The sequence below is a fragment of the Christensenella timonensis genome, assembly GCF_900087015.1.
Lineage (GTDB): Bacteria > Bacillota > Clostridia > Christensenellales > Christensenellaceae > Christensenella > Christensenella timonensis.
This window is the reverse complement of sequence record NZ_FLKP01000002.1, coordinates 630,406-858,065: the sequence shown is the minus strand read 5'-3', so window position 1 is coordinate 858,065 and position 227,660 is coordinate 630,406. Positions and strand designations below refer to the sequence as shown.

Annotated in this window: 228 protein-coding genes, 2 tRNA genes, 1 other RNA gene, 2 pseudogenes, 1 riboswitch and 1 other annotated feature (2 of these 235 only partly in view); of the genes and pseudogenes, 53 read left to right on the top strand and 180 right to left on the bottom strand. The window is 51.4% G+C overall.

Annotation, left to right across the window (positions count from 1 at the left end; all coding sequences use genetic code 11):
• Positions 1-549, bottom strand: partial view of a glucose-1-phosphate cytidylyltransferase gene (gene rfbF / locus BN6471_RS05665; protein ID WP_066646347.1) — the 5' portion only. Its footprint begins 231 nt before the window's first position; 549 of the gene's 780 nt are visible here — the first part of the coding sequence; the start codon lies at positions 547-549; the stop codon falls past the left edge of the window.
• A 228-nt stretch (positions 550-777) separates the two neighbouring features.
• Here rfbF and BN6471_RS05660 point away from each other — a divergent pair, with 228 nt between their 5' ends.
• Both BN6471_RS05660 and BN6471_RS05655 read left to right on the top strand, forming a co-directional pair.
• Entirely contained in the window at positions 778-3,516 is a 2,739-nt protein-coding gene (locus BN6471_RS05660) for a S8 family serine peptidase (protein ID WP_066646342.1), read from the top strand.
• Positions 3,517-3,744: 228 nt separating this feature from the next.
• On the top strand, positions 3,745-5,412 hold the full coding sequence (locus BN6471_RS05655) for a glycosyltransferase family 39 protein (protein ID WP_066646340.1): 1,668 nt from the start codon (positions 3,745-3,747) through the stop codon (positions 5,410-5,412).
• Positions 5,413-6,191: 779 nt separating this feature from the next.
• Here BN6471_RS05655 and BN6471_RS05650 read toward each other — a convergent pair.
• On the bottom strand, positions 6,192-6,713 hold the full coding sequence (locus BN6471_RS05650) for a DUF4411 family protein (RefSeq protein WP_066646339.1): 522 nt from the start codon (positions 6,711-6,713) through the stop codon (positions 6,192-6,194).
• Positions 6,706-7,881 (bottom strand): ImmA/IrrE family metallo-endopeptidase, encoded by a 1,176-nt coding sequence (locus BN6471_RS05645; RefSeq protein ID WP_066646338.1) that lies wholly within the window; start codon positions 7,879-7,881, stop codon positions 6,706-6,708. The genes BN6471_RS05650 and BN6471_RS05645 overlap by 8 nt, the downstream gene beginning before the upstream one ends.
• Positions 7,882-8,028: 147 nt before the next feature.
• Between BN6471_RS05645 and BN6471_RS12530 the strand changes: the two genes are divergently transcribed.
• Positions 8,029-9,164, top strand: a protein-coding gene (locus tag BN6471_RS12530) for an IS3 family transposase (protein WP_147553978.1) whose coding sequence is annotated in 2 segments (ribosomal slippage) — positions 8,029-8,281 and positions 8,281-9,164 — 1,137 coding nt in all. Because the reading frame shifts where the segments join, the coding sequence is not laid out codon by codon here.
• A 158-nt stretch (positions 9,165-9,322) separates the two neighbouring features.
• Here BN6471_RS12530 and BN6471_RS05625 read toward each other — a convergent pair.
• From BN6471_RS05625 to BN6471_RS05615, 3 genes are all read right to left on the bottom strand, one after another.
• A complete protein-coding gene (locus BN6471_RS05625) occupies positions 9,323-9,922 on the bottom strand; it encodes a recombinase family protein (RefSeq protein ID WP_059108968.1) in 600 nt (199 codons plus the stop codon).
• Positions 9,923-10,241: 319 nt separating this feature from the next.
• Positions 10,242-10,520, bottom strand: coding sequence for a hypothetical protein (locus BN6471_RS05620; protein ID WP_059108966.1), 279 nt, complete (start codon positions 10,518-10,520; stop codon positions 10,242-10,244).
• An 18-nt stretch (positions 10,521-10,538) separates the two neighbouring features.
• On the bottom strand, positions 10,539-11,780 hold the full coding sequence (locus tag BN6471_RS05615) for a hypothetical protein (protein ID WP_059108965.1): 1,242 nt from the start codon (positions 11,778-11,780) through the stop codon (positions 10,539-10,541).
• Between the two features lie 117 nt (positions 11,781-11,897).
• Between BN6471_RS05615 and BN6471_RS05610 the strand changes: the two genes are divergently transcribed.
• Positions 11,898-12,092, top strand: a complete 195-nt coding sequence (locus BN6471_RS05610) for a ribbon-helix-helix domain-containing protein (protein WP_059108964.1) — start codon at positions 11,898-11,900, stop codon at positions 12,090-12,092.
• A gap of 303 nt (positions 12,093-12,395) precedes the next feature.
• Here BN6471_RS05610 and BN6471_RS05605 read toward each other — a convergent pair whose 3' ends face one another.
• From BN6471_RS05605 to BN6471_RS05585, 5 genes are all read right to left on the bottom strand, one after another.
• Complete coding sequence (locus tag BN6471_RS05605; protein ID WP_059108963.1) at positions 12,396-13,418, bottom strand: hypothetical protein; 1,023 nt, start codon at positions 13,416-13,418, stop codon at positions 12,396-12,398.
• Between the two features lie 118 nt (positions 13,419-13,536).
• Positions 13,537-14,439 carry a tyrosine-type recombinase/integrase gene (locus tag BN6471_RS05600; RefSeq protein WP_059108962.1) on the bottom strand — a complete coding sequence of 301 codons (903 nt, stop codon included), beginning with the start codon at positions 14,437-14,439 and terminating at the stop codon, positions 13,537-13,539.
• Between the two features lie 342 nt (positions 14,440-14,781).
• Positions 14,782-15,786: a type I glyceraldehyde-3-phosphate dehydrogenase gene (gap, locus tag BN6471_RS05595; RefSeq protein ID WP_066646336.1), complete on the bottom strand. Its 1,005-nt coding sequence runs from the start codon at positions 15,784-15,786 to the stop codon at positions 14,782-14,784.
• A gap of 113 nt (positions 15,787-15,899) precedes the next feature.
• Complete coding sequence (locus BN6471_RS05590) at positions 15,900-16,241, bottom strand: EamA family transporter (RefSeq protein WP_066649818.1); 342 nt, start codon at positions 16,239-16,241, stop codon at positions 15,900-15,902.
• Positions 16,228-16,593, bottom strand: a complete 366-nt coding sequence (locus tag BN6471_RS05585; protein ID WP_066646334.1) for an EamA family transporter — start codon at positions 16,591-16,593, stop codon at positions 16,228-16,230. The genes BN6471_RS05590 and BN6471_RS05585 overlap by 14 nt, the downstream gene beginning before the upstream one ends.
• Before the next feature lie 164 nt (positions 16,594-16,757).
• Between BN6471_RS05585 and fba the strand changes: the two genes are divergently transcribed.
• From fba to BN6471_RS05570, 3 genes are all read left to right on the top strand, one after another.
• Positions 16,758-17,687: a class II fructose-1,6-bisphosphate aldolase gene (fba, locus tag BN6471_RS05580; protein ID WP_066646332.1), complete on the top strand. Its 930-nt coding sequence runs from the start codon at positions 16,758-16,760 to the stop codon at positions 17,685-17,687.
• A gap of 109 nt (positions 17,688-17,796) precedes the next feature.
• Entirely contained in the window at positions 17,797-18,180 is a 384-nt protein-coding gene (locus tag BN6471_RS12525; protein WP_074025757.1) for a transposase, read from the top strand.
• Entirely contained in the window at positions 18,102-19,016 is a 915-nt protein-coding gene (locus BN6471_RS05570; protein ID WP_330384488.1) for an IS3 family transposase, read from the top strand. The genes BN6471_RS12525 and BN6471_RS05570 overlap by 79 nt, the downstream gene beginning before the upstream one ends.
• A gap of 70 nt (positions 19,017-19,086) precedes the next feature.
• Here the strand turns inward: BN6471_RS05570 and galE are convergent, their stop codons facing one another.
• The 3 genes from galE to BN6471_RS05555 form a co-directional block, all read right to left on the bottom strand.
• The gene (gene galE / locus BN6471_RS05565) at positions 19,087-20,097 is read right to left on the bottom strand and encodes a UDP-glucose 4-epimerase GalE (protein WP_066649809.1); all 1,011 of its coding nucleotides are present in this window, start codon (positions 20,095-20,097) and stop codon (positions 19,087-19,089) included.
• Positions 20,098-20,146: 49 nt separating this feature from the next.
• On the bottom strand, positions 20,147-21,262 hold the full coding sequence (locus tag BN6471_RS05560; protein ID WP_066646329.1) for an aminopeptidase: 1,116 nt from the start codon (positions 21,260-21,262) through the stop codon (positions 20,147-20,149).
• A 73-nt stretch (positions 21,263-21,335) separates the two neighbouring features.
• On the bottom strand, positions 21,336-22,730 hold the full coding sequence (locus BN6471_RS05555; RefSeq protein WP_066646327.1) for an MATE family efflux transporter: 1,395 nt from the start codon (positions 22,728-22,730) through the stop codon (positions 21,336-21,338).
• Between the two features lie 123 nt (positions 22,731-22,853).
• On the opposite strand from BN6471_RS05555, the gene BN6471_RS05550 reads away from it, so the two are divergent.
• Positions 22,854-23,474: a cytidylate kinase-like family protein gene (locus BN6471_RS05550; protein WP_066646325.1), complete on the top strand. Its 621-nt coding sequence runs from the start codon at positions 22,854-22,856 to the stop codon at positions 23,472-23,474.
• Between the two features lie 53 nt (positions 23,475-23,527).
• Here BN6471_RS05550 and BN6471_RS05545 read toward each other — a convergent pair whose 3' ends face one another.
• The 20 genes from BN6471_RS05545 to BN6471_RS05450 form a co-directional block, all read right to left on the bottom strand.
• Positions 23,528-24,583, bottom strand: a complete 1,056-nt coding sequence (locus tag BN6471_RS05545; protein WP_066646323.1) for an ABC transporter substrate-binding protein — start codon at positions 24,581-24,583, stop codon at positions 23,528-23,530.
• Positions 24,584-24,601: 18 nt separating this feature from the next.
• Positions 24,602-25,408, bottom strand: coding sequence for an ABC transporter permease (locus BN6471_RS05540; protein ID WP_066646321.1), 807 nt, complete (start codon positions 25,406-25,408; stop codon positions 24,602-24,604).
• A 14-nt stretch (positions 25,409-25,422) separates the two neighbouring features.
• Complete coding sequence (locus BN6471_RS05535) at positions 25,423-26,286, bottom strand: ABC transporter permease (RefSeq protein ID WP_066646319.1); 864 nt, start codon at positions 26,284-26,286, stop codon at positions 25,423-25,425.
• Positions 26,283-27,371, bottom strand: coding sequence for an ABC transporter ATP-binding protein (locus BN6471_RS05530; protein WP_066646316.1), 1,089 nt, complete (start codon positions 27,369-27,371; stop codon positions 26,283-26,285). Before BN6471_RS05530 ends, BN6471_RS05535 begins: the two co-directional genes overlap by 4 nt.
• 20 nt (positions 27,372-27,391) lie before the next feature.
• Positions 27,392-27,925, bottom strand: coding sequence for a cupin domain-containing protein (locus tag BN6471_RS05525; protein WP_066646314.1), 534 nt, complete (start codon positions 27,923-27,925; stop codon positions 27,392-27,394).
• Positions 27,926-28,289: 364 nt separating this feature from the next.
• On the bottom strand, positions 28,290-29,165 hold the full coding sequence (locus BN6471_RS05520) for a M15 family metallopeptidase (protein ID WP_204213230.1): 876 nt from the start codon (positions 29,163-29,165) through the stop codon (positions 28,290-28,292).
• Between the two features lie 108 nt (positions 29,166-29,273).
• Positions 29,274-30,197, bottom strand: coding sequence for a hypothetical protein (locus BN6471_RS05515; RefSeq protein ID WP_066646310.1), 924 nt, complete (start codon positions 30,195-30,197; stop codon positions 29,274-29,276).
• Complete coding sequence (locus BN6471_RS05510; RefSeq protein WP_066646308.1) at positions 30,194-31,603, bottom strand: sensor histidine kinase; 1,410 nt, start codon at positions 31,601-31,603, stop codon at positions 30,194-30,196. The genes BN6471_RS05515 and BN6471_RS05510 overlap by 4 nt, the downstream gene beginning before the upstream one ends.
• A 1-nt stretch (position 31,604) precedes the next feature.
• Positions 31,605-32,258, bottom strand: a complete 654-nt coding sequence (locus BN6471_RS05505; protein ID WP_066646307.1) for a response regulator transcription factor — start codon at positions 32,256-32,258, stop codon at positions 31,605-31,607.
• 144 nt (positions 32,259-32,402) lie between these two features.
• Positions 32,403-32,645, bottom strand: coding sequence for a hypothetical protein (locus BN6471_RS05500; RefSeq protein ID WP_066646306.1), 243 nt, complete (start codon positions 32,643-32,645; stop codon positions 32,403-32,405).
• A gap of 6 nt (positions 32,646-32,651) precedes the next feature.
• Positions 32,652-33,152 carry a hypothetical protein gene (locus BN6471_RS05495; RefSeq protein ID WP_066646304.1) on the bottom strand — a complete coding sequence of 167 codons (501 nt, stop codon included), beginning with the start codon at positions 33,150-33,152 and terminating at the stop codon, positions 32,652-32,654.
• 15 nt (positions 33,153-33,167) lie between these two features.
• Complete coding sequence (locus BN6471_RS05490; protein WP_066646300.1) at positions 33,168-33,476, bottom strand: hypothetical protein; 309 nt, start codon at positions 33,474-33,476, stop codon at positions 33,168-33,170.
• A 159-nt stretch (positions 33,477-33,635) separates the two neighbouring features.
• On the bottom strand, positions 33,636-34,010 hold the full coding sequence (gene rplL, locus BN6471_RS05485) for a 50S ribosomal protein L7/L12 (protein WP_066646298.1): 375 nt from the start codon (positions 34,008-34,010) through the stop codon (positions 33,636-33,638).
• Between the two features lie 46 nt (positions 34,011-34,056).
• Positions 34,057-34,584: a 50S ribosomal protein L10 gene (rplJ, locus tag BN6471_RS05480; protein WP_066646295.1), complete on the bottom strand. Its 528-nt coding sequence runs from the start codon at positions 34,582-34,584 to the stop codon at positions 34,057-34,059.
• A 26-nt stretch (positions 34,585-34,610) separates the two neighbouring features.
• Positions 34,611-34,749, bottom strand: a sequence feature (ribosomal protein L10 leader region).
• Between the two features lie 49 nt (positions 34,750-34,798).
• On the bottom strand, positions 34,799-35,377 hold the full coding sequence (gene yfbR / locus BN6471_RS05475) for a 5'-deoxynucleotidase (protein WP_066646290.1): 579 nt from the start codon (positions 35,375-35,377) through the stop codon (positions 34,799-34,801).
• Positions 35,378-35,442: 65 nt separating this feature from the next.
• Complete coding sequence (locus BN6471_RS05470; protein WP_066646287.1) at positions 35,443-36,147, bottom strand: energy-coupling factor transporter transmembrane component T family protein; 705 nt, start codon at positions 36,145-36,147, stop codon at positions 35,443-35,445.
• Positions 36,144-37,598, bottom strand: a complete 1,455-nt coding sequence (locus tag BN6471_RS05465) for an ABC transporter ATP-binding protein (RefSeq protein WP_242861843.1) — start codon at positions 37,596-37,598, stop codon at positions 36,144-36,146. Before BN6471_RS05465 ends, BN6471_RS05470 begins: the two co-directional genes overlap by 4 nt.
• The gene (locus BN6471_RS05460; protein WP_066646282.1) at positions 37,591-38,490 is read right to left on the bottom strand and encodes an ABC transporter substrate-binding protein; all 900 of its coding nucleotides are present in this window, start codon (positions 38,488-38,490) and stop codon (positions 37,591-37,593) included. Before BN6471_RS05460 ends, BN6471_RS05465 begins: the two co-directional genes overlap by 8 nt.
• 12 nt (positions 38,491-38,502) lie before the next feature.
• A complete protein-coding gene (locus tag BN6471_RS05455; protein WP_242861842.1) occupies positions 38,503-39,234 on the bottom strand; it encodes an ECF transporter S component in 732 nt (243 codons plus the stop codon).
• Positions 39,226-39,334: riboswitch (TPP riboswitch) on the bottom strand. It overlaps the preceding gene by 9 nt.
• Positions 39,335-39,376: 42 nt before the next feature.
• Positions 39,377-40,189 (bottom strand): sugar phosphate isomerase/epimerase family protein, encoded by an 813-nt coding sequence (locus BN6471_RS05450; protein ID WP_066646280.1) that lies wholly within the window; start codon positions 40,187-40,189, stop codon positions 39,377-39,379.
• 131 nt (positions 40,190-40,320) lie between these two features.
• On the opposite strand from BN6471_RS05450, the gene leuB reads away from it, so the two are divergent.
• On the top strand, positions 40,321-41,382 hold the full coding sequence (gene leuB / locus BN6471_RS05445; protein WP_066646278.1) for a 3-isopropylmalate dehydrogenase: 1,062 nt from the start codon (positions 40,321-40,323) through the stop codon (positions 41,380-41,382).
• Positions 41,383-41,438: 56 nt separating this feature from the next.
• Here the strand turns inward: leuB and BN6471_RS05440 are convergent, their stop codons facing one another.
• On the bottom strand, positions 41,439-43,136 hold the full coding sequence (locus BN6471_RS05440) for a D-alanyl-D-alanine carboxypeptidase family protein (protein WP_066646276.1): 1,698 nt from the start codon (positions 43,134-43,136) through the stop codon (positions 41,439-41,441).
• A 199-nt stretch (positions 43,137-43,335) separates the two neighbouring features.
• Between BN6471_RS05440 and BN6471_RS12870 the strand changes: the two genes are divergently transcribed.
• Both BN6471_RS12870 and BN6471_RS05435 read left to right on the top strand, forming a co-directional pair.
• Positions 43,336-43,479 (top strand): hypothetical protein, encoded by a 144-nt coding sequence (locus tag BN6471_RS12870; RefSeq protein WP_156511790.1) that lies wholly within the window; start codon positions 43,336-43,338, stop codon positions 43,477-43,479.
• 80 nt (positions 43,480-43,559) lie between these two features.
• Entirely contained in the window at positions 43,560-45,080 is a 1,521-nt protein-coding gene (locus BN6471_RS05435) for an acyl CoA:acetate/3-ketoacid CoA transferase (RefSeq protein ID WP_066646274.1), read from the top strand.
• Between the two features lie 12 nt (positions 45,081-45,092).
• Here the strand turns inward: BN6471_RS05435 and BN6471_RS05430 are convergent, their stop codons facing one another.
• A complete protein-coding gene (locus BN6471_RS05430; protein WP_082903356.1) occupies positions 45,093-46,496 on the bottom strand; it encodes an MATE family efflux transporter in 1,404 nt (467 codons plus the stop codon).
• A 150-nt stretch (positions 46,497-46,646) separates the two neighbouring features.
• On the opposite strand from BN6471_RS05430, the gene BN6471_RS05425 reads away from it, so the two are divergent.
• Positions 46,647-47,090, top strand: coding sequence for a MarR family winged helix-turn-helix transcriptional regulator (locus tag BN6471_RS05425; RefSeq protein WP_082903355.1), 444 nt, complete (start codon positions 46,647-46,649; stop codon positions 47,088-47,090).
• A 36-nt stretch (positions 47,091-47,126) separates the two neighbouring features.
• On the opposite strand, the gene rsfS is transcribed toward BN6471_RS05425, so the two are convergent.
• From rsfS to nth, 6 genes are read right to left on the bottom strand one after another with little or no spacing between them, the layout of a single operon-like run.
• Positions 47,127-47,489 carry a ribosome silencing factor gene (gene rsfS / locus BN6471_RS05420; protein WP_066646272.1) on the bottom strand — a complete coding sequence of 121 codons (363 nt, stop codon included), beginning with the start codon at positions 47,487-47,489 and terminating at the stop codon, positions 47,127-47,129.
• Positions 47,490-47,491: 2 nt separating this feature from the next.
• Positions 47,492-48,058 carry a bis(5'-nucleosyl)-tetraphosphatase (symmetrical) YqeK gene (yqeK, locus tag BN6471_RS05415; RefSeq protein ID WP_066646271.1) on the bottom strand — a complete coding sequence of 189 codons (567 nt, stop codon included), beginning with the start codon at positions 48,056-48,058 and terminating at the stop codon, positions 47,492-47,494.
• A complete protein-coding gene (gene nadD, locus BN6471_RS05410; RefSeq protein WP_066646270.1) occupies positions 48,042-48,695 on the bottom strand; it encodes a nicotinate-nucleotide adenylyltransferase in 654 nt (217 codons plus the stop codon). Before nadD ends, yqeK begins: the two co-directional genes overlap by 17 nt.
• Before the next feature lie 3 nt (positions 48,696-48,698).
• Entirely contained in the window at positions 48,699-48,986 is a 288-nt protein-coding gene (yhbY, locus tag BN6471_RS05405) for a ribosome assembly RNA-binding protein YhbY (protein ID WP_066646268.1), read from the bottom strand.
• A gap of 8 nt (positions 48,987-48,994) precedes the next feature.
• Positions 48,995-50,263 (bottom strand): GTPase ObgE, encoded by a 1,269-nt coding sequence (gene obgE, locus BN6471_RS05400; protein WP_066646267.1) that lies wholly within the window; start codon positions 50,261-50,263, stop codon positions 48,995-48,997.
• Positions 50,260-50,883, bottom strand: a complete 624-nt coding sequence (nth, locus tag BN6471_RS05395) for an endonuclease III (RefSeq protein ID WP_066646266.1) — start codon at positions 50,881-50,883, stop codon at positions 50,260-50,262. The genes obgE and nth overlap by 4 nt, the downstream gene beginning before the upstream one ends.
• A 189-nt stretch (positions 50,884-51,072) precedes the next feature.
• Here nth and BN6471_RS05390 point away from each other — a divergent pair, with 189 nt between their 5' ends.
• Positions 51,073-52,329 carry a helix-turn-helix domain-containing protein gene (locus BN6471_RS05390; RefSeq protein ID WP_066646261.1) on the top strand — a complete coding sequence of 419 codons (1,257 nt, stop codon included), beginning with the start codon at positions 51,073-51,075 and terminating at the stop codon, positions 52,327-52,329.
• Between the two features lie 58 nt (positions 52,330-52,387).
• Here BN6471_RS05390 and BN6471_RS05385 read toward each other — a convergent pair whose 3' ends face one another.
• The 24 genes from BN6471_RS05385 to BN6471_RS05270 all read right to left on the bottom strand — a co-directional run bounded on the left by BN6471_RS05385 (position 52,388) and on the right by BN6471_RS05270 (position 72,884).
• Positions 52,388-52,639, bottom strand: a complete 252-nt coding sequence (locus BN6471_RS05385) for a TM1266 family iron-only hydrogenase system putative regulator (RefSeq protein ID WP_066646259.1) — start codon at positions 52,637-52,639, stop codon at positions 52,388-52,390.
• Positions 52,640-52,650: 11 nt separating this feature from the next.
• Positions 52,651-53,874: a S41 family peptidase gene (locus tag BN6471_RS05380; RefSeq protein WP_066646257.1), complete on the bottom strand. Its 1,224-nt coding sequence runs from the start codon at positions 53,872-53,874 to the stop codon at positions 52,651-52,653.
• A 171-nt stretch (positions 53,875-54,045) separates the two neighbouring features.
• Positions 54,046-54,621 carry a uracil-DNA glycosylase gene (locus BN6471_RS05375; protein WP_162270179.1) on the bottom strand — a complete coding sequence of 192 codons (576 nt, stop codon included), beginning with the start codon at positions 54,619-54,621 and terminating at the stop codon, positions 54,046-54,048.
• The gene (locus BN6471_RS05370; protein ID WP_066646255.1) at positions 54,611-55,180 is read right to left on the bottom strand and encodes a uracil-DNA glycosylase; all 570 of its coding nucleotides are present in this window, start codon (positions 55,178-55,180) and stop codon (positions 54,611-54,613) included. Before BN6471_RS05370 ends, BN6471_RS05375 begins: the two co-directional genes overlap by 11 nt.
• Before the next feature lie 11 nt (positions 55,181-55,191).
• The gene (gene recR / locus BN6471_RS05365; protein WP_066646253.1) at positions 55,192-55,782 is read right to left on the bottom strand and encodes a recombination mediator RecR; all 591 of its coding nucleotides are present in this window, start codon (positions 55,780-55,782) and stop codon (positions 55,192-55,194) included.
• A gap of 5 nt (positions 55,783-55,787) precedes the next feature.
• Positions 55,788-56,123 carry a YbaB/EbfC family nucleoid-associated protein gene (locus tag BN6471_RS05360; protein WP_066646251.1) on the bottom strand — a complete coding sequence of 112 codons (336 nt, stop codon included), beginning with the start codon at positions 56,121-56,123 and terminating at the stop codon, positions 55,788-55,790.
• Positions 56,124-56,145: 22 nt separating this feature from the next.
• Positions 56,146-57,765, bottom strand: coding sequence for a DNA polymerase III subunit gamma/tau (gene dnaX / locus BN6471_RS05355; protein ID WP_066646249.1), 1,620 nt, complete (start codon positions 57,763-57,765; stop codon positions 56,146-56,148).
• Positions 57,766-57,831: 66 nt separating this feature from the next.
• On the bottom strand, positions 57,832-58,554 hold the full coding sequence (locus BN6471_RS05350; protein WP_066646248.1) for a phosphatase: 723 nt from the start codon (positions 58,552-58,554) through the stop codon (positions 57,832-57,834).
• Between the two features lie 40 nt (positions 58,555-58,594).
• Positions 58,595-59,530, bottom strand: coding sequence for a DNA-3-methyladenine glycosylase family protein (locus tag BN6471_RS05345; protein WP_147553987.1), 936 nt, complete (start codon positions 59,528-59,530; stop codon positions 58,595-58,597).
• A 71-nt stretch (positions 59,531-59,601) separates the two neighbouring features.
• On the bottom strand, positions 59,602-61,170 hold the full coding sequence (locus tag BN6471_RS05340) for an acyl CoA:acetate/3-ketoacid CoA transferase (protein WP_066646247.1): 1,569 nt from the start codon (positions 61,168-61,170) through the stop codon (positions 59,602-59,604).
• A 15-nt stretch (positions 61,171-61,185) separates the two neighbouring features.
• The gene (locus tag BN6471_RS05335; protein ID WP_066646242.1) at positions 61,186-61,962 is read right to left on the bottom strand and encodes an enoyl-CoA hydratase-related protein; all 777 of its coding nucleotides are present in this window, start codon (positions 61,960-61,962) and stop codon (positions 61,186-61,188) included.
• A complete protein-coding gene (locus tag BN6471_RS05330; RefSeq protein WP_066646240.1) occupies positions 61,959-62,993 on the bottom strand; it encodes an electron transfer flavoprotein subunit alpha/FixB family protein in 1,035 nt (344 codons plus the stop codon). Before BN6471_RS05330 ends, BN6471_RS05335 begins: the two co-directional genes overlap by 4 nt.
• Positions 62,990-63,811, bottom strand: coding sequence for an electron transfer flavoprotein subunit beta/FixA family protein (locus BN6471_RS05325; protein WP_066646238.1), 822 nt, complete (start codon positions 63,809-63,811; stop codon positions 62,990-62,992). Before BN6471_RS05325 ends, BN6471_RS05330 begins: the two co-directional genes overlap by 4 nt.
• Positions 63,812-63,815: 4 nt before the next feature.
• Complete coding sequence (locus tag BN6471_RS05320) at positions 63,816-64,949, bottom strand: acyl-CoA dehydrogenase family protein (protein WP_066646236.1); 1,134 nt, start codon at positions 64,947-64,949, stop codon at positions 63,816-63,818.
• A 309-nt stretch (positions 64,950-65,258) separates the two neighbouring features.
• A complete protein-coding gene (rpsR, locus tag BN6471_RS05315) occupies positions 65,259-65,507 on the bottom strand; it encodes a 30S ribosomal protein S18 (RefSeq protein WP_066646235.1) in 249 nt (82 codons plus the stop codon).
• A 25-nt stretch (positions 65,508-65,532) separates the two neighbouring features.
• Complete coding sequence (locus tag BN6471_RS05310) at positions 65,533-65,979, bottom strand: single-stranded DNA-binding protein (RefSeq protein ID WP_066649797.1); 447 nt, start codon at positions 65,977-65,979, stop codon at positions 65,533-65,535.
• 62 nt (positions 65,980-66,041) lie between these two features.
• Entirely contained in the window at positions 66,042-66,332 is a 291-nt protein-coding gene (gene rpsF / locus BN6471_RS05305) for a 30S ribosomal protein S6 (RefSeq protein ID WP_066646234.1), read from the bottom strand.
• A 115-nt stretch (positions 66,333-66,447) separates the two neighbouring features.
• Positions 66,448-67,413, bottom strand: a complete 966-nt coding sequence (locus BN6471_RS05300; RefSeq protein WP_066646232.1) for a hypothetical protein — start codon at positions 67,411-67,413, stop codon at positions 66,448-66,450.
• Between the two features lie 11 nt (positions 67,414-67,424).
• Positions 67,425-68,003 carry a hypothetical protein gene (locus BN6471_RS05295; protein WP_066646231.1) on the bottom strand — a complete coding sequence of 193 codons (579 nt, stop codon included), beginning with the start codon at positions 68,001-68,003 and terminating at the stop codon, positions 67,425-67,427.
• 9 nt (positions 68,004-68,012) lie between these two features.
• Positions 68,013-69,470, bottom strand: a complete 1,458-nt coding sequence (gene gltX / locus BN6471_RS05290; protein ID WP_066646230.1) for a glutamate--tRNA ligase — start codon at positions 69,468-69,470, stop codon at positions 68,013-68,015.
• Between the two features lie 2 nt (positions 69,471-69,472).
• Entirely contained in the window at positions 69,473-71,125 is a 1,653-nt protein-coding gene (locus BN6471_RS05285) for a glutamine--tRNA ligase/YqeY domain fusion protein (RefSeq protein ID WP_066649794.1), read from the bottom strand.
• Between the two features lie 48 nt (positions 71,126-71,173).
• Complete coding sequence (gene rlmH, locus BN6471_RS05280) at positions 71,174-71,641, bottom strand: 23S rRNA (pseudouridine(1915)-N(3))-methyltransferase RlmH (RefSeq protein WP_278287590.1); 468 nt, start codon at positions 71,639-71,641, stop codon at positions 71,174-71,176.
• Between the two features lie 21 nt (positions 71,642-71,662).
• Positions 71,663-72,073 carry a hypothetical protein gene (locus BN6471_RS05275; RefSeq protein ID WP_066646228.1) on the bottom strand — a complete coding sequence of 137 codons (411 nt, stop codon included), beginning with the start codon at positions 72,071-72,073 and terminating at the stop codon, positions 71,663-71,665.
• A 16-nt stretch (positions 72,074-72,089) separates the two neighbouring features.
• Positions 72,090-72,884 carry an MBL fold metallo-hydrolase gene (locus BN6471_RS05270; RefSeq protein WP_066646227.1) on the bottom strand — a complete coding sequence of 265 codons (795 nt, stop codon included), beginning with the start codon at positions 72,882-72,884 and terminating at the stop codon, positions 72,090-72,092.
• 134 nt (positions 72,885-73,018) lie between these two features.
• Here BN6471_RS05270 and BN6471_RS05265 point away from each other — a divergent pair, with 134 nt between their 5' ends.
• From BN6471_RS05265 to BN6471_RS05245, 5 genes are all read left to right on the top strand, one after another.
• Positions 73,019-73,486, top strand: a complete 468-nt coding sequence (locus BN6471_RS05265) for a VOC family protein (RefSeq protein ID WP_066646226.1) — start codon at positions 73,019-73,021, stop codon at positions 73,484-73,486.
• 95 nt (positions 73,487-73,581) lie between these two features.
• Positions 73,582-74,136: a TetR/AcrR family transcriptional regulator gene (locus BN6471_RS05260; protein WP_066646225.1), complete on the top strand. Its 555-nt coding sequence runs from the start codon at positions 73,582-73,584 to the stop codon at positions 74,134-74,136.
• Between the two features lie 142 nt (positions 74,137-74,278).
• Complete coding sequence (locus BN6471_RS05255; RefSeq protein WP_066646222.1) at positions 74,279-76,693, top strand: YhgE/Pip domain-containing protein; 2,415 nt, start codon at positions 74,279-74,281, stop codon at positions 76,691-76,693.
• A 133-nt stretch (positions 76,694-76,826) separates the two neighbouring features.
• Positions 76,827-77,879 (top strand): inorganic phosphate transporter, encoded by a 1,053-nt coding sequence (locus tag BN6471_RS05250; protein WP_066646220.1) that lies wholly within the window; start codon positions 76,827-76,829, stop codon positions 77,877-77,879.
• A gap of 24 nt (positions 77,880-77,903) precedes the next feature.
• On the top strand, positions 77,904-78,527 hold the full coding sequence (locus BN6471_RS05245; RefSeq protein WP_066646219.1) for a DUF47 domain-containing protein: 624 nt from the start codon (positions 77,904-77,906) through the stop codon (positions 78,525-78,527).
• Between the two features lie 51 nt (positions 78,528-78,578).
• On the opposite strand, the gene BN6471_RS12865 is transcribed toward BN6471_RS05245, so the two are convergent.
• From BN6471_RS12865 to BN6471_RS05185, 12 genes are all read right to left on the bottom strand, one after another.
• Positions 78,579-80,456 carry a carboxypeptidase-like regulatory domain-containing protein gene (locus BN6471_RS12865; protein ID WP_066646218.1) on the bottom strand — a complete coding sequence of 626 codons (1,878 nt, stop codon included), beginning with the start codon at positions 80,454-80,456 and terminating at the stop codon, positions 78,579-78,581.
• Positions 80,457-80,571: 115 nt separating this feature from the next.
• Positions 80,572-81,387, bottom strand: a complete 816-nt coding sequence (locus tag BN6471_RS05235) for an acetyl-CoA carboxylase carboxyltransferase subunit alpha (protein WP_066646217.1) — start codon at positions 81,385-81,387, stop codon at positions 80,572-80,574.
• Entirely contained in the window at positions 81,384-82,301 is a 918-nt protein-coding gene (gene accD / locus BN6471_RS05230; protein ID WP_082903350.1) for an acetyl-CoA carboxylase, carboxyltransferase subunit beta, read from the bottom strand. Before accD ends, BN6471_RS05235 begins: the two co-directional genes overlap by 4 nt.
• A gap of 3 nt (positions 82,302-82,304) precedes the next feature.
• Positions 82,305-83,654, bottom strand: coding sequence for an acetyl-CoA carboxylase biotin carboxylase subunit (gene accC, locus BN6471_RS05225; protein ID WP_066646214.1), 1,350 nt, complete (start codon positions 83,652-83,654; stop codon positions 82,305-82,307).
• Between the two features lie 64 nt (positions 83,655-83,718).
• Positions 83,719-84,150 (bottom strand): 3-hydroxyacyl-ACP dehydratase FabZ, encoded by a 432-nt coding sequence (gene fabZ / locus BN6471_RS05220; RefSeq protein ID WP_066646211.1) that lies wholly within the window; start codon positions 84,148-84,150, stop codon positions 83,719-83,721.
• An 11-nt stretch (positions 84,151-84,161) separates the two neighbouring features.
• Positions 84,162-84,644: an acetyl-CoA carboxylase biotin carboxyl carrier protein gene (locus BN6471_RS05215; protein ID WP_066646208.1), complete on the bottom strand. Its 483-nt coding sequence runs from the start codon at positions 84,642-84,644 to the stop codon at positions 84,162-84,164.
• A gap of 14 nt (positions 84,645-84,658) precedes the next feature.
• Complete coding sequence (gene fabF, locus BN6471_RS05210; protein WP_066646202.1) at positions 84,659-85,903, bottom strand: beta-ketoacyl-ACP synthase II; 1,245 nt, start codon at positions 85,901-85,903, stop codon at positions 84,659-84,661.
• Positions 85,904-86,031: 128 nt separating this feature from the next.
• Positions 86,032-86,766, bottom strand: a complete 735-nt coding sequence (gene fabG / locus BN6471_RS05205; protein WP_066646201.1) for a 3-oxoacyl-[acyl-carrier-protein] reductase — start codon at positions 86,764-86,766, stop codon at positions 86,032-86,034.
• A 15-nt stretch (positions 86,767-86,781) separates the two neighbouring features.
• The gene (locus BN6471_RS05200) at positions 86,782-87,717 is read right to left on the bottom strand and encodes an ACP S-malonyltransferase (RefSeq protein ID WP_066649788.1); all 936 of its coding nucleotides are present in this window, start codon (positions 87,715-87,717) and stop codon (positions 86,782-86,784) included.
• Positions 87,718-87,819: 102 nt separating this feature from the next.
• A complete protein-coding gene (locus tag BN6471_RS05195; RefSeq protein WP_066646200.1) occupies positions 87,820-88,038 on the bottom strand; it encodes an acyl carrier protein in 219 nt (72 codons plus the stop codon).
• A 52-nt stretch (positions 88,039-88,090) separates the two neighbouring features.
• Positions 88,091-89,041, bottom strand: a complete 951-nt coding sequence (locus tag BN6471_RS05190) for a 3-oxoacyl-ACP synthase III family protein (RefSeq protein WP_066646199.1) — start codon at positions 89,039-89,041, stop codon at positions 88,091-88,093.
• A 143-nt stretch (positions 89,042-89,184) separates the two neighbouring features.
• Complete coding sequence (locus BN6471_RS05185; protein WP_066646196.1) at positions 89,185-91,119, bottom strand: aconitate hydratase; 1,935 nt, start codon at positions 91,117-91,119, stop codon at positions 89,185-89,187.
• Between the two features lie 212 nt (positions 91,120-91,331).
• Here BN6471_RS05185 and BN6471_RS05180 point away from each other — a divergent pair, with 212 nt between their 5' ends.
• Genes BN6471_RS05180 through BN6471_RS05170 form a run of 3 tightly spaced genes read left to right on the top strand, consistent with a single transcriptional unit; the run spans position 91,332 to position 93,745 of the window.
• On the top strand, positions 91,332-91,565 hold the full coding sequence (locus tag BN6471_RS05180; RefSeq protein ID WP_066646195.1) for a hypothetical protein: 234 nt from the start codon (positions 91,332-91,334) through the stop codon (positions 91,563-91,565).
• A 24-nt stretch (positions 91,566-91,589) separates the two neighbouring features.
• A complete protein-coding gene (locus tag BN6471_RS05175) occupies positions 91,590-92,714 on the top strand; it encodes a glycosyltransferase (protein ID WP_066646194.1) in 1,125 nt (374 codons plus the stop codon).
• Complete coding sequence (locus tag BN6471_RS05170) at positions 92,711-93,745, top strand: 2-hydroxyacid dehydrogenase (RefSeq protein WP_066646191.1); 1,035 nt, start codon at positions 92,711-92,713, stop codon at positions 93,743-93,745. Before BN6471_RS05175 ends, BN6471_RS05170 begins: the two co-directional genes overlap by 4 nt.
• A gap of 74 nt (positions 93,746-93,819) precedes the next feature.
• On the opposite strand, the gene BN6471_RS05165 is transcribed toward BN6471_RS05170, so the two are convergent.
• The 8 genes from BN6471_RS05165 to BN6471_RS05130 all read right to left on the bottom strand — a co-directional run bounded on the left by BN6471_RS05165 (position 93,820) and on the right by BN6471_RS05130 (position 101,814).
• On the bottom strand, positions 93,820-95,505 hold the full coding sequence (locus BN6471_RS05165; protein WP_066646189.1) for a COG1361 family protein: 1,686 nt from the start codon (positions 95,503-95,505) through the stop codon (positions 93,820-93,822).
• A gap of 32 nt (positions 95,506-95,537) precedes the next feature.
• On the bottom strand, positions 95,538-96,602 hold the full coding sequence (locus BN6471_RS05160) for a branched-chain amino acid aminotransferase (protein WP_066646187.1): 1,065 nt from the start codon (positions 96,600-96,602) through the stop codon (positions 95,538-95,540).
• 27 nt (positions 96,603-96,629) lie between these two features.
• Positions 96,630-97,274 (bottom strand): YigZ family protein, encoded by a 645-nt coding sequence (locus tag BN6471_RS05155; protein ID WP_066646186.1) that lies wholly within the window; start codon positions 97,272-97,274, stop codon positions 96,630-96,632.
• A 1-nt stretch (position 97,275) separates the two neighbouring features.
• Positions 97,276-98,499, bottom strand: a complete 1,224-nt coding sequence (gene tyrS / locus BN6471_RS05150) for a tyrosine--tRNA ligase (protein WP_066646185.1) — start codon at positions 98,497-98,499, stop codon at positions 97,276-97,278.
• Positions 98,500-98,569: 70 nt separating this feature from the next.
• Positions 98,570-99,739, bottom strand: coding sequence for an aminotransferase-like domain-containing protein (locus tag BN6471_RS05145; protein WP_066646184.1), 1,170 nt, complete (start codon positions 99,737-99,739; stop codon positions 98,570-98,572).
• A gap of 237 nt (positions 99,740-99,976) precedes the next feature.
• Positions 99,977-100,405 (bottom strand): desulfoferrodoxin family protein, encoded by a 429-nt coding sequence (locus tag BN6471_RS05140; protein WP_162270178.1) that lies wholly within the window; start codon positions 100,403-100,405, stop codon positions 99,977-99,979.
• 72 nt (positions 100,406-100,477) lie between these two features.
• On the bottom strand, positions 100,478-101,431 hold the full coding sequence (locus BN6471_RS05135) for an alpha/beta hydrolase (protein WP_066646177.1): 954 nt from the start codon (positions 101,429-101,431) through the stop codon (positions 100,478-100,480).
• A 170-nt stretch (positions 101,432-101,601) separates the two neighbouring features.
• A complete protein-coding gene (locus BN6471_RS05130) occupies positions 101,602-101,814 on the bottom strand; it encodes a helix-turn-helix domain-containing protein (RefSeq protein ID WP_066646175.1) in 213 nt (70 codons plus the stop codon).
• Between the two features lie 96 nt (positions 101,815-101,910).
• Between BN6471_RS05130 and BN6471_RS05125 the strand changes: the two genes are divergently transcribed.
• From BN6471_RS05125 to BN6471_RS05115, 3 genes are all read left to right on the top strand, one after another.
• Complete coding sequence (locus BN6471_RS05125) at positions 101,911-102,423, top strand: SLOG family protein (RefSeq protein ID WP_066646174.1); 513 nt, start codon at positions 101,911-101,913, stop codon at positions 102,421-102,423.
• A gap of 110 nt (positions 102,424-102,533) precedes the next feature.
• Positions 102,534-103,226, top strand: coding sequence for an iron-sulfur cluster assembly scaffold protein (locus BN6471_RS05120; protein ID WP_066646172.1), 693 nt, complete (start codon positions 102,534-102,536; stop codon positions 103,224-103,226).
• A gap of 14 nt (positions 103,227-103,240) precedes the next feature.
• Positions 103,241-104,239 carry a GGGtGRT protein gene (locus BN6471_RS05115; protein WP_066646170.1) on the top strand — a complete coding sequence of 333 codons (999 nt, stop codon included), beginning with the start codon at positions 103,241-103,243 and terminating at the stop codon, positions 104,237-104,239.
• Positions 104,240-104,341: 102 nt separating this feature from the next.
• Here BN6471_RS05115 and BN6471_RS05110 read toward each other — a convergent pair whose 3' ends face one another.
• The 9 genes from BN6471_RS05110 to BN6471_RS05070 all read right to left on the bottom strand — a co-directional run bounded on the left by BN6471_RS05110 (position 104,342) and on the right by BN6471_RS05070 (position 112,918).
• On the bottom strand, positions 104,342-104,770 hold the full coding sequence (locus tag BN6471_RS05110) for an RrF2 family transcriptional regulator (RefSeq protein WP_066646169.1): 429 nt from the start codon (positions 104,768-104,770) through the stop codon (positions 104,342-104,344).
• Between the two features lie 309 nt (positions 104,771-105,079).
• On the bottom strand, positions 105,080-105,667 hold the full coding sequence (locus BN6471_RS05105) for a TetR/AcrR family transcriptional regulator (protein ID WP_066646167.1): 588 nt from the start codon (positions 105,665-105,667) through the stop codon (positions 105,080-105,082).
• Positions 105,664-106,248: a TetR/AcrR family transcriptional regulator gene (locus BN6471_RS05100; RefSeq protein ID WP_074025756.1), complete on the bottom strand. Its 585-nt coding sequence runs from the start codon at positions 106,246-106,248 to the stop codon at positions 105,664-105,666. Before BN6471_RS05100 ends, BN6471_RS05105 begins: the two co-directional genes overlap by 4 nt.
• Before the next feature lie 112 nt (positions 106,249-106,360).
• Entirely contained in the window at positions 106,361-108,637 is a 2,277-nt protein-coding gene (locus tag BN6471_RS05095) for a bifunctional diguanylate cyclase/phosphodiesterase (RefSeq protein ID WP_066646163.1), read from the bottom strand.
• Positions 108,638-108,860: 223 nt separating this feature from the next.
• Positions 108,861-109,547: a DUF6320 domain-containing protein gene (locus BN6471_RS05090; protein ID WP_066646161.1), complete on the bottom strand. Its 687-nt coding sequence runs from the start codon at positions 109,545-109,547 to the stop codon at positions 108,861-108,863.
• Positions 109,534-110,817, bottom strand: a complete 1,284-nt coding sequence (locus BN6471_RS05085) for a hypothetical protein (protein ID WP_066646158.1) — start codon at positions 110,815-110,817, stop codon at positions 109,534-109,536. Before BN6471_RS05085 ends, BN6471_RS05090 begins: the two co-directional genes overlap by 14 nt.
• Positions 110,818-110,897: 80 nt before the next feature.
• Positions 110,898-111,899, bottom strand: a complete 1,002-nt coding sequence (locus BN6471_RS05080) for a DUF4097 family beta strand repeat-containing protein (protein ID WP_066646152.1) — start codon at positions 111,897-111,899, stop codon at positions 110,898-110,900.
• Positions 111,900-111,915: 16 nt separating this feature from the next.
• A complete protein-coding gene (locus BN6471_RS05075; protein ID WP_066646150.1) occupies positions 111,916-112,557 on the bottom strand; it encodes a permease prefix domain 1-containing protein in 642 nt (213 codons plus the stop codon).
• Between the two features lie 40 nt (positions 112,558-112,597).
• Positions 112,598-112,918: a PadR family transcriptional regulator gene (locus BN6471_RS05070; RefSeq protein WP_066646149.1), complete on the bottom strand. Its 321-nt coding sequence runs from the start codon at positions 112,916-112,918 to the stop codon at positions 112,598-112,600.
• A gap of 200 nt (positions 112,919-113,118) precedes the next feature.
• Here BN6471_RS05070 and BN6471_RS05065 point away from each other — a divergent pair, with 200 nt between their 5' ends.
• The 3 genes from BN6471_RS05065 to BN6471_RS05055 all read left to right on the top strand — a co-directional run bounded on the left by BN6471_RS05065 (position 113,119) and on the right by BN6471_RS05055 (position 115,759).
• Positions 113,119-114,375 (top strand): MFS transporter, encoded by a 1,257-nt coding sequence (locus tag BN6471_RS05065; protein WP_066646147.1) that lies wholly within the window; start codon positions 113,119-113,121, stop codon positions 114,373-114,375.
• Positions 114,376-114,429: 54 nt separating this feature from the next.
• A complete protein-coding gene (locus BN6471_RS05060) occupies positions 114,430-114,942 on the top strand; it encodes an FUSC family protein (protein WP_066646145.1) in 513 nt (170 codons plus the stop codon).
• Between the two features lie 82 nt (positions 114,943-115,024).
• Complete coding sequence (locus BN6471_RS05055) at positions 115,025-115,759, top strand: class I SAM-dependent methyltransferase (RefSeq protein ID WP_066646143.1); 735 nt, start codon at positions 115,025-115,027, stop codon at positions 115,757-115,759.
• Between the two features lie 47 nt (positions 115,760-115,806).
• On the opposite strand, the gene ffs is transcribed toward BN6471_RS05055, so the two are convergent.
• Positions 115,807-116,073, bottom strand: an RNA gene (gene ffs, locus BN6471_RS05050) — signal recognition particle sRNA large type.
• 21 nt (positions 116,074-116,094) lie between these two features.
• Positions 116,095-117,372 carry an adenylosuccinate synthase gene (locus BN6471_RS05045; RefSeq protein ID WP_066646141.1) on the bottom strand — a complete coding sequence of 426 codons (1,278 nt, stop codon included), beginning with the start codon at positions 117,370-117,372 and terminating at the stop codon, positions 116,095-116,097.
• A 309-nt stretch (positions 117,373-117,681) separates the two neighbouring features.
• On the opposite strand from BN6471_RS05045, the gene BN6471_RS05040 reads away from it, so the two are divergent.
• Complete coding sequence (locus tag BN6471_RS05040) at positions 117,682-118,098, top strand: hypothetical protein (protein WP_066646139.1); 417 nt, start codon at positions 117,682-117,684, stop codon at positions 118,096-118,098.
• 54 nt (positions 118,099-118,152) lie between these two features.
• Here BN6471_RS05040 and BN6471_RS05035 read toward each other — a convergent pair whose 3' ends face one another.
• From BN6471_RS05035 to rpmE, 11 genes are all read right to left on the bottom strand, one after another.
• Positions 118,153-118,833 carry a DUF6320 domain-containing protein gene (locus BN6471_RS05035; protein WP_066646137.1) on the bottom strand — a complete coding sequence of 227 codons (681 nt, stop codon included), beginning with the start codon at positions 118,831-118,833 and terminating at the stop codon, positions 118,153-118,155.
• Positions 118,818-120,110 carry a hypothetical protein gene (locus BN6471_RS05030; RefSeq protein WP_066646135.1) on the bottom strand — a complete coding sequence of 431 codons (1,293 nt, stop codon included), beginning with the start codon at positions 120,108-120,110 and terminating at the stop codon, positions 118,818-118,820. The genes BN6471_RS05035 and BN6471_RS05030 overlap by 16 nt, the downstream gene beginning before the upstream one ends.
• Before the next feature lie 172 nt (positions 120,111-120,282).
• Complete coding sequence (upp, locus tag BN6471_RS05025; RefSeq protein ID WP_066646125.1) at positions 120,283-120,912, bottom strand: uracil phosphoribosyltransferase; 630 nt, start codon at positions 120,910-120,912, stop codon at positions 120,283-120,285.
• 34 nt (positions 120,913-120,946) lie between these two features.
• Entirely contained in the window at positions 120,947-121,399 is a 453-nt protein-coding gene (rpiB, locus tag BN6471_RS05020; RefSeq protein WP_066646124.1) for a ribose 5-phosphate isomerase B, read from the bottom strand.
• 140 nt (positions 121,400-121,539) lie between these two features.
• Positions 121,540-122,022: an arsenate reductase/protein-tyrosine-phosphatase family protein gene (locus BN6471_RS05015; RefSeq protein WP_066646123.1), complete on the bottom strand. Its 483-nt coding sequence runs from the start codon at positions 122,020-122,022 to the stop codon at positions 121,540-121,542.
• A 4-nt stretch (positions 122,023-122,026) separates the two neighbouring features.
• Entirely contained in the window at positions 122,027-123,091 is a 1,065-nt protein-coding gene (locus tag BN6471_RS05010; protein WP_147553986.1) for an L-threonylcarbamoyladenylate synthase, read from the bottom strand.
• Positions 123,088-123,849, bottom strand: coding sequence for a ZIP family metal transporter (locus BN6471_RS05005; protein WP_066646122.1), 762 nt, complete (start codon positions 123,847-123,849; stop codon positions 123,088-123,090). Before BN6471_RS05005 ends, BN6471_RS05010 begins: the two co-directional genes overlap by 4 nt.
• Before the next feature lie 7 nt (positions 123,850-123,856).
• Entirely contained in the window at positions 123,857-124,918 is a 1,062-nt protein-coding gene (gene prfA, locus BN6471_RS05000; RefSeq protein WP_066646121.1) for a peptide chain release factor 1, read from the bottom strand.
• Between the two features lie 3 nt (positions 124,919-124,921).
• Positions 124,922-125,773, bottom strand: a complete 852-nt coding sequence (prmC, locus tag BN6471_RS04995; protein WP_066646119.1) for a peptide chain release factor N(5)-glutamine methyltransferase — start codon at positions 125,771-125,773, stop codon at positions 124,922-124,924.
• Positions 125,766-126,815, bottom strand: a complete 1,050-nt coding sequence (locus BN6471_RS04990) for a DUF1385 domain-containing protein (protein ID WP_066646118.1) — start codon at positions 126,813-126,815, stop codon at positions 125,766-125,768. The genes prmC and BN6471_RS04990 overlap by 8 nt, the downstream gene beginning before the upstream one ends.
• 94 nt (positions 126,816-126,909) lie before the next feature.
• Positions 126,910-127,110 carry a 50S ribosomal protein L31 gene (gene rpmE / locus BN6471_RS04985; protein ID WP_066646117.1) on the bottom strand — a complete coding sequence of 67 codons (201 nt, stop codon included), beginning with the start codon at positions 127,108-127,110 and terminating at the stop codon, positions 126,910-126,912.
• Positions 127,111-127,266: 156 nt separating this feature from the next.
• On the opposite strand from rpmE, the gene BN6471_RS04980 reads away from it, so the two are divergent.
• The 5 genes from BN6471_RS04980 to BN6471_RS04960 all read left to right on the top strand — a co-directional run bounded on the left by BN6471_RS04980 (position 127,267) and on the right by BN6471_RS04960 (position 132,868).
• Positions 127,267-128,094, top strand: a complete 828-nt coding sequence (locus BN6471_RS04980; RefSeq protein ID WP_066646116.1) for a metallophosphoesterase — start codon at positions 127,267-127,269, stop codon at positions 128,092-128,094.
• Between the two features lie 14 nt (positions 128,095-128,108).
• Positions 128,109-128,864 carry a metallophosphoesterase gene (locus BN6471_RS04975; protein WP_066646115.1) on the top strand — a complete coding sequence of 252 codons (756 nt, stop codon included), beginning with the start codon at positions 128,109-128,111 and terminating at the stop codon, positions 128,862-128,864.
• Between the two features lie 14 nt (positions 128,865-128,878).
• Positions 128,879-129,844, top strand: coding sequence for a carbohydrate kinase family protein (locus BN6471_RS04970; protein WP_066646113.1), 966 nt, complete (start codon positions 128,879-128,881; stop codon positions 129,842-129,844).
• A gap of 103 nt (positions 129,845-129,947) precedes the next feature.
• Positions 129,948-131,384, top strand: coding sequence for an MFS transporter (locus tag BN6471_RS04965; RefSeq protein ID WP_066646112.1), 1,437 nt, complete (start codon positions 129,948-129,950; stop codon positions 131,382-131,384).
• A 200-nt stretch (positions 131,385-131,584) separates the two neighbouring features.
• Positions 131,585-132,868, top strand: a complete 1,284-nt coding sequence (locus tag BN6471_RS04960; protein WP_242861840.1) for a S1C family serine protease — start codon at positions 131,585-131,587, stop codon at positions 132,866-132,868.
• A 565-nt stretch (positions 132,869-133,433) separates the two neighbouring features.
• Here BN6471_RS04960 and BN6471_RS04955 read toward each other — a convergent pair.
• The 5 genes from BN6471_RS04955 to BN6471_RS04935 are packed head-to-tail and all read right to left on the bottom strand — an operon-like array spanning position 133,434 to position 137,369.
• Positions 133,434-134,030 carry a nitroreductase family protein gene (locus BN6471_RS04955; protein WP_066646111.1) on the bottom strand — a complete coding sequence of 199 codons (597 nt, stop codon included), beginning with the start codon at positions 134,028-134,030 and terminating at the stop codon, positions 133,434-133,436.
• Positions 133,999-134,313, bottom strand: a complete 315-nt coding sequence (locus BN6471_RS04950) for a DUF3795 domain-containing protein (protein ID WP_066646110.1) — start codon at positions 134,311-134,313, stop codon at positions 133,999-134,001. Before BN6471_RS04950 ends, BN6471_RS04955 begins: the two co-directional genes overlap by 32 nt.
• Before the next feature lie 27 nt (positions 134,314-134,340).
• Positions 134,341-135,063, bottom strand: a complete 723-nt coding sequence (locus BN6471_RS04945) for an MBL fold metallo-hydrolase (protein WP_066646109.1) — start codon at positions 135,061-135,063, stop codon at positions 134,341-134,343.
• A 54-nt stretch (positions 135,064-135,117) separates the two neighbouring features.
• Positions 135,118-136,581 (bottom strand): apolipoprotein N-acyltransferase, encoded by a 1,464-nt coding sequence (lnt, locus tag BN6471_RS04940; RefSeq protein WP_066646107.1) that lies wholly within the window; start codon positions 136,579-136,581, stop codon positions 135,118-135,120.
• Between the two features lie 5 nt (positions 136,582-136,586).
• Positions 136,587-137,369: an HAD-IIA family hydrolase gene (locus BN6471_RS04935; RefSeq protein WP_066646105.1), complete on the bottom strand. Its 783-nt coding sequence runs from the start codon at positions 137,367-137,369 to the stop codon at positions 136,587-136,589.
• A 186-nt stretch (positions 137,370-137,555) separates the two neighbouring features.
• Between BN6471_RS04935 and BN6471_RS04930 the strand changes: the two genes are divergently transcribed.
• The 3 genes from BN6471_RS04930 to BN6471_RS04920 all read left to right on the top strand — a co-directional run bounded on the left by BN6471_RS04930 (position 137,556) and on the right by BN6471_RS04920 (position 140,573).
• On the top strand, positions 137,556-137,867 hold the full coding sequence (locus BN6471_RS04930; protein WP_066646103.1) for a phasin family protein: 312 nt from the start codon (positions 137,556-137,558) through the stop codon (positions 137,865-137,867).
• A gap of 96 nt (positions 137,868-137,963) precedes the next feature.
• Positions 137,964-139,580 carry an ABC1 kinase family protein gene (locus BN6471_RS04925; protein WP_082903344.1) on the top strand — a complete coding sequence of 539 codons (1,617 nt, stop codon included), beginning with the start codon at positions 137,964-137,966 and terminating at the stop codon, positions 139,578-139,580.
• Positions 139,581-139,592: 12 nt separating this feature from the next.
• Positions 139,593-140,573: a sugar phosphate isomerase/epimerase family protein gene (locus BN6471_RS04920; protein ID WP_066646101.1), complete on the top strand. Its 981-nt coding sequence runs from the start codon at positions 139,593-139,595 to the stop codon at positions 140,571-140,573.
• Between the two features lie 56 nt (positions 140,574-140,629).
• On the opposite strand, the gene BN6471_RS04915 is transcribed toward BN6471_RS04920, so the two are convergent.
• The 25 genes from BN6471_RS04915 to BN6471_RS04795 form a co-directional block, all read right to left on the bottom strand.
• The gene (locus tag BN6471_RS04915) at positions 140,630-141,469 is read right to left on the bottom strand and encodes an L-ribulose-5-phosphate 3-epimerase (protein ID WP_066646100.1); all 840 of its coding nucleotides are present in this window, start codon (positions 141,467-141,469) and stop codon (positions 140,630-140,632) included.
• Between the two features lie 9 nt (positions 141,470-141,478).
• Positions 141,479-142,672 (bottom strand): dihydrolipoamide acetyltransferase family protein, encoded by a 1,194-nt coding sequence (locus BN6471_RS04910; protein WP_066646098.1) that lies wholly within the window; start codon positions 142,670-142,672, stop codon positions 141,479-141,481.
• 13 nt (positions 142,673-142,685) lie between these two features.
• On the bottom strand, positions 142,686-143,660 hold the full coding sequence (locus tag BN6471_RS04905; RefSeq protein WP_066646096.1) for an alpha-ketoacid dehydrogenase subunit beta: 975 nt from the start codon (positions 143,658-143,660) through the stop codon (positions 142,686-142,688).
• 13 nt (positions 143,661-143,673) lie between these two features.
• A complete protein-coding gene (locus tag BN6471_RS04900; protein ID WP_066646095.1) occupies positions 143,674-144,636 on the bottom strand; it encodes a thiamine pyrophosphate-dependent dehydrogenase E1 component subunit alpha in 963 nt (320 codons plus the stop codon).
• A gap of 107 nt (positions 144,637-144,743) precedes the next feature.
• The gene (locus BN6471_RS04895; protein ID WP_066646094.1) at positions 144,744-145,724 is read right to left on the bottom strand and encodes a sugar-binding transcriptional regulator; all 981 of its coding nucleotides are present in this window, start codon (positions 145,722-145,724) and stop codon (positions 144,744-144,746) included.
• 48 nt (positions 145,725-145,772) lie between these two features.
• Complete coding sequence (locus tag BN6471_RS04890; protein ID WP_066646093.1) at positions 145,773-146,720, bottom strand: aldo/keto reductase; 948 nt, start codon at positions 146,718-146,720, stop codon at positions 145,773-145,775.
• Positions 146,721-146,771: 51 nt separating this feature from the next.
• On the bottom strand, positions 146,772-147,437 hold the full coding sequence (locus BN6471_RS04885; RefSeq protein WP_082903343.1) for a class II aldolase/adducin family protein: 666 nt from the start codon (positions 147,435-147,437) through the stop codon (positions 146,772-146,774).
• A gap of 34 nt (positions 147,438-147,471) precedes the next feature.
• Positions 147,472-147,768, bottom strand: a complete 297-nt coding sequence (locus tag BN6471_RS04880; protein ID WP_066646084.1) for a TIGR04076 family protein — start codon at positions 147,766-147,768, stop codon at positions 147,472-147,474.
• 20 nt (positions 147,769-147,788) lie between these two features.
• Positions 147,789-149,174: a dihydrolipoyl dehydrogenase gene (lpdA, locus tag BN6471_RS04875; RefSeq protein WP_066646082.1), complete on the bottom strand. Its 1,386-nt coding sequence runs from the start codon at positions 149,172-149,174 to the stop codon at positions 147,789-147,791.
• Positions 149,175-149,184: 10 nt separating this feature from the next.
• A complete protein-coding gene (locus BN6471_RS04870; protein WP_066646078.1) occupies positions 149,185-150,207 on the bottom strand; it encodes an ABC transporter permease in 1,023 nt (340 codons plus the stop codon).
• Positions 150,204-151,697 carry a sugar ABC transporter ATP-binding protein gene (locus tag BN6471_RS04865; protein WP_066646076.1) on the bottom strand — a complete coding sequence of 498 codons (1,494 nt, stop codon included), beginning with the start codon at positions 151,695-151,697 and terminating at the stop codon, positions 150,204-150,206. Before BN6471_RS04865 ends, BN6471_RS04870 begins: the two co-directional genes overlap by 4 nt.
• Positions 151,698-151,810: 113 nt before the next feature.
• The gene (locus BN6471_RS04860; protein WP_066646075.1) at positions 151,811-152,860 is read right to left on the bottom strand and encodes a sugar ABC transporter substrate-binding protein; all 1,050 of its coding nucleotides are present in this window, start codon (positions 152,858-152,860) and stop codon (positions 151,811-151,813) included.
• Between the two features lie 12 nt (positions 152,861-152,872).
• Positions 152,873-154,420: a xylulokinase gene (locus BN6471_RS04855; protein WP_066646074.1), complete on the bottom strand. Its 1,548-nt coding sequence runs from the start codon at positions 154,418-154,420 to the stop codon at positions 152,873-152,875.
• 438 nt (positions 154,421-154,858) lie between these two features.
• Positions 154,859-156,034: a multiple monosaccharide ABC transporter permease gene (gene mmsB / locus BN6471_RS04850; protein ID WP_066646073.1), complete on the bottom strand. Its 1,176-nt coding sequence runs from the start codon at positions 156,032-156,034 to the stop codon at positions 154,859-154,861.
• A gap of 34 nt (positions 156,035-156,068) precedes the next feature.
• Positions 156,069-157,589 carry a multiple monosaccharide ABC transporter ATP-binding protein gene (gene mmsA, locus BN6471_RS04845; protein WP_066646072.1) on the bottom strand — a complete coding sequence of 507 codons (1,521 nt, stop codon included), beginning with the start codon at positions 157,587-157,589 and terminating at the stop codon, positions 156,069-156,071.
• Between the two features lie 102 nt (positions 157,590-157,691).
• On the bottom strand, positions 157,692-158,861 hold the full coding sequence (locus tag BN6471_RS04840) for a substrate-binding domain-containing protein (RefSeq protein WP_066646070.1): 1,170 nt from the start codon (positions 158,859-158,861) through the stop codon (positions 157,692-157,694).
• Between the two features lie 55 nt (positions 158,862-158,916).
• Entirely contained in the window at positions 158,917-159,753 is an 837-nt protein-coding gene (locus BN6471_RS04835; RefSeq protein ID WP_066646068.1) for a sugar phosphate isomerase/epimerase family protein, read from the bottom strand.
• A gap of 58 nt (positions 159,754-159,811) precedes the next feature.
• A complete protein-coding gene (gene iolM / locus BN6471_RS04830) occupies positions 159,812-160,987 on the bottom strand; it encodes a scyllo-inosose 3-dehydrogenase (protein ID WP_066646066.1) in 1,176 nt (391 codons plus the stop codon).
• Positions 160,988-161,021: 34 nt separating this feature from the next.
• Positions 161,022-161,480: a VOC family protein gene (locus BN6471_RS04825; protein WP_066646064.1), complete on the bottom strand. Its 459-nt coding sequence runs from the start codon at positions 161,478-161,480 to the stop codon at positions 161,022-161,024.
• A gap of 23 nt (positions 161,481-161,503) precedes the next feature.
• Positions 161,504-162,280, bottom strand: a complete 777-nt coding sequence (locus BN6471_RS04820; protein WP_066646062.1) for an SDR family NAD(P)-dependent oxidoreductase — start codon at positions 162,278-162,280, stop codon at positions 161,504-161,506.
• Between the two features lie 149 nt (positions 162,281-162,429).
• A complete protein-coding gene (locus tag BN6471_RS04815; protein WP_066646060.1) occupies positions 162,430-163,485 on the bottom strand; it encodes a sugar ABC transporter substrate-binding protein in 1,056 nt (351 codons plus the stop codon).
• A gap of 94 nt (positions 163,486-163,579) precedes the next feature.
• The gene (locus BN6471_RS04810; protein WP_066646058.1) at positions 163,580-164,554 is read right to left on the bottom strand and encodes an ABC transporter permease; all 975 of its coding nucleotides are present in this window, start codon (positions 164,552-164,554) and stop codon (positions 163,580-163,582) included.
• 1 nt (position 164,555) lies between these two features.
• Positions 164,556-166,058 carry a sugar ABC transporter ATP-binding protein gene (locus tag BN6471_RS04805; RefSeq protein WP_066646056.1) on the bottom strand — a complete coding sequence of 501 codons (1,503 nt, stop codon included), beginning with the start codon at positions 166,056-166,058 and terminating at the stop codon, positions 164,556-164,558.
• 250 nt (positions 166,059-166,308) lie between these two features.
• Positions 166,309-167,364 carry a zinc-dependent alcohol dehydrogenase gene (locus BN6471_RS04800; protein ID WP_066649777.1) on the bottom strand — a complete coding sequence of 352 codons (1,056 nt, stop codon included), beginning with the start codon at positions 167,362-167,364 and terminating at the stop codon, positions 166,309-166,311.
• Positions 167,365-168,005: 641 nt separating this feature from the next.
• Positions 168,006-169,031 (bottom strand): LacI family DNA-binding transcriptional regulator, encoded by a 1,026-nt coding sequence (locus BN6471_RS04795; protein WP_066646054.1) that lies wholly within the window; start codon positions 169,029-169,031, stop codon positions 168,006-168,008.
• A gap of 286 nt (positions 169,032-169,317) precedes the next feature.
• Here BN6471_RS04795 and BN6471_RS04790 point away from each other — a divergent pair, with 286 nt between their 5' ends.
• The 6 genes from BN6471_RS04790 to BN6471_RS04765 all read left to right on the top strand — a co-directional run bounded on the left by BN6471_RS04790 (position 169,318) and on the right by BN6471_RS04765 (position 175,181).
• Positions 169,318-170,511, top strand: coding sequence for an acetyl-CoA C-acetyltransferase (locus BN6471_RS04790; protein WP_066646051.1), 1,194 nt, complete (start codon positions 169,318-169,320; stop codon positions 170,509-170,511).
• On the top strand, positions 170,508-171,287 hold the full coding sequence (locus BN6471_RS04785) for an enoyl-CoA hydratase/isomerase family protein (protein WP_066646045.1): 780 nt from the start codon (positions 170,508-170,510) through the stop codon (positions 171,285-171,287). Before BN6471_RS04790 ends, BN6471_RS04785 begins: the two co-directional genes overlap by 4 nt.
• Before the next feature lie 11 nt (positions 171,288-171,298).
• Complete coding sequence (locus tag BN6471_RS04780) at positions 171,299-172,141, top strand: 3-hydroxyacyl-CoA dehydrogenase family protein (RefSeq protein WP_066646043.1); 843 nt, start codon at positions 171,299-171,301, stop codon at positions 172,139-172,141.
• A gap of 57 nt (positions 172,142-172,198) precedes the next feature.
• The gene (gene iolN / locus BN6471_RS04775) at positions 172,199-173,305 is read left to right on the top strand and encodes a 3-dehydro-scyllo-inosose hydrolase (protein WP_082903341.1); all 1,107 of its coding nucleotides are present in this window, start codon (positions 172,199-172,201) and stop codon (positions 173,303-173,305) included.
• Between the two features lie 99 nt (positions 173,306-173,404).
• On the top strand, positions 173,405-174,232 hold the full coding sequence (locus BN6471_RS04770) for a transketolase (protein ID WP_066646039.1): 828 nt from the start codon (positions 173,405-173,407) through the stop codon (positions 174,230-174,232).
• A 4-nt stretch (positions 174,233-174,236) separates the two neighbouring features.
• Positions 174,237-175,181, top strand: coding sequence for a transketolase family protein (locus tag BN6471_RS04765; RefSeq protein ID WP_066646037.1), 945 nt, complete (start codon positions 174,237-174,239; stop codon positions 175,179-175,181).
• Between the two features lie 84 nt (positions 175,182-175,265).
• On the opposite strand, the gene BN6471_RS04760 is transcribed toward BN6471_RS04765, so the two are convergent.
• From BN6471_RS04760 to iorA, 10 genes are all read right to left on the bottom strand, one after another.
• Positions 175,266-175,736, bottom strand: a complete 471-nt coding sequence (locus BN6471_RS04760; RefSeq protein ID WP_066646036.1) for a hypothetical protein — start codon at positions 175,734-175,736, stop codon at positions 175,266-175,268.
• A gap of 13 nt (positions 175,737-175,749) precedes the next feature.
• Positions 175,750-176,685: an alpha/beta fold hydrolase gene (locus tag BN6471_RS04755; RefSeq protein WP_066646035.1), complete on the bottom strand. Its 936-nt coding sequence runs from the start codon at positions 176,683-176,685 to the stop codon at positions 175,750-175,752.
• A gap of 24 nt (positions 176,686-176,709) precedes the next feature.
• Positions 176,710-177,054 carry a DUF1667 domain-containing protein gene (locus BN6471_RS04750; RefSeq protein ID WP_066646034.1) on the bottom strand — a complete coding sequence of 115 codons (345 nt, stop codon included), beginning with the start codon at positions 177,052-177,054 and terminating at the stop codon, positions 176,710-176,712.
• Positions 177,051-178,301: an NAD(P)/FAD-dependent oxidoreductase gene (locus tag BN6471_RS04745; protein WP_066646033.1), complete on the bottom strand. Its 1,251-nt coding sequence runs from the start codon at positions 178,299-178,301 to the stop codon at positions 177,051-177,053. The genes BN6471_RS04750 and BN6471_RS04745 overlap by 4 nt, the downstream gene beginning before the upstream one ends.
• Before the next feature lies 1 nt (position 178,302).
• Positions 178,303-179,733, bottom strand: a complete 1,431-nt coding sequence (locus tag BN6471_RS04740; RefSeq protein ID WP_066646032.1) for an NAD(P)/FAD-dependent oxidoreductase — start codon at positions 179,731-179,733, stop codon at positions 178,303-178,305.
• Positions 179,720-181,213: a glycerol kinase GlpK gene (glpK, locus tag BN6471_RS04735; protein WP_066646030.1), complete on the bottom strand. Its 1,494-nt coding sequence runs from the start codon at positions 181,211-181,213 to the stop codon at positions 179,720-179,722. The genes BN6471_RS04740 and glpK overlap by 14 nt, the downstream gene beginning before the upstream one ends.
• 122 nt (positions 181,214-181,335) lie before the next feature.
• Positions 181,336-182,367, bottom strand: coding sequence for a Gfo/Idh/MocA family protein (locus tag BN6471_RS04730; protein WP_066646027.1), 1,032 nt, complete (start codon positions 182,365-182,367; stop codon positions 181,336-181,338).
• 46 nt (positions 182,368-182,413) lie between these two features.
• Positions 182,414-183,649 (bottom strand): phenylacetate--CoA ligase family protein, encoded by a 1,236-nt coding sequence (locus BN6471_RS04725; protein ID WP_066646025.1) that lies wholly within the window; start codon positions 183,647-183,649, stop codon positions 182,414-182,416.
• A gap of 34 nt (positions 183,650-183,683) precedes the next feature.
• A complete protein-coding gene (locus BN6471_RS04720) occupies positions 183,684-184,265 on the bottom strand; it encodes an indolepyruvate oxidoreductase subunit beta (RefSeq protein WP_066646024.1) in 582 nt (193 codons plus the stop codon).
• Positions 184,262-186,034: an indolepyruvate ferredoxin oxidoreductase subunit alpha gene (iorA, locus tag BN6471_RS04715; protein ID WP_066649774.1), complete on the bottom strand. Its 1,773-nt coding sequence runs from the start codon at positions 186,032-186,034 to the stop codon at positions 184,262-184,264. The genes BN6471_RS04720 and iorA overlap by 4 nt, the downstream gene beginning before the upstream one ends.
• 178 nt (positions 186,035-186,212) lie before the next feature.
• On the opposite strand from iorA, the gene BN6471_RS04710 reads away from it, so the two are divergent.
• Entirely contained in the window at positions 186,213-186,992 is a 780-nt protein-coding gene (locus tag BN6471_RS04710) for an NYN domain-containing protein (RefSeq protein WP_066646023.1), read from the top strand.
• Positions 186,993-187,014: 22 nt separating this feature from the next.
• Here the strand turns inward: BN6471_RS04710 and BN6471_RS04705 are convergent, their stop codons facing one another.
• The 10 genes and pseudogenes from BN6471_RS04705 to BN6471_RS04665 all read right to left on the bottom strand — a co-directional run bounded on the left by BN6471_RS04705 (position 187,015) and on the right by BN6471_RS04665 (position 197,112).
• Positions 187,015-187,557 (bottom strand): nitroreductase family protein, encoded by a 543-nt coding sequence (locus BN6471_RS04705; RefSeq protein WP_066646022.1) that lies wholly within the window; start codon positions 187,555-187,557, stop codon positions 187,015-187,017.
• 12 nt (positions 187,558-187,569) lie between these two features.
• Positions 187,570-188,310: pseudogene (locus tag BN6471_RS13315) on the bottom strand (enoyl-CoA hydratase-related protein); the annotation flags it as partial.
• A gap of 84 nt (positions 188,311-188,394) precedes the next feature.
• Positions 188,395-189,381 (bottom strand): annotated as a pseudogene (locus BN6471_RS13310) (electron transfer flavoprotein subunit alpha/FixB family protein); the annotation flags it as partial.
• Positions 189,382-189,394: 13 nt separating this feature from the next.
• Positions 189,395-190,189 (bottom strand): electron transfer flavoprotein subunit beta/FixA family protein, encoded by a 795-nt coding sequence (locus tag BN6471_RS04695; protein ID WP_066646019.1) that lies wholly within the window; start codon positions 190,187-190,189, stop codon positions 189,395-189,397.
• A 12-nt stretch (positions 190,190-190,201) separates the two neighbouring features.
• Entirely contained in the window at positions 190,202-191,344 is a 1,143-nt protein-coding gene (locus BN6471_RS04690) for an acyl-CoA dehydrogenase family protein (RefSeq protein ID WP_066646012.1), read from the bottom strand.
• Between the two features lie 27 nt (positions 191,345-191,371).
• Positions 191,372-192,754 (bottom strand): dihydrolipoyl dehydrogenase, encoded by a 1,383-nt coding sequence (lpdA, locus tag BN6471_RS04685; protein WP_066646010.1) that lies wholly within the window; start codon positions 192,752-192,754, stop codon positions 191,372-191,374.
• A 12-nt stretch (positions 192,755-192,766) separates the two neighbouring features.
• A complete protein-coding gene (locus BN6471_RS04680) occupies positions 192,767-194,062 on the bottom strand; it encodes a dihydrolipoamide acetyltransferase family protein (RefSeq protein WP_066646008.1) in 1,296 nt (431 codons plus the stop codon).
• Positions 194,063-194,072: 10 nt separating this feature from the next.
• Positions 194,073-195,047 (bottom strand): alpha-ketoacid dehydrogenase subunit beta, encoded by a 975-nt coding sequence (locus BN6471_RS04675; RefSeq protein ID WP_066646006.1) that lies wholly within the window; start codon positions 195,045-195,047, stop codon positions 194,073-194,075.
• 134 nt (positions 195,048-195,181) lie between these two features.
• Positions 195,182-196,147 carry a thiamine pyrophosphate-dependent dehydrogenase E1 component subunit alpha gene (locus BN6471_RS04670; protein ID WP_242861839.1) on the bottom strand — a complete coding sequence of 322 codons (966 nt, stop codon included), beginning with the start codon at positions 196,145-196,147 and terminating at the stop codon, positions 195,182-195,184.
• Between the two features lie 209 nt (positions 196,148-196,356).
• A complete protein-coding gene (locus BN6471_RS04665; RefSeq protein WP_066646002.1) occupies positions 196,357-197,112 on the bottom strand; it encodes a fumarylacetoacetate hydrolase family protein in 756 nt (251 codons plus the stop codon).
• Between the two features lie 114 nt (positions 197,113-197,226).
• Between BN6471_RS04665 and BN6471_RS04660 the strand changes: the two genes are divergently transcribed.
• Positions 197,227-198,222, top strand: a complete 996-nt coding sequence (locus BN6471_RS04660; protein ID WP_066646000.1) for a Gfo/Idh/MocA family protein — start codon at positions 197,227-197,229, stop codon at positions 198,220-198,222.
• Positions 198,223-198,283: 61 nt separating this feature from the next.
• On the opposite strand, the gene BN6471_RS04655 is transcribed toward BN6471_RS04660, so the two are convergent.
• The 3 genes from BN6471_RS04655 to BN6471_RS04645 form a co-directional block, all read right to left on the bottom strand.
• Positions 198,284-198,358: transfer RNA gene (locus BN6471_RS04655), tRNA-Glu, on the bottom strand.
• A 105-nt stretch (positions 198,359-198,463) separates the two neighbouring features.
• Positions 198,464-199,795 carry a type I glutamate--ammonia ligase gene (glnA, locus tag BN6471_RS04650; protein ID WP_066645998.1) on the bottom strand — a complete coding sequence of 444 codons (1,332 nt, stop codon included), beginning with the start codon at positions 199,793-199,795 and terminating at the stop codon, positions 198,464-198,466.
• Between the two features lie 103 nt (positions 199,796-199,898).
• Entirely contained in the window at positions 199,899-201,041 is a 1,143-nt protein-coding gene (locus BN6471_RS04645) for a DUF3048 domain-containing protein (protein WP_066645996.1), read from the bottom strand.
• A 187-nt stretch (positions 201,042-201,228) separates the two neighbouring features.
• On the opposite strand from BN6471_RS04645, the gene BN6471_RS04640 reads away from it, so the two are divergent.
• The 3 genes from BN6471_RS04640 to BN6471_RS04630 all read left to right on the top strand — a co-directional run bounded on the left by BN6471_RS04640 (position 201,229) and on the right by BN6471_RS04630 (position 203,225).
• Entirely contained in the window at positions 201,229-201,636 is a 408-nt protein-coding gene (locus BN6471_RS04640; RefSeq protein ID WP_066645994.1) for an FtsB family cell division protein, read from the top strand.
• Positions 201,637-201,689: 53 nt separating this feature from the next.
• Complete coding sequence (locus tag BN6471_RS04635) at positions 201,690-202,052, top strand: VOC family protein (RefSeq protein ID WP_066645992.1); 363 nt, start codon at positions 201,690-201,692, stop codon at positions 202,050-202,052.
• Between the two features lie 786 nt (positions 202,053-202,838).
• A complete protein-coding gene (locus tag BN6471_RS04630; RefSeq protein ID WP_066645989.1) occupies positions 202,839-203,225 on the top strand; it encodes a hypothetical protein in 387 nt (128 codons plus the stop codon).
• A 17-nt stretch (positions 203,226-203,242) separates the two neighbouring features.
• Here BN6471_RS04630 and bsh read toward each other — a convergent pair whose 3' ends face one another.
• Positions 203,243-204,220 (bottom strand): choloylglycine hydrolase, encoded by a 978-nt coding sequence (gene bsh, locus BN6471_RS04625; protein ID WP_066645988.1) that lies wholly within the window; start codon positions 204,218-204,220, stop codon positions 203,243-203,245.
• Positions 204,221-204,573: 353 nt separating this feature from the next.
• Here bsh and BN6471_RS04620 point away from each other — a divergent pair.
• Positions 204,574-204,650 (top strand) — tRNA-Met (locus BN6471_RS04620).
• 53 nt (positions 204,651-204,703) lie between these two features.
• Here the strand turns inward: BN6471_RS04620 and BN6471_RS04615 are convergent.
• Positions 204,704-205,855 (bottom strand): tyrosine-type recombinase/integrase, encoded by a 1,152-nt coding sequence (locus tag BN6471_RS04615; protein WP_066649770.1) that lies wholly within the window; start codon positions 205,853-205,855, stop codon positions 204,704-204,706.
• Between the two features lie 67 nt (positions 205,856-205,922).
• Positions 205,923-207,059 carry a DUF6076 domain-containing protein gene (locus BN6471_RS04610; RefSeq protein ID WP_066645987.1) on the bottom strand — a complete coding sequence of 379 codons (1,137 nt, stop codon included), beginning with the start codon at positions 207,057-207,059 and terminating at the stop codon, positions 205,923-205,925.
• A gap of 239 nt (positions 207,060-207,298) precedes the next feature.
• Here BN6471_RS04610 and BN6471_RS04605 point away from each other — a divergent pair, with 239 nt between their 5' ends.
• The 3 genes from BN6471_RS04605 to BN6471_RS04595 all read left to right on the top strand — a co-directional run bounded on the left by BN6471_RS04605 (position 207,299) and on the right by BN6471_RS04595 (position 209,043).
• A complete protein-coding gene (locus tag BN6471_RS04605) occupies positions 207,299-207,505 on the top strand; it encodes a helix-turn-helix domain-containing protein (protein WP_066645986.1) in 207 nt (68 codons plus the stop codon).
• 171 nt (positions 207,506-207,676) lie between these two features.
• Entirely contained in the window at positions 207,677-207,982 is a 306-nt protein-coding gene (locus BN6471_RS04600) for a plasmid mobilization protein (RefSeq protein ID WP_052740382.1), read from the top strand.
• Positions 207,970-209,043, top strand: coding sequence for a relaxase/mobilization nuclease domain-containing protein (locus BN6471_RS04595; protein ID WP_066645985.1), 1,074 nt, complete (start codon positions 207,970-207,972; stop codon positions 209,041-209,043). The genes BN6471_RS04600 and BN6471_RS04595 overlap by 13 nt, the downstream gene beginning before the upstream one ends.
• A 236-nt stretch (positions 209,044-209,279) precedes the next feature.
• Here the strand turns inward: BN6471_RS04595 and BN6471_RS04590 are convergent, their stop codons facing one another.
• The 7 genes from BN6471_RS04590 to BN6471_RS04565 all read right to left on the bottom strand — a co-directional run bounded on the left by BN6471_RS04590 (position 209,280) and on the right by BN6471_RS04565 (position 214,124).
• A complete protein-coding gene (locus tag BN6471_RS04590; protein WP_066645984.1) occupies positions 209,280-209,684 on the bottom strand; it encodes an arsenate reductase ArsC in 405 nt (134 codons plus the stop codon).
• A 9-nt stretch (positions 209,685-209,693) separates the two neighbouring features.
• Positions 209,694-211,433 (bottom strand): arsenical pump-driving ATPase, encoded by a 1,740-nt coding sequence (arsA, locus tag BN6471_RS04585; RefSeq protein ID WP_066645983.1) that lies wholly within the window; start codon positions 211,431-211,433, stop codon positions 209,694-209,696.
• A complete protein-coding gene (locus BN6471_RS04580; RefSeq protein ID WP_066645981.1) occupies positions 211,433-211,729 on the bottom strand; it encodes an arsenic metallochaperone ArsD family protein in 297 nt (98 codons plus the stop codon). The genes arsA and BN6471_RS04580 overlap by 1 nt, the downstream gene beginning before the upstream one ends.
• On the bottom strand, positions 211,713-212,099 hold the full coding sequence (gene arsD / locus BN6471_RS04575) for an arsenite efflux transporter metallochaperone ArsD (RefSeq protein WP_066645979.1): 387 nt from the start codon (positions 212,097-212,099) through the stop codon (positions 211,713-211,715). Before arsD ends, BN6471_RS04580 begins: the two co-directional genes overlap by 17 nt.
• Before the next feature lie 22 nt (positions 212,100-212,121).
• Entirely contained in the window at positions 212,122-213,186 is a 1,065-nt protein-coding gene (gene arsB, locus BN6471_RS04570) for an ACR3 family arsenite efflux transporter (RefSeq protein ID WP_066645977.1), read from the bottom strand.
• Positions 213,187-213,234: 48 nt separating this feature from the next.
• Positions 213,235-213,537 carry an ArsR/SmtB family transcription factor gene (locus BN6471_RS12520; RefSeq protein ID WP_074025754.1) on the bottom strand — a complete coding sequence of 101 codons (303 nt, stop codon included), beginning with the start codon at positions 213,535-213,537 and terminating at the stop codon, positions 213,235-213,237.
• A 107-nt stretch (positions 213,538-213,644) separates the two neighbouring features.
• Entirely contained in the window at positions 213,645-214,124 is a 480-nt protein-coding gene (locus tag BN6471_RS04565; protein ID WP_066645975.1) for a hypothetical protein, read from the bottom strand.
• A 337-nt stretch (positions 214,125-214,461) separates the two neighbouring features.
• On the opposite strand from BN6471_RS04565, the gene BN6471_RS04560 reads away from it, so the two are divergent.
• Positions 214,462-214,872, top strand: coding sequence for a helix-turn-helix domain-containing protein (locus BN6471_RS04560; RefSeq protein WP_147553983.1), 411 nt, complete (start codon positions 214,462-214,464; stop codon positions 214,870-214,872).
• Positions 214,873-215,286: 414 nt separating this feature from the next.
• On the opposite strand, the gene BN6471_RS04555 is transcribed toward BN6471_RS04560, so the two are convergent.
• The 3 genes from BN6471_RS04555 to BN6471_RS13305 all read right to left on the bottom strand — a co-directional run bounded on the left by BN6471_RS04555 (position 215,287) and on the right by BN6471_RS13305 (position 216,872).
• Positions 215,287-216,063 carry an aromatic ring-hydroxylating oxygenase subunit alpha gene (locus tag BN6471_RS04555; RefSeq protein ID WP_242861838.1) on the bottom strand — a complete coding sequence of 259 codons (777 nt, stop codon included), beginning with the start codon at positions 216,061-216,063 and terminating at the stop codon, positions 215,287-215,289.
• 259 nt (positions 216,064-216,322) lie between these two features.
• Positions 216,323-216,550 (bottom strand): helix-turn-helix domain-containing protein, encoded by a 228-nt coding sequence (locus BN6471_RS04550; protein ID WP_066645971.1) that lies wholly within the window; start codon positions 216,548-216,550, stop codon positions 216,323-216,325.
• 79 nt (positions 216,551-216,629) lie between these two features.
• A complete protein-coding gene (locus BN6471_RS13305) occupies positions 216,630-216,872 on the bottom strand; it encodes a helix-turn-helix domain-containing protein (RefSeq protein WP_066645969.1) in 243 nt (80 codons plus the stop codon).
• Between the two features lie 111 nt (positions 216,873-216,983).
• On the opposite strand from BN6471_RS13305, the gene BN6471_RS04540 reads away from it, so the two are divergent.
• Positions 216,984-217,562 (top strand): SLOG family protein, encoded by a 579-nt coding sequence (locus BN6471_RS04540; RefSeq protein WP_066645967.1) that lies wholly within the window; start codon positions 216,984-216,986, stop codon positions 217,560-217,562.
• Positions 217,563-217,631: 69 nt separating this feature from the next.
• Here BN6471_RS04540 and BN6471_RS04535 read toward each other — a convergent pair whose 3' ends face one another.
• The 6 genes from BN6471_RS04535 to BN6471_RS04510 form a co-directional block, all read right to left on the bottom strand.
• The gene (locus BN6471_RS04535; protein WP_066645965.1) at positions 217,632-218,057 is read right to left on the bottom strand and encodes a VOC family protein; all 426 of its coding nucleotides are present in this window, start codon (positions 218,055-218,057) and stop codon (positions 217,632-217,634) included.
• 33 nt (positions 218,058-218,090) lie between these two features.
• Complete coding sequence (locus tag BN6471_RS04530) at positions 218,091-218,528, bottom strand: hypothetical protein (RefSeq protein ID WP_066645963.1); 438 nt, start codon at positions 218,526-218,528, stop codon at positions 218,091-218,093.
• A 32-nt stretch (positions 218,529-218,560) separates the two neighbouring features.
• On the bottom strand, positions 218,561-219,748 hold the full coding sequence (locus BN6471_RS04525; protein ID WP_066645961.1) for a C40 family peptidase: 1,188 nt from the start codon (positions 219,746-219,748) through the stop codon (positions 218,561-218,563).
• A gap of 29 nt (positions 219,749-219,777) precedes the next feature.
• Positions 219,778-220,545, bottom strand: a complete 768-nt coding sequence (gene srtB, locus BN6471_RS04520; protein WP_066645959.1) for a class B sortase — start codon at positions 220,543-220,545, stop codon at positions 219,778-219,780.
• A gap of 5 nt (positions 220,546-220,550) precedes the next feature.
• Positions 220,551-224,126, bottom strand: coding sequence for a bacterial Ig-like domain-containing protein (locus tag BN6471_RS04515; RefSeq protein WP_066645956.1), 3,576 nt, complete (start codon positions 224,124-224,126; stop codon positions 220,551-220,553).
• Positions 224,127-224,269: 143 nt separating this feature from the next.
• A protein-coding gene (locus tag BN6471_RS04510; RefSeq protein ID WP_066645953.1) for a DUF7601 domain-containing protein crosses the window boundary here: on the bottom strand, positions 224,270-227,660 show its 3' end. It continues 13,445 nt past the right edge of the window; the window shows 3,391 of its 16,836 coding nt (coding positions 13,446-16,836); its start codon lies beyond the right edge, outside the window — the gene reads right to left on this strand; its stop codon occupies positions 224,270-224,272.

Genomic DNA, 227,660 nt, shown 5'->3' with positions numbered 1-227,660 from the left:
CATATCTTCCTGCGATTTTTCCCGGAAGGAAGTAATTGCATTTCCTTCCTCAATATCGAGTATCCCAAAACGGCCGCTGGGCCGTATTGCTGTCATTGTCGCAATCTTTCCATGACTTTTATGATACTCTACCAAAGCATTGATATCCACATCCGATACGCCGTCCCCATAAGTCAACATAAACGTCTCATCCCCAATATGATCCTGTATGCGTTTGAGCCGCCCGCCCGTCATCGTGTTAAGGCCGGTGTCCACCAGGGTTACTTTCCACGGTTCCGCAAAATTATCATGTACTACCATTCTGTTGCCATCTCTGAAATCGAACGTAATATCAGACATATGCAAATAATAATCCGCAAAAAACTCTTTAATTACATAGGCCTTGTACCCAAGGCAAATAATAAAATCATTATACCCAAAACTGGAGTAATATTTCATGATGTGCCACAGGATGGGTTGATCGCCGATTTCAACCATTGGCTTTGGCTTCAAATGGGATTCTTCACTGATGCGCGTGCCGAAGCCTCCCGCTAAGATTACGACCTTCATTTATCATTTCTCCCTGTGCAATAATAAATGTATTATACTTTAAAACGCGACCTAAAGTCAACGCTTCCCCAACCCACACTGCGGTCTTCTCTTCCGGATACTGGTTGGCAGCTCGGTTCCGCTTTTCATTTCTTATGGCGCGCAGCCATGTGCTTTTTTGTATTTTCCCTTGTGATTTTTTATCGGAATGTTTAAAATAATAATCATCATAATGATGCGAGGTCGGCTATGAAATTTTTCTTCCGGAAATTAACTCCTCTTTTTGTTTCCATATGCATTCTTTTTTCCATGATCGTTGTAATTCCTTTTACGGGGTTTGCAGAGGAGACGGCTCCTGCTGAATCTGTTGCCGCAGCCTCTCCTGTGGAGGACGGGGGCGAAATTCCTTCTCCAGCGGAAGAATCCACGCCTTCTCCGTCTGCTTCAGAGCCGGCCACAGAGCCTTTTCCCTCCGGTTCCCAAGGGGAAATCTCCCCACCGGCTCCATTAGCCGAAATCATCGAGATTGCCCGCTCAGATGGCGAAAAAGCGGCAGTGTTGATCGACGCTTATGAAAACACCGAAGAATTTGAAGCGGGCGTAAGGGATATCCTGTCCCTTTATTATACAGAAAACCTGGATGCGCAGCGTAAGGCGTTCGAAGCTTCTTTGCAAGGGAAAGCCATTGATATTGTCAGCGCGTTCCATGCCGCGGCTCAGGAGCGTTCATCCGCAGAGGAACTTGATTATATTCCAGGCGAGGTCCTGGTTGTATACAATAATAATGTTACCGAAGAACAGGCCAGCGAGGCTGTCGCCGAGTCTAACGGGCACTACCTCGAAACAGTCGATACTCCTTCCGAAGAATCCGTCGGTATCGTAGAAATTTCTCTTGAACATACGGTCAGCGAAGCAATCGAGCAATACGAGGCAAATCCCAATATCAAATATGCCCAGCCAAATTACCTCTACTCCGCGCTGGAAACTTTGCCGGAAAATATATCGTACGGTGCTTCTTACAGTTATCCCGACGATCCTTATGCCAGTTCATCCGATCAATGGTATTTATCTAAAATCTCAGTTCCCGAGGCTTGGGAGCTTTTAAGCAGTACGCCGCACACCCAAATAACCGTAGCGGTTCTCGATACGGGGGTTGACGTTTTCCATCAGGATCTCCAGGTGAATCTGGATAAAAACCTGTGTGTAGATTCCACTTCAGATTCCTTGTCTCCCATCACTTCGGATGGCGGCAGTCACGGCACCCATGTAACAGGCATCATTGGCGCTACGGCAAATAATGGAATTGGCATTGCAGGAATATCCGGCGGCGCCGGAAATGATGTGGTTAACGTGATGACAATCGATGTCTTTACAGAAGATAAAGCCTCCACAGCATCTGTTGTACGCGGAATTAATTACGCTATAGATCAGGGAGCGCGAGTGATTAACCTGAGTCTTGGCTATACAACTCTTAATGAATCCAATTACGATTACACATTGAAAAACACGATTGATGCCGCTGTTTCCGGGAATACGGTCGTCGTATGCGCTGCCGGAAATGACGGCTCATCCGCTTATTCTTATCCTTCGGATTTCGATTCCTGCATCAGCGTGATCTCTACGACAAACTATACAAGCGCCTCTTCCAATTGCAGATCCAGTTTTTCAAATTATGGCAACGCCAAGGATATTTCGGCCCCCGGTTCTTCTATCCTAAGCACAGTCCCTACAGGAAGGTACACTTCCGGATACCCTTCAGGTTATGGGGTGCTCAGCGGTACTTCCATGGCGGCTCCCGTTGTGTCGGCTGTGACGGCGATGATGTTGTCTGCGGATCCTTCGCTGACAGTTGATGAAATCAAAGATATCCTTTATCGTACCGCAACCGATTTGTATACTACCGGGTACGATGTACAGACCGGCTGGGGAAATGTCAATGCGCTTGGGGCCATGATTGCAGTTGTCGGCCTTCCCGCCCCTGAAGATCTTTCCGCTGCTCAAACGAACAATGTAGGGATTGCCTTGAAATGGAATGCGGTACCCAACGCTTCCGGCTATTATGTCTACCGTTCTTCCTCGCTGAATGGCGAATATGCATATCTTGGTCAAAGTTCATCTCCCACATATCTGGATACATCTGCAACATTCGGCGCCACTTACTATTATAAAGTCGCCGCCCATCACTCAAAAGCCGGCGCAACCAGTGATCTGTCCGAGAGTGCAGGTATCGCTTTTAAATGGCTCAGTTATCCGAGTACGCCAGAAGGGTTCGTGCAGCGCCTGTACGAAATCATCCTCAGCAGACAGCCGGATGCTTCTGGAAAGGCTTACTGGGTCACGCGGCTCAATTCCCAGTTGGAAACGGGTGCATCGGCATCCTATAATTTTTTATTTTCAAAGGAATTTTCGAACAAAAACTTCTCCGATTCGGATTTTCTGGATATTTTGTACCGTGCTATGATGAATCGTGAGGCGGACACCTCCGGAAAAAATTATTGGCAGAGCTTTCTGGATAAAGGCGCAAGCCGAAAATATGTTTTCGCAAACTTTGTCAATTCTTCAGAATTTAAGCAAGTCTGTTCTTCTCACAATATTTCTGTCGGTTCTTATCGCTCCGACGAAGCACGTGACCGTAACATTGATGTCACAGCTTTCGTAAACCGTTTATACAAATTAGGGCTAACCCGTTCTTCCGACGTGTCCGGCCTCAATCACTGGACAAATGAACTTTTGGCAGGAAGAAAAGGCGGCATTTCCGTTGCATACGATTTCTTTTTCAGCCAGGAACTTATAAAGCAGAATATAAGTAATGAAGAATTTGTGGATCGGTTGTATCTGACTATGATGAACAGGACTGCCGATCCAAACGGAAAAACATTTTGGTCAACACAGCTTAAGAACGGCAATAGCCGCAAAACTATATTTATGAATTTTGCAAACAGCCCTGAATTCAAAACGATTTGCCGTTCTTACGGCATCTCTTTATAGGCATAAATTTGAAAAGCCTTCCTTTGTAGGAGGGTCTTTCTTATGGCAAGTGTCTTCCTGCTTCTAAATGAAAAGAAAAACAGTTCTTTTTTCTTGCTGGCAGCGATGTTCCTTGTGCATATGCAATCAATTTTCTTCCTTCTTCTTTGCGTTCGTTGACATGCCGCAAATTATCTTTTAGAATATTAATTCAGTAGATTATTTGCAAAATAATCAAAAGGAAAGTCTATGACAATTGCCCATCAAAAATGTCCGTTTTCATATAAAGACCTAATTTGCGTCGCATTTATTGTAATCATCAGCTATTGGGTTACTTACTCTTTTGCACTCAGAGGCATCGATCCGCACCATGATGGCTTCATGCTGAAAACGGCGGCTGACGTTGCCAATGGCTTAACATTATACAAAGATACCTATACGCAATATACTTCTCTGGGAATTTACCTGCAGGCATTTGGGGTTTCTTTGTTTGGGGAATCCGTGCGTTCTATTCATATTATGGCATGCATTTTTCATGCCTTTTCCACATGTCTCATTTATATCATTACCAGGCGTTTTTCCAATCGAATTATCGGTATGCTGACGGCACTGATCGCCATCAGCCTTGGATATTACTATTTTTGGAACTTTCACCCTTGGTCCAATGTGTTTGCGGTGACATTTCTCCTTGCTGCCTGCCTGTGTATGATTCGCTTTATTGAACAAAGGGGAACCAAAAATATTTTTTTGGCGGGCGTTTTCGCGGCATGTTCCTTCTGGTGCAAACAAACGGTAGGTTTATCGATTTTTGCAGGCCTTGTTCTTCTCTTGCTCTTATGGCTTTGCCGTTTTTCCAGTAGAAAGGAAACTCTGGGCAATATTTCATGGTATCTTTTAGGTAACATCCTTGTTTTTGGTATTTTTATGTCGATTATTATTATCCAAGGTGCTTTCAGTGACTGGTGGTTACAGGCAATTGAAAACGGGGCGCAATTCGCGGTTGACCGCATCGGCGACCAAGGCAGTCTAGCTGCGGCAATTTGGAATAATTTGTGGGGAGTCAATTATAACCCGCAATATGATTGGATATGGAGTCTTTTGCCAGCTTTGTCACTTGTCCTTTTTGGCACTGCGCTCACCAGATTGCTGATAGGACGCCGTCAGGGTCAAAAACGGATTGGTAACAAAATCAGGCTCTGCGCTTATCTCTGTTTAAGTATTTTTTGCTTGTCTTCCTGGTTTCAGTACTATCCCATTTCCTGCTACCGTCATGCGGAATGGGGAGCCTATCCTATGTTTTGTGTGCTGGCAATTGTGTTGTGGGAAACCATTACTTTCCTGCTTCAAAAAATGAAACGCCCGCAGAAATCTGCCTGGTGTACGCTGCTGACTTGTGCTGTATTGCTTGCGATATGCAGCACCAATATTTTTGTCCGCTTTCATCTGGGCTACGACAAACTAACCGGTTCCCAAGGCTCCAAACCAATTACAGATTCCGAAGCGAGTCATGGGCAATCAACGATATTATATAATAATAAAGAATTTCCTTTCCTGAACGGACTATATTTGTCTCCAAGCGAAGTTATTTTCTATAACGCTTTCAATCAGTCCATAGCAGAAATAAAAAATATTTATCCCGATAAAAATATCGTTAACATTACACAATTGATTTTATTTTCTTCCTATACCATGGAAAACGTGTTCCCCAAAACGTTTGGCGTTTCGGGCGGATATGATTCTTTCGAAACGGATTTGCAAGAATATATTAATACGGAGTCTCCTATTCTCATCGCGGATACAAAGACCCTTCCAGCTGAATTAGGCCAAAATTACATCTTATTTGCAAAAATTCCGGGAACCAGCGGAGATGTTTTTGATCTCGCAGGCGATATTATTATTTTGGTCCCGCAAAACTAACGTCCCGCATTGGATATATGGAGACCCGTGGAATAGGGAATATATTTTTCAATAAATATTATATCCACATCTTGGAATTTCTGTTCGCGTCGTCCCTTCCTCGTCCGACAGTTAAATTCAAATTCCGGCAGTAAATCCTTGAATAACATAAAAGCACCTTTCTTTCCGAATATAAACCCGTTAAGAAAGGTGCTTATTTTATGTTGTTATGACAACAATTTGGTAATACATACTTGCAAATATGCTTTTACCAACAGCTATCGTACTTGAAGCGGCTTTCCCGCAATCTTGAAAAATTTCAATGTCTTTTCCCTGAGATGCAATACCGTTCAATCATGCATGGTTGTCGCTTATAACAAGTGCTTCTCGCCCTTCTTCGAAGCGCGTTTCAACGAAGCGTAGCGAAGTTATTTCACGCTGTCGATGTAGGAGATAAGGTCAAGAACCTTGTTGGAATAACCCCACTCGTTGTCGTACCATTTGCAACCAGAATTTCCACATAAAATCCGCATTACAAAGCCATTTATAAGCATTTTACTAACTGGTTTATATTCAATTTTTTATTAACAGTTATCGTACCATTTGCGATAACTAAAATCGTACTTCAAGTTAGTTTATCGTAACAGAACGATGACTATGAAAACTGTATCATAGTTGGGCTTTCATCTCAAGAGGCAATCTGCAATATTGCAAACTTAGAAAGACAACCGCATTAACTTAATAAATTCATATTGACTTTTACTATTGTTGTTGCTTTATTACATAGGATATGTTCTATTTTACAAACGAATTCCCAAATCTTCTACCATCTCGAAAATACCCACATACGGGACTGAAAAAGCATCGCATACATCCGGTATCTTTGGATTATTCCTTCGTTTTCCACCTTTTTCGCAAGTTACTACAGTATAGCAACTATGCGCTTTCGCGGTAGCAATAATCCAAGGGTCGGCTGTCTGATTGTTCGCCCACAAATTAAACGCTGCATCGGAATATTGTGGGGACTCCTGAATATGGTTAATGACCTCCCCATAACAATTCACTATATCTGCATCCCCAAAGACATCTATAAATTCGCCATCATATGTATCTTCAATCCATTTCTGCAATACATCTTTTTTGTCTTCTTCATTTGTCCTACAAATTTCATTTCTTGCCAAACTAATAGACACTATCCTTCCATCTTGCGCCCTTTCGTTTAATTGATTCCAAAAACTAGGCGCAAATGTAAAACGATAATACTGTTGATGAGGTGTGATAAACACGTTTGCATCAAGCAGAAAAATCTCTGTCTTATCCAAAATGCTGTCCCTCCATCATCGTTTTTTCAAAATGTTCAAAAGAATTTCTGGATAAACCAGTCAATTTATATGCATCCGTGTATAACAATGTACCGTTGTTCACGCTATCACTAATCGCTTTAAAAAAACGAAAATCCATTCTGGATTTTGCCGTTTTAAAGTAATCTCCACCCCCGTTGCCTTTTTGGTTTTTCTCCTTTACATTATCCATTGTTTCTTCATAGATTTCATTATAGATACTAATTGCTACTTTTTTCGTATCAAATGCTTTTTTTGCAATAACCAGATTGCTTACATTAAAATATTTAGCCAAATCCTTAATTTTTTCAGAAACATCACTAATATTACTTTGATTCCATTGAATATCAAATACGTCCCGCGGCACTAGTAACTCAGCAGCGACTGCATTACATTTAATTTCTATTGGATTTGCATAATTCGCTTCACTTTTATAGGTTTCATTATATAATTCACTTATTCCAAACCATATATGTGCTAATTCATGGCATAAAGAAAATATGCGTCCACTCCAAGCATCCCCCGCATTAATAAAAATTAAAGGCGCATATTTATCTACAATTACAAAAGCCCTAAATTCACTTACATCTAACTTCCTATGGGTATTATTTCCAACAACACCATTCATCATAATCATAATCCCTGCGGCTTCGACCTTGCGACGCAAGTACACAAACGAATCATGTGTTGTTTTAAAGTCAACATACCATTCTTTTTTAATATTAATATCTTTTCTGATTTTTTCAACAATACTTAAAACACTATCATCAGGATAAACAGAATGCACAAAAGAAAGTGGGGACTCATCCTGTTGAATTAGATATTCTTTCATCCACTCCTGTCTTCTTTCCATATCATAAATAGTATCAACCAGTTCTCTACTTGGCTGATTTACAATATCATTCTGAATAGTGCGATATTCTAACAATTCTATTTTTTCTTCTGGGGGTGTCTTCAAAAAAAAGTATCCGAAAGGTATATGCGTTTTCATACTCAATTTTTCTATCTGCTTAATTGTAGGTTGACTAATACCTTCCAACCATTTATTTAATTTAGGGAAAGTATATAAAACATCATCGAAATCCAAATTGGCTTTGTTTATTGCCCACTGTAATACTTTAGGATTAACTGGGACATTAATATTTGCCATCTGTACCCGCTCCTTTCCCTTATTACTTCTTGCCTTGATTATATTATAACTCAAATTTAGCACTTGACAATGGATCTATACTAAAAAAGTAGACATAAAAGTAAACAGTCTATTACAATAAAAGAGACACAAAAAGGAGGTTCTTTCATGGCTGCAAATAACTTCAAAAAATACGATGATGATTTTAAAAAGTCTCTCGTATCTCTTTTCCAAAATGGCAAAACACAGACCCAACTCTGTAAAGAGTACGGCGTTTCTCAATCCGCCCTTGGCAAGTGGATCAAGCAGTATTCTACCGTTCAGGTCGACGACGGTGAAGTCCTTACTGCCAAACAGGTTAAGGAACTCCAAAAACGGAATGCACAGCTCGAAGAAGAAAACCTTATCCTAAAAAAAGCGATTGCCATATTCACGCCTCACTCAAACAACGATTAGACGCTGTCCACAGGCTCCGTTTTCAGCACCGTATTCAAACGCTTTGCCGTGTCCTGAATGTCAATAGAAGCACTTACTACAAGCATTTTTATTCTCCTCCCGCTCCCCGTGTTTCTCTTAATCAGGATCTTCGACGCCTTATCCTTACTATTTATGCTGATTATGACAAACGCCTTGGCGCCTATAAAATCCACCATGTCCTCCAGCGTGACTATGGCGTCCGCATCAGCGTTGGACGAGTGTACCGCCTGATGCGCTCTATGCATTTACCAAAAATGTCTACTGCTCACCCCAGACATTATTTCTGTCGTTCCGATGACAGCCTTTGTCCCGACCGTCTCCGCCAAAGCTTTACTCAAAATGCCCCTAATCTTGTTTGGGTGAGTGATATTACTTATCTGCGGGCTGGCGGAAAATGGTATTATCTTTGCGTTGTCATTGACCTTTTTTCCCGCAAGGTCATTGCTTGGCACCTGTCTTCCAAACAGGATGTGGACCTTACGATCACTGCTTTCCGTAAAGCTTATGCCGCCCGCAGCGCTCCCAAGGGTCTGATGTTTCACTCTGACCGTGGAACTCAATATACCGCTTTTGCTTTCCGTAGTCTTTTGGACTCCCTTAATATTGTTCAGTCTTTTTCCAAGAAAGGATATCCGTTTGACAATGCTGTATGTGAATCTTTTTTCAAATATCTGAAAAAGGAAGAAGCTAACCGTAGAAGCTACTCTTCTTTTCACGATTTAAAGTTGGCTATTTTTTCCTATATTGAAGCCTTCTACAATGCCAAACGTCCCCATTCTTCTCTTGGTTATTTGACTCCCGATGAAGCTGATGCTCGTTTCCCCTAATTATCTTCACTTTTTTCTGTCCACTCTATTGACTATACTTCAGTATTAACTTCTAAAAATGAATCTACTCGCTGCATAATATCACCGACCTTAACCCTGATTATATAAATACCCTATTTTATAGTTTAGCATAGGTAAATTCATACTACAATGAATATTTACCGCATCATCTCCACATACTTATAAATCGTCGTCCTGCTCATCCCGCACAACCGCGCGAACTCCGTTACATTGATTTCCTTCTTCTTATACTTGGGATAGTGCTTCATAAACACTGACGGAATATCATCTAATGATGTATGCGGTCTTCCTGCCTTGCGACCTTCGGCGGCGGCGTTCGCCATTCCACTCTTGACACGCTGGCTTATCATATTGCGCTCCAGTTCTGCAAACACGCCTGCTATCTGTAGGAACGCTTTTGTCATTGGGTCTATCTCTTCCCCTGCCGTGCAATCAACCGTGATAGAACCAACGATAGACAGCTTTAAACGGCGTTCTTTCACCATTTCAATGATATCTAATAATTGTTTCGTGCTTCGCGTGATACGGCTGACTTCAAGCGACGTTATTGTATCACCTTCCTGTAGCTTTCCAATTAATCGGTTCCACTCTATCCTATCTACTTTAGTGCCGCTTTCATACTCCAAATAGATATTCTCTCGTTCTACTCCTTGCTGTATCAGTTCTCGTATCTGTCTTTCAATATCCTGTTTTTCCTCATTCGTGGAACATCTCGCATATCCATAATTAACAGCCATAGTTTTCGCACCCACTTTCTTTTTTCTGACTACATTTATATTATATATGTTCACGAAAAGGTTGTCTATATATTTTGAACACTTTCTGCATATTTTCCCCTCTTTTTGCCTATATTTGAGCAACAAAAAAGTGTTCACAGTAAGAATTGTTTTTGTGAACACCCGTTGCATCGTATTGACTGCCGTTCCGAGCATCTGTATCATTTAACAAAAAATACACCGATTGAAGATGCAGAACGTTAAAAAACAATAGCGGGGCGGTAAGTAACACATAATCCAGTGTCCCAATACCGCCCCGCTATCCCTTTACATATAATTTTTAGAATGCTGATTCATGCGTTACACCAAGACAGATATCATTTTTATCAAAAATAAGCACGATATGATAGTGTTGTTGCATCCATTGCTTCACCGTCAGACCTTCCTCATTCGTGGAAATTGAATTAGGCATTCCTACTACTCTGCGTATTTCTTCAAAAGTTTTGCCTTTCAATGTCCCCAGCTTCAGAAAGCGTTTATGCAATGACCTGCTGGAAGCCCACACCACAATCGGCACAATGCAGATACACAAAATCACAATTAACCATACAATAATCATTTTTACCTCTCCTTAATTCTATTCATTCTGCGGAATCCACTCATATTGATTTTGATTCAGCGTAATTGTCTCTCCGTCCGTAGTATGCACTTTGATAATTGCCACTTCATATTTTGTCGCCGTATCATAACCGGACATCGTCCAGTATCTATCGTTCTCGCTTGCCGACCAAACCTCGCCCGCTCCAATATTTCCATCTTCTCCCTGATAGGTGCAAACCGCATAAGGTTCATGCCCGTATCCCTTTACAGTTTCCCCATAGTTATTCAAACATTTAACCGCAAAATCAAAGGCATCTATCGGCACATCGCCCGTATTCTTCACCCGTATATAAACCTCGGGAGTTCCTATAGAATTAGTATCGTAGCGGATTCCCTCTATTTCTAACGGTATCGTTACGGGTTCCGGCGTTGCTGTTGCGGTTATTGTTGGTTCTGCCGATGTGGTACTTACCGCTCCTGTTGTATCATTTGATTCTGATAAATTGTTCCCTGCATTTTTATCTTCTTTTTCATATTTCTTATTTAATAATTGTTGGTATTCATCCGGTAGTATGTAGCGCCCATTGTCAAAATAATTTAACGCCTGTGCAATCTTCAACTTCAGATTCTCTTCGCTACTATAGTTTCCCAACTGCAACACCAATGCGTAGTACTCAGATTCTATTTGTCCATTTTCAGCAATAGCATTAGGTGTTTTTTCACACAAATCTTTTGTATCTAATAACATTTGCGAATAATAATCATATATCACACCTGCTTCTTGGGGAAGTATATTCTCAGGGATTTTTTCCAATTCATTTAGAAGAGGCGTCACCTTCTCAAGAGACTCATTAGATGCAGAATTTAAAACATCATAATTCCCTCCTTGAACCTCTTTGAAAGCATCTGTCAATGAAATCAGAATGTCCGAGGCAACTCCAAATCCTTCCATCACATAATCTTCTATAAAGTCGCGTACGGTAACATACTCCACCGCCTCTTTACACTTTCCAGATATGCTTTGCTGTGCTTCTTCATGCGCCGCAACATAATCTTTGCTATTCAGAAATTGCGCGGCATCAGCAAAAAGAGCATCTTCATATTCATCCGTTATTTTATCCTTCTCTGCGCCGTCTTTCATCTTTTCAATCTCTTCTCGCGCCGCTTGATACTCTTTGCTGTCAATCGCTTTCTGTACCGATGCAGTTCCGGCACAACCGCAAAAGAGAATAGCGCTAACCAAAGAAATGAGGCACAACATACAAATCAATTTTTTCATTTTCTCCATCCTTTTTAACATCAAGATTTTATGTAGTCGCTACAGTATGCACTACAAGTTTGTAATATATATTCTATATCAATCACAGAGTAGAATCAAGGTAAATGAGGTGTTTCAATGAAAGACGGTAAAATACGCATTACTAAAAAGGAAAATCTAAAAGGTGAAGATGGAAATTCCGTCATTTCTGTCCGCATCAAAAAAACTGTATTATCAGAATTGGATAATATAGCCAAGCAGACAGACCGTTCCAGAAATGAGGTTATCAATATTTTGTTGGAACAGGCGGTAGAAAATATCGAAATAGATTAGCACAATATTAGAATAGAAGACAGATGGCAGAGCGCCGCAAACGCTCCGACCATCTTTTTTCTTTATCCCTCTGAATATTTTTTTATTAATTGTCTGTATGGGCTTTCAAAAGCAAGGATTTCACGACCATGCTTCTAAAAGCAAAAAACTTCCAAAACTCCCTCTATTATCATGTTTATATTTAAGAAAAGATATTTTGGAGGCAATTTTTTGTATGTGTTTTGCATACACTTTTTGCAAAAAGAATCTCCTTAAAATGTTGAATATATTGCTGATTATCCGCTTATTTTGACGACACTATCGCTATTCTGCGGCAAATTCCCCCAGCGCCGCAACCCTGTCCCATTGATTCCCCGCATACAACAAATAAGGATTTATGATAATCTTCATGTCCTCTTCCCGTTCGTTATGGATAAAAGACACCACACGCATTTTCCTGTCATGGTAATCAAAACTGACAGCATCGTAATATTTCACAAGCCGCCGCGCGTTTGACTTATCGTATTCAATCATGTCGCAAAACTCGCCCAGCGTCATCGGCTGTATGCATTCCAATTCCGTAGCAAGCGGTTGATGACAGACGATATTCCATTCAAGATTGATAAACGGCATCAGCATGAAGATATAGCCTAAATGCTTATGCTGACGCGGCACTAGCGACTGATACAGGTTTACCAGTTGCCGGATATAAATTCTTACGCTTCTTTTTCCGTTTGGAATATCGACAGGGAATTGCGCATCCTTGTAGAAATAGCCCCGTGAAAGGTACAATCCGTCTTCCTTTTCCTGCAAATATTCCCGCGCTATTATTTCATCATAGAATTCAGCAAACGGCGTATCGGAAAGATGCAGTATCTTTTTCATGGTTGATTTCTTCATTGGAATAAACTGTGCAGGACGTTCGCCCTTTTTAGGCACTTTCCTTGCCATCTCTCCTATCCCGGATAAATCATAACTGCACATCAATTTATTATCGCCATAATTCAGGTAAGTCGCTAAATACATCAGCCGCGCCAGTGTTTGCGGCGCTAATCCTTCAAAATCCTTTTCACAATTCTTAAATGTAGAAAAGATAAACGCGCCTGTTTCCGTCGACTTTTCCTTTTGCCCTTTATGCTTCAAATAGCGCCTCTGCCCTGCTTCCTGCCGCTCGCCCAGCGCTTTCCCGTATTCGCGCCGCCGCTTAGCTTCTTCCACAGACATCACAACATACCCTGTAGAAATATCTTCGCCTGTTTCTTTATCAATAACGGCAATCTCTTTTGGTTTTTGCACCTTGACCGCCTGTGCATTCGCTGTGCGCCGTTTCCCGTTTTCCTTCGACATATCCAATCCCTCCGTTATTCATTCCCCTTCGCTATTGGGGCAATTATATATTGATTTTTATGTACTGTCAATCGCTCTCGTATTCCCGTATTTCCTTTACTTAAGCACTATTTTCATTTCAAAGATTCATCAGCGGGCTTGTCTTCATCGCCGCTTCCACAACTTCCCTATCTTTGATTCCTTCCAGATATCGCTGTGTAATTGCAATGCTTTCATGCCCCATCAAACGGGATAGCGTATAAAGGTCAAGTCCATTCCTTAACTGTACCTGCGCGTAAGTATGGCGGCAGGTATGCGGCGATATCCGCACTTCCTTACTGACCTTCGCAAACTTCCCCGCATCTTTCACCACACGCTCTATCATTTCATGCGTCAACGGTTTTGCCCTTCTGCTTACAAAAACATTAGGCGGCAAAACGCGGTATTGGAAATAGCTGTTACGCGCATTTAGATACTTGAACAGTACCTTTGCCAAGAATGGGGATTTCGGCACAACACGCTCTTTATTTCCTTTGCCATGCACCAAGATGAAATCCTGCTTTAACTGCGTATCCTGTAACGTCAGGATTTCATTTAAGCGCATCCCCGTATCAAACAGCATACAAAGGATGGCTTTGTTCCGTAGCGTCAGGAAATCAAAACCGTTATAATAATCAATCATCTTTTTGATTTCAATGTTGGTAAACGTCTTGATGATTACCTTTGGCTGGCGCAAGTTCCTGATTCGTTCTGTCAGCAAGGTGTCTATGTAATGTTCTTCATACGCATATTTAAAGTAACATTTATACGCTTTCAGAAGGTCGTTGACATATTGCGGCTTTCGTCCCGCATTGGTCTTTTCCATCAGAAAGCCCTTGATATGGCGCGGCTCCACATCTTCCAGCATCGTGATATGATGCTCCGTTGCCAGATACCGCAACAGGTATTCTATCTGTTTCCTGTAATTGTCAACCGTCTTGTCAGACAGTTTGCGGCATTGGCAGTTAAACACATACTCCATCAATAAATCTTTCAACAGCATTTTCATGTTCCTTGTTTTTGTATGTCGTGCGCAGATGCAGGTTGGATTTTTCAAAGCGATGCCGGGAGAGATAGAACATCCGGTTCATCGAGGTCGGCGGCGCTACGGAAAAATTCAAGATGCGCTACGCAAGGCATACAAAAAAGCATCCTTTCTCCCGAACATTCGTCCCATTGAAAAGATGCTTTTCTTGCATTTTTTATGCGGCTTTTTGTGTTTCATACTCCGTAGCTACGAAAACCCGAACCGTTGTCTTCACATTTTTGTCTTTTCCGTAGTCCACTGCGCCTTACACGCAAAACCGCTCTGTTATCGCATTCCTGCGAGTGCCTGTTTGATAACTTATTTCACAGTATCGATATAAGAAATCAAATCCAGCACTTTGTTCGAGTACCCCCACTCGTTGTCGTACCAGGAAATCAGCTTCATGAAGTTGCCCGTGAGCGCGATACCAGCCGTTGCATCAAAGATGGACGTATGAGCGTCGCCGAGGATGTCGCTGGAAACGATCGCGTCTTCCGTGTAGGACATGATACCCTTCAGTTCGCCTTCGCAAGCCTTTTTAACAGCCGCGCATACTTCTTCATAAGTCGTGTCTTTGCCAAGACGGCATGTAAGGTCTACAACCGAACCGTCAAGCGTCGGAACACGCATGGACATACCCGTGAGCTTGCCGTTCAGTTCCGGGATAACCTTGCCAACCGCTTTTGCAGCGCCTGTGGAAGAAGGAATGATGTTACCGGCAGCAGCACGTCCGCCTCTCCAGTCTTTCTTGGAAGGGCCGTCAACCGTCTTCTGGGTAGCCGTCGTCGCATGAACCGTCGTCATAAGACCTTCAACAAGGCCGAAGTTGTCGTTGATAACTTTCGCCAGAGGCGCAAGGCAGTTCGTCGTGCACGACGCGTTGGAGACGATCGTCATGGACGGATCATATGTTTTGTTGTTAACGCCCATTACGAACATCGGCGCGTCAGCCGACGGAGCAGAAATCACAACCTGCTTTGCACCGGCATCGATATGAGCCTGTGCTTTTTCCTTTGTTGTGAATACGCCTGTGGATTCCACAACATAATCTGCGCCGATCTGTCCCCATGGGATTTCAACCGGATTCATTTTGTCGAATACTTTGATTTCATTTCCGTTGACAACGATAGCACCATCCTTATGGGAAACTTCACCGTCGAATCTGCCGTGAACCGTATCGTATTTGAGCATATACTCCATATACTCCGGATCAATGAACGGATCGTTGATGCCAACGACCTGAATGTTCGGGTTCTTCACGGAAGCGCGGAACACCAGTCTTCCGATTCTGCCAAAACCATTAATACCAACTTTGATAGCCATAATAGAAAGATCCTCCTAAAAAATATTTAATATTTGATATACATTAAACTTTTGCGTACATATTACATTATATTTGATTCTACTGCGTTTTGCAACAGCTTTCGCCCACTTTTTCACAAGCAGAAAACCACCAGTCCGGCAACGATCAAAATATTTCCAATAATCTTTTTTTTCGTCAATTTTTCTTTCAGGATTACGCAGCTTAATACTGCAACTATAACAAATCCCACCGATTCGATTGCCGGGCCGTATTTGTAATCCATCCCCGTATATGCCCAAACGGCAAACAGCATCGAAACCAGAAGCATCACATAGCCTAAAATAACGCGCCAATTCAGATATTGCTTCCAGAAACCGCCGTGCTCGATATTGGCACTGGTCTTCAACAAAATTTGCGAAAAAGCGGCAATCGTTACGCCGCATAACATAATAACAAAACTACTAATGCTCAACATCTGTATTCACCAACATCGCGCCCGCAATAATCAAAGCCGTACCGATTACGTTGTACACGGTAATCCTTTCCTGAAAAATAAGCGCCGCCCATACCATCGACCATATTGTGGCCAGCGACCGGTTTGCATAGGCAACATGCAGATCAAACTTCTTCAGCGCCTGCTGCCAAAGCAACGCATATACGCCCAACACCGCCACATCCAAAACGACATACAGGATAAACAGCGCGGACATAAACTCATTTCCATTTGTCGCCATCTTCCCAAATACGCCGGAAAATGTATAGACAATGATGATCAGCTGCAAGAAGACGACACTGCGCCATCCTGCTTTTTTTGTAGTTTGCTCCATTCGCCATATCCTCCTCAGCATATTCTATGCTACTTTTTTACTTTTCGTCTGTCAATAGTCCTTTTCATGAACATTTCCCTGTTTGAGCGGTTGTTATTTTGCCCATCAAATAGTATAATAATTTTGTCTTAGCATGTATCAATATTTTTAAGGAGGATTTTGTCATGCCATTAGTTACCACGACGGAAATGTTCAAGAAAGCGTATGACGGCGGTTACGCCATCGGCGCTTTCAACGTGAACAACATGGAGATCATCCAGGGGATCACCGAGGCTGCGAAAGAGCTCAACGCGCCGCTGATCCTGCAGGTTTCCAAGGGTGCGCGTAATTATGCAAACCCGATTTATCTCACGAAGCTGGTGGAGGCCGCTCTTGAAGATACCGGTCTTCCGATCTGCCTGCATCTCGATCACGGCGACAGCTTTGAAACGTGCAAATCCTGTATTGACAGCGGCTTTACATCTGTTATGATCGACGGTTCCCATCTTCCCTTTGAGGAGAACATCGCTGTTACCAAACGCGTGGTGGAATATGCGCATGACCGCGGCGTCGTTGTCGAAGGTGAGCTCGGCCGACTTGCCGGCGTGGAAGACGAAGTAAAGGTATCCCATGAGGATTCTTCCTACACCAGGCCGGAAGAAGTTTATGAGTTTTCGAGCAAAACGGGCGTTGACAGCCTCGCGATCGCAATCGGTACAAGCCATGGTGCGTTTAAGTTCAAAGGCGAACCCAAATTGCGCTTCGATATCCTCGAGGAAGTAACAAAAATTCTTCCCGGTTTTCCGATCGTCCTGCATGGGGCTTCTTCCGTTATTCCTGAGTTTGTCGAAATGATCAACAAATACGGCGGCGACATGCCCGGCGCACAGGGCGTTCCGGAAAACCTGCTGCGTAAGGCTGCGGAAAGTGCTGTTTGCAAGATCAACATCGATTCCGACCTTCGCCTTGCAATGACAGGAACGATCCGCAAGCACTTTGCGGAGCATCCGGCTGATTTTGATCCCCGCCAGTACCTAAAACCTGCGCGTGAAGCGATCAAGGCAATGGTTGCACACAAGATCGTAGATGTCCTCGGCTGCGACAATAAGGCTTGAATTTAACGTAATAAAAAGCCCTTTGCAGATGTGAAGTAGTAACCTTAAAGTAGACACGAAAAAAGCCGTGTCTACTTTTTTTATGTAGAATAGAGATGAGGTGAAAACAATGGGAAGACCAAAAGGCGGAAAGAATCGAAAATGGACAATGGAAGAAAAAGCCGATGTTGTTCGTAGATATCTGGGAAGCGGCATGGGCAGACACAAATTTGCACTACAGGCAGGTATCTCTGACAGGCTACTGTTTGAATGGACAAAAAGATATATGGAGTCCGGGGAAAAGGGTCTTGAGAATAAAAGACCATCGGGCAATCGTTTTTCGGCGCTGCACACCAGCAAAAGTCTTTCTGAGGTTGAAAAATTGAGGCTGGTAGTAGCCAAGCAGAAAGTGGAGATAGCCCGCTTAAAAAACGGATATCGGGTAGAAGGGAGTGGTGCAAACAAGGAGTTCGTTACTTTAAGCGGTGTGAATATCAAATCATCGAAGAAATGAGCGAAGAGTATACGGTACAGTTTCTTTGTGCATTGATGGGGGTAAATCGCTCGGGTTACTACAAATGGCAGCAACGGAAAGGCAAACCCAATCGCTACGAACATAACAGGCAGCTGCTCACTCAACTTTTACAGGAAGTGCATAGTCGGTATCCTTCTTACGGGTATCATCGTTTAGCGGTAATCCTGCGCTGTCAGACAGGCTGGTCGTTCAGCGACAAGCTGGCCCATAAATGTTGCAAACAAGCTGGCATTCGTTCCGTTCTTCGGCGGCCTAAATACGTTAATTCCGGAGTGGAGCACAACACCTATCCCAATATGGTTAAAGGAAATTGGAATGCAAAACGTCCTTTGGAGTTGGTTGTTTCAGATATGACCCGCCTTCGGCACAAGGGTAAATGGTACGAGTGGGTGTATATCCTTGACACCTTTAACAACGAAATCCTTTGTCATCACCTGGCTCGCAGGATGGGTGGTACAAAACCATATTTCAAATGCCTGGATGACCTGAAGCAAAGAATGCAAGAGCACTCCGATCCGGTCATCCTCTATACAGACCAAGGCAGCGTCTACGCATCAAGAGCATTTGCCAAGGCGCACCAGCAGTATACCCTGCTTCGTTCGATGTCGCGAGTCGGAACTCCCACCGACAATCCAATTATTGAGGCAATTAACGGCTGGATCAAGCAAGAGATGTATTGGGATTTTAAGCTGCATCGATGTAATGATTTACAGGCTACTCTTAATGACTTTGTCTATTATTACAACAGCTCGAGGCCGGCTTTTGCTCTTAACTACAAAAGCCCTGTTCAATTTAAATCTGAACAAGGCTTTTGATTTTTCGTTTTCTTATGTCTACTTTAGCTTGACTAGTTCACAGATGCAAGGGGCTTTTTTATTACCTCGATCAATACCCGTCCGGGTTCTTACTCTGCCAGTTCCAACTGTCACGGCACATATCTTCAATACTTCTTGTCGCTTTCCAGCCGAGTTCCTCACCTGCTTTATCCGCATTGGCATAGTATTTAGCAGCGTCGCCTGCACGGCGGGGAGCAATGGCATATTGAATCTGCAGGTCGTTCGCACGTTCAAATGCGTGTATTACTTCCAAAACACTTTGCGGACAGCCGGTTCCCAGATTATAAACAAACAGTCCTGTTTCCTCAAACTTCCGAATGGCTTTGATATGCCCGTCCGCAAGATCCATCACGTGGATATAATCGCGGACGCATGTACCATCAGGCGTATTGTAATCTCCCCCAAACACATTAACGCGTTCGCGCTTGCCTACTGCCACCTGTGTGATATATGGCATCAGGTTGTTGGGTATCCCCTTGGGATTTTCACCGATCAATCCGCTTTTGTGTGCCCCGATCGGATTAAAATACCGCAGCATCACAATGGACCATACATTATCCGAAGCATAAATATCAGTAAGCATCTGCTCAATCACAGATTTCGTGCGTCCATAAGGGCTCGTTGAATTTCCAAGTGGGGAGGTTTCTTTCAAGCATTCTTCCCCCCCCAGGTCATACACCGTCGCAGAAGAACTGAATATCATGCGCTTGACCCGGCGTTTTTTCATGGCCTCCAGCAGTACGATCGTTCCGCCGATGTTGTTGTCAAAATACGCAAGGGGTTCCTTGACCGATTCCCCTACCGCCTTAAGGCCCGCCATATGGATCACACCATAGATATCGTTACTTGTAAAAATCTCGTCGAACGCACTTTTCTCGCGGATATCCGCTTCATAGAATTTAACGCGTTTCCCTGTGATCTCTTCTACCCGCGCAAGCGCCTTTTTACTGCTGTTGCAAAGATTGTCCATCACAATGGCACCGTATCCCTGATTCAAGAGTTCCACACAGATATGGCTGCCAATATAGCCTGCACCACCCGTCACCAATATATTCTTCATAGGTTCCCCCGCAAAAAGGCGCATGCCGTCCCGCATGCGCCCCGATTCTTTATTTCAGGTTTTCAGGATTCAAGCCTTTCAGTTCATCTGGCACGAACGTCCCATCTTTACGAATGAGGACGTCGTCGAACCAAATCTCGCCGCCGCCCATTTCCGGCGTCTGGACGAGTACCAGATCCCAATGTACCGCACTTTCATTTCCATTGTACGCATCGTCATAACAGCTGCCCGGCGTAAAATGCATGGAACCAGCGATCTTTTCGTCGAACAGGATATCTCCCATGGATTGGTTGATGTAGGGGTTCAGCCCAAACGAGAACTCACCAACGTAACGCGCGCCTTCATCTGTGTCGAATATTTTGTTGATCCGCTCATTGTCGTTGCTCGTGGCCTCGATAATCTTTCCGTCCCTAAACAACAGGCTTACGTTTTCAAACTTAAAACCCTGGTGAAAGGATGGCGTATTGTAGGTGATACGCCCATTGACGCTGTCTTTGACCGGCGCCGTATACACCTCCCCGTCCGGCACATTCATATGCCCGTCGCATTTCACAGAACCGATGCCTTTGATCGAGAATGTAATGTCGGTATCCGGCCCTTTGATATGGACCTTATCCGTTTTATCCATTAGTGCCGCAAGCGGATCCATGGCCTTGGACATTTTGCCATAGTCCAGGTTGCACACGTCAAAATAGAAATCCTCAAACGCTTCCGTGCTCATTCCCGCCTGCTGTGCCATGGAAGGGGTAGGATAACGCAGGATCACCCAGTTGGTCTTCTTCACGCGCAGCTCGTGGTGCACCTGTTTGGAATAAATCGACTGGTAAAGCTCCATCTTATCCGCAGGGACGTCCGCCATTTCCGTTGCATTGTCCCCGCCGCGGAAAGCAATATACGCCTGCATTTCCTTCATACGCGCGCTGCCCCATTTGGTAATATCCTCGATCTGTTCTTTGGTCGCCTTCATCAGCCACTGACGCTGCACCCTGTTATGCGGCGTATCAAAGTACGGCAATCCACCTGCCGCATATACTTCCCTGATCAATTCTTCCGTGAGTTCGTCGTCACAGCCGGAAACATCGACCAGCACCTTATCGCCTTTTTTCACGCCGCACGAATAATTCACCAGCGTATGGCATAATTGTTTGATTCTTTCATCTACCATTTTGTTCACCTCGTTTTGTTGTCATTCTTTCCCTTATCATTATAACACAAACAAAGCCCGTAAAAACATTTCCCTACATCCCCGGCACTTCCGCCAGCGGATTGTTTAAGTCTTTGAGATATTTTCTATACACGTAGCGGTAGAATATGATACTCAATATAAGCGACACACATTCCGCTATGGGGAAAGCGTACCACACATCGTTCACGTCGCCCAGCAGGGAAAGCAGATACGCCACCGGCAGGATCACAACCAGCTGTCGGCACAGCGATACGATCATGCTCAGCATTCCGTTGCCGACTGCCTGGAACACCGAGGAAAACACGATGCCCACACCCGCAAACGCGAAGCAGAGGCTAATAATCCGCAGCGCATTGGCGCCAATCTTAAGCATAGCCTCAGTCGCGTTGAACATCATAAGCAGCGCATCCGGGAACAGTTGGAAGACCAACATGCCGATGATCATGATGATGACGGCAAGGATCGTCGCGAACCGTATCACATCTATGATCCTTTGCTTATGCCGCGCGCCGTAATTGTAGGCAACGATCGGTATCAGTCCGTTGGTAAGACCCAGTACCGGCAGGAAGATAAACGACTGCAGCTTGAAATACGCACCCAATACGGAGACCGCCGCCGCTGAAAAACCAACGAGGATAAAATTGAAACCCACGATCATGACAGAGGTGATCGCCTGCATGATGATGGAGGGCACGCCTACCTTGTATATCTCGCCCACGATCCTCTTTTGGGGCCGGAATCCGCGCAGCTTGATTTTTACTTCCTTAATTTTTGTATTGGTAAAATACAGGCACAGGCACATGGCTACGATCTGGCCGACTACGGTGGCGATAGCAGCGCCCGCCGCACCCATCTCCGGGAAAGGCCCGAGGCCGAATATCAAAATCGGGTCAAGTATGATGTTGATGGCCGCCCCCGTGATTTGCGTAACCATATTGTAGATCGTAACACCCGTAGATTGCATAATACGTTCGCACATGATCTGGATAAATACGCCGAAAGAAAAAATGGAGCAGATCGAAATATATTGCGTACCCATTTCCGCGATCTCCGCGCCGCCGTCCATCCCCGCAGTAAACGCCTCAAAAAACACACGCGAAAAGAACAGCCCGAACACCACAAAAGCGGCCCAGCTTATCATTCCTAAAAAAATTCCCGTCGAAACGCCTGCGTTCGCATCCTCGAATTTCTTTTCCCCCAGCCGGCGCGAAACCAGCGAATTCATACCCACGCCTGTCCCGACCGCTACGGCAATGATAAGCATCTGCACCGGGAATGCAAGCGACACCGCCGCAAAAGCATTTTCGCTGTACTGCCCTACAAAAACGCTATCCACAACATTATATAACGCCTGCACCAACATGGAGATCATGATGGGCAGCGACATCGTGACCAATAATTTCTTGATGGGCATGACGCCCATTTTATTCTCTTTGATTTCCCCCATAAAGTCCTTCTCTCCTCTCCGCAAATTGACATTTTAGCATATTAGGGTCATAATGTAAACAAGCTCAAAAGGTTATTTTTCTATATACGCGCAACATATATTTGTTCACAGGAGGTTTGCTTTATGAAAAACGATATCATCATCACCATCTCAAGACAATTTGCCAGCGGCGGGCGCTCCATCGGCAGACAGGTTGCGGATTCGCTCTCCCTTCCCTATTACGACAAAGAACTGATCACCCTTGCAGCCAAGGAAAGCGGGTACGGCGAGGAATTCTTTGAGAATATCGAAGAGAAAGCAAACAATAAATTTTTATATTATCTTTCCTCCGGGTTCGGCAACGTATCCTCCTGGGGAACGGATATTGCGCTCGACGACAAGCTGTTTTTGATCCAGGCCGACGTCATCCGCAGTGTTGCCGCCAAGGGCTCCTGCGTCATTGTAGGGCGGTGTGCGGATTATGTACTCAACAACAACCCGAATTGCATTAACATCTTTATTTATTCGGATATCGACCACCGCATCGACCGCGCGAAAAACGACTATCATCTGGATGCGCCCAACTTAAAGGACGCTATCCTGAAATCCGATAAAAAAAGGGCGACTTATTACAATTATTATACTGATATGAAGTGGGGCCAGATGGAAAACTACCACCTGCTTTTAAACAGCGACAGTATCGGTATCGAAAATTCCGTCGAGCTGATCAAACGCTATGTGCAGCTGCGGCAGCAAAACAGGTAAACCGATTTATCCATAAAATCAAAAAGGCATATCCGGTTAGGATATGCCTTTTGTTATGCGATCTTTACCTTCATCCATGCGTCCTCGTACAGCCGCAGGATTTCTTTGGGCAGGTATTCATAATATTCGCAATGCTCAAGGTCTTCCTTGGGCGGATTGAACGCGTAATTATCCAAAAGCTCCGGATCCACCAGCTCAAGCGCCGCGTCCTCCGGCGTGGAATACCCCGTATATTCGGCGTTCAGGGCCGCAATGTCCGGCCGCATCATAAAATCGAGAAAGCGCAGGGACGCGTCGTAAGCATCCGTCGTTTTGAGAATACACATGCCGTCCACAAAAATATTCGCCCCTTCTTTGGGAACCACATAACGCAAGTCCTCGTTGTCCGCCATGGAATATGCCGCGTCGCCCGCATACATGGGCGCGAGCGCCGCGCTGCCGTTCGTCATGGTCATCCGCAGGTCGTCCGTCCCGTACGCCAGCACCAGCGGCTTTTGCGCAACGAGCAAATCCGCAGCTTCTTCAAGCTTTTCCGGGTCACGCGTATTCACGCTATAGCCCAGCTTAATGAGCGCCAGCCCAATGCTGTCTCGGATGCTGTCGTACATCAGTATCTGGTTTTTGTATTTGGGATCAAACAGCGCGTCCCAGCTGTCGATCTCCTCGCCTGTCATCGCGATATTATAGAGTATCCCAAACGTCCCCCAGGTATATGGCAGGGAATATGTCCCATCCGGGTCATAGGTACACGTTTTGACAAAGTCTTCCACATACTGGTAATTTTCCATCTTGGAATGGTCGATCTCCGCGAGACGGTCTTCCAGCATCAGCCGCTGGATCATATATTCGGACGGCACAACGATGTCGATCTGCGTCCCTTCCGTGGTCGCGATCACATACATTTCCTCGTTTGAGGGCACCGTCGTCATATTGACCTTGATATCCGGGTTTTCCGCCTCAAACATGGGGATCACCTCCGGGTCGATATAATCCCCCCAGTTGAGGAAATTAACGACCGTCCGCCCACCGGCGTCTTCACCGGAAGAACAGCCGATGGGCCCAATGGCCGCCATAGCCGCTATTAAAATCAAACAAATTATCTTCTTCATCTGTTCCCTATCCTGTACTTATCGAAAGCTTTCCACATTTGGCGTCTTTTTCGTTTTCTTCAACGAGCGCAGGTTGATGACCAGCAGCAGCGTGATCACGACCACGAACATAATCGCGGAAAGCGCGTTGATCATGGGGTTGATACCTACGCGCGCCATACTGTAAATGTACGTGGATAAGTTCTGCGTCGTTCCCTGCGAGGTAAAAAAGCTGATCATGAAATCGTCGAACGACATCGTGAATGCCAGCAAGAAGCCTGTCACGATCCCCGGCGCGATCTGCGGCAGGATCACCTTGCGCACAGCATATCCCGGCTTTGCGCCCATATCGAGCGCCGCCTCGTACGTTCCCGGATCCATCTGCCGCAGCTTGGGCAGCACTGAGAAAATGACGAACGGGATATCAAAGGTGATATGTGCAAGCAACATCGTCCAATACCCGCGCGGGATGTTGAAAAAGATGAACAGCAGAAGCAGCGAGATACCTGTCACGATCTCCGCGTTGACCATGGGGATGTATGTCAGGTTGATCATCACATTCCTGTTTTTCTTGCGAAAATTATCCATGCCGATCGCTGCCAGCGTACCGATGAGCGTCGCCGCTATGGAAGCAATGATGGCAATGGATATCGTTACCCAGACCGCCTCGGCGATCGTCGGGTCGGAGAACAGCTGCTCGTACCAGTGCAGTGAAAAGCCCGTCCACTTTGCCATGGATTTTGACTCGTTGAACGAAAAGATGATGAGCGCGCCAATGGGCAGGTACATGAACAACAATATGATTGCCAGATAGAACCGTTTAAAAAATTTCGCCATACTTATCATTTTATCCGGCTCCCCTACATGAGGGCGCTGCCGTCCCCTTCCTTGTCGTATTTGCGCATCAGCCACATGAACAATATCGTGAGGATCATCATCACGACCGCAAGGGCGCTGCCGAAATTCCATTCCGAAAGCAGCAGGAACTGCATCTCGATCAGGTCGCCGTACATCATAAAATGGCTGCCGCCCAAAAGCCGCGTGATGACGAATGTCGTCATTGCGGGCATGAACACCATTGTCACGCCGGAAATGATGCCGCCTTTTGAGAGCGGCAGCGTCACGCGCCAGAACGTTTGCCATTTATTCGCACCCAAGTCTTGCGCCGCCTGGATGCACGAGGTATCCATCTTCTGGAAGATCGAATAGATGGGCAGGATCATGAACGGCAGGAAATTGTATACCAGCCCGAAAATGATCGCTCCCGACGTATATAAAAATTGTACCGGCGGCAGCCCCAGCGCCATCAGGCCCTGGTTGATGATCCCTGCATTATCAAGCAGCGCGCGCCACGCATATGTGCGCAGCAAAAAATTCATCCACATGGGCAATATGAACAGGATCGAAACGACAGCCGCCGTGCTTTCCTTCATACGCGACAGGATGTAGGCCACCGGGTATCCCAAAAGAAGGCATACCGCCGTCGCCAGCAGCGCCATCCATACGCTGCGCCAAAAAACAGTCATATAAAGCGGGGAGAACGCCCGCTGGATATTCTCCGCAGTCAGTACCATGACCCCGCCCGACCCGGTTGTCGTAAACGCATACAACAGGATCAGGATCAGCGGCGCGACCGTAAAGACCGCGATCCACGCCACATATGGCAGTGCAAACACCTTGCGGGATTGCAGTGTATTTGTAATCTGTCCGTGCTTTGTCTTCATTGTACCGCCCCCGCCACATCGTCAATACGCATCTTGTCATACTGGCTCACTTCCATGACGTGGATGTCGTCCGGTTCCAATGCAAAGCCCACGCGGTCGCCCACATCGTAAAAGTCCGTGGAATGGATGAGCCACTCAAAACCATTGTCCCCATCTACGCGGATTTCATAATGCACGCCCATGAACAGTACCGACGAGACCTTGCCCACGATCATATCGTCCGTGATTTTTTTGGTGATGTTGATATCCTCCGGGCGCACCACCACCTGCACCGGCTCATTTTCATTGAACCCGCGGTCCAGGCATTCAAAATCCGTATTGGCAAAATGCACAAAATAATCGCGCTTCATGATGCCGCTGATGATGTTGGATTCCCCGATGAAGTCCGCCACAAACGAATTGCGCGGTTCGTTGTAAATCTGCTCCGGCGGCCCCAGCTGCTGGATCACACCGTCGTTCATGACGGCGATCGCATCGCTCATCGTGAGCGCCTCTTCCTGGTCGTGCGTCACATATACAAAGGTGATCCCTAAGGATTTCTGCATACGCTTTAACTCAAGCTGCATCTCCTGGCGGAACTTTAAGTCCAGCGCACCCAAAGGCTCGTCCAATAAAAGCACCTCCGGCTCGTTCACCAGCGCCCGCGCGATCGCCACGCGCTGCTGCTGCCCGCCCGAGAGCTTTGCGATATCCCGGTCGCCATAACCTGCAAGGCCGACGAGCTTCAGCATATCGCCTACCTTCTTTTTGATCGCCTGCTTATCCGTTTTCTTGATCTTGAGCCCAAAGGCGATGTTGTCAAAAACATTGAGGTGCGGGAACAAGGCATATTTCTGGAACACGGTATTGACGCGCCGCTTATACGGCGGCAGGCCTTTGATGCTTTCGCCGAACAGGTGCACGTCGCCGCGCGTGGGTTCTTCAAAGCCTGCAATAATGCGCAGCAGCGTCGTTTTACCGCAGCCGGACGGCCCCAGGAGCGTCAAAAACTCGTTCTGTTTGATATACAAATTGATGTTAGAAAGAACCTCTACCCCATCAAATTCTTTATACACGTTGATAAAATCAATGATATGCTCAGACATCGTTTGCCTCCCTTGCCCTCTTAAAACATCGGCGGCGTGGACACCCACACCACCTCCGCATCTTTTTTCCCGCTGTTCTCGATATGGTGCGGCACGCTTGTTTTAAAGTAAAAGCTGCCGCCTTTCCTGATCTTATGCCGCTTCATGCCCAGCACAAGCGTAATCGTGCCGCTGAGCACATAGCCGAACTCCTCGCCCTCATGCGGATTGTCTGTTTCAGTCATTGCTCCCGCTTTTAAGCGCAGCAAAATCGGTTCCATCTTGTTTTTCTGGGCGTTTGGTACCAGCCAGAGGATACTCTTGTCCTCTTCTTCCTTTTCAAACAAGTCCGCAGGGGAAAAGGCGACCTTTTCCTCCTCCCGCTCATTGAAAAATTCCTGCAGGTCTGTGCCCAAACATTCCAGGATATCCGTCAGTGTCGCGATGGAAGGCGATGTCAAGTCCCGCTCAAGCTGCGAAATGAACCCTTTGGAAAGCTCTGCGCGATCCGCAAGCTCGCTTTGCGTCAGCCCCAGGCTTTGCCGCCTGATTTTGATTTTTTCACCAATATTCATAATCTTCCTTTTGCAAAATAGCACTTATATAAACTTTTTGTTTATCAACAGTAAACCAATATGCGCAGATATTATTTTGCCATACGCGCCGGATCCTGTCAACACATTTTTCGCTCTACAAATGAGATTATCCAATATTTTTTGTTTCACAAATTTATTTGTTTTAAATAAATACATCCCACATGTTTACCAATACTATACAAATTTATCTATTTTTATCTTTTTGGGGAATTACAAAAAATGAAATCCGCCCATTTGGGGCGGATTTCACACGTTTGACAGAAAGTTCATATTATTGTTTGAGAGATTTTACTTGTTTATACTTTTCTCATCACACCCTTTCCAAACTATTGCAATCCTTTTATCATTTCAAATATTCTTCCAGGCACAATCCGGATTCATGGATCTCCTTTGCCGCCCGCTTTCCCACATAACGGTAATGCCACGGCTCATAGATCACGCCGGTGATGTTTTCCTTATCCTTTGGGTAGCGGAGGATGAATCCGTATTTCCACGCATTTGCCGCCAGCCACTTCCCTTCTGCCGTATCCCCATAACCATCGTCCGCTTCATCGTCATGCGCGGACAGGATGTCTACCGCAAGCCCTGTGGAATGTTCGCTTGCATTGCCCGGCATTGCGCGGACAGGGGTCGTATATGGATCCCGGCCGTAAGACGGGTTTTGTTTTAACTGTGCCTGCCAGAGCTGGCTCTGGTAGGCTACCGAACGGTATGCCCCGCTGATCTTATACTTGCCCACGCCTTCGCTTCGCGCGGCCAAAAACATCTGCCGGGCGGCTTCCCCTGCCGCCTTATTGATGGAACCATTTCCGTCTTCCAGCTCGACCTCGTCGCCAAAAATATCATTTAACACAGCCAGGTTGTTCGGCCTCTCGCTTGTCACCGGATGATCCCAGTTGACCAATACCAGATACGGGTCGCTTGTATTTCCCGCACTGACAGGCACCGTTGCGTTGCCTGTCACGTCCGCATCGCTGCCGGGATCCGGCAGCACCGGGTTATCTGAAAACGTTTGCAGTGCCTTTTGGGCTTCCCCGGTCATAATATGGGAGTGGTCGGGAGCATCCGCCGCTTTTCCAATATCCAGCGGAAAGGCATGCAATAAAAAGAATACTCCCATAACGATGAGCGACGCAACAACCAGAAATACCCCAAACCGTTTTGTCGCCCGCCTGTGACGCCTTCCGGCTGTATGCTCATACGGTTGTACCAAACGCATTTTTTTCGCCCCTTTCCAATAAAAAAACCCTGTATTCTTCCTTCTGTCTTCAAGAATACAGGGCCAAAGCATATTTTTCACATCAGCGTTGTATCATTTTTGTAACTTTTACAAAATATCCGACGGTTTCAGTACCATTTTATACGACCGGTATGCCGGCATGCTCTGCGCCTCCGTCATGATCTCATAATCCTTGTTTGTCATCGAATACAAATTATTGGCCAGGTCTGTATCTTCCACCGCCTGCTGCGCTTTGTCGATCACCAACTCATGATAGGCTGCAAAGGCATCCGCCGTCTTTCGCATCCCTTTTTCGTCCAGATCCGTATGGACGTTTGTATCACGGCTCTGTACGTTTGTAAAGTGTTCATATTCGATATTCATAAAATAGACCTTGCCGATGTCGTCGTCGATGACCATGTTATAGCGTTCTCCCGTCTTGGGATTGGAAATGATGCCCTGCCAATAGTAAAACTCCGAATTTGATACGGTAGGGTCGGAGGCGCGCCAAAATGCGATACTTTCCACCGCGCTGTAATCCCCTTGTTTTCCCAGGTCAAACTGCGGGATCGCTCCCGCGCTCTGCAAAAGCCTTGCCTCCCTGACCAGCGCCATTTCCGCTTCCGCACGCGTCATCACTGCGTCTCCCGCCGCATCCTTTCCGTCCAGGATTTCCTGCTGCACCGTCCATTCGTATGTAGATATTTCCGGCATAGGGCTTCCCGTTGCAGCAGGGCCTTCCACAGCTTCACTTGTCTTGGCATCCGCATAGATACCCATCTCCCGGCGCAGCTGGATGCCGTAAAAATCTCCCTGCTGCGACACGATTTCGTAAAGCACTTTTGTTTTTTGGTATTTCGTCACCTTGTATTGGTAAGACTCCGAAGCCTGTGTATCCTTGCTGATCACATTCAAAAATACCTTATCATTCTTTTTTGCGAGGTACGGCGGCAGGATCGCGCTCACGATCACTACGCACAGGGCGGCCATAGCCACCAAAGCATATTTCAGGATCCGTTTTACTTTGCTCATATCCGCTTTGGCCTCCTCGCCCGCCGCACACGTACGCAAACGATCGTACCTGTCCCGACAATGCTCCTGAATTCCAGCCGCGTCCCGTGCAACGAGGCGATTCTTTCCGAAAGCGCAAGCCCCAGCCCCGCGCCGTTTTGCGCGCGCGCACGGCTTTTGTCCACCATATAAAACGCTTCCGTGATCTTGCGTATCTCCTCCGGGGGTATCCCCCGTCCGTGATCCTTTACGCAAAAGATATAATCGCGCCCGTCGATCTTTCCGTAAAGCTCGATCGCGGCTCCCGGTTCGGATGCTTTTTTCGCATTGTCGATCAGGTTTACAAGCAGTGTCTTAAAAAGGTCGGGCTCCAGCATCACGATCGCGTTCTGTGCCGCTACCCGCAGTTGCATCCCCGCCTTTTCCATCACCGGACGCATCAGCCCGTTAAGCTCTTCGATCAGGATACGGGGGTTGACGCGTTTTTTTTCAAACTCATTGCGGTTTAAAACCATCAGCTCCAGAAGCTTGAGCGAAAGCGCTTCTAAGCGCTTGCCTTCGGTAAAAATATAACTCGCCGCCATGAACATTTCTTCGGGCGGCATGTTGCGCGAACGCAACATATCCGCGTATCCGATAATGGAGGTCAGCGGCGTTTTCAGTTCATGCGCAAAGCTGGCGACAAAATCTTCTTTTTGCCGGGCGGCGTTTTCCAGATCGTAAATCTTATCCTCCACCGCGTCCGTCATCAAATTGAAATCGCGCGTAAAATCCCCAATCTCGTCGTTGCTCGTCACCTTCATCCGTTCGCTGTAATTCCCCTGCGCGATCCGGCGCGTCGTCGCGGAAAGCCTCCTAAGCGGACGCGTCAGGAACATGGAAACGATCCACATCACGCCTGCCGCCGCCACAAGCAGTAAAATGCTGATCCGGGTATAGATCCTGAATTGCTCGGTACGTTCCGTAAAAATGTCCAGGATATCCCGCGAAGTCTGCAAATAGACCGTCCGCCCGCCCGCGGTCGATTTGCAACTGACCGTAATCCAGTAACCGCCATCCTCTTGCGTGATCGTATAGGCGCGGCTTTCGTCCGTATTTTTAAGCAGCTCCTGGTCTACATAATCGCCCGAAGAACTGACAAAAATTTCCTTGTAGGCTTCGTCCGCGAGCACGATGTAACGCCGTCCGCTGTTTTGCAGCTGCGAGGCAATGATGGTGATCGCTTCGTCCGTCAGCTTCGTCCCTTCATAGGGGATCGCCGCGCTTTCGTACGCAAGCTTCATCAGTTGGTTTTCTTCCAGGGCACGGTCAGTCTCACGCCGGAGGGCCGAATTGAAAGAAGACGTAATCAAAACATAACCGCCGATCGCAAAAACAATGGCGATTACGATGATCGTCGATAAAAAGACCTTCCATGCAAATTTCATGCTATACTTCCAGCCTGTACCCCACTTTATAGACTGCCACGATCAGCTTTTCCCAGCCCAGCTTTTTCCGCAGGCGCTGCACGTGCAGGTCCACCGTACGGGTATCCCCCAAATATTCGCTCTGCCAAACGCGTTCAAAGATCGTTTCCCTGAAAAGTGCAATGTTCTTATTACGGATAAACAACAAAAGCAGCTCGTATTCCTTCATCGTCAGGTCGACCTGCCGCCCGTTCTTTTTCACGCTGCGCGACTGTGTATTGATCTCCACATCCCCGATCCCGATCCTGCTTTCACCCTTATTATACCGGCGCAGCACGGCTTCCACGCGCGCCAAAAGCTCCACGATCTCAAACGGCTTGACGATGTAGTCGTCCGCGCCTAAATGCAGCCCTTTGACCCTGTCGGCAACGTCATTTTTTGCCGTAATAAAAATCACGGGTACATTGAGCGGACGGATATATTCCATCAGCTCATACCCGCTGACGTGCGGCAGCATGATGTCCAGAAGGATCAGGTCATAGGTGTTTTCTTCGATCAAGTCCGCGGCCTTCATCCCGTCGTTCGCAACATCACAACAATACCCGTTTTCCCTAAGGTTCATGGAAATCAGGTTGGAAATCGGAATCTCGTCCTCTACCACCAATATATCTACCATCTATATCCCCCGCCTTGCCCAATTACTTTTGGACTTTATCATATATTGCTATTGTATCATATTTGCATCAATCGCGCCGCGCCGCCTTCGTTAAAATATCCATATGCTGTCCGTTGCATAAAAAAGAGGACGCTGTGCGTCCCCTTATAAATCGTCGTCCATAATTTTCTGGAGCTCTTCCATGACCTCGCTGATCCGCTCCCTGATCTCCGGCTTTTTGAGCGGCGACCTGCTTTTGGTATCGATATCGTTGGTCATGCGCAAATGCACCCACCCGAGCGTCCGCCACGCGCCGCGCAGCTTATCCTTTACCCGGATGAAATCTTCTTCACACAACGAATCCTCCGGCCCGTACGAGACCACATTTGTCCATTTATCCTTTTTCATAGCATATCATAGCTTTTTGCCGCACTGGCTGCAATAATTATCGCCTACATTACATTTATTACCGCACGCCTTACATTCTTTTGTGGACTGCGCGCAATTGATCGCGACCTCGATCTGCTGCAGCTCGCCGTAAAGCTCTTTGATATGCGCGGCTACTTCCGCCATATCGCCCCGCAGCCGTCCCTTTGCATAGGCCATCTCTCCCAGCTGCTTATATGCTTCGTCCATCTCTTTTTGCTTTTGGGATTTCTGCGTGTTGAGCTTTGCCGTTTCCATGATTTCCTTCGATTTGCTCGCAACGGAACTTCCGAAAGCCATAAGGCCCTCCTTGGCCTTATCGGCAGCAGTCTTTGCGGCTTTTCCTACCACCTGCCCCGCGTCCTTTGCCTTGCTCGCAGCTTTTTCCCCAGCTTCTTTCGTCGCTTTTACCGCCTTCTCACCAGCGGTTTTCGCCTTTTCTGAAACGTCTTTCACTGTTTTTCCAACTTTTTCACTGTTTACCGTCATGGTCATTTCCCCCTTTTATTGTGTGACCGACATACCCAGCCGCACGGCTTCCGCCGCTTCCGACATCGCCTGCGCCAAACTGTTTAAATACTCCACCGACTTATCGATCAGTTCTTTCGCATCCGCTCCCGCCTGCGTCGTTCCTGACGATTCATACTCCCTCAAGCGAACAAGTGCATCCTGTGCCGCAGTCCTTGCCTGTTCTGCAACCGCAAAAGCTTCTTCCACAGCATTTTGCGTTGCCTTGATATAAAACTCCTTGCTTTTCAGGCGGGCTTTTTCTAAAAACTTAGCCTCTTCCTCTTTGTTTATGTGTTTTTCCATACCGATTGTCCCCCGCGCCTAAACGGCTTTTGATTCTATATAAATATACACGGAAAACAGGCCGTTAAACACCAAATCTATGCCTTGCCTGTATTATACCACAAATAAATCCCCAAACAAAAACACGGCCGGGAAACCCGGCCGTGCTGCAATACTTGCTTATTTCATTTCTACGTCTGCGCCGGCTTCTTTCAGGGAAGCAACGAGCTTTTCTGCATCGTCTTTGCCAAGAGCTTCCTTGATTGTGGACGGAGCGCTGTCGACCATGTCCTTTGCTTCCTTCAGGCCAAGGCCTGTCGCTTCTCTTACTACTTTGATAACTTTGGTCTTTTCCGCGCCAGCGGCTTTGAGAACGACATCGAATTCTGTTTTCTCTTCCGCGGCAGCAGCGCCTTCGCCAGCAGCGGGAGCAGCAGCAACCGCTACCGGGGCAGCAGCGCTTACGCCGAATTTCTCTTCCAATTCTTTAACGAGTTCTGCGAGCTCTAAAACGCTCATTTTTTCAATCGCTTCAATGATCTGTGCTTTATCCATAATAATTTAAACCTCCAAAATTTCTTTCATCATTTTAATTTTTAGTTTAAGCTTCTTTTTGCTGTGCAATCGCGTTAAGCGCACATACAAGCCCTCTCGGGATCGCTGCGAGCACGCCCACAAAATTTGTGACAGGTGCGTTCAGGCTGCCCATCATCTTTGCCAGCAGTTCTTCCTTCGACGGGAGCTTGGAGAGGCTGGTGATCCCTGCCGCGTCCATTACCTTACCGTCCAGGATACCGCCCTTGATCTCCGTTTTGTTTACGTCCTTTACGAATTTGCAAAGGATCTTTGCCGGAGCGACCGGGTCTTCATATCCGAAAGCAACAGCGCTCGGGCCCTTGAAGTATTCTTCTACGCCTTCGATATTAAGTTCTTCCGCCGCACGCCTTAACATATTGTTTTTGATGACTTTATACTCTACGCCCGCCTCGCGGAACTGGTTTCTCAAGCTCGTGACCTCGTCCACCGTAAGCCCGCGATAGTCAAGTACTACGACACACTGTGCACGTTTCATCTTATCGATTACTTCTGCTACCGCCGCTTGCTTTTCCTGTAATTTCTCTTCTTTCAAATCGTTTCACCTCGCTTATGCGCCGGATTCAAATAAAAAATGCCCTTCATAAAGCCATGAGGACTTTATAAGAGCACAACCAAGCATTCTTAGAAAATCGACCTCGTCAGGATCTTCCGGTTTAAGCTTACGCTCCTGAGTCTATGGCTTTTAAGCATGATTCATTTTTACGCAAGTAAAATCATACCACACGCATATCCTCCTGTCAAGCCTTTCAGTTCAGTTCGTCGAGCGTCAGGGCATACCCCGGAAGGAAGTGCTCCATAAAATAGGAAACCTCGTCAAGTTCCATTGCCTCGATCGCCTCTTTGGTACGCGCACACGCCTTTTTAAACTCCGTATTGCCGCTTTTCAGTTCTTCCATACACTTGATATAAGCGCTCAGGCGGTCTGCCGCCTTTACGATCACGCGCACGTCATCATCCACTTCCTGCAGCACATAGGGCGCGATCTTGCCCTGCATCTCTTCGGGCAGCATGGATACCAGCCGCTCCTCTGCATGGCGCTCGATCTTTTTATACGACTGGGTGATGTCTTCGTCAAAATATTTGATGGGCGTAGGCAGGTCGCCCGTGATGACCTCCCCCGCCTCATGGTAAAGCGCTGCGCACAGTACGTCCTTCTCCTCGACGTTCCCGCCAAAATAAGTATTCCTGATCAGGCACAGCGCATGGGCGAGCATCGTCACCGTAAAGGTATGCTCCGCAACGTCTTCTTCCATATTGTTGCGCATGAGCCCCCATCGTTTGATATGCTTTAAGCGCGACATATAAGCATAAAAGCTTTTTTTCATCCTGCTACCCGCCTTCTGTATTCCTTTTTTGACATCATAGCATACATCGTACCAAAAGGCTACCGCTACAGTAAGATGATACCAATCATCAAAAGCCCCGTCGTGATCACGGGGAACAGGCAGTCTATGGGACGCAAAACGAGCGGCTTATAGCAGGTGCGCCTTGCCTTGTCGTCAAAGCCCTGCGACTCCATCGCCGCGGCAAGCGCCTCCGACCACCGTACCGCTTTCACCATCAGCGGCGTTAAAAGCGCGGGCGAAACCGCCGCCGGGTAACGTCCCCGTGCGCGGAAAGCCGCTTTCGTCTTTTTGTATTCATGGCTGATATTCGGCAGCAGCTGGAAGGAGGCCAGCAGCCCGTATACAAATTTTACCGGCATATGCAGCTGCTGTTCTAACGACCGCACCAACTTCATCGTATCCGTGGTGAACACAAACAGCATGCCCAAACTTCCGAACGCCAGCACCCTGCTCGCGAGCTGCAAGCCGTTGCCGACGGCACCGCCGGAAATGAGCGACGCCGTCGCCGCGCCCACCCCCACATTGGAACCGTCGTGGAATTTGTATCCCGTCATATACATCCCCACCGAAAGAATGAGCACCGGGATCAGCACTTTCAGTACGTTTTTCCAGTTGGCGCGCGAAACCGCGAGCGTTGCCATGCAAACCGCGACAATCGCAAAGTTCAGCACCGTATTATATACGAACGCAATGATCACGATGGGGACCAGTACGCCGATCAGCTTATACGCAGGATTGATATTCTTCATGGCAGTTCCTCCCGCTTGAGCTTTCCGTCCTCCAGTACATACAGCTCGTCTGCGTAGTCGCAGCCAAGCTGCTTATCGTGTGTGGAAAAAATAAGCGTCAGTCCCTGCCCTACCCGCCGTTCAAGCAGTTCCATCACCGCACGGATCGCCCGCAGGTCTTGCGCATACGTTGGCTCGTCGCAAACTAAAATCTCGCAATCGTATGCGAGCAACGCCGCCACCGCCAGCCGCCGCTGCTGTCCCTGGCTCAACATAAACGGCGATAAAAAACGGTATTTCCACAGGCCGATCTCCTGTAAAACCGCTTTGACCCGTTCTTCCAGTTCCTCTTCCCGCACCCTCTTTTTCAGGCTGACCGCGATCTCGTCAAACACGCTTCCCGCGACGAACTGATCCTGCGGGTTCTGGAATACGAAGCCCAGCTTGTGGGCAAGCGCCTTTTTCCGCAGTTTTTTAAGTTCCTTTCCCTCGAGCCGCACGCTTCCCTGATAGGGGACGAGCCCGCACAACACGGAAAACAACGTACTTTTCCCGCTGCCCGAAAGTCCTGTTACCGCATATGCCCTGCCGCGGTAAAAATCAGCGTCCAGGCCGCACAGCACTGCCGTTTCCCCATAGCCCGCACACAGTCCCCGGATCGAAAGCACAGGTTCATCCTGCACAGGGGCGCGCCGCACAGGCTCCCGGTAGCTTTGCCCCGGATAGACAATGCCCAGCTCCTCAAATGTCTGCCTGTATTCCTTAAGATTATCACGCGTGATGCCGCGGGAGAGCAGCTCGCCGCCCGCGCCCAGCAGCACCACCTCATCCAGGATCGGCAGCCAGTGCGCCACCTGATGGTCCACCGCTACAATGCCGATACCCAGCTCCTCATGCAGCTTTCCCAGCTTTTGCACCAGCTCCGCCGTGGAGGCAGGGTCTATGTTTGCAAACGGCTCGTCAAGCAGCAGCCATTTGGGACGCAGCAATGTAACGCAGGCGAGCATCACCTTCTGTTTTTCTCCTCCGGAAAGCGTATAGAGCGTCTTTTCCTTCAGGTGCGAGATACCGCAAAACGCAAGCGCCTCGTCCATCTGCCGCTGCATACCCGCCGGATCTTCGCCCTTGTTTTCCAGGCAAAAGACCAGTTCGTTTTCCACGGTATCCATGCAAAACTGCAGATCCGGGTTCTGGAACATCATCCCTACAAGCGGCATGCGCTCCGAAGGTTCCAGCTCCCCGATCTCCTGCCCCTCCACCAAAACGCGGCCGCTGTCGACGACCCCCGCGTTTTGCGGATAGATGCCCGCCATCAGGTATAAAAGCGTACTCTTGCCGCAGCCGGACGAACCGCTGATCACAGTAACGCGCCCCTGCTCGATGAAAAGGGACGCGTGGCTGATGACCTCATATTTACTTGTCTGCGAATACCGGAAGGTCAGGTCTTCGCAGACGATGCCGTTTTTATCCATGGAATTCGTTGGTGAAGCGCTCCGCGCTCGCCGCATAGTCCGTTTGAATCATTTCCTGGTCTTTCATGAAGGCGCTGAACGCCGTCCAGCGCTCCGGCCGGATCGTGCCCCAATGCCCCTGCTCGTTCAAATAAAGCTTTGAGATATAATCCTGGCTTTCGATGAGCAGGTCAAGGTCAAAGTGCGGCGTATAGCCGTGCAGGATCCTGGCCGCGGCCTCCGGGTCGCCTGCCGCGTCCACAAAACCCTGGTCGCTTGCCTTGACGAACGCGCGCACCGCCTCCGGGTCGCTTTCGATCAACGCGTTCTTGGCCGCGACCGCCGGCGCGCAAAAATCCATCACATCGTAAAAATCCGCCAGGGCAAAATAATCGCACCCCTTGCCCGCATGCTTCATCACGAACCACTCCCAATTTTTGTAGATCCATACCGCGTCGCCGTCAACGCCCAGTGTTTCTACGATATCCCCTACGTCTTTTGTTACCAGCTTTACCTTGGAATAGTCGCCGCCGTCCTCATTCACCGCATAACCGATCACTGCGTGGAACCACTGCGGCGTCCAGTGAGTCAGGCGCTTCCCCTCAAGCTCGCGCGGGCGTGTTGCACCGCACGATTTCAGGGAAATGATCCCCGAATCGTTGCGCTGCGTAAGCACCGCGATGGCCGTCGCCTGATCCTCTTTTTTTGCTTCGTCCATATAAACGAGCATTGCAGGCTCGGGCGCGACAACGATATCCGGCTCACCCGCAAACTGGTGGCCGCATCCGCCGAATTCCCCGTTGATATGTACGTCGATGCCCAGATCCTTGTAATACCCTTTATCCAGGGCGACATAAAACCCTGTGTGGTTCGTGTTGGCGAACCAGTCCAGTTCTACATGCAATACTTTCATTTTGTTCTCCTCTCAGTCTTCGGCAATGTCCTGGTGCACATATTTCGCGCCGATCGCATAGCCCTTCAGTACGCCTGTACGCGCAAGCCCTTTGCCCAAAACCCAGCTCAAAACGCCCGCGAACAGCAGCGAAGTCCCCAATCGCACTACAAACATCGCAATCAGCATAGATGTCTCGACCGCCGCATATCCGTTGGTAAAATAAGTCCAGACGAAACTCAATACACAGGCGAACACTGCGGAAACACACATGCTCGCAAGGTTGTATTTCTTATATCCGAATACCGCAAACCCAAGCTCCAGGCCGATCCCCTGTACGAGGCCCGTCGTAATGACCAGCGGGAAATTCCCCATCAGCAGCTCCAAAAATGCCGCCAGCACTTCCGTCACCAGCGCCACGCCCGGCTTTTGCAGGATGAACGCTGCCAGCGTCGCTGCCATGAACCATACGCCGTACACCACTTCAAAGTTGAACGGCGCCAGCCCAAACGGCGTTAAAGCTACGCCGATCGCCTGGCTCAAATAAAACGCCCCCAGGTAGATCGCCGCAAAGATCAGCCCCAATATCCCGATCATGATGATGTCCTTTAGCTGCCAGCCCTTCTTCACCTTTACTTTCTCCATCTTCTCTTCCTCTTTTCTTTCCTTAGCGTTGCGCGCATTCCCCGCCCGCACGGCCAGCGCTTTGCCCTCCGGATGCAATAAAAAAGCTCTTTCCAACGCAACCGGAAAGAACCAACTCAAAAAACGTGCTCCCTCCGCCAGTGTGAACTGGTTCAGGTTCAACGGGTCTAGACCTACGTCTACTCTCAGCCGGCAATGCGCGACTCCCCTGACATTCCATATGCAATTTCTTATTTAACTATAGCAAATCCCCGTACGCCTGTCAATCGGCAAAAAATGCGGCGACTTCCCTATAATTTTTCATCAGGTCGCCGTATGTCTTATAATCGCCCGGATAGACCTCAAGCATCATGCGGCCTTTATACCCGCTCCCTTGCAGCTTTTTCCGCATACCGGCCCAGTCCATCTCCCCGTCGAACGGCAGGCAGGGGATGATCCCTTTTTGCGGGTCTTTTTTGTAGTCACATACGTGGATATGCGCGAGCCGATCCCCCATATCGTCTAAATAATCCGCGACCTCATAGCCCGACTGCGCCGCTTGCTTGATGTCCAGTGTAAAATACAGGTTGTCGCTTTCTGTGTGCCGCAGGAGCTGCTGCGCAAAGCCGGGCTGTTGGTACCAGCACCAGTGCACGTTTTCAAAGGCAAGCTTCACGCCCCGCTGTTTGGCTTCCTCTGCAAGTACGCTCACCCTCTCGCCCGCCATCCCATAATTTACATGGAAGGTTTTGGCACGTTTTACATTCATCGGGCCGTGGAACACATAGATTCCCGCCGAAAGTTCCGCAGCCGCATCCAGCACCTGGCGGTATATGCCGAGCGCCTCCTCGCGCTGCCGGTCGTGCATGGAAAAAAGCTGCGGTTCAAACTGTGTGCACAATGCGTGCACGGAACGAATATGCGCGCCTTCCCCATCGCAGATGCGCCTGACCTCATCCGTAAACGGCTTTTTGTACTCCATCAGCGCCGAAAAAAACAGCTCCATATCCTTGATCCCCAGCTCCGCCATTTTGCGGATCGCATCCTCATTATACAGCCTGCAAAAAAAGCAGGCTGTCGACATCCCCGTTTCCATCCACATCTCCTGTTTCCCGTTCAAATTACGCTACAAATCCATTTTATTTCTTTCAAACCCTTTTGTCCAATGTATTTTTATTATATAATAACGGTTACCAGTAAATTTTCAAAAAAAGAAAGGTGGACACAATGGAATATAAAATAGCTTTGATCCCCGGCGACGGCATTGGCCCGGAAATTTCCGCACAAGCCGTACGGGTACTGGATAAGGTCGGCAGCCTCTACGGACATTCCTTCACATTCACGGAGGCGGATGCGGGCGGGATCGCCATCGACAAGCACGGCGACCCGCTGCCTGATTCCCAGCTGGATATCTGCCGCAGCAGCGACGCAGTGCTGCTGGCCGCGGTAGGCGGGGAAAAATGGGACGACCTCCCTGTCGATAAGCGCCCCGAAAAGGGTCTCCTGAAGCTGCGCGGAGAGCTCGGCCTGTTTGCCAACCTGCGTCCGGCGATCATCTACAGCGAGCTTAGGGCCGCATGCCCCTTAAAGGACGAGATCATCGGGGATAACCTCGATATCCTCATCCTGCGCGAGCTGACGGGCGACGTCTATTTTGGGGAAAAGGGCGGCGACGACCTGGCCTATTCGTCCGACCTGATGAATTACCACGATTATGAAGTAGAACGTATCGCGCGCCTTGCTTTTGAATCTGCGCGCAAACGAGACAAGCGCCTGACAAGCGTTGACAAAGCCAACGTACTGGCGACCTCGCGGCTGTGGAGAAATACTGTGAACCGGATCGCCAAAGACTATCCGGATGTCACACTCACACATATGTATGTTGACAACGCAGCCATGCAGCTTGTGCGCAACCCGCGCCAGTTCGACGTTGTGGTGACAGGCAACCTGTTCGGCGACATCCTCACGGACGAAGCCAGCATGATCACAGGCTCCATCGGCATGCTCCCTTCGGCCAGCCTTGGCTCCACAAAACTGGGCATGTACGAGCCCATCCACGGCAGCGCGCCGGATATCGCGGGTACGGGTAAGGCAAACCCCATCGCCATGATCCTTTCGTGCGCAATGATGCTGCGCTATTCCTTCGACCTGGAAAAAGAAGCCCAGGCGATCGAAGCCGCGGTAAAGGCTGTTCTTGCGGGGGGTGCGCGCACAGCGGATATCGCTGCCGGCGGCGCTTTCGTTTCCACGGCGGAAATGAGCGACCTGATCCTTGCGAAATTAAAATAAAGCCCGCACTTACGAAGAGACCAAAAAGGCTGTCTTGCATAAGACAGCCTTTTCTTTTACAGGTTGTTACGCTTGCGGCCCCCCGGAGGATTGCCAGTGTGCCGTGTTTGTACCGGCTTTGTCTTAACCGGCCGTCCCTGCACGCTGCTTTTGCCGCGCGTCGCCTTTGCAGCGCGCACGGGTGTGATATCCGCCCCGCGCCTTGCGCCTGCGTAGCGTTTGCGCCTGCGCCTTAAATTTGCCGTACGGACGATAAGCAATGTGAGCACCACGCCTGCCGGAATGATAATCCAAAGATACCATACCTCAAAGGATATTGCAGGAACGCCGTATTCCTTGCTCGTTTCCAGTTCGTCCCCTGCCGGGAACACCTGTCTGCTTGCCACCAGCGGCGCAGTGTAAACCTCTTCGCCGTTGAGGCTGTAAGAAACCGTCCCCACCTTCTCTCCCTCGTTGATGGGAGCCTTTAAGGGCTCTTCAACATTCATCTTTTGTTCCAACTGCACACTGCCGTCCGCAAGCCCTTGTGCGGTCGCCGCGGGCAGGAGCCTCACGTCCGTTTTATCGCCGCTCAAATCGGCGGTCACTTCCAGCTTTCCTTCCTGCGGGTCGTTCCCGGCTGCCCCCTCGATCGTTTCCGTTACGGAAAGGGGCGAGACATACTGTCCGAGATCCACCTTCGCATAATTGCTGAAACCATATTCAAATAAATATTGCGCGATCTCCCACCGTGCATACGCATTGGGAATCCCTGCCTCCTTATCGCCGATCGACTTGTCACCGAAAATCAAAGCGATCAGGTTCAGGCCCCCGCTCGTCGCCGAGGCCACCAAACAGCCGTACGAGCTGACCGTTTCCCCGCCGTTCAGCGTAATGTTTTCCAGCAGTCCCGTTTTCATGCCCGTCGCCTTATCGTACAGGTATGCCGCGTACTCCGGCTTGTTTTCCGGCGTCGCAAGCAGGAAATTCGAGCTTGTGAACTTGCGCGGCGTTTCGGAGGCCGCGTCCGCGTCCGGCGTATATTCTTTCATCTGCGCCGCTTCCATGATCTCCGGGTGCTTGTATGCTTCCCGCGCGAGGATCGCCATGTCCGCCGCCGTCGTATAGTGATCGTAACCAGTATTAAAAATGTAAAGGCCGTACGGATTCAGGAAATGCGTACCCGTCATGCCCAGTTCCTGGGCCTTTTTGTTCATCATCTCGACAAAGCCCTCTTCGCTGCCGCCGATATGTACGCCCAGCGCTGCCGCCGCATCGTTCCCCGAACAGATCATCAGGCCATAGAAAAGGTCTTTGACGGACAGGGTCTCGTTCCGCTTCAGCCCCATCAGGCTGGAGCCTTTTGAAAATTCGTCGACCTCCGCCCCAACGGTGACCATTTCGTCCATCGTGCAGTTTTCCAATGTCAGGATCGCTGTCATCAGCTTTGTCGTACTGGCCGGGAAAACGCGCCAGTCCTTGTTTTTGGAAAAAAGGACTTCGCCCGTATCCGCATCAATGAGCATCGCGGAATCCGCGGTGATTTTCGACAGGTCGACCTCCGGCGCGCCCTCTTTTGTTTCAGACGTCGCATCGGGCGTGGCGGTAGGCTCCGGTGTTGGAATAGGCGTCGGCGTCGCTTCCGCTTCCTGCCCCGCAGCTTCTCCCGAGGCCGCACTGTCCCCGCCTGCCTGTCCTTCCGGCTCCGCAAACGCAACCACTGGGATTGCCAAAATAAGGATGACCGCAATGATCCATGCTGTAACTTTCTTCAAACTCAATACCCTCACTAAAGTTTCCTCAATATAACGTCCATATTATATACTAAAACAACGTCTTTGTATAGCGATCGTATCACTTTTGTAATGATTTTTCATATATTCTTCACAATTTTTTCCCGCCGGTGTACCTGGTTTGGCCACCCCGCGCGGTATACTTTTCCCATGATAAAAAAACACAACGGAGGTCAGGAATATGTGGGAAATTATATTGTCAAAAGAGATACTCGCCATATTGGCTGTCGTCATTTCTGTTATCTGCACGATGTGCGTATGCGCCGCATTGCTCGAGCATAAGCCGCGCCACAAATACCGCCGCCCTACGCAATACCGCGAATAGGCAAAGATTTTTCTTGAAAATACCGTATAAATGCCAGATAATAAAAAAGTATTGATTTTTTGAACAGGCGGGTATTTTTTATGAGCAAACAGATAATTACGGCCAAAGAGGCCGCAGATATGATTTTTGACGGCGCGGTCATCGCTGCCAACGGATTTATGATGATGTCCGTGGCGGATGAGGTCTACCATGCGCTTGAACAGCGTTTTTTAGACACGCACAGCCCCCGGGATCTTTCCCTGCTGTCCATCACATCCGTCGGCGACGGTGCGGATCGGGGGCTTAACCGCCTTGCGCACAAGGGATTGGTCAAGAAACTCGTTGCGGGCCATTTGAACCTGATGCCCAAACTCCAGCAAATGATTTTTTCCGAGGATATCGAGGCCTACAACCTGCCGCAGGGCGTGCTTGCACAGCTGCTGCGCGATACCGCGGCCAGGCGTCCCGGGCTCGTGACGCAGGTCGGGCTCGATACATTTGTCGATCCGCGCCATTCGGGCGGGCGGATAAACAGTATTTCCAAAGAAGAATTGAATGAGATCATTTCGATAGACGGCAAGGACTATATCCGCTACAAGCCGTTCACACAAATGGATTTTGCGATCCTGCGCGGTACGCGCGCAGACAAAAACGGCAATATTTGTACGGAAAAGGAAGCAGCCAAGGTGGATGCGCTCGCCATGGCACAGGCTTGCCATACGCTGGGCGGAAAGGTGATCGTGCAAGTCGAAGAGATCGTGGACGATATCAAGCCGCACGACGTCTGTATCCCCGGCGTTTTGGTGGATTACCTGGTGGTGACAAGCGATATGGCCTATCATCCGCAGACTGCGGCCTGCGACTATAATCCGGCATATTCCGGCCAGTCCCGCGCGCCCAAAGGCGCAATGCCCGTCCTCGAGAGCGGGGCGCGCCGCATTATTGCGCTGCGCGCGTTAAAGGAACTCAGGCCCGGTATCGTCAACCTCGGCATCGGCATGCCCGAAGGGATCGCGGCCGTCGCCGAAGAAAAGGGAGTGTCCGGCTTCACACTGACTGTAGAAGCGGGCGGAATCGGCGGCTCCCCGCTCTCAGGCGTGGAATTCGGCGCCTCCCTCAACCCCGAGGCCATCATCTTCCAGCACCAATTGTTTGACTTTTACCACGGCGGCGGACTCACGCAGGCCTTTTTGGGGCTTGCGGAAGCCGATGCGCAGGGGAATATCAATGTCAGTAAATTCGGCCCGCGTATCGCGGGCTGCGGCGGCTTCATCTGCATCACCCAGTCCACGCCAAAGCTCTACTTCATTGGAACCTTCACCGCCAAAGGACTGAAAGAGGAAGTCGTAAATGGCAAATTGCATATCTTAGCGGAGGGCAGCATCAAAAAATTCAAGCGGGAGATCGAACAACTTACCTTCTCCGCCAAACGCGCCAAAGAGCTTAAGCAGGAGGTCATGTTCATCACGGAGCGCTGCGTCCTTGAGCTGCGCGACGAGGGCCTGACGCTTACGGAGATCGCGCCCGGCGTCGACCTGGAACGCGACATCATCTCCAACATGGAATTCCGCCCGCTGATCGCCGAAAACCTGAAGGAAATGGATGCCGATATCTTCGCATGACGCCTGGCTGCTTTATGCCTGCCCGGTGCACAACTGTGGCTGTGGCGGCGCTAAGGCGCGAAGATGCTTCATTTCCCTGACGGCCAGAACCAGCGCGATGACAAAGGCAATGGCATCCGCGACAGGGCCTGCCCAAAGCACGCCCTCCACGCCAAGGAAGTGCGGCAGTACCAGCATCGCCGGGACGAGAAGCAGCAATTGGCGGGACAACGTGATGAGCGCCGCCTTGACGGGCTTTCCAAGCGCCTGGAAGAATATGCCCGTCACCATCTGGAAACCGTTTAGCAGGCACAGCATCAGGAAGATGCGGAAGCTTTTCTGTGCGAATTCATTATACAACCCTTCTTCAGAACCAAACAGGTTGATGATGGCCTGGGGAAAAAACTGAAATAGGATGAACCCCACGATCGCGACCAAAGTGGCGCATGTGATGGAAATGAGGTATGCCTGTTTGACGCGTTTTCCATGTCCTGCTCCGTAATTGAAGCCTACGATGGGCTGTGCGCCGAGCCCGAACCCGATCATAAATGACAATAATATCTGGTTTACCTTCATGACAATGCCGAATGCCGCCAACGGGATATCGGGGCCGTAGACGGACGCCATACCATATTGCACGAGCATATTGTTGGCCACGAGGACGGAAAGCGTGATCGCGATCTGCGTGATAAAGCTTGATATACCATATCCCATCACGGTTTTTGAAGTTTTTGGCGCCAGCTTCATATCCGCACGTTTGATTTTGATCGTTTTCATCTTCGGAAGGTATGTGATACTGATCACAAAGGTGAGCACCTGGCCTAAGATAGTCGCCCATGCCGCGCCTTCCACACCCCAATGGAGTACAAAAATGAAAATAGGGTCGAGTACCGTATTCACGACCGCCCCCGCGATCATCGACAGCATCGCGATCTTGGGGCTTCCCTCCGCCCGGATACACGAATTGAGGCCCGTACCGACCACCACAAACGGCAGGCCGAGTACGATGATACGTCCATAATCAAGCGCATAGGGCATTGAATTTTCCGTTGCGCCAAACACCCGTACAAGCGGTTCGAGAAAGAAAAGGCCGATCACCAGAAAGGCTATGCCAAACAGGATCATCAGGGTAAGCGCATTGCCTACGCCCTTTTGCGCCTGCCTTTTTTGGTTTTGCCCCAGTTTTAAACTAAGGTATGCCGCCGCCCCGTCGCCCACCAAGAGTGCAAACGCGAGCGCGATCACGGTGATAGGGAAAATAATGTTGGTTGCGGCGTTGCCGAGGTAACCGACGCCCTGCCCGATAAAGATCTGGTCGACGATATTGTATAGCGAATTCACAAGCAGCGAGATCACGCTTGGCACCGTATATTTCATGATCAGCTTGGGGATAGGTGCGCTGCCCAATAATTTTGTTTCCGATAATGCTTCCATCATTTATTAAAACCTCTCAATCGTTGCCTAGGCAACTTTATATACAGAATAATAGGCAACCAATTTGGTTGCCGCTGCAACTATTATAATCAAGAATTTTTAAAGAGTCAAGTATCTTTTGCGTATTTGACAAGGAAATACAAGGCGCTTAAAATGGACATATCCAGCGAGAGGAGAAAAAATGAAATGCGCGAACTCGCAAAGAAGCTTTCCATCCTATCCCGGCGCTCCGGGATCCATCTTAATAGGCAGCTAAAGGATCTTGGGATCACCCGCGGACAACTTGTGTACCTGATGTGTATTTGCGACAACGAGGGGTTGTCGCAGGAGCAATTGTCCGAAGCGTTATGGATCAACAAGGGCGCGGTTGCACGCGCAGTTCGTAAATTTGAAGAGGACGGGTACATCACCCGCGTGCTTTCCCCAACGGATCGCCGCCAATACGGGCTTTTCCCTACCGAAAAAACAAAGCGGGCATACGATGCCATCCGCAGGGTCGAAGCGGAATGGGAGGATCAGATGACGCGCAACCTCTCCTCAAAAGAGCGGGAATCGCTTGACCGCCTTCTCGAAAAACTGCTCCATGATATGAAGTGAGCGTACGGCCTTTTGCGCCATACGCCCACAGATTCCTTATTCCGCATGCTCCGCCGAATAATCGTAAAAATTTCCTTCTGTTTTCCACAGGCGCTCCAGTTGGTAAAACTCGCGTTCCTCCTTGTGGAAAAGATGCACGAGCACATCGCCGTAATCGATCACGACCCAACGGCCCTGCCGCTCGCCTTCGGTGCGGATCGGGTTTGCCCCGTCTTCTTCGCGCAGTTTGAACTGTACTTCTTCTGCCAGCGTCTGCACATGTGAAACGTTAGGCGCACTCGCGACCACAAAATAATCCGAAATGATCGTCATGTCTGCAACGCGCAAAATCACGATATCCTGCGCCTTTTTATTGTCCAGTATTTCTGCGATCCTGTTTGCTCTTTCCGAAATCTCCAATGCTAAATCTCCTCCCCCGGGAATAACCTCCGGTAATAGTTGTATGCCTCCACACTGTCTGTATCGATCAGGCTTTTGTTTTCAATGATATGATTGATGGACATCTGCAGGCCCAATAAAACCGCTTTATCGATATTGGCAAACGCCAGCTCCCGCAGCTTTTCCACCCCCGGAAAATCCCGGTTTGGCTCCATATAGTCCGCGATGTATACGATCTTTTCCAGCATGTTCATGCCGGCTTTGCCGGTCGTATGCCACTTGATCGCCGAGAGCACCTCTTCGTCTTCCACGTATCCTTTTTCCTTCAAAAGCGCTGCCGCCGTATGTCCGTGCAGCGTTTTTTCCGTCAGGTACGCGATGCCGTATTTCCCGGCAAGCGCCACATTGTCCATCTGTTTGGTGTAGTCGTGCAGCAGGCCCGCGAGCCCCGCTTTTTCCCGGTTTGCCCCATAGCGCTCTGCAAGCGCGAGCGCCGTCTTTTCCACGCCCAGGCTATGCTCGAATTTCTCTCCCTTGACCTTCTCCGCCAGCTTTTTGACGATCCCGCCGCGGTCAGCGGTATAATCCATTTGCAATGATATATTCCTCCACGCTTTTGGGAACCAGTCCCTCGATACTTTTGCCGCGCTCCACCCGTTCCCTGATGTACGAAGAGCTTACGAAAAGGCCTGTATATTCCGACAACACAATATTCGCATGATAGTTTTCCCTAAGCCGCGCGATCTCTGCGGAAAGCCGCAGCATGTCATGCGTGCTGCGCCGCACGCATATGAAACGCGTCAGGGAAAACAGCTCCCGGAACGCGTGCCACGAGGTAAGCTCGAACACCGTATCCGCACCGATGATGAAATAGTAGTCCGTTTCCGGGTTCTTTTCCTTAAGCTCGCGCATCGTATCCGCCGTATAGGTGTAGCCCTTGCGCTTCGTTTCGATGTCCAGTAGTTTAAGGCCGTCCTCTCCGGCAACACAAAGCTCCGTCATCTTAAGCCGCATACGCGTAGGCGCGATATCCTCTTTTTTGTGCGGCGGGATACCGCTCGGCATCAGGTATACTTCGTCGAGCGCAAATTCCCGCTTCACCTGCCTGGCCATGTCCACATGCCCATTGTGCGGCGGATTGAACGTCCCGCCCAAAATCCCGACTTTCCGGTATGGATAATTGATCCTTGTCCGTCCTCCGTCCGCCAGGCCCTTTACGTACTCCATAGCTTATATCTCGATCTTTTTCTTGTTTTTTGATTCACGGTAAAGCACGAACTTCCGTCCCAAAACCGATACCCCGTCCGCGCCCAGTGCGCTGCACAGCTCATCGCATGCCTCGCGTGCCGTAAAACTGCTGTTTTGCTGCACGGTGCATTTGATCAACTCGCGCGCTTCAAGCGCGTCGTCAGCCTGTGTTTTCACATTGTCCGTGACCCCGTCCTTGCCGATATGTATGATAGGCTCCATGTGCTGCGCCATACCGCGCAACTGCGCCCGCTGTTTACTGGTTAGCATAAAATCCCTCACTCCACGAAATCGAATTCTTCGCCATTGAGCCTGACCGTATCCCCGTCTTTCGCGCCTGACAGCACCAATTTCTTCAAGATGCCCATATCGCGCAGCAGCTTATGGAAATGCCGCATGGAATCCGGCTCGTCCGGGTTGATGCGCGAGAATATTTCCTCGATCAGCGAGCCGTTCGCTTCCAGCACGCCGTCCTCGCCGCGGCCGATCTCCAGCGTCAGCTCACTGTCCTGCATCCGCCACTCCTCAAGCACGCCTTCTTCCTCGATCACCTGTTCTTCGGGCAGCGTTTTCAAAACTTCCATCATCGCCGCTTTTAGCTCGTCCGTTCCCTGGTGCGTCGCCGCCGAGATCAGAAACACCTGCTTATCAGGATAGGTTTTCAAAAAACGTTTCAGGTTCTCTTCTGCCCCCGGCAGATCCGCTTTGTTCGCCACTACAATCTCCGGTCTCTGCGCAAGTGGCTGTGAATATTTCTTCAATTCCTCGCGTATTTTGATGTAATCGTCCAGCGGGTCGCGTCCTTCGCTGCCCGCGATATCCAACACATGCGCGATCATACGCGTCCGCTCGATATGCCGCAAAAACGCATGTCCCAGACCCGCGCCAGCAGAAGCCCCTTCTATCAGCCCCGGGATATCCGCAATGATAAAATCATAATCGTACGTTTTCACCACGCCGAGATTGGGCGTAAGCGTCGTAAAATGATAATTTTCTATTTTGGGCCGCGCAGATGTGATACACGAAAGCAAGGTCGATTTCCCAACATTCGGAAAGCCGACCAGCCCCACGTCCGCAATGGACTTGAGTTCCAGTACGATCTCGCGCTCCACGACCTTTTTGCCCGGTGTCGCAAACCGCGGCGTTTGCCGCACGGAATTGGCAAACCGCGCGTTTCCCTTGCCGCCGACGCCGCCGTGCAGCACGATCACACCATCGCCGTCCCGGATATCTGCCGCCACCCGGCCCGTTTCCGCGTCCATGACCACCGTCCCTACCGGCACCTTGACCACCAGGTCTTCGCCGTTTTTGCCGCGCATATTTTTCTTTTTGCCGTTCTCGCCCGGCTGGGCCTTATACCTTTTATGGTAACGGAAATCCATCAAAGTACGCATCCCCGGGTCTGCAACAAAAACAACGTTCCCGCCGTTGCCGCCGTCGCCGCCGTCAGGGCCGCCCGCATTGATGTATTTTTCCCGCCGGAAAGACACCGCTCCATTGCCGCCGTCGCCGGCTTTGATGAATATTTTTACCTTATCTACGATCATTTTTTATTGTTATAAGGGCACAAGTCGGATATACAGCAGCTCTCGCACAACGGCCTTTGTGCTTTACATACCCTGCGCCCATGCCAGATCAGCCAATGATGCGCCTGTGACCAGTCCTCTTTCCTGATTATTTTTTTGTCTTCTTCCTCTACCTTGTTCGGATCGTCAGAGTGCGCAAAGCCGATACGGTTGGAAACCCGCTTCACGTGCGTATCCACCGGGAAAGCCGGGAGCCCAAACGCAAAGGCCAGCACCACGTTTGCCGTTTTCCTGCCCACGCCCGCAAGCGACGTCAGCTCTTCCTCCGTATGCGGCACAACGCCGCCAAACTCGCTCATCAGCCGCTGCCCGCACGCGATCAGGTTTTTCGCCTTGTTCTTGTAAAGCCCGCACGTTTTGATGTATTCCTCAAGCTCCTTAAGGTCTGCCTCCGCCAGCTCCTTTGGCGACGGATACTTCTTGAAAAGCTCTTTTGTTACGATGTTCACGCGCGCGTCCGTGCACTGCGCCGCAAGGATCGTCGCCACCAAAAGCTCGTAAGGGCTTTCGTAATTGAGCGCGGATTCGACTCCGCCGTATTCTTTTCTTAACCGTTCAATGATTTCCTTGTTTTTATCCATGCTACTATTTTAACACAAAAAAAATCTTTTTATCAACCAAACGCATTTTTTGTTTTGATATCTTCCATTTGATACAATAAAAGTACCAAATTCCCGCAATCCGGGATCGATTCCCGCCATTTCGGCTGTGATTTTGTATGACATATTTGTAGAATACAAGTACCAGGCAAATGCAAAGGAGAAGTAACGATGGATAAAAAAACGATTGGGAGCTTTATCTGTATTCTGCGCAGGGCAAGCGGTATGACGCAGCAGGAGCTTGCAGACCGCCTGCACGTATCCAACAAGACCGTAAGCCGCTGGGAGTGCGACGAATCTTCACCTGAACTCTCGCTCGTCCCGGTGATCGCAGAACTTTTTGATGTGACGACAGACGAATTGCTTCGCGGGCAGCGCGACCCCCAAACAGACGGCGAGTCCTCTCCCAGGGCCTTCCAGCAAGTTTCTTACCTGATCAAAAACAGTACAATCAAATACCGTATGCGTTCCTTGCTGGCGGCCTTTCTTTCCGTAACCGCACTGGTTGCGATGGTTATCTTCGGGTTTGGCCTGCGCGCCCCTGTGGTGGGGATCGGCCTTTCTCTGGTTCTCATTGCCGCCAGCCTGATTCTCCAGGCGGACTCTCTTTCAACCGTGCGGCTTGCCCTCGGCGATATACAATCCGGTATACCCGGCATACGTTCCCAGCTTTACCGCGCCTGGCAGGTATTTTTTGTGGTCTGTCACCTGAATATTTTCATTTTTTTCAGCGTCCTGCCCTTTATTACCGGTTATGAAAGCATCGATTCCATCATGCCGCGCAATACTTGGCTGTGGCTCCTTCCACTGTACTTATTTTTGGCACTCATCGTTTGTCTCGCCTTCTCCTTTTTTGTCCCAATGATCATTTCCCATCAGGATGCTTTGGGCGAAGCATATATCTGTGCTGAAAAAAAGAACGCCAAATTGCGGCTTATATGCATCTGCATTTGCATCGGGGCGCTCTTCTGCTGCGGGATCATTGAAAATGCCACCCCGCCCGATATCAGCGACATTGCACAGGGTAAAACCTTCACAGGCTTTGAAGAATTCAGGCAATATGCGGAAACGCCCATTTCCGTTGATTATGACGGACATATTGTGGATGTTTATGATAAAGAAACCGGAGAGGTGCGGCATTACGAAACATCGGATGAATCTCTTTGGAGCGAAGATTATCTGACCGATGAGGACGGCGCCAAATATCCGTTCACATGGCGCAATCAAGACGTCATCGGAATCGACGCCGACAGCGACCTGTCGCACATTACCGTTTACTCCCGCGCCGACCAGATCGCGTATAACCATTACGTGGAAACAAGAATAGAATTATACCTTCTTGTCTGCATCGCGATCATTATAGTAACGGTGGTTGCCTACCTGAACAAGCGCATCCGCATCGGCAGGTTGCTTGCCGATGTTCCATAAACCTGCCTAACCAAAAAACGGGAAGCGTTTTCTGCGCTTCCCATTTTGCTTTCCCTGCTTAATACGTTTTGTTGGTCATCATGCTTTTCACGGTCACGCCCTTAAGTTTACCCAGCCGGCCGGTGATCGCTCCCAGCTGCTCCGTCGTTACCTCCACGACCAGCGAGATGACATAAATGTCCTTTTCCTTGTTGGGCACGCCCATACGCGCATGGATGCAGCCGGAATATTCCGACAATATCCGGTTCACTTCACCGACGCTTTCGCGGTGCTCTTCTATGATGACTGCAATGATCCCTATCCTGTTCATACTTCCACGCCCTAATTCTGTGCGACGACCATTTCCCTGACTGTTGCGATCGCTTGCTGCAGCTGCGTATCCGTCTCAAATGTCAACGCGGTCAAATCTGCCGGCGGGTCGACCGGGACATCCGGCGTAATGCCCGCGCCGTTGATCAGGTTCCCGTTGGGCGTATAATAGACCGCTGTCGTCAGCTTCACGCCGCCGCCCGAATACGGCATATCCAAAATGGCCTGGATCACGCCCTTGCCATACGTTCTCGATCCCACGACCTGTCCGCGCGCACGGTCTTGTACCGCTCCTGCGAACACTTCGGACGCGCTTGCGCTGTTCCCGTCCACAAGGACGACCATCGGCAAATCGAAATAATCCGCGTCCGCCGTCATTTCGTCCTTCTGTTCATTTTTATCCACAGAATATCCCAGCGATCCCTCGGGTACGATCTGATCCAGCATCTCTGCCGCGCTCTTCACGCTGCCGTCCATATTGCCGCGCACGTCGATAATGACGCCGTCCGCGCCTTCGTCCTTTAAAAACTGGATCGCTCTTTTGAATTCTTCCACACAGTTCCCATTGAACTCTGAAATCACGATCTGGGCGATATTCCAGTCGTCGACCGAATCGAGCATCGTGTACGTCACATACTGCGTATCGAAGGTCGCACGCGTGATCGGGAGATCCTGCGGCTGCCCGCCGGATACGACTGTGAGCGTCAGGCTGGAGCCGTTCGGCCCCCGGAGCATATTGAATGCGCTTTCGTAGTCGAGGCCCGCGAGCGCGACCCCATCCACCGCGACGATCACATCGTTTTCTTTGAGCCCTGCCGATTCCGCAGGCCCGCCGGAATATACCCGTTCGATCTTAAGCTGCCCGCTGTTCTGGTATGGCCCTGCCGATATGCCGATGCCCGCAAGGTCGGCTTCGCTTTTGGCCTTATATTCCTTGTATTCGTCTTCGGTATAATATACGGAATATGGATCCCCAAGCGCGGAAACCATGCCCTTCAACGTCCCGTTCAGCATGGGCGCCTCGTCCACCTGCTGGTAGAAATTTTCGTTGATCAGCGTCTCCAGATCGCTGATCTCCATATATTTTTTGAGGTCTTCATAGTTTCCCTTGCCGTCTACGCGCAGTTCATTTCCCTTAAGCTGCGAGGTCTGGAAAAAATAGACGAACAGCCCTGTCACAAAACTGGCTGTCGCGGCGATTGCCGCGCACATCACAATGATCTTCTTTTTATCCAAATACCTGTACCCTCCGTTTTTGCAAGCCAAATGCTCCCAATCAAACAACGCACCTTCCCGCTTACCGGTAAGCTGTGCGCCCGCTGAAAAATATTACAAAGTTGTTACAACTAGATTATACCCATTCCATAGTTAAAAAGCAAGTTTTTGTTATTACTGTACGCAAAAGATTCACTTTTTGTTTTCATTCCAAAGATAGGCCGCAAGCTTCTCCAAATCCTCTGCATATGTCGTTTTGAGCGGAGGATTGTAAATGATGCTCGCCGGATGGTAAAGCGCGAACAGCGTATATACCCGTCCCGCCACCTTTACAGGCCGCGCTTGTCCGTGGTACGCGCCAATGGCCGCGGAAAAATCTCCCAGCACCGCGCGCAGCGGCGTATTGCCCAGTGTCACGATCACCTCCGGGTCCAATATCCCGATCTCCCGCAGCAAAAAACCAGCAGCGTTCTCGACTTCCTGCCGGGTGGGCGGCCGGTTGGACACCGTACCTTTTGCGCTGGTTTTGTGCGGACGGAATTTGCATACGTTCGTGATATAGATATCCTCGCGGGCAAGACCCACTGCCTGCAAAAAACCATCCAGGTTTTTCCCCGCCTTGCCGACGAACGGCCTGCCGGTCGCCACCTCGTCTTTTCCCGGCGCCTCGCCGATCAGCAACAGCCGCGCTTCCCTGTTTCCGTCTCCAAAAACAAGCGGCGTATCCGGATAGAATGTGCCGATCTCCTGATATAATTTATCGAGCAACCGCAAGCTCTCCCAACTTCTTTTTCAACACCTGGAAATCCTGTTTTGCGCCCTCCACATAATCCGGGTTGTGCAGCATTGCCGCCGGGTGAAACGTGGGCATGATCGTAAAATTCTTGACCTCGATACAGCTTCCGTGTTCCTTCATCATTTTCACATCGCGTTTCAGGATGACTCCCGCCGCGATACGCCCCAGGCACACGATGACCTTGGGCTTTATAAACGCCACCTGCGCACGCAGATAATCCATACACGCTTCGCGCTCGTCAGGCTGCGGGTCGCGGTTGTTCGGCGGACGGCACTTGACGACATTCGCGATGTAAACGTCCGAACGGGCAAGGCCGATCTCCGCGAGCATCTTATCCAGGAGCTGCCCGGCAGGCCCCACAAACGGCCGTCCGAGCTCATCCTCCCGGGCTCCCGGCCCTTCGCCGATGAACATAACGTCCGCATGCAAATTCCCTTCGCCGAATACCACATGCCTACGCTGCCCGGCCAACCTGCACTTTTTGCACTGCATCACTGTTTCGTATAACGTTTTGATATCCGTAAACTGCATAAGGAACCCCCTTATACGCTCGTCCGTCCTTCCAGCGCCTTTGCCAGCGTGATCTCGTCCGCGTATTCGAGCTCCGCCCCAATGGGGATACCGTGCGCGATACGCGATACCTTCACGCCAAACCCTTTTAACAACCTGCTGATATACGCGGCTGTCGCCTCGCCCTGTACGTCCGGGTTGGTCGCCAATATGACTTCCTTTACATCGTCCGTCAGCCGCCCTAAAAGCGGCTTGATCGCAATATCGTCCGGGCCGACGCCCTCAAGCGGCGAGATCGTGCCGCCGAGCACATGGTAAAGGCCGCGGTATTCGTGCGTTTTTTCGATCGCAAATACATCGCGCGCGTCTTTGACGACACAGATGATGGAAGCGTCGCGTTTCGCATCCGCGCACACCTCGCAGATTTCTCCCTCGCACAGGTTGCCGCATATCGTGCAATACCGCACTTTGCGGCGCGCGTCGTACATATCCAGGGCGAACTGCTTTACGTCCGCTTCAGGCATCTTCAAAATATAATACGCCAGCCTTTGCGCCGTTTTCGCGCCGATCCCCGGCAACTTACAAAACTGTGCGACCAGCTTTGAATAAGATTGCAGATTCATATCGTTTAGAGCAACCCCCCGAGGTTCATTCCCCCGGTGATCTTGCCCATCTCGCTCTGCATCATCTCGTCCGCCTTTGCAAGCGCTTCGTTCACCGCCGCGATGATCAGATCTTGCAGCATCTCCACATCGTCCGGATCGACCGCTTCTTCCTTGATCTCGATACTTTTTAACATCTTTTTCCCGGTCGCGACCACGCGCACTACGCCGCCGCCTGCCGTTGCTTCCACTTCACGTTCTTCCAGTTCTTCCTGCATCTGCTGCATCTTCGCCTGCATCTGCTGTGCCTGGCGCATCATATTCTGCATATTCATCCCGCCCGGGAATCCACCTTTTGCCATTCTTCATTCCTCCATGATCGATTTATTTGATGATGACTTTATCCTTGCCAACCAGCTCCGCCAGTTGTTCCTGAATACTCTTTTCTTCTTCCTTTTGTTCCTTTTCATAAACGATGTCCACCACCATCGCATGCCCAAAAACCTTGGCCGTGATATCGCTCATCTGCGCCGCATATTCTTCCTTTTTCAGCATGTCCATCAGCGCGCTGTCCGCTTTGTCCGCGTAGAGGTCGAGAATGCTTCCGCGCGCTTCCATCTTTTGGATGGAAGCCGCGGCCGGCCCCAATACGGGAAGCTCTTGCGCCACCAGAGCTTTGAACCGCTTGCACGCCGCGTCGTCCGGTACGGCGGCCGCCGCCTTTTTCTGCTCCGCGCACTCTTTTTGCTCCTCCGCTTCGACCGTCTCGATGGCCGCGGGCTGTGCCGCCGGTTTTACGCCAGCCTGCTTTTCTGCCTCCGCCTGCATATGTACAGGCGCCGCTGCCTGCGGCTTTTCGGAAATTGGTGCAGTCTGCTTTGCCACCGTATCGAGCCCACCCTGTGCAAGGCCTGCAGCCAGCTTCTCCACGCGCTGCTCAAGCTTTTTTAAACGCAGCTCCATATCCTTGGTATCCACATCCGTTGTGTTGTTCGACGCGCGCACCACCGCGGCAATAAGCACCGCATCCGGCGTGCTCGCGTAGCGCAGCGTGTTTTGGTTATAGATGAACACCTCCAGCACGCGCAGCAGGTTCGCACATTTGTATGCATCCCCCACGTCCCGCGCCAGCCGCGCGGAAAGCTCTACTACGATGTCGCGCAGGATATTGTGCGGCTCTATGCCCGTTTGCATCATTTCATTGACGGACAAAAGGGCCTGCCGGGGATTTTCTTCCAAAATCGCGTCGACCAACGCTTTTAACTGTACGCTGTCCGCCACGCCCATCGCGTCGTTCACGTCCTTAAGCGTGAGCTTTTCCTTGCCTGCGATACACTGGTCCATAATGGAAAGCGCATCGCGCATCGCGCCTTCCGCGGACTGCGCGATCATTTCGATCGCTTCCTCCTCATAGGAAACGCCCGTCTTGTCCGCCACCTCTTTTAACCGCGCAATGATATCCTCGCCCGATATCCGCTTGAAATCGTAACGCTGGCAGCGGGACAAAATCGTCCCCGGAAGCTTACGCAGCTCGGTCGTCGCTAAAATGAATACCGCATGCGGCGGCGGTTCTTCCAATGTTTTCAACAGGGCATTGAACGCCCCCGGCGAGAGCATATGCACTTCGTCGATGATATACACCTTGTATTTTCCCAGCGCGGGCAAAAGCGACACCTTCTCGCGAATATCGCGTACATTGTCTACGCTGTTGTTGGACGCTGCGTCAATCTCCACGATGTCCACAAACGCGTCGTCTTTCAGGCTCCTGCAAACCTCGCATTTCCCGCACGGGTTCCCGTCCTGCGGGTCAAGGCAGTTAAGGGCGTTGGCCAGGATTTTCGCCGTACTCGTTTTCCCCGTACCCCGCGGGCCGTAAAACAAATACGCGTGCGCCTGCCGACCCGTCACGACCTGTTTTTTCAGTATATCTGTAATGTGCTGCTGTCCGTATACTTCATCGAATGTGGACGGCCGGAACACCCGGTACAGCGTTTTATATGCCATAGATTTTTGCTCCTGTTTTTTGTCTTTTTTATTATACCATAAAAGTGGTAAAAACCGGTAAGTCCCTTACCCTTTTAATCTGTTCTTCCGTTCCTCGATATAGCTGCTAAACGCCTTAAGGTTCCGGCTCACAACGAGCTCCTCCGGGAAATCCGCTTCCTCCAGCGCTTCTTTTACCATATCGAAGTTCCCCACCCGGTAGCAGATATGCGCGTCGGAAGAAACCGTGATGCGCACATCGTGTTTTTTGCATAGCGCGAGAAAATCTTTGCAGTTGGGCTCGCTGCCTTTGCGGTAGATAAACGAATGGTTATTGAGCTCGATCAGCTTATCCAGCTTCTTGGCCTCCCTGACCAGCGCTTCCCTGTCAACGTCATAATACGGATTGCCCGGATGCCCGATCACATCCACGTACGGATTGTTGATCGCGCCCAGCATGGCATTTGTATTCTGTTCCTTTGTTCCCGGGTCGATCACGATGTCGTGCAGCGAGGCGATCGCAAACTCCGTGCAGCGCATAAAACGCTCCGGAATATCGGTGTTCCCCTCAAAATCAAGAATATTCGCTTCCGTGGCATTAAAGACGCGTACCCCTTCCATGACGTCGGGTGCCGCCGTTAAGACAGTGAGGATAAAATCGACCGCGCCTCCCTTGAGCGCCGGGCCATGGTCTGCACAGCAAATCGCTTCCATCCCCCGCTCGTACGCGAGGATCGCGTTTTCCCTGACCGTAGAATAAGCGTGTCCGCTCGCGACCGTATGTGTATGCGTATCCACCAAAAGTTCCATTTTTTACCTCCGTCCAGTTCCCAAAATTTTTTATGTCAATTCAAATCGTATTCTTTTCGCCATCGTTCCTGTCTTTGTCGCGCTGCCAGAAAAAAAGGTATTGCTGCGCGATGCCCGCATACTTTCCAAATCTTTTCCTGGCAAATGCATAGACCTGCCTGTCGTTTCCTGCAAAGCCGTAATGCTCTTTTAACACCCGTTTGATCCAGACGTCCGCCGGGAAAGCATCCCTAAACCCCAGCGAAAACAATAAAATGCAGTCCGCGACCTTGGGCCCCACGCCGGGCAATTCCATGAGTTCTTTTTTTGCATCCCCATAACTTTTTGCACGCAGCCCCTCCAGATCGAAGCCTCCTGCGACCATGCGCGCCGTTTCCTTTATGTACGGCGCACGGTATCCGCTGCCGCATTCCTTAAGCGCTTCTACGCTAAGGGCCGCAAGTTTGTCCGCCTCCGGAAATGCATAATAGGTCTTTCCTTCAAATACAAACGGCCGGCCGCACCGCTCGCAGATCCGCCTGATGATCCCTTTGATCCGCTTCAAATTGTTGTTTGCCGACACGATAAATGAGACCAGCGTCTCGAACGGGGGCTGGTTAAGCAGCCGCAGCCCGCATCCATATTGCCTTCCCTTCTCAAGCGCTTCATCCCCGCAGTCGCAAAAAAGCATACCATAGTCTGTTTCCAGGTCAAAATACCGCTTCCACACCTGTTCATATTCTTCCGCTCCGCACGGATACAGCGTGATACGGTTCCCTTTTTTGGTAACGCGCAAAAAGCGCCCGTGTGCAACGCCCTCAAATACGCCTTCCTCCACCTCGTCAAAACGGAACGTCTGCCCGTTATCAAAAATGTGCCGCGGTTCAAAGCAGGACATGCCCTTAAGCACCGCGCCGCCGCCTTCAAAACTTACTTCCATGTGTTTCAGTATACCATACCCCTGCATTTTTTTGTAGGGAGAACATCTTGCCTTCATATAACAAGACGCTTTTGGAAAATCCAAAAGCGTCTTAGGTACAGCGCTATATTATGCCTGACCTCCTATCTTCACACCATTTGCCTTTGCAGCCCGACCAGCCCTTCCCCAAACAACACGCTGTCCATTGTGCTCAGGTGATCGCTGATCTTTGGGTAAAATTCCATTTGCGCCAAAACGTCCCTGTCAAGGTCGATCCCCGGCGCTATTTCGATCAGCTCAAGGCCGCCACGCGTCACGCGAAATACCGCGCGTTCCGTGATATACAGCACTTCCTGACCGTTTTCAAAACCCATTTTGCCATGATACGTGATCTGGTCGATCTTTTGCAAAAACTTTTTATTTTTCCCCTCCTGCTCAATGACAAGCTTTCCTCCGCAAAAGCTTTCCCGCAGCCCTCCCGCGGTAAAGGTGCCGCAAAAAACCAGCCTTTTTGTGTTTTGCGAAATATTGATCGAGCCGCCGCAGCCGTAAATCCTGGAACCGAACCTGGAAATATTCGCGCTGCCTGCCTGGTCGGCCTGCGCAAAACCGAGATACGTTATGTCAAGCCCGCCGCCGTCGTAAAAATCAAACTGGCTTTCCTGTTCGATCATCGCCACCGCGTTTCGCGCCGCGCCGAAATCTTTTCCGCCGCAGGGGATCCCGCCGATCACGCCGCTTTCCGCCGTCAGCGTCATCCGCTCGTATACGCCCTCTTCATCCGCTACCGCCGCGATAAATTCAGGCGCGCCGATCCCGAGGTTGACGACAGCGCCCGGCTTTAGCTCCTGCGCGCACCGCCTGGCGATCACTTTTTTCGCGCTCATGGGCAGCTTTCCGTTTTTTGTTGCCAGGACGCGGCTATGGCCGGTCAGAGTTGGATCGTATCCGGTCATATCGCCGATCGGCCGGTGGTTTTTCTCCGGTTCGCCGCACACGACGAGCGCATCTACAAAGATGCCGGGCACATACACCTTGTCCGCCGCAAGGCTGCCGCGCGGTACAATCCTTTTGACCTGCGCGATCACCTTCCCGCCGCAGGCTTTCACGGCCATCGCGATCAGCCGGATATCCGTTTTGACCACTTCTTCGTCGATGCACAGGTTGCCGTCCGGGTCTGCCGCCGTAGCGCGAACCAGCCCGATGTCGAATTTCGGTACATCGTAGGACAGGTATTCCCCGCCTTTGACGGTAACGACTTCCACGATATCGTCTGTCGAGCGTCCGGTCATCTTGCCGCCCTCGAGCCGCGGATCCACATAAGTGTTCAGGCCGACCTTTGTCAGGTATCTGTCGTCGCCGCACAGCCGCGCGCGGTATAAGCGCATGACCGTACCCTGCGGCACATTATACGCCTCTACCCCATTGTTCAAAATCATCTCACCGATTTTCAGGTTGGTTCCGAAAAAGGCTGATACGATACGCTTCAAAAGCCCCTCGTGGGCAAGGTGGTCGCTGCCCCCGCCGGCAGAATCACTGAGGCCGGAACCAGAATACTGCGTCAGCCCTCGCGGCTGGCCGGTCTTTAAAAAACGTTCTTCCAACCGGGTAAGCACTTCCTCTGCCATACCCGCCATACCAAACCCGCTGGACGCCATCACGTCCCCGCTTTTGATGAGGTCGAGCGCCTCGTCCATGCTGTATCTCTTATCTGTCATTCTGCTTTCCTTCTATCATTTCAGAGGCGGAAAATCAGCCTTCCGTTTTTCCACAAAAGCCGTCATTCCTTCTACGCGGTCAGGACTGTCGTAGCACTGCCTGGTCAGCATCTCTTCCAGTACGATCCCCGTTTCCAAATCCGTTTCCGCGCCGCGGCCGATCGCCAGCTTTGCGGCGGCGACCGCCATCGGTGAATTGGCCGCGATCCTGTTTGCCATCGCAACCGCTTCATCCAGTAATTTCTCCGGTTCCACAACCTTATTGACAAGACCGATCCGGTAAGCTTCCTGCGCATCGATGCGTTCTGCCGTCATAATCAGCTCCTTGGCCTTGCCCGGGCCCAGTAAACGAACCATCCGCTGCGTCCCGTTAAAGCCCGGTATGATTCCCAGTCCTGTTTCCGGCTGGCAAAAAACCGCCTTTGAGGAGGCGATGCGGATATCGCAGGCCATAGACATTTCCGTTCCGCCGCCCATGGAATAGCCGTTAACCGCCGCAATGACAGGCTTGCGCAGCAATTCCAGCTTACGGAAAAATTGCACTCCCACGTGCGTAAAATACATTCCCTGCTCTATATTGAGCTGCAGCATATACTTCACGTCCGAGCCCGCCATAAAAGCCTTTCCTTCCCCGGTGATGATGATGGCACGGATGTCGGGGTCGGCGTCCAGCTTGTCGATGCACGCCGTCATCTTTTCAAACAGCTCCACGCTGAAAATGTTAAGCCCCTTGTCCGAAGATAGCGTCATAATCCCCACGGGCCCCTGTTTTTGTACCGTTACATCTGTCATTTTAAAAATTCCCCTTTCTCTGATTCATTCGTTTTACGTTTGCGCAGCTCTTTGAGCAATGCCGGTATGATCTCCACGGCATCCCCCACGATCCCGAAATCCGCCGCCTTGAAAATCGGCGCATCCGGATCCGTATTGATGGCGATAACCGTTTTGGCCGAAGACACCCCCGTCATATGCTGGATCGCTCCGGAGATCCCGCAGGCAATATATAGATCCGCCATGATGCTGGCGCCCGTCTGTCCCACCATGTGTTCGTGGGAAATCCATCCCAGATCCGCCGGTGGGCGGGATGAAGCGGCTGCGCCGCCCAGTTCCCCTGCCAGTTCGCGAATCAGCTCAAAGTTCTTCGCTCCGCCCATGCCCCTGCCGCCGGCAACAATAATTTTTGCTTTTTCCAGGCCGCAATTTCCATCCTGCTCCTTACGCACCGACCCTGCCAGCACGGTACGCAAAGGTTTTTGCGGAACCGTTTCCCTGATAACCGTACATTCTCTTTTATTTTCTTCAGGCTGGCGGAAAACCCCTGCGCGCACCGTCGCCATCTGCGGCCGGCGCTGCGGACATATGATCGTCGCCAGCAAATTACCGCCGAACGCAGGACATATAAAGCGTGTCACCTTTTCATCTCCCGGCCGGATATCGATGCAGTCGGCCGTCAGTCCTGTCTTAAGCCGCGCGGCAATGCGCGGCGCAAGATCCCTGCCGTTGTCGCTCGCGCCGATGAGGATAGAATTCGGCCGGTATTTCTCCGCTAAAATACAAAATGCATCTGCAAAGGCTTCCGTATGGTATTCCCCGTATCCGCTTCCTGCAACGGCGATGACGGTATCCGCACCCAGGGACGCCGCATGCGCTATCATCGCGGATGTGATTTGCCCGCCGATCAGGATCGCAACCACGTCTTCATGGTATGCGTCCGCAAGCGCCCTCGCCGGAGTAAACAGTTCCAGCCCCGCTTTTTCCAGTTGCCCGTGCTCCTGTTCAAGGTATACCCAAATATCCTTACACTGTGACCTTTCCTTTGTCATGCCTGCCGTCCCCCGTTGCCGCAAACCATTCCCTGCAGGACGTCCGCCATGCTGCCTGCAATTTCTTCTATACTGCCGCCAAACATCACCGCGTCCTTTTCATGCGGGATGACGCAAACCTCGGCCACCTTTGTGGGAGAACCTGTGCTTCCCGTGCGTTCAGGCTCCAGTCCGTCCATGTCGCCCGGGCCCAGTATGGAAACCTGCGCTTTCATAGACGCCATTTTGCTTTTCATCGTCGGGTAACGCGGGGCGACCTGTGCATTTCCGATGGTCAGCACGCACGGCCCTTGCACCTTGACTTGATCGACAGCAGCCTTACGCTCGCGCAGCACAAGATAGCCGCCTGCCGCCTGTTCAAACCCAACGGCTCCCGTCACCTGCGGCAGATCCAGTATCTCGGCCAGCTCCGCGCCCACCTGCGCCGTATCGCTGTCCATCGCCTGTTTCCCACACAAAACCAAATCAAAACCGCCGATGTTTTTCCTCTGCATGATGGCGCGCGCCGCCTGCGCAAGCACATAGCTGGTAGCCAGCGTATCCGCGCCGCCAAACGTCCGGTCGCTTGCCAGCCACGCCTCGTCCGCCCCCACGGCAAGGCACTCCCGAAGCGCCGTTTCCGTTTGGCGCGGGCCCATGGAAAGCACCGTGACGCTGCCGCCGTGCCGCTCCTTATGCTGCACCGCCAATTCCAGCGCCAGGCGGTCGAAGGGATTGACGATACACTCGATACCGTCTCGCATCAGCGTTCCCGTCTGCGGATCGATCCGGACTTCCATATCTGCGGGAACCTGTTTGATGCATACCAGTATTTCCATCCGCTTACCTCATAAGGTTGCCGGCGATTACCATGCGCTGTATCTGGTTGGTACCCTCGAGAATCTGGAAAACCTTTGCGTCGCGCATCAGCTTCTCCACCGGATATTCCCTGCTGTAGCCGTATCCGCCCAGTACCTGCAGCGCGTCGATCACGACCTGCATTGCCATATCCGAGGAATAACACTTTGCGATCGCCGCTTCCCTCGTCGTGCGCATACCGTTTTGCGCCATGTCCAGCGCGTGGATCATCATTTGCCGTGCGGTTTCGATTTTAATATCCATATCCGCGAGCATAAACTGTATCGCCTGGTTGTATATGATAGGTTTGCCAAACGTCGTACGTTCCTTTGCGTAGGCGGTTGCCTCTTCCATGGCGCGCTGCGCGATCCCTATGGTGATGGCCGCCGTCAGGATACGCTCTATGTCAAGCGTTTTCATAGCAAGGCCAAACCCTTTTCCTTCCTGTCCGATCAGGTTTTCGGCCGGAATACGAACGTCGTCAAAAAATACGGACGTCGTATTGGAAAGCCTGAGGCCCATCTTGTCTTCCTCTTTGCCTACGCTGACACCCTGCCTGTCGCTCTCCACCAAAAACGCGGAGATTCCCTTTGTGCCCGCCTGCTTATCCGTCATCGCGAACACAATATAAATATCCGCAATACCGCCGTTGGAAATGAAACATTTGTCGCCGTTGATCACATATTCATTGCCCTCGCGAACCGCCGTCGTACGCGTATTTGCCGCGTCGGATCCCGCTGCCGGCTCGGTTAAGGCAAAGGCTCCGTATCCGCCCGCCGTTAAAGTTTCCGCAACCTGCTTTACCTGCCGCGTAGTTCCCGCCGCCATGACCGGCTTTAACGCCATTGCGCTTGTTGCAAGCGTAGACGGTATGCCTGCATCCGCTTTGGCCAGTTCCTCGTAGATCGCCGCAACCGTAACCAGGCCGAGGCCCATTCCGCCATGTTCCTCCGGCACTTCAATCAAATGAAGCTGCATGGCCAGCGTTTTTTCCATAATGTCTGCCGGGAACTCCCCGGAAACATCATAAGCTTTACATTGCTCCTTGATTTCCCTCTCCGCAAAATCCTTTACCATGGACACGAGCTCCTGCGAATCCGGCGTTAACAGATATCCCATAACGTACCCTCCTGTATGAATTTTTTATTTCCATGATCTTACTTAGGCCCAGACCGGTGTCGTTGAACAGAAATGGGGATGCTTTCTAAATTGGCTTTTATCTTAACAAATTCGCATCGGGCTGTATAGGGGAATATTTCTACCTGCATGGGAGTTTTATGTGCTGATCGGACTTTATTGACCGCCGCAAAATACAAATTTACGGCTATGAAGCCGCAATCCGCCTTTGCCCTTGTATATGAAACCGGACAAAATTTTCCCATAAAAAAGCGGTATGGCCAATGGCCATACCGCTTTTTTAAACAGTTCTTAGTCGGATACATACGGCAGAAGCGCCATAATCCTTGCACGCTTGATCGCGATCGCAAGCTCTCTCTGGTGCTTTGCGCATGTGCCGGAAGCGCGCCTCGGCATGATCTTGCCGCGCTCCGTGATAAACTTCCTCAGTTTTGCAACGTCTTTGTAATCTATTGTTTCCGACTTATCCGCACAGAACATACAAACTTTCCTTCTCGGACGTCTTGCACGCATAGGTCTTCTTGCTCTTTCTTCACTCATTGTGAGATACTCCTTTACTTAGAAATCAGAAAGGCAGTTCCGCATCATCAAGCGGCTGGAAATCAGAAAGCTCTTCCGCAAACAGGTCGTCTGCATTCTGCTGCGGTGGCGCCTGCGGCGGGACGTAATCGCCCTGGCCGCTTCCCTGGCTGTCGCGCCTGCTATTCAAAAATTCAACTTCATCCGCGATGACCTCGGTCACGTAGCGTCTTACACCGTTCGCATCGTCATAGTTACGCGTCTGGATCGTGCCCACAACGCCAACCTTGGAACCCTTTACGCAATACTTCGCAACATTTTCAGCCAGTCCGCGCCAGCATACCACCGGGATAAAATCCGCCTGCTGCTGTCCGTCCTGCGATTTATACCTGCGCTGCACTGCCACCGTGAAACTCGTAACGGAAATACCGCTCGATGTCGTACGCTGTTCAGGATCCCTTGTTAAATTTCCAACCAGAATCGCTTTGTTCATACTGGAACCATCCTTTTCATGCAAATCGTTTCCAGGCACGAAAAACATGCCTGTATCCATTTTTATTTCTCGTCGAGATTGATAACCATAAAACGCAGTACGTCGTCTGAAATCTTGTAGTTTCTTTCAAGCTCGGCCGGCAGCGCCGGATCCGCTTCAAAGTTCATCAGTACATAGTAGCCGTCATTGATATACTGGATCGGGTAGGCAAGACGCTTTTTGCCCCACTCGTCGATCTTTTCGACATTGCCGCCGTTGTTTACGACGATGTCGGAAAACCGCTTTACGAGCGCGTCTTTCTTTTCCTCTTCCATATCCGGCTTCAAAATATACATGGATTCATACTTTGTCATCCGTAATTCACCTCCTCATGGACTAATGGCCCTGCTTTTGTCCGCAGGGCAAGGACGCTACATCAAGGTATTATATCTCATTTTTCATGGAAAAGTCAAGTGATTCCTGCGTCCTTTAAAGATTCCGCTTCCCGATCTCTTCCACTTTCCTGTCGTATTCCTCCTGCGTGATCACGCCTTCACCGCGCATCACGGTAAGCCGTCCGATCAGATATTTGACCTGTTCAGCGGCGTTTGCTTTCAGGATCGAATCGCGCTCGATGTCCGCCATCCGGTTTACCTGCGCCTGTTCTGCCTTCCGGCGGCTCCGGTACCGCAGGTAAGCGCCCAGCGCTACGACTGCCGCCAGAACGATCCCTACGACCACCCCGGCCATGCTTGTCTGCTCGTTTTGCGCTATTTTCCTCGTGACAGCATTGTCCGCCTTCCCGATCTTCACACTGTCCATGATACCTTCCATCAGCTCTTCATGTTCCGGCGTTATGCTCCCATTGTTTTCACGCAGCATAAAGTCCAGATGCTGTCCATTCTTAATCGTCATGTAATGCAGCTCGTCATATGCCGCACCGCCGACTTCCACGATGATATGGTAAGAAATATAAAGCGCGTCGTCTGTTTGTACTTTTTCGACGCCCACGACTTTCCCGCCGACTTCCTCCGCAAAGGCTTCACTCTTAAAATACTCCACTTGCTGGTCAACATATCCCTCTACGTCCTGCATATCCTCGATCAGCATTTGTGTAAAGTTTGTGGACATCACAGAGGTTGCACCATCTTCTTCGTCCTGTGTCATACTGATCATAAACTCATTCTTTCCGTCCGCTTCCAGCGCATCCAGGTAAATATCCTGGTCTGCAAGCGAAGTACGCGCCTCCCGCGCCTCTAAGCCAAAAAGGTCGTAGAGCGCTTCCTTGACATCCGGATCGTCCAGAGTCTCGTCCGTCACTACCAGGTATCCGTCAGGGATCTCAACCGTCAGGTTCAAATCCGGCAGGCTGTATGTATCCCCATGCGCAAAGGCCGTACCCGTGCATAGCACAATCAACAGGGCAGCTGCCATTACCGCTACAAATTTTTTCATATCCAGTCCTCCTAAAGCGCAAGCAGCAGCTTTCTTTTCCGTTCTTCAAATGCCTCGTCCGTGAGAGTCCCTTCGTCGTGTTGCTTTTTTGCTTCCAGCAAGTCGGCAAAAACCTGCTCTTGCTGCGGATTCAGTCCGGCAGCCGCCACAGGCACCGCCGCCCCTTCATAACGCGGCACCGCGTTTGCCCTGATGTGGAAATCATAGACATAAGCAACCCTGCGCGACATCAGGAGATACGCGACCAGCAAGGATTCTACCACGACCTGTACTGCAAAAAGTGCGCCGCCCTGTACCAGCGCATTGTTCACGAGCGTCACCGCCACACACGCAATATACAAAAACACAAACGGCTTTTTCTTCAGAAAATAAAAAACCAGCGTCGCTGCACCCAGGCAGGTGATCACAACCAGCAGGATGTCTGATCCGTAAAAATAATATATACCCTGCGCTTTGTTTACCGCCATGGCTGCCAACCCTACGAGATTCATCACGAGCCCGGCAATGATCCGGAACCCGATAAAAGCGAGCCACCCGCCTATCTTTGTTTTGTCCGGCGCCGGCTGCGGCATAAGCATTTGCTCTTGCATAAAAACCTCCTATACGAGCTGCTTTTTAAGCAATTCGATACTCTTTTCCAGCCGTGAAAGCGTTTCATGCTTTCCTAACAGATACGCGATCTCGATCGCCCCGCCCGGCGTGACCGCCACACCGGAAATCGCCACGCGCAGAGGGTACAGGAGCTGTCCGTTCTTGATGCCCAGCCTCTGCACCAGCCCCATCATCGCGTCGTGCAGCGCCGTCTCGCTGAATTCCGGCAGGTCGCGCAGCACCGGGTATGCCTCCTTAAGGTTTACCAGCGCACTTTCAGGCGTTACCTTCATCTTTTTGTGGTTGTAAAGGTCGATACCATAGTCCGGCATCTTGCCCAGAAAAGCGACTTTCCCGGGGATATCGGTGAGCACCTCCAGCCGTGGCTGGATAAGGCGCGTCAAAAGCGGCAGGTCGAATTTATCCGGGTCGATGGCCTGCTCAAAATACGGCATTGCCGTGCTGATGAATTCTTCTTCGGAAAGCGCGCGGATATATTCCCCGTTCATCCATGTGAGTTTTTCCACATCAAAGATCGCCGGGCTCTTACTGATGCCCGACACATCAAATGCGTCGATCAGCTCGGGCAGGGTGAATATCTCCTGGTTGCCGGAAGGGCTCCAGCCTAAAAGCGCAATATAATTGAGGATCGCAGGGGATAAAAACCCCTTAGCAATAAAATCTTCGTAGGATGCATCGCCGTGCCGCTTACTTAGCTTGGCATGCTTGTCGCGCATCACTGGCGGCAGGTGGATATACTGCGGAACGTCCCATTCAAGCGCCTTATATAAAAGATTGTATTTGGGGGTCGATGAAAGATACTCGATCCCACGGATCACATGGGTGATCCCCATCAGGTGGTCGTCCACCACATTCGCTAAATTGTATGTCGGATACCCGTCCGACTTCAAAAGGATATTGTCCTCCATGTCGCTGTTGGGCACAGTGATATCGCCGTACACCATGTCGCTGTACGTCGTTTCCCCCTCCGTGGGAATGTTCTGGCGGATCACGTACGGCACACCCGCGTCAAGGTTCTTTTGCACCTCTTCCGGCGCCAGGGAAAGGCAATGCTTGTCATACTTGAATTGCTTTCCCTTTGCTTCACACTGCGTGCGCAGGCCGCCCAGGCGTTCTTTGGTGCAAAAGCAATAATATGCCGCCCCGCGCCGCACAAGCTCCTGTGCATACTCACGGTAGATATCCTTGCGCTCGGACTGGATATACGGGCCGTACGGGCCGCCTACGTCCGGGCCCTCGTCGTATACGAGCCCCGTATCCTTAAGCGTACGGTAGATGATCTCGCTTGCCTGGTTGACAAGCCTCTCCCTGTCCGTATCCTCGATACGCAGGATAAACTTCCCGCCGTGTTTTTTTGCAAATAGAAATGCATAAAGCGCCGTCCGCAGGCCGCCGATATGCAGGTATCCCGTAGGGCTGGGCGCAAATCTCGTTCTTACTTCCATGGTCAATTTCCTTTCAAAACCTGTTTTGCAAAGCTGTCCTTCAGACTTACGATCTGGTTGAACACCAGCTTATCCCCCGTACTGTCCACCGGGTCGATGGCAAAATACCCCTGCCGCATAAACTGGAAGCGGTCGCCTTTTTTCGCCGTTTTAATGTGCGGCTCCAATAAAACAGGGTCAAGCACCACCATCGAATTTTCATTCGTCACATAGCTGCCGTCCTCCTGCTCCAAAAACAGGTAGTCAAACAGCCGCACCTGCGCCCTGACAGCCGTATTTGCGTCCACCCAGTGCAGCGTACCCTTGACCTTTTTGCCGCTGTTCTCGCCGCCCGACTTGGTCGTCTTATCATAGCTGCATACGACCTCTGCCACATTCCCGTCCGCATCCTTTACGGCACGTTCGCATTTGATGATGTACGCATTTTTCAGCCGCACCTCGCCGCCCACATACAGGCGGAAATATTTGTTGTTCGGCCTTTCCTCCATGAAATCGTCCCGCTCGATATACAGGTGCTTGGAGAACGGCACCCCGTGCCTGCTTTCGCCCCCCGGCAGGTCTTCGGCCGTAAGCATCTCCGTCTCATTGTCCGGATAATTTTCGATGGTCAGCTTCAGCGGCCGGAGCACCGCCATCACGCGCGGCGCATGCGCGTTCAAATCCTCGCGCACGCAATGCTCCAGCAGTCGTACATCCACCTCGGAAACCGCCTTCGCCACGCCGATGCGTTCGCAGAAATCGCGGATCGCTTCGGGCGTATAGCCCCTGCGGCGCACGCCGGAAAGCGTGGGCATGCGCGGATCATCCCAGCCGGACACCACGCCCTCGTCCACCAGCTTTTTCAGGTAGCGCTTGCTCATCACCGTATTGGAAAGGTTGAGCCGCGCAAATTCGTACTGGCGCGGCACGTTTTTACAATCGCAGTTTTGTACCACCCAGTCGTAAAGCGGGCGGTGATCCTCGAATTCCATCGTACAAACCGAATGCGTCACGCCCTCAAAAGCATCCTCCAACGGATGCGCAAAATCATACATCGGATAGATGGCCCACTTATCGCCCGTGCGGTGGTGCGGCGATTTCACGACACGGAAGACCGCCGGATCGCGCATATTGAGGTTGGGCGAACTCATATCGATTTTCGCTCGCAGTATCTTTTCTCCATCCTCGAATTCGCCCGCCCTCATACGGCGGAACAAATCCAGATTCTCTTCGACGCTGCGCTCCCTGTATGGGCTTTCCTTGCCCGGCTCCGTAAGCGTTCCGCGGTATTCGCGCATCTGCTCGGCCGTTAAATCATCCACAAAAGCAAGGCCCTTCTTGATGAGCGCTTCCGCGCATTCATACATATAATCAAAATAATCCGAGCCGTATACTTCCTTGTCCCAGGAAAACCCCAGCCACTCGATATCTTTTTTGATCGCATCGACATAGGATGCATCCTCTTTTAAAGGGTTTGTGTCGTCAAAGCGCAGGTTACACTTTCCGCCGTATTCCTCCGCCAGCCCGAAATTCAAACAAATAGCCTTGGCATGCCCTAAATGCAAATACCCGTTCGGTTCGGGCGGGAACCGCGTCACGACTTCTTTTACAACACCCTTTTCAAGGTCGTTTTCAATGATTTCTTCGATAAAATTCTTTGATTCTCCTTCTGCCATCTTCTGCTCCCATCCATCCAAATAAATAATACACATATTATATCATAACTATTTATGGTATGTCTCGTGATTTAGTATCTTGAATGCGCGGAACACCTGCTCCAGCAGCACGATGCGGAACAACCTGTGCGGCATCGTCATTTCCGAAACGGACAGCCGCATATCCGCACGGCTTTTCACCTCTTCCGAAAGCCCCAGCGACCCGCCGATCACAAAGCTGATGGTACTGTTTCCCCCTGTCATCAGCGTATCCAGCTTTTGCGCGAACGCTTCGGAGCTGAGCTGTTTCGCGCGCACGTCGCACGCGATCACGTAGCCTTCGCATTTGGCAAGGATCCGCCTGCCTTCCGCGTCCCTGACCGCTGACAGCGCCTTTTCCCCTTTGACGTTTGTAAGCGGCTCGTCCGGCAGCTCGTCGATCACGATATCACAAAAACGCGCAAGCATTTTTGTATATTCCGCCTGCGCCTTTGTATAAAATTCTTCCTTCAGTTTTCCCACGCAAATGATCTTGATCCTGATGGCGGTATCTCCTCTTTACTCGTTTGCTCCTGCTTCCGGCGGTTCCGCCGCGTCCGACGGCTTGCTCGATTTCAGCGGCGGGTTTTCCAGTTCAACGAACACGGTGATCGTCCGCTTGTCCGCGGCGCCGTCCCCCAGCGAAACGTGAACGGTCAGGTCGTTATACCCTTCCTTCAGCTCATACGTTTTCAATTCCTTGGAGATCTCCTTGCCGTCCACGACCTTCGTGCCGCGCAGCTTGACCTCCTTGCCAATATTCTCCTTGGGAAGATTGACGCTCGACTGTTCCAGCATATCGACAACCGATCCATCCGGCAGCTCAAGCACGAGCTCGGTCAGGCCGTCCTCCGGCGCGCACGCGCACAATCCCATGGCCGTTATCACCGCAAGAAGCACCGCAACTATGATCTTCGTTCTTTTTACCATATATCCTCCATACCTTTCAGATCGCGGTATAGACGCCCGTCACGCCCTCGCGCTTCGCCATGCCCACCGCGACATGCTTGCCGATCACGATATTATTCTGCCGCAAAAAAGAGCACACCGTTTCATAGGCGAGCTCATAAAAATTATTCTTTTCCGAAAGATGCCCGAGAAGGATCCCCCTCACGCCCGAAGCAACCAGCCTGTACGCCGTCGTTGCCGCGTCGTCGTTGGAGAGATGGCCGCTGCCCGACAGGATACGGCGCTTCAGGTAGTAAGGGTACGGCCCGCACTTTAGCATCTCTACATCGTGGTTGGATTCCAAAAGCACGATGGAAGACCCCGCGACCTGTTTGAGGATTTTGTCCGTCACATGCCCTAAATCGGTCATCACGCTGACTTTTTTACCCTGCGCCGTGATGCTGTAGCCGAAAGGCCGCACCGCGTCGTGCGATATCTCGTATGGCTGCACGCAAAGCTCCTTGACATAAAAATCCTTCTCGTCGATGATCCTGATGTTCTTGGTACTCACCCCGCCCACGCGCGTTTCCATCTGCCGCCATGTTTCTTCATTGGCATACACTGGGATATCGTATTTACGGGAAATGACGCCTACGCCGCCGATATGGTCGCTGTGTTCATGCGTCACCAAAATGCCGTCGATGTCCTCCATGTGCGCGCCCGCCTTCTCCAGCTCCGCCGAAATCTTGGTGCATGAATAACCCGCGTCTACCAGTACCTTGGAGCGTTCGGTGCCGATATAAATACAGTTTCCCTTGGAACCGCTGAAAAGCGGCGCGATTTCAAGTCCCATATATTGTGCCTTTCTTTATTTCCAATACATTTTATTGTATACCCATCTTGCTTTTTTTTCAACGCATTTTGTTTGCATTCCCCATGTTTTTTCCGTATACTGGTAAAAAAACCGGATAGACAGGAGGTTCTTTCATGAAATTTATAGCTCCTTTGCTCGTCGTTTCCGACCTGGAAACATCCAAAGCGTTTTACCGCAACGTGCTCGGCCTTCACATCACCGCCGATTTCGGCGCCAACGTCACATTTACCGGGGGGCTTTCCCTTCAAACCCTGGATACGTGGGACGGCTTCATCGAACGCCCCCAAAAGGACATTTCCTTTGCGGGCAACGACCACGAGCTGTACTTTGAGGAAAAGGATTTTGACGACCTGGTCGAGCGGCTTAAAAATATTGGCGGCATCGAATATGTGCACAGTGTAAAGGAACACCCTTGGGGGCAGCGCGCCCTACGTTTTTACGATCCCGATCGCCACATCATCGAGGTAGGCGAGAGCATGAAAGCCGTGTGCAAACGGTTTTCAGACAGCGGCATGGGGGAAGAAGCCATCGCCAGGCGCATGGATGTGCCGCTTGCTTACGTGCGGAAATTATTGCGTTAGTTTCTTGTTCCAACATCTTACCCTTGCATTTTTATCAAAAGAGGTTAGTATATAATTGTACTGACCAGTCAAACTAATCCCAAGGGGAGAAAGCCATGAATAAGACTAAAGAAGCCATTTATAACGCTTCCATCGATATCTTTTCGCGCTGCGGCTATACGGGCGCGTCCATGGATGAGATCGCCGTGCTGGCAGGGGTCGCCAAGGGGACGCTCTACTATCACTTCAAAAGCAAGGAAGACTTATTCCTGTTTGTGATGCAAACAGGCCTTACCGATCTTGTCGACGACGCGAAAAGAGTTCTCGGAAAGAAGCTTCCTCCGGCGGAAAAATTGCGCAGCCTATGCCAATCCCAGCTCAAAGCCGTGCGCAAAAACGAAAATTTTATCAAGGTCGTATTGAGCCAGCTTTTCGGCCAGGAGGAACGGCAGCAGCTTTTGCGTAAAGAACTGAACGAATATTCGGAGGATATCCGTTCGTGCATCCGCGAGCTGGACGGCGGTCCCCAGACCCCGCAGGAAATGGATGCGGCGGTCGCCGGGTTTTTGGGAATGCTCGTTTCCGCCTCTGTTTACAGCGCGCTTCATCCTTCCTCAAAAAAGGACGTGCCGGACCTTTTGCTTGAAAATTACCTGCGCGGTATTTTATAAAGCGCGGTACTTCACAGCAGTTTTTTTATAAACTGCTGTTTTTTTATACCAAAAAATGTTGACAAATGAAGTCGAAAGCAATATTATTTGTACTGACCAGTCGGTACAAATAATGCTATGACATGAAAAAGGAGTGACTGTTTTGAAATTCACAAGGATAACGGGACATGACATTTCGAGCATCTTCCGGAACCGCTTCATCCGCGTTTCCGTCATCGCGATCCTGATCGTGCCCATGCTCTACAGCCTGTGTTATCTGGCGGCGTTCTGGAACCCCTACGGCAGGCTTGACCAGCTGCCGGTTGCAGTCCTGAACCTGGACGAGGGCGCAGACCTTGACGGCAAGTCCGTCAACTACGGCAAAGATGTCATCACCGATCTCAAGGAAAACCATGAGGTCGCGTGGTCGTTTGTCTCGCAGGACGATTTGAAGGATGGTCTCGCGTCCACGAAATATTATTCGCTGTTTACGATCCCCAGTGACTTTTCCCAAAAAATCGTAAGCGCCAAGACGAGTAAACCGGCTGTGGCGGAGATCGTCTATACTTCCAACCAGGCCAAGAACTTCCTGGCCTCGCAGATCAGCGGGAATGTGGAGACACAGCTCAAAGAGCAGGTTTCTGCCTCCGTCACCAAGGAATATGCGCAGGGCGCTTTCGACGGGCTGTACGATGCCAAAGACGGCCTGCAGCAAGCTTCGGACGGGGCGGCGCAGCTTTATGACGGCGTCAGTGAATTAAACGGGAAGATACCTACGCTCGCTTCCGGTGTCATCAAGCTCACGGACGGTTCTTCCACGCTCCAAAACGGCCTCCTCCAGCTCAACGCAAACACCCCTGCTTTAAAAAGCGGCAGTACGCAGCTTGAAAACGGGCTGGATTCCTTAAACAGCCAGGTTCCTGCGCTTCAAAACGGCGCCAGCCAACTGGCGGACGGCGCCGATGCGCTCAAAAGCGGGATCGACGACCTGCATACGAACAGCCAGGCCCTTGCCGCGGGGATCGGTGCGGCTTACGACGGTTCCAAAACCCTGCATGACGGGATCAGCCAGCTAAACGGCGGCATGCCCGCGCTTACGGAAGGCTCTGCTGCGCTCAAAACAGGAACCGCTGCGCTCAAGGCTTCTACGGATACACTCCTGCAAGGCAGCGGCAAGGCTGTTTCGGGCCTTGACGACATCATGACCGCGACCTCGTCCACCACACAGTTTGAAACGGCTGTGGGACAGATCGAGGCCCTGATCGACGCGGGCGATACGGCCAATGCCAAAGCGCTGCTGGACGGCCTTAAGACCTCTTATATCGACGGACAGGGCCAGCTTACGGACAACCTGCGGGACGTCCGGGACGGAGTCAGCCAAATACAGACCGGCCTTGGCAGCATCCAGTACGCGCTCGACCCGGCGAATGAAACGATGCCGGATGGTTCTCCCGCATTCGCAGCGGGCGTTTCCCGCCTGGACGCCGGAATCAACGCAGCTGCCGACGGTACGGCACAGCTTGCGGACGGTTCTGCCGATTTATATGCCGGCCTTTCCGAATTGGACGGCAAACTTCCTGCCTTATCGGACGGCATCGACCAACTGGCAGGAGGCGCGGAGCAGCTCGATACAGGCGCAAACGCGCTTTCCGAAAAGACTCCGGCCCTTGCGGACGGCGTGTCCCAGCTCGCTGCCGGCGGCAGTAAACTCGCGGACGGCGTAGGCCAGGCGGCCGACGGCATTACGCAGCTTGCGGATGGTTCTTCTTCGTTGCACGAAGGGCTGGCTTCCCTAAGCGACCAGGTTCCGGCCCTGGCGGACGGCGTAGGCCAGCTGACAGACGGCACTTCCGAACTGAAAACCAAACTGGCGGACGGCGTGGACTATATCGACGGTAATCTTGTAAATTCCAGTGAAACGATGGCTGCATACATCAGCGATCCGGTCACGATGTCAAACCAGCCCTTAAATCCTGTCCCCGACTACGGGACGGGTTTCGCTCCCTATTTCATCCCGCTCTCTCTGTGGGTGGGCGCGATCCTGATGTTCTTCATCATTTCGCCCAGGGAAGACCCTGCCCTCAAAGCGAACAGTGCACAGTCCGCCATTGGAAAATACCTTTCCTATGCGTTTATCGGGCTGCTGCAGGCGGTCATGGTCGGCGCGGTCGTATTCACGCTCGGCCTACAGCCAAACAACATTCCGCTTTACTTCCTGACTATTATCGTGATGTCCCTGACAGCCATCGCCATTGTGCAGATGCTCATCTCGCTGCTGGGGGATGCAGGACGGCTCATCGCCATCGTACTCCTGATCCTGCAGCTGACGGCGGACGCCGGGACGTTCCCTTTAGAGCTCGTGCCCAACTTCTTCAAGGTATTGAACCCATTCATGCCGTTCACGTATTGCGTCACAGCCCTGCGGGAATCGATTTCGGGGACGAACATCACGCTCATCTGGCAATGTATCGGTATGCTGCTCATTTTCCTCGGCGTCTTCCTGACGCTCACGGTCATCTTCAAAAAACGCGCGGAAAAAATGCAGGAACACGTCAACCAATTGCGGTTTACGGAATAGTACCAAAAAGGGAGGCGAACCGCCTCCCTTTTTTTCATATCCGCATTTTGTTTATACAATATTTATCTTTTTTATAGTATACTGGTAGCGGACGATTATTGCTCCACCATTACAACCGATCGGGGAAATGTTTATGTCGATATCATTTTCAGAATTTCTCACGCAAATGGGTACGAATCCCGCCTTTTTGATTACCGTGATCCTGACGCTCGCGGTGATTTTAGTCAACGGGTGGACAGACGCCCCCAACGCGATCGCGACATGTGTTTCCACACGGGCCTTAAAGCCCAAACCCGCGATCCTGATGGCGGCTGTTTTTAATTTCCTCGGCGTTTTGGTCATGACCATGATCAACGCCACCGTCGCCTACACCATTTACAGCATGGTCGATTTCGGCGGCGACCCGCACGAATCCATTGTCGCATTGTGCGCAGCTATGGTCGCCATCGTTACATGGGCGACGGTCGCCTGGCGCTTCGGCATCCCTACCAGCGAGAGCCACGCGCTCATCGCCGGGCTTTCGGGCGCCGCCATTGCGATGCACGGCGGGCTCGGCGGCATCAACGGTGCAGAGTGGGTCAAGGTATTATACGGCCTCGCCCTTTCCACAGGCTTGGGCTTTGGGCTTGGCTGGGGCTCCGGCAAGCTGACCGCGCTCATCTGCAAGCATAAAGACCACCGGAAAACGACAAAATTTTTCCACTATGGACAGATCGGCGGCGCGGCGGCCATGTCGTTCATGCACGGCGCGCAGGACGGCCAGAAATTCATGGGCGTGTTCCTGCTCGGCCTTTTCCTTGCCCAAGGCCAGGCCAACGTCACTTCGTTTGAGATCCCCATCTGGCTGATGATCCTATGCTCGGCTGTCATGGCCCTCGGCACGTCTATCGGCGGTTACCGCATCATCAAGGCGGTGGGCATGGATATGGTGCACCTCAAGGGATATCAGGGGTTCGATGCGGATATGTCCGCTACAGCCTGCCTGCTCGTTTCTTCGCTCACGGGCCTCCCCGTCAGTACGACACACACCAAAACGACCGCTATCATGGGCGTAGGCGCCGCGCGCCGCATGTCATCCGTAAACTGGGGCGTAGTCAAGGAAATGTTCATGGCATGGATCCTGACTTTTCCCGGCTGCGGAATCATCGGTTTCCTGATGGCATTGCTCTTCATGGCGGTATTCTGATAAAAGAAAGGAATGAAACGCAACATGGCAAAAAAACGGTCTTATAATTATTATGAAGGGTTTGTAAACCTGGTCAATTATTCCTGCAAAGCTGCCTCGCAGTTAAACGAAACGCTCCACCATTTCGATCCGGATACGGTCGAAGAGGTCATGAATTCCATCCACGAGATCGAGCATGCGGCCGACAGCGCCAAGCACGAAATGATGCAGGTGCTGCTCCACGAATTCCTCCCGCCCATCGAGCGCGAGGATGTCACCGAGCTTGCCCAGCGCATTGACGATGTGACGGATGCGGTCGAGGATGTGATCGTCAAGATCTATACATTCAATATCCGCTCGATCCGCCCCGAAGCTCTCGAATTCATGGACATCATCGTTTCCTGCTGCGATATGCTCAAAAAGGCGATGCAGGAGTTTTCTAATTTCAAAAAATCTTCCCTGCTTTCCGAGTGCATCATAGAGATCAACCGTCTGGAAGGCGACGGCGACCAGCTCTATACCAAGGCTATGCGGGACTTGCACGTCAATTCGACAGACCCGATCGAGATCATGGTCTGGTCTAAGACTTACAATTATTTTGAAGGCTGCTGCGACGCCTGCGAAGACGTCGCCAATACGCTTGAAAGTATCATCATGAAAAACAGCTGATGAGGGGAATCAAAAAAACCGCAGGTACCTGCGGTTTTTTATCGTGTCCTTTTAATCCCTGTATCCGTTCTTTTTCGCCCTCTGTACCTTAATGACCAGGAACACCGCCAATACAGCGACCGCCACACCGACAAGGATCAGCACCAGTACCACCGGGCTTATGCCGTTTTCCTGCGTCTGCTCACGGATCGGCGCAGACGGTAGCGGGCTTGCCGATGCGCTCACATCTGCGGACGGCGCAGCAGATGATACGGCGGGAACCGTGGCCTGTGTTTCCGATACATCTGAAATATTGAGCCCGCCTCTTCCGTCCGCCTTCAGGTTTGCATATACTTCCTTTGCATCCTTGGAAATACTGAGCACAAATGTCCCCTCCTGCGAAGCGATCCCCGTTACCGCGCCCACCTGCACCTCTACCTCAACTTCGCCTACAAGCGTGCCGTCATCCGCCGTTGCGGTAATCCGATGTTTCCCTTTGGAAATTGCCGGGATCTCAAAATAGCCTTTGACATCCGTCGCGTCACTCAGCATCCCCTTGTTTTCCAGATTCAGGCTCTCTACCGTTGCCTCCTGCAGGATCTTGCCGTCCGCATCTATCAGGTATCCATTGAGGCATGGTTCATTTTGAAGCTCCACAGGCTTTTTATGGCCCTTTTCATCCGTTTTCTTCTCTTCCGTTTTTCCCGGCTGGAGCGGATCGCCCGAAACCTTTTCTACCACAATATCCGTTTCTTTATCGCCATCCGGGTCTACACTTGCAGCCATAAAAACGTCTTGCGTACCTTTTTGATATGTCACCGTATAGGTATTGTCCTGCAGCTTGGATGCCGTTTCATCACCCTCGCTGAATTCCAGCTTACAGCTGCCGCGCGCCTTGTTGTCCGGATCGTATACGCGCATTGTCTGGGTATCATCCGGCGCGATATTGGAAAGGTAAAGCGTACCTTTGGCATTTGCCGTTTTTTTATGATCCTCCCCCAGCGTCACCGTATATCCCGGCAATGCCATCCCTTCGCCATCCATCAGGTAAACCTTGACATTCACCTTGTTTGGCGAAGTCGTAGGCGCTGGTGTCGGCTCGGGCGTCGGTATTACGCTCGCCGTAGGCGTTATGCTTGCCGTGGGTGTGGCGGTAGGCGCTTCCGAAGGCGTCGGTGTAGGGGAAGACGCTGTCGGATCAGGCTCCGCTGTCGTTGTGGCAGTGGGCGCCGGGGTCTGCGTTGCCGTCGCTGTCGGTTCGGGCATCGGCGTAGGTTCCGGCAAAACGCCGTCCACCGCCGCCGTCAGGACGATCATCCCGTCTTGCGGCACCGTAAGGGCAAAATCAACCGCTTGCGCTGTTTGGTTAATATTGACTTCATACTCATACGGCTTCATGTCGCTGGGAATGATCGGGCCCGCCGATCCCTGTGCCGAATCGACCAAATCAGATATGGTACCGTTCCTGATCGCGGCACAAACCTCCCCCGTCCCAAGCGGCGAGGTATTATCTGTCGCCAGTGCAGCGTTTTTGGCTCCCCGCAAATCCAGGGCTGTTTCTACTTTCGGCTGGTTTAAGATTTCCGTTTTTTCTGCCGGATACAGGTGTATCCTCACTGCGCCCGTAAGCGCGCCCTCCTGCTTTTTCGTCACCAGGGCAAAATCCGAAAGCGGTATATCTGGCAGGAACAATTTCCCGTCTTTGTCTGTCACATCGTTGTAGACATATTCTGTGTCTCCCGCTTCCTGCAGGAAAACATCGATTCCCTCAAGAGGTATTCCGTCGCTGTCAGTAAATACAAAATTCATACCAATGGAAGAAACCGCGGCCCCGCCCGGCTGTTCCGGTTCCACTGTGCCCTGCCCCGTTTCCGCGAAAACAGGCAGAACCAGCGTCATGACCAAAAATACCGTGGCCAGCATGCACAGCAATATTTTTCCCTTTTTCATAAATATCCCCTCTTTCCGGCAATCCCCGCCCCGTAACAGATACATTGGTTATGCCTTAATCATAACATATGCGACAAAAAACGGGAAGCACTCCGCTTCCCGTTTATATCTTTTGTCATTCTGTGATTGCATCCTGTCCGAACGACCTGATCTTATCATAGCGCTTTTGCAGCAGCTGGTCGATGGGTTCCTTTTGCAATTCTTTGATGCTGTCAACAAGGTATTGCTTGATCACCTTTGCAAACTTTCCATTATCGCCTGATTGCGCGCCGCCTTCCGGCTCTGAAAGCACATCGTCGATCAATCCCATTTCCTTGATCTCTGCCGCTGTCATGCGCATCAGCTCTGCCGCCTCTGCCGCCCGCGAAGAGTCCTTCCATAAAATGCTGGAAAACCCTTCCGGGGAAAGGATGGAATACAGCGCATTTTCAAGCATCATCCGCTTATCCGCCACGCCAAGGGCGATCGCGCCGCCCGATCCGCCTTCACCGATAAAAATACTGATCACCGGCGTTTTCAACCGGGACAGCTCCAGCAGGTTGCGTGCGATGGATTCCGCCACGCCGCGTTCCTCCGCACCGACTCCGCAGAACGCCCCCTGCGTATCGATGATACACACCACCGGACGCTTAAATTTTTCCGCCTGCCTCAGCAACCGCAGCGATTTGCGGTATCCTTCCGGGTTTGAGCACCCGAAATTTCGCGCCACCTTGTCCCGCAGGTCAGTCCCTTTTTCCTGTCCAACCACCGTGACCGGGATATCGTCTAAATAGCCAATCCCGCCGATCATTGCCGCGTCGTCCGCGAACAATTTGTCGCCGTGCATCTCCATAAAGTCCGTAAATACATTTTCTATGATATATTGCGTCGTAATCCTCTTAGGGTCGCGCGCGATCTGCACGATCTCCCATGCCGAACGTTTTGTACTCATTCCGCGCTCCCTCCTTTATGCATCTTAAGAAGCTTCGCCAGCGTATCTTTCAACTCCCCGCGGGGCACAATCATATCCACAAAGCCCTTTTCCAGTTGGAATTCCGATGTCTGGAAGGTGGGCGGAAGCGCCTGCTTGATCGTCTGTTCGATCACGCGGCGCCCGGCAAAGCCGATCGTCGCGTTTGGTTCCGCGATCGTCACGTCGCCCAGCATTGCAAAGCTCGCCGTCACACCGCCCGTCGTCGGATCGGTGATCACCACAAAAAACGGGATCCCCGCCTCGTCAAGCTTGGCCAGTACCGCCGCTGTCTTGCTCATCTGCATCAGGGAAACCAGCCCTTCCTGCATGCGCGCCCCGCCCGAAACGGTAAAGGCCACAAGGGGCTGTTTCTTTTTCAATGCGTGCTCCGCAGCCAGCGTGAATTTCTCGCCCACTGCCGCGCCCATGGAACCCATCATAAAAAAGCCGTCCATCACGGCAAGTACGCACGGCATACCGCCGATCTTACATTCTCCTGTGATGATCGATTCTTTTTCGCTCGTATATCCGCGGATTTTTTGCACCTTCTGCTCATATCCCGGAAAATCGAGCGGGTTCGTGCCGACCAGGTCGGCATTCATCTCTACAAAGGTATCGTCGTCCGCCGTATACATGATGCGCTGGCGCGCGGAAAGGCGGAAATGGTAATTGCAGTTTGTGCACACATTAAGATTGGCAATGAGGTCGTCCGTATAGATGACCATGCCGCACTCCGGGCATTTTTCCCACATGCCCTCTACCTGTTCCTCGTCATGCGCCACCGGCAACTGCGCGGCGATCTCTTCCTCGCTGGGAGCCATCGGCTGTGCCTGCTGGTTGGTACGGTATACGCGCATGGTGATATCTTTGCGCTTCTTAGAAAATAAGCCCATCTGTTATTTTTCCTCCATAATACGTGCCACAAGCCCGGTATCGAGCCGTCCTGCCATCACGTCCTCGTTGTTTAGGAGGTCGAGCTGGAAATCCGCATTGGTCTCCACCCCGTCCACAACAAGCTCCGTTAAGGCCGCACGCATTTTCGCCATCGCCCGCTCGCGCGTAGGCGCGTGGACGATGAGCTTGCCGATCATACTGTCGTATGTCGGCGGGATCTTGTAGTCCGTATACATCGCCGTATCAAAACGCACGCCCGGCCCTCCCGGCAGGTGCAGCGCCTCGATCGTGCCGATGGACGGCATAAAATTTTTGGTCGGGTCTTCCGCGTTGATGCGGCACTCGATCGCATGCCCCATCAGTGGGATATCCTTTTGTGCAAACGACAACTTTGCCCCGCTTGCCACAAGTATCTGCTCGCGCACGATGTCCACCCCGGTGATCATTTCCGTCACGGGATGCTCCACCTGCACACGTGCGTTGAGTTCCATAAAATAATATTTTCCCGAAGGCTCGTCGTACAAAAACTCGATCGTTCCCGCATTTTTATAACCGGAGGCCTTTGCCGCACGCACAGCCGCCTCGCCGATCTCGGCGCGCTTCTTGCTATCAAAAGCAATGCTCGGCGCTTCCTCCATCACCTTTTGGTTCCTTCTTTGCAGCGAACACTCGCGTTCGTAAAGGTAAACGGCATTGCCGTAATTATCGCACATGATCTGTACTTCAATATGCCGCGCATCCATGATACATTTTTCCATATAAAGCGTACCGTCGCCAAACGCGCCCAGCGCCTCTTTATAAGCCGCATCGAATGCTTTTTCGATATCCGCTTCCTTATCCACTTTACGGATACCGCGTCCGCCGCCCCCGTTCGCCGCTTTAATCATGACCGGGTAACCGACCTTTTTGGCGATCTTCTTGGCATCCTTCGCATCCTTTAAGGCGTCCAGCGAGCCCGGGATGATCGGTACGTCCGCCTGTGTCATGATGCGCCGTGCCATCAGCTTGTCGCCCATCTTTTCCATGGCCTGTGCATCCGGCCCGATAAAAGTCACATTGCTTTTATTGCACATGCGCACAAACTTCGAGTTCTCCGACAAAAAACCATACCCGGGATGGATCGCGTCCGCACCCGATATGCTTGCCGCCGAAAGGATATTGTAAGCGCTCAGATAGCTGTCCTTCGGTGCCGGCGGCCCGATACAAAACGCTTCGTCCGCCAGCTGCGTATGCAGCGCATTTGCGTCCGCCGTAGAATATACCGCAACGGTTTCTATCCCCATCTCGCGGCATGCGCGGATAATGCGCACAGCAATCTCGCCGCGATTAGCAATCAAAACCTTGTTTATCATTCGTGTTCTCCTTCAAATACGCGGCGGCCTTTCCCCCGCGCCGATTATCGCTGCAAAGAATCCCTTAATCCTGCTTTACGAGGACGAACAGGATCTCTCCCTCGCACACAACTTTACCATTCACGGTGGCTTTTACCTTGCCCTTGCCGCCCATCGCGGAAAGCCGCAGGATTTCCGTTTCCAGAATAAGGTCGTCGCCCGGCACTACCATCCCGCGGTAGCGTACGCCGTCGATCCCGCCGAATACAGCCAAACGGCCTTTGAAGCGTTCATCCTGCAAGATCGCGACCGCCCCCGCCTGTGCAAGCGCCTCGGTAATGAGTACGCCCGGCAAGATCGGGTTGCCCGGGAAGTGCCCCTTGAAGCAGAACAAATCTTCACGGATACGCCATAACGCCTTCGTATATTTTGCAACTTCGCATTCGAGCACCTCGTCCAAAAACAGGAACGGATCACGGTGCGGGATGATTTTTTTGATGCCTTCCTGATCGATCATAGCCGTTCTCCTTATTTGTAATTGTACAGCAGCTGGCCATATTCCACGCTGTCGCCTTCTTCACATGCGACCCACGTGATCTCGCCGTCTTCAGGCATCGTGATCTCGTTCATCAGTTTCATGGCCTCGACCATGCAAACAACGTCGCCCTTTTTGAGCTTATCGCCAATTTTGACCGCTTTGCCTTCCGCAAGTTTATGGAAAACGCCCACCAACGGCGAAACGATCTCCTTGCCCCTGTCGACAGAAGCAACCGGCGCTTCGCTGGCCGCGACAGCAGCCTCCGAAACGGAAGCCGCCGCAGGAGCCGCAGCGGCCACCGGCGCCGCCATGGGGGCAGCTGCCTGTGCAGGGGCCGCAACCACGACCTGCTGTGCCGGCAGATCCGCATTGCGCTCTAATTTCAGGCTGAAATCCTTGTCATTCAGTTCCAATGTGTCAAAGCCGGATTTATCCGCGGCTTTCAAAAGTTCCAGTATCGATTTTAAATCCACTGTTTTATCTCCTTTTACTCGGCTTTTTTAAATAAAAGCACTGCATTATGCCCTCCGAAACCAAGCGAATCGGAAAGCGCAGCCTGGATATCCGCTTCTTTGCCTGTATTGGGCGTATAATCAAGGTCACATTCCGGATCGCTCACCCGGTAATTGATCGTCGGTGGGATAAATCCCTCTTCAATCGCTTTGACGGTATATACCGCTTCCATGCCGCCGACCGCGCCAAGGGCGTGCCCTGTCATCGATTTCGTCGAAGAGATCGCCACCTTATACGCTTCTTCTCCAAATACTTTTTTGATCGACATCGTCTCCGTTTTATCATTCAATTCCGTCGATGTCCCGTGCGCATTGATATAAGAAATATCCGATGGCTTCATATGCGCCTCGTCAAGCGCAAACTGCATCGCTTTTGCAAGCGCTTCGCCGGTCGGCTCCGGGGCCGTCATGTGGTATGCGTCGCTCGTAGCGCCGTAGCCGCCGATTTCAGCATAGATACGTGCGCCGCGCTTTTTGGCCGCTTCATATTCCTCAAGGACGATCACCCCAGCGCCTTCCGCGATCACAAAGCCGCTGCGCTCCGCGTCGAATGGAATGGAGGCCCGGTCCAGTTCTTCTGTCGTGGTGACTGCATGCAGTCCCAAAAAGCCGGATATGGCAAGCATTTTGATCGGCGATTCCGAGCCTCCCGCAAGCATCGCATCCATATAACCGTCCCGGATCAGCCGATATGCGTCGCCAATGGAATGGGTTCCTGACGCGCACGCCGTCGTGATCGTCGTGTTATAACCATGCAGCTTATGCTTGATGGCAAGCTGTCCAGACGCCATATTCCCGATCATCATCGGGATCAGAAGCGGGTTAACGCGCTTGAATCCCTTTTCGTTGAGTTTGGTGACTTCCTTTTCCATCGTATCGAGGCCGCCGATTCCGCTGCCTACCAAGACTCCGAAACGGTATGGATCATAGGGGACTTCTTTTCCCAGCTCAAATCCTGCGTCCGCCATTGCCTGGTCGCCCGCGATCACGCCAAACTGCGCATACTCGTCAAGCCGCCGCGCTTCTTTTTTATCAAGATAATCGAGTACATCAAGGTTCTTCAGCTCACCTGCAAAATGAACAGGAAGGCCTTCCGCGCCCGCCTTCGTAAGGGGGCCGATACCGTTCACACCGTTTTTGGTATTCTCCCACGCTTGCTCAACCGTGTTCCCGTTAGGCGAAAGGATACCCAATCCTGTTACAACTACACGTCTTGCCATAAATTATCTTCTCCTGTTAATGTTTGTCTGCGTTTACTTCTTATTGGCTGCGTTCGTCAGAAATCAACCGGCTTTACAAGCGGAAACGCGCTGTAAAAACAACTTTTTGCAAAAGAGGCGGGCGCAACTTATGCGTACATGCCGCCGTTGATCGACAACACATGTCCGGTGATATACCCTGCCTGCTCGCCCGCCAAAAACGATACCGCGTCCGCAATATCGCCTACCGTAGCGCCGCGGCCAAGCGGGATGCTGCCTAAGATTTCTTCACGCGCTTTTTGCGGCATGGCATCCGTCATAGGCGTTTCCACGAAACCCGGGGCCACCGCGTTCACCGTGATGTTGCGCGAGCCGATCTCCTTTGCCAGGGACTTCGTAAAGCCGATGATCCCCGCCTTGGAAGCCGCATAGTTCGTCTGCCCGCCCTGTCCGGAAAGGCCGACCACGGAAGCCATGTTGATAATGCGTCCGCTCCGCTGCTTCATCATATAAGGAACCGCATGACGGCAGCAATTGAACACGCTTTTCAGGTTCACATTGATGACCGCGTCGAAATCCTCTTCCTTCATCCGTGCCAAAAGTCCGTCGCGGGTGATGCCCGCATTGTTCACGAGGATATCGACCGTCCCGAATTCCCCTTTGACTTTTTCCATCATTTCCTTGACTTCATCGAATTTACTGACATCCGCTTTGATGGCAATACCTTTCACGCCCAGCGCCTCGATCTCTTTTACCGTTCCTGCATAATCCTCGTCGTCAAACAGATAGTTCACGACTACGTTATTGCCGTCCTTTGCAAGGCGCAGCGCAACCGCCCTTCCGATCCCGCGCGACGCGCCTGTCACAACTGCTGTCTTTGCCATTTGTTTCTCCTCCGCTTAAAATCCCATCGGTTTGAGCGCCTCTGCCGCCTGTGTAAACGACTCAAAATCATTTACATGAAACGTCTGCGCCTGCTCACTGATCCGTCCCACAAAGCCTGCGAGCGTCTTGCCCGGCCCGACCTCCACGAACGTATCATATCCCTCCGCGCCCATCGCGCGGACGATCTGCTCAAACAAAACAGGATGCGACGTCTGCTCCGCCATCACCTGTTTCATGTCGTCTATTTTGTAAGGCTTACCCGTGCGGTTCGCATACAGCGTAAACGCCGGCGCCGTAAATTCCATATCCTTGATTGTATCCGAAATCTTTCGTGCAGCCTCTTCCATATGGGAAGTATGGAACGCTCCCGAAACCGGTAGCTTCCTGCACCTTATCTTATTTTCTTTTCCATAGGCGATCATCTCGTCGATACGGTCGCTGTCCCCCGCCACAACGATCTGTCCCGGACAGTTATAATTGACGGGCATAAGCACGCCGCCCCCTGCAAACTGCGCTGCCAGCGCCTCTACCGCGCTCATTTCCTGTCCCAGTACCGCGCACATCGCGCCCGCCTGCTTGTCTCCCGCCTGCTGCATCCACTGTGCACGCTTTATCACAAGCGAAAGCGTATCCTCAAACGAGAGCACCCCTGCCGCATAGAGCGCCGCGTATTCGCCAAGCGAAAAACCCGCGCCCGCACTTGCCTTGATGCCTGCGCTTGCAAGCGCGGCATATGCCGCCGCATCCATTACGAAAACAGCCGGCTGCGTATTGACCGTCTTATTCAGTTCTTCCTGCGCGCCCGAAAAACACAGCTCCGTGATACCCGGCCGCACCTTTTCTGCCCTGTCGAATATTTCACGTGCAGCGGCCACATGATCGTACAGGTTTTTGCCCATACCCGTTTTCTGTGCGCCCTGCCCCGCGAAAAGCACTGCAAGTTTACCCAAAGGTTTTTTTCCTCCAAAAAGATAGCGCATGCGGACGCTCACCAAACCGGGAACGTCCGCAGCCTCAAAACTTCTAAATTATACCAGGATACGCCGTGTTTCTTATTTGTTGTCCTCGATGAATTTTACAAGGTCAGAAACACTCTTCAGGTTCTCCGCTTCTTCGATCGAAACGTCGAATTCTTCTTCGATGTCCATAACGATCTCAACCATGTCCAGCGAATCGATCTTCAGGCTCTCAAAGCTGGAGTCCATTGTGATCTCGTCTACGTCAATATCCATTTTGTCACTGATAATGCCTGCAATCTTCTCATAAATCATGTTTATTTTCCTCCCAGAAAATCATTTGTTATTTGATACGCTTAAAGCGTTCTTACCAATCATAGACCGCACAGCCGGAAGAAAGCCCGCCGCCAAAACCGGCGATCACAAGCCTGTCTCCTCTTTTGAGCATACCCTTCTTGTTCATCTGGTCGAGTGCGATCGGGATGCTCGCCGCAGATGTGTTCGACGTGTCGTCGATATTGGAATAAAATTTATCCATCGGCATATTAAGCCGCCCGGCGATCGTTTTCGTAATACGGTAATTGGACTGGTGCATCAGGAACCAGTCGATGTCCTCCGGCGCCTGGCCTGTTGCTTCGAGCGCCGCGCGGATGACCCGCTCCGCCTCGCGCGTTGCGAACACGTACACTTCCCTGCCCTTGAGCGTTGCATAGGAAGGCTGCAGCACACCGTCTTTTAATGTATTCATACCGTTGATCACGATCGTTTCGTTTACGTCCGGCTTGGAATACACCTCGAAATATTTCATGTTGTCGCCGTGTTCCACGACCACCGCGCCCGCGCCGTCCCCAAACAGGATACAGCTCGCACGGTCGTCCATGTTCATAAAACGGGACAGCGTTTCGCTCCCGCACACGAGGAACGGCTTTCCGCCCGGCCGCAGCAGTCCTTCCACCGCTTTTAAAGCGAACATGAAGCCGGTACACGCGGAATTCACATCAAAGCAGATGGCCTGCGGGATCTCAAGCTCCCTCTGGATCTGGCTCGCCACCGAAGGAACGCCCATCTCGTTGGTAACGGATGCAACCACGATACCGCCGAGGTCGTCTTTTGTAATACCCGCCTCTTTCATTGCGATAGTGGCCGCGATCACGCACATATCCTTGTTCCACATGCCGTTTTCCACATAATGGCGGCGTTTGATGCCCGTACGCTTGGTGATCCATTCGTCCGACGTATCTATTATCTTTTCAAAGTCCTCGTTCGTTACTATTTTTTCCGGCAGGTAACTTCCTGTCCCCAGGATGCGTATACTCATATTTCCTCCAATCATTTGCCGTCCATCCCGCCAACGAAACAATGACGAAATTTAGACAGTATAATGATATTCTAATCTGCTGTAAATGTCAATAAAAGCAGGGAGCGTTTTGTACGCTTCCCCGCTTCTATGCCCGCAATTCTTCACTGCGCGTTTTTCTTTGTATAGTTCAAAAGCCCGCCCGCAAGGAGGATCTTGCGCAGGCGCTCCGAAGCCTCCAGGCGTACCTCAAAGCTCGTTCCCTTGGTTTCGTTTTCCACGGTGAACACATCTTTGCCATCCACGCTTCCGCGTACGTCTGCGATCCTCAATACATCGCCCTGGTCGATAGTATCATAATCCGCTTCATTGACAAACACAAGCGGCAATATCCCGCTGTTTATCAGGTTGGCCATGTGGATACGCGCAAAACTCTTGGCGATGACCGCCTTCACGCCGAGGTATAGCGGCGCAAGTGCCGCGTGTTCCCTGGACGAGCCCTGCCCGTAGTTCTGGCCCGCAACGAGGATGGATTTCCCTGCTTTCTTCGCGCGGGCGGGGAATGTCTCGTCCACCGGCGCCAGACAAAAGTCCGAAAGGTACGGAATATTCGAGCGGTACGGCAACAGCTTCGCGTTGGAAGGCATGATGTGGTCCGTCGTGATATTGTCTTCCATCTTAAGCATCACTTCCGCCCCGATCTCATCCGGCATTTCCGAATTGATGGGGAAGGGCTTGATGTTCGGCCCCCGCACGACCTCCACATCGCACGCGCAATCCGCGGGCGGCGCGATCATGTTGTCGTTCACTTCAAATTTTTCCGGCATCGCAACGTCGAGGATGGAAAGGTCGGCAAGCTCGCGCGCATCTGAAAGATACCCGTTTAAAGCCGTTACGGCAGCCGTTTCCGGGCTTACGAGGTAAACGCTTGCGCTCTTTGTCCCGCTGCGCCCAAAAAAATTGCGGTTGAACGTACGCACGGATACTGCGTCCGTCGCCGGGGACTGCCCCATGCCGATGCACGGGCCGCAGGCACATTCAAGGATCCGTGCACCCGCGTCGATCATATCGGCAAGCGCGCCGTTCTTCGCCAGCATGTTCATCACCTGCTTGGAGCCGGGCGAAATCGTCAGGCTCGTATGCGGGGAAACCGTTTTCCCCTTGAGAATAGCCGCCACGCGCATGAGGTCGCGGTACGAAGCGTTCGTACAGCTTCCGATGCATACCTGGTCGACTTTTATTTTTCCAATTTCTTCGATCGTCTTTACGTTGTCAGGGCTGTGCGGCATCGCCGCCATCGGCTTTAAGGAGCTTAAATCAATCACAATATGCTCGTCATATTCCGCATCCGCGTCCGCGCTAAGGGGCCTAAAGTCCGCTTCCCTGTCCTGTGCCTTCAAAAATTCGCGCGTCACCTCGTCGCTGGGGAAGATGGACGTCGTCGCGCCCAGCTCTGCGCCCATGTTGGTGATGGTCGCGCGTTCGGGTACGGACAGCGTGCTAACGCCCTCGCCCGTATATTCGATGATCTTGCCCACGCCGCCCTTGACGCTTAAGACGCGCAGCACTTCCAAAATCACATCCTTGGCCGAAACGCCCGCGCTAAGCTCGCCCTTCAGCTCCACATTAACAAATTTGGGGCAATTCAGGTAATACGCGCCGCCGCCCATGGCAACGGCAACGTCAAGGCCGCCTGCGCCGATCGCGATCATACCGATGCCGCCGCCCGTGGGCGTGTGGCTGTCAGACCCCAAAAGCGTCGCCCCCGGCACGCCGAAGCGCTCAAGGTTCACCTGGTGGCAGATCCCGTTCCCCGGGCGGGAAGCGTAGATCCCGTGCTTTTTGGCCACGCTCATAATATAATTGTGGTCATCCGCATTTTCAAAACCGCTCTGCAGCGTATTGTGGTCGATATACGCCACCGACTTTTTCGTCTTTACACGGTCGATGCCCATTGCCTCGAACTGCAAATAAGCCATCGTTCCCGTGGAATCCTGTGTCAGCGTATAATCGATACGGATCGATATCTCGCTTCCGGGAATCATTTCCCCGGATACGAGGTGTTCTTCCAAAATTTTATAACCCAGCGGTTTTCCCATTTTAATGCGTACCTCCGTTTTTCCATAACAAATAATATGTTGTACATTTTATACGCAAATCGAACTTTTTTCAAGTGGCAGCGGTTCCTTTTTGGCGCATATCCCTTTATAATAAAAGGAACGGGAGGCAAAAATGTTTTCCCCCCGCGCAATCTGTTATCAATAAACAAAAGGATGGTTACGGCATGCTCACACTCTGGGGAAAAATCTTAATGGACGGAAAAGTGTTGAAGGCGGATACATACACCAGTGACAAGGAAGATATGTCCGCTGCCCTTCTCGATGGCCTTGAGCATTTTTCCAAGGAATTCGATATCGAGGTTCCCATGTGGCATACCGCCCACACCAAACAACTCGGGCTTTTCCGCAAGGTGATGTTTAAGCAGGATGATTTTATCGATAAGTTCCCTTACGATAAATTTGAAATGCAGATCATCGATCAATAACGTGGTTTAAAAGAAGGGGTTTATGTGGTCGTCACATTTGTCGTAGATATGTACGACGAACTGTCAAACGGCATCATTATTTCCGCCAAACGGTATGTTGACCGTCTGCGTATGCGCGGACACGAGGTAAGGGTCGTCGCCTCCGGCGATGTAGATGATCCCTGTTTTTACCGTGTCAAAAAACGGTATATCCCGCTGGTGAGCGAGGTTGCAAAGCTCCAGAGCGTCACCTTTGGCAGGGCGGAGGCGGATGTCCTCGGCCGCGCGCTCGACGGGGCTGGCGTCGTCCACCTGATGCAGCCCTTCAAGCTGGAAAAGGCCGCCGGGCTGATGGCGCTCGAGCGCGGCATCCCCGTGATCGCCGGGTTCCATATCCAGCCGGAAAATTTTATTTACAATATCAAAGTCATTCCCTTCGCAGGCGCGGCCGATATTTTCTACAAACAATTCCACCGGCAGTTTTACCGTTATTTTGACGATATCCACTGTCCCAGCCAGTTTATCGCCGACGAGCTCAAGGCGCACGGTTATAGGCAAAACCTGCATGTCATTTCCAACGGCGTGGACGATCGCTTCCAAAAGCTGCCGGATATCCCCCGCCCCGAAAACTTCCGCGTCCTGATGATCGGCAGGCTGTCGCCCGAAAAACGGCAAGACCTGATCATCCGCGCCGCGGCCAAAAGCCGTTATCAAAAGCGTATCCGGCTCATATTCGCCGGAAAAGGGCCGGAGGAAAACCGTTATCGCCGCCTGGCCAGGAAATTGGGGGTAACGGCGGAGTTCGCGTTTTACCCAACAGAAAAGCTCGTCCGGCTCATCAACTCCTGCAGCCTGTATGTACATGCCTCCGACGTGGATGTGGAGGCGATCTCCTGCCTGGAAGCGGTTTCATGCGGCCTCGTCCCCGTCATCAGCGATTCCAGGCTTTCGGCGACCAAACAGTTTGCGCTCACGCCTCACAGTTTATTTAAAGCAGGGAGTGCGGACGACCTGCAGCAAAAAATGGACTGGTGGCTTTCCCACGAAAAGGAACGGGAAAAATATTCGCCCCGCTACTGCGCGCTGGGGGAAACCTACCGGGTGGACTATATGCTTGACCGCATGGAGCAGGTATACGCCGATATGATGGCAAGGAGTGCAAAGCAATGATCAGGATCGCCTTTTACGATACGAAGCCTTACGACCGGGTCTGGTTCGACAAACTGAAGCAGGCGTACGGTTTTGAGTTCAAATATTATGAAAACAAGCTCAACAGGGATACCGCCGTTCTTGCCAGCGGCTGCGACGCGGTGGTCGCTTTCGTCAACGACGCCATCGACGCAGGCACCGTCGCCGCATTATATGATAACGGCATCCGCGTGGTCGCCATGCGCGCCGCGGGCTACAACAACATCGATTTTAAAGCCGCATGGGGAAAAATACATATCCTGCGCGTCCCCGCCTATTCTCCGTATGCGGTCGCAGAGCACGCAATGGCCCTGCTGCTGACCTTAAACCGCAAGATCCACCATGCCTACAACCGCACGCGCGAATTCAATTTCAGCATTAACGGGCTGACCGGCTTTGATCTGCACGGCAAGACCGCAGGCGTGATCGGTACCGGCAAGATCGGGCAGGTATTCATCGATATCTGCAAAGGCTTCGGCATGCGCGTGGTCGCCTACGACCCTTTTCCCAATCCGAATGTGGATGTGGAATATGTGACCTTAAAGCAGCTGTGCCGCTATTCCGATGTCATTTCCCTGCATTGCCCGCTGACGAAAGACACCTACCATGTCATTGACGAACAAACGATCGCGCAAATGAAGCGGGGCGTGATCCTCATCAATACGTCGCGCGGCGCGCTCATCAAAAGCGACGCGCTTTTAGAAGGGATCAAGTCCGGGAAGCTGGGCGGCGCGGGCCTCGATGTATACGAGGAGGAAAGCGACCTTTTCTTCGAGGATTTCTCCAATACCATCATGCAGGACGATATCCTGGCGCGCCTGATCACCATGCCCAACGTTATCGTTACCTCGCACCAGGCCTTCCTCACGGACGAGGCGCTTAAGAACATCGCGCATACCACGCTGGAAAACCTGAAAGCCTATTTTGACGACGAGCCTTTGTACAACGAGATATGCTACCAGTGCAGCAAGCAGAAAACATGTGACAAATCCCATCAGAAGCGGTGTTTTTGATTTCCGCAGCAGGATTTGCCCCATACAAAAACGGCACAGCGGATAACCGCCGTGCCGTTTTAAATGTACTTTCATCAGAACTTGTTCCTGTCGCCATATCTGGAACCGGAACCGCCGTTCTTCTTCGCCGGGCGCTGCTGCTTCTGCCTTTGCGGCTGTGGCCGCGGCTCGATGGATTCCTGCGGCATCTGCCTCTGCTGCCTGCGCTGCTGCGCCCTTGGCTGTTCGCTCCTCTGCTGCGGGCGTTCTTCATACCCGCGCTCCTTCTGCGGGCGCGGTTTCCCATTCTTCCCGCCGTTCTTCTTTTTGTTTTTGTGCACCACCACACCAAGGGCGATCGCCACGCCGATGATCGCGCATATGATCACGATCATGAGCACGAGCAGGTTCATCATCCCGCCTGCCGCCTGTTTTACCGTGATCGTCGCCGGGGCGGTGGTCGTTTCTACCGTCGTCCCGTCCGGCAGCGTTGCCTTTAAGGTGAATGTATAGCTTCCCGTCTTATCGACCTGCGCCGTATACGGCACCGTCTGTTCTTCCTCAGGCATGGAAGCGATATTCGCGATCTCTCCCAGCGTCGCCTCTGAAATGATGACGTCCGTGAGGGTTTCGCCCGACAGGTTATGTATCTTGAACTCAAAAGAAACCGGGCCGGGTTTGCTTAACTCCTGTGTGCTGATGGTCGCGTCCAGGCGGATCACGTTGCTTACGTCCACGCTGGCCGTCGGGGTCGCCTCCGCATCCACCTTGACCTGTATCGCCGCCGAGCTTGCCTTGACCTCGTTGCCGTCGCTGTCCGTCGCCGTGGCGGTAAACGTATAGCTCCCGTCCTGTGTGACCGTTACCTCCAGCGTTCCTCCTGCCGACCCTCCGTCCGCCGGGAGCGTTTTGGAATCCATGGACACGCTGTTACCGTTCTGGTCTACGACCTTCAGGTTTTTCAGGTCGGCGCTGCCGCTGTTCTTGACGTCAATGGTAAATTTGACCTTGTCCCCGCTCCTTACTGTGGTGTTGTCGCCCGTAGCGCTCACTGTCATCGCGGCTTTTTTATCCTTGCCCTCCGCGGTGATGCTGATCGTATCCAGCTTGAGCGTTTTTGTCTCGCCGTTCACCTTATAGGTAAACGAAGGTTTTACATCCGTGCTGTCGTTTAGGACGGTCGACCACTCCAGCGTCCGTTTCTGCCCTGCGGACAGGGAAAAGGTATCGCCGATCTGCGCGCCGTCCTTGATGGGCGGTGCTTTCAACGCACAATCCGTGATCTTGACGTTGCCGTCGTTTTGCAGCACAAAAGTAAACTTGACCTTGTCGCCCGCCTTGATCGTATCCGTGCTTGCGCTCGCGTCGCCCGACACATCCACCACGCTTTCCTTGCGCGTGATCGTGAATGGCTGTGTGCTCACCGATTTTTCCGAGCCGTCCTCCGCCGTAAACGTCAGCTCAAAAGCCATCTCATTGCCGATCATATCTTCAGAGATCGCCCACTGGGAGTTGCTGTAGGTCTGCGTATCGCCGGATGCCATATTCTCAAGTGAAACGGTATCCCCGCTGCCCGGATAATGCAGCTGCAGATTTGATATCGTCACACCTGATGTATTGCCCACCTCAACGTTCAGCTTCACATTGCCTGCCCCCGCGAGGGATGCCGGACTGACTGTCGCCTTGATGCTCACGCCCGCGGCAGACGCAACGCCGCCGAGCGCAAGGCATAGGGTCAGTATAATCGCGATCGTCAGTATGACTGATACTAATTTCTTCAAGTTTGTTTACCTCCGCTTAAAGGCCAGACGCCTTATATCGTTTCAGTCCAACCGAATTTATCCTTGATTTCGCCGTACTGTATCCCTGTCAGTATATCATAAAACTCAAGCGCAAGCTTGCCCATTTTTCCGCCTGCCACGGTCACCGTCTCGTCGCCGTACATGAACTCGCCCACCGGGCTCACGACTGCGGCCGTCCCTGTGCCAAACGCTTCGCTCATGGCCCCGGACTTCGCCGTTTCGACCACTTCTTCTACGGATACCCTGCGTTCTTCTACTTCGATCCCCATATCGCGTGCGATCGTCATTACGCTGTCGCGCGTGATCCCCGGCAGGATACACCCGTCGAGCTCCGGCGTTACCAGCTTGCCGTCGATGACAAACATGATGTTCATCGAGCCGACCTCTTCCACATACTTACGTTCTTCCGCGTCCAGCCAAAGCACCTGGTCGCAGCCCTGCCCGTGCGCCTCAACGCCCGCGATCAGGCTCGCCGCATAGTTCCCGCCTGTTTTTGCAAAGCCCATGCCGCCCTTGGCAGAGCGCGTATATTCCTTTTCGATCAGGATTTTGACCGGCTGGAGGCCGTTTGCATAGTAAGCGCCCACCGGCCCCATCATGATATAAAATGCATATTCCCTTGCCGCGCGTACGCCGATAAACGGATCCATCCCAATATAGTTGGGGCGGATGTAAAGCGCCGTCCCTTTCTGGTGCGGGATCCAGTCCTGGTCGATCTTCACCAGTTCACGCAGCGCCTGATGCGCAAACGCTTCATCAAAAAGCGGCATCGCCAGGCGCCTCGCGGAGTTGTTCATCCTCTTGAAATTATCTTTGGCACGGAACAGGACAATATCCCCGTTTACCTGCCGGTAAGCCTTCAGGCCCTCAAAAACCTCCTGGCTGTAATGGAATACGGTCGCCGCGGGCGAAATCTTGAAATCCTCATATTTCTTGATCTCGGCGTCGTGCCACCCCTGTCCTTCGGTGTAGCGCATAATGAACATATAATCCGAAAAAATCGTTCCGAAACCAAGATTGCTTTCGTCCTCCGGCTTTTTCTTCAGTCCATCCGTCTCCAAAAATTTGATTTCCATCTTCATCATCCTCTTCAATATATATATTTATTTTTTAAAATCCCCCGTCTGCCTGATGTAACTTTCCCCCAAAAGCTCCATCACATCCATACCGAAAAAAGCTTCCTGAACCTTTTTCTTCACCTGTTCAAACGCAAGCCGGCGCAGCGTCATGCGCGCCGTTACCTTGTCCGTAAATTCGGCCGTGACCTGTGCGCCGTATTCGCTGGCGATGCTTTGCAGTTTGGAATAATCCGCATATTCTACCACGAACCCAAGCTCCACCGCCGGGATCATCTCAATCGTTTTGGCCTCATCCAGCGCTTCGGAAACGCTGGCTGAATAGGCGCGCACGAGCCCTCCCGCGCCAAGCAGCGTCCCGCCGAAATACCGCGTCACTACCGCCAGGATATTTGTCAGGGCGCTGTGCCGCAAAACCTCCAGCATAGGCAGCCCCGCCGTGCCCTGCGGTTCCCCGTCGTCCGAGCTTTTTTCAAACGACGCGTCCGGTTTCAAAATCATTGCGGAGCAATTATGCGCTGCGTTGTAATGCTTCTTTTTGACTTTCAGGAGCTCCGCAGCTGCCTGCTGCTCGTCCTCCGCCGGGATCAGCGCGCAAATAAAGCGCGATTTCTTAATAACAATCTCATGTTCCACCCGCTGCGCGAGGCATGTGTATCCTTTCAGCTCCATATCATTTCAAAATGATCTTATGGAAAACTTTCTTTCCTTTCCTGATCATCGCGCCGCCGCCTGCCAAATCAGCCTCGCTCAAAGACGCAAATTCATCCGTCACCTTTTCGCCGTTCAGGAGAACGCCGCCCTGTGTTATAAGCCTGCGGCCTTCCCCGCGCGACTTCGTCAGCCCCGCCGCGATCATGATGTCCAAAAGCTGCGGGTGCTCTGCCAGCTCCGCCGCGCTTATCTGCGTCGTCGGGATGCTGCCGCCGGCGCCGCCGCTTCCAAAAAGCGCTTCCGCCGCGGTCTGCGCTTCTACAGCCGCCGCCTGCCCATGCACCTGTTTTGTTATCTCAAACGCAAGTATCTTTTTTGCATCATTGATCTCATGATCCTTTAACGCCGAAAGCCTCCGCACCTCGTCCATCGGCAAAAACGTCAGCAGCGAAAGGCACGTCTTGACGTCCGCGTCCGCCACGTTCCGCCAATACTGGTAAAAATCATACGGGGACGTCTTTTCAGGATCAAGCCATACCGCGCCCGATTCCGTCTTGCCCATCTTTTTGCCGTCGCTCTTTAAGAGCAGGGTAATGGTAAGGCCATACGCCTCTTTTTGCTCCTTGCGGCGGATGAGGTCCGCGCCCGCTAAAATATTGCTCCATTGGTCGTCCCCGCCCATCTCCAGCGTGCAGCCGTATTTACGGCTTAATACCAAAAAGTCATATGCCTGCATCAGCATATAGTTGAATTCAAAAAACGTCAGTCCCTTTTCCAGCCTTTGCTTATAGCATTCCGCCGTCAGCATCCTGTTGACGGAAAAACACGTGCCGATCTCGCGCAAAAACTCCACATAGTTGAGGTCTAAAAGCCAGTCGGCATTGTCCACCATCAGCGCCTTACCGTCCGAAAAATCGAGGAACTTGCCGATCTGCTCGCGAAAACGGTCTGCGTTGTGCGCGATGATCTCGCGCGTCATCATCTTGCGCATGTCAGATTTCCCGCTCGGGTCGCCGATCATCGTCGTACCGCCGCCAATGAGGACGATCGGCACATGGCCCGCGCGCTGCATGTGCGCCATAGCCATCAACTGTACGAAATGCCCCACGTGCAGGCTGTCTGCCGTCGCGTCAAACCCGACGTAAAACTTGACCTTTTCCCTGCCGAGCATCTCTTTTAACCCGTCATGGGTCGTTTGCTTTAAAAAGCCTCTTTCCTGTAATGTGTCAAAAACGTTTGCCATTTATCTAAACTCCTAAAATTTCGCAGTTAACATTCCTATACTTTTCCAAAAGGCGCGAGCCCTGGCACGGTTACACAAATTCCCTGATGATCTGCCCCATACGCTCCACGCCCTTTTCAATGTCGGGGATTGTCGGCATGGAGAAGTTCATACGCAGCGTATTCTCGTGGCCGCCCTCCGCAAAGAACGGAGGCCCTACGACAAACGCGACCTTCTGCGCCACACATGCGTCGAATACCTCGCGCGCGTTTACCTTTTCCGGCAGGGTCACCCATACGAACAGCCCGCCTTCCGGGTCGGTGCGCACCGCATCCTGCGGGAAATATTTGTCGATCGCGCCGCACATCGCGTCGCGCTGCTTCTTATATTCGGCGCACAGCATTTTGACGTGGCCGTCATAATACCCGCGCTTCAAAAATTCCATGACCATCGCCTGCGTCAGATTGGAGGTATGTACATCCGCGCCCTGCTTTAACAGGTTGAACTTCGCGATGATGTCCTTATGCGCGATCGCATACCCCACGCGCAGCCCGGGCGAGATCGTCTTGGAAAAGCTCGCCAGCTTGCAGACAATGCCGCTCTGGTCGTAAGATTTGATACTTTCAAGCGGCTGCCCGCTGTACCGCAGCTCCGCGTATGGGTCGTCCTCTAAGATGAGCACGCCGTACTTTTCGCAGGTATCGTATACCTTCTGCCTCTTTTGCCCGCTCATCGTGATCCCCGAGGGGTTCTGGAACGTGGGGATCGTATATAAAAACTTCGGATTATATTGCTTGATCTTTTCCTCGAGCTCCGCCGTGTCGATCCCATCCGGCTGCATAGATACCGTCTTGATATCCGCGTCCGCAAGGCGGAACGTTTGCAGCGCGCCCAAAAAGGACGGCGACTCCGCAAGTATCACGTCTCCCTTTTCGATCATCGTGTGCGCAAAAAAATCAATGCCCTGCGAAGAACCCGAAAGCACGACGAGATCGTCCGTTTCTTTCATGATATCCTCGTTACGGTATTTTAGAAGCTCGATAAACGCCGGAACGCCCAGCGTCCCGCCGTATTGCAGCACGCTCTTTCCGTTTTCCGCAATAATTTCTTCACTGATCTCCGCAAGCGTTTCCTCCGGAAACAGCTCCGGCGACGGATTCCCGCCGGCGAACGAGATCATGTCCGGAACAGCCAGCAATCCGAAGATTTTCCGGATCTCACTGCCGCCCACACCGTCAAAGCGTTTTGCAAATCGATACATCAGTCCTTTGTCCTCTCATAAAAATAAGTATACATTTAGCATTATAGCTATTTTTCCGCGTAAATACAAGACAAAATGAAAACCATTTCCTATTTTTTGCAACTTCAAATTTTAAAACTTGCAATTTTTACTATTTTCCCCGCGATATCTACCCTGCAAATGCAAAAAAGCGGAGCATAACTTGCTCCGCTCGTGCATATTCCCTCTGTCTTGCGCTGCCCTATCCGTTCTTTTTACTCATGTATCTATACAGGTGTCCGAAAATTCCGCCGAACATACGATTTTTTCCAGGTCGCGGTCGCTGTCGGTCTGCTCCGCTTTCCATAAACCGTGTATGTTGCAATAGGCATATACCTCGACGACCTTTTCCTGGTTCAGGGAGAACAGCGCCTCCGGCAGGCCGTCCGGCGTGTTCGTGCGGTAAAGCCCGCCGTCCTCCGTCTTGACCAATATCCACTCGATATAATGCTGCGGGGTCATCGGGTGCGGCGCCTTTCCCACCTTTACATGGAGCGTATCCCCTGAAAATTCCAGTACGGGGACGTGTTTTTCCGGGTCTCCGCTCGCCGTATCGGTGTCCAACGCTTCAAGGCCGTCAAACGTCACCTCGTTGCAGTTGAGCTGCACGAGCGTCGCGTCGTTTTGCTTGCATTTATAAATATTCACAGGTTTCATCATTTTCTCCTTGGTTTTTCTATTGAATAAACCATTTTAGCCTTGCGGAAACACATACTGCGCCTAGTCCAGGTAACGCCCAATAAATGCCTCCGCCGTTTTCCAGTAAAGCTCCGGCTCCAGCGTCGCAGATTCGCCGTGCTGTGCGCCGTGCACCACCAGCTTTTCCTTTTCACACACCGCCGCGCCATACACCTCGTCAAGCATAAAAAACGGTACGAACGTATCTGCGTCGCCGTGGATGAAAAGGGTCGGCGTCTGCGATTTTTCCACCTGCGCGACCGAGGATGCCTCCTTGAAGGAATACCCCGCCCGGCGCTTTGCCATCCCGTTCGCGATGTGCATGATCGGGAATTGCGGCAAACCGAATACCTTTTTCAGTTGTATCGTGAATTCCTCCCATACGGAGGTATAACCGCAGTCCTCGATGGCCGCGCGCACATTCGGCGGCAGCGTTTCCCCCGTCGTCATCATAACGGTCGCCGCCCCCATCGATACCCCGTGCAGCACGATCTGTGCCTGCGGGTCTTTTTTCAGGACGGTACCGCAAATCCATTGTATGATGTCCTTCCTGTCGAGCCAGCCCATGCCGTAATAGTCTCCCTCGCTGTCCCCGCTTCCGCGCAGGTCTGGCAAAAACACATGGTAGCCTTTGCCATGCCAGTGCCTTGCCGCCACGCCAAGGCTTAAGCCGCTTCCCGAAAACCCATGGATGCAAACCACCCATACATGCGACGGCTTTGCAGGCGGCAGCTCGCGCGCCACAAGCTTCAGGCCGTCAAAGGCGGTCTGCGTATGCATCACAAAATCCTGCCCTGAAAGCCATTCGCGCGCCCGCGCTTTTTCGTCCTGCTTTGCCTGCGCGTCCGCATCCTTCTTGTTTGCATTGGTCTTGAGGACTTTTTCCTTTGTCTTTTGGGCGTTTACCGCCACATCAAAAATTTTGTTTGCCGCCACCAGTACAACGATAAAAAAGGCGACGATCACAGCAGCGATCACGATCCATAACCACGTCATGCACAAAACTCCTTTGTTTCCCTGATGTTTCCCGCTTTATAAATACCCTTTTGGGAGATGTTTTAATCCGCTGGTTCAAGGTGGCAAGTATTTGCGCTGCACTTCAAACACCCAACTGCGCTTCGCGCCGTTAAACTCGTTCGCGCAAACACTTGACCGCCTTCTTTATGCTATTTCCTGTTGCTCAAGCCCAAAATGTAATCCGCCGACACGCGGTAAAATTTCGCGAGCGTAACAAGGTGCATGATCGGCATTTCATGTTCGCCGGTTTCATATCTCGAATACATTTGTTGTGAGGTTCCTAATACTTCTGCTACCTTTGCCTGCGATAAGTCATGATCTTCGCGTAATTCTCGAATGCGGATCCGATATGTTTTTTCCATAATATCACCCCTACAAAAAGTTTAATTAACATCGTATCCGGCGTATTGATTTTACGTAGTATCCGACGTACAATAGCAAATAACGAGGTGATAAATATGAATAAAGAAACGACCTGTTGTTTTACCGGCCACCGCCCGCACAAAGTCCCGCTGCTCGGCGACCGTGCCGACCCGCGCTGCAAGGAGCTTGAAAATACCCTTTCCCTCGAGATTCTGGCCAAAGCCCTCGTGTTCCATTGCGATACCTTTTTGTGCGGCATGGCCCAGGGCACGGACATGCTGTGCGGCGATCTCGTCTTGCGCCTGCGCCATATCTATAAACTTCCCCTGCGCCTCATTTGCGTGATCCCCTGCCTCTCACAGGCGCAGGACTGGGACGCCGGCGCGCAGGCGCATTACAAATGGCTGCTTTCGCAGGCGGACGGCAGCGTTCTTTTGCAGCGCGGCTATACGGACGGCTGCTACCTGAAGCGCAACGAATGGATGGTCGCACATTCCGCGCACATGGTCGCCCTGCTCGACCCGCACATTTACGGCGGAACAGCTTATACGGTGTCGCTCGCGCGTAAAAGCGGCCTAAACGTGAGCGTCGTCCGCCCGCCCGTATGAAATTCGCAAAAATATAATGACTATCCCCCTTTGAATATGCTATAATAGCCTTTGTATGACTTAGTATTTTATTATTAAGGTAATCAATTTTTAAGGAGGTAGAAAATCCCATGCAATACTCAAAAGAAGTAGAAGAAATGGTATGCGTGAAAAAGGGACCGCACCACGGCCCTGCTCCGATACCTGAAGAAGGCAAATGGGTAAAATCCAAACAGATCACAGACATCTCCGGTCTTACGCACGGTGTAGGCTGGTGCGCTCCGCAGCAAGGTATGTGTAAGCTCACGCTCAACGTAAAAGACGGCATCATCGAAGAAGCGTTGATCGAAACCAGCGGCTGCTCGGGCATGACGCACTCCGCCGCTATGGCTGGCGAAGCGATCGTCGGCAAGACGCTCTTAGAGGCGCTCAACACCGACCTCGTGTGCGACGCGATCAACACGGCAATGCGCGAGCTGTTCCTGCAGATCGCTTACGGTCGTACGCAGACGGCGTTCTCCGAAGGCGGGCTGCCCATTGGCGCGGGTCTTGAAGACCTCGGCAAAGGGCTCCGTTCGCAGGTGGGTACCATTTTCTCCACCAATGCAAAGGGCGTTCGTTATTTAGAGCTTGCCGAAGGTTACATCCTCGAGATGGCGCTCGACAAAAACGACGAAGTCATCGGCTACAAATTCGTACGCATGGGCAAGATGATGGAAGATATCCGTAACGGCGTGGAACCGAAGGTTGCTTACGAGAAGAACATCGGTACATACGGCAGGTACGAGGACGCGGTCAAATACATCGACCCGCGCAAAGAATAAGGAGGGCGATTACTATGGCAACATTTGAAGGTTATGAAAGAAGAATTGCCCAGATCGAAAAATGCATGAAGGAATACGGGTTTTCTTCTCTTGACGAAGTAAAACAGTACACGATCGATAAAGGTCTTGACGTAGACGGCATCGTCCGCGGCATCCAGCCCATCGCTTTTGAAAATGCGGTTTGGGCGTATACGCTGGGCGCGGCAGTCGCGCTCAAAAAAGGCTGCGCGAAGGCTTCCGAAGCGGCTTGCGCAATCGGCATCGGCCTGCAGGCGTTCTGCATCCCCGGCTCCGTTGCGGAGCAGCGTCTCGTTGGCCTTGGCCACGGAAACCTGGCCGCCATGCTTTTGGAAGAACAGACACGGTGCTTCTGCTTCCTCGCCGGCCACGAATCCTTCGCAGCGGCGGAAGGCGCGATCGGCATCGCAAAGACGGCGAACAAAGTCCGCAAGGAAAACCTGCAGGTTATCTTAAACGGCCTTGGCAAAGACGCCGCGACGATCATTTCCCGCATCAACGGCTTTACCTATGTTGAAACGGATTATGATTACGCGACAGGCAAGCTCAACATTGTTTCCGAAACAAAGTATTCGGACGGCGACCGTTCCAAAGTGCGCTGCTATGGCTGCGATGACGTAAACGAAGGCGTCGCGGTCATGCGCCACGAGGGCGTGGACGTTTCCATCACAGGCAACTCCACCAACCCGACGCGTTTCCAGCACCCGGTTGCGGGCACCTACAAAAAGTGGGCGATCGAAAACGGCAAGAAATACTTCTCCGTCGCTTCGGGCGGCGGCACAGGTCGTACGCTGCACCCCGATAACATGGCCGCAGGCCCGGCTTCTTACGGCATGACGGATACCATGGGACGTATGCACGGCGACGCACAGTTCGCCGGCAGCTCTTCCGTTCCGGCCCACGTAGAAATGATGGGCCTCATCGGCATGGGCAACAACCCGATGGTCGGCGCTTCCGTGGCGGTGGCCGTTGCGGTGGAAGAAGCGATGAAATAAACCAAAAACCACAAACAAAAAACGCCGGGGGAATTTCCCCGGTGTTTTTGTTTGCCGTACCGCAGGCATCGGTTTGCGATTACGGTCGTGTTGTCCTTTCCGTTAGGTTATGGATATGCGTTCTTTTTTTCCGGCTTTGTCGTTGTTCGTTTCCTCTGCATTCATGCCGGCATAAAGATCGCGGATGGTACGCCTTTTCAGGTCTTCCGCTTCCTTTTCATAAAGCTGTTTCATAAAACAACGGAACGGATCGTCGTCTGAGTTTTGGTCGGTTTCTTCAGGGCGGTATTCAAAGAGGTGTAAAACTTCATAAAGGCTCACATCTTCAGCTCCGGGACGCAATTGGTAGCCGCCATTGCGCCCTTGCTCCGAGACCAGGATCCCCGCATTTTTCATTTCCCCCATGATTTTTAAGCAATATTGGTAAGAAATACCAACATGCTCCACGATTTCCCCTGCTGTTGTCAGGGCATTTTTACGGGATGTGATATATCCCAATATTTTCGCAGCATAAATTGTAGTAAGTTTCATCTTTCTTTACCTTTTACTAAAATTTATAATTTTCATATTGGCCAGCCGACATATACTATCTGATTCAAGTATACTATTTGTATAATATATGCGCAACGTCTTTTTTATTTTAAATTAAATTTATTTTCAATGCAAAAAATTCGCTTTATTTACGCCACTTATATCTAAAAAAACATTCCCTGATCAGTTTGGTTTTTTCATTAAAATAATATACGCATTGTCTCTTTTTTCACTACAAAAAAAGCCTTGCATTTTTGCAGGCCTTTTTTCCAGCCGTATCTGGCCGTGATATTTTTTAATCCCTACGATTTACCCTTTTACTTTAAGATGTAAAGTCTCTTCGATTATCATGCGGATAACCGGTTTCAGGTCGCCTTCCACCACGATCCCTTTATTGATCATGCGGGTCGCCAGGCCAGACATCATGGTATTGATGACGTCGAATACATCTGCATATTTTTCTTTGGGCACCCCGCACCTGTAAAAATAATCTTCCGCTATTTCTCCAAAATCAAAACGGAGGCGCCGGAAATGTTCCACGACGTATCCGTTCGCTTTCTTCCCGCCCTCATTGGAATAGATCAATATTCCAAAGTTAGGGTTCCTCACCAAAAAACGGATCGCCTCCTCGCAATACACCAAAAGAGGTTCCTCGTCCCTGCGCTTTTTCACCATGGCGGAAGTATACAAGCTCATCTGTGTGAGTATTTCCGCAATAACACTCCCCATAAGCGCTTCCTTATTTTCAAAATAACGGTAGGGAACCTGATGCGTAAGGCCGCAGCGCGCGGCCAGCCTTCTGGCGGAAAATCCTTCGATTCCTTCCTCTTTTATCATCGCCACTGCTGTTTTCAGCAAAATATCCTTCGTTGGGTTGGACTCCCCATGCTTCGTCATTTTGCACCGCCTTCAAAAATCGCGCCGTCCAAACAATCAAGCGCCGTGTTTACGATGCTGCGGATGTGCTGTTCCCAGTCCCCGCTGCCCTTATCCACAGTATAGGGCATGCCTTCGAGCAGGGCGCTTAACACCATATGTTTATAGCATACCACGCTGCGTTCCTCACCTTCGTCCATCAAAAACGGGTAATCCGTCACGTAGCGCCAGATTTCCCCCGTTTCCTCAATATAATATTGCGTCATTGGGCTTTGCGCAAAAATTTGGCTCAGCAGGCGGAAGTATTGTTCATAATAAGTATAATATGCCCGTTCCAGCTTCATGAATCGTTCCACCGGATCCTTTTCCTGCAAGATTGTATCGGAATACAGGTGCCCCATCAGCTGGCGCAGGATTTTATTTTTGATTTCATTATAAAAATCATCCACACCTTCAAAATAATTGTACGGCCCCTTAGGCGTCATGCCGCATTCCCGCGCAATTTTCCGGACAGAAAAATCTTTCATCCCATGCTTACGAATCAGCTCGATTCCTTTTTCTATCAGTTTGTTTCTTTGTTCCCTGCTTTTTTGTTCCCGCATCTGTATCTTTTGCCGTCTTTCTTCTTGTACTGGCCTTTATCATACCATAAAAACCAGGTTATGTTTTTGCTTTGCGCATTTTTCATCTTTGCCAAATATCCAGCACAACTTTTTATTGGTTTTCTTCACGCTTTTCACATAATGCTACAAAGTCGTCAAATTCCGCGATCGGCAGGGGCTTCGAGAATACATAACCCTGCACCACATCGCAGCCGATCCTGCGCAGAAATTCGACTTGCTCCAAAGACTCCACACCCTCAGCCACAGTTTTCATATGCAGGGCCTTCGCCATGTTGACGATGCCCTTCACGACCTCGCGGGCGCGGTGCGCGTTCTCTCCTTCGCGGAAGAAAAGCATGTCGATCTTGAGCACATCCATGGGCAAGTCTTTCAAAATATTGAGCGACGAATGTCCCGCACCGAAGTCGTCCAGCGAACACAAAAACCCGTTTTCCTGGAATTCTTTTACAATGCTGCGGAACAGGGCATGGTTGTCAAAGGCAATACTTTCCGTAAATTCAAGCTCAATGCATCTGTCCGGTATACGGTATTGATTCTTGATCCCAATATAGCGTTCCACAAATCCCGGTTGCAGCATGCACAGCCGCGAAACGTTCACAGAGATCACGACAGGCATTTTCAGGCCGCCATCCAGCCGCTCCCGATACATCCTGCATACCGATTCAAACATATATTCATCCAGCCGGATTACAAATCCGTTGCGTTCAAACAGCGGGATGAATTCGCCCGGCGCCAAAAAACCGTCTTTCGGGCTGATCCACCGCACCAGCGCTTCCGCCCCTGCGATGGTATCGCCATGCTGGATGTCGATCTTTGGCTGCATGTACACCTGGAATTCGCCATTGAGAAGCGCGCTTTCCATTCTTGCTTCCATCTCTGCCTCGCGCACGATCTTCTTGTGCATCTCCGCCGAATAGAAAGCGACCCGCGCCCCGCTTAAGTTCTTGACGGATTTTTGCGCCACATTTGCCGCGTCCATCATGTCGTTGATAGTCATGTCCCCGTCGTCTTCTCCAATGACATAAATGCCCGAACACATTTCCAGCTTGTACCCGCGCTTCGCCGTATCAGGAAATGCCTCCAGGCTGCTGACGATCCAATGGAATCGCCGCAAGGATTCCTCCTGCGAAATATATTCGCGCAACACGACAAAGTTATCTCCCGATACGCGGCAGAAGGTTTCTCCTTCCCGCATATCAGATTCAATCAGGCCTGCCCAGAATTTCAATATCCTGTCGCCCACGTCGTATCCAAACATGGCATTTACCGTCTTGAAATTCTTCAAATCACTGTACCACAATGAATATACTTTATCCCGTTTGCGGCCCAACATTTTGCGCACATCGATCAAAAATTTCGGATAATTGCGGTATCCCGTCAGTTGGTCGGTAAAAGCCATTTTGCGCAGCGCCCGGATACCTTTGTCGTTGGTACGTTTGATCAATACCATCAAGAACACAAACACGAGGATCGCCCCCACGATGATTCCTACAAGCCCCCACGTCATCATGGTAAACGTTTCGTTGATCTCCGCCTCCGGGACAACGCTGAAAATATACCAGCCGTTCACCTCGAGCGGCGTATACGAAGCCCACATACGGACGCCCCGATGGGTATATTCAACAAACCCGCTTTCTCCCCGCTCAAAGTCCGCGCGCATGCGATCCTTTTCTTCCGTGGAAAAAGGGTATAATTCAAACAGGTTGCGCGCGTCCCTGTCCTGGTCGAGCGACGGATGGTTGGAACGGATGATATAGTTACCATCCTTGTCGATGATACTGGCATAGCCCTTGCCGTCAAACATGGACGTATCCATGATCTCGCTGAACGCGCCAGAATTATTGACTGCGCACAATACTTTGACGACCTCGCCGTTATGCCAGATCGGCACCGCATAATAGTTCACCCAAAAATCGTTCGTTTCGGCCCACTGCGTTTTGGTAAGGACTTCTTCGCCTGCGTAGGCCCGCTCCACAAACCCTTTGTCCTTCAGGTCAATATCCTTATAGACAGTACCGTCGATATCTACGCCATCCGTAAGTCCGCTCCTGTCCGTAAAGCCCATACGGATGAACGCATTCTCCTGGTTGATATCGTTAATCACGGGCAGCAGCGCTTCAAAATCGAGATTGTCCATTGCACCAAGTATTCCCGCGATCCCTTCCAGCGTTTGAAAATCCCCCTGTACCTGCTTGTCCACGGCAAGCTTGCTTTGTTGCGCGACCTCCTGCATATATTCCTGTGTTTCCCGCTTGTTTTCATCGATGGCATAACGCAAAAAAAGCACGCTCGCCAATAAAAAGGCAACGCATGCAACCGCCGCAATGATATAAATCCGTTGTTGCACGATCTTTTGCTTCTTTTCCATATCATCCTCGTCATGTATTAAATAGGGTTAAACAAGATGCATATAAAACACACGGTCGGAAATGTACTTCATGGGATATATCATATCACGTAACGTATGGGAGGGCAATCACAAAATCCTTTACCATACGAAAAAACCGCCCCTCGAAAGGCAGCGGCCTATCCTTCCCACCGGAGCCTGCAAGCAGCAGGAGCACCGGGTATTTCCTCTTGTTTTCCTCTCCCTAAAAACGCACCCGCTTCACCGCCGTTTGCTTGTACTGCTTGTTTGCAAACATCAGCATGAACAGGAATGTCACCACGGAATATCCCGCGCTCATGAAGAATGTCCAGAACATCGGCACGATCCCCATTTCCACCGCGATCATGGGCGCAAAGCCAATGAACAGGATCATGAAGCCATACAGCAGGTATTCGCCCCACAGCATCTTTCGGCGGCAGACGATGAAAGTCGCCAGCGAGATCATCGCCACGGCTTCGATAGGCAGCCCGAACAGCAGCGACCAAAGCCCGCTGCCCGCGTTTAAATCAAATACGATAAGCATCAGTGAGATCATACCCACCTGCACAAAAAATTTCACGCTCCCGCGCGATTTGGAACGGATCGTGTGCAGCACCAACACCCAGAGATACCCTAAGATAACGGCGACGTCCAAAAACCAGTAACCGCCCGCTTCCCCACGCGTCAGCAGGTTCACAAACGCACATACCGCGATGATCATCATGGTTATGGCCAAGGCAAAATAGCGGCCGTTTCCTGCCGGCAGGGCTTCCCTTGCCGCCTGTGTCCCGTAGCGCGGATACGTTTGCTCCACAGCGCCTTCCGTACTTCCCGAAAGCTTCTTTCCGCACAGCGGGCACGTCTTTAAGTTTTCGTCCACCCTCACATTACAATATTCACAGCTTTTCATCACAAATACCCCAATTGTTGGTATAGATTTCTATTTCCGGGCTCACATTCCGGGCCAGATAGCGGAAGAAATAGCGGATGGTATCCGCCTCCTCGATCGAACGGATAAACGAGATCGTCATTTTGCCGTTCACCGAACACATACAACAGTTGACCGGGCTTCTCTCCGTCGGATAGATCACCGCCTCCATACGGTCAACGAGCGGTTTCATATCGTCCGGCAGCATGACCTGCCCGACGTTGGAGACCGTCATGGTCTTTACATCCTCACTGAAAAACGCAAACACAAACCGCGTGCCCGCATCCCGCATAAAACGCGGGACTCCCTGCACCACCGGGTTTTCCATCACGCCGCAGCTTTCCGCCACCGCGCTTTTGAGGTTGTCCGTTTCCGTCTTTTCACTAAGCTGCGTCCTAACCATAGCAAGGATCGCATCGAATGTCAAATGCCCGCCGGTAGGGATCGTGATATTGGCGATACAGAAAAAATTCCGCAGCGTCTTTGACGGGAAAAAGCCGCGCAGGTTCACCGGTACAGAAAGCACGATCGGCTCCTCGTCGATTCCCTCGCGCACCTCCTCGTGATAGATGGAATATGCCGCCAGCGCGGTCAAGTACACGGTGATCGTCGTGCCGTAACGTTTTGCCGCCGCCTTGAGTGCGTCTACGGCCACAACGCCCTGTACGATGTTATGTCCGTACGGCTCAAAAAGCGTTCCTTTGATCTTGAATGCCGCCGGCGCTTTTTTGATCTTCTTCTTGTGCGCCCTTTCATGGTAACGCAGCAGCGCGTCCTCCGCTTCCTCGTCCGTCGGCGCATCCTCCGGCAGGAGAACCATCCCCTGCGGGTCGATCCGCCTGCCCTGCAACCTGAAATACGCCAGCAGCAGCGTCTTCATAAATTCGACCGCGCCCGTCCCGTCCGATAGGGCATGGAACATTTCCAGCGATATTTTCTTTTCATGGTACAGGATACGGAACAGGTAGCCGTTGTTTTCCTCTTCGCCCAGCATCCCGCACGGGTACTCTTCCTCCCGCGCGACCAGAAACGGCGCGTCCACCTGTTCAAACCGCTGGTCAAAAGCGGTGGAAACGAGCTTCACGGTAAACATCGGAAAGCGCTTCAGCACTGCGTCGGCTGCCTGCTGCAATACCGCCGCGTCCACCTGCGTTTGCAGCACCGCTGCGATCCGGTAAATGGACGTATTCGTTTTTCGCGTCACGGGCGGAAAGAGTGTCGCCGCCGTATCCAGTTTATATCCGCTGTCCATAAAGCCCCTTTTCTATCCTCTTTCATTTTACCACACCGGCAATATTAAACTCCTAAGAAATTCTTAAAATATCATTAAATTTAGCGGTTAATGATATCAAGCGATCCCGACACCGTATTGATATTGATATCGATTCCGCCGTTTTTGTATTCATCATTTTTCATCGCGAAGTCGTTGCGCGTACTGCCGGATACCGTATCGAACGATAACTTGAACCCGTCGTTTTCCGGCAGGGTAATCTCCACCGCGCCCGAAACCGTGTCCGCAGATATCTTTTCCAGGTTGTCCGCGTTGCCGCATGCAAAGCGCACCGTACCGCTTGTCGTATCTGCCGAGAATTCTTTTGCTTCCGCCGTGACGATATCTACCGAACCGGACGTGCTGGAAATATCGGTTTCCAAAAGCGTCCCTTCCGCCGAAATCTCCCCGGAAACGGAATTCGCATGGAAAATATCCGCTGTGATCCTGCCCGCCTCGATGTTCCCGCTGGTGCTGTCGGTTTTTATTTTCCCAAACGTACCGTCGTTTAGGGTAATCGCGCCGGATGTCGTGTCAAACGTACCGCGCTCTGCGCTTACGCCCTGTACGTTGATCAAGCCGGAAACCGTACTCACTTCGAGGATGCCGGCATATTCCCTCGGGATATAAAGGGTGATCCTGATATCCTTATTCCTGCCCCAGTTCGTGAAAATCGTTTGTTTGGCCCTGCCGCTCTGCACGAGCAGCTCCCCGTTCTTCACGCCGTAATGCATGATATCGTCGTCGTCAAGCTGCCCCTTGCTCGTCTGCTCCGCACGGATCACCTTGTCGTCAGAGGCCACGACCTCCACGCGTTCGTCTACAAATTGCAGCGAGACCCGGTTGATCCCGCCCGCGTCTTTCTCAAAATTTGTACTCGTCTGCGCATCCTCCGGCAGTTGGTCAAAGAAGCCGTTTAAGTTGATGCCCACATTTGAAAATATATTGGATACGCCCGACCATGCATTGTTCCACATCGTCCCGCCGACGATGCCCCATACCAGGATCACGGCAAGGATCACCGCAACCACTGTCCATATCACAATTTTACCAATTTTACTCATTTTCAATATACCATCCTTACTTGGCGGAGGCCTTGATGATCTGCTCGATTGCCGCCGCGATCAAAAAGATGATCCACGTGATATACCAGGCCATCGTCAGGAAGCTTACGATGAAGTACAATGCCACGACCAGCGACCAGAACGCGCCCAGGTAAGCTGAACGCTTGTCGTTTTTCTTCTTGGTTTCCACCTGCCACTGCTTGAATTCCTCCACCATCGTATCGTCCATCTTCTCATATTTGGGTTTGATGGAGCTATTGTAAACCAAAAGTCCCGTAGCGACTGCGATCAATGCAAACATCAGTGTCAGCCCAATGACCGGCTGCCCGGACGTTCCCAAAATGATGATCGTCACCGGCGAGAGGATATAAAGCGCTACAGCGATGGCCACAAGCTTTGCCGACCTCCTGCGCTCCGCCTCCGCCTTGACTTGGTCAACCGTGCCATAATCGCTCGCACTGGCGATCAGCTCATCCACATCCCCCACGCTGCTTTTCACGACTTCAAACGCTTCCGCTTCCGTCGCGCCCGACTCGATCAGGTCATAATATTTTTCCTTCAGGTTCATGAGGATTTCCTGGCGCAGCTCGATCATCTTTTTTGACTTGGGTGCGTCCGCAAACAGGTTTTCCACATATTGGCGTAAATTCTCTTCCATTCTTTAACCCTCCGTTATGGTTCCTTCCGTAACTTTTTTGTTATATCAGGCTGTCGATCAGTTTTTTCGTCTTTTCCCAGTCTCCCTTGTTGGTTTCATAAAGAGCCCTGCCGAGCGGCGTCACGCGGTAATACCGCCTGCGCGCCCCTGTGGTCTCGTCCCCCCAATAAGATTCGATCATTCCCGCATTTTCCAGCCTGCGAAATGCGGAATAAAGCGTCGCTTCCTTCAATTCGTACTCACCCAGCGTCGTCTGCTGTATCGACTTGTTGATCTCATATCCATAACTGTCTTTTTTCAGCAGCTGCGCCAATATGATCGTCTCCGTGTGCCCACGGATCAAATCCGACGTCAAGGACATAGGATATCGCCTCCCTTCGCATCAAATATCTCACTTTTCAATTTACATTATAATTACATATACCTCGCCTGTCAATGTATATTTCAAAAAAATATATCTTATCTCCCTTGACAATTATTTTTTCCTATATTAACATATCAATTCAGACCTATTTTTGGTAAGGTTACCGCGGCACAAAGCAAAAAGGAGGTAAACCATTTATGCCTGAATTATCCAAGGCAACAGAGGGTGTCCAGTCGCTCGATCCGAAGTTTCATGGCTGGAGGCGGAAAGTCGTCATGTTCCTGTCCGGACAGACCGTTTCGCTTTTCGGTTCTTCGCTCGTGCAATTTGCCATCGTCTGGTACATCACGCTTACCACGCAATCAGGCGCCATCATGACGATCTCTTCCATCTGTGCTTTTGCGCCGCAGGTAGTGATCTCGCTCTTTTCCGGCGTGTGGGCCGACCGGTATAACCGCCGTTTCCTGATCATCGGCGCGGACGCAATGACCGCGGCCGCCACCTTTATCCTGGCGGCTTTTTTCCTGACCGGCCACGACGACCTCTGGATGATCTTCCTGGTCTCCGCGGTACGTTCCGTCGGTGCGGGGATCCAAACGCCGGCGGTCAACGCTTTCCTGCCCCAGATCGTTCCGCAGGAAAAACTGACGCGCATCGGCGGGATCAACGGCAGCCTGCAATCCGTCATGTTCATCCTGTCGCCTGCGGCGGCGGGCGCACTGCTTTCTTTTACGGAGCTGGAGTATACGTTTTTCATCGATGTCGGTACTGCCGCCATTGCGATCGCCATCATGTTCTTTTTAAAGGTTCCCGCGCATGAAAAAGCGCTGTTTAAGCAGAAGGGCGGCTATTTCGACGATCTCAAGGCCGGGCTGAAATATGTTTGGGGAAGCGGATTCTTCCGTGCATACTTCATTTTCTATGCCCTGTTCTTCATTTTGATCGTCCCCGCCGCGCAGCTGACGCCGCTGATGGTGTCGCGCACTTTTGGCGACGAATACTGGCGGCTCTCCGCTACGGAAATCATTTTTTCTGCGGGCGGCGTTGTCGGCGGCATCATCATCTCTGTGTGGGGCGGCTTTAAAAACCGCATGCATTCCATCGCGCTTTGCTGCATCCTGTTTGGTATCTTCACCGCCCTTGTCGGTATCGTTCCCGGGTTCATCGCGTTCCTTGTCCTGATGTTTCTCACGGGGAGCACTGTCCCGCTGTTCACGACGCCCTCCATGGTCTTGCTGCAAGAACAGGTCGACCCAAACATGCAGGGACGCGTATTCAGCCTCACACAGATCGTTATGACGGCCATGATGCCCATCGGCATGGCCTTTTTCGGGCCGCTCGCCGACCAGGTACGCATTGAGGCCCTGATGGTCATAACAGGAATATGCGGCGCGGCGGTCGGAATATTGGTGTTCTTCAACAAACACTTCAAGCATGGGCTGATTACCGAATAATCTTCCTGTTTAAAAATATGGGAAAGCTTTTAGGCAAAGAGGAGGCGATTTTCCATGGATCTGAGTTACCGTCTTGGGTATCGTGCGGTCAAAACGGCGATCGCCGTCTTTGCCTGCCTGCTGCTCGGTTACCTTCTCAATCGTACGGCAGCTTTTGCGGTCATCGCCGCCATCCTGTGCATCCAGCCAACCTATGATAAATCAAAACACACGGGACTGCACCGGATTTTAGGAACGATCATCGGTTCCCTGTTCAGCTTTATCCCTTTGGAACTTGCCGCCGTACTCCCGCATTATGCCGATTATTTATTCCTCTTCATCCTGCCCGCGCTCATCCTGGTGCTTATTTTCCTGTGCAACATCCTCGGTATCAAGGATTCCGTCGGGCCAAGCTGCGTGATCTTCACGGCGATCGTGCTCCTGCATTCGGGCACCACGCTCGATACTCTCCCTTATGTCCTGACGCGTACCGCAGAAACAGTCGTCGGGGTGCTGATTGCCCTGCCCATCAACCGTTTTTTGTTCAATCCCAAACAATTGCCTCCCTGTGGCAAGGGCAGCAATTGATCTTTTATCTTTCCCCTGCATCCAATCCGGGATATACTGAAATAAGACAGCCCGGCCGCAGGGCGCCGAAACGGAGGCAACCATGAAAGAAAACAAATATGACGACCAAACCTTTTTTGAAAAATACTGCCAGATGGATCGTTCCCAAAAAGGCCTTGCAGGCGCGGGGGAATGGCATATCCTGAAAACGATGCTGCCCCGCTTCAAAGGCAAACGCGTGCTCGATTTGGGGTGCGGGTTCGGCTGGCATTGCCAGTACGCGATCGACCATGGTGCAAAATCCGCCGTCGGCGTGGATATTTCCAAAAGCATGCTGGAACAGGCGCGCAAGCGCAACGGCTCCAATAAAATCGAGTATATCTGTGCGCCGATCGAAGATGTGGATTTTCCCTGTGGATATTTTGACGTCGTGATCAGTTCGCTTGCGTTCCACTATCTGGAATCCTTTGAAGAGATCTGCACGAAAATTTCTTCCTATCTTTCCCCGGGCGGCGCTTTTGTTTTTTCGGTGGAACATCCAGTTTTCACCGCCTACGGCAGCGAAGACTGGTATTACGACGAGGACGGCAACATCCTCCATTGGCCGGTTGACCGCTATTTCACGGAGGGCAGGCGGGATTCCCTGTTTTTAGGCGAACACGTCGTCAAATACCATAAGACGCTGACCACATACCTGCAGGCGCTGCTCACATCGGGCTTTGTGATTACCGGCCTCATCGAGCCGCAGCCCAGTGCGGACATGCTCGATACCGTGCCCGGGATGAAAGACGAGCTGCGCCGGCCGATGATGCTGCTCGTTTCAGCAGAAAAAAGATAGATGATAAAAAAGACGAGGCATATGCCTCGTCTTTTTTAAATGAGAAGCCGTACACCACGCTCCGAATTTGCTCTCATGAGAGGAAATCACATCGTTGACTCAGAACAGGCACGCCTGCGGCACACGCGGCAATTTGCTTACTGCTGCTTCCGTCAGGACCTGACAGGGTTCACAACGCAGCGTTGCACAGGACCCATCCATCAACATCAAGCGATGTGCTCCATACCTTACGAGAGAAACCCTCGGCGCGGAATTCAACCCCGCTATAGCGGCTTGCGGGTTACAGGACACCGCTAACTCCCCGTCTAGTACGGCAAACTTGATAACAATTTACACTACAGCCCGCGGAAAATACATTCCTCGCGGCCGGCGCCCACGCCGATCATCTTGACCGGTACGCCGGTATGCTGCTCGATGAACTCCACATACTTTCTCGCTGCCTCCGGCAGGTCTTCATACCTGCGGATATGCGATAAGTCGGACGTCCATCCGTCGAACTCCTTATAAGCCGGCTTTGCCTTTGCAAGCGTCTCAAGCGATGCCGGATAAGTATTTACTATTTTACCATCAATGTCATACCCAGTGCAAACAAAAACTTTATGAAATCCGCCGAGCGTATCCATGCGTGACAGCGCAAACCCGGTGATACCGCTTGTTTTCGCCGCAAAATCAACGATTACAAGATCAAGCCATCCGCAGCGGCGCGGCCTTCCCGTCACCGTTCCGAATTCGTTGCCTTTTTTGCGGATCTCGTCCCCCGTCGCGTCAAAAAGCTCCGTTACAAACGGCCCTTCCCCCACACGCGTCGTATAGGCCTTGACCACGCCGATCACTTCCGTTATGACCTGCGGGCCCACGCCGGCGCCAGATCCTACGCCGCCCGTATTGGGGTGCGAGGAGGTAACATAAGGGTACGTCCCAAAGTCGATATCCAAAAGCATGCCCTGCGCACCCTCAAAGAGCAGCGTTTTTCCAGCCTCGTGGTATTCGTGCAGCAGCGAAACGGTGTCGCACACAAACGGCTTGAAATACCTTGCATGCGCGCGGCACTCTTCCAGGATATCTTCGTAGCGCAACGGCTCGCCGCCATAGACCTTGGTGATGGTCTCATTTTTGTCTTCCACGCATTTTTTGAGCTTTACGGGAAATGTTTCCTCGTCCATCAGGTCGCACATCCGCAGGCCTACGCGCCCTGTCTTATCCATATAGCACGGCCCGATCCCGTTGCCCGTCGTCCCGATCTTGAAGTCGCCGAGCTTTTTCTCGTTGAGCTCGTCAAGCGCCCTGTGGTACGGCATGATCAGGTGCGCCCTGTCGCTGATATACAGGTTATCCACCGAAACGCCGCGCTGCTCGAGATATTCGATCTCTGTCTTGAGCGCCCCTAAGTCAACTACCACGCCGTTGGCGATCACGCACGGTTTCCCTTTGGAGAGGATACCCGACGGGATAAGCCGCAGTTTGTATGTGACGCCGTCCGCAACAACGGTGTGTCCCGCGTTGTTGCCTCCCTGATAACGCACCACCATGTCTGCCTTGGAAGCGAGATAGTCAACGAATCTTCCTTTTCCCTCGTCGCCCCACTGGGCGCCGAAAACTACGATACCGGCCATTTCAGTTCACTCCTGTCTGGTTCAAAATTTATCGGCAGCGCTCGCGCGCAATACCATTCCTTCTAACAAAAAAATACCGCCGGGAACATAACGCCCCCTTGCGATATCCTATCTTAGTTTAACAAAAAAAGCGTATACCCGTCAACTTTTTTTCATCTGTACCGCTTTTTTCCCATCTGCCGTCCGATTCGCGGTTGCATTTTCCCCCCATAAATAATATGATATCAATAGACAAAACATACAGCATGCCGCGCGTACCGAAAGCAGCATTTATCCGATTCATTCACGCGGCAGATGAAAGGGGCCCTCATGAAAAAAAGACTATTCTTCGTTTGCCTGCTTCTCACCGCTTGCCTTACACTGATGGCATGCGCCGCGCCCATCACGTTCCAGACGTCCGGCGCCCAATATGAAATCGTCCAAATGGAGACCGCAGACCAGGCTCTAAGCCTCACGCCGTCCGCAGGGAATACCCTGTTTGTCATGACGTTAAGCGTAGGCGATGACAAGCTTGACGACGCGCAAAACGCATTTTTCAGTACGGATGGCGCCAAAGCGTCCGTAGCGGATGGTTCGGGAAGCTATGAATGTAAACAGATCGCCTTTGAAACGAACGGCAGCCAGACACAGGCCGTGCTCGTATTTGAAGTTCCCGCCGCCTTCGCCCAGGTCAAGGATTTTACCCTGAGCGGCAACGGCTTCGGCCCGGTCAACCTGCAAAAATAAGTACAGTAAAAAAAGGCCGCGGATATCCGCGGCCTTTTTTCATTTGCTTACAAATCACATATGGAAACGTTTTTGCATCTCCAGCTTTAAATACCGAAACGCAAAGCGCAGCAGCCCTAATATCGTTATCCCGCTGGCAAACGTGGAAAGCGCCATCAGGAAAAAGCCCTGCTTCACACCGGATACATACAGGATCAAGGGGATAAAGCCCATCGCCACAAACAAGATCGCATAGACCAGGTTGCCGCGCCAGTGCGATTTGTGGTTGTACGAATAAATGTCGATGTACGCGATGCCGATCGCCAAAATGAGCGGCAGCATGTATTGGTAAGACCAGCCGCTCCTGCTGCCCACAAAATCAAACGCCATAAACATGGCGATGAGCGTAACCATCTGCAGCAAAACTTTTACGCCCGCAAACCAGTCGGAAAGGATCGTTCCCTTCACAAGCACCCATGCGTAAAGCGTGGGCGCAGCCACGGCCAAAAACCACGGCGTACCGTTCCATGTAAAGATATTGATGGCTACACACAACGTGATCACCACGAACGTTGCCAGCAAAAGGTAATCCATCACCAGGCTGTGGCGATCCACATACTTTTTGCGCGAAACCTGCGGATACAATTCGTTTTCAGAGGGCGATATAGTCAGTTGCTTCCCGCACAGCGGACAGTTTTCAAAGCAATCGTCCACGTAAACGCAGCATTTGTCGCAGAAATTCATTTTGTGTTCCATCCGTTGCCCCTCACTTCCACATCCATTTTCAGTTCCTTTGAAAAATGCTCGAAGAAACTGCGGGTGATGTCCGTTTCACGGATTCCGCGCGCCAAAGTGATCACCATCTTATCCTTGTACGAGACCACCACACAATTCATGGGGTTCATTTCGCTCACCCCCAGCGCATAATAGACCTGCCTTATGTGCTTTTCCATCGTTTTAGGGAACTGCGCGGTGCGCAGGTTGGAAAGCACCACCGTATACGCCCCTTCCCCATACGATTTATAACTGTTTGAGACTACGATGTTTTTCATAAACAGCGGCGTCATCCGGATAAACGGATTCTGTTCGTACTTCACATTTTTGTTGATGTTGGCAGATATCTTTTCCTTTGTGAGCCCCTCTTTTAGCTGCCGTGAGATTTCCGCGAGGATTTCATCAAAATCCAATTCCCCCTCCACCGACATCCCCACATTGGCAAAAGAGATAAAGTTGCGCAGCGTATGGGACGGAAACATACTCCGAAGGTCCATCGGTACGGAAACGATGATCGGTTTTTTGACTTTCCTTTCGATCAGCAATTGTTCCTTGGCGATGCAAAACAGCAACAGCGCGGCAATATAAGCCGATACGGTCACGCCTTTCGTTTTGACGTGCGCAAGCAGCTGTTTCAAATCGATGATCCCGTGCGTCAAAAATATCCCGTCGTCGTCATTGCGCGTGCCCAGGATGTGATACGCTTTGGGCTGCTTTAGCTTATTGAAATCGCCTTTCGCATCATAATAGGTGCTGAAGCTGTTTTCCAGTTCGTCCGCGCTCACCTTTCCCTCCGCGTCCAGCACCATACCTTCCGCGTCCATGTCATACCCGCACAGCTTAAAATATTCGTATAACAGCGTCTTTAAAAATTCGATCGCGCCCGCGCCGTCCGAAAGCCCATGGAAACATTCCATAATTACATTTTTTTTATAATATGTCACATTGAACAGGAAGCCGTTGTTGATAAAATCCTTCAAACGCTTACAGGGAAATCCCGTTTCTTCCTTGACCACGGGCAGCGCGTCGTTGGGCTCCAGGTAATACCAGAACATCCCCCGTTTGAGCGTAACAGCGAACGAAGGAAAGCGCGGCATGATCTTGACAAGCGCTTCTTGCAGCTTATCGCGGTCGACCTGCTCGCCCAGTTCCAGCATCAGCCGGAACGTCGTATTGTTGTGTGTCTGGGAGATAGACGGGTATATCTTCGCAGCCGTGTCCAGCTGGTACCAATCCCGCTCCCCGGGTATGTTGTTCATGTCGTCTCTTTTCTTATGATTGCATAAAGGGGGCAAAAGCCCCCTTTTATTTACTATCAATCTATGCTTATTACCGCCCGCCACCGTGACCGTTCACAAGCCGCTCGGGTTTTGCCTTACAAAAACTCGCCCTTGTAAACGCCAGCACGGCCCGCCGGACAAAACACATCTCCTATTTCGTGCCGAACAGGCGGTCGCCCGCATCTCCCAAACCCGGTACGATGTACGCGTGGTCGTTAAGGCCCTCATCCACCGCGGCAACATAGATGTCCACATCAGGATGCGCTTTGCGTACGGCTTCGATGCCCTCCGGCGAAGCGATGATATTGACGAGCTTGATGTTGTTGCAACCGCGCTTTTTGATGAGCGAGATCGCATCCGCCGCGCTGCCGCCCGTAGCGAGCATCGGGTCTAAGATCAGCAGCTCGCGTTCTTCCGCATCGATAGGCAGCTTGCAATAATATTCCACAGGCTGGAACGTTTCCGGATCGCGATACAGGCCAATGTGCCCTACCTTTGCGCCGGGGATCAGGTTCAGGACGCCCTCGACCATGCCCAGTCCCGCGCGCAGCACGGGTACGATCCCGACCATTTTCCCGGCGATCACCTTCGTCTTCGCCGTCGTGATAGGCGTTTCCACTTCCACTTCCTTAAGCGGCATATCCCTGGTCACTTCATACACCATCAGCATGGCAATCTCCTTGACCAGTTCCCTGAATTCTTTTGTCCCCGTGTTTTTGTCGCGGATCATCGATACCTTATGCTGCAGCAAAGGATGATCCAGTATGTGCGCTGTCGCCATCTTTGTTCCTCCCCATTCTTCGTTTATTATATACCTATTTGCAGTATTTTTTTTCGATATCCGTGACCATATCGATGCGCCGCTGGTGACGCTCATCGCCTGAAAAAGGCGTATTCACAAAAATATCCACGATATCCACCGCAAGGCCCGGCCCCATCGTACGCCCGCCCATCGCCAGGATGTTTGAATTGTTGTGCTCGCGCGTCGCACGCGCGGTGAACGTATCGGCAACGGCTGCGCAGCGGATGCCCGGCACTTTGTTTGCCGCAATCGAGATCCCGATCCCCGTCCCGCAGATCAGGATGCCAAGGTCTGCCTTTTTGTCCTTCACGCACTCCGCGACCGCCAGGGCGTACGTCGGGTAATCTACCGACTTCTCGTCGTTCGTGCCGAAATCAATGACTTCATGCCCGTTCTTATCAAGGTATGCCAGAACCTCTTTTTTGAGTATAAAACCGCCGTGGTCACATCCAAACGCAATCTTCATCGCCATACGCTCCTTTTTTGAGAAAATAAAAAACTTACAGGAAAATTATACAACATGCCGCCCGTAAATTCCAGCCTATCTGCATAATTGTATACAAAAAAGGCATTGCCCCAAAACGGCATTGCCTTTTTCAAAATAAATTATTGTTCTTTTTCCAGACGGCCTACCAGCATTTCGACCGCTTCTTTGATCTGCGCGGCGCTCTGCCGGTATTCTTCCATCCCTTCATCAAAAGGATCCAGAATATCGCAGGAATTGTCGATCGGTTCCCCGTCGATCCCTTTTGCATATCCCAGCAGCGTATGCACCTTGGAAACTTCATCCGGCGCGATCACTTCAATATGCTCCATCTGTTCCTTGCTCATGGCGAGGATGATATCCGCCCACTCCGCGAGCTCAGGCGTAAAAGGTTCCGCTTCGTGGCGCTTTAGTTCCAGTCCCATTTCTTCCACAACGCGCACCGCTTCCTGCGTTGCTTCCGCTCCTTCGCAGGCAAATGTCCCGGCAGACTTTGTCTTGACATCGCCGTGAAGGATGCTACTTCGGTCTACCGCATCGTCCATCAGTGTTTCTGCAATCGGGCTTCTGCATGTATTACCCGTACAAACAAACAATACATTCATGATTTTAAACTTTTTCCTCCTTGGCGGAAATGATCTCGTGTCCCGCCGCTCTGATTATCCTGTTCATCACCGCAAGGCCCATCTTTTCTTCCTGCGCGTGAAAAAACACTGTCTCAAAATTCTGATCGTCCATTTCGCGAAGCACGCGGAAAAGCGCCGCTTCCGCTTCGCGCGCGTCTTTTCCCAGACACACAATATGCCGGACATCCGGATAAAGGTTTGCGCAATCGTCAAGGCACAATACCGCTGTTTTCCTGCCCTGTGCTTTACCATTATGATACATGGTGTTTACGGTTTTCGCAACCTCTTTTTTGCCCCCTGTAAACACCGTGACCTTCGCCTCCGGCGAATAATGCTTATATTTCATGCCCGGCGACGCACAGACTTCGCCTTGTTTAATCTCGCCTAAGACGCTTGGATGCACGCGCACGTCCCCCGCTGCCTGCGCGATCATTTCAGGCGTGATGTCCCCCGGCCGCAAAACCACAGGGACTTCGCCTGTCGCATCCACCACCGTGGATTCTACGCCTATGGCGCACGGCCCGCCGTCGATAATCAGCGGCACACGCCCGCACAAGTCCTCGTATGCATGCATCGCCAACGTCGGGCTGGGCTTGCCAGAGGTATTGGCGCTGGGCGCAGCCACCGGCAGGGCGCTAAGCGCGATGATCCCGCGCGCGATATCGTTATCCGGCATGCGTACCGCGACCGTTTCAAGCCCCGCACTCACCTCAAAGGGGATCGCCTTTGCTTTTTTCATGATAATAGAAAGCGGCCCCGGCCAGAACGCTTTCATCAAAGCGCGCGCCGTATCGGTTACTTCCGCCACGATCCCGTCAAGCTGCCCCGTTTCCGCAATATGCACGATCAGCGGATTATCCTGCGGACGGCCCTTCGCCAGAAAAATATTTTTTACCGCCTCAGGCGAAAACGCATTCGCCCCCAGCCCGTAAACTGTTTCCGTGGGGAAAACGACCAGCCCTCCCTTTTTCAGTTCATCCGCGCCGTCGCGGATCGCACCGTCAAAATCTTTATCTGCAAACACTGTCCTTGTTGCACATTTCATCATAGCAATACCACCAATACAAACCCAAACAAGACCCCCGCGGCGATGGATATCCACGTCGCCGCGCTCTTATGCATGCTGATCGCCTCCGGGATCAGTTCGCGCAGCGTCAGGTAGAGCATCGCGCCGCCGCCAAACGATACGCTGCCCGCAAAAAACACAGGCGAAAGATCGCCGATCGCCGCGCCGACCAAAGCGCCGACCGCCATCGGCAGCGCCGCCAATATCGCGATCAGGAATATTTTCCCGTACGGTACTTTCCCCAGCTTTAAGGGGATCGCCAGCCCCATCCCTTCCGGGATATTGTGTACGAATAAAAGTACCGCAAGCACCGCGCCAAAGCCGGTCGCCACCGTAAGCCCGCTGCCGAGCGCCAAGCCTTCTGGCAGGTTGTGTACGCCGATCCCAAGGGCCAAAAGCAATCCCGAACGCACCAGCCGTTTTTCCTTCAACCCTTCTATAATGCTGTCGTCGTGCTCTGACGGCACGTCGTAATGCGGCAGTAATTTGTTGATGACGAGCATCGCAAGCGCACCCAGCAAAAAGAAAACGAGCGTGATCCACCACGGCGCCGCCTCCAGGGATTCAGGCAGCATGTCAAACAATACGATCGCCAGCATGATCCCCCCGGATAACCCCATCAGTACGGCGGATATCCGATTGCTTTTTACCTTGATGAAAAATGTCGCCACCGCGCCGATCCCTGTTCCGAGCGCGCCCACGAGTGCACCGACCAGCGTTGCATAAAGTATTGTATTCATTTGAAAATTACTGCGCGAGTTTTTTCTGCCTTTCGTCTAATATCAGCGCGTCGATCATTTCGTCCATGTCGCCGTCCAAAAACGCTTCCAGCCTGTAAAGCGTAAGGCCGATCCGGTGATCCGTCACCCTCCCCTGCGGGAAATTATAGGTACGGATCCGCTCGCTCCGGTCGCCCGAGCCTACCTGGCTTTTCCTGTTTTCCGACATTTCGCTGTCCGCCGCGCCTTTGTATAAGTCATATAAACGCGATGCAAGTACCTTCATCGCTTTTGCCTTGTTTTTTATCTGCGATTTTTCATCCTGGCAGGTAACTACCAGCCCGGACGGGATATGCGTGATACGCACCGCGCTGTCCGTCGTGTTGACGCTTTGCCCGCCGTGTCCGCCGGAGCGGAACACATCTATGCGCAAATCGTTCGGATTAATATTCACTTCCACTTCTTCCGCCTCGGGCAGTACCGCCACCGTCGCCGCCGAGGTATGGATACGCCCGGAGGATTCCGTATCCGGCACGCGCTGTACACGGTGCACGCCGCTTTCATATTTCAGGCGCGAATACGCACCCTTGCCCGCGATGGAGACCACGATTTCCTTCACGCCTCCGAGCTCCGTCACGTTGGAGGAAAGCGTTTCCAGCGTAAAGCCGTGCCGCTCCGCATAACGCGTGTACATGCGCAGCAAGTCTCCGCCGAAAAGCGCGGCCTCGTCGCCGCCCGTACCTGCGCGTATTTCCAGGATAACGTTTTTATCGTCGTTTTTATCTTTGGGGATGAGCAGTACCTTGAGCTCCGTTTCCATCTCATCCTTTTGCTTCAAAAGCGGCTCGATCTCTTCTCTTGCAAGCTCTAAGAGTTCCGCATCCTTTTCTGTCTCCAGGATCTCTTTGTTCTGTGCGATATGGTCGAGCACCACCGCGTATTCGTCATAGGCGGCGGCAATGTCCGCAATAGCAGACTGCTCCTGCGCCAGCGCGCGGAATTTCTCCTGGTTCCCGATCACCCCCGGGTCGGAAAGCTCCCTCGAGAGCGCGTCATAGCGTTCCTTGATTGTCTTCAGTTTTTCCAGCATACGTTACCCCTCTAAAACGGGCATCGCCGCACTCACAAAACGCGGCCTGCCACTCAAATCATAACCAGTTTTTATCTTAACAAATCCATTTTCTTTTAGCAAGGCGCACACGCGTTCCGCTTGCGTATCGCCGATCTCCAACACCACCGCTCCGCCTGCGTTCAGGTATTGCGGCGCCTGCCTTGCAAAGCGCCCATAAAACGCATATCCATCGTCGTCCGCCCATAGCGCGAGCCTGGGCTCGTATTCCCTGACCTGCGCTTCCAGGCCCCGGTAATCCCCATCGCTGATATACGGCGGGTTACAGGCGATCAGGTCTGTTTTTTCCGTCACCGGCGCAAACAGGTCGCCCTGCCAGAAACGGATGTCCTTTCCAGCGGCCAGCGCTTCTTTGTTTTGCTTTGCCACCGCAAGCGCATCTTCCGATATATCCGACAGGTATACCCTCGCAAAGGCACCTTCGCACGCCAGCGTAATACCGATGATACCGCTGCCGCAGCATAAATCAAGCGCCGTCCGGTATCCATTTTCGCACGCAAGCAGAAGCGCTTCTTCCACGACACATTCCGTGTCAAAGCGCGGGATCAGCACGCGCCTGTCTACCGAAAAAGGCCGCCCGTAAAAATACTTTTCCCCTGTCACATAGGCGACAGGCTTCCCTTTCAGCCGCTCTGCCAGCAGCGCTTCCACCGTTTCCTCACACGGACACTCATCGAAAAAGCGCACATGCAGCTGCGAAAAATCGCCGCCGTACACATGCGCTAATAATACCTTTGCTTCCGCCTCCGCCTCGCTAAAGCCAGCTTCCGCAAGCGTTTTTTTGGTACGTTTATATACTTCGCCCCAATTACTCATTGGTCTGCGCCGCGCCCTGTACCCCTGCCGGCTTATCCTGCGCGGTGTCCGCCGCCGCGTCCTTGGTATCCGCGGGAGAGCCGTCGATCTTATGGCTGTATTTGCGCGCCAGCTCATCCAATTCCTCGTCCGATTTCTCGCCTTCCGCAGCCAGGAACGAAACAAGCGCCACCTCGATCATACCGTCGTCCGGCTCGCGCGTCGTCAGGTACTGCAGCGCCATACCCGGCTTCCTCAAAGCCATTGTGAACTTGTTGTCGTATTTCGCCACCAGCTTTAAAATCTCATAGGAAACGCCTGCAACGATGGGCAGCATCAACAGACGCAGCCCGATACGAACCGCCCAGTTTTCGCTCCAGCCCAGCAGCGTAAAGAGCAGGATCGAGATAATCATGACAATCAAAAGGAAGCTCGTTCCGCAGCGCGGGTGAAGCCTCGTGTTCTCTCGCGCATGCTCCACATCCATGGGCATATCGTGCTCAAAACAATTGATGACCTTATGCTCCGCGCCGTGATACCCGAACAGGCGCTTGATATCTTTCATATTGGAGATCGCTACCATATAGGCCAGGAACATGCCCACGCGGATCAATCCGTCGATCAGGTTCTTGCCGAACGCGCTGTCCACATACGGCGTAATCCATCCGGTGATCAGGTTAGGCAGGATAAAGAACAGCCCCACCGCGATCACAAGCGCGATCACGACCGCAAAAAAGATGGCGACGTCCATCGGGTTCTTCCCCGTCTTTTCGGCAATGAACTCATCCGCCTTCGACGGCTCCATTTCGTCGTCCTCCGGATCGTACATCTTTGCCGCATCCGTAATGGTCTTGACGCCCGAAACGAGCATCTCGACAAAATTCACCACCCCGCGGATAATCGGGATGCCCAATATTTTGTATTTCATGGAAAGCGACTGCGACGCCTGCTTTTGCGTCACGATCTCACCGCTTTCACGCCTCACGGCAATGGCTGTCGTTTCCGGCGAACGCATCATCACGCCCTCCAGGACTCCCTGCCCGCCGATACTTGTACGTTTCATTCATTCCTCTTTCTGCGATACAAAAAACAGACCGTAAGAATACCTTCTGACGGCCTGTAGTTTTTTACACGCGAATATCATGAAATAGCCGGCATTATTTCATGCCGTATCTCTTCTTAAATCTATCCACACGACCGCCTGTGTCAACAAGCTTCTGTCTTCCCGTGAAGAACGGATGGCACTTCGAGCAGATATCGACCCTCATCTCCGATTTTGTAGAACCGGTTTTGAAAGTTTCACCGCACGCGCACGTTACTGTGCATTCGCCATACTTCGGATGAATTCCTTCTTTCATTCCATCTCACCTCTTTTTCCAAAAGTAGCATTATTTATTATAGCACGATAACCGTAAAAAGCAACTGTTTTTTTGATAAATTTCATAGTTTCTTTACACTTTTCCCTGCCTTTTCCAGTATAATACCATATAACACCAATGGCAAAGGAGCAAACGATGGGCAAGCGGAAAAAAAGCATCCTGTTTTTCATTTTGTTGGCGTTTTTTGCCGTCAACTTCGCCGGTGGGATCATCGACCAGAACGAGCGGATCGCTGTCGCGGAATTTGACTTGTACAGCGATAAGGTCACGCAACCCGTTACCATTGTCCAAATTTCAGACCTGCACGAAAAATCCTTTGGCAGGGGAAACGCACGCCTGTTTGAGCAGGTACGCACGCTCCATCCTGACCTGATCGCCATCACCGGCGATATCATTTTCAATTCCTACACGCAATCCCCGGATATTGCCTATATGGAAAACCTCGCCGCCCAGTGCGCCGCCACCGCCCCTTCCTTTTTTGTGACGGGCAACCACGACCGCTATCACGAGCAGGCTGTAAAAGAGGCCTTTTGCAGCCGCGGCGTCACCGTACTGGACGAAACGGTCGTGCCTTTCACGGCAGGGGATACGCAATTGATGATCGGCGGTATCGACGACCCGTCGCTTGACAAAGACAGCATCGACCGTATCCATTTTCCGGATAACGGGCATTTCAATATCCTGCTAGCGCATGACCCCGAACCTTTCGCCGAAACGTACGACCGGAAAAACGCGGATCTCGTCCTTTCCGGCCATACACACGGCGGACAGGTGCGCCTTCCGTGGGGCAAGGCGGTCTTTACGCCCGAAGGCTTCCTGCCGAAATATTCCGACGGCCTTTATACGAGCGGCGATACGACGATGGTCATCAGCATGGGCCTCGGTTCGAGCGTTATTCCCATCCGCCTGTTCGCACAGCCCGAGATCACGCTCATCCGCCTGTTGCCCTCACCGCCCGGATAACATATAATAAGTTCATGAAGAAGGCATCGTTCCGTGTAAAAGGCTACAATATATATAGCGGTAAAATCAGTTCCCCGCTGCGCATCGTGCAGATATCCGACCTGCATGAAAAGGAATTCGGCGAAAAAAACCGCGACCTTTTCGAGGCAGTCGAAAACCTGCGGCCGGATATGATCGCCATCACCGGCGATATGGTCTACGACACTTATACAAAACAGCCCAACGGTGCGTACATCGAAAACGTTGCCGCGTGGGCGCCGGGAGTCGCCCCTTCCTTTTTTGTGACGGGCAACCACGAGCGTATCTGGCCGGAATATGTCAAAGACATCTTTATTGCAAACGGCGTTATTGTGCTGGAAAACAATTTCGTACCCTTTCAGGCAAACGGCGCAAAAATCGTTGTGGGAGGGGTGGAAGACCCTACCGTGGATGCAGGCGGCTTTCGTAAATTGCGTTTTCCGGATGACGGCCGTTTCCGCCTTTTGCTGGCGCACGATCCCGCTCCCTTTGAATACGGCTACATAAAAACGGGCGCGGATCTCGTGCTGTGCGGCCATACGCACGGCGGGCAGATCCGCTTCCCGGGCGGCAAGGCCATCATTTCCCCCGGCGACCACCGGCCCTTTCCAAAGTATTCGGACGGACTGTATACCAGCGGGAAGGCGACGATGATCATCAGCATGGGATTGGGAGTCAGCGTAATCCCTTTCCGCCTCTTTGCCCCGCGTGAAATACTGTTGATCAATTTATTGCCCCAAAATGAAAAATAGGACGGTAAAATATTATGGAACCCAAAACATACGATATCGTTTCGATCGGTGAAATTTTGATAGACATGACGCCGCACGGCTTGTCTCCCGAGGGCCAGCCGCTTTTCGAGGCCAATCCCGGCGGGGCGGTGGCAAACGCGCTCGCCATGGCCGCATCGCTCGGCTCTAAGTGCCTTTTGATGAGCAAGGTCGGCGACGATTCATTCGGCCGTATGTTGCTTTCGGCCGTAAAGAAGGCCGGGCTCGATCCCGCGGGAATCCTGACAGACCCCTATATCCCGACAACGCTTGCGCTTGTCAGCCTCGACGAAAACGGCGAACGTGATTTTACGTTCTACCGCAAGCCCGGCGCGGACATCATGCTGCGCAGCGACGATATCGACTTCGATGCAGTCGCCCATGCGCGCATCCTTCATTTCGGGACGCTTTCCTTGGTCGATGCGCCTTGCAAACAGGCGACGGCGGCATGCATCGAGCATGCCAGGAAAAACGGCTGTCTCGTGTCCTTCGATCCGAACATCCGCATGTTTTTGTGGGAGGATAAAGCCGCCCTCAAACATGCGATCCATTACGGGCTCCAAAACTGCGATATCCTCAAAATATCCGACGACGAGCTCCTCTATTACACCGGTAAACAAGAGCTCAAGGAGGCGGCTGCCGCCCTGCGTTCCTCTTATCCGGATATCAGGCTTGTTTTTGTCACCTGCGGTGCAGGCGGCTGCCTCATTTACCATAGCGGAGGACATATGCACATTCCCGGCTGCCTGCAGGAAAACATCGTGGATACGACGGGCGCGGGCGATTCGTTCATGGGAACGTGCCTGCATTATATCGCCAAGGCCGGCCTTGATCCGCTGGCTGCCGATGATCTCGCGGATATCGCAGCATATGCGAACGCCGCTGCCTCCCTCGTGATCGGACGTAAAGGAGCCTTTTCCAAAATGCCGTGTTTGCCGGAAATCGAAGCTGTCCTCAAATGATCTGTTGCTTTTACAAGCCGCATATCGCCGTATGCGGCTTTTTTTTGATTTCTTTTTTTCTTCTTGTTTATATATAATACATCCCAAATGCAGGAGAAAGAAAATGACTGAAAGAACAAGCCCGGAATATTATGCAAAACACAAATGGTCTATCCTCGCGGTATTGATCTTCCTGCCGTTTATGGTAACCCTTGACGGTACGATCGTCAACGTCGCCCTGCCCGTGATGGTCAAAGACCTGCATACGGACATGGAATCCGTCCAGATGGTCGTCATCGTCTACCTGATCGCGGTCGTCGCCTCCATCCTGCTTTTCGGGAGGCTGGGCGATATCAAGGGTAAGGGCAGGCTGTTCATGTTCGGCACGGTCGTGTTCACGATCGGTTCGCTGATGGCGGGGCTTTCGCACGATTTGAATACGCTCATCATCTCACGCGTCATCGAGGGGATCGGCGGCGCTGCCGCACTTGCCAACAACCAAGGCATCATCACCGAGGTCTTTCCCGCAAATGAACGCGGACGGGCGCTCGGCATCTCAGGTATCGCCGTTGCGCTCGGCACTATGCTCGGGCCTCCTCTGGGCGGGCTGATCGTCACCTATCTGAATTGGAATTATATTTTCCTGATCAACGTACCCATTGGCGTGATCGCATTCCTTCTCGCGCTGAAGCTTTTACCGCGCGGCGAAAAGACGCAGCAAAAGGTCGATTACAGCGGCACTGTAACGCTGGCTGTCGCAGTTATCCTTTTTTTCTTCGCCCTGTTGACGGGTGAAAACGTCGGCTACGATAAATATTACATTATATTATCCTTTATTGCCGCTGCCGGCCTGGTTATCCTGTTCGTATACTTCGAGCGCAGGCGGCAGCAGCCCATCGTCGATTTGTCGCTCTTCAAAAACCCATTGTTTACATTGAGCATCATCTGCGTACTCATCCAGTTCTTTGCTATGAGCGGCATCAGCATCATCCAGCCCTTCTACATTGAAGACGTCCTCAAAATAGATCCCGGCTCCACCGGGCTTGTGATGATGAGCCTGCCCATCGTTATGGGTATCATGTCACCCATATCCGGCTATATCTCCGACAAGGTCGGAGCCGCAAAAGTCACGCTCGTGGGCCTTGTGATCATGACTGTCGGCCTCGCACTCCTCGCGACCATGACGGCGACCGAACCGGTCTATAAGCTGGTGGTCTACCTGTGTATCGTGGGCTTTGGAGCCGGTATTTTCTCCGCGCCGAATACCTCCCTCATCATGTCCACCGCTCCCCAGGGGAAACTCGGGATTACGGGAAGCATCAACGCTTTTACGCGCAATTTCGGCAGCGTCACCGGCATCTCGCTTTTGACTACCTTATTATATTCCCTGATGAGTACCAAGGCCGGATACCATGTGGACGGGTATGTAAGCGGCCGGCCGGATATCTTTGTGTATGGGATGCAGACCGTATATACGATCGGCGTAGCGATCCTCGCCATCAGCGTTTTATTGACCGTGATCCGGCTGTTCCAGAACAAAAAACAAAATAAGCCTACCTGACCTGCCCAAAATCTCGTAGGATTACGTTTCAAAGAGCGTTGCGACGCTCTTTTTTCATTCACAAATTTGTTACTTTTCCTTCAAAATTTGTTCAACCGCAGTTCAAAAATCCGTCACTTTCGCGCTTTATCATTAAATTATAAACAAGAAAGCAACAAATTTACCATACAATAGAAAAGCTATTGAAGGAGGCTTAAACAATGAACAACTATTATAACAATGACAATGACGGTCTTCAGGACGTACCGGGTTTTATGAGCCAGAATACAAACGTCCCGCAGGACAATCAATATCATAACAGCTATCATCCGGTTCCCTATCATGGTCTTGACACCAACGAAAACCAGGCGGGCGGAGGTAGCAAAAAACCGAAAAAAGAAAAATCGCCGTTCCTGACCAAGAAGGTAGCGGCGGTCGTCCTTACGGCCTGCATCGCGACCTCGACATTCCTCGGCTTCAGTGCCGGCCGGCTGAACGGTGTGTCCGGCTCCGCAGTAAGCGGCAGTGCGGATAGCGGGATCGTCCAGACGGCAGCGGATTTAAATGCTGGTTCAGACCTTACAGTCTCCCAGATCGTAGACAAATCCGCCGACTCCATCGTGGAAATCACGACCGAAGTGACCCAGACAAACCAATTCATGCAGCAGGTAACAGGCGAAGCGGCAGGCAGCGGCGTCATCATTTCGGAAGACGGCTATATCGTGACGAATAACCACGTCGTAGAAGACGGAAACAAGTTTACCGTACGCCTCAAAAGCGGCGACAGCTACGATGCAGCGCTCATCGGACGCGATCCGCAGATGGACCTCGCAGTCCTTAAGATCGATGCGGCAGGGCTTAGCCCCGTAACGTTCGGCGACTCTTCCACCCTCGAAGTGGGCGACACGACGGTCGCGATCGGCAACCCGCTCGGTACGCTCGGCGGTACGGTCACCAATGGTATCGTGAGCGCCTTGAACCGTGAGCTTGACTTAGGTGATACGACGATGAGCCTGATCCAGACGAACGCAGCCATCAACCCCGGCAACTCGGGCGGCGGACTATTTGACGGCCAGGGCAACCTCATCGGTATCGTAGTAGCAAAATCCGGCGGCAGCAACATCGAAGGCCTCGGCTTTGCGATTCCGATCAACGACGCGCGCAGCGTGATCGACAGTATCATACAGGACGGTTACGTCAAGGGCCGTATCGATTCCGGTATGACGTTCGTAGACGTCGCCTCCGAGCAGGAAGCAATGCTCTACGGTCTTTCCTCCACGGGCGTATATGTCTCGTCTGTAACGGAGGGCTCGGCAGCGGCGCAGGTCGGTGTGAGATCCGGCGACCGTCTGGTAGCGATCGACGATCAGGAAGTCACGAGCACATCTGATGTAAGCAGTATCTTAGACGGCCACGCCGTCGGAGATACGATCAAAATAACGGTAGAGCGCTCGGGCAGGACGGGTTCCGCAGAGATCACGCTCAGCGAATATGTACCGGCGTAAGTTCAATGTTTGTTCATAATTATTTCATGCAGGCTTCACATTAGATGCCTATTATGAATATAATGAAACGAACGAGGAGGGCGTGCCTATGGTATGAAGGAAGAGTTGAAACATAACCCCACCCAAACAGAACCTACAATTAATATATATCATCTAAGGAGCATCCGCCCGATGGGCGGATGTTTCTTTTTTCCGTTTTTTAATTCTTAAGATATCTTAAGAAAGTCTTCAGGTTTTTTTCCGCTCCGGTTCATCCTCCGTTCACATTGTCTCTTTATAATGAAAACAAGTTAAGCGAAAGGAGAAATTGCCTATGTAAAACAATGATCGTTCTTCTGTCTCTACCAACTAGTTAGCAAGAATAAAAATCAATCTTGGTGAAAATACTGTCCATCCGCCGAAGCTTTGCGCAATGAAAAAGAGGGCTTCTGGAAAAGCGCCAATGATGATACATATATGGAAGTTTTCTTTTAAAGGGCAAATGCCTATCGGCGGATATGACAGACAAGCAATTATATAATCACAAAACAAAAGCCTCGCTCCTAATGCGAGGCTTTTCGTTTCTTTACCCGTATATCTTCACAATATCCTCAAACGGCTTGAATTCCCGTATCTCCGGCCGCTCCGCCGCTTTACCGAACGGCATCTGCGCCACCAGCTCCCAGGTTTTCGGGACGTTCCATTCCTCACATACCGCCTCATCCACCAGCGGATTATAGTGCTGCAGGGATGCGGCGATATCCTCTTCTTCAAACACAAGCCACAATGCATACTGCAGGATCGCGTTGTTATGCTGTGAAAACTGTCCGAATTTGTCCGCATAAAGCGCAAAATCCTTTTTATACCGGTCTACGACCTCCGTATCTTCAAAAAAGAGGATCGTACCGTTCCCGCCGCGAAACCCGTCCATCTTATGCTCGGTACGCGCAAAGGCGCTTACAGGCGTGACCCTGCGCAGGATCTCCTTGGTGATATCCCAAAACTTTTCATGCTCATGGCCTAAGAGCACGACGGCCCTTGAACTTTGCATATTGAATGCGTTGGGCGCATAAAGCGCCAATCGCAGCATCTCTTCCACTTTTTTCTTCGTGATCCTCTCGTCCCGCTCTAAAACACGGATCGAACGGCGGTCACGCATCACTTCGTTTAGTTTCGTCCTCATCTTTAACAACCTTCACTTCTTCCTGCTCGTTCGTGTTTTTCCACTCACGGCACTGGTCAAGCCGCAGCCCGCCGTCTCCGTAATCCTTGTCTTTGGCAAACTTCACGAGCTTCCTGCAGGGGAAGACCTCACACTGCCCACAGTGCTTGAGCTTCTTTTCCTCACAACAGCTTTTGACCGGGCAGCGCGCCGCCCAGACAGGCTTATCCCTGCCCACACATCCGCCGCACTTGTCAAAATACCCGCAGTCCGCACAAATTCTTCCGCATCTGGATTCTATCATACTATAGATACCTCGTTTTTCCCTGTTTTAATCAATTTCTATCTTCTGCCGTTCTGCAAAAAGCATATCCGCACGCGGAAGCATGGCATTCCTGCGCAGCGAATTTTTCGTAGAACGGATAAAGTCACTGTTGTCTTTTTCCTCAAACGGCAAATGGAACACGATCATGCGCTTTGGCCTGATCGCCTCCGTCACGATTTCCCTGCCGCGGTGCAGCGTGACATACGGAAAATTCATCAATGCCAGATCGACCGGCTTTTCCCCCAGCATATTGCGGATCGCCGCCTTGTCAAAGGTCGCATCGCCAAACAGGGCGATGCGGTATCCGTCGATCTCCAGCACAAAACCATAATTCGGGATGCCCGCATATTCCGGCCCGTCGTGCGTCAGGCGGCAGCAGTGTAAAAACACGCCGGACAAAAGAAGCGTTTCCTCTTCCGCGTCCAGCACATGCACATTCCTCCTGTCCGCAAAATCCGCGATCGGCGATACAAACTCAGTATCCGGGTGGTTTTTCAAAAAACGCCGCGTCCACCGCTCACTGTAATGGTCCGGATGGTCGTGTGTGTAAAGCATCAGGTCGATTTTTTTAAATTCGTCCTCACCCTCCGCGATCTGCGTCAGCATATCCGAAGGCACGCTGGAAAAAAGCGTTGTATACCTGTCGTGCATCGCATCCACCAGTATTTTTTTCCCGTGGTACGAGATCAGCACGCCCGCGTTCGCGGTCAGCATCACAAAATCTTCCATGTCTTTCCTTTCATCGCGTTCGTACGTTTATTATATGCCAAAACACGCCTGTTTTCAAATCCTCTTTTTACGCCGCATCCACCACAAAAGCGCGACCAATGCGCCCCCGGCAGCGATCCACCAGTCGCCCGCCCAAACGTAGGGCGCCGCTTCGTCCAAAAAAGATATTTTGCCCAGGAGTATCCCGTCCGTATCCACGGGCAGCCTTTGCGTCGCATTCCCCTGCGGGGTAACGATAGCGCTTACGCCCGTGTTGCCCGCCTGCACAACATACCGCCCCGTTTCCACCGCGCGCACGGCAGACTGCGCAAAATGGCGGTTTAAGGGCACGTCGCCCGTAAACCATGAATCATTGGTAAATACGCACAAAAGCTGCGCGCCTTTGGCCGTCGTATCCACGGCAACATCCGAAAACAGGCTTTCAAAGCAGACCATCGTTCCCACCTTACCGTATTCGGTATCAAACACGCCGCGGCTTTCGCCCACGGAAAAATCAAACGGCCTCTCGTAGCCATTTTCAAAAAACGGCGCCAGTCTTTGTTTGTGGTATACGTCCGGTACATTGCCTTCCGGCGTCACCATAAAAACAGAATTACGCAGCTCGTAGCCGTGTATACCGTATACGCCCAAAAACAAATATCCGTCCGACTCGCGCGTGATGTCCGCACACGCTTTCCTAAGCGCCGCATCCTCCATAAACGAGCCATAGACGGAATTTTCCGGCAGCAGGATGATATCAGGCTTTTCGCCCGCCGCTTCATGCGCCATGCCGATCGCCTTTTCAAAGCGGCCCTGTCCCCCGTTCTTCGCAAAGGAAACATTGTACTGCACCGCCGCCACACTCACATCGGGTACCGGCAGCGGTTGAGCGATGCGCACCATGCCAAATACAAAATTGACCAGAAACACCGCCACCGCGGCAATAAAGTACCATCCCGTTTTTAATTTGTTTTCCCTGCGCGCCAAAATCCCCTGCGCCAATAACACGTTCACCGCGACCATCAGCGCGCTTACCAGCAATATCCCGCCCAGCTGCGCGCTTTGCACCACGGGCAAAAACTGCCACTGCGTCACGCCCAGCCGCACGCACGGCAAGCCCAATGCGCCTGTGCCAAACAGCCATTCCGCCCCCGCCCAGAGTATCCCCAGCAGCGGCGCACGCAGCTGCGCCGGGCATGGCGCGGCCACTCCCGCAAAGAGCGCAGCTGTAAGGATCGCTCCTTGCAAAGCGGAAGCCCCCAGCCATCCGAGCGTCAGGTAGACGCCCGCCATACCGCCTACCCGTCCGGCGATATCCAGTGTAAAAAAAGCAGCGTAATAACATAAAAAAAGCGCGGTACAGAATGCGGCCGTAAGGCCGAGCACACGCTTTTTCTTCTTTTCTTTGAGTAAAACAACGAAAAAGGGAACCAAAAGCACCCATAAAAACGGCGCAAGCCATGTGATATCAAAGCACAGCGCGCAAATAATACCACTCGCGATCGCTGTCAGAATTTGTCCCCAATCGTTTTTCTTCATGCTTCTTACGGGGCGATGTCCCCTACCCCGTTCAAAATGTATCCCGGCCGGTACGGAAAATGATTGGGTGTCTTTTCCGTGCTCACGCCCGATAAGACAAGCACGGTCTCCATGCCGGATTCCACGCCCGCAACGATGTCCGTATCCATCCGGTCTCCTACCATCACCGCGTCCTGCGCGTGCAGCCCCAGCATCTTAAGGCCTGTACGCATCATCAGGGGGTTCGGTTTCCCCACAAAATATGCTTTCTTTCCCGTTGCCACCTCGATGGGCGAGATCATCGCGCCGCACGCAGGGACGATACCGCTTTCCCCTGGCGCGCTGATGTCCGGGTTCGTCCCGATCAGCTTGCTGCCCGCCAGTACAAACTGCACCGCGCGCACGTAGCTGTCATAAGATAAGTTGCGCGTTTCCCCCACGACTACATATTCCGGATCTACGTCGTTGATAGAGATCCCCGCTTCATAAAGCGCGTTCGTGAGGCCCGCCTCGCCGATCACGTAGGCGCTGTTTTTCTGCGTCTGCTTTTTTAAGAATTTGGCTGTGGCAAGCGCGCTCGTATAAAAATTCTCCTCGGGGATATCAAGCCCCATACGCTCCAGCTTCTGCTTCAGCTCCTTTGGCGACCGCTCGCTCGCATTGGTCAGGAACAAAAAACGTTTGTTTTCCCGAATGAGCCACTCCACAAACCTTTTGACGCCCTCAAGCAGCCTGTTCCCATGATAGATCACGCCGTCCATATCGCATATAAAGCCTTTTTTATCCCGCAGCTTACTCAAATCAACCATAGCCGTTTCCCCTATTCTTTTGAGATATTTTACATTATAATCCGTAGCCGTTTCCCCTGCAACCAACTTTATACATTATAAACCCTTTTTGTGCACGTTATTCCCACTTTTATGTCCTTTGCCCGGTTTACTTATTTTTATTATGCGTTATAATAAGGTTAAAGGATTAAAAAGGAGGATATTCTTATGTCAAATATCATTGAAGACGGCATCAATTTTGGAATGGGTCTTTTTGCATACTCCCGTGAGAAAATCGAGGAAATGGTAGAAAAAATGGTGGAAAAGGGCGAAGTGCAAAGAAAAGACGCACAGAGCTTTGCCAGCGACCTCGTCAAAAAGGGTGAAGTGCAGAGAAAAGAATTGAAGCAGATGATCACCAGCGAGGTACATGATACGCTGCAGGACGTCGGCCTCACCGCCGACCAGCGCATCACCAAGGACGACCTTCGCGCGATCATCCGCGAAGAGATCGCCGCGGCGAAAAAAGACGAAAAATAGTCATCTTGACTTGAGGGGGGAAGCGCCATCGCGTCCACGAATTTAAAGCGGTACAGGGAAATCCTTTCCGCTTTCAACCGGAATGGGCTGGGGTTTTTGTTTGTCAAATCGACGCTCAGCAAAAACCCGCAGAAGATTTTTGAAAGTGAGCAAAAGCATAATCTGCCTTCCGTAGGCGAGCGTATCCGCAAAATGTGCGAGGAACTCGGCCCTACGTTTGTAAAACTGGGGCAGATCCTTTCCACGCGCACGGATATCGTCACGGAAAACGTGGCGAAGCAGCTGCAAAAACTGCAGGATTCCGTTGCGCCTTTTTCGTTTGCAGACGCGAAAGCTGTGATCGAAACGGAGCTGGGGGATTCGATCGAAAATCTTTTTGCGGAGTTCAATGCGACGCCCGTCGCTTCCGCCTCCATGTCGCAGGTATATGCTGCGCGGCTCCTTTCAGGGCCCAGGGTCGCGGTCAAGGTACAGCGCCCGGGGATCCGGCAAAGCATTGAAACAGACCTCGATATCCTGGAAAAGCTTGCAAAACTGGTGGATAAATATTCCAAATACGGCCAGCTTTACGATTTTACGGGTATGGTCGCGGAATTCCGGCGTGTGATGCAGCAGGAGATCGACTTTACCAAGGAAGGCGAGAATACCGACTTCTTCCGTGAAAGCGTGGCCTCCCAGCCCAATATTTGCGTTCCCAAAATCAAGTGGGTGTATACGACGCAAAAGGTGCTGACTATGGATTTCGTGGAGGGCATCAAGATCAACGACATCGCCGCCCTTACCGCCGCCGGTGTCGACACCTCGAAGATCGCTTACGAATTTACCAATTCACTGATCAAGCAGATCCTCGAAAACGGCGTGTTCCATGCAGATCCCCATCCCGGCAATGTATTCATCGTCGGCCAGAAGTGTGTGGAATTTATCGACCTCGGCATGGTAGGTACGGTCAACAACCGTTTCCGCAGGCAGCTTAACGACCTCGTCCTCGGCATTGCCACGCGCAACACCTTAAAGATCGCGCAAAGCATCTCGGAGATGGATACGGAAGATGCGGACGTCAATATGGAAGATTTTGTGCGCTCCCTAGATAACCTGCTGGACGAATACCTGTACGTTCCGCTCGGCGAAGTGAATATCGCCAGCGTTTTCACAAGCGTTTTCCAGCTTGCCAGCACCTATCAAATGAAAATACCCCGCGAGTTCACGCTTGTCGCCAAATGCCTCGGTACCGCGCAGGGCGTTGTGGAACAGCTCGATCCGCATGTCAGTATCCTTGCCATCGCGGAAAAAACCGTCAAAGGCATACTGTCCGACTATATCAAAACAGATGATTTCAAAAACGAAATGCGCACCTTTGCGCTCGATTGGGCGGATGTATTAAAAGGCATCCCTTCCTCGCTTGTCACATTCATGCACAAGCTGCGCAAAAACGATTATGCGATGGAGCTTAAAGTGCAGCACCTGGAGCGTATGGAGCAAAACATCGAACGTATGTTCAACCGCATTTCGTTCGCAGTCGTACTTCTCGCCGTATGTATCGTGATGGCGGGCGTCATCATCAGCGCCGGTTATTCCAATTTCGGCAACAGCGATCCGGACATCTATAATTTGAGTGCGTTCGCGCTGGGCGCGGGCCTGCTCATCTCCATTATCATAGTGCTCGGTATCGTGATATCTATGGTCAAATCCAGTAAAAAAAACAAACGCAAATAAGGAGGAACACACATGAAACTCGGATTTTTCACGGCAAACTTTACAGAAAAGCCATTGGAGGAAGTCATCAAGATGATCGCCCCCTATGGTTACGAATCGCTTGAGATCCCTGCGTACGAAGGAAACGGGCAGCTCGAAACAGCGGATGTCCTTAAAGGTGACAACGCCCAGCAGATCAAAAAGATGGTCGCAGGCTACGGCATGGATATCTGCGCACTCAGCAACCATTCCGACTCCTTCCTCATCATGGGGCCTACAGGTAAGGATACGGATTTCATTTATCAGGGAACAGCGGAAGAAAAAATCAAGCACGGTACACAGAGCCTGATTCGTACGGCGCAGGCGGCAAATGCGCTCGAAGCGCCGACCGTCGTCGGCTATCCCGGCGTTGAGAACTGGGGGCGTTTCTTCTTCTTCCCCTACGGACAAGGCTGGGCAGAATACGAGCAGCAGTTCGCCGAGCGCTTTACGCCCATCCTCGATAAGTTCCAGGAATACGGCGTACGCTTCGCGATCGAGATCCATCCCAACAGCTTCGTATACGATACGCTGACCGCTCTGCGCGCGCTTGAGCTTGTTGACTACCATCCCGCGCTCGGCTACAACCTGGACCCGGCAAACGTCATGTACCTGGGCCTCAGTGTAGAGCTGATGATCGACCGTTTAGGCGAACGTATCTACCACGTGCACGCCAAAGACGCGCAGATGGTCAAACAAAATATGCCTCTCGGAGGCGCGCTCATGCAGGGCGATATGAAGCGCCTCGACCGTTCGTTCCGTTTCCGCATCCCGGGCTGGGGGCAGACGCACTGGAAAGACGTTATCACCGAGCTTTCGATGGTCGGTTACCAAGGCGTTTTGAGCTATGAACACGAAGACGTGACGATGAGCCGTATGGACGGTGTGGAAAAAACCGCCGCATACTTAAAACCGTTGCTCATCAAAGCGCCGTATGAAGGCCGTACCGATAAACTGTTCAGCGACGATAAATAAAGAAAGAAAAAAACCGGCTTGCCGATCGGCAAGCCGGTTTTTTTATGCTGTTTTGATCAATAATCCTTCATTTTGTCCTTTAAAAATGAAATCGCTTCAAATATCCTGTGATGGGTGGACGGGTCGTCGTTTGCCCACATTTCCGCCGCCATAAAGCCCTGGTAACCAATGTCGTGCAAAGCCTTGAAACAGGCGTCAAAATCCACGATCCCTTCGCCGAAAAACGTGTTGCGCACATCGCCGTACACCACGTCCTTCCATTCGACCTCCGCAATATGCCGTGCGCCGAACGCCATGTCGCTCACCGGGTTATTACCCATCGCGGCGATGTTTCCCGGGTCGACGTCCAGCCCCAGATAGCACGTGTCAAACATGCGTACATAGCGCATAGCCTTTTGCGTGGTATCCATAAAATCACTGTCCATCGTCTCCAGCGCCAGCACCGTTCCCCGGCGCGCCGCGTGTTCCACACATTCCTCCAGGGACTGCACAAAATATCCCTCGGTCATCATGTTGCGCGGTTTTTCGTATTCGTCATAGCTGGCGAACTGGATCACCCTCGCCCCGATAAAGGCCGCAAAATCCATCGCGCTTTTCAGCAGCCGTACGCCCTCGCTGCGCACCTGCCCATCCTCGCTGCCCAGCGGATAAAAGCGGTTTGCCGTAAAGGCAAAGGTATAAAGAGGCATATTTTTTTGCTCGGAAGCCCGGCGGATTTTCAGCTGCTCCTCTTTGTTTTGCAGCCTGTCTAACTTCTCCGGCGTCGCGTCGATGGCGATCTCAAAATAATCGTATCCCGCTTCGCGCGCCAGCGCAAACTTGTCCTCCCAGCTCCACGCAGTGCATACCGATTTTTCATAAAGTCCAAAGGGCAAGTCTTTTAACTTCTTACGCATATGCTGTCCTCACACCAATTTTTCCGGCGCCTCAAGCAGCGTCCGTACACTGCGCAGGAAATGTCCCGCCGGCGCGCCGTCGATCACCCTATGGTCATACGTGACGGCGATCTGCATGATCTTACGCGGCTCGATCACCGTGCACGTTTCGTCCGTATACCGCGGCAGTACGCGCACCGCTCCCACGCCCAGGATCGCCGTTTGCGGATAATTTATGATGGGCGTAAAAATCAGCACGTCGAGCATTCCGATGTTAGAAACGGTAAACGTCCCCTTCTTCATCTCGTCGTTGGTGATCCTGCCTTCTTTACCCTTTTGCGCAAACAAATCGATGTCGCCTGTGATATCGAACACATCGCGCTCGTCCGCATGCATCACGACCGGGACAGCAAGCCCCTCCGGCAAATCCACCGCGCACGAAATATTGACATCCCCGCGATATACGATCTCTCCGCTGCTTTCAATGTACGATGAATTTACGATCTCATACTCTTTTAAAGCATATGCCGCCGCTTTGATGATGAGCGCCGTCACGGATATCCGCTTGCCCTCGCCCTTCAGCTTTTTCATCAGGTCGAATGCCGCGGTCATATCCACTTCCATAAAATTGGTCAAACGCGCCGTGTGCTCGCAACTTTCCACCATGTTTTTGGCGACCGTTTTACGCATTGCCGAAGCCTTGGCGATACGGTCGTTTGCTTCGATTTCGATCGCCGCCGGTGCGCCGCCCTGCTTGCTCTGTTCAAACGCTTCGATTTCCTCTTCCGTGATCTTGCGGCCCCCGCAAAAACGCGCAAGCTCGTCGGCGTCGATGCCCTTCTGCTGGATCAGCTTGCGTATCTTGGGCATCATCTTGCCCTGTACGCTTTTTGCTGGCGCAACCACCTGCCGCACGGCGGCAGTCGCCTCCGCTTCCTCTTTCTCCTTGCTCCCAAGCTCTGCCAGCAGGCCGGTAATGTCCTCTCCCGCCTGTCCGACCACCGCGATAGGCGTATTGACCGGGTAAGCTTCCCCCTCCTCTGCGATCAGCTTGAGTATCACACCTTCATAGATGGAAAGCATATCCTCCGTCTCTTTTTCATTCTCCACCGAACAGAGCGGATCATCCACTTTGACCGTATCGCCTTCTTTGACCAGCCATTTGGCGAGCGTGCCTTCTTCCATCGTAAGCGTCATTTTGGATAAAACGATAAATTCTGCCAATGCCTTTTCTCCTTTATTCCATCACTTTGAAAACAGCGTCCAGCACATCCTTTTTCCCCACGCTCAAGCCTTCGATCAGGCGGGAATTGGAGGGATTGGGAACATCTTTACACGCCACACGCAATACAGGCGCCGATAAATCTTCGATACATTCCTCCGCAATGAACGCCGCGAATTCAGCGCCTGCGCCGCCTGTCTTGAAGCCTTCATACGAAACGATCGCGCGGCCCGTTTTGGCGACCGATTTGCGGATCGCTTCCTTATCGTAGGGGAGGATCGTACGCAAGTCGACGACTTCCACACTGATACCGGATTTCTCCGCCTCTGCCGCCGCCGCAAGCGCATCGTGCACGCCGACGCCGTACGTGATGATGGAAACGTCCGTACCCTCGCGTTTTACGTCCGCCTTGCCGATGGGCAGTACATATTCTTCCTCCGGCACCTCACCTTTTACCTGGTATAAAGGCGAATATTCCATAAATACGACAGGATCGTTGTCGCGGATGGAAGCCTTGATCAGTCCTTTCACATCGTAAGGGGTAGACGGCACAACGACCTTGACGCCCGGCGAATTGACGAACATCGCATCAAAATTCCCGCAGTGGTGCGGCCCGGATACAATACGCATCCAGTTACACGTACGCACGACCATCGAACAATTGATTTTTCCTCCCGACACATAATGCAGCGTACCCGCCTGGTTATGTATCTCATCCAAAAGTAACGGCATCAAAGAGCCGAACATGATCTCTACCACCGGGCGCATACCGAACATCCCCGCGCCCACGGCCACACCGCCGAGCGCCGCCTCCGAAATGGGAGAATCGATCACGCGGCCCGGGAATTCCTTGTCCAGCCCATCCGTCACCTTGAACATCCCGCCCTGTTCCCGGCCAAGCGATTCACCGATCTGGAACACATCCGGATCCCTTCTCATTTCTTCTGCCAGCCCTTCGCGCAGGGCTTCAATAAATCTCATTGTTTTCATCGTTCGTCCCTCCTCACACAACCGGCTGGCTGTAAACCTGGTCCATACCTTCTGTAACCTCAGGCTTTTCACTGTTCCTGCCAAATTCCACGCCATCCATCACTTTCTTATGGACGCGTTCCTTGATCTGCGCATCAAGCCCGTCCGTCAGGACGCCCTGTTCTTTGAGCTTCGTTTCGTACCGGTAGATCGCGTCAACGTCCGGCTGCTTGAAGCCTTCGATCGCTTCCGGTGTATTGCGCGCGCTATTCACACTGTCCGTCCACTTATTGGTCACGCACTCAAGCAGGCACGGCCTTCCGCCTGCGCGGATCTTTGCGGCAAATTCGGAAGCCTTTGCAAAAATTGCGTCCGGGTCGTTTCCGTCTACCGTCGCCCCCTCGATGTCATAGGCCATCGCCCGTTTTGCGATACGGTCGACTGCCGTTGTCTGCGTGCAGTCGTTCCACATCTGGCGGTTGTTGAACTCAACGACATACAGCACCGGCAGGCACTGCACCGCCGCCAGGTTCAGGCTTTCGTGGAACGTTCCACGGTTGGTCGATCCTTCGCCGCCAACGCATACGCACATAGCTCCATCGCGTTTGGCTACAAAGCCCGCTCCCGCTGCGATCCCCCACTGCGCGCCTACGATCGCATTGCCTGTCAGCGCTTTTTTGCTGATATCCATCAGGTGTATCTGTCCGCCGCGCCCGCGCGTCGCCCCCGTTATACGCCCGAACATCTCGCCCCAGAATGCATGATAGTCGCAGCCGCGTGCAAAGTAATGTCCGCCGCCGCGGTGCCCTGTGACCAGGTAGTCCTTATCCGTATAGACCTGCGCCAGCGTTGCCGGGATCGCCTCCTGCCCCAGGCAAGGCAGCATATGCCCTTCGATCTCGCCCTTTTTATAAAGCTCGATCATCTTCAGTTCAGTTTCTCTTATGAGCAGCATCGTCTCATAAACCGTTAATTTTTGTTCCTTGGAAAGCTGCATGATAACCTCCTGTGATTCTTGATAATGTGGTTCTATCCCTATTGTTGCGCTCTGTATGCACAAAGTCAACAATATCGCGCCGTTGCGTGCACATATGTGCACGCGATTTATTTTTCCTGTTCTCGTTCGAGCAATTCCAGAACGGACAGCGCCACGACTTCTGTCGTAATCATGGTCGTAAAATATCCGCCCCGCGCCGCGGCGACAATGGACTTCACCTTATCCTTGCCCGCTGCCAGCGCCACCGTTTCAGGAACGGCTTTCAAAAGCTCCGGTTCAATGGTCATGACGCGATCCTTTAAAATGGAATCGATTGCGTTGCCCCGTTCATCGAGCAGGCAGCTGAACACTTCGCCAAAACGCTCTTGTTTTCTCAAAAGATTGCACTCTTTTGCAGAAAGGTAATTTTTATAAAAAGGGATATATACCTCCGGCTGGCATGAGCTGAGGCCGAAAAATGCGATGTCCAGCTTTTTGAAATAATCGATATGGCTTTTGATCGTTTTTTCTTCCAGCAGCATGTCGCGCAGCACTTTATCCTTTACAATATATGGTACGGGAAACAGCGACCACTGCGCCCCCGCCTTCGTTGCAAGGCTTTTGACGATGTCGTGCCCATCCATATACCAGCTGTCGGAAACAGACTGTGACGCCGTACTGCCTGAAATCTGCACAAACAGGCTGTCATGGTATTGCTGCTCGGGTGAAAATTCCCGCACCATCGTCTGCAAGGTCGTGCCCCAGTCAAGGCCAACCAGCATGCCGTCCTTTAAGCGTTCCGCTAAGTATTTTGCGCCCGCTTTTCCCACGTTCGTCTTGGATTCGAGCGCCGTCGTCCCCGGATTCACGATGATGCATTTTTTGATATCCAGTCCCTTGATGACCTGGGCTTCCATGCTCTTGTAATAATGCGGCTTGTTGTTGACGCGGAATTCTATGATATTGAGCTCCTTGCAGCGCTTTAAGACACGCGACACCTTAAAACGGGAAATGTTGAATATCTGCGCGATCTCGTCCTGCGATAATTCCCCCATATAGTAAAGCGTTGCGATTTTTCCATACGTTTCCCGCGTTTCGTCAAATTTCATCTGTTATCCACCACTCCCGTCTTTCGCATCCGCAGTGCCATTTCCCATTCATCCCATGATCCTGCCATAGGCGGTATTGATCACGTCAAGCTCTTCTTTTGTCAATTCCCAGTCTGCGGCTTTTGTGTTCTCGATCGCTGTCTGCGGCCTCGTCGCACCCAATAGCGCACACGTGACGCCCTTTTGGCAGAGGACCCAGTTGATGGATACCTGCGCGATAGAAACGTTCCGCGCGTCAGCGATTTCTTTCAACGTTTTTAAAAGCTGCTGGCATTTCGACCACATCGGTTCTTCATAGTAAGGGTAAAAGGACGCCCTCAACTCTTTTCCGCCGATGCCGATTTTGCCCATTTTACCGGACAATATACCGCCTCCGAGCGACCCGTACGTGAGCACGCCGAGTCCGTTTTCCGCACAAAAGCCGAGTACGCCGTCCTCAAACGACTGTCGGTTTAAAAGGCTTAATGGCGGCTGTACGCTCGCGATATCCGCCACATCGACCGCCAACCGCAGTTCCGCGACAGAGAAGTTCGATACCCCGATCGCGCGGATCTTGCCTTCCTCCTTAAAGCGCAGCATCGTTTCCAGCGCCACCTCCAGCGGGGTATTGTGATCCGGCCAGTGTATCTGGTATAAGTCGATATAATCCGTCTTTAGGTTCCGCAGGGATTCTTCCAGCTCGCAGCGTATGACGTTCGGGTCGGAGCACTTGACATAATTGCCGCCATACGCGCGCAGCACGCCGGCCTTGGTCGCAAGCACCACCTTATCGCGCATGCCCTGGATCGCCTTGCCGACTACTTTTTCCGCAGCGCAATCCTCGCCGTATGCACGCGCCGTGTCCACCAGGTTCACGCCATGCTCCACCGAAGCATGGATCGCGCTGATCGCGCGGCCTTGATCCACCTCGCCAAAAAAGTCATTTCCCATTGCCCATGTACCGTGTGCAATGACCGAAACATCGATCCCGCTGTTTCCCAGTTTTTGATACCTCATTGCTTTTTCCTCCGTTTCGTCATGGATCAGGCCGCCCGCCGCTCCGCTATCCTATTTGATGTGCTGCCCCACGACTGATTTTGCAAACTTGTGCGCCCTGTCCGCTTCGTCTTCATTCAGGTAATAGGGATTCCCCAGTTGTTCCGCGATAAATGCGATCTGCGCCGATACCTCGCAGGTAATGATGTTTTCGATCGCTTCTTCCACCGTCGGCCCGCCCACCACGAGGCCGTGGTTGCGGATATTGACGGCATATCCTTTGCCCATCGTATCCACGATATCCTGTAAATATTCTTCATTGTGCGGGTCGGGATGCACCCAGTGCGTGCAGGGCACCGCGCCCCCGACCAGGTTGCCGTGCGTCGTCGTCACAACCGGGATTTCCCTGTTGCACACGGCGTACGCCGTTGCATAACGGGAATGCGAATGTGTGACGCACAGGATATCCGGGCGCTCCCGCAGCACCTTCGTAAACATATCGCATGCGCAGGACGGCCGGCGGTATCCATCCACCAACTCATAGGTCTTGATATCGATCACACACATGTCGTCCCAGCGCAGGTCTTCATATTCCATCCCGCTCGGTGTGATCACGCACAAATCCGTCTCCGGGTCGCGTGCCGCCACGGTGCCCCCCGCCATAACGATCAGGTCGTATGCGCGCAGCCTTTTGCCCGCTTCCAAAACTCTTTCCCTCAACTCCCTCAACATTGCCATTTTTCCGTTCTCCTTTATGAAAAATTTTGATTGGTTATGCTTCTATTCTTTCCAGTTTGAATACCACAGGCGAAAGCCCGTCCGAGCAGGCGGAATACATCATGTTTCCCTGCTTACAGTACGTCATCTCTCCGCCAAAACGCAGCGTCATGACCACCGGCCACAGATCGTGCCATGCCCATGTACAAAACCCTTCCGGCATTTTGCCGTCTACCTTGACCGTGAACGCCGCCCCCACGTCAAACGCATGACAGCCGCCGCTGTAATCAGGCAGCTCGTCGCAGTCAAATTTCCTGTACACCGTTATCTTCACCGGATATTTCTGTGCCATCAATTTTTCCTCCTGAATACTTATACTTTATGGATCGCCTTTTTATCGGCGTCCAGGATGCTTTCGCGGATAAACTCAGATACGGTCGGATGTGCAAAAATCATCTGTGCTACGTCCTCTCCCGTCGCCTCGAACTTAATCACGCCCGCAAACGGCGAGACCATCTCCGTCACGTTCGGCCCTGCCAGGTGTATCCCCAACACCGTACCATCGCCTGCGTCCAGCACCGCCTTGGAAAACCCGTCGCGCATCCCTTCGATCATAGAGCGTCCGTTGGCAGAAGCCGCAAACATCCCTGTTTTAACAGTATATCCCGCTTCCGAGGCCTTTTGCTCGGTATATCCCATCGCCGCCATTTCAGGACTCGTGTAAATACAATATGGAACGATCCGTTCATCCATTTCCAGCTTGTCTCCAAACAGGTTGCCAACAGCGATCTCCGCTTGATGTGAGGCCACATGCGCAAGCTGTATACCGCCCGTCACATCGCCGATCGCATAGATCCCGCTGACATTCGTGCGGCATCCCCCATCGACGGGGATATTGCCGCGCTCATCCATAGCGACGCCCGCTTCGTGTGCATCAAGGCCGTCCGCCACTGCGCGCCGTCCTGCCGCAACCAGCACCTTGTCAGCCGTCACACTTTTTTGTGTGCCGTCGCTCTCTGTGTATGTCACGCATACGCCCGCTCCCGTGTCCTGTGCGCCCTGTACCCTGCACGAAAGGTGGATGTCCACGCCGTCCTTTTTGAGTACGCGCGTCATCAATGCGGACAGGTCTCCGTCCATCGTCGCCACTAAGCTGCCGAGCGCCTCCAATATCGTGACCGTAACGCCCAGCCGTGCAAATGCCTGCGCGAACTCACAGCCGATCACGCCCCCGCCAATGACCACCATGCTTTTGGGTAACTCACACAGCGCAAGCGCATGGTCGGAATTGATGATATTTTTGCCGTCCGCCTCCAAAAACGGCAGATTGCAGGGCACGCTGCCCGTCGCGATGATAACGTTTTTTGCCTCGAGCCCTATCTCGCCTTCCGCTGTTTTTACCGCCACTTTGTCACGTGATAAAAACCGCGCCCCGCCCTTTATGACTTCCGCGCCGGCCTTGCCGAGCAAAAACTCCACACCGCCGCGCAACTGCTTTACGATCCCTTCCTTACGCCGTACGACCGCCGCATAATCGACTTGCGGCTCAGAGGTCACAATACCCAGTTCCGCAAAGCTTTTCGCCTCATGAAAAAGTTTTGCGCTATGCAGGATCGCCTTGGTGGGGATACATCCCCGGTTCAGGCACGTGCCGCCCAGCATATCCTTTTCCACCAGCGTCACCTTCGCACCCCGCTTTGCCGCGGCGATCGCCGCCACATATCCGCCCGGGCCGCCGCCGATCACTAAAATATCCATACTCTCTCCTTTACGCCGCCGCTTCCTTTTTGCGTTCCTCTTCCTCGCGGCGCAGCTCCACTAAGTTCTGCTGCTTGGCCTGCGACATCGAATCGATACCGACGGCGACCAGCAGCACTACGCCCTTGATGAACATCTGCCAGAACTCATTGAGCCCGACGGACACCAATCCATACGAAAGAACCCCCATGATAACCACGCCAAAGAACACGCCCCATAGCTTCCCGGAGCCGCCCGCCATGGAGATGCCTCCCAATACGCAAGCCGTCACCACTTCAAATTCGTAACCGAGACCCGCGCGCGGCTGGCCGGAATTCATGCGCGAGAACAGCAGGATCCCAGCGACGCCCGTAAGCAATCCGCTGATCATATACACGGAATACTTTACTTTTTTCACATGGATGCCAGAAAGGCGCGCGACCTCTTCATTGCCGCCCACGCAATAGACGTGCCGTCCATAGACCGTTTTGTGTAAGATAATGCCGCCGATCACGAATACCGCGCCCATCACGATGACCGGGAACGGAACCGGGCCAACGCTGCCCTGTCCCACAAAGCTGAATACCTCCGGTATGTTCTCATATACCGGAACCGCCCCCGTAAAGATATATACAAGGCCGCGTACGATCTGCATCATCGCCAGCGTAACGATAAGCGGCGGTATTTTGATCTCATTTACGAAGAAGCCGTTTGCAAATCCTATCGCTGTCGCAGCGCCGATCCCTACCAACGAACCGAGGATCGCGTTCGCCTCCTGCGTATTAAACGGTACCTGCGCCATTACGAGCGCTGCCACTACGATAGCAAGCGCCATATTAGAGCCCACTGAAAGGTCGATCCCTCCCGTAAGCATACAAAACGTCATGCCCACCGCGATAATACCCATGAACGCCACTTGCTTCAGCAGCTCCATGATATTGCCCGGATCCATAAAAAGCGGATTCAACAGCGCAAATACGATGAATAACGCCACAAGCACGATCACGATACCAAACTTTTTGAAAAATTCCCCTGCCGATAACTTACTCTTCATGCCAGTTCTCCTTTTTTTGATGATGCCATAGTCAAAAGCCTTTCCTGATTAAGTTCCGTGCGCGCGACCTCGCCCACGATCTCCCCTTCGTGCATGACGATGGCCCGGTCGCTCATACCGATCAATTCAGGCAGCTCCGAGCTGATCATAATAATGCTTTTCCCCTGCGCGGCCAGCCTGTCCATCAGTTCATATATCTCCGACTTTGCCCCTACGTCTATGCCGCGCGTCGGTTCGTCGATAATGATGATATCCGACTTTGCCGCCATCCATTTGGCAAGCACCACCTTTTGTTGGTTGCCGCCTGACAAGTTGCGCACAAGCTGCTTGCTTGAAGGCGTTTTGATGGAGATCATTTTGATATATTCGCCGACGATCTTTTTTTCCTCATCGCTGGAAATAAAACCATTTTTGGCAAGTGATTTTAATACGATCATCGAAAGGTTGAAGTCAATGCCCATATTGAGCAGCAGCCCCTGCGATTTCCGGTCTTCCGGCAGCAGGGATATCCCATAACGGATCGCGTCCGTAGGCGATTTGATTTTCGCTTTTTTCCCTTTGATATAGATATCGCCGAGGTAGCTGTCCGCACCGAATATCATGCGCACAAGCTCTGTGCGTCCCGCGCCCACAAGCCCGGTGATCCCCAGGATCTCTCCTTTTCGCAGCGAAAAACTCGCGCCCTTCACATGCTCGTTGTAAAGGTCTTTTACCTCCATCACAACATCGTCGTAAACAGTATGGTTGCACGGATATGTCCCCGTCAGCTCACGCCCGACCATCATGCGGATCAGCATTTCCTTGTTCATCTCGCTGACCGGCTTGGTGTCGATGTATTGCCCATCCCTGAAAACCGTCACCGTGTCCGCGATCTCAAAAATCTCTTCCAATCTATGGGAAATGTAAACGATTGCCGTGCCTTCCTTCTTCAGTCTCCTGATCAGTTCAAATAGCGCTTTCAGCTCACGGTTTGTAAGCGTTGCGGACGGTTCGTCCATCACAATGATTTTTGCTTTGTTTAAAATTGCCTTTGCGATCTCCGTCAGTTGTTGGTATGCGACGCTTAATTCCCTGACCGGCGTCGCGGGATCGACATCCATATTCAGTTGCTTGAATATTTCTTTGGAACGCTTGACCATCTCTGCCTTGTCGGAAAAGATCCCCTTTTTAACCTCTTTCCCAAAAAATAAATTTTCCTCGATCGACATCATGGGCACCAGGTTGAATTCCTGGTAAATAACGCTGATGCCCATATCCATGGCCTCATGGGGCGTATAATTTTTATATTCCTGCCCGTCAAATACGATCGACCCGCCGTCCCGTTTGACAGCGCCCGCCAGTATTTTAATCAGCGTCGATTTGCCTGCGCCGTTCTCGCCGATCAACGCGTGTACCTCGCCTTTTTTGAGGGTGAAGTCCACTTCCTCCAGCGCGACCACCCCGGGGTACAGCTTGGTGATCCCTTTCATTTCCAATATATTATCCTGCATAGTTGCCTCCGGCCCTTTCCGGCAATATGGTTATGTAATTGCCCGCAAGTCCAATACACGAATTCCATGCATGGGGAGGGAGCCGTTATTCCCTCCCCGCATGGGACAATATCCTATTCGTACTGTTTCAGGTACTCTGCCGCGTTTTCTTTTGTCACTTCTTCAAAAGCGCAATATTGTACCTTCTCGAAATCTTTTCCGGCAAGTGCATCCGCACAGATCTGGAATGCCGTATTGCCGATCTCTTGGTTATCGAGCGCAACCGTACCGCGGTACATCCCGTCCTCCAGGATATATCCAAACGCCTGCGGTACGCCGTCCGCGCCAACCACACAGTATTTCGCCTGGTCTTCGGGCTTCACTTTTGCTTTCAGCACCTCATAAGCGCCGATCGCACCCGTATCGTCAGAATCCGCCAGGAACATCCTTGTGTTCGGATTGCCTGCCAAAATCGCTTCCGTCATCTTCATCGCCGATTCTACGTCGACAGAGTTCTGGTCGTTTACGATCGTTGCCGTGGGATAGTATTCCTTGACCGCATCTTCCATACCGCGTCCGCGTTCGATGCCCGGCAGGTAATCGTGTATCCTCAGTAGCGCTACCTCCAGTTCCTCATCCGGGAAATTCTCCGCCATATACTGCGCGCCCAGTTTTCCGATCGCATAGCCGTACTCGTATTCATCCACCAATACGTTCGCCGTTGCGTTTTCCAGTTCGATGTACATCGACACCAGCGCCACGCCGTTTTCCGTACAACGCTTCGCAACATCTTCCAGTGTCGGGCCGTCGACCGTGACCACGATGATACCGTTCACGCCGGAGTTCATCATCGTTTCGATCAACTGCAGCTGCTTGTTGGCATCGCCGTTTGCATCCGCGACCACCAGCTCCACGCCTGCCGCGTCGCATTTTGCCTTGATCGCTTTTTCCATGACCTGATACATCTGCCACGATTGCATATTGTGTACCAGCCCGAGCTTTTTGAATTCTCCTGCCGCAACCGGCGCGGCCGATTCGTCCGCAGCAGCGCTTTCATCCGCCGGCGCATCTTCCTGCGTCGCCTGTGCAGACGCGCTCTGTGCCGGCTGATCCACCGGTGTGCACGCCGTAAACATCAATACCGCTACCAGCACCACTGCCAAAACCATCGATAATTTTTTCATTTTTTCCTCCTCTTACTCCTGATTATATTTTTCCTTTATATCCGCGATCCGGGCAAACGCCCCTTTCAAACCCGGATATAAACTTTTGTACACCTGGTACAATTCCTCATAGAGCATGCGGTTCTTTTCATCAGGCATGAACGCATCCCGCCTGATTCTCACTGCCCGCTCAACCCCCTGTTCAAAATCCCGGTAAAGCCCTGCGCCTACCGCTGCGATGATGGCGCTGCCAAAAGGCGCACCCTCCGTTTCCTCGGGCAGGGATACCGGACAGCCCGTGATATCCGCGATGATCTGCAGCCACAGCGGGCTTCTGGCGATCCCGCCCGTCAGCACCATCTTGTCGATCTCCCCGCCCATCTCACGAATAAGCGCCATGTTGTCGCGCATGGAAAACGCGACCCCCTCGAGCGATGCGCGCAGCATATCTCCCTTGGTCGTATCCGTTCCCATGCCGAGGAATACCCCGCGCGCATCGGGATCGTTGTTGGGCGTGTAATCGCCGTCCAGATACGGCAGGAACAAGACTCCGTTTGCACCCGGCTTCGCCTTTTTCGCCTGCCCGTTCAGGTAATCGTATGCGTCCGTACCCATCATTTGCGCCATTTGCGCTTCCAACTGCCCAAAGGTATTGCGCATCCATTTATAGCTAAGTCCCGTCGACGACATGACCGTGATCGTCATGGTGAGCCCCGGGACGCAGTGCGGGTAGGTGATCGCCGTCGGATGGGAAACCGGCCCTTGCGTGTTTGCCGCGATATTGGCCGCCGACCCTGTCGAAACAAATCCCTGTCCCTTTTGGAAAGCGCCTGTCGCAAGCGCCACAGGGGAAGCGTCGTCCACACCGCCAAAGACAAGGGTTCCCGGCGCAAGGCCGCTTAAAGCCGCTCCTTCCTGCGTCACCTCGCCCACTACTTCCCAGGCGTCCACCAGCCTTGGAAACATCGACCTGTCAAACCCCATCGCAGCAATGATCTCCTCGTCCCATTCCCGCGTATAGGCATTGTATTGGCTGTAAAAGCCTGCCTCCACACGGCTGAACGCCCACCGGCCCGTAAGCATAAAGTTCATATAGCTTACCTCCGTCGCCACATAATCCGCCGTTTCAAATACTTCCGGTCGTTTTATTTTCCACCAATACTGCTTTACCGAGGCGCTGTACATGCCGATATAGTTTCCGTTGCGTTCCACCGCCAGTTTGCCGTACCGCTTGTCCGCTTCGTTAAGAAGCTCCAAGTGCCGCATGTCGTTGTAGTGCACCGCATCGGTCACGGGCGTTCCATCCTCTTTTACCAGAAAAGACATCACCGTCCATCCGCCAAAGCAGATTCCCGCCACCTCGCGCGGGTCGATCCCTGCTTCAAAGCCGCGGGCCAATATCCGCTTCGTATATGCCAGCCAATCCTTCGGGTCATATTCTATGGCTTCCGCATTTTCGGTCTTAGCCGGAACGATCTCCTCCGTCTGCGTGGAAACGATCCTGTTGCTGCGTGTATCCAAAAAAACCGCTTTGATCGTTGTCGTCCCCAGATCTACGCCGATCACATATTTTTTGGGCATCTCATTTCTCCTTGTATTCAATTGATTACGCGTAAATTGTCCGATCTGAAAAATAATGTTTTGTTCTATGGTGTTTTTATCATACTACCATGCAATTTTTTCAAAAAAAACCACCTTTTGAACAACGCTGCTCAAATGTGCAAAAACCAGATTTCTTTTTTGATAATTTGTTATGGAAATTCAAGCGTGTATAAGGATATTGTACAATACCGCCCTGTTATTTGCTATTTTAGCGGGCTTTTTTAATATTGCAATTTTTCTAAAATGTGCTTCATTTGCTTTGTTTCATTACACTTTTTTGCACCGTTTCACAAAACCAGTAACCTGTTTCCTGCCAATACAAAAAACAGGCCTGCACTCAACGAGTACAAACCTGTCTGCTTTGACGGACTATTCAGGAACCGGATACTATCGGGCTCTCCTTGCACCTGGCCAATGTTATGCAGTCGCTACCTTGGACTTTGTCATCACATCGAACAATACGGCAAAGATCAGTACCAGCCCTTTGATGATCTGCTGGATATCCACGCCAAATCCCAGGATTGACATACCGTTGTTCAGCACACCCATAACGAGCGCACCGATCAACGCACCCATGATCGTACCGATACCTCCGGATGAAGACGCCCCGCCGATATAGCAGGCCGCGATGGCGTCCAGCTCGAATCCGTCGCCGCCCTGTGGTGTCGCATAATTGAGCCTTGCCGCATAGATGATACCGGCGACCGCCGCCAAAACCCCCATGTTGATAAAAATAATGAATTTTACTTTTTTCGTATTAATCCCGGACAGCGCCGTTGCCCTTTCGTTGCCGCCTAATGCGTATACGCGCCTGCCGAATACCGAGCGGTTCGCCACAAAGGAATAGATCCCCAGCAAGATGGCCAATACGATGAGTACATTGGGGATCCCGTCGTAAGCGGCCAGCACCAGGCAAAGGCCAATGATCACGACCGCGATCAGCGCCGTCTGCACCACGAACAACGTCTTGCTCATGGATTCCGTCCCCAGCTGCAAACGTCGCTGCTTGTTCCTCTTATGCGCCGACAGCCCTATGTACAAAGCTGCTAAAAATACCCCGACAATCAACGTCGTCAACTTCAACGATTCCAAATGAAACGCGTCCGGGATAAATCCTGAGCTCAACTTTTGTATCATATCCGGAAACGGCCCGATCGATTTTGAATCCAGCAGGCGGAGCATCAACCCGCGGAAGATCATCATGCCGCCCAGCGTAACGACAAAAGCCGGTACCCTGAAATAAGCGATCCACATCCCTTGCCACATGCCGGCAAGCGCACCGACTCCCAGACCGATACAAATGGCAAGAATGGGGTTTACTTTCATGGTAACGGCGAGTATCCCGACGATCGCGCCGACCAGTCCGGCCAACGATCCTACCGACAAGTCGAAATCGCCGCCCACGATGACAAAGAGCATGCCGATCGCCAAAATAATGATGTGCGCATTTTGCAAGATCAGGTTGGTGATGTTGAGCGGCATCAGCATGATCCCGTTTGTAGCGATTTGAAAAATAACAAGCACCGCCACCAAAGCAATCAGCATCGCATATTGCCTCGTATTTTTCTTTAGCATCTTTTTAATAGCTTCCATGACTTCCCTCCGGCTCTGTTTTTCAGAAATATTTTTAGTGAATGATCAGCTTCATGATCTTTTCCTGCTGCATTTCGCCGCGATTGAGCTCCCCTTTGATCTCGCCTTCGCTCATCACGTACAGCCTGTCGCAAATCCCAAGCAATTCGGCCATTTCGGACGAGATCACCACGATCCCTTTCCCGGCCTCCGCCAGCGCGTTGATGATCGAATACACCTCATACTTTGCGCCCACATCGATGCCGCGCGTCGGTTCATCCAATATCAATACCTTGGGGTCGGAAAAGATCCATTTGCCCAATATCACTTTTTGCTGGTTTCCGCCGCTTAAGTTGCCCACGGTCTCCATCACATTGGGGGTCTTGATTTTCAGGGATCGCCTCTGGTTTTCCGCGATATCATACTCATGGTATTGGTCTATGATTCCTTTTTTGGATACTTTTGATAAAGATGCAAGGGATATATTGTCCTTGATACTGTCGATCAAAACCAGCCCGTATTGTTTCCGGTCTTCGGTGACATAGGCAAGGCCCTGCCCGATCGCCTTTTCAGGTGTCGAAACGTCCACCTTCCTCCCGTCTATAAAAACATCACCCGTGATATGGGCGCCATAGCTTTGTCCAAAGAGGCTCATCGCGAATTCTGTCCGCCCCGCCCCCATCAATCCGGCAATGCCCACGACCTCGCCTTTCCTGACTTTGATATTGATATCATCGCTCACTTTCCTTTCCACGTGAAGCGGATGGTACATCGTCCAGTTCTTTACTTCCAGAAGCGTATTCCCGATCTGGCTGTTACGCCTAGGAAAACGATCCGTCAGCTCCCGCCCGACCATGCTTTTGATGATCTGATCTTCCGAAACCTCCCCTGCGGCACAGTCGATCGTTTCGATGGTCGCACCATCCCGGATCACCGTAATGGAATCAGCGACCTTTGTTACCTCATTCAGCTTATGCGAGATCATTACACAGGTAATACCGCGCTTCCGGAATTCCATCAGCAGCTCCAAAAGCTTGTTGCTCTCTTCGTCATTCAAAGCCGCCGTGGGTTCATCCAGGATCAGCAGTTCCACTTTTTTGGACAGCGCTTTGGCGATTTCCGTCAGTTGCTGCTTTCCCACCCCGATATTCGTGATCAGGGTACGCGGCGACTCATTCAGGTCTACTTCCTTCAGCAGCTCCTGTGTACGCAGGATCGTCTCATCCCCGTTGATGATGCCGCTTTTGGCGATCTCATTGCCTAAAAAAATGTTTTCCGCAATGGATAAATAGGGGATCAGCGCCAGTTCCTGATGGATGATTACGATGCCGAGCTCTTCGCTGTCCTTTATATTTTTGAATTGGACCGTCTTTCCTTTGTAGGTGATATCCCCCGTATACGTACCATACGGATAGACGCCGCTCAAGACATTCATCAGCGTAGATTTCCCAGCGCCGTTTTCCCCGCACAACGCATGGATCTCGCCTCTTTTCACTTTCAAATTTACATTGTCGAGCGCTTTTACACCCGGGAACGTCTTTGTTATATTGTGCATTTCTAAAATATATTCCGACATATTTTTTCTCCAAATTCATCTGTTTTAACAGGAAATCCATCCAATATAACCATATATATGCAGGTCTGGGCCTTTCGGCCCAAACCTGCATAACGTTCAAAGTCAGCCATAGATGTCTTCTTTTGTCCAATAACCGCTGTCCTCGATCATGACTTTGTCCAGGTTGCTCTTGTCAAACGGGATGGGGTCAAGCAGCACGGTCGGTACTTCAAACGCCCCGTTATCGTAGAATTTGGAAGCGTCCAGTTCAACCGTTTCACCTTTCAGCGAGGCTGCCGTCAGGTCGATTGCCTGCTTTGCGAGCGCCCGCGTATCTTTGAACAGCGACATCGATAAGGTTCCGTTCGCGACCGCCTGTACGATCGCCAGCTCGCCGTCCTGTGCTGTGATGATAGGCATGGGTTTTTCATCCGTCCCATATCCCAAAGCCTGCAACGAGGCGATGCATCCAAGGCTCATGCCGCCGTAAGTGCTGAAGATCGCATCCAGCTTATCGCTGGTATAAAACCCACTCATGATATTGTCCATGCGGTTCTGCGCTTCCCCCGTCGCCCAGCCTTTCGTTGCCGTTTGTTCCAGCGTGGTCTGTCCGCTCTTTACCACCAACTGGCCGTTGTCGATATACGGCTGTAAAATGTTCATGCCGCCTTCCAACGTCATTTTGGCGTTGTTGTCCGCAATATCGCCCGTGAATATTTCAAGGTTGAACGGCCCTTGGTTCGTTTCGAGATCGAGTGCATCCACGATGTACTGACCGCACACTTCGCCTACTTTAATGTTATCGAACGTCACATAGTAATCCACATCTTCCGTCCCCTGAATCAGGCGGTCATAAGAGATGACCGTAACGCCGGCTTTTTTCGCCTTACCCAGAACCTCCGTCAGCGCTTCCGCGTTCACCGGGCATATGATCAGGGCTTTGTACCCCTTTGTGACCATATTCTCAATCTGCATGACCTGCGTTTCGATCGCGTCGTCCGCAAATTGTACTTCTGTCTCCAGTCCGATGGCTTTTGCAGCCTCTTCCATCGATTTTGCATCGTCCGCCCACCTGGCCACGACCACAGAAGGCATCAATATGCCGATCTTGCCGGAGACCGTCCCCGTACCGCCTTCCGATGCGTCCGCAGCAGGGGCCGATTCCCCGGTCGCCGAAGCTGATGCTTCCTGCGAAGCCGCGCTTTCCGACGCTGTCGAATCGTTTCCGCATCCTGCCAGAAGCATAGATACCGTCATCAGGACTACCAATACCAGAACAATTGACTTTTTCATATTTCCTCCTTTTTTCGCTTCACGCGAACATGTTTTTACGAATAAATTGATATTTTTATTCGTATAACACCCTTTTTAAATATTCCAAATCCCTTTCGATCAGTGCAAACTGGTCTTTGCCCTGATCCCGAAGCGGTTTAACATAGTAATAATTTTCCAGGATAATCCAGCCCGCATAGTCCTTTTTTTTCAGGAAGCGGATCGTTGACTTGAAATCCGAATCGCCCGTTCCCAGCAGCGCACCGCTCAAAACGCCGCCCATCCGGTCTCGTCCGATGCAATCCTTGACGTGGAGCTGGTCGCCTATATAAGGGTAAAGTTCTTCTATGGTGTCGCTCTGGCTGTATCCCTTAAAAAAATAGTAATTTTGCGAATCGTAAAACGTTTTCAGGTTCGGCTGTCCAACCGCCTTCATCAGTGCGATCTGCCTATCGGCGCGCAGCGTCGTTTCACTGTAAATGGTGATGCCGCTTTTCCTCGCTTTTTGGCATAATTCCATCAATACGGCAGCTGCGTTTTCAAATGTACGCTCGTCCACGATTTCGTTTTTCCAGAATTGCGGGATCATAATCGTATCGAGTTTCATGGCTTCGGCGGTCAAAAGTGCCAGCTCTAAAGATTCCACGGCAATTTTATAGTCTTTCGACGTTTTATCTCCCACAAACCCGTGGTTCCCAAGATCATTGAGTACGATCGACGGAAACACGATCCCGTATTCCTGCGCATCCTCCAGATAGTCCTTCTGTATCTTAGGCTGCGCCATATAATAGCCCTCTTCATACGATCCCAGCTCGATCTGCAATCCGTCCAATCCCGCTTCAGCGGCATACTTTACGGCATATATCCCTTTCCCCGGCAAGCTCCATTGCGTGATCCCAAATTTCAGTTCCATGGTTCCCCCTCCGTCATGCACATCCTCTTCATTCCCTTATGCCCGTCTGCCTCCCCGGTCAATAATTCTGGCTTACCAGGATTTTTCCGTGCACGCCCGATTTGGCATCCTCGATAGCCTCTGCCGTAAGATCCAAATGGTATCGTCCGGTAATGATCTTGCGCATGTCGATATTCCCTTGCTCCATCATCCGCAGCACCGACGGGATGATCGCATTGCCGGCCGTGCCCAGCGAACCCGTAAAGGCACATCCCTTGATCAAAAACGGGGTCAGGTCAATCTGGGAAAGCCCGCCCCGCATCCCCAGCTGCACGACATTGGCGCCGATCGACATCAACTGTACGATGTCAGGATAAGTCCGATCCGGGTTTCCGGCGGCTTCCACGATCATTTTGCACCCGATCCCCGCCGTGTCCTCCATAACAGCGTCCGCAGCACTGCTTCCCTGCTTCGCCAGTTCCACAGGGTTATAGGTAAAGTCTGCGCCTACCTTTTTTGCCAGTTCCAATTTTTCATTGACCGTATCAAAGGCAAATACTTTGGCCGCACCGGCAGCACGCGCCAGCGCGATGGCCGCCAGTCCGATCGGGCCGGAGCCGAACACTGCCACATGGCTGCCCGGCGTAACGCCTTTCCCGTTGATCATCATGCCGTTGTACGCTACCCCGGTCGGTTCAGACAATGCGCCCGCTTCCATGGCCGCCTGTTTGTTGCCCAGCAGTTCCGCGATCCCATTGATATTGCAGCAATATTTTTCCGGGACGACCGCATATTCGCTGAAGGCGCCGTCAGCCGACAATCCTATTTCCTCCAGTTCATAGCAGTTATTGAATTTTCCGATCCTGCAGGAAGGGCATTTTCCACACCAGCGGATTTGTTCCGCCGCGATGAGGTCTCCTACGCGGTAATCTTTCACATCTTTGCCCACCTCGACGACCTCGCCTGCAAATTCGTGTCCCATGATCACAGGCAGGCGCAGGTGTCCGGAAAATTTCGTATAGCCTTCGTCGTCCATTTCCGCCGCATGCATATCGCTTCCGCAAACCCCGCACGCCCCTACGCGGATCAGGACTTCATCGTCCCTTATCTGCGGGTCTTCCCGCGTTACGATCCCTGCCCGCAGGTTTTTCCAGACAAGGTTGCCCCTTGCCGCCCGATGATCGCGCTTTTCCCGTTCATTCAGGCAATATCCCTCTTTGGGGCTCCATTCTCCCTCCAGAACATAACATTTCATAGCATGCTTTCCTTTCTCTTTTTGCGTCTGTTGTTCATACGCTAAGCTGGACAAGTTCGCAGCATATCCCATCGGGATCGCGCATATAGACCCACTTCCATACCAGCTTCCCATCCCTGATACAGTCATTGACTTCAGAATGGAAGACGATGCCCCGCGCTTTTAGTTTGGCATACATCTCATCGAGGTTGTCGACATTGAATGCAAGATGTGCCGAACCCGCGGCAGACGGGTTCCCATGATACGGCGTTCGGGTCGGCGGCGTCAGGTACTGTAAAAATTCAATTTCCAGCCCTCCGATTTTTACCATCGCAACCTTGAGCGCCGCATAAGGTTCCGCATCCTTGCCCATGACACAGGTGCCCAGCTCCGGCCCCTCGTCCACCGTTTCCGTTAAAAGCTCGCCGCCCAGCATATCCACATAAAACGCAAGGGTTCGTTCCATATCCATTACCGTAAAGCTTGCATGACCTATTCCGATTATTTTTGCCATTTCCTTCCCTCCTGTTCTGTCTGTCAACCCATGATTTTCCCGCCGGCCATCAGGATATTGTTTCCATCGATGTACGCCGAACGGTCATCAAATAAGAAAGCCACGATCTCGCCGATCTCTTCCGGCTCGGCAAGCCTGCCCAGCGGGATGGTCGCCTGCATTTCCTCATAGAACTCATCCACCGACTTTCCTTCCGCAGCACCACGTTGTTCAAAAGAGCCGCGCAGCAGTCCCGTGTTGATATGTCCCGGTGCGATGGACAGGCAGCTGATATTGTATTGTCCCAGTTCCAGTGCCATCACGCGCATCATCATCGCGATCGCCGCCTTCGACATGCAATACGTGCCGTTGGTCGCTTCTTCTTTAAAGGCCGAAATGGATGATGTGCTGATGATCCTGCCGCTCCTGTTAGGGATCATCGTCTTGGCAACTTCCGTCGCGACGATGAAGGAGCCCTTCGTATTGATGTCCATCGTGAAATCGTATTCTTCGTCAGAACAGTCCACCAACGGGCATGAGCGTACGACCCCCGCGTTATTAAACAATCCGTCGATCTTTCCAAATTTAGCGATACCCGCCTCTACTGCCTTTTTTACCGTCTCGCGTTTCCGGACGTCGGCGCTCAATGCGATCGCTTCGCCTCCTTCGTTTATGATCTCCTGCGCGCATGCGCGCACCCCATCTTCCTTCATATCAACAGCGATCACCTTCGCGCCATACCCGGCGCAGATCTTGGCAGTTGCTTTGCCAATCCCGCCTGCTGCACCCGTTACCATAATCACTTTCCCGTTTAACCTCATTGCGCTTACCTTCTTTCATTCATTGTTTGGGGTACTGTCTTCCCGCCTCCTGTGGTTGGAATCGCGAGACGGGAAACAGCCCCCCTATTACTTTACTTTGTATGTGGTTTGGAACGTTTATTTTCCTGTATATTTTTTCGCTTTTGTGCTTACATAAATGGCGTTAAGTATTCCAGATATTCATCCACCTTATCTTTCGTAATCGTTTTTGTACCGGTATCTACATCCATCTCGATCTCGTTGCCCTGTAACGCGTCGTATGCGGCCTGCATCGACAGCATGCCCATCGCCGGGCCATCTTGGGCCACGTCCGCCTCAATCTTGCCTTCCTGCACCAGCTGCAGGCTCTCCGGAATACCGTCGAAGCTGACGACCTTGATCTGGTCTGCCAATCCCGCTTCTTCAATCGCCCTTGCCGCGCCGATCCCCATGCCGTCGCTGATAGCATAGATCAATTGGATGTCAGGATTTGCGGTGATCATGTTCTGTGTGGCCGTATAACCTTTCTCCACGTCAAAATCAGCCGTCTGCTCCGAAACGATATCCACCACGTCGCCGGCAGCATCCTTGAATCCCTGTGTCCGTGTCAGTGTGGCATCGTGCCCTTCGATCCCTAACAGGATGCCCGTTTTTGTACCTTTTTCAAAATTTTCAGCAACATAAGCCCCTGCTTTTTTTCCACCTTCATAGTTGTCCGAACCATAATGCGGCACCGCTTCCAGCCCGTTTTCTTCCAGTTGTTCCGCGTTGAGCTTTGCATCCATGTTGATGAGCACAACCCCCGCATCCTGGCACTTCTTGATCGCGGTCAGCAGTCCTTCCGTAGCGCTCGGGCTGATCAGGATCGCATCGTAGCCGTTTGCGATCATTGTCTCGATATATTGCAGCTGGTCCTCCGCATCCACGTGCTCGGTGCTGCCCTGGATCGTCGCTTCCATCCCCAGCTCTTCCGCCTTTGCCTTGGCGGCATTGGACATCATGACCTGGAAATTATCGTTGAGCGTCATCGGGATGATGCCAACTTTGAAGTTTCCCTCTTTTTTCTCTCCACTATCTCCCGTATTTTCTGCGCTGCTCGCTGCCGCGCCGCCATCTTCGGCCGCCGCACTGCCCGACGCACCCTGTTGGGACGGAACGGAGCAGGCAGTAACCGCAAATAGCAATACCAGTACGATCGCAAAAAACATCACAACTCTTTTTTTCATCTTCTTTTCCTTTCACCTTTCTTTTTTTATTAAAGCCTTGCGGGATAAAAGCAAGCCTCCCGCACAGCAATAAATCGGTCGCTGTTACACGTCCTTATTCCGCCTTACGTTCCTTGGACTTGTCCAAAAATACGCAAATGATGATGATGGCGCCGATCGCGATCTGCTGGAAATACGTTGAAACGTCCAAAATCTGCAACCCGGCTTTTAGCACCCCCATGATCAGCGCGCCGAACAAGGTATTGATGAGCTTGCCCTGGCCGCCCGACAAGGATATCCCGCCGATGACAGCCGCTGCGATCGCGTCCAGTTCATATCCGTTTCCTGCCGTCGTGGAAGCATAGCTCAGGCGCGACAGCAAAAGGATACCGCCAATGGCGGAAAACAAACCCGCGATAATATAAGTGAACGCTTCCATGCCGTTGGTGTTGACGCCGGACAGGCGCGCCGCGTTGCGGTTACCGCCAATGGCATAGATATAACGTCCTGCACGCGTCTTGCTCATGACAAAGACCATCACCACGTACAGGATCGCCACATATACAATAAAGATCGGGATACCGGCGATTGTCGTATTTGCGATATCGCTCAATTCCATCGGGAAGCCGGATACGGGCTTGCCGCCCGATATAGCCAGTGTCATCCCGGAAGCGATGCCCTGCATCCCCAGTGTCATGATGAACGGCGGGACTTTACCATAGCTGATGCCCAGCCCGGAGATCAGGCCGAATCCGCAGCCGCACAACAGGCCCAGTATGCATGCCATCGGGATACTCATACCGTTTTTGATCATCAGGGCGCTCGCCATGCCGATCAGTCCTACTACCGCGCCCGTCGATAGGTCGATCCCCCCTGTCAAAATGACGAGCGAGGCGCCGATCGCCACGATCGCAATGATGGACGATTGTACTAGGATGTTTGAAATATTGTTCCAGGTCAGGAAGTTCTTCCCGTTCATCTGGCAAACGACTGCAAAAACGACGATCAGTGCGAGCAGCCCGATATAAATGGTCAAACTCGATAATTTGATTTTTTTCCTTTTCAAACTATTGTTTTCCGCTGTATTCATTTCATTTATCCTCCGTCAATGCACAATCCATAATATCTTTTTGCGTTAATAATTCATTGTTTTCCAATATCCCGCCGATCTTTCCCTCTCTCATAATCACGATTTTGTCGCACATCTTCATGACCTCTACAAGGTCGGAAGATATCATGATAATCGAAGCGCCGGCTTTGACGATTTGAAGCATGATGTCATAAATTTCGCTCCGGGCCCCTACGTCGATCCCGCGGGTGGGTTCGTCGAAAATGTAGACATCGGCGTCCCTGCCCAGCCATTTCGCAATCACGACTTTCTGCTGGTTACCCCCCGAAAGGTTCTTACATTCCTGCTCATGGGAATAGGTTTTGATTCTCAGCTTCCGGATATAGTCTTTGGCGAAATGGATCAATGACTTTTTGTTTACGAGGCGCTTCCCAAATTTATTGAGGTTCGGGAGACCGATGTTATCGGCAACGGAATGCATCAGCACCAAGCCCTCGTCTTTCCTGTCCTCGCTCAAATATACGACGCCCTGTTCGATCGCATCCTTTATATTGCCCGCTTTCAATTCACGTGTCCCGTTCTGCACCGTGATCTTGCCCGCGTCCTTTTTGCAGGCCCCCATGATACACTTCGCTACCTCGGTTCGCCCCGAACCGACAAGACCTGCAAAACCCAGTATCTGTCCCTTTTTCAGGGTGAAATTGATATCCTGCAAAAAATCTTTATAGCACAGGTTTTCTACCCTGAGCGCATCGTAACGATTATCGACATAAGGATTGTCCACCTTGGTAAACTCCACATGCCGCCCGACCATCATCGTCGTCAGGTCGTCAACGTTGGTCTCCGACAAAGTCAGCGTTTTGATTGCCTGGCCGTCGCGCATGACCGTGCACCTGTCGCCGATCTCAAACAGCTCCTGCATACGGTGCGATATATAAATAATGCCAATCCCTTTTTTCTTCAGGTTGTTTACGATTTCAAACAGCCTTTCCGTCTCCGTATCCGTGATCGCGGCCGTTGGTTCGTCCAGTACCAGTACCTTGACGTTGGCCGATATCGCTTTTGCGATCTCTACCATCTGCTTTTGTGCGACACTAAGATCCCCCACCAACATTTTTGGGCTGACATCAAGGCCGATCATATCCATATATTTTTGGGCATCCTTGATCGCCTTTGCGGTATCGATCACGACCCCTTTTGTAAATTCCTTGCCCAGATAAATATTTTCGTAGATCGATACGAACGGGTTCAGGTTGAATTCCTGGTAGATCACCCCAATCCCCTGTTCCAGCGCTTCTTTGGGGTCGTTTGCTACCAGTTCCTTTCCGTCCAGCAGGATCGTCCCCGATTCTTTACGGTATGCACTGGACAATATCTTGATCAAAGTAGATTTTCCCGCTCCGTTTTCTCCCAGCAAAACGTGTACTTCGCCCGGTCTCACCTGCAGGTTGACATTTTCCAGCACCTGTACCCCAAAAAAGCTTTTAGAAATATTTTTCATTTCCAAAATATACTTTTCCGTCATTATCATCCCTCCTTTATGCGATTTACATGCTGCGTATATCCGGTTATTGCGTAAAACAAAAAACCGGCACAGATCGGTCTATTGCATTGGTATCGTTTTTATTGACTCTTAAAATTATGGAAAGTTCAGAGAAACTGTAGTGATAATACTTTTATCGGTGCAACCCTTTCGCCCTGGCTTGTTTTTGGGTATCGTGCCGGTCGGCACTTGGGCGAAAAGGCTGCACCGCAACTATGATCGGTTTTAAGGTTCAGTCGAATGTCAGCATCACTTTAAATGCCTCTTCCGGATGGTTCATGGCAAGATCCATCGCTTCATTCAATTGCTCAAACGGAATATGGTGCGTATTCAGCGCTGCAAAATCATATTGATCCTTGATCGCGTTCATAAAGCGGATTGTTCTTTGCGCCCAGTCCTTTGTACCGCCGGAGCCTTTAATCTTCAACGTGCTCCATATCGTCTTGCCGATCTCCACCGGGATCTTATGTCCGATCGAATGTCCCACTAGGTTTACGCGGCAGCTGTGCCCTGCGATATCAAAGATCGAAGCGATCGCCGCATCATTTCCGCTGCATTCCACCAGTACGGAAGGCCCGCGGCCGTCTGTCGCCTCGTTCAGCTTTTCCCTATAATCGGAAGCTGTCGAATCCAGCACGATATCCGCACCATATTTCTTGGCCCATTCGCGCCTGATCGGGTTCGGATCCGCCACGATCGTCTTGGCACCCGACGTCTTGCTTACCATTGCCGCAGAGACCCCCACCGGCCCCGCCCCCAAAATCAGGCAGGTATCGGATGCATCAATGTAACCGCCATTGCCCCATATACCGAAATAACCGATCGAGAAGGTTTCCACCCAGGCGCCCATTTCCTCCGGCCAATCCGCAGGGATAGCATGCGCATACTGTTCCTCGATAATCAGGTATGTCCCCATTCCCCCGGGCGAATCCGGACGGAAGCCCGCTTCGCGCATATTCAGGCATGCGGAAGGCATCAGTCCTTCCTTGCAATTTGCGCAAACACCGCAGGCCATAACGCAGTCCCCCGTAACCTTGTCTCCTACCTTTAAGCCCCGGACGTCTTTGCCGGCTTCTACGATCGTTCCTCCCCATTCGTGTCCTGGTGTATAAGGGGCAATATCATAACGTCCTTCAGCCGATTTTCCTTCATAACAATGCACATCCGAACCGCAGATCCCGCATGCGCCTACTTTGACCAGAATCTGGTTTGCCTTTATCTCAGGCAGCTCCACATCTTCGATTCTCAAGTCAAACGGTTTGTGCATAAATGCTATCCTTGCTTTCATTTTCCCTTCTCCTTTTTCCATCATGTTATTTTTTAAAGATTTCGATCCCCGGGGGCCTCCGTATACGGCCCTTCCGGAAACGACTCTTTTAAATTGTTTCCACGGTATTCCTAACAGCGGCAGCCAAATCGGCCACAGGCATTAACGCCTTCCCTGAAAGATTGTGTGTACGTTATTGTTCGCCAGAAGCGCACAAAAAAACCGCCTGTAAAGGCGGCCCGGGTCAAGGCTTTTGCTCCAATATCATGCGATCGAAAACGTACACATTTCCGTGCATTCGGTCTGTTCCGGCATCTATCCGATTTTTTATTGCAACTTGTTACATTTCGTTTTATATAAAAACGCTTTCCCGTAAAAACGAATTTTTTATGCGTCTTTTTTCTTTTATTCAAATGATTTTTGTGCTGAATTTCTATTCTGGATTTCCTTGTTTGTAGCTTAATACTACATCGCAAAAAACCTGTTGTCAATAGTTTTATGAAAAATATTGTAAATTATGTCATTGCTATGTAAATTTACATTTTATAGAAAGTTCCCACCTGTTTATACCTGCAAAAAGCGACTCTCCGCTGTCTGTATGCAACAAAAAATGCAACAAACATGCCCTGCATTTTGTCTTTTTGTTTTTTGTTCCCGTACGCTTATATTTTCCTGCAGGTATCCCCCGCGACCAGCGTGATATCCGTCAGCACCTCACGCGGCGGCGGCGTCTCAGACGAATTGACGATCAGCCGGAACATCGTTTCCGCGATCAGCTTCGTATCCTGCCTGATGGAAGTGATCATTGGATAAAACGTATCCAGGTCTATACCGTTGTAGCCGCATACTGAGAATTCTTCCGGGATTTTGACCCCCAGCGCATTTGCGCGCATAATGAACCCCCGCGCGCACAAATCGTTTGCTGCAATAACGGCCGTCGGCGCATCCGGCATGGAATAAAAATAATCAAAAGCTTCCATCCCGTTCTCCACAAAAAAGCCACCCTCTTTGATATAATGCGGCGGTATCTCGAGCTCGTGTCCCTTCATGCTGCTGACAAAGCTTTCGTAACGCTCGCAGGCAGACAATACGCTCAAATTACCCGTAATATAGCCTATTTTTCGATGATTCAGCTTATATAGGTAATCTACCAGCAGCGACATCCCTTTTCTATGGTCGGAACGCACCATATAATAATCACCGTCCTGAAAGCCGCTTCTGTCAAACAACACGATCGGGATCGATGTCGTCGTATTCTTGTTGTTTCCCAAAACGATATCGTCCCTCGTCGATCCGGCTGTATAAACGATCCCCAAAGTACGGATGCTTTTACAATAGTTATAATATTTTGTCTCGCGCTCATAGCTGTTCTCCGCGTCACAGATAATCAGCATATAATTGTTTTCAAATGCGATGCGGTTCAAATGCTGTATGATGCTGATATACAATGGGTTTGACATATCATATATAAAGATCGCAATCGAATTGGATACTCCTGCGAACAGGTCCTTGGCGGCCTGGTTCGGAACGTAATCATACTTTTTGATGACATCCATAACCTTTTCACGCGTGCGCGCCGATGTGACCTCCGGCATATTGAGCACCCTGGAAACCGTTGCAATGGAAACGCCTGCAATATCCGCGATCTCCCGTATACCCATGTACTTCTTTTTTTTTCCCCGCTGCATAATATATCCTTCCTGGCCGAACGCTTCCTATAAGCAAGTAACTTGTTGCCATTAGTATATCACCATAAATCACATAATAAAAGTGCTTTCTTAAGGGAGTTTTACAATTTCTGTATTTTTCTTATTCTTCATTATGAAAAACATGAAAAAAATTAAATTTATTATTGACTTTTTAAAATCATCCGCTTATTATAAGGGTAAAGCGATTAGAAACAAGTTACATATTTTACACTTTTATCACGCATTCCTGTTTCAAATATCCACGGATACACTGGAGGATACATAAATGTCAAAAGAAATTGTGATTGCCGGAGCTGTCAGGACTGCTATCGGTAAATATGGCGGAACCCTTTCCACAGTTCCCGCGGCCCAATTGGGTAGCATCGTGATACAAGAAGCCCTCTCCCGCAGCCACGTCCCTCCGGGCGAGGTCGACGAAATCTATATGGGCTGCGTCCTGCAGGCGGGCCAAGGGCAAAACGTCGCCCGGCAATCCGCTGTGTCAGGCGGTATCCCGTACGGCGTTCCTGCCCTTACCCTCAATAACGTATGCGGTTCCGGGCTAAAAAGCGTCAACCTGGCAGCAGCAATGATCGCTGCCGGAGAAGCTGATATCATCGTTGCGGGTGGTATGGAAAATATGTCCCAGTCTCCCTACGCGCTTCCGCAGGCACGTTTTGGTTACCGCATGAACGACGGGGTATGCATGGATACGATGGTAACCGATGCCTTAAGCGATGCTTTCGGGCATTACCATATGGGGATCACCGCCGAAAATGTCGCCCGCGAATATGGGATCACCCGTCTCATGCAGGACGAATTCGCGGCGCAAAGCCAGAGCAAATGCGCTGCAGCCCGTACCCAGCACAGGTTCGATGCAGAGATCGTCTCTGTCCCTGTCACAAACAAGAAAGGTGCGTTTTTATTCGCGGAAGATGAATTCCCACGCGACGGTGTCAGCGCGGAAAAACTCGCAGGCTTAAAAGCCGCCTTCCGGAAAGGAGGTACAGTGACCGCTGGGAACGCGTCCGGTATCAATGACGGTGCAGCCGCCGTGGTCGTCATGAGTTCGGAAAAGGCCCATGCCCTTGGCGTTGAACCCATGGCACGTTTCGTCTGTGGCGCTTCTGCGGGGGTAGATCCCGCCCTGATGGGGATAGGCCCCGCCTACAGTACCAAGAAGGCGCTTCAAAAAGCCGGGCTTACCCTTGACGATATGGATCTGATCGAGGCCAACGAAGCATTTGCCGCGCAGTCGCTTGCCGTCGGCAGGATACTTGGCTGGAACGACGCGCTCGTCAATGTGAACGGCGGCGCCATCGCGCTCGGACATCCCGTCGGTGCGTCCGGCTGCAGGATACTCGTTACCTTGCTGCATGAAATGCAGCGGAGGAACGCAGGTTACGGCCTTGCTACCTTATGTGTGGGCGGCGGCATGGGGGTCACTACGATCGTCGAAAACAACAGGAAAAACAGATGAAATATATCAAATATGAAATCAAAGAGAACGGGATTGCCCTGGTTACCATATCGCGCGCACAAGTGCTGAATGTGCTAAACGAGGAAGTCCTGGACGAATTGGATGACGTCTTTTACAAGATCGCTTCCTCCGGCCTCCGGGTCGCCATCCTGACCGGCGAGGGGAAAAAGGCTTTTGCCGCCGGTGCAGATATTAGGGGGATGCTTTCGTTTTCAAGGGAACAAAGCCTTGCCTTCAGCCAAAAAGGCAACGCTGTTTTCCGCAGAATCGAGCAGCTGGATGTCCCTGTCATTGCCGCAATACACGGTTTTGCGCTGGGCGGCGGATGCGAGCTTGCCTTATGCTGCGATATCCGGCTGGCTGCACAAAATGCCGTGTTTGCCCAGCCTGAAACCAGCCTGGGCATTATCCCGGGTTATGGCGGTACCCAGCGGCTTACACGCATCGTCGGGGTCGGCAATGCCAAAGAAATGGTCTACACCGGCCGAAAGGTCGATGCTGCAGAAGCTAAAGAAATGGGGCTTGTCAACCATGTGTATTCAAGCGAAGAGCTCATGCCGCAGGCTTTGGGGCTTGCACGCAAAATCGCCCAAAATGCGCCCATCGCAGTGCGCGCCGCTAAGGAAGCGATCGTCTGCGGTCTGGATATGGACATCACCGACGGCATCAGCCTCGAGGCCCAACTTTTCAGTACATGCTTTGAAACGGCGGATCAGCAGAACGCCATGTCCGCATTTATCCACAAAAAAGAATGTCCGGTATTCCAAAACAAATAGGAGGTGTTTTTATGGAGATTGGTGTAATTGGCGCCGGGACAATGGGTGCGGGAATCGCGCAGACTTTCGCCGCCTCTCCCAATGAAAACCAGATCATTTTGGGCGATATCAGCAGCGAACTTGCGCAAAAAGGAAAAGAGAAGATCCAGAAGGCCCTGCTCAAAATGGTTGCCCGTTCCAAAATGACGCAGGCACAGGCTGACAAAGCGAGCGCTTCCATTTGCACCGGTACGATCAAAGATATGGCGGATTGCAACCTGGTCATCGAGGCAGCGGTCGAAGAGATGGAAATCAAAAAAAACCTGTTCGGCCAGCTCGATAAAATTTGCAGGCCGGATGCCGTATTTGCCACCAATACCTCTTCCCTTTCCATTACGCAGATCGCCCAAGGGTTACAGCACGATATCGTGGGAATGCACTTTTTTAATCCTGCCCCTGTCATGAAACTCGTGGAGGTCATCGCAGGGATCAATACAAAGCCAAGGGCGGTGGAATTTGTCCGCCGTACCGCTGCCGGGATCGGTAAAACCCCCATCCTCGTACAGGAGGGGGCGGGGTTTGTGGTCAACCGGATCCTGATCCCCCTCGTCAACGAAGCGGTCGGTATTTTAGCAGAGGGAATGGCCTGCGCGGAAGATATCGATACCGCCATGCGTTTGGGCGCCAACCATCCCATGGGGCCCCTGGCCCTGGGTGATCTGATCGGCCTTGATGTGTGCCTGGCCATCATGGAAGTATTGCAGCAGGAAACGGGCGACAGCAAATACCGCCCCCATCCGTTGCTGAAAAAAATGGTGCGCGGCGGTCTGCTCGGCCGGAAAACAGGCAGGGGATTTTTCTGTTACACAAATTAAATTTTCAGATAATGTACTTTACCAAAACAAATCATTTAATCCAAGGAGGAAATGGAAATGGAACAGCAATGGTTCACCACAGAACGGCCGGATGTGATCTTTGAGAACACAACGACAGGTCGGCTCAAAAAACAGGTATGGGAAGCGACGGACGAGCAAATCGACCAAATATTGGAAGAATACGGTATCCCGTCCGCGCCGGAACTGGGAAAGGCGGGCACATATATCCAGAATACGCCGCGGTATAAAACGATCGAGAAGCGTAAAAAGAACGATGTGATCTTGATCCCCATTGGCTGTACGGAAAACCACGGTATCCACAATCCGTCAGGACTCGATACCTTTATGGTAACGCAGATCTGCGAGGGCGTGCGGCGCTATACCGCCAAACAGGGCCGCGAGGTCGGTATGACTTTTACTCCTTTGAACTTTGGCGGGCACCCCTATCACCATATCGGTATGCCGGGCACGGTGATCATGCCGGAAGAAGTTGTACGCGAGACCCTGATCTATACGATGCTTGGGCTGTGGGACGACGGCTACCGTAAAATGATCCTTGTCAACAATCACGGGCACCTGTGGATGCTGGAATCGGCGGTGCAGGAATTTTTCAAGAGATACCAGTTGCCTGCGTTCGTCACGATTTTGGAATGGCACAGGGCCGTACGGGAATTTTTCTATCCGTCGGACAAGGAGCACGGCTGGTCGACACACTTCATCCATGCTGACGAAGCGGAAACGGCAGTCGCCAACCTCCTGTTCCCGGAGATGGTGGATATGTCGGTATGCGTGGATGCGCAGCCAAAGAGTTTTATGCTGCAAGGGCACTACGACACGTCGGTGGATTCGTTTGGCCGTCCGCACCGCTGGAGCGAAGCGGAAGGGCACAACTGGATCGAACGGTTCGGCACACCCGAAGGGGTAGTGGGCAAGCCGTCGCTGGGGACACCCGATAAGGCGAAGCGCCCAATCGCAGCGATCCTGAAATATATCACGCTGATGATCGACGAAATACTGGAAGCCTTCCCTCCGGGACAGGTTCCGCCGTGCGATAAGTTCAGTTACCACAAGCAGGAAGACATCGACGCCTGCTTAAAAGAGCCGCTTTCGGAGGGCTGGAAATCTGTACATGAGCTCCCCAAGATCGGTATCTTTGAAAAATAAAGCACGTCATGGTATAGGGGGGTGGATGTATCCGCCCCCTAACACGCCCCGGCCTTTGCCGCCGCGTAACCGAATCAGATTCCAGGGAGGTTTATAAACATGGACAAAATGCAGGTCAGTCAATTCAATAACATTTGCCGCAGGGTACGCTATCTGATCATGGAGGAAATCGGCCGGCTGGGCGTAGGCCATTTGGGGGGCAGCATGTCCGTCGTGGAAGCCCTCGTCGTATTATATGAAAAGCAGATGAATATTGATCCGGCCCATCCCAAAATGGAGGGGCGCGACAGGCTGGTTCTTTCCAAGGGCCATGCGGGGCCGGCGCTCTATGCAGTCCTCGCCAACAAAGGTTTTTTCGATATCCAGTGGCTGGAAACATTGAACCAGCCGAAAACGCTGCTCCCCAGCCATGCAGACATGAACCGTACGCCCGGTGTCGATATGACCGCCGGTTCCTTAGGGCAGGGTTTTTCCTGTGCCGTAGGGATCGCCATCGGTTCCCAACTGAAAAAGGATCGTGCGACGATCTATACGATCATCGGCGACGGCGAAACGGACGAGGGCATCATCTGGGAAGCTGCCATGTATGCCGCGCACAAAAAACTCAATCGCCTGATCGCCTTTACCGATTACAATAAAATGCAGCTTGACGGGGAAATTTCAGAGGTCAACGGCCTGTCCCCGCTGGCTGATAAGTGGCGGTCTTTTGGTTGGGATGTGTACGAAGTGGACGGCCATGACGTCGCGGCCATCGATGCCGCCGTTGAACTTGCCAAATGCAGCACAGAGAAACCGTCGATGATCCTTCTGCATACCCTGAAAGGAAAAGGCGTATCCTTTTTGGAGAAAAAATGGAAAAATAACCACAATGTTGCCATCAGCAAAGAAGAACTCGCCATCGCGCTTGATGAGTTAAAGGAGGTATAACGCTATGTATGAAAAAAAGGAAATGCGGATGGTCATGTCAGACTTCCTCGCACAAAAGATGTCGGAGGATACACGTTATATCACGATCGACGCAGATCTCGCACGCGCCAGCGGGACGTTGGCTTTGCAGGAGAAATTTCCCGAGCGTGCGCTTGATGTCGGCATTGCCGAATCCAACATGGCCTGTATCGCCGCCGGGCTTTCAAGCTATGGCTTCAAACCGTTCATTTTTTCCTTCTGTCCCTTTGTGACGCGCAGGATATGCGACCAAGTCGCAGTTTCGATCGCCTATGCAAAGCAGGATGTAAAGATCATCGGCACTGACCCGGGTATTTGCGCGGAATTGAACGGCGGTACGCACATGAGCGTGGAAGACGTCGGCGTTATGCGCTCGATCCCCTCTATGGTCATCTTCGAGCCGGTGGATGCAGATCAGCTTGCAAAAGCGCTTCCCCAAATCTTTGCGTACGAGGGCCCGCTCTACCTGCGTTTGTTCCGCAAGGCTGCCCCACAGACATTTTTTGCGGACGACGGGTACCAATTTGATTTATTCAAAGCGGACATGCTGCGCGAAGGCAGCGACGTTACTTTATTTGCCAGCGGCATCGAAGTCAAGGAAGCGATGCAGGCGGCAGATATCCTGAAACAAGAAGGTATTGCGGCAGAGGTGATCAACGTCCATACCATCAAACCGCTCGATGAGGAGACGGTTTTGCAGTCTGTACGGAAAACAAAATGTGCCGTTTCCTGTGAAAATCACAACGTAAAGGGCGGTCTCGGCAGCTCGATCGCCGAAGCCCTCTCCCGGGCGTTTCCCGTTCCCATGGAATATATCGGTCTCCAAGACCATTTCAGTGAAGTCGGAAAAATGCCTTATCTGCTGGAAGCCTTCCAAATGGGCGCAGAACACATTGCAGCTGCCGCCCGGAAAGCCGTTTCCCGGAAATAGGGATTCACTTTCCTTTGATACGAACGCAAAAAACAGGCACGTTTGTATGCACGTTGCCTGTTTTTGCGTTATTTTGTTTTCCCTTTACCCCAGCGCGCCCATCACCGCTGCAAACGGCTTGACGATATCCTGCAAAGCGGAAATACTTTCCCCAAGAGCGTCAAAAGGTATCCCTGCGATCCCCTTGATCGTATCATTCAGCGCCCCAAAATCGAGCGCGTTGATCTGCGCGATCGTTTCGTCCAAGTCCTGCGTCGCCGTTTCGGTAAGCTGCGTTACCGCCTGCAGCATGGCCGGCAGGTCCTTCGTCGCGCTTTGGAGCGTTGCGTTCATGGCAAAAAGGCCTGCTGCAAACACGATTACAAACACGATCAATATCACCGTATGCGCCCGAGAAGACCGCAGCGCTTTTTTGTTGTGCTCCCGCTGCTCCACCAAAAGGGCTTCCATCCCTTCCATGCGCCGCATAAATGCTTTTCGCCAGTCCTCCGGCGGCATATCGTCATACGCCGCGCCCTGCCCTTCTTCCTGCTTTCTGATTTCCTGCTCGCCCATCCCTTTTTCCCTTTCACAAAACCCGCGCGGAGATAAAGGAAAAGATATCCTGCTTCACCTCGTCGCGGTTGATTTCATTCAATATCTCGTGCCGCGCCCCCGGATAAAGCTTCATCGTCGCATCCCCCATGCCCGCCTGCTTCATCCAGCCATATACCTCGCGTACGCCGTCCCCGTAGTTCCCCACCGGGTCCATCTCCCCGGAAACGAGCAAATACGGCTTTTCTTTGGGCAGCCGCTGCGCCCATTGCACGCCGGACACCTCGTCCAGCAAATTCGCGAAATCATACGCCGCCCGGTCTGTGAACAAAAACATACACAGCGGGTCGGCCAAATATTCCTCCACGCGCTGCCTGTCACGCGTGATCCAGTCCTTTTCACTCCTCACATCCTCATACCGGTCGTTATACTTGGAAAACGCCAAGTGGTCGAGCAGCTTCGCCGGTTTTTTCGCCCGTCCGAAAATCATGCCCACGCGTGCCAAAAAGCGAATAACGCCCGTCAAATTGTTCGCCCCCGACGTCCCCATAAACACTGCGCAATCCGCCTCTTCACCAAACTTTGTCATGTAGCTGCGCGCGACCATACTGCCCATACTGTGCCCGATCAGCACAAGCGGCAAGCCTGGGTATTCCTCTTTCATCATGGTAGTCAGGGTATGCACATCTTTAACCACGAGCTTTTCTCCGTCTTTTTCTGCAAAATATCCGAAATAAGCCGGCTCGTTCATGGCCTTCGTCCTGCCGTGCCCCAGATGGTCGTTTCCGAAAACGGCCGCGCCTTGCGCGCATAAAAAATCCGCAAATTCTTCATACCGCTCGATATATTCGCACATCCCGTGGCAAATCTGCACCAGAAAACGGGGACTGCACTTTTCGTCCTGCCAGCAGCACGCATATACCTTGCTTTTTCCGTCCGCCGAAGCAAACTCAAGTTCCTTCTTTTTCACGCCGATCCCCCCTTTACACGTGTTTCATATACGGCACGCGCTTTTTGTCGCAATAAAATCAACGCCCGTGCCCAGGATATCCCCTAAAACGACGTCCCCGCATTCAACGGGAGCCGCGACCTCCACATCGTTTAATAACTTCACCGCGCGCATCATCACCCGCTTTTCAATGGGCGCGCTCGTTTTCACCGGCAAACGCGGCAAGTCGGAGCCTGTAAGCCGCACCGTGGAAGTCACCATACGCACAGGCGTACGCATTTCCTTTGTGACATATTCGATCCCGCGCTCACATCCCGCGCCGCGTATCCCATCTTCATCGGCTACGATGCGGCATCCCTTTGGGCATACGATACAGGTAAACTCTTTCATTCCGCCGCCTCCAGCTCTAAGCATATTTCATTCCCGTCCAACAATTTTTTGGGAATACGCACCTTTTCCATCTCACCCGGCACGGCATAGTCCCGCTTAAAGCGCGCGATACGTCCATGCGCGCCGCTTATTGTAACCTGTATGTTCTGGTATACGTCATCCACCCGGAAAAACAGCTCCAAAAACGAATCGACGCCATCCATGCGCGCCCGCTGCGGCAGTACATAGGTAAGCCCCTTTCCGGCATAGATATCAAACGCCTTATCCCCGGCGTTTCCCTTGCCCATTGCATGAAGAGCGGCAGCCTTGCCCGCCCTGATACTTTCCATGGTCACAAAATCCACGAGGTCATGCACCTGCGCCACGTTCCCGCACGCAAATATCCCCGGGCAGGAAGTCTCCATATTCTCATAAACGATAGGCCCTTTTGTGCGCCCGTCCATTTCAATACCCGCTTCCTTGGAAAGCTCGTTTTCGGGGATCAGCCCCACCGAAAGCAGGATCGTATCACATTCGATCTCCTTTTGCGTTCCCGGGATCGGTTTCCTGTCCTTATCCACACGCGAAATAACCGCGCTCCTGACCCTGTGCTTACCGCGCACCTCCGTGATCGTACTCGACAGGTAAAGCGGGATGTCAAAGTCATCCAAACACTGCACGATGTTTCGCTTGAGTCCGGCGGAATAGGGCATGAGCTCCACACAGGCCATAACCTCCGCCCCTTCCAGCACCATACGCCGTGCCATAATGAGCCCAATATCCCCGGAACCTAGGATCAGCACCTTTTTGCCGACCATACAGCCTTCCATGTTGACATAGCGCTGCGCTGTGCCTGCGGTAAAGATACCCGCCGGACGCGTGCCCGGGATGCCGAGCGAGCCGCGCGGACGTTCCCTGCATCCCATCGCTAGGATCACCGCCCCCGCCTCAATGTCGATCCCGCCGTCATACGGGTTCACCGCACGGATGCGCTTCTGCCCGTTAAGGGAAAGCACCATCGTATCGAGCTTCAATTCGATGTCCGTTTCCCCAAGCTGCCGGACAAACCGCTCCGCATACTCCGGCCCGGTCAGCTCCTCCTTAAAATAATGCAGGCCAAAGCCATTGTGGATACACTGGTTTAAAATCCCGCCCGCTTCAAAATCCCGCTCCAAAACGATCACTTTTTCCGCGCCGTTTCTCCTTGCTTCGATCGCTGCCGCCAGTCCTGCCGGCCCTGCCCCGATCACTGCCACATCATATTTCATATCAGTCTTCCTTCGTTTCCCCTGTCACGATATAACTGCCCTGTACATCCTGCAAAATATCCTTCATCTCCATACCGAGCGTGCGCGCCATGATATCATGGATGCGCGGTTCGCAAAAGCCGCCCTGGCACCGGCCCATTCCCGCCGCACAGCGGCGCTTGATGCCGTCAAGGCTCGTGGGCACCACCGGACGTGCAAGGATATCGAGGATCTCTCCTTCCGTGATCGTCTGGCACCTGCACACGACCCGCCCATACGCCGGGTTTTTACGGATCAGCTCATCCTGTTCCTTTTCGCTCAAAGCATGGAAGCGCACCACCTTGCGCCCATCGCAAAAATCCTGCTTTGGGCGTATGCAAAGCCCGCTGTCCCTTAAAATCTCCACCAGATCCTCCGCAATCGCAGGCGCCGCCGAAAGTCCCGGCGATTTGATGCCCGCGGCGTTGATGAACCCTTTGACCTCCGATTCCCCTACGATAAAATCCTTGCCCGCAACCGCGCGCAGCCCGGCAAAGTTCCGTATATTCTGCGAAAAATCGATCATAGGTACGGATTTGAGCGCCATCTCCTTCACGAACGCCAACTCTTGTGTGTGCGTTGCCGTATCGTCGCGCTCCGCCGTTACCTGCATGTCCGGCCCGGCATACAAGTTCCCATGTACCGTCGGCGCGACCACCACGCCCTTCCCCGCCTTGGTCGGGCATTGGAAAATAACGGTGGAAACAAGGTCTCCCAGCGTTTTATCGAACAAGTAATATTCCCCGCGCACCGGCGTGATCGCAAATCCGCTGCCGCCCGCCATTTCATAGACCTTATCGGCATAAAGCCCCGCCGCATTGACGATATACCTGGCGGCATATTTTCCCTGCGGCGTAGTGACCACAAACATCCCGTCGCGCCTGCTGATGCGCAGCACCTCACTGTTTAAATAATAATCCACCCCGTTTTTGACTGCGGTTTCAAGGAGTGCAGCCGCATATTCCCACGGACTGATGATCCCGCAGGTCGGCGCCCACAGCGCACACACAACTTTCCCGGAAAGGTTCGGTTCTTTTTTGAGCACCTGTTCCTTCGTCCACTTTTCCACAGGAACGCCGTTTTTCTTTCCGTTTTCGATGAGTTTATCTATTTCTTCTTCCTCTTCGCTGGAAAAAGCCAATACCAAAGAACCCGTTTCCATAAACGGGACGTCCAGTTTTTTCGCCAGCTCGTGCGCGAGGGCGTTGCCCCGCGCATTGTATTTTGCCATCAGTGTGCCCGGCTTGGGGTCAAAGCCCGCATGGATCAACGCGCTGTTTGCCTTGGTGCTCCCGCACGCAATATCGTTTTCCTTTTCCAAAAGCGCCGTGGAAAAATCATATTTTGAAAATTCATACGCGGCGGCGCAGCCTGTGATACCGCCGCCCACGATCAATACGTCATACTGTTTCATCCTGCCAGCCTTTCGCACATTCGATTGCCTTTGCCCAGTTCCTGCGCAGGCTTTGCCTTCTTTGCTCCGGCATTGCCGGTACAAAGGTCTTATCCAGCGTCCATTTTTTCGCGACCTCGTCCATGTCGCTCCATATCCCCGTCGCCAGCCCCGCCAAATACGATGCCCCAAGGGCTGTGGTCTCGCGGACACGCGGGCGCATCACCGGCGTATGTGTGATGTCCGACTGGAACTGCATCAGGAAATTGTTTGCCGAGGCCCCGCCGTCCACACGCAATCTTCCTAACTTGATTTTGGTATCCGAGCGCATTGCATCCAGCACGTCCGCGCTCTGGTAGGCGATCGCTTCGAGCGCCGCACGGATGATGTGGTCTGCCGTTGCGCCGCGCGTCAGCCCGACGATCGTTCCGCGCGCATACATATCCCAGTGCGGCGCACCCAATCCCGTAAACGCGGGCACAAGATAGACCCCGCCGTTGTCCGGTACTTTTTCCGCAAAAAATTCGCTGTCCCTGCTGTCCTTTAAAAGCCGCATTTCGTCGCGCAGCCACTGCACGACCGCGCCGCCCATAAACACACTGCCTTCAATCGCGTAATGAACTTTTCCTTTGGGGGTCGCCGCGATCGTCGTCAGCAATCCGTGCTTACTGTAGCAAAGCTTCTCCCCCGTGTTCATCAGCAAAAAACAGCCCGTCCCATATGTGTTTTTCGCTTGCCCCGGCTCAAAACACGCCTGCCCAAAAAGCGCCGCCTGCTGATCCCCGGCGATACCCGCAATGGGGATATCCTTGCCAAAGAGCCTGGTATATCCATATACTTCTGCCGAACTTTTTACCTCCGGCAGCATGCACGCCGGGATATCGAGCGCCTTTAAAATCTCTTCATCCCACGCCAGCGTTTTGATGTTGAACAGCATGGTGCGCGACGCGTTCGTCAGGTCGGTCACATGCACGCGGCCTTTTGTCAAATTCCACAATAACCACGTATCCACCGTGCCAAACAAAAGCTCCCCGCGCTTTGCACGCCCGCGCGCGCCCTCCACGTGGTCGAGTATCCACTTTAGTTTAGTCGCCGAAAAATACGCGTCGATCACAAGTCCCATGTTCTCACGGATATACGGCTCCCAGCCGTCCGCTTTCAATTGAGCGCAAATATCCGCCGTACGCCTGCACTGCCATACGATAGCGTTGTAAATGGGCCTTCCCGTTTCCTTTTCCCACACTACCGTCGTTTCCCTTTGGTTGGTGATGCCAATGCCCGCCACTGCCCCGAGCGGGATCTCCGATTCCTCCAGCGCCTCTTCTAAGACGGTAAGCTGGGAAGAATAAATTTCCAGCGGGTCGTGCTCCACCCACCCGGGCTCCGGGAAATACTGCGGAAATTCACGCTGCCTGACGCTTACGATATTATGGTCTTCGTCGAAAATGATACAACGGGAACTGGTCGTTCCCTGGTCGAGCGCAACAATGTGTTTTTTCATGCCGCTACTCCTGTGAATTTCAGTTTTCTTTATTGTATCGCATACGGAATGCAAAAACAACAAAGAAAACCGCTGCATCCCACATGTATGCAACGGTTTTCTCCCAAGGTCGGCAATACCTTTTATTTGTTTTCTTCCCATTGGCCGGACTGCGCCGCGCGCAGGATCGTTTCCACCACGCGCAAATCCTCCATACCGTCCCTGCCAGAAACGAGCGGCGGCGTATCGTTTATCACGCAATCCACAAACGCGTCGATAATTCCCGTCTTGAACTGGGCGTCGTTGGTCGGTATCCTGCCCGTTTCATAATAGGACTTTTCCCCGTCGCTGCGCGTTACCGTGATCGGGAACTGCGGATGGTCATATATCTTCATCGTCCCTTCCGAGCCATAGAGCACAGTGGAATGGTCTTCGTCGCCCTGGTATGTCCAGCTCGCCGCCAGCGTCCCAAAAATCCCGGAATCAAATTCAAGCAGGGTGACGGCATTGTCCTCCACGCCGATCGGGTTTCCATCCCCATCCTTTTTTTCCAGCGTTGCGATACGCGCCGCGAGGCGCTTGACCTCGCTTCCAAGCAGCCAGCGCAGCAGCTCTATCTTGTGGATGCCGAGATCCCCGGTGCAGCCCACAAAGCACTGGTCCTTTTTAAAGAACCAGGTATCCTTTTTCTCCGCCGACCAAAACTCCGGCCCCCTGTGGCCGAACACCGCGCGGAACGTCTGGATATTGCCGATTTCGCCTGCTTCGACCAGCTTCTTCGCTTTCAGGTGTGCGGGCGCTACGCGGAAATTTTCCGCGATCATCAATTTTTTGCCAGCCTTCTCTGCCGCGGCATTCATCTCCGCCGCTTTTTTCGTATCCGTGGTCATCGGCTTTTCGCACAGGACATGTTTGCCTGCCTTAAGCGCCGCCATCACCTGCTCATAATGGTATTTGTTCGAGCTGCATATGCTCACCGCATCGATTGCAGGATCTAAGAGCAATGCCTGCGCCGTATCATAGACCTTCCCGCCATAGCGCTGTGCACTTTTTTCCGCCCGTTCCCTTGCCGTATCAAAATACCCCGCAAGGACAACATCCGGCCTGTCCGCATATTCCGGGATGTGCCGAAACTCCGAAATAGAACCGCACCCACAGATTCCTACCTTCAACATAATCCTTTTCCCCCTGTTTGGATCGCCAGACCTCATTCGTTCCCTTTTACTGATAGCGCAAGTCGTGTATCCGCTTCGTTTTCTTTTCGCTGCGCGGCAGGCCGCCCAGCTTGACTGCCTGTGCGTCGATCCTGATGCCGATACGCCTTTTGAACTCACGCGCGACAACCTCGCCCATTTCGCACAAATCCGCGCCGTCCTCCACTTCAAACTGCAACACCATACGGTCTGCGCTGCCCACCTTGTCAAGCGTTACCATATATTCGCTGCTCACCTGCCCGATGCCCTTTAAAAGCATATCGATCTGGCTCGGATGGATGTTCACGCCCTTGACCTTCACCACATCGTCCGTGCGTCCCAAAATCCGGTCGTGCCGCGGATATCTCCGCCCGCACGCACATTTTCCCGGGATGATACGCGACATATCGTGCGTCCGGTACCGAAGAAGCGGCGCGCCCTGCTTTTTGAGCGTCGTGATCACGATCTCGCCATACTGCCCGTCCGGTACGTTTTCCCCCGTGTCCGGATCGATGATCTCCATATACAAAAAATCATCGAAATAATGCAGCCCCTGGTGACATTCACAATCAATGGAAATACCCGGCCCATAGATTTCCGTCAATCCATAGATATCGAATAGTTCGATGCCCAGCCCCTCACGGATACGCCTTCGCATTTTATCGCTCCACCGCTCCGAACCGATGATCCCTTTTTTGAGCGCGATCTTGTCCTTTAATCCCAATTTCTCCACCTGCTCCGCAAGCAGCAGCGCATACGAGGAGGTAGACCCCAACACCGTCGTCTTCAAATCCGTCATCATTTTCAGCTGTTTTTCGGTGTTGCCCGGCCCCATCGGTATAGCCATTGCTCCCAACGCCTCGCATCCCGCCTCAAAGCCGATGCCCGCCGTCCACAGGCCAAACCCCGGTGTGATCTGTACCCTGTCCGTATTGGCCACGCCCGCGATCTCATAGCACCTGCGAAACATTTCGCACCAGTCCTCAACATCCTGCCGCGTATAGGGGATGATGACCGGCTCGCCCGTCGTTCCCGACGTGGAATGGATGCGCACTACTTCTTCTTCGCCCACCGCCATGAGTCCCAGCGGATATGCCGCCCGCAGGTCGGCCTTGTCCGTGAACGGTATTTTGGCTATGTCCTCCGGCCCCTTTACGTCGCGCGGGTCAAACCCGCATTCCAGGAATTTCTGCTTATAAAACGCGCTGTTCCCACTCACATTTTTGAGCTGCCTGCTCAGCAGCCCGAATTGCCTCTCGTCCATTTCTAATCTCTCCTGTTCCTAATCTATTCTCTTTCTATTGTACGGAATCATATCCCGCCCCAAGCGCCTTTAAATTGATATCAAGTATCTTCTGCGGCAGCGTGCGCGTAAGCAGCCCACGCATGCGCTCCAGCGAAAAGGGGATCGCCCCGATCCCGATCGCCGCGCCGATCAGTACGATATTCACGGTTTTCGGATTTCCGCACGCCTTTGCAATGCCGTACGCATCGATAAAGTACGCGTCCGCATGCCTGCCGATATATCCCTTGATCTCATCAAGATCATAAGGCTTGCCGGACAGCGAAGCCGTCACAGGGATCACCCGCTGCGTATTCACCACTGCCTTGCCGCCTTTTTTCAGGCGCGGCAAAACGCGGGCCGCTTCCGCCGGCTCAAACGCCAACAACAGGTCTGCCGTATGCAGGGGGATCACGCTGCTCTTGTCCTCCCCGTCCACGCGCACATGGCTTACCACGCTCCCGCCGCGCTGCGCCATGCCAATGGTCTCTGACGACCGCACAAAGCACCCGTCCTCCATCGCAGACTGCGCGATCAGCCGCGAAGCCAGGATCGTTCCCTGTCCGCCCACTCCGGCGACCAACACATCACATTTCATCCCTTCGCCTCCTTGATCGCATCCACAGGGCAAACATATGTGCACAGCCCGCAGCCGTAGCAAAGCGACGGTTCGACGGCCACTGTCCCCTCCCGCAAAGAGATCGCCGGGCAGCCGATCTCGCGGATGCATTTCTTACACGAAATACATGTATCCTCGTCGACCGCATATTCCTTTTCCGGCTTGAAAAGCGCAATGCACGGCGACTTAAATACGATCGCAGAAACGCCCTTGTGCCCCGCCGCTTCCCTTGCCGTCTGCTTCGCCAGCTCAAAATCGAGCGGGTCGACTGTTTTCACATACGAAACGCCGCATGCGCGCAGCATTCCTTCGATGCTCACCGGCGCTGACTTTTCACCCATCATCGTCGTGCCCGTACCCGGGTGCGGCTGGTGTCCCGTCATGGCCGTCGTACTGTTGTCAAGTACCACCACCGTGATATCCGCCTTGTTGTATACCGCGTTGATCACCCCCGGTATCCCCGTGTGGAAAAATGTGGAATCCCCAATGAACGCAAAATACTTCTTGTCCGGCTCCATGTGGCAAAGCCCCTGCGCCACCGTGATGCCCGCGCCCATGCACAGGCAGGTGTCCGCCATATCGAGCGGCTTCGCGTTGCCCAGCGTATAACAGCCGATATCCCCGGTAAACACTGCGGGCGTTCCCTTCATTGCCTGCTTGACCGCGTAAAACGACGCCCTGTGCGGGCATCCCGCGCACAGCACCGGCGGACGCACTGGAAGCTCGGGCGCGCTTTCCTCCTGCGCCTCTATATCGTCGATGCCGCAAAACGCCGCAATCGCTGCTCGCACCATCTCATGCGTATATTCCCCGTTTACAGGCAGGTTGCCTGTCCCTTTTCCGTAAACATTCCATTCCAGCCGGTGCTTTCCCGCCAGCTCGTGCAGGCTGTCCTCGATCACCGCGTCAAGGTCTTCGACCACCAACACCTTATCGAGCGCTTCCATCTCCCCCAGCATAAAATCCGCAGGAAACGGATACGGCGTACCGATCTTTAAAAGCGTTACGTCCGCGCCAAGTTCCGCGATCGCTTCCTTTGCATAGTTATACGCCGCGCCGCCGCTTACGATACCTATTTTTCCATTCCCAACAGAAGTATTCCATTCCGACCGCGAGAACGCCTCGGCGATGTCCTTTTGTTTTTGCTCCAGCAGCCCGTGGTTCTTATAAGAAAGGCTGGGGAAGATCACCCAGCGCGGGTCTTTTTCAAATCCGCCATAGGCATGCGTTTGCGTGCGTTGCTCCGCTTCGATGGAGGCATACGAATGGCATACGCGCGTCGTCGCCCGCAAAATAACGGGCAGGCCCCACCTCTCCGAAATACGGAATCCCTCCTGCACCATGCGGTACGCTTCGTCCGGCGTTGCAGGGTCAAGTACAGGCAGGTTCGCAAACTGCGCAAAGTGCCGCGTATCCTGTTCCGTCTGCGACGAGATCGGCCCCGGGTCGTCCGCGACCATCACAACCATACCGCCCTTGGTCCCTAAATAAGAAAGGCACATCAGCGGGTCAGCCGCCACATTAAGCCCCATCTGCTTCATGGTCACCAATACCCGCGCGCCTGAAAAGCTCGCGCCGCCGCCCACTTCCATAGCGGCTTTTTCGTTGGTCGACCACTCCACGTGGATGTCGCCCGGATTATGTTTTGCGACCGTTTCCAGCACCTCCGTCGACGGCGTTCCCGGATATCCGCACACCAGGTTCACGCCCGCACGGATCGCGCCTAAGGCGATCGCTTCATTTCCCATCAATAACTTCAAAAAATTGCCTCCTAAATACCGCCGCGCGCGGTATTCCCATTTTCAAAACTCCCTCAATTATAACAAATCCTTGCTCCCTTTGTAAAACCAAAGTTATGCAAATGCGCGTATTTCCCATTAAAAGCGGTTTATGGTATACTATAAGAAAAAATGAAAGAAGTACTATATGGATAACAATGATAAAAGGATTGCGGTATTGATCGATGCGGACAACGTGTCCGATAAGTACGTCAAATTGATCTTTGACGAGATTTCAAATTACGGTACGCCCACATACAAGCGTATTTACGGCGACTGGACGACCACGCAGAATTCTTCCTGGAAGAAGGTACTGCTCGATTATTCCATTGCGCCCATCCAGCAATACGGCTATACCAAAGGCAAAAATTCAACGGATTCCGCGCTCATCATCGATGCGATGGATATCCTGTATTCCGGCAATGTAGACGGGTTCTGCATCGTGTCGAGCGACAGCGATTTCACGCGTCTCGCCGCGCGCCTGCGTGAATCCGGCATGCTTGTGATCGGCATGGGCGAGCAGAAAACGCCCGCAGCGTTCATTGCTGCCTGTGAGATATTCAGGTATCTGGAGGTGCTCGCGCAAAGCACGGATGAAAATACCGAAGCTGCTGCGGAGGAAACCGACAAGGAAGAAAAGGCCGGCCCCGCCAAAGCGAATAAGCAGCAGCTGACACGTGCCATCAAGGCGATCGTCAACGATATCTCGGACGACGACGGCTGGGCGTTTTTGGGCGCGGTAGGCAACCGCCTCAATAAGCGATACCCGGATTTTGACTCGCGCAATTATGGCTATGCGAAATTGACACAGCTTGTGGAAGCATTAAAGCAGTTCGATATCGATACGCGTAAAACAGCCAACCCGCATATCAAGCACAAATTCATACGCAATAAGCAGGACGCAAGGCAAAGCAAAAAGACCCGCTGAAAACGGGTCTTTTCATTGTCTATTATTTAAAACTGACCAGTTCCTCGACCGTCTTTCTTTTGGGCATTTGCGGTTGTTCGTCCGGGTATCCGACAGGGATGAGCGCAGCGACCTTCTGCCCTTCGGGCACTCCTGCGGCCTTGCCTACCTTGTCCTCGTCAAATATCCCCATGATCACGCTGCCCACGCCTTCGTTATATGCGGCCAGGCAAAACGTCTGTGACGCGATGCCTGCGTCAAACATTTCCCAACGGTCTTCCTTGCTCGTAGAAAAACTCCCGTCGCGTTCAAACCCGCTGCGTCCCGCAATGTACGTGACGATCACAAGCGCGGGCGCGTTCTTGATGGTCGCCGCATTGAAGGCAAAATCCATCACGCAGCCTTCCGCGATCTCGTTTTTGAGCGTTTTATCTTCCACGACGATATAGCGCGCGATCTGTGTGTTTTTCCATGACGGCGCACATGCGGCCGTTTCCACGATCCGCTTGAGCACATCATGGCCTACCGGCGCGTCTTTAAACTTACGGACGCTCCTTCTTCCCTTGATCCCTTCCAAAAATTCCATGTCTTTGTCCTCCTAAAAGTCTTTAAAAGTCGGCTTGCGTTTATTAACGAAAGCCTCCATTCCTTCCTTCTGGTCATGCGTCGTAAAACATGCTGTCCAGCCGTCCGCTTCCTTGCGAAGGCCCGCGTCGATATCAAGCTCCATCCCTTCGTTGATGGCCTGCTTTGCCTGCCGTACGCCAAACATCCCCTTGCTCATGATCTTCATCGCCAGGTCGCGTGCCGTACGCATCAGCGCTTCCGGCGTGACCACCTTACTTACCAGGCCGATGCGGTATGCCTCTTCCGCGCTGATCATGTCCGTAGAGAATATGATCTCTTTGGCAAGGCCTTTGCCTACGATGCGCGGCAAACGTTGTGTCCCGCCAAAGCCCGGCATGATGCCGAGGTTTACTTCCGGCTGCCCAAACTTTGCGCGGCTGCTCGCGAGACGGATGTCGCACGCCATGGCAAGCTCGTTGCCGCCGCCAAGCGCATAACCGTTCACCGCCGCAATTACGACCTGCGGCAAATTCTTGATCTTGGAAAAGACCGACTGGGCAAATTCAGATATCTCGCGGCCTTCCTTTTCATCCATGTCCTGCATTTCCGAAATATCCGCACCCGCGACAAACGCCCTGCCTCCCGCGCCGCGCACGATGAGCACCTTGACCCGCTCGTCGCCCGCCACCATGTCGGCGACAGCGCCGATCTCTTTTAAGGTCTCCATATTGAGCGCGTTCATGGCCCGCGGACGGTTGACCGTCAGGTAGCCGATCCCGTTTTGCACGCTGTACAGCACGTTCTTCATGCCCACGTTGTTTTCCACATTAGGAGCAACATAGGCAAACCCGGCTTCGCGCGCAGCCTTCACGGCCTCGGTCAGCTTGGGCAGGATCGCGCATGCATCGCCCACGATCCCCAGATCCGCGACGTCAAAGATAGGCGCCGTATCGTTTTTATTGATTGCAATGACCACATTCGAGTTTTCCATACCAGCCACGTGCTGGATCGCGCCGGAAATCCCGCAGGCTACATAAAGCTCCGGACGTACGGTCTTACCCGTCTGTCCGACCTGGCGTTCCTTATCGATCCATCCCAGGTCGACCGCTGCACGCGACGACGCGACCTCCCCGCCCAGCGCCTCCGCCAAACCGTGCAGCATTGAAAAATTATCCGGGCAGCCGATCCCGCGGCCTCCACTTACAATATACTTCGCCTGCGTGATATCCGCAACCGTTTTTTCCTTTTTGATCACTTCCAGGATCTCGATATTTTTATCCGCCTGCTCAAAGGCCACCTTGACGCCGCGCACCGTCCCCTTACGCCGCTCGTCCTTTTCCAAAGGCTGCATCACGCCCGGGCGGACGGTCGCCATCTGCGGGCGGTGGTTTTTGCACTGGATCACCGCCATCAGGTTCCCGCCGAACGCGGGGCGCGTCATACGCAGCAGCTTCGTCTCCGGGTCGATGCACAGTGCCGTACAGTCCGCCGTCAAGCCTGTTTTGACACGCGCGGAAATGCGAGGCGCCAAATCGCGCCCGATCGATGTCGCGCCAAACAGCACGATTTCCGGTTCTTCGGCCCGGATCACCTGCGTCAACGCCTTGGCATAAGGCTCCGTCATATATTCCTTCAGCAGCGGGTCGTCCACCACGACCACCTCGTCTGCGCCGTAATAAACCAGCTCTTGCGCCTTATCCGCGATACCGTCTCCGAGAAGCACGGCGACCACTTTTTGCCCTAAGTCCTGCGCAAGGCTTGACGCCTCGCCCACCAGCTCATATCCTACGCTGCCGATCACACCATCGCGCTGTTCCGCAAATACATATACATTTTTGCTCATTTTCCGCTCCCCCTTATACAATGTGGTTTTCTTTGAGCGTCGCCATGATCGCATTAACAGCCGCGTCAACCGTCAGGCCTTTCAGCAGCGCACCCGCCGATTTCTGTTCCTTAGTATAAGATTTCACGACGTTGGTCGGCGATCCTTTCAGCCCGATCGCCGCCGGGTCGAGAAGATCCCCCAGCGCTTCAAAATCCAAATGATGGATGGGCTTTTTCTCCGCGTCGATCACGCCGCCCACCGTCATATACCGCGGCTTAGAGAGTTCTGTGATCGCTGTCAGGAGGCAGGGCAGCTTCACGCGCACCTTGTGGTAGCGGTCCTCAAACTGCCGCAAAGCTATGATCGCGCCGTCCTCCAGTTCCACTTCCTGCACATACGATACCTGCGGGATGCCTAAATGTTCTGCGATCTGCGGCCCCACTTGAGCCGTATCCCCGTCGATCGCCTGCCGTCCCGTTACGATCAGGTCATAGCCGATCTTTTTCAGGCTGGCCGCAAGAATGGTGGATGTCGCCAGCGTGTCCGATCCCCCGAATTTACGGTCGGATACCAAAAACGCCTCGTCACAGCCCATGGCAAGCGCTTCTAAAAGCGCCATTTCCGCCTGCGGCGGCCCCATCGATACGACCGTTACGCTGCTGCCTTCACCCGCCATTGCCTTTAAAGCAAGCGCTGCCTCGATGCCCGATTTATCGTCCGGGTTGATGATGCTGGGAAGCCCTGTCCTGACCAGCGTATTCGTTTCCGGATCGAGTTCCACTTCGCTGGTATCAGGCACCTGTTTGATACATACTGCTATTTTCATTTCCGCTCCCCCTTATCGTATTTTCATGGAACCCGAAATGACCATCTTCATGACCTCCGACGTTCCCTCATAGATTTCCGTGATCTTTGCGTCGCGCATCATGCGCTCCACCGGATATTCGCGCGAGAACCCGTAGCCGCCAAAAAGCTGTACGCATGCACGCGTCACGTCATTGGCTACTTCGGAAGCAAACAGCTTGCACATTGCCGCCAGCGCCGAATAGTCTTCGTGCGCGTCCTTTGCAAGCGCAGCCCGCCATACCATCAGCCGTGCCGCGTCGATCTTTGTCTGCAGCTCCGCGATTTTGAATTTCGTGTTCTGGAACGCTGCAATCGGCCTGCCGAACTGCTTGCGTTCCTTGACATACGCGATTGCCTCGTCCAGCGCGCCCTGCGCGATACCCACACTCTGTGCGCCGATGCCGATGCGTCCGCCGTCCAGCGCGTTCATCGCGATCTCGAACCCTTCGCCCTCTTTGCGCAGCCTGTTTTCCGCCGGGACGCATACGTTTTGCAGCGCCACCTCACAGTTGGATGCCGCGCGGATGCCCATACGCGGGATATTTGCGCTCACCGTAATGCCCGGCGTTTTCGCATCCACGATAAAGGCGGATATTCCTTCCGTACCCGCGGCCTTGTCCGTCAGCGCAAACACGATGAACGTATCCGCAAACCCGGAATTGGTGGTGAATACTTTGGAACCGTTGATCACATAATGATCCCCGTCGCGCACCGCCGTCGTCTGCTGTCCCGACGCGTCCGATCCCGCGTTCGGTTCCGTCAGCGAAAAGCAGCCGACCTTGTGTCCGTCCACCAGCGGGCGCAAAAATTTCTGCTTTTGCTCCTCCGTGCCATATTCGTTGATGCACGAGCAGCAAAGCGACGTATGCACCGAGATCGTGATGCCCGTGCTCGCGTCCACCTTGGACATTTCCTCCATGCACAGCACATACGCCAGTACGTCCGCGCCGCCGCCGCCGTATTTTTTGGAATACGGGATGCCGAAGAATCCGCACTTCTGCATCTTTTTAATCAGCTCCATCGAATATGTCTCCGTCTCATCCATCTCGCGGGCGAGCGGCTTCACTTCTGTCTGTGCGAATTTCCGGTACAGATCCTGCAATAATATATGTGTTTTCGGTAATTTGAAATCCATACTTAGAACACTCCCTTCGGTCGTTTCCTATTTCTTCGGCAAATGGATACATTTACCAAGCGCATCGGCACAAGCCTCCATAAAAGCTTCGCTGCACGTCGGATGCGGATGGATGATTTCCGCGATCTCGTGCACGGTGACCTCGGCGCTCATCAGCGAGGCCGCCTCGGCGATCATCTCCGTCACCCCCGCGCCCATCATATGTACGCCCAGCAGTTCGCCATATTTTTTGCTCGCGATCACCTTGATCAATCCTTCCGGATGCCCGCATGCAAGGGCGCGTCCGTTCGCGGCAAAGGGGAAACGTCCGGTCAGTATCCCATCCTTGCCGTACGTTTTGACCGCTTCTGCCTCGGTCATCCCGACGCTTGCGACCTCGGGCAATGTATAAACGCATGACGGCACAAGGGAAAGTTTGCATCTTTCCTTCGCGCCCAGCGCGTTTTTCGCCGCGGTCTCACCCATTTTGAACGCCGCGTGCGCCAGCATGCTTTTTCCGTTGATATCTCCCGGCGCATAAATATTGGGAATACTGGTCTGCATTTTTTCATTGACGACAACATACCTTTTTTCCGTTTTGATCTCTCCGCTTAAACTGCCGAGGCACGAAAGGTCGGGCTTTCTGCCTACGCACAGCAATACTTTGTCGCACACGATGCCATTGCCGCCTGCTTTTACTGTAAGCTTACCGCCCTCTTTACTGATCTGTGAAACTGCCGTTGCGGTCATGATCGTGATCCCCGCCGCCTTAAGCGACTTTTCTGTCGCCGCGGACAGCTCTTTGTCCATCATAGGAATAAGCGCCTGTGCATATTCCACGATCGTCACCTTACTGCCGAACGCCGCAAACGCCGTCGCGATCTCGCACCCGATCACACCGCCGCCGATCACGCACAGCTCTCCCGGAACTTCTTTCAGGTCAAGGATCGTATCGCTCGTGAGCATGCCCTCAAGCTCCGTACCGGGGATCGGGATCGCCCCCGGCACGGAGCCGCCGCAAAGGAGGGTCGCCGCCGCTGCATATTCCTTGCCGCCGCATACAACCGTCGTTTTGTCCTTTAACGAGGCTTCACCGCTTATTACGGTCACGCCGTGCGAGCGCAGCAATCCCGCCACACCGCCTGTCAGCTTCTTTACTACACCGTCCTTATACGCTACGACCTGCTCCATATCGACAACGGTTTTGGGGTCGTTTACGATCCCGCGCTTTCCTGCGTTTTTGATCTCTTCGATCGTTTCCGCCGTCTTGATATACGATTTCGTTGGGATGCATCCACGGTTCAAGCATGTACCGCCCACAACATCCTTTTCAAATAAAATCACCTTACCGCCCAGCATTGCCGCCTTGATGGCGGATACATACCCCGCCGGGCCGCCGCCGATCACGGCTACGTCATATTTTTCAGCCACTGCTATTTCCTCCTAGCACAACGCGTCAAGCGGATGCTCCATCAATTCCTTGATGCGCAGCTGCAGCTTGGCTGCGCCTACGCCGTCCATGATGCGATGGTCGTACGTCAGCGAGATCATCATAACTTTCTTGACGCCCACGCTGCCGTCTTCCTTCACATACACCTGGTCTTCGATTGCGCATATCCCCAAAATACCGCTTTCCGGTTGGTTGATGATTGGGGTAAAGGCATATACGTCGAACATCCCCATGTTGGATACGGTAAACGTTCCGCCCGTCATTTCGTCCGGCTTGACCGCGTTTTCCCTCGCGCGCTTGGCAAGGTCTTTTGCGATGCGCGAAATCGTCGAAAGCGACAGCATATCCGCATTGCGGATCACCGGCACAAGCAATCCCTCATCCATGCCTACCGCAAATCCGATATTCGTTTCCGGCTTGGTCACCAAAATATCCCCGCGGATCACCGTACGCGCAAGCGGGTGTTCGGATACTGCCTGTGCGACGATCTTCAATACGATATCGTTGACGGATATCTTCTGTTCCCTCGTTTCATTCAGTTCCTTGCGCATTGCCAGCAGACGCGTCACGTCGACCTTCACATGCTGCGTCACCGTAGGACATTCCGTATGGCTCTTTGACATCCGCTCAGCGATCACCTTGCGCGCGCCCTTAAGCGGCACGCTGATCTCCTCGCCCGCGCCTTGCGCCGGAGTCTGGTATGCAAGGACATCCTCTTTTGTGATCTTTCCGCCAAACCCGCTTCCCGCAACACCGCTAAGCGGCACGCCCATATCGTCCGCCATGCGCCTTGCAAGGGGCGTCGCCGAGGGCGAAGCGGCAAGCACGTCCACCGCCTTGATCTCCCCGTGTTTTCCGGTAGGCACGGTCTTTTCAAGGTCAACGCCTTTTTCTTTCGCAAGCGCCTTTGCGTATGGCGTCGCAAGCACATCCCCGCTCGCAAATACTCCGCTTTTCGGTTCCGCAGCAACAGCCTGCGGCTTTTCCCCTACCTCTTGCGCGCCCTTTTCCTTTGTTTCCGGTTTTGCCTCTGCCTTCTCCGGAACTTTTTCCCCTTCCTTGCCGATATATCCGATCACTTCAAGAACGGGCACGACCGTATCGTCCGGTACAAGTTTGGCAAGCAGGATTCCCGTTCCCGGCGATTCTGCCTCCATCGTGATCTTATCCGTTTCGATCTCCATGATCGGCTCATCGAGCTCCACCGGGTCGCCGACCTCTTTGAGCCACTTGATGACCCGTCCTTCCTGCATGTCCATGCCGGCCTTAGGCATAAATACTTCTATCATTTCAGCTACCTCACAGAATATCTTTTACAATATTGATGATTTTTTCTTTCGTCGGCCCCACCTCGCGCTCAAGCGTCGGGTTGAACGGGATAGGCACGGACATCGCGCCCAACCTCTTGATGGGGGCATCCAGATAATAAAACGCCTCGCTGTCGGCAATCTGTCCCGCAACTTCCGCGCCAAACCCGCAGAACTGCACGGCCTCATGTACAATGATCAGGTGCTTGGTCTTTTTGACGGAAGCGATAACCGTATCGATATCGAGCGGCACCAAACTGCGCAGGTCGATGACCTCAGCAGAAATCCCGTCTTTTTCGAGGTCTTTCGCCGTTTCCAGGCACATCCTTACCATCTTCCCGTATGTCACAAGTGTCACGTCGCTTCCCTCGCGCTTGATATCCGCCTGTCCTAATGGAATCGTATATTCTTCTTCCGGCACTTCACCCTTTATGCGGTAAAGCTGCTTTTGCTCCAAAAACATCACGGGGTTATTGTCCCTGATCGCCGTTTTCAAAAGTCCTTTTGCGTCGTACGGTGTAGACGGGATCACGACCTTTAAGCCCGGCATGTGTGCGAGTACCGCCTCCAGGCTCTGGGAATGCTGCGCCGCAGCGCCCGTCCCGCTTCCTGAAGGGGTACGCATCACCATCGGTACCGATACCTTGCCGCCAAACATAAAGCGCAGCTTAGGCGCTTCGTTTACGAGTTCGTCATAACAAACGCACATAAAGTCGGAGAACATCAGCTCCACGATGGGGCGCATGCCCGCCATCGCCGCCCCGATCGCTGCGCCGACGAACCCCTGCTCCGCAATAGGCGTATCCATAATTCGCTCCGGCCCGAATTCCTGTATCATCCCTTTGGAAACGCCGAACGCGCCGCAATATTCGCCAATATCTTCCCCCATCATAAAGACTTCGGGGTCTTTTCTCATTTCCTCACTGATCGCATCATTGATCGCTTGTGCATATGTGATTTCAGCCATTTTTTATTCCCTCTCTTCGTCATTCCACGCCCTGTCTGTTCATCTGCGCCATACGGCACAGCTTCACTGTTGGGCGGTCATTCCTCTTCCCCACGAAACCCATTTCATTGGGCTTTCGCGGGGGCCCCAATTCTTTACTGTGCATATACATCGTCTAAGATATTGTCCATAGACGGTTCCGGGCTGTTCTTTGCAAATTCCACCGCCGCCTCGATCCGTGCCGCCACGTCCTCTTCGACCTGGTCGAGTTCCTTTTCGGTAAATTCCTGCTGTTCCACCAAATACTTGCGGAACGCTCTGATCGGGTCTTTTTCTTTCCAGGCCGCAATCTCCTCCTTCGTCCTGTAAAGGTTGCCGTCGCTCTTGGAGTGCCCGGAGATCCTGTAGGTGTTTTCCACCAACAGCATCGGTCCATTTTCCAGCACATATTCACGCGCCTTCAAGGCCGCCTCATAAACTGCCAGCACGTCGTTTCCGTCAACATCCTCGCCGGGAATACCGAACGGGATCGCACGTTTCTTGATATCCGTATCTTTCATGACCTTTGAAATGTGTGTCGACATTCCGTAGGTGTTGTTGATGCATACAAAAAGTACGGGCAGGTTCCATACCGCCGCTAAATTGATCGCTTCAAACGTCGCTCCTTCGTTTGCCGTCCCATCGCCAAAGAAGATCGTGACCATACGGTCTTTTTCATTTCTCTTTTTGATCGCCAGCGCCGCGCCGCCTGACATGACCGCGCTCGCACCCAGCACGCCGTCCGCTCCAAAATAATGGATATCCGGGTCGGCAATGTGCATCGATCCGCCTTTGCCCTTACAAACGCCCGTTTCCTTCGCAAGGATCTCCGCCATCATTGCATTGAGGTCGATCCCCTTCGAGAGTGCCTGTGCGTGCCCCCTGTGCGTACCAAACACATAGTCCTGTTCCTTTAAAGCAGTGATCGTACCGGCTGCTGTCGCTTCCTCGCCGATGCCCAGATGCGTCGTCCCGTGCACCAGTCCCTGCGAAAAGAGCCACTGCACACGTTCCTCGAATTTTCTTCCGAGGTACATTTTTTCAAGCAATTCCACCAAAAGCTTCCTGTCATACTTTTTCACGTTACAAAGCCTCCTGCCATCATCTTTCATATTTTCCCGTCTTTAAAAAACGAGCTTTCCTCACATTCCATGCTAAAGATTTCGTGGTAATATGTCAATTAAATTGCGGTATATTTCACATATGTGTAATTCGTATCTCCTGCTCTCCATAACAAAAAAACCGCCGGGGCAATCCTGCCCGGCGGCTCTTTGTTATTCCCTTTGTTTTGCTACTTCCCGACTGTGTTTTTCAGTTCCCCGATCCCGTCGATCAAAACGCTGACCGTATCTCCCGGCTGCATCGGGCCGATGCCGCCCGGCGTGCCCATCGTCACCACATCGCCTGGTTCAAGCGTCATAAAGCTGCTGATATATGCAAGCAGCGTATAAGCGTCAAAAATAAAATCGGAGGTATTTCCTTCCTGTACCGTTTTCCCATTGAGTATTGCCCTCACATGCGCATTTTTGGGGTCAAGCTCTGTTTCGATCCATGGCCCAAACGGGCAAAATGTGTCAAATCCCTTACAGCGCGCCCACTGTCCATCCGTATTCTGTAAGTCGCGCGCCGTCACATCGTTTAAACATGTATAACCAAAAATGTAGTCCGCTGCTTCCTCTTTCGGTACATTCCTGCACTGTTTGCCCACCACGAACGCAAGCTCCGCCTCATAATCCAGCCGCTCGCACTGCGGAGGTTTAACGACCACGCCGCCCGGGTCAAGGATTGAACTGGTGAACTTGGAAAAGATCAGCGGTTCCTTAGGCAGCGCCATCTTAAGCTCTGACGCATGGCTTAGGTAATTAAGCCCCACCGCTACGATATTTTGCGGCATTGCCGGCGCAAGCAGTGCAAATGCTTCCGGCGCAAGCTCTTCTCCCGTGTAAGAAACCGCCTCATATGGCGCTCCCGCAAGCAGTCTCGCCCGCCCTCCGGATAGCTCTGCATAAAAATCCCCCCGTTGTGTCCGCACCCTGCCAAATCTCATTTTCGCTGCCTCCTTGCTTTATTTCTTTCATTATAACATAGCTTATAGGCACATTGCTTTTTCCTTTTCAAAGTGATATATTTGCAGTAATATCAACAAAAAGGAGCGAGTGCTATGGAAACAAAGGACAGGGTCAATTGGGGCGTCATAAGCTGCGCACGTATCGCCGACGGAGCAGTGATCCCCGGCATCAAAGCGTCGTCCAACGGAAGACTGTACGCTATTTCAGGAAAAACAGAATCAAAGCTGCGCGATTTTGAAAAACGCCACAATCCACAAAAGGCATATGACAGCTATGAAGCATTGCTCTCCGATCCCAATGTAGACGCGGTCTATATCCCCCTTCCGAATTCCATGCACCTCGAATGGGTCGTAAAGGCCGCGGAGAGCGGAAAACACATTTTGTGCGAAAAGCCGCTTAGCTTGACCGTTGAGCAGGTCAAAGAGATGCAGGCGGCCTGCGAAAAGAATGGCGTTCTCCTGATGGAAGCATTTGCCTATCGCCACAATCCCGCGATCATCAAAGTAAAAGAGCTGCTCGATCAGGGGGTAATCGGTAAACCGGCACTCATCGAAGGCCATTTTTCCTTCCTGCCGGGTGATGAAAACGATATCCGCCTGCAAAAGGATCTGGGCGGCGGCTCGCTTTACGATGTCGGTTCCTACCCGATCAATTTGTTCCGTTACCTGACGGGAAAGCAACCGGAGGAAATCTGTGCCCAAGCCATGATGCATCCCAAAACAGGCGTGGATACCAACGCATGTGTTGTCTATTCCTATGGCGACGGGCTGCTCGGCATGATCCACTGTTCCTTTGACGCCGTATTCATGAATGGTTTCACCATTGCGGGCGATAAGGGGATTATCGAATATCCCGGTCTTTACCACGCGACCGGCCATATCCCAATCCGCATCCTCCGCCAGGATCCCGTAGTGCAGCCCATGCAGCAGGAGGAGATCGTCCGCGTCAACTGCCAGGATAATTACATGCTGGAAGTCGAACAGTTCGGGCGCTGTATCTTAAATGGTGAAAAACCGCGGTTGAGCCTGGAAGAGACGATGGACAACCTTGCGACCATCAAGCGTATTCACGAGTTGATCGGGTATTGATAGAAAACAAAAACCGCCAACAATGAAGCTGGCGGCGTGTCGCCCAAAGTTGGGCTACGAATGGTGACCCCACCGGGAATCGAACCCGGGTTTCAGCCGTGAGAGGGCTACGTCTTGACCGCTTGACCATGGGGCCGTCTTTTCAGATAGCATTAATAATTGTAGTAGATTCCACATCTTTTGTCAATAAGAACAGCATAAAAAATACCGCGCCGATATTCGGCGCGGTATTTTTATTCCATCAATACTTCGTCAGGTAATGCTCGCGCTCCCATTCGTGGACGCGTGTGGAATATTCCGCCCACTCATGCTTTTTGCCTTTGAGGTATTTCTCGTAAGCCACATCCCCCAGCGCTTCGCGCATCAACGGGTCCTCTTTAAAATCATCGATCGCGTCGAACATGTTCTGCGGTACGCGCCGGATCATGTGTTTTTTCTTTTCTTCTTCCGTCAGCGTATAAATATTCTTATTGACCGGCGGCGGCGGCGTCAAACCTTCTTTGATCCCTTCCAAACCTGCCGCAAGCGCACCTGCAAACGCCAGATATGGATTGGCCGTCGGATCGGGGTTCCTCATTTCGATACGCGTCGCGCTGCCGCGCGCAAAGGGTACGCGTACGAGCGGACTCCTGTTTTTCGCAGACCAGGCAATGTAACATGGCGCTTCAAACCCCGGCACAAGGCGCTTATAGGAATTGATCGTCGGGTTTGTCAGCAGCGACAGCCCGCGTGCGTGCTTCAAGATACCCGCCATAAAGCCGTATGCCTCTTTTGAGAGACCCAGCTCGTCAGACTTATCGCAGAACGCATTGCCGTCTTTGGTGCACAGCGACATATTGATATGCATGCCGCTCCCCGCAATTCCATAGATCGGCTTGGGCATAAACGTCGCGTGCAGGTTATGCGTCTGCGCGATCCGTTTGACCACGATTTTGAATGTCATCACGTCGTCCGCCATCTTGAGCGCATCACCGTATTTAAAATCGATCTCGTGCTGTCCGGCCGCACATTCATGGTGCGCCGCCTCAATCTCGTATCCCATTTCCTCAAGCGCCAAGCTGATGTCACGCCGCGCGCCGCCGCCCGTATCGAGCGGCGCCAGGTCAAAATACCCACCGTCGTCGTTTGTCTCGATGGTTGCCTTTCCGTTGGCGTCTTTATGGAACAGGAAAAATTCACATTCCGGCCCCACATCCATCGTATAGCCCATTTCTTTGGCCCGCGCAAGCTGTCTCCTTAAAATATGGCGTGGACAGCCGGCATAAGGCTTGCCGTCCGGCATATATACGTCGCAAATAAACCGTGCCGTACGCCCTTTTGGGTTCGACCATGGAAATATCTCAAATGTATCGAGATCGGGAACCAGCATCATATCCGATTCCTCAATGCGGGCAAACCCGTCGATGGACGATCCGTCGAACATGCATCCCTCTTCTATGATTTTATCCAGCTTACTGGCCATGACCGTGATGTTTTTCAGTATCCCAAACACATCCGTGAACTGCAGGCGCAGAAACTTGATATCCTCTTTGTCGATAATCGAATGTAATTCTTCTTTTGTATATCTTGGCATTCTTATCTTCCTTCCATATGCACTATATCCCTATTATATATGAAATCCCGTTCTTTGCGCAACAAATAAAAAAGGCCGCTTCCCTGCAAGCGGCCTTTTTTTACTATTCGTTTACGCTTCCCGTGATCGTCTCGTCCGTCCCGTCGGCGTATGTCACCGCGATTTCCCTTCCCTCGGGGATCATCGTGATCCATGTATTGCCCGGCGCAAAGGTCAGTTCTTCACCGTTTTCCAGCTTGTACGTCGTCTTCTGGTCATAATCCTGACGTTCCCATGTACCTTTCATGAGTTTGCCATGGATCACAAATACCGCGTCGCCGCTGCCTCTGGTGTTTACGATCCTGCGGTCGCCCTCCTTGGCATCGCTTCCCGCTTTTTCATCGTGTACATACTGGATGACCACGTTCTGCACCGCGATCTGCTCACCGGTCGAAGCATCCTTATGCTCTTTGCCCCGTGTCGAGCGCAGCAGTTTATCACTGTCTTTATCATATTCATACGTTGCGAAAGCCTTGTCCCCAAAGAACTTGAGCGCAATTTCCTTGATCTCCGGCTGATCTGCATAATCGTTCGCTGGGTAGAATGTAAATGCCTGCAACGTTTCAGGCGTGTAGTCATAGATCGCAAGCGCCTTCATCAGGTCGATCCCCGCATATGCCGACGTATTATGTCCGCTTACCAGCGGGAAAAACAATTCTGTATTGACCGCGTGCTTTCCTGCCCCATTGATACGCTGCTGGATATGCTCGCCGCTCGCGCCCCAGATATCCGTACCTTCAACCGATGTCGCATCCGGGCCTCCCATATGTACATACAGGGCATCCCATTCCTGCTGGATCCGCTGGTGATAATATCTTGAGGAGCGAACCGGGCCGACGATCAATTCTTCCGGCGCATCCTCGCCGTTGATCGCGTCGTTAAAAAGCGCTGTGAAACGCGTGTCGCCGCCGTCAACGTCTGTTTCGTAGACAATATCTGCCACACTAAGGCCTTCCTGGTAGCCACGGGCCGCATCAGCATTGTCGATCTGTACCATGATCGGCTTATATGTCGTGTTCCCCTGCAATCCAGTTGTAGGTGATACGTCCGTCGGGATCGTATCCGTCGGAACCGGCGTCGCCGTAGGCGTTTGCGTCGCAGACGTGATCTGCGTCGGCGCCACGGAGGGCTCTTCCTGCTTTGCACAAGCGGTAAAGATAGCGCAAACCATGACTGTTGCCAATATGATCGTTAAAATCTTCTTCATAAAAAACCTTCCCTTGTCCAAGTTTCAAGTTTACCTGCCAGTCATTATATCACACTCTACATTTTTGTAAAATCCCCTTAATACTTTTTTAATAACTTGAATCGTGAATAATCCTTTTATAACGGGGTATATAACTTGAAGAAAAAATTTTTTTATGATATGATGCAAGCATCGGAGGTTTGCTGGTATGGCAAAAAAGAAGAAATCATTCAACTTCAACCGCATCAAGTTTTTTGTGTTGATTGGCGTGCTCATTTATGCCAGTCTCACCTTCTTCAACCAGCAAAGCATCCTCGCTGCGCAGGCCTCTAAACAGGCCGAGCTTTTAAATACGGAAGAAGAGCTCAATAAAGAGATCGATTATTATAAGAATGAATTGAATTATATCGGCAGCAGCGACTATATCGAAAAGGAAGCCCGCGATCGCCTTGGCTGGGTTCTTCCGAACGAAACAAAATTTGTCGAGGACGAGAATGGTTCTGCTGCTCCTACTGATCCTGCCGCACAGGATACGCAAGAACCCGCCGATCCTGCTACATCGCCTGAACCAGGCACTTCCGCCTCCCCGCAGCCGCAAGGCAGCGATGGACAATAGGGCCGAAAGGCGTTCCTTTTAATCATGGTACTGCCATAAGGAGGTATTTAGCAATGCATATAAAGCATGTGACTTTGCGGGTCAAGGATTTGGAGAAATCAATCAAGTTTTATGAAACGATAACAGAGCTTACCATTTCCCAGCGTTTTAAAGCGGGTACGGCTGAACTTGCATTTTTATCGAATGGACGGGGGGAAACGGAAATAGAACTTGTTTTCATGCCGGAGGGAGCCACGTTCGAAGGTAAGGGAGTGTTTATTTGTTTTGAAACTGATAAACTGGATGAGATGCATAAGTTTGCAAATGAACAAGGCATGGATCCATCACCAATACAAGATCCGGGCGACCAAACCCGTTATTTTTATGTATATGATCCCGACGGCGTTTCCATACAACTACGCAGCTTCCCCCATTAACGGTTTGTGCGCCTCAACGGTTCATGATCCATTGTGTCAATTAACTACTGACTTATTTTCATTGCTGTTATATAATAGCTAAGCTGTCTCAAATAAGAGGCACATAAAATTACGTCGCGGGGTAGAGCAGTTTGGTAGCTCGTCGGGCTCATAACGCGCGGTCGTACAGAAAAAATCGCATAACAAAGCCAAAAATTAGACCTATGAACAGAGCGTTTACAGGTTTTTTGTTTTTCGTCAGATTTTGCAAAATTACGCATTTCCCCCTCCTATCCCCCTCCTGACATTGAAAAGTTGATGATTTTTAATAAAAATGCTGATATGATAAAGATACAAATATTTTCGATAAAAGGAGGAACATTAGGATTCACCCAATTTGGAAGAACAAAAATTTGAGTTTGTTATTATCTGTGTTTTTGATGATAAAATGGTTTTGAACGCATTGTACGAATTAGATTGGAATATCTTTTTAAAACATAAACATTGGCATAGCCGTATGCAGGCATGGAATTTAGTTTTGTCCAACAAGCTTATTAGTGATTGCTGTATCCGATATGAAAGATTGAATCATTAATTGGAAAATTATTATATATATTTTTCAATTAATGATTGTCGCCCTGCTTGAAAATATAGACGAAAACTATATTTTCGATGGTGAAGACATTAAGCGATTGCGAAAAATGCTTGGTTGCATTCGATTGATGGAACAGAAAGCAAACTTTCGACTGTGAACATTTGAAAGCGCCATTGTGTAGGAGGCTTACAGACAAGAAAACATCATTTTATATGGATATTGATGGGGATGGCGCAGTATACAATTACAACTTTTTGTTTTCGATTGTTGCATTCCCTGATGCAACAATAATAGATTTATATATGAAATATGCTCAAGAACTGTGGTCTAGCAACATAGAATATAAAAATCTTGGACAGCAGAATAATAGCGATGGTTCTGTTTTAACCTATTATTCAATTACTCCTAAAAATATAGAAAGTTCTGTTAGCACAGAGGAATATACCTCGTTCTTAAAAGAAGTTCCCAATATCCTTAGCACTTTCCAATTCTCGAATGAGGGAATCACATCGTCAACAGAAGGTTCCAACGGTGGAGAATCTGTAATGTCAACAGCCTATATATTTACGGCTTTGAATATAATTGGCTCGAATGTATAAACTAAGATTCGCGGGCATTAGCGATTCTGACAATTAACCTGCTGCTCCTTCACAAGCGGATAGCTTATTATAGTGTTTCCATCCAGATTTTCTCTACACATATCAACTGCTGTGATCTGATTGTTTTCATAAGTTGTATAGTAATAAATCCCCTTGTCCATGTTACAGCAGGAAGAATAAATTGTTATTTCGTACTTATCTTCACCAAGATGTACGCAGCCTCGTTGCTGTTCTGCCGAGCCAAGAATGTGAAAAAATTGGCTGATACTTTCCAATTCCGAATCACCGGAAACCGAGTTCATTTTTGTAAACGCTACTTTAACGAATCTCGAAGCGGATGATAAATCTCCGGGAAGGCCTATCGCCCCCATACCCCGGCTATACTGTTCAAGTTTAAGTTCAGCGGAAAATGTATTTGTAGGAGGTTCTTTAGATAAATGCATATAATTGTTGAGATTAAACATTTGATAGTCAAATGTAGGATTATTTGTCAGAACTCCTACGGGGTTTTCGAAAATTTTCAAACCATCTTTTATTGATTCTACTACAATAGAATTTTCCTGATCAGAAATCATCCAATGTAATGGAGAAAGTGGCAGCTCTTCACTAAAGTTCAAATCCACCAAGTTAATCTGTTCTAAGAGAATTCTTGCTTCACTCACACTTGCACATTGACCAAGAATCCAGGGAATAAATTCAAAAGGAGTAATATTATCGCACCCTTCCTTAGCTTCTTTATAGTCTGCATTATCGGGGAAGTTTAGTCCTGCCATACTGAGGCCCTTTTCATTTGTTGCATCGTAATAAAGCGGAAAGCCATCAACTACATAAGCCATTCCTATCATTGCATAATGATGATCGAGCGCTTTTCCATTACGAAAATGAAACGGATAATATCTTGGTGTAACCGTTACCGTTTCATTATAAGAGAATTCTAAGTCCAGATTTCTTCCAAAATAGTGATCTTTTGTATAATATGTGATTGCTGTACACATTTGTATTCTCTCCTTGTGTTTTTTTCTTTTCAAAATTTTGAGTTATTATTCTATTCATTTTTTAACCATTTTAAAATTATGTAAACATCCGAAGAAGTTAGGCTAGGTGCAACGAACAATAAAAATATAATATGTTGCTTCACTCAAAATTTTTATGTGAAATATCTTGTATTCGCTTTCCTCTTATTTCCCTCAACTTTAATTGATTCAGATTATGCTGTACTCGATCATATTACATAATCATACCAGATTGACTTTTAATCCTTACATAAATTGGCCTTTCTCCTTGACATCTCCCACCACGTGTTATATAATAATTAAGCTGTCTCAAATAAGAGACACACAAAATACGTCGCGGGGTAGAGCAGTTTGGTAGCTCGTCGGGCTCATAACCCGGAGGTCGCAGGTTCAAATCCTGTCCCCGCAACCACAAAGAAAACCTGATAACCATGCGGTTTATCAGGTTTTTTCTTTGCCCATTTTTCATCGTTTACCCTTTAATTTACCCTTTACAGAATTGATGTAGCTTTGCATTCTCTGCGAACTTTCCTTTTTCATCGTTTCCGTAACGTGCCCGTAGGTGTCGAGCGTGAACGCCGCCGCATGATGTCCGAGATTTTCCTGCACTGTCTTAATATCATCGCCGGAACGTATTGCGGCTACAGCGTAGGTATGCCGCAAATCGTGAAAACGAGTGTCCGGCCTTTTTAACGATCTCATAATATCCTTGAAATTATTATAGATCGTCTTATGGCATAAATGCCCACCCAACTCATTTGTAAATACTAACTTCTCATTTTGCCACGGTTCCCATGCTATCCCCGCTTTTAGTTTCCATTTCTTTTGGTCTATATTTTGCTTGCGCAAAATCTTCATAACTTCGGGTGCAGGCGATAGTTTACGTGCCTTATTATTTTTAAGTGTTCCAAACAAATACTGATCTTCTACTTTCTGTAATTGTCTATAAACATAAATCGTTCCCTTTTTGAAGTCGATACAATCCCACGTTAGCCCCAGAATTTCTGATTGCCGTAACCCCGTGAATAGACCAACCAAATACACCCGTTCATATTTGTGTCCTTTAATCGCATTCAGAAATTCCGCTATCCCCGTATCGTCAAGTGGTTGTATCTCCGCTTTAGTGATACGCGGGAGCTTACAGGCGTTGGCGGCGTTATACTTGATATATCCGATCTCTACAGCCTGTTCTAATGCCCTGTGAAGGATTCCGTGTACGTTCTTGACCGTCTTAGGGGATAACCCTTTCTTATCCTTCATACCGCGGTGCAGCTTGTTATAAAAGGACTGTATCATGTGCGCGTTCAACGCCTGTAACTTGACCGCTCCGAGCGCTGTTGAAATATGGTTATCAATCTGCGCCTTATATTCCGTTCTCGTTCGCGGTTTTAACTGTCCCGTGTATTCTCTATACCAGATTTCAAGCCATTGCTTTACGGTCATTTTGGACGGCTCAATATACATGCCGTCATCAATGGCGGTTGTGGCTTGCTGTAACTTTTTCCGCACATCTTTCTGCGTTTTGGCATAGACGGACTTCTGTATCTGCTTGCCAGTGCCAGGATCGCGCCCTACAGTGTAGCGGGCCTCCCATGTACCATCTGCACGCTTGCGCATCGTACCGCCGCCTTGTGCGCCCCTTTTTGTCCTGCGGTTTTCCGTATCTTCATTCCTTGCCATACGATCACTCCCCATACTTGAGCCAGTCAAGAAATCTATCTGCCTGCATCAAGCCATTTTCTACATCTTTTCTTAACTTCTTCGCTTCCTCTTTCCACCGTTCAAAATCAGTTTCGGAAAGATCGCCTTTCTTCATTTTCGCAAAATTGTTTTTGTAGGCTTGCCTGTACGCCTTTTTTTCAGGCGATCTATCCAGATTCTGCATGTACTGCGCCATAGCTCCTATTTGTCGGCAGGTGTTACCTTGCGCGTCTATGGTGCGCTCACAGTAGACGGTTCGTCCCTGCGCCACAAAATACCGCCCACAGTGCTTGCATTTCCGAATGACAACCTCCTGCTCGATCATATCCTTAATGTATGCCACTATGACGCTTTGCAGGGTATCATCTGTATGGATATAAAATTCCAGACGGCGCATATCGCCCTCAAGCGCGATCATTAGCTTTTGGCTGATTTCCGCGTCGTGCAGAAACGAATAATCCGAGGGAGCCATGAGGTCAAGCGGTACTTTTGCTGAAATCCCCGTATTAGAGGTTATATCTTCCGTTTTTCCTTTCGGGGCATGGAACGACTCATTGACACGTTCGTCATGTGCTCCCAACAAATGATAGATCATATCCATGCGTATATCTGCCGTCGCTTTCTGACCATATATCTTATCTGCAAATACATTCGCGTTCAGCAAGGTCTTTACCTGTTCAATATAGGTTGAAATGACATGGGCGTTTAAAAATATGTCTTTGAAGCCCTCTAAGACGGATTGCTTGTTCCATTCCTTCCGCCGGAGCAAGGCATCTACCACGCGCAAACTCTTTTCACGGTATACGCTGAAAAGATCGGGAAGGACGGAGAGCAACGGTTTTGTAGTCTTTGCCAATGCTCTTAGTTCGTCTTTTATTGCTTCCGCTTCCTGCATGTTCATGCTTGTAAGCAGAGCGGCGGCGGGGAGCGAAATACGTTCAAAAACCTGCGTATCTGCTTCCGCAAGGTCAAGCAACATAGTACCGTATGTGAAACTTTGGAGGACATCATTTTGCGTTTCCAGATATTCCGGATTTGTGTCCTCAACATAACGGCAGATTCGCTTTTCTGTAAACTGTTCATAGTCCAATGTAAACAACATTTCGGTTAAAATCTGCATTGTAGAACTCCTTCGACAATTTAATAATATAATTATAAATTGTACAGCCATATATGTCAATATATAAAAGAAAAAAAGAGACAATATATTTATGGATATATATTGACATAAAGCTTTGCTTGTAGTATGATAAAATGCAAGACAATATTTATATATTATAAATATTGTCTAAAAGAAGGGGGTGGAATATCCACGGTTTACGCACTACCGCACATTGAAAACAGAATAAGGAGGAACGCATGAAGCAGACGCAAACATCATACGAGGAACTACCCGTAACATTGACTGCCGATATGGTGGCGCAGGCGTTAGGCATTTCCAGAACGGGAGCATATGAACTGATGCACTCGCACGGTTTCCCAACCCTGCACATCGGAAAGCGGCTGATCGTAGGAAAGGAGCAGTTTATAAAGTGGATCGACGCAAACAGCGGCAAGGCCGGATAAGCGCCCACTTCCCCGAACGATACAGCAGACAGGAATACCGCCTTGTGGCGGTACTCCTGCTCCGTATCGTACAGAGGAAGGCAAGCTCCCCAAGTGGCGTGCCACTTGGACGCTTGCAAAGGGGAGAACCCCCTTTGAACCCCCATGAGCGAAACCAAAGGAAGGTGGAACATGGCAAACCGCAGCAGGAAACATTGCGTCAGTATCAGGGTATCGGACAGGGAGCTTGCGGCAATCAGGGCGAAAGTCAAGAGGTCGGGCTTATCGCTTCGGGAATACGCTCTGCGCTCATTGCTCGGAAAAGAAATCCATGTAAAGGAAGGTGGGCTTGAAGTAGTGAAGGAATTGAAAGCGATTGGGAACAACGTCAATCAGATCGCCTATCATGTGAACGCCGGATTGATAACGGACTGTTCGCCGGAGCTGTCGCAGATGTATTCTGCGCTGAAGGAGTTGATGTGTGAATGGCAATCATAAAAGCAGTCAATTCAAAGGCCAGTATCGCCAAAGCGATCAACTACATCATGAAGCATGAAAAAACTGAGCGGCGTCTGGTCGGTGGGTACAACTGTAATCTTGCAACAGCGATTGACGATATGAAAGCGACAAAACGGGCGTGGCGTAAAACGGGGGGCAGGCAGTATAAGCATTTTATACAGAGCTTTCCGAAGGAGGAAAATATAACGGTTGAAGAAGCAAATCAAATTGCCTACGAGCTTATCACCCGCAGCCCCATGTTTCGCGGTTATGAAGTGTGCTTTGCCACCCACAAGGACAAAGACCATATCCATACGCATTGGATCGTCAATTCGGTCAGCTTTGAGCATGGATATAAATTTCGCTATTCCAAAGCAAAATTGCAGGAATTAAAGGATTTGTCCGACGTGATCGTGCGAGAGCACGGGAAATCCATCTGCCAAAAGAACAATGAAATCACGACGTTTGATATGGGGATGTATAAGGCGATTGAAAAGGCGGTGCAAGGTACTTACCAAAGTTGGGTGTTCGATACGATGAAAGCAATCGTTAAGGCAAAATCCACAGCTTTAAGCCGACAGGTGTTTATCCAAAACATGAAGGAGCAGGGCTTTGAAGTCCAATGGACAGACCGCCGGAAATACATTGTTTTCATCGACAAGGACGGGCATAAGATACGCGACCGCCGCTTATCCCAAATATTCAAGATCGACATAAGCAAGGAGGGCTTGGAGTATGACCTACGAGGAAGCATTGAAGAAACAAGAGGAAAACGGGTGCCTGAAAGTGACGATCACGAACCCGGAAGGACTATTGGATACGAGGATCAACGTGGACGTTCTCACGAAACAGTACATGGAGCTAACCTCACTGTGGAAGAAATCCGAAGAAAGCTCACGGAAATTCCAGGAAGCGATTACGAGCGAGTATTCCCAGATCAATCAGACATTGGAAGAAATGGACATGAAAATGAAAGAAATCGAGGTGAGCAACGAAATGCTCAAGGACAGCATAAAAGAAGCCACAGGCACATTAGTCACGACGACGAACGAAGTTTGTGAGACACACCTGAGCGGATTTGATAAATCAATAAAAGAAGTCAAGAACGCCAGCAGATCATACGTGAATACGGTGACGCAGGACATCAAAAAATCTCTCAATGTGCTGAAAACTTGCAAGGGACTGTTTATCGCTCTTTGCGTCGTTCCGGCAATATCGGGATTGTGGTATATTTTGACAAGAATATTCTAGTAGCGCACATATATAAAAACGAGGCCGCAACCATGCGACCTCGTTTTTATATTTTGCGCTTACTATTTATTCGCTTTTTCAAGTCTAATATATGGGATTCAATTTCTGAAATTACCGCTAAAAAGAAACTATCGTCCTTCCCGGTTGGGTCGTCAATGCCCCAATCTTCCCTGTATTTGCAGGGAAGAATCGGGCAGTTGACATTACACCCCATTGTAATAACCACGCCAACAGGGGGAAGTTCCGATAATAGCTTTGAATATTGTGTTTTTTCCATATCTATACCATACTTCCGCTTCATAAGCCGTACCGCATTCTTGTTGATATTGGGCTTTGTTTCTGTTCCTGCTGAATAGCTTTCAAATACATCAGATGCGAGATGCTTTCCTAAGGCTTCCGCGATCTGTGAACGGCAGGAGTTATGAACACACACAAAAGCTACCTTTTCCATAGCTGCTCCTTACTGGATAAGTTCTTTCAGCTTATCTCCCTTTACCTCGTCCGCATTCCACGGAATTACTGCGAAATTTCCATTGGAATGTTCGGCAACTTTGTTAATCCAACGTATTTCATTGCTTGCCTTTGCCGCCAATAGCTTATTGGTAGTGTGTGTATGATAGAGCGACGAGTTAATAACCCACCATTTTGTGGCAATATCAGCACGTTTCAAATCATCTTCCAAACGCAATGCTTCGTAGACAGGCGTTGTTTCCGCAAGAGTAACAATGATAACCTCCGTTTCGTTTGAACGTAAACGCGGAAGCAGCTTTTTAACCGATTCGGGTATGTCCCCCTGCGTGCGTTTTACTTCCCGGTGATAACTCTGCGTTGAATCCAGCAAGAGCAAAGTATGTCCCGTTGGAGCGGTGTCTATCACAACAATTTGATCTTCCGCTTTTTCAACAATTTCAGCAAAGCGACGGAATACGGCGATTTCCTGTGTGCAAGGGGAGCGTAAATCTTCTTCAACATACGCAATATCATCTTCGCTCATTGTTTTCCGTGCTTTTGCTAAAACTTCTTCCTGATATTTTTTAAGCTCTGCGTGTTCGTCAATATGGCTCATTGTAATGCTGCTATTTTGGTCTATAACAAACTTCAAATGCGCCGCTGGGTCAGTCGTCGTTAAATGCACTTTCTGTCCTTTTTCAGCTAGGCCCAGTGCAATAGCCGCCGCAACCGTTGTTTTGCCGACCCCGCCTTTTCCCATTGTAAAAATAACTTTTTTGTGGGAACGGTAAAGATCGTCAATCACATTCTTCAATTCTGGGATTCTATCGGGAACTATCGTATCATGCGCGGCGGCAACGTTGTCATGCGCCAAAAGCGCCCGGATATTGTCAAGGCCCGTAATATTATATGCCCGTAAGGGAACCTCAAAAGTGGTAACGTCTTTTAGGGAATCGGGCATATTTGCGAGTGATTTTTGTTGCTTTTTATACAGGCTATCGGATATTACATCATCATGCGTTTGCAGTACGCCGTTGATTACCATTGCTTGATTTCTCACACCGAGGTCGAACAATTCCTTTGAAGCGCGTTCCGCTTCTTTTAGCGGCGTGTCCTCTGGACGAGCAACCAAAAGAAGTGTAGTCTTGTTGCCGTCTGATAATGTTTCTACTGCTTCTTTATATACCGCCTTTTTACTTTCAAGCCCGGAAAGCTGCCCCAAGCATGACGCGCCGTGTGTACTTTCGCTAATAAAGTTACTCCATGCAGACGGGAGTTGTAACATACGCAAAGTATGACCCGTCGGCGCGGTATCAAATATGATCGTGTCATATTCATTTTCTACCGTGTCGTCCGTGATAAAGTTGGAAAACTCGTTGAATGCTGCAATTTCTACCGTACAGGAGCCGGAAAGTTGTTCTTCCATATTGGCAAGTACAGCGTCCGGGAGTTTCCCGCGATAGGGAGCGATTACACTTTCCTTGTATTCAGCCGCCGCCTGTATCGGGTCGAGATTAGCGACAACAAGATTGGGAACGTCCTTGATCGGAACGCCCTTGTTTGTCAGGTTTGTTTCAAAAACGTCCTGCAAATTAGAAGCGGGGTCTGTGCTGATTAGCAACACTTTTTTGCCACTATCCGCAAGGGAAACCGCCGTTGCACACGCGACAGAAGTTTTACCAACGCCGCCTTTTCCTGTAAAAAACAAGTATTTTGTTGATATGTCTTTCATTGGGTTAAATAAATTCATTATCTTTTGCCTTTCATGTTTCTAATTTCTTCATCTGACGGGTATTTTTCCAGCTTACATAAAGCCCCGTCGATAATCGTTATGGGTAACATTTCTACTCCCGCACAGCTTATTACATCATTCACATCGCGGTTACTCATACATTCTTCTTTGCTGTCCTCATAGAAAAGTCGTTTGACGGGACAGCAGGAAATATTCTTTACTCGCTTTTCAAAAGCCGAGCATTCCAGTTTGTTGTCGTTACAATATTTCCGCGATTCGTAAAATGTTAATGAGCGGTCAGCAGCACGAACCATTATCATCACCGCCACAACAACAGCAACCGCCGCTTTCTTCTTTGTCAAGTTCCTTTAGTAATCCCTCCGGAAGATCGAGCAGCTTCGTAAATTCTTCATTTGTTGGATATTTGCCAGTCATGATAATTTCACCGTCAAGTAACACGGCGGGTAGTCCTTCCGGGCCTTGCTCGTTAATGTATTTGTTTATGACTTCATTGGTTACAAATTCCATAGGCGCACTATTCAGATTGAAACGTTCAATATCTATGCCGTTGCCTTTCAGCGTATTTACCACTGTTGAAATGCGGAGCAGTTCGGGGTCAATAGATACTCCGCAAAGCCCTGTTTCACAGCACATTGCCGGTTCAAATATTTGCATTTTTTTCATTTTTATTACCTCTTTCTTTATACTATATTTCTTTTATTTTTAGTGGCGGGAACCACTTTTGAGTACGATTTGCAATTTTTACAAGCGTCAGCATAACAGGGACTTCTACCAATACGCCAACCGTTGTTGCAAGCGCAACGGGGGAATTTGCTCCAAACAGCGCGATTGCTACCGCTACCGCCAATTCAAAAAAGTTTGACGCGCCAATCATGCCAGCCGGAGCCGCTATGTCAAACGATAGCTTTAGCAGTTTACAAGCAAAGTACGCGATAAAGAAGATCAGGAACGTCTGAATAATAAGCGGCACAGCAATCAACAGAATATGCACCGGATTTGCAAGTATCGTCTGTCCTTGAAACGAAAACAGGATAATAAGCGTTAAAAGCAAACCGATTACCGTGACATTATTGAATTTCGGTACAAACTTTTGGTTAAAGTAGTCAGTTCCTTTTTTCTTTATCATCAATACCCGTGTTAGGATTCCAGCAGTGAGGGGAATAACCACAAACAGGAGAACCGATAAGAACAGCGTATCCCACGGAACCTCAACATTGCTTACGCCAAGTAGGAATTTTACAATCGGCACGAATGCAAAAAGGATAATAAGGTCATTTGTCGCCACTTGCACCACGGTATAGGCAGGATTGCCCTTTGTAAGTGTGCTCCATACAAACACCATTGCGGTACATGGCGCGGCCCCCAAAAGCACAGCCCCGGCAAGGTAATCTTTTGCAAGTTCCGGGGGAATGAGGTTTTTGAATACCACATAGAAAAACAAGGCGGCAATACCGAACATAGTAAACGGCTTAATCAGCCAGTTTGTCACCCATGTTACAAAAAGCCCTTTCGGATTTTTTCCCACGTCTTTTACACTTTTAAAATCCACTTTCATCATCATAGGGTAAATCATAATCCAGATCAGTATTGCAATCGGGATTGATACATTGGCATACTCAAATTGATTTAAGAAATTTGGAATCTGCGGCAGAAATTGGCTAATAAGAATCCCCGCGACCATACAGATAACTACCCATACCGTCAGATATTTTTCAAAAAATCCGATTCCTTGCTTTGCTTTCACTTCCATAATGCGCTCCTTTATATAGATGTTCATCTATGTATTTTTCAAAAAAAATTACTCGTTACAAATACAGTCCTTTTCAGTAACCGTCAGCATATCCATAAAATTACGGATTTCATTTAGCCGTTGTTCATTCAAAGAATAGTGTGTCCACTTTCCGTCTTTTCGTGGAATCACAATACCGCTATCGCATAATACTTTCATGTGGTGGGATAAAGTCGGTTGCGTAATATCAAACTTTTCGTGGATTACACACGCACAAAGTTCACCGCACGAAAGCATATCTATAATTTGTAATCGCGTAGGCTCGGCAATCGCTTTAAAAATATTTGCATAACCTGTATAATCTGTTTTCATACTCAACCTCACATTGATGATTGTCTATATATAATATATACCACACATAGATGTTTGTCAATCTGTTTTTTGAATTGATAATAATTTAAATGATATAATGAGATATACTATAAGGATATAAAATCAACATTGCAATTAAGAATTTTAGCTAAAATAACCATATCATTCGTAGAACGATCAGGTTGTTCTGTTTGGATTACAAGTAAATTGTCGCAGAAATCCAAAAGCTGTGACGAGCAGATAAACATAAGATCGCTGTAAGATTCCTGCGCACAGTAATAATATTTACATTCGAGCTGCGCCATATATGATTTGCGTTTTTCGCGCTCCTCTGTACTTAGGCTATCAAGCCATGTACAATATGGCAGAAGGACGCTAATTGAAAGGTCTGGATAGTCCTTTTTTAGCTTGAGGGCGGTTTCCATAAAAAGCATATCCGCATCATTCATAAAGCAAACAGTATAATCGAACTGTTTATTTTCCAGCCGTTCAAGTAATTTGCTCTTAATGATCAAAGCAGCTCTATCTATTTCAGAATGGGGTATGCTGCAGTTTGCCCAGATACCGCAATTAGGGCTTTTTTTCATAAATTTTCCGGCTTTCTTTAGATGCTGGCGCGTTGAGGAGAATACAATTTGAGCAAATAGCGATTACTTCACGACATCAGTGTCTTACTGAAGATAAGAATATAATGCTCTTAAAAAAGTTGAAGGGCTCGCAGTCATATTCTCTCACGCACCAAACGAGATTAAATTTCTTCGGCAATGCTTCTTTTGAAGCATTTTAACCCATGAAAAGCATTTCATCATGTAAACTATAGATCAGGTTTACAAAATAATTATAACACCCTGCGCGTCGGAAAACAATTAGATTTTCCGATGCGTAAGACGAATCGCGTTATGCAGTCAATCTTATACTATAGCTATGGATAATGAAAAAGAAGTAAGAGAATTTGTTTTAAAAAGAACGAAACAGCTTATTGATTCGTCTGATGTAAAAAGTTTAAAAACATTAGGCGAGTTAATGGGACATTCGGAAAACTTTTTGTCAGCAATGTTTCGTATGAAAAGAATGCCTAGTATAGCAAGTATCAATGATATTTGTAATTATTTCGGCATTACTTTATCTGAATTTTTTGCGCCCAAATATAGCATGGATAAGTCTGCTGAAAGTCTGGTGCAGATGACTTCAAAAAAGTTAAGCCCCAAAGTTATTACAAAATTGTATGATGTCATTGAGAATTTAGATGAAAAAAGCATAGATGCACTGTTAACAGCTATAACAAATTATCATAGCACCAAAAATAGTAATACAAGACGAAATAAGAAGGGCTGAAAAGTCCTTTTTTATCGGATTTCTTGATGATATTTACCACCCTTTAATTTACCCTTTACAGAATGTCAGCAGGAAATTTGAGCAATATAGGCCGAAACAAGGAATGGCTTAACCATGCGGATTTTGGACGGAATGACATTGTATGAAACAGGCTGAAATAGGCGCGAACAAATTCAAATCCTGTCCCCGCAACCACAACGATAAAAGGCTTTTGAATTCTTTCAAAAGCCTTTTTGTTTGCTCACAATAGGATTGATTGTTTTATCGAAACTTCCATTTGGATACTCAACCATGCGGCTTGTTGACGCTACCGTTATGTTCTTTTAACTCATGGCGGATCTTTCTATATTCTATAATGGATGAATCACCGGGAAATAAGTTTTCTTGCATATGCAGCCCGGTCTTTTTGGGAAGCTACGTTTGCACAACATTTTTGTCCTGGCGCAAAACCACCTTACTGAAAGCTTTTCCGGAAAAATTCATGAGTTCGCGCAAGAGCGGGATCCTCACGATCCCTTGATAATACCGGATATACACGACGGAATTTTCTTCATCCACTGGAACAAACGCCGCAAAAATCCGCATTTTAGGAGCAATCAGATTTTGCCAGATATTCGGAAAACGGAACTGCAGGGAAAACCAATCCTTATATTGCAAAATCTGTGAAGGCTTCATTGCAACGATCTTGCCATCGTCCTTATGGCTTTTGATATAAAAAGTCAGCGTTTCATCGTCAAAGACCACCTTAGGGCCATCGATCACGGTTTTGTTTCCACGCCCTATCGTTGTCCTGTGCACAAAAGGTACATGGGGCGCATCCAATTGGTTTTCGATGCAGCGGGAATAGTGAACCGGCCACGGGTCTTTGATTTCAGAATAGCTCATCTCATCCAATTCTTCAAAAAACGGCAGCGGCGGCAATGACTCGATTTCGTCGCCATACCAAAGCCAAATAAAACCATGTGCCTCCTGTACGCTATAACTCTCGACTTTAAAATTTTCCGGGACTGGCGAAGCATGCCCGTTGACCGGGATAACAACCGCCTTTCCATTTCTATTGTATTCTATCCCGTGAAAAGGACAGGCAACCGTATCGCCGCAATGGCGGCCGATAGAAAGCGACGCTCCCCTATGGCAGCATTTATCGGCAATGCATTGAACCTGCCCGGAACTGTCACGAAAAAAGATCATTTTCTCGCTCGCCTAAACGTTTTACCCCGAGGATCTTGCCCTTTTTTACTTCTTTGCCCGATAAAACGGCATACCACTGATTATATATCATGACTCGCCCGCTCCTCTTATTGATTCATTCATTTGTCATGAAGATATATAAACAACTCATGAAGCGTTATTCAGGTTTGTAATAAATATCGTTTTTCAAACACACTTGCAATCATTAAAAAAACCGCTTAAAAAGCGGTTTTACATTGCTTGCCTGATGTCCACGTGATTATACAAATAAATCCTCATAAGATACTTTTAGAACCTCTTTTATGGCCTTGATTTCGCCCGTATAAATATGTCTTTGTCCTGCTTCGATCTTTGCAACAGCACTTCTTGTCAGATCGCAGCCTTTCGTCTGTAGCTGTGCGGATAAATCCTCCTGAGTCATATTAGCCTGTATACGAAACTTAGCTATTTGCTTACCAATTTCTTTGTCATACCTATAATCTATCATATATTTATCCCTCGAGCTAGTATCAGTGCAATTCTTTCTTGATTATTCTTTCATGTTTTATGATTCTTTTATCTAAATTCTATTTTACTTCGGGTTCAACATCATCGAACAAGTCACAGTCGAAAAAATCTCTTATGGACATATTAACACCATCACACAATTTTTTGATGGTTGCTATCCCCACGTTATACGTGGGCCCATTCACAATATTATTGACCGTGGACTGCGTTACCCCCGATTGATTGCTCAAAGCATTTACAGACAGCCCATTGGCCTTGCATATTTGCAATATTCTTTTGCGGACAGCTTGCGATATGTTCATATAAGCCTCTCAACGATATATCGTTAGTTAAGTCTAACAATTACAATTTGAAATAGTTAACCATTAACGGTTGATTTCATCCTGTTTTTGTATTAATATAACGATATACTGTTGTTTTTGGAGGCCTCCAAGAAAAGATCACATATTATTGTTGAAAACTGTGCCGCGGAAAAAGAAACCACCTGTTGCTTCAGCGGTTACCGGCCTGAGAAGTTTGCCTTTCCCCTCAAGGCGCCCTCCCGGGAATACAGCATCCTGCTCGGATATATCAACATCTACATTCTCTTCAGTATCGAAAAAGGCTATACGGCCTTTTTATGCGGTATGGCGCAAGGATTTGATATCATCTGCGGCGAAACGATCCTGCGGCTGAAAAAGCATCCGGGCTACGAGCATATCCGTCTGTCCTGTGCTGTTCCTTACCGTGACCACAGTAAACGATGGGATGGTATATGGCAGCTGCGCCATCAAAAATTGGCAGGCCTCGCGGATCAGGTCATTTATGTGAGCGAGGATTATTCCAGGGAATGTTTCCATGTACGGAACCGTTTCATGGCCGACCATGCAAGCCGACTGATCTGCTATCACGACGGCCAAAGCGGCGGCACAGCCTATACCGTCGATTACTGCCGGAAAAAAGGAATCGAGATCATCAATCTCGCAGAAAAAATCAAGGCCGCCCGTCAATAATAGGAAAAAGGCCTTAACCTTTCCGGTTAAAGCCTTTTTTATCAGGAACACAAAATCCCTTCGTATTTTCTATAATAATGCAAAGTGGTCGCTTTCGATCACGGATTTCATTTGACACAAACAGAAAGGATGCCCTGCCGGGTCAATCATCACTGTCCAATTGTCACTGAATTGCTCTTTTGCGACCGTTGCTCCACAATGAACGGCATGCCGGACAGCTTTTTCCACATCATTTACGGCGAAATCCAAATGTGCCATCTGCTGCTGCGCTTCAGGTGCATCCGGCCACACGGGCGGTTGGTATGCGGGGTTTCCTTGGAATGTTATGCCGGGATATGCGCCCTGCTGCGCACCCAAGGGGCCTACACACGCATATTCTTCATCGCAAAATACAACCTCCCACCTAAGCAGCGCTGCGTAGAATTCCGCCAATTCTCGCGGGTCTGTGCAATCCATCGTAAAAGCGTACAGTTTGATTTTCAATCCATCATCCAAACACAAATACCTCCTGATATATATTATGGACAGCTATGCCGCCGTAACCTGGCCGGCCGTTTCCGTATAGGTTATGATTGTATCGCCGCCGTCGACAAAATAGAAGTCGATCAACAGGATCTTTCCTTCCGATGCGGAGCCCTTCCCGATCTGGTAAGACTGGCCTGTCCCGTCGTTTTGAGCCTGCTGCGTTATCAAAAAACCATCATCATTGACCAGCTTGGAAATATATTCATTGACGTCGTCGATCGATACCGTTCCGCCGCCATAGGTCAGCTTTGTCACAGACCCGTCCGTCCCCGTGCTCACGGACGACCCTGTGATGGCCCTTTCCCCCACAACGGAATACAGTGTGGCGACCTCTTCACCGCCTACTTTCACCGTAGCCGCGGTTTTCGATACGCACCCTACCGCCATAACGAGCAGGATCCCTACCAGCGCCGCTACAAGAACTATCTTTTTTCTCTTCATATTTATGCTCCTTCAAAAAATTTCAATACATTTTATTCGCTTATGTTCCAACCGTTTTTCACAGCATCCTCATAAACCTGCGCCTCTGTCAAAAACATTGGAAGCCCGTTGGACATTTTCCGGCCGCCGGCCATTTTTTCGGCAGGCAGTCCTTCTTCGCGCGTTTGCACCAGCTTCAAGGCCCGGATATGCCGGAAACCTTCTTCCCCCGCTTCCGAAACCACGACATTGTTCTGCGTGGAGGAGCAATGCGCCACCAAAAGCTGTCCTTCCCCGTTCCTTCCTACAATAATGCCAACATGGTTGCGCGGCGTCGTCGCAGGCGCACCATAAAATGCCAAATCTCCCGGCTGCGCTTCTTCCCACGCGATTTCTGTGGATGCTTCCCATTGCCCTGCCGTTCCATATCCGACGCGGTTGCTGACGTCTGTTTTATCCATCCGCCCGATCTCTCCTGCTGCCCCGAGCGTTTCCTCTGTGTTCACCAAACTCCACAGCACATAGCCGCTGCAATCAAGCCCATATGCGCGCATCGTCCCCGTCTGTGTACTTCCCCCGCTGCCTACGATGGCCTCATTTCCCCACCGGATATCCCAGCCTGTCTGCGTACTCTTGCCGCCCCAGAAATAGTGGACCTTTCCCACGAGGGAATACGCCTGCATGACAACTTCCCTGCGGTAAGGGGACAGTGCATCCGGAAGTATTTTTTCGATTTCCGCCAGCTGTTCATCCGTCAACGCAAGCGTACTGTCGTCGCCTTTAGCCACGATGTCCTTTAAGAACACTGCCGGCACATTATAGACCGGTTTGGTTTCTTCGGCTGGCGCAGGCGGCTTTGTTTCCATCTGCTGTTCTTCCGCTGGCATTTCTGGCAGTGTTTCCACCGATGGCTCCGCTGTTTTGCCACCCGCCGGTTCTTCCACTGGCTCCGGGGTCGCCGCCGGTTCGGGCGCTGCCGTTTCCGTCGGTTCCGGGGCAGCTGTCGGTTCCGGCTCCGGTGAAGGCTCCGGGGCTGTTTCCTCTGTTCTTACAGGTTCTTCCAAAGCGATATCGCCTGTTTCCTGTGTCTCCGAAACGCCCGCATCCACGATAGCAGGATCTCCCTCCGGCAACCCCTGCGCAAATGCCGATACCGACATCACCGCAAAGGTCAAAACAGCCACGCAAATATACAGTATCCTTTTTTTCCATCTTCCTCGGTCTTTTAAAAATCCATTCATCCTCTTATCCTTTTTTATAGCCATTTTTCTTACAGCGTTACCAATTTCCCGATCAACGCATATCTTGCGTTGGTAAAGTCATAGGTACACGTTACCATCGTAACGATCCGATCCGTCCCAGCAACTGCCGTGTCTGATTGGAATGTGGATTTCCTTTTTATCTTCTCTACGAAGGAGCAAAATTCCTCCCCGTTTCCAAAATTCAGTTCCAGATCGTTGATCGATCCATCCACGACATATCCTGCAATCAATTCGATCCGGTACGCGGCATCCTGCGTATAAAGCGTAAGCGACCGATGTCCGTCATAATATGACTGCTCCTTGTATTTTTCCAGTTCCGCAAACATTTTTCCGCTTTTCATGTGATGCCCATACACAATTGAGTTCTGGTCTGAAAAGTCAGGCGCATTGCGGTAATCCAGGAAAATAGCGCCCACCCTATTGCTTGTTCCGTCATGCAGGTGGGTCAGGTAGAAAGTATTATCCGCCCCCTGCACAACAGGATAGTCGATAGGCGTGCCTTCCGAGCAGATCCACGCAACCGCATTGCCGCTGATTTCCTTAAGCGTCGAAATATCCGGTTCCCACACCTTAGGGCCTTCCGCCGCCGTTTCACTTGTCGTGCTCAAGAAAACTTTTTCTTTCAGCGCCGAATAGGTGCTGTCCCCCAGATTGTCCTCTTTTGTTTCCATATAGATCTGGGATCCGGCATACAGCATCACGCAAACGCATACCACGATCCCGATCCATATCCATACCCCCCTTTTCGACTTTTTACCGTATCTTTGCCTTGCCATTCTTTTTAATATTTCCCATCTTCTTCTTTCTTTTGTTTTGCCGCTTGTACCAGCAGGATGAATGCGGCCAGCCCTGCCATGGTCAATATGGCGCTCATCAGCAGCCGCGAATCTTCTACTCCTGTCTTGGGCATTGCTTCGTCCGTATCACTGCTGCCGTCTGTTGCCTGCGTATCTGCCGCTGCCGATTGCGATACAGTCGCTTCCGGTTCAGGGTCGGTTGTCGTAGTCGATCCTGGATCAACCGTCTCGCTGGGCCCTGTCGGTTCCGGAGAAGGCTGCAATGCCTCCGTTACTGTCACCGCAAAGCTATGTGTCTTTTCGATATCATGATCCACATGCCTGATAACGACCGTCTTGGTTCCCGGTGTAGCCATGTCAACAGGGTCGATCGTATATTCGCTTCTATCCAATATCATGTCCGCTCCGCCATTCGTATAATGCGCGGTCACTTCCATGCCGCTCGGATCGAAGTCCTCGCCCACTGCATACTCTGTTTTGGCCGGCGGTGTCGTCATTTCGATGCTATCGAGCATGATAGGCATCGGATTTACGGTAATGGATGTGACTGCGATTTTAATAATACCGCCTTCCATATAACCCACCGTTATCGCTGTATCCCCGATTGCCAACGCCCCAGTCGGACTGTAGGTGTAGCCCGTCACCGGCTTTGTCGTCCCATCCGAGTACGTCGCCGTCACCACCATGCCGGCTTTGTCAAAGCTCTCGCCCTCCGTATACACCGTTTTCACCGGAGGGGTCGTCACGGCGATGCTGTCCAATACCACCGGCACTGCGTTCACCGTAATGGGCGTCGTTGCCGTCTTCGTCACGCCGCCTTCCATATAACTTACTGTAATTATGCTGTCAGACGTTGCCAATGCCCCGCTCGGGCTATAGGTGTACCCCGTGACCGGTGCTGTCGTCCCATCCGAGTATGTCGCCGTTACCACCATGCCCGTATTGTCAAAGCTCTCGCCCTCCGTATACACCGTTTTCGTCGGTGGCGTCGTCACCGCGATGCTGTCCAATACCACCGGCACTGCGTTCACTGTGATGGGCGTCGTTGCCGTCTTCGTCACGCCGCCTTCCATATAACTTACTGTAATTATGCTGTCAGACGTTGCCAATGCCCCGCTCGGGCTATAGGTGTACCCCGTGACCGGTGCTGTCGTCCCATCCGAGTATGTCGCCGTTACCACCATGCCCGTATTGTCAAAGCTCTCGCCCTCCGTATACACCGTTTTCGTCGGTGGCGTCGTCACCGCGATGCTGTCCAATACCACCGGCACTGCGTTCACTGTGATGGGCGTCGTTGTAACCTTAATAATACCACCTTCCATGTAACTCACTGTTATGGATGTATCTCCAACTGTCAGTGCCCCGCTCGGGCTGTAGTTGTACCCCGTCACCGGCGCTGTCGTACCGTCCGAGTATGTCGCCGTTACCACCATGCCCGTATCGTCAAAGCTCTCGCCCTCCGTATACACCGTTTTCGCCGGAGGCGTCGTCACCGCGATACTGTCCAGAACCACCGGCACTGCGTTCACTGTAATGGGCGTCGTCGCTGTCTTGGTGATCCCGTCTTCCTCATAGCTGATCGTGATCGTCGTATTCGTAGTTGCCAGTGCGCCAGTCGGGCTGTAGGTGTACCCCGTCACCGGCGTTGTTGTGCCGTCCGAGTACGTCGCCGTTACCACCATGCCTGCTTTGTCAAAGCTCTCGCCCTCCGTATACACCGTTTTCGTCGGAGGCGTCGTCACCGCGATACTGTCCAGTACCACCGGCACTGCGTTCACCGTAATGGGCGTCGTCGCCGTCTTGGTGATCCCGTCTTCCTCATAGCTGATCGTGATCGTCGTATTCGTAGTTGCCAGTGCGCCAGTCGGGCTGTAGGTGTACCCCGTCACCGGCGCTGTCGTACCGTCCGAGTATGTCGCCGTTACCACCATGCCTGCTTTGTCAAAGCTCTCGCCCTCCGTATACACCGTTTTCGTCGGAGGCGTCGTCACCGCGATACTGTCCAGTACCACCGGCACTGCGTTCACCGTAATGGGCGTCGTCGCCGTCTTCGTCACGCCGTCTTCCTCATAGCTGATCGTGATCATACTATTGGAAGTTGCCAATGCCCCGCTCGGGCTGTAGTTGTACCCCGTCACCGGCGCTGTCGTACCGTCCGAGTATGTCGCCGTTACCACCATGCCTGCTTTGTCAAAGCTCTCGCCCTCCGTATACACCGTTTTCGTCGGAGGCGTCGTCACCGCGATACTGTCCAGAACCACCGGCACAGGGTTTACCGTGATCTGGAATGTGGCCACCCTTTGGATGCCGCCTTCCTCATATGTTACAGTAACGTTTTTCGTCCCTTCCGTGCTCATATCAGGAGTGGAAAGCGTATATTCTCCCCCTGTCAAAACCTTGTCCGAACCGTCGTTCGTATAATGCGCGGTCACCTCAAGCCCTGTCGGATCGAACGTTTCCCCCGCCGTATAGATCGTTTTGTCCGGATTTTTCGTGACCTCAATACTGTCGAGTTCCGGGCTGGGCGCCTCAAAAACTGTAATGGGCGTCGTCGCCGTCTTCGTCACGCCGCCTTCCATATAACTTACTGTAATTATGCTGTCAGACGTCGCCAACGCCCCCGTCGGGCTGTAGGTGTACCCCGTGACCGGCGCTGTTGTGCCGTCCGAATACGTTGCCGTTACCACCATGCCTGCTTTGTCAAAGCTCGCGCCTTCCGTATACATTGTCCGCGACGGCGGAGTCGTTACCTCGATCTTCGATAACGCCGCTTCCACCGTATCATTCTTCGTCAGGTTGATGTAAAAAAATTCCGGGTCATATCCGGCCGGATATTCGTTGGACGTACTATTGTCGTCATACGTCACCGTATATCCGCTCGGTACTCCGCTCACGACGATCTTCTTGGACCTCATCTTGATGATATTGTCAAACCACCCGTCAAAATCATTGCCGGCGTTCAGCACTTCCGTATTTTTTGAAGTTCCCAGCCTGTTTTGCGAGGGCGTCCAGTCCGCGTATGAATCCTGCGGCCCTTTATCCATCAGCACGACCGTAATAGACGCCCCCGCAGGCGCGCTGGCCACAGTCCCGTTTTTGTCATACCAAACCGCCCTGACACCGGGATAGATCATCGTTTCGTCCAGATCGATAATATCGAATGGTACAATGAGCCCCCCATCTTGCGGTGTGACTAAGGTTAATCCCGGCGCCAGGAGGTTTTTAATCTCTTCTTCCGCTGTCACGGCCTTATCCTGTATTTCTTCTTCCTGTCCGTCCAAATCCTCTGTTTCTTCAGGCACAGGCTCGTTTTCATCCGTATTCTCCGGCTCGGTTATTTCTTCCTGGTCAAGGGCCGGTTCCTGCTTTATATCTTCCGTATTCGCTTCGCCGCCTTCCGCGGCATCTGCCAAGGCTTCTTCCATAGCCAAAGGTTCTGCCGCTGTTTTTGTATCTTCCATTGCTACCGTTGGAATCACCATGCCGATCATCACTGCAACCGCAACGATGATCGTTATCAGGTTCTTTACTTTTTTATGAGCCATCCAACTGTTTTTCATTTTCTTTCCTCCCAAGCGTATCCGAACGCAATATCAAGTGTTTTCCTGTGTCATCTGTTCTTCCCGCGCTTTTTCTGCGATAACCACAGAAGAGAGAAGCCTCGGCCTCTCTCTTTTCTCTGTGTCAATCGCTGTCGCTTCATTTAATGCCGATTACGCGAGTCAAGATACGCCTCGTATGCTGCCTGTGAGTCCCTCCGGCGTTTGCGGAGGAGGAGCACTACGACAAGTCCTGCCAGTATTGCTCCTGCAAGAGCGAACAGTATCACCATATTCATGGGCAGTCCGCCTTCGTCGCCTGTCTTGGGGAATGCCCCCGCGGCTGTCTGCGTCTGGGTCAGCGTGATCTTGTTGGTATCCTTGAACCCATCGTCTGTCGGATTCTTTGGATCCTCATCCGGCGCAGCTTCCTTCACTTGCGCCACGTTTTCGATCGCATTCGTTCCTGCCTGCGCCATTTCGTTCACCGTTACCGCAAAGCTTACGGTCACGGTTTCACCCGCTTCAATTTGCGGGATGATCCACGCAAGGCCATCCTTTCCGCCGATCTTGACACTGTCTGCGCTTATGCCCGGGGTGCTGCACTTGGCAGAGCCCGCTTTAAGCGTCGTACCCTGCGGAATCGCGTCGCGGATGATTACGTTCGTCGCCGCGCCTGCGCCCTTGTTGGTGACGCTGATCGTATAGGTGACCGTGTCGCCGGCGTTCACCTGCGCACCGTCTCCCGGATTCGAGGATTTTACCGCTTCCAGCGCCGGCTCCGTTATCTGATGGTACGTCGTTTCCGTTACTTTCGTCGTTTCTTCCCCTGCGTACACCGCGTCGCCCTTCTTGTGCGTGCCCGTATCTTCTTCATAGAAGAGGCCCGCGTTTGAGCTGTCTTCCATGCGTCCGGTATTCTCGAACACCTTGGTCAGCTCGTATTCAGGCGTATCCGGATTGTCCGTCGTCCTGGGCGCTGTGACCCTGAACGTTAGGTATGCCGTCTCTCCTTCGGAAAGTCCGCTTACCACCCATTCCACGCCGTTTTTCATGCTTCCGCTTGGCGTCTTAACCTGCTTGATGCCGATCGAGCTTACCTTTGCGCCCGATCCGGAAACAGCATTCTGGATGCTGCCCGCCGCCGAGCCTTCCACAAACGTCGTGCCGTCCGGGATCGCGTCGGTGATGACGAGGTCTCCGCTCGGCGCGCCTGTGCGCGTTACGCGCAGGCGGTATTCCACTGTCTGTCCGCGCTGCGCCATTACCGGCGAGCCTTGTGTGCCGTTTGCTTCGGGCTGGGCCACATTGCTTTCCACGAGCGCCGCCGCCTTGCTGATCGCGGACGTACCTGCCTGCGTCTTGTGCGTCACTGTGTTGCTCTCCTCGGTGACAGGGGTTCCGCCGCCCGGATTGTATGTGACCGACGCGTTATTGACGAATAATTTCGCCGTTTCGCCGTCTGCCAGCTTATCTACGACCGCCTTGAAACGGAAGCCTGTTACACCCTGCTGCACGCTGTCCGCGCTCCAGGTGATGATCCTCCACGCGCTGTCGTATGCGCTGTCTGGAAGCTGCGTCACCTTGCCGTCCGGCGCGATGATCTGGATGCTGCCCGGCACGACCGTGAGGCCCTGCGGTACCGTATCCCTTACGGAAACGTTATTCACCGCTTCGCCTGCGTTAAACTGCATCGTGTAGGTGATCGCCTGTCCCTGCTTCACTTCCGTGGCAGTCGCTTCGTCCGTTCCGCCCATCGGGTCTGCCGTCTTCACGAACGTATGCGTCTGGTGCTGCACCTCGTTGGACGGCGTGTATTCGTCTACCGGTGGCGCCGGATCGTCCGGGTCTACCGGCGGGTTCGGGTCTGTCGCGTCCGGTACGTATAAGTACCCGACGTTGGTAAGCACGCCCGCATCCTCTTCCGCCACCCGGTTCACCGTCACCTGGAAGGTGAGCTCCACCTTGTTTTCTTCGCCGACCGCAAGCTGCGCGATCGTCCAGTCGATACGTCCCGTCGCATTCGTGAATACGCCGCTGCCCGTTGCCGAGTTCGCAACGTAGGTCGTGCCCTGCGGTACGAAGTCCGCTACGCGCACATTCGCCGCCGCTGCCGCACCCGTGTTCGTGACCGTCAGCTTATAGGTGATTACATCGCCTTCCCTCACCACCGGGATCAATCCGTTTTCAGCCGGGCTTGCCGGATCGGCGGATTTTTCTATGGTGACCAGGGGCTCACTTACCTGATGGTATGTGATCTCAGAGTCAAGCGCATATTCTTCTTCTGCAAAGACCGTATCACCCTGCTGGCATTCCGTCTTATTGCCGTCCTTGTCCACTGTCGTGACCGTCTCGCTGTATTTCGTTTCACTCATTGCCTTATCGGTCATGTTAGCCTGGTTTGTGAACACCTTGGTCAGCGTTGGCTCGCCTGCACACGTTGCAGGTGCGCTCACGCGGAATGTGAGGTATGCCTGCTCGCCGTTATCAAGGCCGTTTAAGACCCACTGTACGCCGTCCTGCGTCATCTCCGCCGACTTGATCGCCGCCGTCGATCCGCTCACCGCATTTTTGATCTCGCCCGTGATGGAGCCTTCCACAAATGTACAGGCATTGGGTACCGGGTCAGTTACTACGATGTCGCCGCTCTTCATGCCCTGCGCGCCGGTATTTGTTATCGTAATGTGGTATTCTACGACCTGGCGGCGTTGCGTATCTACCGGAGTATCCGCACTGCCGCAATTTTCGTCTTTGGCCACATCGTTCTCGATCAATGCCGCGGTCTTGGTGATGCTTGCGCTGCGGCTCCAAACCTCATGCGTGACTTCCCTTGTCGGCGGATATTCCTTATCCTCCGTTCCCGGGTTATCCTGCCTGAGCACCGCGTTATTGCCGATCACCTTAGTCGTCTCGCCGTCAGCTAGCCTGTCGACCATCACTTTCAGGCGGAAGTTTGCCGTTCCTTCCGGGATATCCACCTTGGGCCATGTCACAACGCCGAGCACGTGTGCGTCCGCTTCGTCCACCGCTACCCGTGCGTTATCGCCGAGTTTGTAGCTTACCGATCCTGCCACAAGGCTCACGCCGTCCGGCAGTGCGTCCGTCATGACCACGTTTTTCACGCCGCCCTCAGGAGCCGTTACGTTGATGTCGTACGTGATGATGTCGCCTTCACGGACGATCCCCGGGTTCACTGCGTTGCCGTTTTCATCCACCGTACCGCCTGCGGGCGAACTCACCTTCTCATAAGAAAGGGTCGGGTTGTTCACTTCGTTGGTCGGCGTTTCCGGATCCTGCGGGTCTTCCGGGTCTTTGGGCTGCTCGTTGCCGTTGTCATGCGACGCCGCGTTTACGATCTCTACCGGCATATTTTGCGTAAGGAATTCATCCACCGTCACGGTAAACGTCACATCAACCGCGTTTTCTTCCCCTGCGGGGAGCTCAGCAAGGTTCCAGTTCAGGCACTGTTTGCCGTTTACGGTATTCAGCTGCCCGCTGTGGCTTGCGCTGCCGTCCTTGTACGTCGTTCCTGCCGGGATGTAATCGCGCAGCGTC

What these genes read in the sequence shown, in the direction of transcription:
- BN6471_RS05660 (WP_066646342.1), top strand. Translation starts at nt 778, where the DNA reads ATGAAATTTTTCTTCCGGAAATTAACTCCTCTTTTTGTTTCCATATGC.
- BN6471_RS05655 (WP_066646340.1), top strand. Translation starts at nt 3,745, where the DNA reads ATGACAATTGCCCATCAAAAATGTCCGTTTTCATATAAAGACCTAATT.
- BN6471_RS05645 (WP_066646338.1), bottom strand. Translation starts at nt 7,881, where the DNA reads ATGGCAAATATTAATGTCCCAGTTAATCCTAAAGTATTACAGTGGGCA.
- BN6471_RS05625 (WP_059108968.1), bottom strand. Translation starts at nt 9,922, where the DNA reads ATGGCTGTTAATTATGGATATGCGAGATGTTCCACGAATGAGGAAAAA.
- BN6471_RS05620 (WP_059108966.1), bottom strand. Translation starts at nt 10,520, where the DNA reads ATGATTATTGTATGGTTAATTGTGATTTTGTGTATCTGCATTGTGCCG.
- BN6471_RS05615 (WP_059108965.1), bottom strand. Translation starts at nt 11,780, where the DNA reads ATGAAAAAATTGATTTGTATGTTGTGCCTCATTTCTTTGGTTAGCGCT.
- BN6471_RS05610 (WP_059108964.1), top strand. Translation starts at nt 11,898, where the DNA reads ATGAAAGACGGTAAAATACGCATTACTAAAAAGGAAAATCTAAAAGGT.
- BN6471_RS05605 (WP_059108963.1), bottom strand. Translation starts at nt 13,418, where the DNA reads ATGTCGAAGGAAAACGGGAAACGGCGCACAGCGAATGCACAGGCGGTC.
- BN6471_RS05600 (WP_059108962.1), bottom strand. Translation starts at nt 14,439, where the DNA reads ATGCTGTTGAAAGATTTATTGATGGAGTATGTGTTTAACTGCCAATGC.
- gap (WP_066646336.1), bottom strand. Translation starts at nt 15,786, where the DNA reads ATGGCTATCAAAGTTGGTATTAATGGTTTTGGCAGAATCGGAAGACTG.
- BN6471_RS05590 (WP_066649818.1), bottom strand. Translation starts at nt 16,241, where the DNA reads ATGTTGAGCATTAGTAGTTTTGTTATTATGTTATGCGGCGTAACGATT.
- BN6471_RS05585 (WP_066646334.1), bottom strand. Translation starts at nt 16,593, where the DNA reads ATGGAGCAAACTACAAAAAAAGCAGGATGGCGCAGTGTCGTCTTCTTG.
- fba (WP_066646332.1), top strand. Translation starts at nt 16,758, where the DNA reads ATGCCATTAGTTACCACGACGGAAATGTTCAAGAAAGCGTATGACGGC.
- BN6471_RS12525 (WP_074025757.1), top strand. Translation starts at nt 17,797, where the DNA reads ATGGGAAGACCAAAAGGCGGAAAGAATCGAAAATGGACAATGGAAGAA.
- galE (WP_066649809.1), bottom strand. Translation starts at nt 20,097, where the DNA reads ATGAAGAATATATTGGTGACGGGTGGTGCAGGCTATATTGGCAGCCAT.
- BN6471_RS05560 (WP_066646329.1), bottom strand. Translation starts at nt 21,262, where the DNA reads ATGGTAGATGAAAGAATCAAACAATTATGCCATACGCTGGTGAATTAT.
- BN6471_RS05555 (WP_066646327.1), bottom strand. Translation starts at nt 22,730, where the DNA reads ATGGGGGAAATCAAAGAGAATAAAATGGGCGTCATGCCCATCAAGAAA.
- BN6471_RS05550 (WP_066646325.1), top strand. Translation starts at nt 22,854, where the DNA reads ATGAAAAACGATATCATCATCACCATCTCAAGACAATTTGCCAGCGGC.
- BN6471_RS05545 (WP_066646323.1), bottom strand. Translation starts at nt 24,583, where the DNA reads ATGAAGAAGATAATTTGTTTGATTTTAATAGCGGCTATGGCGGCCATT.
- BN6471_RS05540 (WP_066646321.1), bottom strand. Translation starts at nt 25,408, where the DNA reads ATGATAAGTATGGCGAAATTTTTTAAACGGTTCTATCTGGCAATCATA.
- BN6471_RS05535 (WP_066646319.1), bottom strand. Translation starts at nt 26,286, where the DNA reads ATGAAGACAAAGCACGGACAGATTACAAATACACTGCAATCCCGCAAG.
- BN6471_RS05530 (WP_066646316.1), bottom strand. Translation starts at nt 27,371, where the DNA reads ATGTCTGAGCATATCATTGATTTTATCAACGTGTATAAAGAATTTGAT.
- BN6471_RS05525 (WP_066646314.1), bottom strand. Translation starts at nt 27,925, where the DNA reads ATGAATATTGGTGAAAAAATCAAAATCAGGCGGCAAAGCCTGGGGCTG.
- BN6471_RS05520 (WP_204213230.1), bottom strand. Translation starts at nt 29,165, where the DNA reads ATGCGTTTGGTACAACCGTATGAGCATACAGCCGGAAGGCGTCACAGG.
- BN6471_RS05515 (WP_066646310.1), bottom strand. Translation starts at nt 30,197, where the DNA reads ATGAGCAAAGTAAAACGGATCCTGAAATATGCTTTGGTGGCTATGGCC.
- BN6471_RS05510 (WP_066646308.1), bottom strand. Translation starts at nt 31,603, where the DNA reads ATGAAATTTGCATGGAAGGTCTTTTTATCGACGATCATCGTAATCGCC.
- BN6471_RS05505 (WP_066646307.1), bottom strand. Translation starts at nt 32,258, where the DNA reads ATGGTAGATATATTGGTGGTAGAGGACGAGATTCCGATTTCCAACCTG.
- BN6471_RS05500 (WP_066646306.1), bottom strand. Translation starts at nt 32,645, where the DNA reads ATGAAAAAGGATAAATGGACAAATGTGGTCTCGTACGGGCCGGAGGAT.
- BN6471_RS05495 (WP_066646304.1), bottom strand. Translation starts at nt 33,152, where the DNA reads ATGACGGTAAACAGTGAAAAAGTTGGAAAAACAGTGAAAGACGTTTCA.
- BN6471_RS05490 (WP_066646300.1), bottom strand. Translation starts at nt 33,476, where the DNA reads ATGGAAAAACACATAAACAAAGAGGAAGAGGCTAAGTTTTTAGAAAAA.
- rplL (WP_066646298.1), bottom strand. Translation starts at nt 34,010, where the DNA reads ATGGATAAAGCACAGATCATTGAAGCGATTGAAAAAATGAGCGTTTTA.
- yfbR (WP_066646290.1), bottom strand. Translation starts at nt 35,377, where the DNA reads ATGAAAAAAAGCTTTTATGCTTATATGTCGCGCTTAAAGCATATCAAA.
- BN6471_RS05470 (WP_066646287.1), bottom strand. Translation starts at nt 36,147, where the DNA reads ATGAAGAATATCAATCCTGCGTATAAGCTGATCGGCGTACTGGTCCCC.
- BN6471_RS05465 (WP_242861843.1), bottom strand. Translation starts at nt 37,598, where the DNA reads ATGGATAAAAACGGCATCGTCTGCGAAGACCTGACCTTCCGGTATTCG.
- BN6471_RS05460 (WP_066646282.1), bottom strand. Translation starts at nt 38,490, where the DNA reads ATGAAAGTATTGCATGTAGAACTGGACTGGTTCGCCAACACGAACCAC.
- BN6471_RS05450 (WP_066646280.1), bottom strand. Translation starts at nt 40,189, where the DNA reads ATGGAAACGGGGATGTCGACAGCCTGCTTTTTTTGCAGGCTGTATAAT.
- leuB (WP_066646278.1), top strand. Translation starts at nt 40,321, where the DNA reads ATGGAATATAAAATAGCTTTGATCCCCGGCGACGGCATTGGCCCGGAA.
- BN6471_RS12870 (WP_156511790.1), top strand. Translation starts at nt 43,336, where the DNA reads ATGTGGGAAATTATATTGTCAAAAGAGATACTCGCCATATTGGCTGTC.
- BN6471_RS05435 (WP_066646274.1), top strand. Translation starts at nt 43,560, where the DNA reads ATGAGCAAACAGATAATTACGGCCAAAGAGGCCGCAGATATGATTTTT.
- BN6471_RS05430 (WP_082903356.1), bottom strand. Translation starts at nt 46,496, where the DNA reads ATGATGGAAGCATTATCGGAAACAAAATTATTGGGCAGCGCACCTATC.
- BN6471_RS05425 (WP_082903355.1), top strand. Translation starts at nt 46,647, where the DNA reads ATGGACATATCCAGCGAGAGGAGAAAAAATGAAATGCGCGAACTCGCA.
- yqeK (WP_066646271.1), bottom strand. Translation starts at nt 48,058, where the DNA reads ATGGATTATACCGCTGACCGCGGCGGGATCGTCAAAAAGCTGGCGGAG.
- nadD (WP_066646270.1), bottom strand. Translation starts at nt 48,695, where the DNA reads ATGGAGTACGTAAAGGGCCTGGCGGACGGAGGACGGACAAGGATCAAT.
- yhbY (WP_066646268.1), bottom strand. Translation starts at nt 48,986, where the DNA reads ATGCTAACCAGTAAACAGCGGGCGCAGTTGCGCGGTATGGCGCAGCAC.
- obgE (WP_066646267.1), bottom strand. Translation starts at nt 50,263, where the DNA reads ATGATCGTAGATAAGGTAAAAATATTCATCAAAGCCGGCGACGGCGGC.
- nth (WP_066646266.1), bottom strand. Translation starts at nt 50,883, where the DNA reads ATGGATAAAAACAAGGAAATCATTGAACGGTTAAGAAAAGAATACGGC.
- BN6471_RS05390 (WP_066646261.1), top strand. Translation starts at nt 51,073, where the DNA reads ATGGATAAAAAAACGATTGGGAGCTTTATCTGTATTCTGCGCAGGGCA.
- BN6471_RS05385 (WP_066646259.1), bottom strand. Translation starts at nt 52,639, where the DNA reads ATGAACAGGATAGGGATCATTGCAGTCATCATAGAAGAGCACCGCGAA.
- BN6471_RS05370 (WP_066646255.1), bottom strand. Translation starts at nt 55,180, where the DNA reads ATGCAGTTTACGGATATCAAAACGTTATACGAAACAGTGATGCAGTGC.
- recR (WP_066646253.1), bottom strand. Translation starts at nt 55,782, where the DNA reads ATGAATCTGCAATCTTATTCAAAGCTGGTCGCACAGTTTTGTAAGTTG.
- BN6471_RS05360 (WP_066646251.1), bottom strand. Translation starts at nt 56,123, where the DNA reads ATGGCAAAAGGTGGATTCCCGGGCGGGATGAATATGCAGAATATGATG.
- dnaX (WP_066646249.1), bottom strand. Translation starts at nt 57,765, where the DNA reads ATGGCATATAAAACGCTGTACCGGGTGTTCCGGCCGTCCACATTCGAT.
- BN6471_RS05350 (WP_066646248.1), bottom strand. Translation starts at nt 58,554, where the DNA reads ATGGAACTTTTGGTGGATACGCATACACATACGGTCGCGAGCGGACAC.
- BN6471_RS05345 (WP_147553987.1), bottom strand. Translation starts at nt 59,530, where the DNA reads ATGAAGGCAAGATGTTCTCCCTACAAAAAAATGCAGGGGTATGGTATA.
- BN6471_RS05340 (WP_066646247.1), bottom strand. Translation starts at nt 61,170, where the DNA reads ATGACAGATAAGAGATACAGCATGGACGAGGCGCTCGACCTCATCAAA.
- BN6471_RS05335 (WP_066646242.1), bottom strand. Translation starts at nt 61,962, where the DNA reads ATGACAGATGTAACGGTACAAAAACAGGGGCCCGTGGGGATTATGACG.
- BN6471_RS05330 (WP_066646240.1), bottom strand. Translation starts at nt 62,993, where the DNA reads ATGACAAAGGAAAGGTCACAGTGTAAGGATATTTGGGTATACCTTGAA.
- BN6471_RS05325 (WP_066646238.1), bottom strand. Translation starts at nt 63,811, where the DNA reads ATGGAAATACTGGTATGCATCAAACAGGTTCCCGCAGATATGGAAGTC.
- BN6471_RS05320 (WP_066646236.1), bottom strand. Translation starts at nt 64,949, where the DNA reads ATGGGATATCTGTTAACGCCGGATTCGCAGGAGCTCGTGTCCATGGTA.
- rpsR (WP_066646235.1), bottom strand. Translation starts at nt 65,507, where the DNA reads ATGAGTGAAGAAAGAGCAAGAAGACCTATGCGTGCAAGACGTCCGAGA.
- BN6471_RS05310 (WP_066649797.1), bottom strand. Translation starts at nt 65,979, where the DNA reads ATGAACAAAGCGATTCTGGTTGGAAATTTAACAAGGGATCCTGAACAG.
- rpsF (WP_066646234.1), bottom strand. Translation starts at nt 66,332, where the DNA reads ATGACAAAGTATGAATCCATGTATATTTTGAAGCCGGATATGGAAGAG.
- BN6471_RS05300 (WP_066646232.1), bottom strand. Translation starts at nt 67,413, where the DNA reads ATGAAAAAATTTGTAGCGGTAATGGCAGCTGCCCTGTTGATTGTGCTA.
- BN6471_RS05295 (WP_066646231.1), bottom strand. Translation starts at nt 68,003, where the DNA reads ATGCAAGAGCAAATGCTTATGCCGCAGCCGGCGCCGGACAAAACAAAG.
- gltX (WP_066646230.1), bottom strand. Translation starts at nt 69,470, where the DNA reads ATGGAAGTAAGAACGAGATTTGCGCCCAGCCCTACGGGATACCTGCAT.
- BN6471_RS05285 (WP_066649794.1), bottom strand. Translation starts at nt 71,125, where the DNA reads ATGGCAGAAGGAGAATCAAAGAATTTTATCGAAGAAATCATTGAAAAC.
- BN6471_RS05275 (WP_066646228.1), bottom strand. Translation starts at nt 72,073, where the DNA reads ATGGTAAAAAGAACGAAGATCATAGTTGCGGTGCTTCTTGCGGTGATA.
- BN6471_RS05270 (WP_066646227.1), bottom strand. Translation starts at nt 72,884, where the DNA reads ATGGGACTTGAAATCGCGCCGCTTTTCAGCGGTTCCAAGGGAAACTGT.
- BN6471_RS05265 (WP_066646226.1), top strand. Translation starts at nt 73,019, where the DNA reads ATGAAATTTATAGCTCCTTTGCTCGTCGTTTCCGACCTGGAAACATCC.
- BN6471_RS05260 (WP_066646225.1), top strand. Translation starts at nt 73,582, where the DNA reads ATGAATAAGACTAAAGAAGCCATTTATAACGCTTCCATCGATATCTTT.
- BN6471_RS05250 (WP_066646220.1), top strand. Translation starts at nt 76,827, where the DNA reads ATGTCGATATCATTTTCAGAATTTCTCACGCAAATGGGTACGAATCCC.
- BN6471_RS05245 (WP_066646219.1), top strand. Translation starts at nt 77,904, where the DNA reads ATGGCAAAAAAACGGTCTTATAATTATTATGAAGGGTTTGTAAACCTG.
- BN6471_RS12865 (WP_066646218.1), bottom strand. Translation starts at nt 80,456, where the DNA reads ATGAAAAAGGGAAAAATATTGCTGTGCATGCTGGCCACGGTATTTTTG.
- BN6471_RS05235 (WP_066646217.1), bottom strand. Translation starts at nt 81,387, where the DNA reads ATGAGTACAAAACGTTCGGCATGGGAGATCGTGCAGATCGCGCGCGAC.
- accD (WP_082903350.1), bottom strand. Translation starts at nt 82,301, where the DNA reads ATGGGCTTATTTTCTAAGAAGCGCAAAGATATCACCATGCGCGTATAC.
- accC (WP_066646214.1), bottom strand. Translation starts at nt 83,654, where the DNA reads ATGATAAACAAGGTTTTGATTGCTAATCGCGGCGAGATTGCTGTGCGC.
- fabZ (WP_066646211.1), bottom strand. Translation starts at nt 84,150, where the DNA reads ATGATCGATCAGGAAGGCATCAAAAAAATCATCCCGCACCGTGATCCG.
- fabF (WP_066646202.1), bottom strand. Translation starts at nt 85,903, where the DNA reads ATGGCAAGACGTGTAGTTGTAACAGGATTGGGTATCCTTTCGCCTAAC.
- fabG (WP_066646201.1), bottom strand. Translation starts at nt 86,766, where the DNA reads ATGGCAAAGACAGCAGTTGTGACAGGCGCGTCGCGCGGGATCGGAAGG.
- BN6471_RS05195 (WP_066646200.1), bottom strand. Translation starts at nt 88,038, where the DNA reads ATGATTTATGAGAAGATTGCAGGCATTATCAGTGACAAAATGGATATT.
- BN6471_RS05190 (WP_066646199.1), bottom strand. Translation starts at nt 89,041, where the DNA reads ATGAGTATACGCATCCTGGGGACAGGAAGTTACCTGCCGGAAAAAATA.
- BN6471_RS05185 (WP_066646196.1), bottom strand. Translation starts at nt 91,119, where the DNA reads ATGGGAAAACCGCTGGGTTATAAAATTTTGGAAGAACACCTCGTATCC.
- BN6471_RS05180 (WP_066646195.1), top strand. Translation starts at nt 91,332, where the DNA reads ATGGACGGAAAAGTGTTGAAGGCGGATACATACACCAGTGACAAGGAA.
- BN6471_RS05170 (WP_066646191.1), top strand. Translation starts at nt 92,711, where the DNA reads ATGATCAGGATCGCCTTTTACGATACGAAGCCTTACGACCGGGTCTGG.
- BN6471_RS05160 (WP_066646187.1), bottom strand. Translation starts at nt 96,602, where the DNA reads ATGGAAATCAAATTTTTGGAGACGGATGGACTGAAGAAAAAGCCGGAG.
- BN6471_RS05155 (WP_066646186.1), bottom strand. Translation starts at nt 97,274, where the DNA reads ATGGAGCTGAAAGGATACACATGCCTCGCGCAGCGGGTGGAACATGAG.
- tyrS (WP_066646185.1), bottom strand. Translation starts at nt 98,499, where the DNA reads ATGGCAAACGTTTTTGACACATTACAGGAAAGAGGCTTTTTAAAGCAA.
- BN6471_RS05145 (WP_066646184.1), bottom strand. Translation starts at nt 99,739, where the DNA reads ATGTATCGATTTGCAAAACGCTTTGACGGTGTGGGCGGCAGTGAGATC.
- BN6471_RS05135 (WP_066646177.1), bottom strand. Translation starts at nt 101,431, where the DNA reads ATGACGTGGTTATGGATCGTGATCGCTGCTGTGATCGTCGCCTTTTTT.
- BN6471_RS05130 (WP_066646175.1), bottom strand. Translation starts at nt 101,814, where the DNA reads ATGGAAAAAACATATCGGATCCGCATTCGAGAATTACGCGAAGATCAT.
- BN6471_RS05125 (WP_066646174.1), top strand. Translation starts at nt 101,911, where the DNA reads ATGAATAAAGAAACGACCTGTTGTTTTACCGGCCACCGCCCGCACAAA.
- BN6471_RS05120 (WP_066646172.1), top strand. Translation starts at nt 102,534, where the DNA reads ATGCAATACTCAAAAGAAGTAGAAGAAATGGTATGCGTGAAAAAGGGA.
- BN6471_RS05115 (WP_066646170.1), top strand. Translation starts at nt 103,241, where the DNA reads ATGGCAACATTTGAAGGTTATGAAAGAAGAATTGCCCAGATCGAAAAA.
- BN6471_RS05110 (WP_066646169.1), bottom strand. Translation starts at nt 104,770, where the DNA reads ATGAAACTTACTACAATTTATGCTGCGAAAATATTGGGATATATCACA.
- BN6471_RS05105 (WP_066646167.1), bottom strand. Translation starts at nt 105,667, where the DNA reads ATGACGAAGCATGGGGAGTCCAACCCAACGAAGGATATTTTGCTGAAA.
- BN6471_RS05100 (WP_074025756.1), bottom strand. Translation starts at nt 106,248, where the DNA reads ATGCGGGAACAAAAAAGCAGGGAACAAAGAAACAAACTGATAGAAAAA.
- BN6471_RS05095 (WP_066646163.1), bottom strand. Translation starts at nt 108,637, where the DNA reads ATGGAAAAGAAGCAAAAGATCGTGCAACAACGGATTTATATCATTGCG.
- BN6471_RS05090 (WP_066646161.1), bottom strand. Translation starts at nt 109,547, where the DNA reads ATGAAAAGCTGTGAATATTGTAATGTGAGGGTGGACGAAAACTTAAAG.
- BN6471_RS05085 (WP_066646158.1), bottom strand. Translation starts at nt 110,817, where the DNA reads ATGGACAGCGGATATAAACTGGATACGGCGGCGACACTCTTTCCGCCC.
- BN6471_RS05080 (WP_066646152.1), bottom strand. Translation starts at nt 111,899, where the DNA reads ATGAGTAAAATTGGTAAAATTGTGATATGGACAGTGGTTGCGGTGATC.
- BN6471_RS05075 (WP_066646150.1), bottom strand. Translation starts at nt 112,557, where the DNA reads ATGGAAGAGAATTTACGCCAATATGTGGAAAACCTGTTTGCGGACGCA.
- BN6471_RS05070 (WP_066646149.1), bottom strand. Translation starts at nt 112,918, where the DNA reads ATGTCCTTGACGTCGGATTTGATCCGTGGGCACACGGAGACGATCATA.
- BN6471_RS05065 (WP_066646147.1), top strand. Translation starts at nt 113,119, where the DNA reads ATGCCTGAATTATCCAAGGCAACAGAGGGTGTCCAGTCGCTCGATCCG.
- BN6471_RS05060 (WP_066646145.1), top strand. Translation starts at nt 114,430, where the DNA reads ATGGATCTGAGTTACCGTCTTGGGTATCGTGCGGTCAAAACGGCGATC.
- BN6471_RS05055 (WP_066646143.1), top strand. Translation starts at nt 115,025, where the DNA reads ATGAAAGAAAACAAATATGACGACCAAACCTTTTTTGAAAAATACTGC.
- BN6471_RS05045 (WP_066646141.1), bottom strand. Translation starts at nt 117,372, where the DNA reads ATGGCCGGTATCGTAGTTTTCGGCGCCCAGTGGGGCGACGAGGGAAAA.
- BN6471_RS05040 (WP_066646139.1), top strand. Translation starts at nt 117,682, where the DNA reads ATGAAAAAAAGACTATTCTTCGTTTGCCTGCTTCTCACCGCTTGCCTT.
- BN6471_RS05035 (WP_066646137.1), bottom strand. Translation starts at nt 118,833, where the DNA reads ATGGAACACAAAATGAATTTCTGCGACAAATGCTGCGTTTACGTGGAC.
- BN6471_RS05030 (WP_066646135.1), bottom strand. Translation starts at nt 120,110, where the DNA reads ATGAACAACATACCCGGGGAGCGGGATTGGTACCAGCTGGACACGGCT.
- upp (WP_066646125.1), bottom strand. Translation starts at nt 120,912, where the DNA reads ATGGCGACAGCGCACATACTGGATCATCCTTTGCTGCAGCATAAGGTA.
- rpiB (WP_066646124.1), bottom strand. Translation starts at nt 121,399, where the DNA reads ATGAAGATTGCGTTTGGATGTGACCACGGCGGTTTTATACTCAAAAAA.
- BN6471_RS05015 (WP_066646123.1), bottom strand. Translation starts at nt 122,022, where the DNA reads ATGAATGTATTGTTTGTTTGTACGGGTAATACATGCAGAAGCCCGATT.
- BN6471_RS05010 (WP_147553986.1), bottom strand. Translation starts at nt 123,091, where the DNA reads ATGATGAAATGTGCAACAAGGACAGTGTTTGCAGATAAAGATTTTGAC.
- BN6471_RS05005 (WP_066646122.1), bottom strand. Translation starts at nt 123,849, where the DNA reads ATGAATACAATACTTTATGCAACGCTGGTCGGTGCACTCGTGGGCGCG.
- prfA (WP_066646121.1), bottom strand. Translation starts at nt 124,918, where the DNA reads ATGCTGGAAAAACTGAAGACAATCAAGGAACGCTATGACGCGCTCTCG.
- prmC (WP_066646119.1), bottom strand. Translation starts at nt 125,773, where the DNA reads ATGAGTAATTGGGGCGAAGTATATAAACGTACCAAAAAAACGCTTGCG.
- BN6471_RS04990 (WP_066646118.1), bottom strand. Translation starts at nt 126,815, where the DNA reads ATGAAACGTACAAGTATCGGCGGGCAGGGAGTCCTGGAGGGCGTGATG.
- rpmE (WP_066646117.1), bottom strand. Translation starts at nt 127,110, where the DNA reads ATGAAAGAAGGAATTCATCCGAAGTATGGCGAATGCACAGTAACGTGC.
- BN6471_RS04980 (WP_066646116.1), top strand. Translation starts at nt 127,267, where the DNA reads ATGGGCAAGCGGAAAAAAAGCATCCTGTTTTTCATTTTGTTGGCGTTT.
- BN6471_RS04975 (WP_066646115.1), top strand. Translation starts at nt 128,109, where the DNA reads ATGAAGAAGGCATCGTTCCGTGTAAAAGGCTACAATATATATAGCGGT.
- BN6471_RS04970 (WP_066646113.1), top strand. Translation starts at nt 128,879, where the DNA reads ATGGAACCCAAAACATACGATATCGTTTCGATCGGTGAAATTTTGATA.
- BN6471_RS04965 (WP_066646112.1), top strand. Translation starts at nt 129,948, where the DNA reads ATGACTGAAAGAACAAGCCCGGAATATTATGCAAAACACAAATGGTCT.
- BN6471_RS04960 (WP_242861840.1), top strand. Translation starts at nt 131,585, where the DNA reads ATGAACAACTATTATAACAATGACAATGACGGTCTTCAGGACGTACCG.
- BN6471_RS04955 (WP_066646111.1), bottom strand. Translation starts at nt 134,030, where the DNA reads ATGAGGACGAAACTAAACGAAGTGATGCGTGACCGCCGTTCGATCCGT.
- BN6471_RS04950 (WP_066646110.1), bottom strand. Translation starts at nt 134,313, where the DNA reads ATGATAGAATCCAGATGCGGAAGAATTTGTGCGGACTGCGGGTATTTT.
- BN6471_RS04945 (WP_066646109.1), bottom strand. Translation starts at nt 135,063, where the DNA reads ATGGAAGATTTTGTGATGCTGACCGCGAACGCGGGCGTGCTGATCTCG.
- lnt (WP_066646107.1), bottom strand. Translation starts at nt 136,581, where the DNA reads ATGAAGAAAAACGATTGGGGACAAATTCTGACAGCGATCGCGAGTGGT.
- BN6471_RS04935 (WP_066646105.1), bottom strand. Translation starts at nt 137,369, where the DNA reads ATGGTTGATTTGAGTAAGCTGCGGGATAAAAAAGGCTTTATATGCGAT.
- BN6471_RS04930 (WP_066646103.1), top strand. Translation starts at nt 137,556, where the DNA reads ATGTCAAATATCATTGAAGACGGCATCAATTTTGGAATGGGTCTTTTT.
- BN6471_RS04920 (WP_066646101.1), top strand. Translation starts at nt 139,593, where the DNA reads ATGAAACTCGGATTTTTCACGGCAAACTTTACAGAAAAGCCATTGGAG.
- BN6471_RS04915 (WP_066646100.1), bottom strand. Translation starts at nt 141,469, where the DNA reads ATGCGTAAGAAGTTAAAAGACTTGCCCTTTGGACTTTATGAAAAATCG.
- BN6471_RS04905 (WP_066646096.1), bottom strand. Translation starts at nt 143,660, where the DNA reads ATGAAAACAATGAGATTTATTGAAGCCCTGCGCGAAGGGCTGGCAGAA.
- BN6471_RS04900 (WP_066646095.1), bottom strand. Translation starts at nt 144,636, where the DNA reads ATGCAGCTTTCCAAGGAACAAAAATTAACGGTTTATGAGACGATGCTG.
- BN6471_RS04895 (WP_066646094.1), bottom strand. Translation starts at nt 145,724, where the DNA reads ATGAAATTTGACGAAACGCGGGAAACGTATGGAAAAATCGCAACGCTT.
- BN6471_RS04890 (WP_066646093.1), bottom strand. Translation starts at nt 146,720, where the DNA reads ATGAGGTATCAAAAACTGGGAAACAGCGGGATCGATGTTTCGGTCATT.
- BN6471_RS04885 (WP_082903343.1), bottom strand. Translation starts at nt 147,437, where the DNA reads ATGGCAATGTTGAGGGAGTTGAGGGAAAGAGTTTTGGAAGCGGGCAAA.
- BN6471_RS04880 (WP_066646084.1), bottom strand. Translation starts at nt 147,768, where the DNA reads ATGGCACAGAAATATCCGGTGAAGATAACGGTGTACAGGAAATTTGAC.
- lpdA (WP_066646082.1), bottom strand. Translation starts at nt 149,174, where the DNA reads ATGGATATTTTAGTGATCGGCGGCGGCCCGGGCGGATATGTGGCGGCG.
- BN6471_RS04870 (WP_066646078.1), bottom strand. Translation starts at nt 150,207, where the DNA reads ATGAAGAGTAAGTTATCGGCAGGGGAATTTTTCAAAAAGTTTGGTATC.
- BN6471_RS04865 (WP_066646076.1), bottom strand. Translation starts at nt 151,697, where the DNA reads ATGCAGGATAATATATTGGAAATGAAAGGGATCACCAAGCTGTACCCC.
- BN6471_RS04860 (WP_066646075.1), bottom strand. Translation starts at nt 152,860, where the DNA reads ATGAAAAAATTATCGATGGTTTTGGCAGTGGTGCTGGTAGCGGTATTG.
- BN6471_RS04855 (WP_066646074.1), bottom strand. Translation starts at nt 154,420, where the DNA reads ATGCCCAAAAAATATGTGATCGGCGTAGATCTGGGGACGACAACGATC.
- mmsB (WP_066646073.1), bottom strand. Translation starts at nt 156,034, where the DNA reads ATGGAAGCTATTAAAAAGATGCTAAAGAAAAATACGAGGCAATATGCG.
- mmsA (WP_066646072.1), bottom strand. Translation starts at nt 157,589, where the DNA reads ATGTCGGAATATATTTTAGAAATGCACAATATAACAAAGACGTTCCCG.
- BN6471_RS04840 (WP_066646070.1), bottom strand. Translation starts at nt 158,861, where the DNA reads ATGAAAAAGTCAATTGTTCTGGTATTGGTAGTCCTGATGACGGTATCT.
- BN6471_RS04835 (WP_066646068.1), bottom strand. Translation starts at nt 159,753, where the DNA reads ATGGAACTGAAATTTGGGATCACGCAATGGAGCTTGCCGGGGAAAGGG.
- iolM (WP_066646066.1), bottom strand. Translation starts at nt 160,987, where the DNA reads ATGAAATGTTATGTTCTGGAGGGAGAATGGAGCCCCAAAGAGGGATAT.
- BN6471_RS04825 (WP_066646064.1), bottom strand. Translation starts at nt 161,480, where the DNA reads ATGGCAAAAATAATCGGAATAGGTCATGCAAGCTTTACGGTAATGGAT.
- BN6471_RS04820 (WP_066646062.1), bottom strand. Translation starts at nt 162,280, where the DNA reads ATGAGGTTAAACGGGAAAGTGATTATGGTAACGGGTGCAGCAGGCGGG.
- BN6471_RS04815 (WP_066646060.1), bottom strand. Translation starts at nt 163,485, where the DNA reads ATGAAAAAAAGAGTTGTGATGTTTTTTGCGATCGTACTGGTATTGCTA.
- BN6471_RS04810 (WP_066646058.1), bottom strand. Translation starts at nt 164,554, where the DNA reads ATGAATACAGCGGAAAACAATAGTTTGAAAAGGAAAAAAATCAAATTA.
- BN6471_RS04805 (WP_066646056.1), bottom strand. Translation starts at nt 166,058, where the DNA reads ATGACGGAAAAGTATATTTTGGAAATGAAAAATATTTCTAAAAGCTTT.
- BN6471_RS04800 (WP_066649777.1), bottom strand. Translation starts at nt 167,364, where the DNA reads ATGAAAGCAAGGATAGCATTTATGCACAAACCGTTTGACTTGAGAATC.
- BN6471_RS04795 (WP_066646054.1), bottom strand. Translation starts at nt 169,031, where the DNA reads ATGCAGCGGGGAAAAAAAAAGAAGTACATGGGTATACGGGAGATCGCG.
- BN6471_RS04790 (WP_066646051.1), top strand. Translation starts at nt 169,318, where the DNA reads ATGTCAAAAGAAATTGTGATTGCCGGAGCTGTCAGGACTGCTATCGGT.
- BN6471_RS04785 (WP_066646045.1), top strand. Translation starts at nt 170,508, where the DNA reads ATGAAATATATCAAATATGAAATCAAAGAGAACGGGATTGCCCTGGTT.
- BN6471_RS04780 (WP_066646043.1), top strand. Translation starts at nt 171,299, where the DNA reads ATGGAGATTGGTGTAATTGGCGCCGGGACAATGGGTGCGGGAATCGCG.
- iolN (WP_082903341.1), top strand. Translation starts at nt 172,199, where the DNA reads ATGGAACAGCAATGGTTCACCACAGAACGGCCGGATGTGATCTTTGAG.
- BN6471_RS04770 (WP_066646039.1), top strand. Translation starts at nt 173,405, where the DNA reads ATGGACAAAATGCAGGTCAGTCAATTCAATAACATTTGCCGCAGGGTA.
- BN6471_RS04765 (WP_066646037.1), top strand. Translation starts at nt 174,237, where the DNA reads ATGTATGAAAAAAAGGAAATGCGGATGGTCATGTCAGACTTCCTCGCA.
- BN6471_RS04760 (WP_066646036.1), bottom strand. Translation starts at nt 175,736, where the DNA reads ATGGGCGAGCAGGAAATCAGAAAGCAGGAAGAAGGGCAGGGCGCGGCG.
- BN6471_RS04750 (WP_066646034.1), bottom strand. Translation starts at nt 177,054, where the DNA reads ATGAAAGAGTTTACCTGTATCGTATGCCCAAAGGGATGCCGCATCGTA.
- BN6471_RS04745 (WP_066646033.1), bottom strand. Translation starts at nt 178,301, where the DNA reads ATGAAATATGATGTGGCAGTGATCGGGGCAGGGCCGGCAGGACTGGCG.
- BN6471_RS04740 (WP_066646032.1), bottom strand. Translation starts at nt 179,733, where the DNA reads ATGAAACAGTATGACGTATTGATCGTGGGCGGCGGTATCACAGGCTGC.
- glpK (WP_066646030.1), bottom strand. Translation starts at nt 181,213, where the DNA reads ATGAAAAAACACATTGTTGCGCTCGACCAGGGAACGACCAGTTCCCGT.
- BN6471_RS04730 (WP_066646027.1), bottom strand. Translation starts at nt 182,367, where the DNA reads ATGTTGAAGGTAGGAATCTGTGGGTGCGGTTCTATTTCGGAGTTTCGG.
- BN6471_RS04725 (WP_066646025.1), bottom strand. Translation starts at nt 183,649, where the DNA reads ATGGACGAGAGGCAATTCGGGCTGCTGAGCAGGCAGCTCAAAAATGTG.
- BN6471_RS04720 (WP_066646024.1), bottom strand. Translation starts at nt 184,265, where the DNA reads ATGAAATGTGATGTGTTGGTCGCCGGAGTGGGCGGACAGGGAACGATC.
- iorA (WP_066649774.1), bottom strand. Translation starts at nt 186,034, where the DNA reads ATGGGAAATGAAGCGATCGCCTTAGGCGCGATCCGTGCGGGCGTGAAC.
- BN6471_RS04710 (WP_066646023.1), top strand. Translation starts at nt 186,213, where the DNA reads ATGGATAACAATGATAAAAGGATTGCGGTATTGATCGATGCGGACAAC.
- BN6471_RS04705 (WP_066646022.1), bottom strand. Translation starts at nt 187,557, where the DNA reads ATGGAATTTTTGGAAGGGATCAAGGGAAGAAGGAGCGTCCGTAAGTTT.
- BN6471_RS04695 (WP_066646019.1), bottom strand. Translation starts at nt 190,189, where the DNA reads ATGAAAATAGCAGTATGTATCAAACAGGTGCCTGATACCAGCGAAGTG.
- BN6471_RS04690 (WP_066646012.1), bottom strand. Translation starts at nt 191,344, where the DNA reads ATGGATTTCAAATTACCGAAAACACATATATTATTGCAGGATCTGTAC.
- BN6471_RS04680 (WP_066646008.1), bottom strand. Translation starts at nt 194,062, where the DNA reads ATGATAGAAGTATTTATGCCTAAGGCCGGCATGGACATGCAGGAAGGA.
- BN6471_RS04675 (WP_066646006.1), bottom strand. Translation starts at nt 195,047, where the DNA reads ATGGCTGAAATCACATATGCACAAGCGATCAATGATGCGATCAGTGAG.
- BN6471_RS04665 (WP_066646002.1), bottom strand. Translation starts at nt 197,112, where the DNA reads ATGAGATTTGGCAGGGTGCGGACACAACGGGGGGATTTTTATGCAGAG.
- BN6471_RS04660 (WP_066646000.1), top strand. Translation starts at nt 197,227, where the DNA reads ATGGAAACAAAGGACAGGGTCAATTGGGGCGTCATAAGCTGCGCACGT.
- glnA (WP_066645998.1), bottom strand. Translation starts at nt 199,795, where the DNA reads ATGCCAAGATATACAAAAGAAGAATTACATTCGATTATCGACAAAGAG.
- BN6471_RS04645 (WP_066645996.1), bottom strand. Translation starts at nt 201,041, where the DNA reads ATGAAGAAGATTTTAACGATCATATTGGCAACAGTCATGGTTTGCGCT.
- BN6471_RS04640 (WP_066645994.1), top strand. Translation starts at nt 201,229, where the DNA reads ATGGCAAAAAAGAAGAAATCATTCAACTTCAACCGCATCAAGTTTTTT.
- BN6471_RS04635 (WP_066645992.1), top strand. Translation starts at nt 201,690, where the DNA reads ATGCATATAAAGCATGTGACTTTGCGGGTCAAGGATTTGGAGAAATCA.
- BN6471_RS04630 (WP_066645989.1), top strand. Translation starts at nt 202,839, where the DNA reads ATGGATATTGATGGGGATGGCGCAGTATACAATTACAACTTTTTGTTT.
- bsh (WP_066645988.1), bottom strand. Translation starts at nt 204,220, where the DNA reads ATGTGTACAGCAATCACATATTATACAAAAGATCACTATTTTGGAAGA.
- BN6471_RS04615 (WP_066649770.1), bottom strand. Translation starts at nt 205,855, where the DNA reads ATGCGCAAGCGTGCAGATGGTACATGGGAGGCCCGCTACACTGTAGGG.
- BN6471_RS04610 (WP_066645987.1), bottom strand. Translation starts at nt 207,059, where the DNA reads ATGCAGATTTTAACCGAAATGTTGTTTACATTGGACTATGAACAGTTT.
- BN6471_RS04605 (WP_066645986.1), top strand. Translation starts at nt 207,299, where the DNA reads ATGAAGCAGACGCAAACATCATACGAGGAACTACCCGTAACATTGACT.
- BN6471_RS04600 (WP_052740382.1), top strand. Translation starts at nt 207,677, where the DNA reads ATGGCAAACCGCAGCAGGAAACATTGCGTCAGTATCAGGGTATCGGAC.
- BN6471_RS04595 (WP_066645985.1), top strand. Translation starts at nt 207,970, where the DNA reads ATGGCAATCATAAAAGCAGTCAATTCAAAGGCCAGTATCGCCAAAGCG.
- BN6471_RS04590 (WP_066645984.1), bottom strand. Translation starts at nt 209,684, where the DNA reads ATGGAAAAGGTAGCTTTTGTGTGTGTTCATAACTCCTGCCGTTCACAG.
- arsA (WP_066645983.1), bottom strand. Translation starts at nt 211,433, where the DNA reads ATGAATTTATTTAACCCAATGAAAGACATATCAACAAAATACTTGTTT.
- BN6471_RS04580 (WP_066645981.1), bottom strand. Translation starts at nt 211,729, where the DNA reads ATGGTTCGTGCTGCTGACCGCTCATTAACATTTTACGAATCGCGGAAA.
- arsD (WP_066645979.1), bottom strand. Translation starts at nt 212,099, where the DNA reads ATGAAAAAAATGCAAATATTTGAACCGGCAATGTGCTGTGAAACAGGG.
- arsB (WP_066645977.1), bottom strand. Translation starts at nt 213,186, where the DNA reads ATGGAAGTGAAAGCAAAGCAAGGAATCGGATTTTTTGAAAAATATCTG.
- BN6471_RS12520 (WP_074025754.1), bottom strand. Translation starts at nt 213,537, where the DNA reads ATGAAAACAGATTATACAGGTTATGCAAATATTTTTAAAGCGATTGCC.
- BN6471_RS04565 (WP_066645975.1), bottom strand. Translation starts at nt 214,124, where the DNA reads ATGAAAAAAAGCCCTAATTGCGGTATCTGGGCAAACTGCAGCATACCC.
- BN6471_RS04560 (WP_147553983.1), top strand. Translation starts at nt 214,462, where the DNA reads ATGGATAATGAAAAAGAAGTAAGAGAATTTGTTTTAAAAAGAACGAAA.
- BN6471_RS04555 (WP_242861838.1), bottom strand. Translation starts at nt 216,063, where the DNA reads ATGATCTTTTTTCGTGACAGTTCCGGGCAGGTTCAATGCATTGCCGAT.
- BN6471_RS04550 (WP_066645971.1), bottom strand. Translation starts at nt 216,550, where the DNA reads ATGATAGATTATAGGTATGACAAAGAAATTGGTAAGCAAATAGCTAAG.
- BN6471_RS13305 (WP_066645969.1), bottom strand. Translation starts at nt 216,872, where the DNA reads ATGAACATATCGCAAGCTGTCCGCAAAAGAATATTGCAAATATGCAAG.
- BN6471_RS04530 (WP_066645963.1), bottom strand. Translation starts at nt 218,528, where the DNA reads ATGAAGAGAAAAAAGATAGTTCTTGTAGCGGCGCTGGTAGGGATCCTG.
- BN6471_RS04525 (WP_066645961.1), bottom strand. Translation starts at nt 219,748, where the DNA reads ATGAATGGATTTTTAAAAGACCGAGGAAGATGGAAAAAAAGGATACTG.
- srtB (WP_066645959.1), bottom strand. Translation starts at nt 220,545, where the DNA reads ATGGCAAGGCAAAGATACGGTAAAAAGTCGAAAAGGGGGGTATGGATA.
- BN6471_RS04515 (WP_066645956.1), bottom strand. Translation starts at nt 224,126, where the DNA reads ATGAAAAACAGTTGGATGGCTCATAAAAAAGTAAAGAACCTGATAACG.